Below are 230,686 nucleotides of genomic sequence, written 5' to 3'. Positions count from 1 at the left end.
AACATGAACATGAACGAGGTTATTGCCTACCGCGGCCACGTGCTGCAGGGCGGCAGCCTCGCCGACGAAAAGAAGGTGCTGGCCCCGAATGACGACGTGAACAAGTCGCAGTCGAGCAACGACACCTTCCCCACGGCCATGCACATTGCCGCCTACCAGACCCTGGTGGAGGTAACGATTCCGGGCATCACCAAGCTGCGCGACACGCTCAAGCGCAAGAGCGAGGAGTTCATGCACATCGTCAAGATTGGCCGGACTCACCTCATGGACGCTACCCCGCTGACCGTAGGCCAGGAGTTTTCGGGCTATGCTTCCCAGCTCGACCATGGTCTGCGTGCTATCAACAACACCCTGGCTCACCTCTCGGAACTGGCTTTGGGCGGCACCGCCGTCGGTACGGGCATCAACACGCCTCCCGGCTACTCGGAAGCCGTGGCCAAGCACATTGCCGACCTGACTGGCCTGCCTTTCATCACGGCCGAAAACAAGTTTGAGGCCCTGGCCGCCCACGATGCCATTGTGGAAGCCCACGGCGCTTTGAAAACGGTGGCTGCTTCGCTGATGAAGATTGCCAACGACATCCGCCTGCTGGCTTCGGGCCCGCGCGCCGGCATCGGTGAGCTGTTCATTCCCGACAACGAGCCCGGCTCCAGCATCATGCCCGGCAAGGTAAACCCCACCCAGAGCGAGGCCATGACGATGGTAGCGGCTCAGGTAATGGGCAATGATGTAGCCATCAACATCGGCGGCATGAACGGCCATTTCGAGCTGAATGTGTTCAAGCCGGTCATGATTTACAACTTCCTGCACTCGGCCCGCCTCATCGGCGACGTGTGCGTGTCGTTCAACGACCGGTGCGCCGAGGGCATCCGGCCGCTGGAGGAAAACATCAAGAAGCACGTCGACTCGTCGTTGATGCTGGTAACGGCCCTAAACCCCCACATCGGGTACTACAAAGCCGCCGAAATTGCCCAGACGGCTCACAAAAACGGCTCGACGCTGAAAGAAACGGCTTTGCAGCTCGGCTACCTCACCGAGGAGCAGTTCAACGAGTGGCTGAAGCCCGAGGACATGGTCGGCGAGATTAAGAAGTAGTAAAACCCTATCAGAACGTCATGCTGAGCTTGTCGAAGCATCTCTACCGCAGCACTAATTCAATTTAGTTTGGCAGTAGAGATGCTTCGACAAGCTCAGCATGACGTTCTGATTTTACCCGTCCCTTTCCCACCCATGGACTGTTCCCGCTGCATCACGCTCGAAAACGCCCGCGTCCGGCTGCGGCCGTTGGAAACGTCGGACTTTGAAGACCTGAAGGCCGTCATCTTCGACGACGAAATCTGGCGTTTTACTACTACTCCCAACCCCGGCGACGCCGTGGGCCTAGCCGCTTACCTAACCCAGGCCCTACAGGACCGCGAAAACCACCGCCGCTACCCTTTCGCCATTATCGACCGGCAGACCGGGCGGGTGGTGGGCAGCACCAGCTACGGTAGCTTCGCTTTGCCCGAGAGGCGCCTGGAAATCGGCTGGACGTGGATAGGGCGGGACTACCAGCGCACTGGCCTCAACCGGGCTGCCAAGCACCTGCTGCTTAAGTACGCATTCGGAGAACTGGGCTGTGAGCGGGTAGAGCTTAAAACCGACGCCCGCAACTGGAAATCCAGGGAGGCCATGCGCCGCATGGGCGCTACCGAGGAAGGCATCTTGCGCAGCCACATGTTTACCCAGGGCGGGCAGCGCCGCGACTCGGTGTACTTCAGCATTCTGAAGCCTGAGTGGGACCAGCTGCGGCTCACCGTCTTCCGCGAATTCGACGCCCGTGGCTGAGCCTCAGCCGAAAGACAGCCTACTGCGGCGGCGCATTGCCAGCTTTGGCCACGCCTTTCGGGGCGTGGCCTCGGCGTTGCGCTCGGAAGTACACCTGCGCTTTCACGCCCTGGCTACAGTCGTCGCCGTTGGCTTCGGGTTTTACTTCGACATCTCCGGACTGGAGTGGGCCTTGGTGGCCCTGGCCGTGGGCACGGTGTGGGCCGCCGAGCTGATGAATACCGCCATAGAGGCTGTCGTCGACCTGGTGTCGCCGGAGTATCACCCGCTGGCGGGCAAGGCCAAGGATGTAGCGGCCGGCGCAGTGCTGATAACCGCCGTTGCGGCGCTGGTAGTAGGCCTACTCGTATTCGGCCCCGGGTATGGGCATTGATGTAAGCTATGCAAGATGAGGGGTAGCAGACACCGCAGGGTAATTGCGGCTGTTGAGCTTTCTTCTGTTATAGCCATCTACAACCCGGCTAGTTAGCAAAGGCCTGCAAGTGGCCTGGTCATATATCATATCCAGTATATTTGGCTTCACCCCCTTAAAGTCAGCTACGGCCTTCTTATCAGGCGTCAAGTAGTGTGAAATACCAGCACTGGCTAAAGATGAATAGAAGCAGCCGGTGCTCCTGACTTGACTATCAAGCCAAGTTCTACTGATGTAGCATGGCTTATTATTAACTGATAATCAAGTATATGCGTAAATTTCTCCTGCTGGGCTGCTGGCTGCTGGCACTCACGGGGGCTGCCCAGTCACGCCCCGAAAAGAAGGTAGCCGCACTAGCATTACGCGGGGCGCTGCCTACCAGGATTGATCCGCGGAATATGGCCGTCCAAGGCACCACGGTCTATGCCGTCGACTGGGAGAAAACCTTGCACCTGCTGGACATTGCTGTCCCCGATAAGCCCCGCTTCCTGAGTCGGGCTACTACCATGGGCTACGCCAGCCGCGTAGTGGCCACGGCTACTACTGCCCTGGTTATTACCAGTGAGCCTAACGCGGTGGAAGTATTTGATGTGCGCAACCGCACGGCTCCGCAGCGCTTGGGCAGCTTTCCAACACCGGCGGAAGCCATAGACGTGCAGCTGGCGGGTACCACAGCGTACGTGACCTTACGAGACGACTCCGTAGTGCAGGTAGTAGACCTGCGCAATTCGGCGGCTCCGCGGGAAATAACGCGTCTACGAACAGCCGGGAATCCGCAGCATCTGGCCCTGGGACGTACTACGCTGGCCGTTACTTGCCAAAATTCCGATGTACTCCAACTCTATGATATTACGGAGCCCACCCGGCCTCGGCTGCGGGGTAGCATCTCCACCGGGCAGTATCCGGCCGACGTGGTAGTCCGGGGCTCGGTGGCTGCCGTTACGTTCGAACGGGATAATGTACTGCAACTGTTTGATATTCAAAACCCGGCGGTGCCCCGGCTACTGAGCAGTACTGACATTCCCTGGTCGGTACGGGGGCTGAGCATGAGTGACAGCCTGGCGTATGCGTGGTACAATGATGAGGTACGGGCCTTCGACGTGCGGGACCCGCGGCAGCCCCGGGCTCTGGGCTTTCGGGCCATGCCCTCCCTCAAGGCAATGACGAGCCACAAGAGCCACGTGTTTACTATGTCGGCCGAGCTGGAAAAAGGCACGTTGCAGGTTTGGGCACCCAGCGCCCAGCCCGGGCCCGAATGGGAAGCCGCTCCTGCGCCGCCACCGGTACCCGCTGAGCAACAGAGTGGTATCCGAACCAGTGCTGGGGCTACTAGTGTGGCGGTGCAGGGCGCTGTAGCCTACGTAACCAACAGCAGCAACCGGCTCCAGCTCTTTAACGTGCAGGACCCCAGGGCGCCGGCTCTGCTTGGTTCGGTAGCCACCGGCGAGGGAACCAGTATGGTAACGGTAGCAGGTACCATAGCCTACGTAGCCAACTATAATGGCAGCTCCCTGGAGCTTTTCGATGTGAAAGATCCGACCCATCCGGTGCGGAGCGGCCAGATTGCCACGGAGTCTAAGCCAGCCTGCGTTGCCGTACAGGCTGGTCGGGCATACACGGTGAGTAGTGCGTATGCGCAGCTGCAGATATTCGATGTGGGCCAGCCAGCCAAGCCCCGCCTACTGGGAAGCGTCCCAACCGATGCCTCGCCTGCGGGAGTAGCCGTGGAAGGCAGTTACGCCTACGTAGTCAACGCTGACGCCCAAACCCTGCAGGTATTTGACGTAACTAACCCGGCCAAGGCGCAGCTGGTCAGCAGCCTGCCCACGGGCCGAATGCCGCTCAGGGTGGAAGTAGCCGCCGGCCGGGCTTACGTCAGCTGTGCGGGAAGCAACGTGGTGCAGATCATTGATGTCCAGAAGCCCGCGGCCCCGCGCGTGTTGGGCCAGGCTGTCACCGAGGATTCACCGGGTATGCTCGCCGTGCAAGGCAATAGTCTATACGTTGCTAATATCCGGGAGGGAACCGTGCAGGTCTTCGACGTGCGCAATCCGGCTGCTCCACGCCTACTGACTTCCTTCCCGACGGGACCTGCGCCCATGGGGCTGGCTGTAAGCGGAGGAATGACCTACGTGACTAGTGAAGAGCGCAGCGTTTTGCTGTTGCTGACCCTGCCCGCCGCTCCGGTCCGTTAGTCCGTTTTTCAGTAGCTGTCGGAAGCGCAGTCCGGACCAGGCATGGTGCAGTGGCTACAGAAGACGAGATTATCAGCAGCGCAGGGCCGGAACGGTCTTGAACAATGGTGCGGTAACTGCGTAACGCAAGTTTATCTGCATCTTTGCCGCCTTACTGCTTTGTGGCAGGAGCGGATTATTGCTAACCGCCCGATTGTATGCGTCTCTCTGTGTTTGTTGTCACTTCCGTGACTGTTTTATGCTCTGCTTTGGCCTGTGGCCGTGGTGTGGCCGTCACTACCCCCACGGATCCGCCCGTGACGGGCAGCGTCAATGGCAACGATACGCCCAACCCAACCAGCGCCAACACCACCGACCTGCGGGCCTCGGCCACGGCAGCCTTCGATACCACGGCCCGGCCCAAATGGCTGGCCGACCGAATCCAGTACCACCTGGCGGAGCCCAAGCAAAACCCGGCCGTCCAGATTACGCGCTATAACTACAAGGGCAAGGTGGTGTACTACGAAACCATGGGCTGCTGCGACCAGTTTTCCAACCTCTACGACCAGAGGGGTAAGATGCTCTGCCATCCGGACGGCGGCCTGACCGGGCGCGGTGATGGTCAGTGCGCCGACTTTGACAAAAACAAAACCAGTGAAGCGCTGGTTTGGCGAGACCCCCGCTAACGTGCCGGCCAGGGGTACCGCACTGCTTTTTTCGCCTTTGCATTCATTCCTTTATCATCATGATCAACACCAACGAAAAGCTGGGGGCCTACAACGTGTGGGCTAACGAAACCCTGCTGCGCCACCTCGACGGATTAGTAGCCGCGGGCCAGGAAATTCCGGCGGTTTGCCTCCGCCTGTTCAGCCACGTGCTCAACGCCCAAGCCATCTGGATTGCCCGCCTTTCGGGTACCAAAAGCCCGGTAAAAGTGTGGCAGGAACATGATCTGACCGGTTTGCACCAACTGCATGCCCAAACCTCCCGGCACCTGCATGAGCTCATCCGTACGGCCGACGAAGCGGAGCTGAGCCGCCTGATTTCGTATACCAACTCCGTGGGCGACTCTTACACCAGCCAGGTGTCGGACATCTTTACCCACGTGCCGGTGCACGCCAACTACCACCGGGCCCAGGTGGCTACGCGGCTGCGCGAGAATGGCCTGGAACCCATCAACACCGACTTTATTACCTACTGCCGGGAGCTCTCGGCCACGGGGCAGGAGCAGGTAAGCCTGTAAGCTACTCCCTCGGCAGCCGGTACCCAGCCCTTTGGTTTTCAAACCGAAGGGCTTTTTGTTGGTTATACGCCATTCCCTTCCTCTTCTTTCGATATGGCAACTCCCGTCCTGACTCCTGAGCGCCTGGCCGCCAGTTATTCCTACACTACTTACCGCCAGCTGATTGACGAGTTGCAGGCCGAAGGCAAAACGACCGGTCCGCAGCAATCCGAGCTGCTGACCAACTACACCCGGCTGAACGTGCAGCGCATGGGCCGCATCGACAAAACTATCCAGCTGCTGCCCGAGCTACGGGCAGCCGTGGCAGCCCTGTCCCGGCGCTACGTCTGGTTGGTTATCACCGAAGGCTGGTGCGGCGACGCAGCCCAGATTGTGCCTGCCCTGGAAGCTGTGGCGCAGGCGTCGGGCGGCAATATCAGCACCCATTACCTGCTGCGTGACGAAAACCTTGACCTAATGGACCAGTACCTCACCAACGGGGGCCGCTCTATTCCCAAGCTCGTGGTTCTCGATGCCGACACGCTAACGGAAGTGGCCAACTGGGGGCCCCGTCCGGAAGCCGCTCAACACATGTTTCTGGATCTGAAAAGTCAAAACCTGCCTTTCGAGGAGTTCAGTACCCAGCTTCACGCCTGGTACGCCAAAGACAAAACCCAGAGCACCCAGCGTGAGCTACTTGCCTTAGTGCAGCAGCTCGCCTAATCTGTTATCGGCAAGAAAAAGCCCCTCCCCAGCGAATGGGGAGGGGCTTTTTCTTGCCGGATACGGGCTTACTTATTTGGCTTTATCCTGGGCCGTAACCACCAGGCTGGCGCGGGCCTCCGTGTTGCCACCCCAGTTCTGGACAATGCTGCCATCCAGCACCGGCTTCAGGCCATACGTACCATTGCCGCGGGATACTACTTGCCAGTTGGGGTCAATGGAAACCATTACCGAGTATTGGCCACCCTTGAGTACGGGGGCGTTTACTTTTACTTTCAAGCCCGAGTTCTGACCACTAGGCGTTTCCAGGCTCACTACCCGGCCGTCGCTGAAGCGGATCGTGTTGTTGGTGCCTAGTACCAGGCGGAGCTGCTTTACCGTGCCCACTTGGAAGCCCGACGTCACAAACAGCGGGGAAGTCTTGGTGCCGGCATTGAGCAGGTTGCGTACCCCCGAACCAACATCCTGCAGCGTAAACCAGCTGCTGGTGTTCTCGTCCGCATCCTGGCTTACTTCCACCCGCTGCAGGTCGATGTAGATGGCCTGGTACGTTGCCGTGGGCTGTTTTTTGGCGTCCTGGGCAGCCGTTTGAGTCGGCGCGGCTACATCCTGAAGGGCATCTTCGCAGCCCGTAAGCAGAGTTCCGGCCGCAAGTAGCCCGGAGAAGAGTAGGGAGGATTTCATAGAGACGGTGGTCAATAGGTGAGAGTAGGGTTTTCTGGTTCAAACTTAGAAAATCAGCGTTGATATCCAAGCATATAAGTGCGTAAATACTGCTGTATTATCCTGTTTGTGAATTAAATACCGGGTGCTTAGGTGGGCTGTGAAGCTATTCTCATATTGAGAAAATCTCTGAGCGCAGTAAGCCAAACGGCCACATCTGTGAGCCTGCCCAGCCAACGGGCCCTGATAAGAGGCCAAGGCTAAGGGCTATGAAAAAGGCCTGACTTAAAAAGCCAGGCCTTTTTCGTATGCAAGAAAACGGGTAACTCGACTAATTCGTCAGGCTCACCGTGGGCACGTTGGTCTGCTGATTGTTGACTACTACAATGCCGGTGCGGGTAGCTGGGCGGTAAGCAGGCTGATTGGCGGGAGCCGTAGTGGTGGGAAAATACTCCAGGCGGTACGTGCCCGAAGGTAGGCTCTGCAGGCGGTAGGCGCCGGTAGCGTCGGCGTAGGTGCTGAACGTATCGGCGGGCGTGAGCGAGGAGCGAATGGCCAGCACCTGGGGCAGAGCGGCGGCGGGCGTCACCTGCCCATAAATTCCGCCGGCAATTTCCTGGGCTACCAGGCGTACCACAGGCTTGAGCAGATAGCGTTCCTTCTTGTCGTTGCCGGGCTTCCAGTTGCCGCGCTCCACAATGGATTTAGCCACGTCGAAGTCGAGTAGTAGCTGATAGGTTTCACTGGGCCGGAGCGTCACCTTATCGAGCCGGAGCTTGACCCCAGAAGTCTGGCCGCTGGGCGTTTTGAGGGTATACGTCTCCCCTTCGCGGTTCGTCACCGTGTTGTTCGGACCCAGAATCAGGCGGATTTCCTTCAGGTCGCCGGGGGCAAAGTCGGTGCTGATCAGTAGGGCCGAGCGGCCGTTGACGTAGTCGAGGATATTGATGGCCTGGGGCGTAAAAGCCAGCTTCTCCCAGCCGCTGGGGTCGGCTTCGTCTTTCAAATGCACTTCAATCTGCTGCACATCCAGATTGACCCGGTTGAAGTCGCCGGGCGCATCGGTCAGGCGCACTTCCAGCTTAGCCTGATTTTGGGCATCCTGGTCTTTAGAGCAGCCGGTGAAAGCCAAGCTGGCTAACACGGCCATTGAGAGAAGCGGTTGAAACTTCATGGGAACGGTGGTAAGAGTGAAGAGAGTGGAAAATGGTTCGGCTTGCCCGCAGGCTTGCCATCTTCGTTTCTGACAATTACCGGTCCAATTTTGTGCAAACTACCTTGCTAATATTCTATATAGATCAAAAAAGTGCTAACAATTCCACTTCCTATTGAAAGTATGCTAACCGACGCTACACCTTTAAAACCTTGCGCATCCGTCAAACAAAAGCCCCAGCCGGAGTAGGCTGGGGCTTTGAGCGACCGAACAGAAAGTGAGCTTATTGGCCGCCTTTGGTCGTATCTGCGGGAGCTGGGTCGGGGTCCTTGGCGGCTGGCTTTTTGGGCTTGCCAAAAAGGTTACCCAGCGTCTGGGTGGCCTGCGCCTTGAGTTTGGCCTGGGCCTCCAGGCGCTTTTTCTCGATTTCCTGCCGGGCCTTTTCTTCCAGTTCCAGGCGTTTGCGGTCCAGCTCCTTGCGGGCGCTGTCCTGGGCTACCTGAGTGCGGGCGGCCAGCTTGAGCTTGGCGTCGTCTACCTTGCTTTGCACTACGCTTTGCACCAAGCTCTTGGCCACGTCCTTGGCTTGATTTTTCACGCTGCCCGTCGTCAGGGCTACCTGAGGCGAGGTTACTGTGCCGCCAATCTTCAGGCCCAGTGTAACGCGCTCCGTGCCTTTGATGTCCTGCACACCGGTCAGCTGGGTGAGCTTAGCATTCAGCGCATTGCCGACTTTGCCGGTGGGTACGTCGAGGGCCATAACGTACTCCAATGCCCCGCCGATGTTGGACGAGCCGCCCAGCGTGCTTTTCACCTGACCCACCGTAAAGTCGAAGGGCTTCACGATAAAGTTGCCGTTGATGAGCTCCGCGGCCACGTCCTTGTTGTTCACGGCAAAGCTCTTGAGTTCCTGCAGCTGGGTCAGGGAGCTGATTTTGCTTAGTACCGGCGAAGCGCCCACAGCCGCCCGAATGACCTCGAACAAGCCTTTGCCGGTGAGCGTGCTGTAGACCGGCATCATGTCCTGGCCCATTTCCCCGCTTACGCTGAAGTTGGTGGAGAAAATGCCCTCTACCTGCGAAGCCAGCGGCACGAGCTTCTTCACCGAGTTGAAGGCGTTGAAGGCATTCTGGAAGTTGAGATTCTTGATGTTGAGGCCCAGGTCGAACTTGGGGTGGGCCAAATCCTTGCTGTTATAGCTGCCGGTGGTGGCAAAGTTGCCGCCGAGGGTGTTAAACGTCAGTCCGTTGAGGTTCACGGCCTGGTCGCGCACAGCCACTGCGCCCTTCAGGTTATCGAGCTTCAGGTTGTCGTAAATCACCTGGCCTACATTGGCATTCAGGGTCAGGTCAAAAAACTTCGGGATTTCCAGTACGCCGTCGGCCTTGGTGGGCGTAGCGGGAGCTTTAGCTGCCGTGGCGGCGCCGGTGCTGGGCTTGCCGCTCACGTTGTCGACCATCCACTCGTTCACGTTGAAGCGGCGCGAGTCCACGTTCAGGGTGCCGCGCAGGCTCTGGCCGGGCGTAAATAGATAGCCCATGTAGTTGGAAATCGTGCCCGAAGCGGCAATGTCTGACGAACCCACGAAGCCCGTCATGTCGCGCAGCACGATTTGGTCGTTGTTGAAAGTTGCCGTGGCTTTGGTCACCTTCACGCCCTGGGGCAGGTCGGGGCTCTTGTAGGTCACGTTCTGGGCATTCACCGTGCCCGAGGCCACCACGCTTTGGTAACGGCCAGCTTCGATATCGGCCATTTTGCCCTTGGCGGTCACGTTACCGTTCAGGCGGCCCGTCACGGTCATGCCTTCCAGCGGGAAAATCTTGGTCAGCTTGGTCAAATCCACCACGCCCTTAATGTCGGCGTCGAAGATGGGCTTGTCGATGTTCTGGGCGGCTACCCGGCCTTCGAGCGGCTCCCCATCCAGCAGCATCCGGAACCGGGGAATGTCGATGCGGGTGTCATTCACCTGGCCGGTAGCGTTTACCACAGTACCATTCAGGGTCAGGTTCTCAATCGGAGCCGGAAACTGCTTGCTCTTCACGTAGCCGTTGGTCAGGTTCATCTTGGCATTGACCACCGGCATCTGCGTCTTCGAATACGTGCCCTTGCCGGTAGCATCCACGAAAAGCTGCCCGCGCAAGGCCAGGTCCTGCACCGGGTATACCTTCATCATTTCGGCCAGGTCCACGTTGGCTTTCACGCGGCCGTCAATCTTCATCGGCTCCAGGCCATCCACGATGACGTTGCCGTCCACCGGGTTTTTGCCTAAATCCAGGTGGAACTGCTTCACGTTGACTTTCACGTTGTTGGTGAAGCCCGAAGGGTTGTCCACGTTCATGTCCACATTGATATTGCGGGCTGCCTGGGGCAACTGCGGGTAGTGGAACATGCCGTTCTTGATCTGCAGATTTACGCCGTAGCCGGGCATCTTCACCTCATTCTGCACGCCCTTGAAGTAGCCGTCAAACGCCACTTTGCCCTCGGCCTCTACATCCTTAAATTGCTCGGTATATACGCCCGGTACCAAGCTCAGAATGTTCTTAAAGTCGGTTTCCAGAGCCTTGAAGGTCAGGTCGTAGGTAATGTCAGTGGCGTTGGGCAAACCGATGCTGCCCTGGAATGACGCCGGGAAGTCGTTGAGCTGCACCTTGTTGTTCTTGAAAGTGAACAGCATTTTGCCCAGGTCCATGGCCAGGGTCACGTCGGCGGTCAGCTTCTTCTTAGAAATGTACTCGGTGCCGGCGTAGGTCATGGAAAGCTGCTCGGCCGTGGTCTGGCTTACCATGTCGAAGATGTTCTGGGCAAAGTCGCCCGAGCCCGAGTGGTTCAGCCCGCGCATCTCCATGCTGAACGGGATGGTGCGGTCCTCGTAGCGCAGGTGGCCATCGTTCACCGTCCAGCCCTTGATGGCCAGATTCACCTGGCTCGTGTCCTGACCCTGAGCCGCAGCGGCCGAGTCCGAAATCATGATGTCCCAGTTAGCCCGGCCGCTTTTCAGTACTTTGGCGCTGATATCGGGCTGGTCGAGCTCAATTGACTTAATCTTGATCTGCTCCCCACGTACCACGCTCATCAAATCCATGCCCACTCGGAAGGAAGGCAGGTAGGCCAAGGTGTCGCGGGCAAAGGAGTCCTTACCAATCACGCGCAGTTGGTCGATGCTCAGGGCCAAGTCGGGAAAGGTGCGGAACAAGCTCAGGCTGACGTTGCCCGGGTCGTATTCTACCTTGGCATTCACGCGCTGGGCCAGCTGCTGGTCGAGTGCCTGCTTGATTTTATCTTTAAATAAGATGGGCGTCAGCGCCACGGCCGCCACCAGCACGACCAGGAAGATTAGTAAGCCTAAAAAGAACTTGCGCATATGAGTAAGGGAAAAACGAAAAAGGAGTCGGAGCGAAGCCGCAGTATACTCAGCTATTGACAAAAGTAGTGCAGAACTTACCGCCGTCCGGACCAGGTGTCCGTAGTTTTAAGTAAATAGACCCGCTGGCCCCGGCCTGGCTGAGTTCCGTAGGCAACCCGCTTAGAAGATGGATAATTTTGACTGTTTAGTTCCAGCACCCAGCCGCGGGCACGTACGAAAACAGATACCTAACGCGTTAAGGAAGTTGCTTATGCGGACGTATCGTGTTTCTTCGGCTCGAATAACTGGCTTGCACCGGGTGCGGTGGCAGCCGCTGGCCGCTTCGGTGCTAGTGGCGGGCTACACGCTGGCCTGGGCCCGTCCAGCCCAGGCCCAGGACTTGTACTTTGCTCAGCCTTACGCCACCCGCCTGCATACCAATCCGGCCTTTACCGGCCTGCTCGACGATTACAGCCTCACGCTTAGCTACCGGAACCAGTTTCCCACGCTGGCCGGCACGTTCCAGACCAGTCAGCTGGCCGCCGACTACCGCTTTCAGGACCAAGCCAGCGCCGTGGGGTTGCTGCTAAATGTAGACCGTACCGGCAGTATAGGCTATACCCGTATTGAGGCGGGCGGTACGTATGCGTATCACGCGCGGCTTACACCCCAGCTTAGTTTCAGCGCCGGGGCCCAGGCCAGCTATGGCAACCAGCGCATCAGCTACAACAACCTGGTTTTTGGTGACCAGATTGACAATAACGGCACCGTGCAGGGCAGTACGGCCGAAGTACTAGACTACAACCCGGTCAGTTATCTGACGCTGGGCACCGGAGTTCTGCTGTATGGGGAGCGGTTCTGGTTTGGTTTGGCTGGGCACCATCTCAATCAGCCCGACCTTGGGTTTCGCAGCCAAACGAAACTGCCTCTCCGATTGAACTTAAACGGGGGGTACAAACATTACTTCGTGCGCAGCACCGTGAAGCAACAATACCGCGAAATTAGCTTGGCACCGACTCTTAACTACACCCGGCAAGGTGGAAGCCAGCGGGCGGAAGCCGGCCTCTATGCCGTACTGACTCCTATCACGGTAGGGCTCATCTACCGAGGTATCCCATTGCCGGGCTCCGAGCGCCCCCAGCAGATCCTGACGGCTATTGCCGGGCTCAGCGTGGGAGCATTTCGGCTCGGTTATAGCTACGATGCAAGTCTGAGTGCACTTAGTGCGGACTTGGGCGGAGCGCACGAGGTATCGCTGAGCCTGCGTCAGTTCGATTCGCTGGAAGCAGCCTGGCGCCGGTTGAAACGGCGTAATTACCCGTCAATTCCTTGCCCAGCGTTCTAAAATTTCGTATTATTGCATCCAAATTGCCTTTCCTAAATCATTTTCTCTCAGGTAGTTTCAACTTGATCATGAATTTTTCCAAGTACCTGCGTTTTGCGGTCGTAGGAGCCTGCGCGCTGGCTTCCTGTAAGGGTGGGCCGCCCACAGCTACCAAGCCCGGTAAGTACAGCTCGACCACGGGCATGGAGTACAATACCGAGGAAGGCATGAAAGTGGCCGATTACCGAGGTATCCCTGAAGGCCCTGGTTTGGTGTTTATCGAAGGTGGCCGCACCGTTCTGGGTACCCAGGAGGAGGACGTGACCATGTCGCACGACAACATCGAGCGGACCGTTACCATCGCCTCGTTCTACATGGACGAAGCCGAAGTAGCGAACATCCACTGGCTGGAATATCTGCACTTTGTGCGCAAAGACTCGTCGGAGGAAATCTACCAGCGCGCCCTGCCCGACACGACCGTGTGGGCCCGGGAGCTGTCCTTCAACGACCCGTACGTTGACTACTACCTGCGTTATCCCGGCTTCCGTTACTTCCCCGTGGTAGGCGTGAGCTGGCTGCAGGCTAACGACTACTGCACCTGGCGGACCTCGAAAGTAAACGAGCGTCTGGCTATGGATGCCGACGAAGGCGGTAGCAGCGGTGGAGGTGGCGGCCTGTTCGGTAAGAAGAAAAACAAAGGCGGCGATGCTGCTGAAGGAACCGATACCGGCGGAGGCGTGAAAATCTCCATCGAAAACGGTAACACGCTGCCGAACTACCGTCTGCCCACCGAGGCTGAATGGGAATACGCTGCTCAGGCTCTGATCGGCACCCAGGAAGTAGGTAACGAAAATCAGGAAAACAAGCGGATCTATCCTTGGGATGGTCGTCAGGTGCGGAACCCCTACGGCAAGAACATGGGTACCTTCCTGGCTAACTTCAAGCGTGGCCGCGGTGACTACGCCGGTATTGCTGGTAGCCTGAACGACGGCGCCATGATTACGGAGTACGTATATGCCTACCCGCCAAACGACTACGGCCTGTACAACATGTCGGGCAACGTAAACGAGTGGGTACAGGATATCTACCGTCCGCTGTCGTTCGAAGACGTGGAAGATCTGAACCCCTTCCGTCGTAACGGCTTCCTGGACCCCTCCGAGAAGTACGACAAGAAGAACTACCAGTCGCTGATCGACGACCACGTGCGTGTATACAAAGGCGGTTCGTGGAAAGACGTAGCCTACTGGCTGTCGCCCGGCACGCGTCGCTTCATGGCTGAAGACTCGGCTACGGCTGCTATCGGCTTCCGTTGCGCCATGATCAACGCCGGTTCAAACAAGTAATCTGAATCAGAAATCCAGTTGGATTTCAAAAGAATTATCCTGAATGCAGAAAGGCCACCCACTCGGGTGGCCTTTTTTGTTTGATAGCAGGGATGTATTACTCTTGGCTTTGTAACCAGTCGAAGTGTCTTTGGCGTCAGTTTATAAATCAATGCTCGGCGCAGGCAATGGTGGCAATGCTGACGGCCCGGCAACCGGCGGCCAGCAACGCTACGGCGCAGGCTTCGAGGGTGGCACCAGTTGTCAGCACGTCATCCACGACCAGCACGTGTTTGCCAACGACGGTATGCGGCTCGGCTACTTCAAAGACCGTGGCTACGTTTTGCCAGCGTTGAGCACGGTTTTTCCGGGTCTGGGAATCGGTGTGCTCGGTGCGGCGCAGCGTGGTGGCGTGCCACGGTACGGCAAGGCCTGTCGCCAGTCCCTCGGCGAAGGTGTCGGACTGGTTGAAGCCCCGCTTGGCCAACTTGCGTGGGTGCAGCGGAACGGGTACGATAAGGTCAAACTCGTTGTGCAGGCCCCAGCTGGTGAGCTCGGCACCATACCAGCGACCCAGCGTTTGGCCCACTTCGCGCTGACCCTGGTACTTGAGCTGATGCAGTAGGTGTTGAACCCGGCCCCGGCGCAGGAACCGCAGGTAGCTCAGAGTATGCGTCAGCGGAACTTTACCCCAGAAACGGCGGGCCAACGGGTTCTGATTGGCGGGGAGCTTGTGGTAATCGGTGTAGGGCAGCTGGGCACGGCACTGGGTGCAGATATGTTCTTCGCCGCGCATGAGCGACTCGGAGCAGGCCAGGCAGGTTTCAGGAAAGACTAGGGAAGCCAGATCGGCCAGGAAGACGGGAAGCACAAGCATAACCGGAACAATAAGGACTAGAAACGATAGAGAATAAGTCGGCAAAAGGTACGGATTTATCCTACACAGACGCCGTAAAAAACGGTAGATGAGCCCACTAGCTGGGAGCGGCCAAACGAAGGGTGGGGGCCGGTGACTTTTGTGCCTACTTTCGTGTTTATAGCCCAGACCTTACTAAGCTACCATGAGCCAAGTCACCGAGTTTAATGAGTACCGTCAGCGCATGAATGAGAAAATCATGGCGGCCGATAACAAAGTCATCAAGCGGTTTTTCAACCTCGACACCAATACCTACCAGGCCGGCGCGCTGGATGTGAAAACCAAGGAAATGCTGGGCCTGGCCTGCTCCATGGTGCTGCGCTGCGACGACTGCATCAAGTACCACCTGGGTAAGTGCCACGAAGAAGGGCTGAGCGACGAGGAAATCTATGAGGTGTTTGCCATTGCCAACCTGATTGGGGGCAGCATTGTGATTCCGCACTTCCGCCGGGCCGTGGAGTACTGGGAAATTCTGAAGGAGGAAACCACTCCGCTGGCGCCTGAGCATCATCACGACGCGTAATCATGCCGCTGCACACCGACGAAACCGAAGCGCAGTTTGAGGCCCGCTGGTGGCAGCTCATGAACGAAATGCGCGCCCGGTTTGGCAAAAAGCCTGATTTGAACGCCCTGCTGCTACTGATTGGGGTGCAGGAGCTAGGCCAGGGGGCCGGGCCGTTCACGAAGGAGCAGAAGCAGGACCTGATGCACATTGCTACCTGCCGACTCTTCAGCTTGTCGGGCCACTACGAGCTGGACCATGTGGATGAGGACGGCTGGCCTCACTACCGCTTGGTGCGGCCCGTGCCGTTTGCCAACCTCAAAGAGCAGGAACGCATGCTCAAGTGGCACATGCTTGAGTATTTCGACGCCTTCATGAAGGAAGAGTAGTAGCCACACCCGGTTTGAAAAACTACGCCTGGGCGACTGGCTTGGTGTTGCCGGTTAGCGCCAGAGTTCAGGCCCAGGAAATGTTGGTGGGCAAAGACCTGCCGGTAAGTTTGTTACTTTTTACCCCGTGAAAATCATTACCTACAACGTCAACGGCTACCGCTCGGCCTTGAGCAAAGGCTTGCTCGACTGGGTGAAGGAAGCCAATCCGGACGTGCTGTGCCTGCAGGAAATCAAGGCCGGTACTGCGCCGCTGGATGTTTCCGGCTTCGAAGCCTTGGGCTACCAAGCCTATATCCATCCGGCCCAGAAACCGGGCTACAGCGGCGTGGCTACGTTTACCAAAGTGCCCCCGCTGCACGTGGCCTACGGCTGCGGCACCGAGTGCTACGACCAGGAAGGCCGGGTGCTGCGCTTGGATTTTGCCGATTGCTCGGTGCTCAATGTGTACATGCCCTCGGGCACGAGCAGTGAGGAGCGGCAGGCGTTTAAAGTGGAGTGGCTGCACTTTTTCCGGCGCTACATCGAACAAATCAAGGGCACGGTGCCGCCGCTGATTATTGGGGGCGACTACAACTGCTGCCAGACCGATATTGACCTGCACAACCCCAAAGCCAACCAGAAAAGCCCAGGCTTCACGCCGGAGGAGCGCGCCTGGTTTGCCGATTTCCTGGCCGACGGCTTTGTGGATTCCTTCCGCCACCACCATGGCCCGGCCACCGGGCACTATTCGTGGTGGACGTTCCGGGCCGGCGCCCGGGCCCGCAACGTGGGCTGGCGCCTCGACCATCTGCTGGTCGACCAAAGCCTGCAGCCCCGTATTGCCGATGCTGGCCTGCTGCCCGACGTCGTTCATTCCGACCACTGCCCGGCAGTAGTCGAGTTGCGCTAACCACCTTGATTCACGCAAACCGGCCCCGGCCTTGCTTCAGAAAAGCAGTGCCGGGGCCGGTTGTTAGTTGATTAGACCTAAGATGCCAGCAGGGCTTCGGCCACTTCCCGGCCCGTGGCCATGGCGGCGTTTAGGGACGGATACGCGGTGTAGTCGCCGCAGCGGTAGAGATTTTGAGCCAGTTGCAGCGGCTGGTGTGGGGGCTGCCCACCCGGGTACACGGGCAGGGCCTGGGGAATGTAGTAGGTGCGCAGGTGCTGCCAGCGCCGGGCTTCGGGGCCAAACCAAATACTCAGGTCTTCGCGCAAATATGTGGTAAGCTCTTCTTCCGACAAAACCTGCGGGCCGTGAGTACTTACCGAAATCAGGGTGCGGCCGGCCGGGGCATAATCGGGGGCAACGTGACTAGGGAAGGCCACGTTGTGAGCCAGCGTATTGGGCGCGGCGTTGAGGCGCAGCAGTTTATCGGCCTTCACCGGCGACTCATCGGTAGCAAAATACGTGCAGGTAGTGCGACGCCAAGCCGTGGGAAAAGACAGCCGGGAAGTGGGCAGCAGCCGGGCTGCCGCCTCGCCATCGGTAGCTACGACAACCGCTGCCGCCGCCAAGGTTTCGCCCGAAGCCAGCTGAACCGTGTTGCCCTGCACACTGCTTACGGCCGTGTTGAGTCGGAGGCTCCCGACGGGCAGGCGGGCGGCCAGCTGCTCGGGAATCTGCTGTATGCCCAGAGCCGGAATGGCTGCATCGCCTTCCACGAATTGCTTGAAGACAAACTCGAAAAAGTTGCTGCCTGTGCTCAGGCTGCGGTCCAGATACACGCCACCGAAAAACGGCCGGAAGAAGGAGTCAATGATTTGCTCGCTCCAGCCGTTCTGCCGCAGGTAAGTAAGGGTATCAGCGGAGGGAAAATCGAGCAGTTCCTGGTTGGTGCTGGTCTTGACGCGCTTAGCTAACGCCAGAATACGCAGCTTATCGGCCAGAGTACCGATGGGTGAAGCCAGGGCCGAAAATGCAGCCAGGGGCTGGTCCAGCGGATTTACCAGGGTAGTCTGCCGCCCGTCGGCCAGGCGAATGGCGGCGCCCGAGCGAAATGCCCGTAACTGTAACGCGCCATAATCCAGCAGGCGCTGCACTTCCGGATAGCGGGTTTGGAGCACTTGAAAGCCCCGGTCGAGGCGGAAGCCTTCGGGTGTAACGTCGGTGCGGACCCGGCCGCCCACGGCATCAGCCGCGTCGAGAACCAGCACGGGCCGGCCCGCGCGGTGCAGGTAGTTGGCGCAGGTAAGGCCCGCCATTCCGGCCCCGATAATAATGATGGGAGTAGCTGAAGTCTGGCTCATAGCTCCCTCAACTGCCAGAGCCGGCCGAAGGTTGAGGTCAACTTCGGGTAGGGGCCGATAAAATCCGCTGATTAAGCAGGTAAAATAAAGTCTATCAGTGCACTGGCCGCTAAAACAGTGGCTTGCGGGGCTTCATCACCTTGCGGGTTTTCATGGTGTAGAACTCCGCAATGCCGTTGCGGGCAAAGCTCACCCGCCACACGCCCATAGCGTCGCCGAGCTGGTAGCCGGTGGCCTGGTCCTGCGGATATTTTTGCTTGATAAGAGCATAGTCAGCCGCCGCAACGTCCTTGCCCACCTCGCCGTGGCAGCGCAGGCACTGCGCGTCGCTCAACAAAATCGGGCGCTGGTATTCAAACACGTCCGCCGTAAGCCGCTTGATAAGTCGGGCCGTGTCGGGGCGCAGCTCAGCAGCAGATATGGGGGCCTGATTCTGTGGATTGCGCGGGCGGGACGAGAGTCGGCCCGGCGTGGCTAGCAGCACCAGGGACAGGGAGTCGGTGGAGGCGTAGGCTTCGGGGCGGCAGTAGGGCAAGGCTGAAGCCACTCCGCCGGCTTGCAGCTTATCGGCCAGCAGGCGGCGCAGTTCCCGGTCGGCCTGGCCGGTGAGCGAGTCGCCGGCCCAGCGGGTAGCCCGTAGGAAGTCGGCGGGTAGAATGCGCTTCACGGCCATGTTTTCCAGGGTCGTGGCAATTTGCTTCCCGTTTTCGATGTGCTCAATCTGGTCGGGCCGGCAGCCCGTCAACAGCAGGCTCAAAGCCAAAATTCCGGAGGAAAACGCGGGGAAAGCAGGGCGCATAGCAGCAAAAAGCAAAGGACACAGACCCACCGGCAACGACCGGCTTTGGTAGTACAAACAACGCAAAGAATCAGAAGTTGGCCGCTAGCGGGCCAGCAAATACTCCCGCAACGCCTCGTAGCGCGCCTCTAGCCGTATGCTCTGCTTGGGTTGACGCATCAGCTCGTGCAAGGACTCGGGTAGGGCAATGGCCTGCCCAATCAGCGGCTCGACAACCTCCGGAAACTTTACTGGGTGGGCTGTTTCCAGAAACAGCCCATGTTGCCCCGGCCGGCTTTGCAGGTACTCCTGGAGAGCGTGAAAGGCGACGGCGCCGTGCGGGTCGAGCAGGTAGCCGGTTTGCTGGTACACCTGCTCGATGGTGGTGCTGGTCGTGGCGTCGCTCACGGTGCAGCCGTGAATGAGCTGGCTGATGGTGGTGTGGCTTTGGGCAAACAGCTCTAAAATGCGGGTAAAGTTGCTGGGGTTGCCCACGTCCATGGCGTTGGAAAGAGTAGCCACGGCGGCTTTGGCAGCAAAGTCGCCGGTGCGCAGGTAGCTGGCCACGGCGTCGTTGGCGTTGCAGGCCGCCACAAAGTGCTGCACCGGCAAACCCGACACGTAGGCCAGCAGTCCGGCGCAAAGGTTACCGAAGTTGCCGCTGGGCACGGCCACCACCGGCGGCTCGGGGTGCTGCCACTGCTGCCAGGCGTAGATATAATACAGCTGCTGGGGCAGCCAGCGGGCTACATTGATGGAATTGGCTGAGGTCAGGGTCAGGTGGCTATTCACGGCCGAATCGGTAAAAGCCTGCTTGACCAGTTGCTGACAGTCGTCGAAGTCGCCCTGCACTTCCAAGGCCGTAATGTTCTGACCCAGGGCCGTCAGCTGCCGCTCCTGCACCGGACTCACCTTGCCCGAAGGGTAGAGAATGACTACGTCCACGCCATCTACGCCCAGAAATCCGTTGGCGACGGCCCCGCCCGTGTCGCCGGACGTAGCTACCAGCACGGTTATTCTGCTGGTTTGCTGGCGCGAAAAGTAGCCCAGACAGCGGCTCATAAATCGCGCCCCCACGTCCTTGAACGCCAAGGTCGGGCCGTGAAACAGCTCCAGAGCCGCAATCTGCTCCGTGACGGACACCACCGGAAACGGGAAGTCCACGGTTTCGGCGCAGATGCGGGCCAGCTCGGCGGCGGGTATCGTGTCGCCTACGTAGGGCTGCATCACCTGCAAGGCCAGCTCGGCTTTGGGCAGGGTCTTGAGGTCAGCAAGTAGCTCGGGCGAGAAGCGCGGAATGGTTTCTGGGAAGTACAAGCCGCCATCGGGCGCTTGGCCGGCAATGGTGGCGGCCCGGAAGTCGACGCTCGGGGCCTGGTGCTTGAGGCTATAATACTGCATTGGGCTGAAGCTGCTCGGTGGGCACTACCTGCACCCCACCGGGGCTGATGCGGGTGACGTAGGTGTGAAAATCAATGCCTAAATCGGTGTAAATCTGCTGCATGGACTGGGCTACAGCCCGGGCCGTTTCCTCGGTGCGGCTGAGCATAAAGATGGACGGCCCCGACCCGGAAATGCCGCCGCCCAAGGCTCCAGCCAGTCGGCTCTGCTCTTTCACGGCCGCAAATCCCGGAATCAGAATGCTGCGCACGGGCTCAATGATGACGTCTTCCAGGGAGCGGCCAATCAGGTCGTAGTCGCTTTTGAGCAGACCTGCCACCAGCCCGCCCACGTTGCCCCACTGCCGGATGGCGTCCTTGAGCAAAACTTCCTTTTTGAGAATCTGGCGGGCATCAGAAGTCTTGACCTCGATCTGCGGATGCACCACCGTCACGTGCAGCTCGGGAGCGGGCAACGTCACGATGTCGGGCCGGGGCTCGGTGGCCCGAATCAGCGTGACGCCGCCGTAGATGGCCGGGGCAATGTTGTCGGCGTGCTGCACGCCGGAGGCTACTTCTTCCCCGAACATGGCAAAGCGCACTAAGTCTTCTTTGCTGAACGGGTTACCCAGCAGCTCGTTGGCTCCCACTACGGCGCCGGCGGCACTGGCGGCGCTGCTGCCGATGCCACTGCCGGGCTTGATGTTCTTCTGAATCCGGACCTCAATGCCAGTGCCGGCCGGAGCTTCGCGCAGCAAGGCCAACAGGGCGGCCCCGGCCACGTTGCGCGTGGGCTCGGTGGGCAGGTCGTAGTCATCCTCGTTGATGATGGTTACGCCCGGCGTGTTGGTCAGGCGCAAGTGCATGGTGTCGGTAGGCGTAGCCAGGGCAAAGCCCAGCACGTCGAAGCCGCAGACGACGTTGGCCACGGTGGCCGGAGCCAGCACGGTGATGGAAGCAGACATAAGAGAAAGAGAAGTAGATGCTGGTGAATCGTTTAGGGCATAAGCCAACTTAGAGCGTCATGTGTCCTGCTGGTCGACATGGCGTGCTGCTACCCCCGGGCCGTGCGGATGATGTCGGCAAAGACGCCCGAGGCCGTTACCTCGGCGCCAGCACCGGCCCCCTTAATCACCAAGGGTTGTTCCGGATACCGGTCGGTGTAGAACAGCACCGCGTTGTCTTTGCCGTGCAGGGCGTAAAAGTCGTGGCCAGGCGCTATGGACTGCAACCCCACGCTGGCCTTGCCGTCGGCGTAGCGGGCCACAAATTTGAGCTTCTTGCCCTGGGCCGCTGCCGCTTCGTAGAGGCCGTGAAAATGCTCCTCGTGTACGGCCAGTTGCTCGTAGAAGTCCTCCACGCTGCCTTCCATGCACGAGGCGGGCAAGAACGACACGTTCTGAATCTGCTCCATTTCCAGCTTCTCGCCGGTTTCGCGGGCCAGAATCAGGATTTTGCGGGCCACGTCGGTGCCGCTCAGGTCCAGGCGGGGGTCGGGTTCGGTGTAGCCTTCCTGCTGGGCTTGGCGCACCACCTCGGCAAAGGGCCGCTTGCCGTCGTAGTGGTTGAATACGAAATTCAAAGTACCCGATAGCACTGCCTCAATCCGGTTGACCACGTCGCCGCTACGCAGCAAATCGTTCAGCGTGCCAATGACGGGCAGCCCAGCGCCCACGTTGGTTTCGAACAGAAAATCGGTGTTGAACTCCTGGGCCAGGGCCTTGAGCCGGGCGTAGTTGACGTATTCCGAGGCGCAGGCAATCTTATTGCAGGCCACCACGGCTACGCTTTTCTCAAGCAGCGCGCCGTACACCTGGGCCACGTCGGCGCTGGCCGTCACATCCACAAACACGGCGTTGCGCAGGTTGCGGGCGTGAATAGCTTCAACCAAGGTGGGCAAATGCAGCGGCTCGCCCTGTTCCAGAGCCTGTTGCCACTGGCCGGGAGCTAGGCCGTGCTCGTGCAGGGCAAACGTGCGGCTGTTGGCCACGCCTACCACGCGCACGTTCAGCTTGAGCTTTTCCTGGAGGTAGGCCTGCTGCCGGTCGAGCTGCTCCAGGAGCTTGCGGCCCACGTTGCCCACGCCCACCACGAAGAGATTCACCTGCTTGCTGGTCGCCTCAAAAAAGGATTCGTGCAGCACGTTGATGGCCTTTTTCACGTCCTGGGCCCGGATAACCGTCGAAATATTCTTTTCCGACGAGCCCTGGGCAATGGCCCGAATGTTCACGCCATTGTTGCCCAAGGCCCCAAACAGACGCCCGCTGATGCCGGTATGGTTTTTCATGTTCTCCCCCACCAAAGCCACGATGGCCAGGTCGGTTTCCAGGTGCAGCGGGTCTACTTTGCCCACGGCTATTTCGTAGGCAAACTCCTCGTCCACGGAGCGTTGGGCCGCTGCGGCGTCGCGGGCGTTGATGGCCACGCTGATGGAATGCTCCGAGGAGCTTTGGGTGATGAGAATCACGTTGATCTTCTCCCGGGCCAGAGCCTCAAACAGCCGCTTCGAAAAGCCCGGAATGCCCACCATTCCGCTGCCTTCGAGACTGAGCAAAGCCAGCTGCCCAATGCTCGACAAACCCCGCACAATGTGGTTGGTAGCCGGCGGGCTTACCTCAACCAAAGTGCCGTGGTCGGTGGGGGCAAAGGTGTTTTTGATCCAGAGCGGAATGCCTTGGCTCATCACCGGCTGAATGGTGGGCGGGTACAGCACCTTGGCCCCAAAGTGCGACAGTTCCATGGCCTCCTGGTAGGAAATGCGCGCAATGGGCCGGGCGTGGGGCACCAGGCGCGGGTCGGCCGTCATCATGCCGCTCACGTCGGTCCAGATTTCCAGGCGGCTGGCCCCGAGGGCTCCGGCAAAAATGGCGGCGGTATAGTCGGAGCCGCCCCGGCCCAGCGTGGTCGTAGCACCCTGGGCGTCGGCAGCCACAAAGCCCGGCACGAGGTATAAGGCTTCGGGCTGGCTGGCTACAAAGTCGTTGATGAGCTGGTTGGTAGCGGCAAAGTCGACGGCGGCAAAGCCGTGCTGGGAGTTGGTGCGGATAAGTTGCCGACTGTCGTGCCACTGGTGGGCTACCTGCCGGGCTTTCAAGCTGGCGGCCACCAGCTGCGAGGACAGCAGCTCGCCGAAGCTCATAACCCTATCCAGGGTGCGCACGCTCAGCTCGCCGAGCAGAAATACGCCGTTGCAGATGCCTTCCAGCTCGTTGCAGTGCTTCTTGACCAAACTCAGTACGCTGCTCTGGTTGGTTACCGGCACCAGCTCCCGGGCGGCGTCCATGTGGCGGCTTTCAATGTGGTGCAGGCGCTCCTTGTACTCTTCATTACCGGCAGCGGCCAGGCGGCCGGCTTCAATCAGGGCATCAGTAATACCGCCCAGGGCCGAGACGACTACCACGGTTGTTTCCTGCTGGGCCGCAGCCGTTACAATGTCAAGTACTCTGGCAATGTTGGCTGCATTGGCCACCGACGTACCCCGAATTTTAGAACCTGCATACTGCTTAGCTTGAAAAGAACACACACGAAAAAGCCCGGGCCAGGGAGGAATCCTTCGGGGATTTCCTCGGCTCGGGCTGCGACTCAAAAAGAAACTAGAGTGAAAGAGGTAGGTGCAGCCCGGTTACCGGGTTGTTGTGACCGTACCTGTACCCGTGGGAATCACGGGCAGGGCGCAAGAAAAAGCGGCTGTAGCGAAGTGCTGAAGCATCGGGCGCGTTGAATATTGAGCCCAAAGTAGTGAATTATCTGGCCCGTCCAACTTCAGCCTCAGATTTTTACTTGATAACTAAAGAACGTCATTCCGAACCCAACGAAGAATCTTGCGTGCTGACGTTGCGGTGCTGACTGATTACCACTGCCCATGAGATGTCTCGCTGAGGCTCGACAGGACGTGCGAAAGTCAGCGCTTGGCACCAACACTATATTGTATTAGCTACCTGGAACGCGGGGCCGGGTTCATCGTGTTTGTTTCCTTACCTTTGCAAAAGCAAATACAATTTCCTGAAGGCAAGATGCTAGATAAACTGGAGGCCATTCGCCAGCGCTACGAAGACGTAAACGAGCAGCTGATGCAGCCCGAGGCCATGAGCGACATGAAGCGCTACAAGACCTTGAATAAAGAGTATAAGGACCTCGGCAAAATCGTGACCGAGTATAAGAATTACCAGCAGGTGCTTTCCAACATCGAGGGCGCCCGTGAAGTTATTGCCACCGAGAAAGACGAGGACTTCCGCCAGATGGCCAAAGACGAGCTCGAAACTCTGCTGCCCGAGCAGGAGCGCCTCGAAACCGTCATCAAGGAGTTGCTGATTCCCAAGGACCCCAACGACTCGAAGGACATTATCATGGAAATCCGGGCCGGGGCCGGGGGCGACGAGGCTGCCATCTTCGCAGGCGACCTGCAGCGCATGTACATGCGCTTTGCCGAGCGCCAGGGCTGGAAAATGGAACTCGTGGACGCTACTGAGGGCACCAGCGGCGGGTACAAGGAAATTATCCTGGCCGTGAAAGGCGAGGACGTGTACGGCAAGCTCAAGTTTGAGTCGGGTGTGCACCGCGTGCAGCGGGTGCCGGCCACCGAAACTCAGGGCCGGATTCACACCTCGGTAGCTTCCATCGTGGTGATGCCCGAGGCTGAGGAACTCGATGTGCAAATCGACATGAACGACGTGCGCAAGGACCTGTTTATGTCGTCGGGCCCAGGTGGTCAGTCCGTAAACACGACCTATTCGGCTGTGCGCCTGACCCACTTGCCCACCGGCCTCGTGGCCCAGTGCCAGGACCAGAAGTCCCAGCTCAAGAACTTCGACAAGGCCCTGCAGGTACTGCGCTCCCGCCTCTACGAAATCGAGCTGGCCAAAAAGAACGAAGCCGAAGGAGCCCAGCGCAAGAGCATGATTGGCGGCGGCGACCGGTCCGACAAAATTCGCACCTATAACTACCCCCAGGGTCGCGTTACCGACCACCGCATTGGCTATACGGTCTATAACCTGGCCAGCGTGATGGAAGGCAACATCGACGACTTCGTCGAGCAACTGCGCATCGCCGAAAGTGCCGAGCGTCTGCAGGAAGGTGTAGCGTAAGCGTAATACGCCACACTAAGCTGCTCTATAATCCGTTTGTCATCCTGAGCTCGGCGAAGGACCTTACCCGCGCTAGAACTTTGCCGTTCCAGGAGCAGAAGGTTTTTCGCCGGGCTCAGGATGACGCGTTTGTGACCTGATTCATTATTTGTACTATGCGCTTTCTGCTACCCTGCCTGCTCATCCTGAGTTGTCTGCTTACCGTGCTGCCGGGCTGTGAGCCCAAGGAAGACCTGTTGACCACTGACCCCAGCGCCAAGCTCGAATTCTCGACCGATACGGTGCTCTTTGATACGGTCTTCACCCAGGTCGGCACCGTTACGAAGCGCCTGTGGGTGTACAACCGCAACAGTCGGGCCGTGAAGGTGGAACAGATCAGCGTCGTGAATCCGGCCGTAACCGAATATTCCATCATCGTAAACGGCGACGGTGGTGCCATGGCTAACAACGTCGAAATCCGGGGTAAGGACAGTTTGCTGGTGCTGGTGCGGGCCAAGCTCGGCCCGGGCGGTGCCCAGTCCGAAGGCAAGCCCTTCCTGATTGCTGACCAGCTGCGGTTTAAAACCAACGGCAACGATCAGCAGGTCGAGCTGGTGGCTTACGGGCAAAACGCCTTCTTCCACCGCGGAGTACTGGGTTGCAACGAGGTGTGGCGCAAAGACAAGCCCCACGTGCTGCCCAGCTCGGTGCTGGTACCTGCCGGCTGCGTGCTGACCATCGAGGCCGGCGCCCGGGTGTATGCCCACGCCGGGGCGGCCATCATCGTGAAGGGCACCTTGCGGGTGAACCCTACCTATTCACCCACCGGCGAAATCAAGCCCACCGACCCCAACATCGTGCGCTTCTCGGCCGACCGGCTGGAGCCGTTCTACAATGAAATACCGGGCCAGTGGGCCGGTATTCAGTTCGACTCGGTTAGCAGCCGCAACAACGTAATTCGCTACGCCGAAATCAAGAATGCCAGTTTCGGCCTGCTAGTTTACAACCCCGGCAACCAGCAGCCCCGGCCCCGGGTGACGGTTGAAAACACCGTTATTAAGAATATTTCCGGCTCCCGGCTATCCTTCGCCGGTGGCGGACAAACCTTCGACGGAGCCGGCGCGCTCAGCATTGGCGGTGACTTTAACCTAACTAACTGCCTGTTTACCAACTGCGGCGAGTATGCTATTTTAGGCCTGGCGGGTAGTACGTTCAACCTGAACTTCTGCACCATTGCCAACTACACGCCCCAGTTCCGGCGCGAAACAGAGTCTTTGGCCTTTACCAATGAGTCAGCGGTGCGGCGTGTGCCCGGGCCACTGCCGACCCGCATTACCATCCGCAACTCTATCATTTGGGGCTCTATTCCGGAAGAGCTGCTCTTCAAGAACGGCAACGACTACCCCGAGCTGATCATTCAGAACAGCGTGCTACGCACTCAGCGCTACAAAACGTCCTTCGACAACAACGGCAACCGCCTCAACGTGGACCCCAAGTTCAAGCGCCCGGCCGGCCAGTTTGCCGATAAGTTCGATTATAACCTCGATACCCTTTCCGCCGTGAGAAATACAGCTCGGCCCTTCGGCGGCATTACCACCGACCTGCTCAACCGCTCCCGCGACCTGAACACCCCCGACCCAGGCGCCTACGAGCGTAAAGACCTCTAACCTGCCGCTATGATCTGGATCCAGAAACGCCTGCGCCTGCCCGCCGTACGCCGCGGTTTCCACCTCATCACCGACGTGCTGGTAGCCGAATTGCCCGAGCTGGAGCGTATCAAAATCGGGACGGTACACTTCTTTATTCAGCACACTTCGGCTAGTTTGAGCCTCAACGAAAACGCTGACCCCACCGTCCGCCACGACTTCGAGCAGTATTTCAACCGGGCCGTGCCCGAAAATGCGCCTTACTTCCTGCACACCCAGGAAGGCCCCGATGATATGCCGGCCCATCTGAAAGCCGCTACGCTGGGCACCTCCGTTACCATCCCGATTACCAACGGGGAGCTGGCGCTGGGTACCTGGCAGGGCGTGTACCTGGGTGAGCACCGCAACCACGGTGGCCGCCGCTGGATTGTGGCTACCTTAATGGGCACCGAAGGCTAGCCCGGTACCAAATAAATCCGGTAGACGACAAGCCGCGCGCTAATTATTTGCGTATGAGCCAGAAAAGGCCCCTGTTGCGCTATGTTGTCTGCTGCCCTGCTCTCTGCGGTTAAACTCGTCTCTGCCCTGGCAGTGTGCGCCGCCGTGAGCACCAGCCCCGCCAGCCGTACGCAGTCGGAGCCACCTCCCTCCCCCAAGCGCCGCACGGTGCCCCGGCCGGTTACGTCCAAAGCTACTTGTGTCACGACCAACGATACGCTGGCCGGTCAGCCTTTCGGAGCCGAGCTTACCGCCGAGGAACTGCTGCAGGCAGGAGCAAAGATTGTATCACGCAAGCTGTTTGCTAACGTGCACGAGAAAGGACAGAACGACACCATTCTGACGCTGCAGCACCAGGGCAACCAGTTTGAGTTCTATTGCATGCCCGAGCAGCGTCTGTTGCGTCGGGCCGTTATTACTAATTTCCGCCCTGGCTACGGTCAGCGCCTGCGCGAAACGCTGGATGCCTCCACCCGGCAAAGCGGCGGTTCCTGCTCCAAAGTCCAGATTCGGGACACCGAGCGGACCAATAATGTGTCGGCAACCTTCTCGGAAGGCAAGCCTGCTGTGGCCCGCGTCGAGCCGTATCTGGATTAAGTAGCTACGGCAATACCGTCACGGTAGCCGAGTAGCGCAACGTGTCGAACAGAATCAGCTTCTGCACGCCCTGTACCCGGTACGTTTTCAGCAGCCCATTCTGGTACTGCAGTGCCAATACTTTGCGTGAGAAGAACAGCGGATTATCCTGAGTCAGCACAGCCTCAATACGGCCTTTCTTGGTGTCATTCTGCTCTACCCGCAGCTGCTCTACGATGTTCTCAACGCCGGCTTTGCGGCGGTAAGTCTTGGCTATAGTCACCGTGTCACCTACTGGCGCATTTTGAGCCTCGTAGGCACCGCGCAGTGCGGGCTTATTAATGTCGGCTTGGTAGAAAATCTGCAATTCCTTGCTCCAGTCCACCTTTTCGACCCGGGTGGTTTCTACTTGCCCGTCACGCAGCATGACCTGCTTTTCCACCGCCGGCTGTTGCCGGGTAAGCAGAGCCGCTTGGTTGTCCAGAAAGCCTTTCACGTCGAAGTACAGCGGCTTGCGGGCCGGCTGGCCCGCCCGGGCAGCATCCTGCTCCTGACTACAGGCCGTAATCAGGAGCAGCGAGGCGGCGGCCCAGAATGCTCTATGCATTCGTAGGAGCGGCAGTAGGTTGCAGCAACGACACGCCGGTCATATCAGCAGGCTGGGGCAAGCCCATCAGCGCCAGTACCGTTGGGGCAATGTCGCCCAGCTTGCCATCCGTCAGGGTGCCCTGGTAGTCCGTATCAGCCAGAATGCAGGGCACCAGGTTCGTCGTGTGAGCCGTGTTAGGCGTGCCGTCGGGGTTAATCATCATGTCGGCATTACCGTGGTCGGCAATAACGATGCAGGCGTAGTTGCTCTCCAGGGCAGCCGTTACTACGTCACGAGTGCAGGTGTCCACGGTTTCTACGGCCTTTACGGCGGCTTCAAATACGCCAGTGTGGCCCACCATGTCAGGGTTGGCGAAGTTGAGCACCACAAAGTCAGCCGATTTGGCCTGCAACTCCGGCACCAGGGCGTCGCGCAGCTCGAAGGCACTCATTTCGGGCTGTAAATCGTAGGTGGCTACTTTGGGTGAGGCACGCATCAGGCGGGTTTCACCGGTGAACTCCACCTCCCGGCCGCCCGAGAAGAAGAACGTCACGTGCGGATACTTCTCGGTTTCGGCAATGCGGATCTGCTTTTTACCGTTGGCTTCCAGCACCGCGCCCAACGTGTTTTCGAGGTTGTCTTTCTCGAAAATCGGGGTGACGCCCACAAACGTGGCGTCGTAGTTGGTCATGGTCAGGTAGTGCAGGTTCAGCCGGTGCATGTTGAAGGCGTGGAAATCCTGCTGCGTTAGGGCCTGCGTGATTTCCCGGCCCCGGTCGGTGCGGAAGTTGAAGCAAATAACCACGTCGCCTTCCTGAATGGTAGCCAGCGGCAGCCCGTCAGCCCCAACTTTCACAATCGGCTTCAAGAACTCATCCGTCACGCCTTCCTTATAGGAGTCGAGCATGCTCTGAATCAGGTTCTGCGAGGGCGTGCCTTTGCCGTTCACCATCAGGTCGTAGGCTATTTTCACCCGTTCCCAGCGGTTGTCGCGGTCCATGGCGTAGTAGCGCCCCACGACCGAGGCAATCTTGGCGCCGCTACGGGCCAGGCTCTGCTCCAGGTCATTCACGTAGTTTACGCCACCCTTGGGGTCGGTGTCGCGGCCATCGGTGAAGGCGTGAATAAATATCTTGTGCACGTCAGCGTCGTGGGCCAGGGTGCACAGGGCTTTCAGGTGTTCAATGTGGGAGTGGACCCCGCCATCCGAGAGCAGCCCGATATAATGCAGGTTGCGGCCCGTGGTGCGGGCGTATTCGAAGGCTTTTTCCAACGCCGGCATCGAGCCTAGCTTCCGCTCCCGAATCGACTTATTGATGCGCACCAGATCCTGGTACACGACCCGGCCGGCTCCGATGTTCATGTGGCCGACTTCCGAATTGCCCATCTGCCCGTCGGGCAGCCCCACGGCTTCGCCCGAGGCCTGAAGCTTACTGTGGGGAAATCGTTGAAACAGTGAGTCGACAAACGGAGTATTGGCCTTGTCGATAGCCGATACTTCCTTGTTCTGTGCCAGACCCCACCCGTCCAAAATCACCAGCAATACCTGTTTATTCATAGCGGCAAAGATAAGGGCACGCGCGGGAACGTGCACATTTTGTTGGTTTGGGTTAACTTGGAGCCGTGGCGCACGGCTGTAGGGACATTTTATAAACAAGGCCTACTTGGCATAGTTTTAGCGAACTGTATGATACATTCCCTACACATAGTATGAAACGCAACATTTTTCAGGTTATTACCGTCGTGTGGTTCTTGTTACTTTCCGTAACGGTACTGGCACAAGGTGAGGCCTTCACGCCGGTTCGCAATGCCATCCGGAGCGGCTCTTCCCGGGAGCTGTCCCAGCATTTTGGATCCACGGTCGAGCTGAGCTTTGATGGTGACAAGCAAAGCTATAGCGCCACGCAGGCTGAGTTTGTCATGAAGGACTTCTTCGCCAAGAACTCTCCCGCCGGTTTCGACTTTGTGCACTACGGTGGTAGTAACGAAGGAACGCCCTACGCAGTTGGCAAGTATGTGAGCAAAACCGGTGCCTATCGGATGTTCGTCAAGATGAAGTCGGCGCAGGGCAATCTGGTGATTGACACGATTGATTTCACCAAGGAATAGGTCCCCGGCAAGCTCTACAGTGCTAAGGATTTGAAAAAAAGCTACTTATTCTAACAGAACCGCAGCCCACAGGCCGCTCACTGTTTTTGAGGATTCTAGGAAAGGCCCCGGCGCAAGTCGGGGCCTTTTTCTATTTTTGCACCGTGCAAAACCCATCCTACCTGACCCCCGAAGCGCTTACCGCCTTTATTCGTACGGCCCTGGCCGAAGATATCGGCGACGGTGACCATTCCTCCCTGGCGGCTATTCCGGCCGACGCCCGCAACCGGGCCCATCTGCTGGTAAAAGACGCGGGCGTGCTGGCGGGCGTAGAGCTGGCCCACCTCATTTTTCGCGAGGTCGACGCCGACTTGAAAGTCGAGCAGCACCTCAGCGACGGGGCCCTGGTGAAGCATGGCGACGTTGCCTTCATCGTGGAAGGCCGTTCCCAGAGCATCCTGACAGCTGAGCGTCTGGTGCTCAACTGCATGCAGCGCATGAGCGCCATTGCCACCAAAACGGCTTACCTGACCAGCCTGCTGGCCGGCACTAAAGCCAAGCTGCTCGATACCCGCAAGACCACGCCCAATTTCCGCATCTGCGAGAAATGGGCAGTGCTCATCGGTGGCGGCGTCAATCACCGTTACGGTCTGTTCGATGGTATTATTCTCAAAGACAACCACGTAGACTACGCCGGTGGTATCCGGGCGGCCATCGAAGCTACCCACGCGTATCTGGCCCGCACGGGCCGGCAGCTGTCCATCGTGGTCGAGACGCGCACCCTGAGCGAAGTGCAGCAGGTGCTGGAAGTAGGCGGTATTGACCGGGTTATGCTCGACAATATGACCCCGGCCCTGCTCCGCGAAGCTGTAGCCCTCATTGCGGGCCGTTTCCCCACCGAGGCCTCGGGCGGCATCACCGAGCAAACCATTGCCGACGTGGCCCAGACCGGCGTCGACTTTATTTCCGTCGGGGCCTTGACGCACTCCGTTAAAAGCCTGGATTTGAGCCTGAAAGCATTTTAAATCAATGTGCGAATGTGGTGAATGTGCTGATGTGCTAATGCGTTGTTTCTCATTGGCCACCAATACATTCATGAGCACATCAGCACATTTCTCACAATAGCACATTACTCTAGATGCAACAACCCAATCAACGCGGTGGCTACCGGCAGGCCCAGGGCCCGGCCCCTATGGCCATCCGCACCAAGAAATACCAGCTCGACACCGATACCTACACCCGCATGGCTATGGCTCAGGTGTGGAAGAAGGAGTGGTGGTATGCACTTATTCCGCTGGCCATCGGCTTACTGCCGGCCGTTATCTGGCCTTCATGGTGGTGGCTGCTGTTAGCCGTGCTGCTCACGCTGCTGTTTGTGCTGCTGCGCTCGGCCCAGATTACGGGTGTGGCCCAGATGGAACAGAGTAAAGCCCTGTTTGAGCGGATGAATTATGAAATCGACAACCGCCAGATCGTGCTGCGTCAGAGCGAAACCAAGGGTATGGGCCTCACCTGGGACATGATTGGGCAGGCCCGGCGCGACAATGATGCCTACCTGCTGTGGCTGCAGCCTCCCGCAGCGGCCGACGAGCTGAAGGGCTTCAAGGGCTGGATGGCGCGCACTTTCAACGTGCCGATTTTCCTGCATTTCCCGCTGCGTATTTTCAACTCGCCCAACGATATCAAGCTGTTTGACTCGATGCTGCGCCGCAAAAACCTGCTGCCGGCCCAATCTCCGGCTGCCCCCGCGCCTACGAGCCCAACTTCCGCGTAACTTTGAGCCGGCCGCGCCGGTACAGTACTCTGGTACGAAGCAGGCAAGGCAGCAAGTAGCAGCCCGGGGTCCGGGTCGGTTGCCAGCCCCAACGCTTAGCATTTCAACTCTTTACGAACATGACTAAAAATCTTCTGTTCTCCGCCGTGGCCGTGGCCACCCTGGCCCTGAACGCCTGCAGCAGCGAACCATCGGACCTGCGTCCGGAAGCCAAAGTATCCCTGGATCAGGTAGCTCCTGGCACCCGCTCCAGCGACAATTTCGACCAGAACACCGCTCACGAGCCCAACCAGGCCAAAGGCGGCGCCATTGCTGCTCCTATTAGCTCGAACGTAGAGTTTGAGAAGGACCGCCACCCCAACGCTGAAGCCGCCCGCTCGGCTAATGGTGAGGCAGAAGACCGCACCAAGTCGGAAGAAGCTGCGCCCGCGCCCGCCAACACTCCCCACGACAACGCTGAGAAGCCTGCTCAGCAAATGAAGGAGGAATAGTAACCTCTTTGCTATAAGCTGTTTGGCCCCACTGCGGCGCTGCCGACCACAAGTCAGTAGCGTAGCAGTGGGGCCAACGCATTGTTAAAGACCAGTTAATTGCGGCACTGCCGGAGCTGGCACCGGCCCAAGTCCGCAGGGGGTTGTAACATTGTTGCAAAATTGCCCGTCTAGCTGGTCTGCTTGCGTGCCGTATTTCGCCTGCCATTCTGCTTACTTCCTCTTTTCGAATGCCACAATCTGAAGCCGAATGGTTTAGTACCTGGTTTGACTCGCCCTATTACCATCTGCTGTATCGGGACCGAAACCATACCGAAGCTCGGGTGTTCATTGACGAGCTGCTGACCCACCTGCACCCCAAGCCCACTACCCGCCTGCTGGATCTGGCCTGCGGCAAAGGGCGCCACGCCATTTACCTGAGCGAAAAGGGCTACGACGTGACGGGTGTGGATTTGTCGCCGGAAAGCATTGCCTATGCCCAGCAGTATGGGCACGAGCACCTGCACTTTCACGTGCATGACATGCGCGACACGCTGCCTTACGGCCCGTTTGATTTCATCTTCAACCTGTTTACCAGCTTCGGCTACTTCGCCAACGAAACCGAAAACGTAGTGGCGCTCCGCTCGGCGGCGGCGGCTCTGCGGCCCGGTGGCAAGATGGTCATCGACTTCATGAATACCGAGCTGACGGTGCGGGAGCTGGTGGCCCGGGAAGAAAAAACCGTGGACGACATCACCTTTCACCTGCACCGCCACCTCGACAATGATTTCATCGTCAAGGATATCCGATTCGTGGACCATGAGGGGCAGGAGCAGCACTACCAGGAGCGGGTCCGGGCCCTGAGCCGGGAGCGGTTTGAGGAATACTTCCACATGGCCGGCCTGCGCCTGGCGGAGGTGCTCGGCGACTACCACCTCGGCCCCTACGACGAGCCAACCAGCCCCCGCATGATTTTCGTCCTGAAGAAATAGTCTTTTAATGCGCTGATGTGGGAAATGTGCTGCTATGCTAATGCTTTAATGCTCTATATCCAGACTCTGGCTACAAGGCAGCATCGGTACATCTTTCGCACTTTCCCACAGTAGCACAGTAGCACATTAACGTCCATGTGGTTTGCCGTTTTTCTGTTGTTTCTGACCGTGATGGGAGCGGGCTGGCTAACCCGGCTGGTGCCGACGGCACGTACCGTCTGGATGAAGCCGCTGCTAGCTTTCAGCGGCGCCTACCTCTTTACGCTGACCATCATGCACCTGCTGCCGGAGGCACTGAGCGTCGGGCCGGAATTTAGTCACCGCATTGGGTACTTCGTGCTGGCTGGGTTCTTCGGGCAACTGCTGCTGGAGGTTTTCTCGCAGGGCGTGGAGCACGGGCACGTGCACTACCATACCTCTCACGCCGGGCGAGTACCGTTTCTGCTGCTGTTCTCACTCGTGCTTCACTCCTTTATGGAAGGTAGTATTCTGGTGAAGTCGCCGGAAGCAGCGGGGGTGGGGCAGAGCTTCTACGCTATTCTGGCCGGTATTGCCTTGCACCACGTGCCAGCGGCTTTTGCTCTGATGGCGGCTCTGCTGCTGCGTCTGAACAGCTTTAAGCGTGCGTTTCCTTACCTGGTCATATTCGCCCTGGCCGGGCCCGCGGGAATTGTGGTCAGCAACTATGTGGTGCTGGAGGATTTGCTGCAGGGCGGCTGGTATGCGGCCCTGCTGGGCTTGGTAGCCGGCAACTTTCTGCACGTTTCCACCACCATTCTCTTCGAAACCAGCCCCGAGCACCACCTGAACCTGCCTAAGCTGGCCGCTACCGTGGCTGGCTGCGCCCTGGCCCTGGCCGTTGATTTGGTGTAAGCCCTAGGTTTTAAAAGTCGGCCTCCATGACTGGGCCCGAGCCGCGCAAAAATCGTTCGAGCTGCGCGGCTCGGGCCGTTTGCTGGGTTAGGGCCTCCTGCAGGGCCACCAACCGTCGGCGCATGGCCACGATGATGTCTATGGCTTCCTTGCTCATACCCAGGTCGTGGTGCAGGCGGGCGAGGCGGGCCAAGTGCTCGGCTTCGCCGTGGACAGCGTCGGGCGTTTCGGCAGGCCGCAGCAGGCCTAGGTCTACGAACTCACGCACGTCGGCCTCGCTCAGGCCATACTGCGCGGAGCATTCGAGCAGTGTGATGGTAATGAGGTTGGTTTCCATAACGGTCAGGATTCGTTGCGGAGGGTAGCTAATTGCTGGATTAACGCTTTTTCTTCATCAGTCAGGTTTTGGGGCAAGGTCAGGTTGAGGCGCAGGTACAGGTCGCCAAACTGCCCGGCCTGCTTGTATACCGGAAAGCCCTTGCCGCGAAGCCGCAGGCGGGTGCCGTTCGGGGTTTCGGGCTTGATCTTGATTTTGACCGGCCCCGAAAACGTGTCCACCACCTGTTCGCCACCCAATAGTGCCTTATAGATGCTTACGGGCACATCCATGGTCAGGTCGGCACCGGTACGGGTGTAGCGTGCGTCGGGCTGCAGCCGGATGGTAATGTAGAGCGAGCCGCTGGGCCCACCATTGCGGCCCGGGGCACCCTGGTCGCGCAGCCGAATGGTCTGCCCGTCTTCTACGCCGGGCTGAATGTTGATGCGCAGCTTTTTACCGTTCACGGTGAGCGTGCGGGGGCCGCCCTGGTAGGCATCTTCCAGCGTTAGCTCTAGCTCAGCCTGGTAATCCTGGCCCGCCGCGGGGCGCGGACTGCCACCTGCCCGGCCGCTGGCCCCGCCGAAGATAGAGCTGAAAAAGTCGGAGAAGTCGGCGCTGCCGAACGGATCGTTGCTGCCGCCCCCGCCCCCAAACCCCTCGAAACCACCGCCCTGGGTGTACTGCGACCAGTCGAAGCCCCCGCTGGCTTGGCCGCCGCGGCCAGCCCCGGCTTGCTGGTAGCGCTGCCAGTCGGCCCCGAGCTGGTCGTACTTGCGGCGCTTTTCCTCGTCGCTGAGTACTTCGTTGGCCTCGTTTACTTCCTTGAACTTACGCTCCGCATTCGGGTCGTTGGGGTTTACGTCGGGGTGGTATTGGCGGGCCAGCTTGCGGTAGGCCTTCTTGATCTGGTCCGTTGTGGCGTTTTTCTCCACGCCCAGAATCTTGTAATAATCTTTGTAATCCATGGGGAAATATAGTGACGACTTGCGGCTAAGACCCAGCGGCCCGCCTGAGCAAGGCTACTTCTTCAGCGGGTCGTGGCCCCAGTTCATGAGGGAATACCGCCAGCGCGAGTGTTCTTTGTCGGCGTGCGGACCTTGGGCCAGGTGGCGGCTAATATAGGCGTGAACCTTGTGCATGTGGGCTTCGTCGTCGGCGGTGAGGTCGGCCTTCTTCTTGGCCAGAATCTGCAGGATATGGCGACCCGACTTATGGCCGATGCTTTCCCCGTCGCCCTCGTCCTGCCCCACCGATTTGGATTCCTCCGTTGTAAGCCACTGCTCTAGTTCCTTAGCCGTCATATTGACTTGCTTGTGAAACTCAGTGTAAATATCCGGGGACGTTTGCTGGTTGGCCATATAGTTGAGCTCTGCAGTGATGGTGAGAAGAATAAAGGAAAGAGAACGTCCTTTTTAACGCCAGCTAGCAAAAGTTGGTTGTTGCTAAAGGGGCCGGAACTTTCGTGACGTTTTTGTATTTTACACTACCAAGCTCCTCCTCTCACCTCAACCCAGTACGTATGAAGCTTCGTTTCTCATTTATGTTGACGCTCGGTCTGGCCCTGACCGGCGTAGCCGCCCAGGCCCAAACCAAAGTAGCGCCCCGCCGGGCCGTGGCTCCCAAGCCAAAAGAAGTCGTGCGGGAAGGCGTGACGCTGAAGGATGGCGTCGTGATGCAGGAAGGCAAGGTGTTGGTGACCCAGCAGGGTCATACCACGTCCCTGACGGATGCCACGACCCTGACCAACGGCACCAAAATCATGGCCAACGGTACCGTGACCAAGCCCGATGGCAGCACCGTGACCCTGCAGGAAGGCGACATGATGTCGCTCAGCGGCCGCCTCACCACGAAAGCCATGAAAGCCGAGCAGGACAGCCTGATGATGATGGCTAAAAATGGCAAGGGCAAAGCAAAGGTCAAGCGTAAAAACTAGCCTTTCGAGAGCTACTCCCACAAAAAAAGCTCCGGCGCGGCCTGCGTCGGAGCTTTTTTTGTGGGGCTCGGTGCTACAGCTGGCTATAGTCCCGGAAAATCTCGTGTACCTCGGTTTCGTCGCGGGCTTCCACTATTTCGTTGATGACGAACTGAATTTCAGCCTCCGTCCAGCCCTGGGCTTCGGCGGCTTTCACGAAGGCGCTGAGGGCCGTAAACCGGTCGGCCTCCGCCGGTTGGAGCCATTTTACTTTTTTGCGGATGCGCATACGGCAGCAGCTGAGTTAGGAGTGAAAGAAAAACTGGGCGCCGGGGGCTAGCGTCGGCCGGCGGCCCGCACTACTTTGAGCTGCACAGGTGCCACGCCGGCCTCGACGATGCCTATTTTACGGGCCGCCTTGCGCGAAAGGTCAATGACGCGGCCCTTGGCGTGTGGCCCCCGGTCGGTGATGGTAACCTTGACCGAGCGGTGGTTGCGCGGATTCGTCACCCGTACTACCGTGCCGAAGGGCAGCGTATTGTGGGCCGCCGTGCGCTTGTTGGCCCGGTAGGTGGTACCGCTGGCCGTTTTGCGGCCGTTGAACTTGTCGGCGTAGTACGAGGCTCCCCCCGATTGGGTAAAGGCATTTTTGCTGCCGCCACCGCAGCTGCTGAGCAGCAGGGAAAAGGTCAGCAGCAGGACGGCGCCGGGGCGAAAAAGAGCAGTAGTCATCAAAGCCGGGTTAGTGAGATTTGTCGGCCCGCGCCGGGCGGGCCGCCGGAATGCGCAGAGCCAGCAGGTTCTCGAAGTTGCCCTGAAACACGTTGAAGTCGACCGTGCCGCGGATGCCGGGAATATAGGCTTCGTCGCTGTGCTGCCAGATAATCCACTTGTCGCGGGGTAGCTTAGGGCTTTCTACTTCGTAATGCGCCAGCCAGAGTGGGTAATCGTCGAAGTGCCCGGCCAGGTGGCGTTTGTAAAAGCTGTAGTTGGAATACAGAATCGGCTTGACCCCGTAATGGCGCTCTACCAGCCGCAGCCAGGTGCCTACGCCCCGCCGCATCACGGCCACATCGTGAAACTCAGGTGCCTCCACGTCGAGTACCGGGGGCAGGTCGCCGGGGGAGAGGGGCACGGTGCGGGTAAACAGGTTGGCTTGCTTGGCTCCGTCGTAGTTGGGCTGAAAGTAGTGGTAGGCACCGCGGTAGATACCCGCGGCTCGTGCCTGTTTCCAGTTGCGTGGGAAACGGGAGTCGCGCAGGGTCACGCCTTCACTGGCTTTGATAAAGGCGAAGCGCACGTTGTGCTCGGCCACGGTTTTCCAGTCAATCTTGCCCTGGTAAGACGATACGTCGATGCCGTGGATGGAGTAGCCGCTCAGCAGTGGGGTTTTCTCGCGGCCGGTGAGGCTGTCGAAGGTAAAGCTGGCGTAGGTTCGGCGGGCGTAGCGGTGAATCTGGCGCTGGTAGCGCAGGTAGCCAGCTAATCCCACAATTCCCAAGGCCAGCATGGCCAAGCCTAGGTAGCGGCGCCAGGGAGAGGCGCGGCGGCGCGAAACAGGTCGGGAGGATTTATTCATGAGGGTCGCCATGCCAAAGGTAACGAACAACTAGAAGCCAATGATACCCCGCGGCAGGCAAAAAACCGGCCTAACGGGCCTTCGGCTGCCGCTGCCTGCGTAGATACAACGGCTTTTCAGCACCTTTGTGGTTCCCGCTTAACGCTTGTTGCTCTATGTCCCAGCCCAATCCCCACGATGTTCGCGACGAATCCGGCCACCTTATTCGGGAGCTGCACGGCGTCACGCTGGCCCAGATTCTGGAGTATTTGGTGGCCCATTACGGCTGGCCCGGCCTCGACGAGCGAATTCGGGTCAACTGCTTCGCCGTCAATCCTTCCATCAAGTCCAGCCTGACGTTTCTGCGCCGCACACCCTGGGCCCGGGCTAAGGTAGAAGATCTGTATGTACGAGCCCGAACGGCCGAAATCCTGGGCCGGCAGCTGCCTTAGTCAACTGCCGAAACGAGGGTGAGCAGGATAATGGATGAGCTTTTGGTATAGTTCTTGGCTTGCGCCGAACAAGAACCAGAATTTCTCTCACTATTCTCCCCCTCCTCATGAAAAACTTCCTGCGTACTACCGCTGCTGCCGCTTTGTTTCTGGGCCTGATGTCATTTAGTTCGGCCGCCCGCGCCCAGGCTGTTGCGTTGCAGCAGCAAGGCAATGGAGCATTGGTGCAGAAAACCGACCGTACGGTGTGCATGACGGCCGACCTGACGGGCCTGAAACAGTGCGTGAATATGACGCAGGTAAACTATGTAGTAACGCCATCCGGTAACCAAACTTCCGTTTGGAAAGGGACTGTTCCGGCCGAGCTTCGCCCGGCTACTACGCTAGTGAAAGAAGGCACTTGGCAGGAAGGCGGCAAAACCTACAGCGCCCGTAGCACTACGGCACCCAGCGGCGAAATTTCGTTGACGCTGCACTACAAAGGCAACGGCAAAAAGTAAGCTCCACGCTTTAGCAGAAAGTAACCGGTGGTCGGCCAGTGGAATATTCCACTGGCCGACTTGTTTTTGTAGCTTGGGGCTGAAATGGCTGAAATCAAACAAAAATCCGGGCCTGGAGCACTGCTGCTGGGTGCCATCCTGTTCGTCGTCTTTGAAACGGCAGCCTACTACCTACTGAGCTGGCTTACCTCCGGCCTGGGCATGGCCGACCAGTTTCAGCCCGAAAACACGATTGTCAGCAATTGGGTCAAGACGGTCGTTTTTCTGTTGCTACACTTGGCCCTGGTGGTAGTGGCGGTGCTGGTGCTTAGCAACCGACTGCCCCGGCGCTACCGCGGGCAGGTAATGGGCTGGTTTTATCTATCGTTGCTGCTGGGCTTTGTGCTGCTCATCCCGCTATTTGGGTAGCCGAGCAAGAGTAGTAACCAATAAAAAAGCCACTGCGGAAGGCAGTGGCCAAGTGGAACAATGGTGTCGGTCGGCCCCGACGGTATGAACGATGCAGCAGGAGCAGATTCCTAGCGCTGCTTGATTTCGATTTCACGCTTCTGAGCGGCGGCATCCTTAAAAGGTATGCGCACCTGCAGTTCGCCGCCTTTGTGCACAGCGTCGATGCGGCTCAGGTCGAGGTTGGCAGGCAGGTCCAAGGTTTGGGCAAACAAGGGAGCTGCAATCTGGTCCTCGGGGGTATGACGATACTCGCAGTATACCGTCAGACGGGTGTTGTCGAGCACAACGTGGAAGTTTTCGGGGCTTACGGCCGGAACGGCTACCCGAATCACCACGCCCTGCTCGCGCTTATCCACGCGCACTACCGCCTGGGCCGTGCCGCCACCCAGTGTATTGAGCAGGTCGAGCTGGGGGGCGATGTTGCGAATAAACTCTTTGCTAATCAGATTCATGGCTGTTTTCCTTTCTTGGTTGACAGTCTAAATACAAACGCTGTACCAACCCGAATCCAAGGGAAGATTTGGAGCTAAGTGGCCATATTGGCCGGTATAAGCTCCGCAATTGCTCCTATTTCAGCCGTTTTGGCATGGTGATTTGTCTGCTAGGCTCACGTTTTGCCACTCTGGCTCTGAGGAATAGGCTTACCGAAGGACAATGGCTGCTCAGAAGCTGAAGTGCGTATAGCTCATTATTGCTTCTAAACCCGTCTAACTTATGCCAGATTCCGCCCCTTTCGACCTGCTTACAGTGGCCAGCAGAGCGCCGCACCACATTCATAAGGAGGCTGCCCAGCAGGAAACGGAGCAGATCCGCCAGGAGCTAATAGAGCTTCAGGACCGTCTCTACGCCGAAAACCGCCGTAGCGTACTCGTCATTCTGCAGGGCATGGACGCCAGCGGCAAAGATGGATTGATTCGGAAGGTGTTCAGCGGACTCAATCCGCAGGGCGTGCGGGTCCACTCTTTCAAGGAGCCAACCACCGAGGAGCTGGCCCACGACTTTCTGTGGCGGGTACATCAGCAGGCGCCGCGCCACGGCATGATTCAGGTGTTCAACCGCTCCCACTACGAGGACGTGCTTATTACCCGGGTCGAGAAGCTGATAACCACCGAGGAGGCCCGGCGGCGTTTTACGGCCATCAATGCCTTCGAGAAACTCTTGCAACAGGCCGGTACTACGGTGCTGAAGTTCTACCTGCACGTATCGGAAGAGGAACAGCGCGAGCGGCTGCAGGAGCGCATCAACGACCCAGCCAAGCAGTGGAAGTACGAAGCCGGCGACGAGGCCAAAGCCCTGAAGTGGCCGCTATACCGGGCCGTGTACGAAGACGTGTTCCGGCACTGTAACCCCGAAAGCTGCCCCTGGCACCTGGTACCCGCCGACCAGAACTGGTACAAAGCCTACGTGGTGGCTAAAGCCCTACGTGACGCTCTGCAAGAACTGAACCCGCAATATCCCGCCAGCAAGCTGGACCGGCCCAGACAGGTATAAGGCTCCGGCCAATTAATACCCGATATCTATATGCGCCAGTTTATACTGTCCAGAGGTCGTCGGTTTGGGCCAGAATTTCATTTTGCCACAGCAGCTGCTCTTCCCGGATGGGGTAGGGGGCATCGTGGCGGATGGTCTGATAGACGGCTTCGAACAAGCCTGTATAGTCGCCTTTGGCCGCGGGAAGTACTGTAGTGGTTTTCACGTCGTTGCCGCCGGCAATGGTTAGGGTGCCAGCCTGGTCGGCGGGCTCCAGGCCGTACTCAGGAGCCAAGGGCGAGAGGCCGGCCAGCAGTTGGGCCTCCTGCACGTCGCTGCGGTTTTTGCGGAAGCTGCCCTGGGTGCCATGTACCACGAAGGCCGGCAGCGGGTCGGCAATAAGCAGCCCGGAGGCCACCGTGACCGTAAAGCCCGCGTACAGCAGCTGAATGAAGAAATAGTCGTCGACCTGGGTTCCGGTGCGGAAGCGGCCGGTGGTTTTGCGCGTTTTCAGGGGCTGCCCAAACAAGCTGATGACTTGGTCGAGCAGGTGAGGCCCCAGGTCATATACCAAGCCGCTGCCGGGTAGGGGCGTTTCCTTGAACGGCTTGGGATTCAGCGTAGTCTTGAACCGGTCGTAGCGGAACGTTACTTCGACCAAACGGCCTAGCTGCCCGCTTTCGATAACCTGCCTGACCTGCTGGAAGTCACTGTCCCAGCGGCGGTTCTGGTAGGCCAGCAGGTGCTTGCCTTGCTGCCGGGCCAGGGCCCACAGTTCCCGCACTTCCTCGGGCGAGGTAGCCACGGGCTTTTCCAGCAGCACGTGTTTGCCGGCCAGCAACGCCTGCCGGCTCAGCTCAGCGTGGGTGTTGCTGGGCGTATTTACCACTACCAGTTCTAGGCTGTCGTCGGCCAGCAGGGCTTCCACGCTGTCGTAGCTGGTCACGCCGGGGTACTGCTGCTGAACCTCCTTGCGGCTCCGCTCGGTAACGGCGGCCAGCTCGAAGCCGGGGTGGGTGGCTACAAAGGGGGCATGAAAAACCTTGCCCGACATACCGTAGGCCAGCAGGCCCGTGCGAATCTGTGTCATATTAGCTGAAGCGAAAAGCCGGCCGGGCAATAGCCCGGTTGGCAATGGAAGCCTGAACCACGCCCGGTTAGGGCCCGCAAAGTACATGCGGCGGCCAAACTTTCACGCCCGGTATACGCTCAACTTGCCGCAAGGACGAAAGTCGATGCCCGCAAAACTCGGCCCGGCAGCTGCTGGTAGTAGCTGCTGATGGCCTTTAGGCCCGGGCAAACCATTTCAGCCAGCTCCAGCCCTTGGATTGCTGCTTGCTGAGCTGAGAACCGGCCGCATCATTAGTGGTGGGCTTAGCGCCCGGCAGCGGCTTTTTGCCGGCAGCTTTGCTGGCCGTGGTGGTCTTAGTTGAGCGGCTGGCGGGGCTGGTCTTTTTGCCGGAAGTCCGGCTGAGCTTGGCAAGCAACGACGGAGCGGCCGGTGTATGAAACTGCCAGCTCGGGTTGCCGTCCAGGGCGTACATGGCCTGCTGGCCGGTCGTGTCGTTCTGGAAGTACTCTACGACCCGGGCATAGTATGTCTTGTTGGGCACCAGGTTCCGGATAGTCACGGCGCTGTCGGGGCCGGCGGCTACCACGTAGGTGCCCTTGCCCAGGGCCGAGCCGTGGCCGAAGGCCGCGTCGGCGGCATAGCTGGTGCCGTCGTGGGGCAGGGTTTCCACCGGGCTGCCTTCCCGCACTACCACCAGGCGGCGGCTGCCGTTGCCATTGGTCCAGCGCAGGGCGGCCGTGGTGGGCTGAGTGGCTGCGCCGCGTAGGGCGGTGGCGTTCTGGTCGGGCGGGAAAAAGTCTTGCGTGGGCCACTCGGTAGCGCCTTCCACACACTCCCAGCCCAGCTTTTCCAGGTCGTTCCAGAACCGGTTGGGGTTGGCGCGGCTGTTGAGCAAAATGGCCCAGGTATAGCCATCGGCCGTTTGAGCCACGCAGCTGGCCGTGCCGTCGAGGCTACCGGTGTGCCAGTTCACTTTCTTGCTGACCATCCAGCCCTTGCCGTAGTGGCGGTTGTTGTCGGAGGGCTCCATCATCTGGGCAATGGTGGCAGGCGCCAGCACGTCGGGCTGGGCCGGGTTGCCGTCGGTAGCCAGCAGGAAGCGCACCAGGTCCCGGGCCGTAAACAGCCAGCCACCGTGGGCATTCATGGCCTCAATGTTCCAGCTGCCGTAGGCGGCCTGCACGTCCTTGCCGGTACCGTAGCAGGAAGCGCGGTGCTCCTTGCTGAAGTACTCGGCTTCCCGCTCAGTTTTATGAGCCAGCAGGTTATGGCCCAAATGCGCCTCGTGAATGCCGGCCGGAGCCAGAATGTGCTGCTGCACCCAGGCTTCGTACGGCTCCCGGGTCACCTGCTCCAGAATCTTGCCCAGCACGAGGTAGCCCACATTGGAATAGGCGTAGCGGGCTCCGGGCTTGAAGTCGAGGCCCTTGCTGAGCAGAAAGCGCACCATGGTCGAGTCGCCCACCGGGTTGGGCACGCTCAGCGCGTCGGCCACGTGCAGCGGAAAGTCAATCGGGTCGGAGGTGTTGTAGCCGTCCACGCCGTTGTTGCGGTTCCAGCCGGCGCTGTGTTCCAGCAGTTGCTGCACCGTAATGTCGTAAATTCGCTCGTCCTGAATTACGCTGGTGTAGTACGCCGACTGCAAATAGCCTTCGGGTCCAAATGCCTTGTGCTGCAAATCAATCCGGCCTTCTTCCACCAGCTTCATGATGGCCGTAGCGGTTACGGGCTTCGATACGCTGGCTATCCGTAGTAGGTGGGAAGGGCGCATGGGCTCGGTGCGGGACAGGTCGGCGTAGCCAAAGGCCCGGCTATATACCAGCTTGCCCTGCCGGCTGATGGCCACGGAAGCACCCGGAATCTTCCAGCGCTTCATAAACTGCTCAATGGCGGCGTCGCAGTGGGCCAGCTGCGGCGTGGAGGCCCCCGTTTGCGCTAGCGCAGGAAAAGCTAGCAGCCCCAGCAACAGGGCCAGTAATTTCTTCACAAATCCAACTTGGCAGGTAAGACGCTAAACCGCCGGTTTGCAGACCGGCCAGTCTTTCGACTGAACTACAAGTTTATTGTATTATTTCGAACAAATGGCAAGCCGTTAAAAAGAATAAGTTGTAATTTTTGGAGTTTACAGGCTGATTTACATACTGAATGCTAGCTGTTAAGCTCTGGCTGCTGATTTAGGAGACGAAGTGGCCATAGGCTTTGAATATAATTATGGCGTTATGAGCGTAACAGGCTCTAATAGTCGAAGCCTACTGCGTGCCGGCTCCTGCTTGCTATAGGCACCCCGGTAAAATACCTAAAAGTAGGTATTGCAGAAGCTCTTCAAATAAGGGAATATTGACCCTGAGGCCCCGGCTGAGCGGCGGAAGAATCCTGCAAGCTTCTTCTGCTTGGTGCGGTGGTCTTTTTTCAGCAGAAAACTCCAGGTATGTGGCGCTTCGGCGCTAGGTCCGGGCAAGTAGTGGTTGGGGTCATCTGGGCTCAACCCGCTTGTTTACAGGCGCGAGGCTTTGTCTCGTGCCTGTTTTTGTTCGCACTCCTGGCTAAATTTTTCGGGCGGGGTTACTACTTGTAGCTGGTCGGCGTAGCTTTGCCTGCTTACCCGTCCCCTATGCCCTTGCCGCCCGTTCCCGACTTCCTGACCCTTACCTATCGGCCCGACCTTCATCTGCTGGTAGTGCGCTGGCAGCGCCGGATTTCGGTGGCGGAAATGCAGCAGGGCTACCTTGTTTTGCTGGAATATGCCGTCCTGCACCGCTGCCGTCACTGGCTGCTCGACGGCCGCCGGCGCTTCAATACCGACCGGGATGGTGCCCACTGGATGCTCGGCACGTTTTTACCCCAGCTTCAGCCCCGCCTGCAGCAGCGCACCTACCTGGCCTATCTGCTGGCCCCCGTAACCCTGCGCGACCAGGACGCCGACGCCGCATTTCCGCCGGCCGCCTACTTCGAGGGTAAGCCTTTTCTGGGAGAGCGGTTCGTGGAGGAAGGCGAGGCCATTCGCTGGCTGCAACAGCAACCCTGAGCCGCCTCTTTCTTCTTATACCTCCCGAATCCCTTTCTGCCATGAAGCAGCGTCGAGCCAAGCCGGCCGGTCGGCCTACCGTATTTCCCGCCGAAAACCGCTTTGAGCGCTGGGATGCCCGTGCCCTGGCTGCTCACCCCGAGCCTGAGTTTGAGCAGTGCCACTTCATCGGCTGCGACTTTTCGGGGGCTCAGCTCGGCCAGTTCCGGTTTGCCGACTGCCTCTTTGAGCGGTGCAACTTGTCGTCGGCGGCTATGGCCGGGGCCAGCCTGCAGAATGTAGCCTTCACCGACTGCAAGCTCTCGGGCGTGCAGTTTGCCGCCTGCCGCGACTTCCTGTTCGAGGTGCAGTTCCAGGGCTGCCAGCTGCATTACGCCTCCTTTTTTGGCAAGAAGCTGCGCAACACCCGGTTTGTGAACTGCTCCCTGACCGATGCCGACTTTACCAGCGCCGACCTCACCGACGCCGCGTTTCAGGACTGCACCCTACGCGGCGCGGTATTCCGTAGCACCCAGCTCGTCGGGGCCGACTTTACCACGGCCTCCGAGTTCAGCATCGACCCTGACGGCAACACCCTGACCAAGGCCCGCTTCACCCTAACCGGCCTGCTGGGTTTGGTCGATAAGTACGGCGTAATCGTGGAGTAAGGGCTGGGCTTGGGCAGCGGCGGCAAGCAGGGCCGCCAAAACCCGCGCCTCCCCAATCCGGTTTAGGCTACTTACCCAACCTATCCTTTCTATGGCCAGCCTGTTTACGCCGCTCACCATTCGCGGCCTCACCATTAAAAACCGCATTACCGTCTCGCCGATGTGCATGTACAGCAGCCGCGACGGATTTGTCAATGATTGGCATCTGGTGCACCTGGGTAGCCGGGCCGTAGGCGGCGCGGGCCTGATTATCACTGAGGCCACAGCCGTGTCGCCGGAAGGCCGCATCACCCCCGACGACCTGGGCATCTGGAGCGACGAGCATTTGCCCGGGTTGAAGCGCATCACTTCTTTTTTGGCCGAGCATGGGGCCGTGGCTGGAATTCAGCTGGCCCACGCCGGCCGCAAAGCCAGCACCTACACTTCCTGGAAGGGTAGCGGCGTGGTGCCCGAAGTCGAAGGCGGCTGGCAAACCGTAGCGCCCAGCGCCGTGCCGTTTCATGCCGGTCAGCCCGAACCTGCGGCCCTCGACCAGGCCGGAATTGATAAAGTAATTGCCGACTTTCGGGTTGCTACGCTGCGGGCTTTGGCGGCAGGCTTCCAGGTGGTTGAGCTGCACGCCGCCCACGGTTACCTGCTCCACGAGTTTCTTTCGCCCTTGAGCAACGCCCGCACCGACAGCTACGGCGGCTCTTTCGAAAACCGCTGCCGGTTGCTGCTCCAAATCGTGGACGTGACCCGCGCCGAGTGGCCGGCCGAGTACCCGCTCTTCGTGCGCATCTCGGCCACTGACTGGACCGAGGGTGGCTGGACCACCGAAGATTCCATTGCCCTGGCGCGGCTGCTCAAGGAGCGGGGTGTAGATTTGATTGACTGCTCAACCGGCGGCAACGTGCCTACCGCGGCTATTCCGGTGGGCCCCGGCTACCAGGTCGAGTTTGCCGAGCGGGTTCGGAAAGAGGCCGACATCCTAACCGGGGCCGTAGGCATCATCACCACTGCCCAGCAGGCCGAAAGCATCGTGGCCAGCGGGCAGGCCGACCTTGTGCTGCTGGCCCGCGAGATGCTCCGCGACCCGAACTTCCCGCTGCACGCCGCCCAGGAACTGGGTGTGGATGTGGAGTGGCCTGTGCAATATGCCCGCGCCAAACGCCATAAGTAGGGCAATTTCTTAGCTGCTAGAGTTGCGGCGCCAGTAGCTAGAGCTACCAGAAAAGGACCTAAGCGGCCGACGTGGCTGCTTAGGTCCTTTTTTAACGGCTTAGCTTTTCAAAAGGGCTAATGCAGTGGAGCAATAGAAGCGAAGGGCAGCTGCATTTTGGCGGCTACTCAGCCAGTTGGCCTTGCTCGCGCAGCCAGTCGAATATCAGCTGGTCGACAGCCGACACGCGGGGGCGGTCCTGGTAAGTAAGCCACGTTACTTCCTCAATCTCAGCGGCAGGCTGCAATGTGCCGCTATACTCGGCTGCGTAGCAGAGCATGCGCACCAGCACCCCGGCGGCGTGGCCGTGGGCCTGGGCTTCGAAGGTGCCCAGAAAGCGCAGGCTGCCCGGCTCCAATTCCACCGTCAGCTCCTCCTGGATTTCCCGAATCAGGGTTTGGGCATCGGTTTCGCCGGCTTCGCGCTTGCCGCCGGGGAAATAGTAGCGGTCCTTGCCCCGGCTGCGGGTGCTTAGCACTCGGCCCTGGTGCAGGTGCAGCCAAGCTACTTTGTCGATGGTATGCATAAGGAGTGGTGGCAATCAGATTGATACTATATAGGAGTAGGCGGCAAAGATACCTAGGCCTGATGCAGCCCTGAACGTGCAGCGGCGTCTTTGGCGCGAGACGCGCCAGTGGTAATTTGCCGAACCCGTTCCAGCCGAAATGTACGGGCCGGGGCGCATCTTTACGGAGCCGGTCCAGACTTCAGGTCTGTGCCCGGTGTAGCCGCCTTTTTCTGCCTTCCCATACATCTGCATAATGACCAACAAAAACCAACTCTTACTCGCGCTGGGTGCCCTGGGTACCGCCGCCGGCCTCACCCTGGCTGGTTGCGCCGCCAGCACCCCGGCCGCTATAGCCACCACTACGGCGCCTGAGGCTACCGCCACAGCTACGGCCTCTGCCTCAACCTCGGCGGCTCCCGGCTCCTTACCCTCCGTCCCTGGCGTGGGCCTCGATGTGTCCAACATCGACAAGTCGGTGTCGCCCTGCGACAATTTCTTCCAGTACGCCTCCGGCACCTGGCTCAAGAACAACCCGGTGCCCGCCGCCGAGTCGCGCTGGAGCTCCTGGAACCAGCTCATCAACCAGAACGAGACGGTGATGCGCCAGATTCTGAACGATGCCGCCGCCAACCGCACCGCACCCAAGGGCTCGAACCTGCAGAAAGTAGGCGACTACTACGCTACGGCTATGGACTCGGTCGGTATTGACAAGGCCGGCCTGAAATACCTGAAGCCCGAGCTGGACCGCATTGCCGCCATCAAGGACCTAAAAGGCCTGCAAACGGCATTGGCCCGCCAGCAGATGCTGCAAACCCGCTCGGTGCTGGGCCTGGGCGTGCGCCAAGACCGTAAGAAAAGCACGGAGTACGCCGTCTATATGTCGCAGGGCGGCCTAACCCTGCCCGACAAGGACTACTACCTCAAGGACGATGCGCGCTCCAAGCAGATCCGCACGGCCTACATGACCTACCTGACCAACATGTTCCGGCAGCTCGGCGATAACGAAGCCACCGCCGCCAAGAACGCCAATACGGTAATGCGCCTGGAAACTCGGTTGGCCAAAGCCTCCAAGGACCGCGTAGCCCTGCGCGACCCGTACGCCAACTATAACAAAATGACTGTGGCCGAGGCCAACAAGCAGTTCCCCAACCTGGGCGTAACCAGCCTGTTGCAGCAAGTCGGTCTGGGCTCGGCCAAAGAAGTTATTGTCGGTCAGCCTGAGTTCTTGAAGGAGGCCAGCACGGCCCTGAAGTCGGAGCCGCTGAATGACTGGAAAACCTACCTGCGCTGGCACGTGACGAACTCGGCCACCTCGGCCCTGCCCACGGCTTTTGTGGAAGAGTCGTTCCGTTTCAACCAGGTGCTGACCGGTGCCAAGGTGCAGCAGCCCCGCTGGAAGCGCATGTTGCGCGCCACCGACGGCGCCTTGGGCGAAGCCTTCGGCCAGCTCTACGTGGACAAGGCCTTCGCGCCCGAGACCAAGCAGAAAGCTCTAGAAATGGTGAACAACATCCGTACCTCCATGGCGGAGCACATTCAGGGCCTGGAGTGGATGAGCGCCGCTACTAAAACCGAAGCCCTGAAAAAGCTGAATTCCTTCACCGTCAAAATCGGCTACCCCGACAAGTGGAAGGACTACTCAGCTCTGAACATGTCGCGCGAGTCGTACTTGCAGAACGTGCTGGCTGCCCGCATGTGGGAGTACAAGGACAACGTAAGCAAGTTCGGTAAGCCAATTGACCGCGGCGAGTGGGGCATGACCCCGCCCACGGTGAATGCCTACTACAACCCGTCGATGAACGAAATCGTGTTCCCGGCCGGCATCATGCAGCCTCCGTTCTTCGACCCCAAAGCCGACGACGCCGTTAATTACGGTGGCATGGGCGCCGTAATTGGCCACGAAATCACCCACGGCTTCGACGATCAGGGCCGGCAGTCAGACGCCGAAGGCAACCTGCGCGACTGGTGGACCAAGGAAGACGCCGACAACTTCACTAAGCGCGCCGACATGGTGGGCAGTCAGTATTCGGCCTTCTCGCCCTTGGACTCGGTGTTCGTGAACGGCAAGCTCACGATGGGTGAAAACCTGGCTGACTTTGGTGGTCTGGCCCTGGCTTACTCGGCCCTGGAAAAGCAGCTGGAGAAAAAGTACGGTTCCAACCCCCGCCCGAACTACGACGGCTTCACGCCCGAGCAGCGCTTCTTCCTGAGCTGGGCCCAGGTGTGGCGTACCAACGCGCGGCCCGAATACCTGCGCCAGCAGGTGCTCACCGACCCGCACTCCCCCGCCCAGTACCGCACCAACGGCCCGCTGATGAACATGACCCAGTTCTACGAGGCCTTCGGTTGCAAGGAAGGCAAGATGGTCCGCGCCGAAAACCAGCGCGCCAAGATTTGGTAGCAGTAAGATGGTGAGTTGTCGTTTGAGCGCCGCAGCTCTGGGCAGTAAGAACGAGAACTCATCATTTCACTAACTCACAGAAAGGCGCTCCGGGCCATCCGGAGCGCCTTTTTTGCGTTTCCGGCCCAGCTCCAGGCCAACCCGAGCCACGGGGCCGGCCGTAGAACGGGCTGCACCAAGTACGACCCGCCATGCCGCTCCACCCCCAGCTCGACCAGAAGCTCAGCAAGCTCTACGAGCCTTCCACCAGCATCGACGACGTGTTCAAGGGCCACGACATCACCTTCGTGACCAACGACCAGGGCGAGCCGGTAATGCTCTTTATCGGCAAGCGCAAGCCCAACGGTGCTATTGCCGGAGAGCGGTACGTGCGCACCATCAAGCGGCAGCCGGGCACGCAGCAAGTCGCCTCCAGCCACTGGGACCTGAAGGGCAGAACTCAGGGCTAGAGCACAACGCAAGTAGCGTCTCAGCAGGCGCACAAAGCGGAAAAGCGCAGCCGGATAGTAGCAAAGGGGCTACGGGGAATTCCTATATTCAACCCCAGATTCTTCGCATTACTATTCTATATCATGTCATCCGCTGCTTTTCACTTCCGACTATTTACCTGGTCTCTGGGCTTCTTTCTGATCTGTGCTCTGGCTGCTCCCGCCACCGCCCAAAAGAAAGCCGCCGCCCTAGCCAACGGCACACCCACTATTACCACATCCGATGGGGTGCAGCTGTATACCAAAGTAGCCGGTAAGGGCCTACCCTGCGTGTTTGTGCACGGCGGCCCCGGTTCGGGCAGCTATGGCATTGAGGCCCTGGGCGGCAAAACCCTGGAGCAGAACTTCCAGATGATTTACCTCGACCAGCGCGGTAGTGGCCGTTCAGCCTCCGACCCCGCCAAGAACTACACTATTGAGCGAGTGGTGCAGGACCTGGAAGACGTGCGCCAGCAGCTCCACCTCGAAAAATGGGTGGTCATGTCGCACTCTTTTGGCGGTATCATTGCCACGGCTTACGCCAGCAAGTACCCCGAGCGGGTGCAGGGCTTGGTCTTGGTGAACAGCATTCTGAACCTGCCGGCTTCCATGGAAAGCACCGCTACCAACGGCTATAAGCTGTTGCCCGAAGCCAGTCGCCCACCCCTGGACCCGGCCGCTCCGTTGCCCCAGCGCTTCGGCATGGTAATGGGCCTGCTCGGCCAGCAGGGGCTGATGAACCAGTTTATGTACGCCAATGACTCAACGCCCGCCCGCCTGAGCCGCGCTATGAAGGGCGTGCCCACCAACCGCGACTTTGCCACCACACTGTTTCAGGGTCCCGCCATCCAGGGCTACGTGCAGGATATGACGCCCGCCACGGCCGCCCTGAAAATGCCGGTGCTAGTCGTGTCCGGTCGCGACGACTACATGGTGGGCCCCGACCATTACAAGTCGTTCCGCTTTCCCAACCAGCAGGCCGTAGTGGTGCCCGGCAGGCACTATGCCCTGATTGAAAGCCCTGCAGAATTCAATCAGGCGCTGATAACCTTCATTAAGAAGCTGCCCCGCAAAGCCTAAGCAAGCCACGCGGCTGGAATGTGCGTATGTTGCGGCCAACCCCCCTCCGCCCAATGAGCACTGACCCTACCTCTGAGCTTCTGACCCTGGCCCACCGCCCCGATCTGAACATTTTTGTGGGCCGTTGGGGCTATCAGCCCGAGGTAGAACAACTGCCTGCCGTATACGAGGAGCTGCGGCGGCAGGGCCTGGAGGCGGGCTGCCGCTACTGGCTGCAGGATATCCGGCGTCGCAGCTTCAACGACCCGGCCATCACCCAGTGGCTGCTCACCGATTTTTTCCCGGCCATCGGCCACCAGCTGGGTGGACAGTTGTGCGTGGCCTACCTGGCTAGCCCGACGCTTAAAGAGGCCATTATGGCGGGTCCCAGCTTCCGCAAGCCCGAGTTCTATGACCAGCAGCCTTTCGTAGTAGCCTTTTTTGGTGACGAGGGTGAGGCCATTAACTGGCTGCATGAGCGGCAGCGCCGCGAGGCCGTGCGCTAATCCAGCCTGGTCTGCAGGATTGACTAAGCCTTTATTTTCTTTTTAGTCAGATAGTTACAGTGATTCCTGGGTTATGGGATAAAAATAATGCCCAACTACTACCCGTTATTACGAAATGTTCGTAGTATTACGAAAAGATCGTAATAACAGTATGGAAAAGCTAACCCAATCCGAAGAAGAGGCCATGCAGGTGCTCTGGAAGCTCGACGGCGGCTTCACGAAAGACGTGCTGGAGCTGCTGCCCGAGCCCCGGCCGCCCTACACCACGCTGGCTTCCACAATTCGTAACCTGGAGCGCAAAGGCTACCTCCGAGCTGAGAAGCTGGGCAACTCCTTCCGCTATTCTCCGCTAATCAAGGCCGAGGACTACCGCAAGCAGTTCATGTCGGCCTTCGTGGGCGACTATTTCCGCAACTCCTATAAGGAGCTGGTGGCCTTCTTCGCCAAGGAGGAAAAAATCAGCGCGGCCGAGCTGCAGGATATCATCCGGATGATTGAAAGCGGCAAGTCCGAGTAGGTATGCCCGCGCCGCTGCTTTACCTGTTGCAGGCCAATGTGGCTTTGCTGCTCTTCAGCCTGTTGTACTACGCCCTGTTGCGGCCTCTCACGTTTTACTCGCTCAACCGGGCCTTTCTGGTGTTCGCCCTGCTGTTTGCCGCGCTTTATCCGTTGGTTGATCTGGCCTGGCTCTGGTCGACGAACTCAGTGGCGGCTCCCGTGTTGTCCGCCGCCGTAGCCGACTGGCAAAGTGTGGCTGTGGCCTGGACGCCCCGCGCTACGGCAGTGCTTAGTGGGGCGCGCGGCTTGCTCATTGTTTATGGGCTAGGAGCGGGGCTACTGCTGGCCCGCCTGGGCATGCAGCTTGGGGCTTTGTATAAACTACACCGGCGTAGCCAGCCGGCGGTAGTGGCTGGGCAAGCGGTGCGGATTGTAACCGAGCCGGTCAGCGCATTTTCCTTCTGGCAGGCCATTTACCTGAATCCGAAGCTATACCCGGCCCAGGAGCTCGGCGTGGTGGTGCGCCATGAGCTGGTGCACGTGCGGCAGTGGCACACTCTGGATACGCTATTGGCTCATCTGGGCGTGGTGGTTTTCTGGCTGAACCCCGGAGCCTGGCTGTTGCGCCGCGCCATTGCCGAAAACCTGGAGTTCATCACCGACCAGCACCTGTTGAGCTCGGGCCTGGATAGTAAACAGTACCAATACAGCCTGTTACGGACCAGTCAGCTGGCCGCAGGCAATGCTTTAGCCAACCATTTCCATTTTTTAACCCTTAAAACCCGGATTGCCATGATGAACAAACAACCATCGTCGCCGCTGCAGCTAGCCAAGTACCTGCTGCTGGCGCCCCTCGCCCTGGGCCTGAGTTTCACGTTTGCCGGTTCTACAATGGCGCTGCCCACTGCTGCCCCACAGCAAACAGCTGCTGGCCTGCCCGCCGAAGCGCTTTATTACATTGATGGTAAACTGGCTTCCAAAGCCGCCGTCGACCAGCTGAACCCCAACGATATTGCCAGCATGAATGCCTTGAAAGGGGAAAGCGTGGGCAAGGTGCTGGGTACGACCGGCGCCACCGAAGCCATCCTGATTACGACCAAGCAACACGAAAATGCCCCAGAAGTCGTGGCGCTGAACCGCAAGCTCAACGCGCTGGTGGATCTGAATGGCAAGCTGCTGCTCATCGGCGAGAAGGAGGTAGCCGAGGCTGCTTTTCGGCAGGCTTTGGCCGCCCAAACCCGGCAGGTAACCTCGCTCAGTGCCAAGGATGCGCAGCAGCAGTTCGGGAACCGAGCGAAAAATGGTGCCGTCATTATTGCGGCGCAGTAAAAAGGCCTTGCTCGTCGGCTGATCGGAGAGGGTCGGGCGGCGAGTCATCCTAGGTGACTCTATACTTATTTCACTAGCTAGTAAAAGCCAATGGGCAGCCTGTGCGAAACAGACTGCCCATTCGTGCGTGATGAAACTTTGCCGGCGCTACTGGATGAAATGCGGCCGGATCAGGTTTTCGAAAGTGAAAATTTCGTCCCACTTAGCCTGGCTCAACAAGCCCCGCTCGGTCACGGCCACGTCGTACACCGACTTGCCGGTGCGCAAGGCTTCCTTGGCAATTTCGGCTGAGGCTTCATAGCCCAGCACGGGGTTGAGCTGGGTCACGATGCCAATGCTGTTGCGCACGAGCTGCTCGGCGTGAGCCACGTTGGCTGTAATACCCAGCACGCACTTCTCGCGCAGAGTCCGGCAGGCGTTGGTCATGTAGGAAATGGACGTGAACAGGGCAAAGGAAATGACCGGCTCCATTACGTTGAGCTGCAACTGCCCGGCCTCGGCGGCCATAGTCACGGTCAGGTCGGCCCCGATGACGTAGAACGCCGTTTGGTTGACTACCTCCGGCACTACGGGGTTCACCTTGCCCGGCATGATGCTGGAGCCCGGCTGCAGCGGCGGCAGGTTGATTTCGTTGAAGCCCGTGCGTGGCCCCGACGAGAGCAGGCGCAAATCGTTGCAGATCTTGGAAAGTTTCACGGCCGTACGCTTGAGTACGCCTGAGAGCTGCACATAGGCACCAGTATCGTACGTAGCCTCAATCAGGTCGCCGGCCAGTACCAAGTCGAGGCCGGTGATGGTGCGCAGGTGCTCGGTGACCAGCTCGGCATAGCCGTCCGGAGCATTCACCCGCGTGCCGATGGCCGTGGCGCCCATATTGATTTCACTGATGAGGCGGCGGCTGTCCTCGATGCGCAGCAGTTCCTCACGCAGGTTGGTGGCAAAAGCCCGGAACTCGTCGCCCATGCTCATTGGTACGGCATCCTGGAGCTGGGTGCGGCCCATCTTGAGCACGTTCCGAAACTCCTCGCCCTTGGCGGCAAAGGCGTCGGCCAGGTCGCCCAGGGTTTGAGCGTAGCCGATCAGCTTGTTGCTCAGTGCAATGCGGAATGCAGTGGGGTAGGCGTCATTAGTGCTCTGGGAGCAGTTGACGTGGTTATTGGGGTGGCAAAACTGGTATTCGCCTTTCTGGCGGCCCATCAGCTCCAGGGCTACGTTGGCAATAACCTCGTTGGCGTTCATGTTCACCGAAGTACCGGCTCCGCCCTGAATCATGTCGGTCAGGAACTGGTCGTCGTACTGCCCGGCGGCTACTTTGTCGCAGGCGGCGGCAATGCAGTCGGCAATGTTGGGGTCCAGCACACCCAGGTCCCGGTTGGCCAGGGCCGCGGCTTTCTTGACGTAAGCCAACGACTGCACGAACAAGGGCTCAGTGCGCAGCGGAATGCCGGTGATGTTAAAGTTTTCGAGGGCCCGCAGGGTCTGGATGCCGTAGTACGCGTCGTTGGGAATGCTACGCTCCCCAAGGAAGTCGTGTTCAAGCCGGGAATTTGTCATGGGAAATGCCGTTCGGAGGTAGTTTCCTTGTACGGAAACGGAGGAGCTAGGTCAGAAAATAAGCACAACTGAAACCACCAAACCAGACCATTAGTTGGCAAAGCCCAGTGTCGAGGCGGAATCGGCCTGCAAGTACGCTATTTTCGGGCTGTTGGCTCGTCGGTAGCCTGGGCGGTTAGCTCACCAGTACGGCCCCTTTCTGCTCCCGGTAGGCCGAGGGCGTGAGGCCAGTGAGGCGGCGAAACGTACGGTTGAAGTGGGAGAGGTTGTTGAATCCGCTGGCATAGCTGACCTCGGTAATGGGCAAATCCTGCAAGAGCAGCAGCCGGGCGTGGCTGATGCGGTATTCCTGCAGGAAGTTGGTGAGCGTCTGGCTGGTCATCTTCTTGAAGTAGCGGCAAAACGCGGGCACCGAAAGGTTGGCTACATCGGCCAGGTCCTGCACCGTAATGGGCTCGGCAAAGTGCTCCTGAATGTACTGGTAGATCCGGCCCAGGCGCTTTTGCTCTTTTACCTGCACGCCCGAGCCGCCCATATCGGCGTGCAGCTCGGTTACGTCGGCGGCATCGGCCAGGGTGTAGAGCACCTGCAAGAGTGTGAGCAGGCGAATCGGAGCCGGCTGCTCCATCATGCGGCGCAGCGCGTCCCCGACGGCCGCCCGGGTTTCGGGTCCGAACGACAAGCCCTGCACCGAGCGTACGAACAGCTGCTGCACGGCTGCCAGCTCCGGCCGTTGCAGAAACGTGTCGCCCAGGAAGTCGGCCCGCAGCTGCACTACCACTTGCTCAAAGGGGCCATGCTGCTCGTGACTGAAGCTCAGGTGGGGCAGGTTGGGACCCATAAATAGCAGTTCGCCGCCTTCATAGTGCGACACGTGCTGCCCGATGTGACGCCGGCCGCTGCCCTGCGGGATATAGAGCAGCTCGTACTCGGGGTGGTAATGCCACAAGATTCCTCCTTCCTCGGCCTCGGTGTAGTGCAGCAGCCGAAAGGAGCTACCGGCCGAGGGTTGTATCGGTTCAAACTCGAGCTTCATACTTTGTTAACCCAGAAATGCTTTGCGGAATCGTTTTCGGAGTAAATTTAGTTAAAATAGTATTACAAGTGGCTAACCGACCGGTAGAGAAGCCGTTATAGACAGCCTACCTTTGCCCTCGTAATCTGCCAAGTTATGCCACGTCTGCTGACTCCCCGCCCAGTGGTGCCGGTTTCCCTGAACCGCGCCCGTTGGGCGGTAACACTCATTTTCTTTCTGCACGGCTTGCTGTTTGCCAACTGGGCTGCCCGCCTGCCCGAGCTTGAACTCCGCTATGGTATCGAGCACCGGGAACTGGGTCAGGTGTTGTTCTGCAACGCCATGGGTGCCTGGGCCGCTATGCCGCTGGCTAGTTGGCTTCTTCCCCGATTCGGGAGCAGCCGAATGACTACCATTGGGGCCATTTTATTTTGTGCCTTCATTCCCGGCCTGGCTTTGCTGGATAGTGTAGGCCAGCTGATGGCGCTGTTTTTAGCCCTGGGCGCCGCTACTGGCCTACTGGATGTAGCAATGAATTCCCAGGCTATTCAGGTAGAGCAGCAGTATCCCCGGCCTATTATGTCGTCGTTTCACGCGGCTTTCAGCCTGGGCGGTATGCTAGGCGCCGGAGCGGGTGCGCTGGGGGCTCACCTGGGTTGGAACTACGCCACGCATCTGTTGAGCTTCTCGGTCGTCGGCACTGTGCTAGCCTTAGTGGCCGCCAGTCAACTTCTGCCCGTCGTGGAAGCTGGCTCAGTACCTAGCCAAACGGCAGCTACGCCAGCCACTGGGCTTCGGTGGCCGAGCCGGCTGGTGGTTGGGCTGGGCATTGTGGCCTTCTGCTGCATGCTGGGCGAAGGCGCTATGGCCGACTGGAGCACAATTTACCTAGTGCAGGACACGCATGCCAGTTCGGCGCTGGCGCCACTCGGGTACGCGGCTTTTTCCCTGGCTATGGCTACCGGCCGCCTGCTGGGTGATGCCGCAGCCTTGCGCTTTGGTGCCCAGCGCCTAGTGGTGGCCGGTGGCTTACTAGCTTTAGTTGGGCTGTTAAGCCTGTTGGTAGTGCCCCTGACCGGTGTAGGCATAGCCGGGCTATTCCTAATTGGGCTGGGCTTGTCTACGGTAATTCCCACGGTTTTCAGCGCCACCGGTCAGCAGTCCGACATGGCCCCGGCCGCCGCACTGGGCATGGTTTCTACCATCGGCTACGGCGGCTTTCTACTGGGCCCGCCGGCTATCGGCTGGCTCGCCGACGCTCTGACCCTGCGCTGGGCCCTGGGTATTGTGGCGGGGCTGTTCGTTGTGCTGGTAGCCGTGGGGCTCACGCTTCGCCTAGCGTCCCGGCCTACGGCGGCCCGCCTGGAACCTGTGTTGGTCAGCTAAAGCAGCGGCCTACGGTAGTATCACCTCAACGTCTCATTCCATGCAAATCAATACGTCACCTGCTGGTCGGCCCGCCCGCGTGGCCCCGCGCCAGACCCATGAGCTTAAAACCTGGCCCGTCTGTTTTGCCGCCGTTGAGTCGGGTGCCAAGCCCTTCGACGTGCGCGAAAACGACCGGAATTACCAGGTCGGCGACGTGCTGCTGCTACGGGAATACGAACCCGAAACGGAGCATTACAGCGGCCGTACGTTGCTGCGCTCGGTAAGCTACGTGCTGCAGGGGGGCTCCTTCGGCCTGGAAGCAGGCTGGTGCGTGGTAGGCTTCGGCGCTTTGCCACCCCTGCCGCCCGGTATCAACGACACCAAACTCTGGTAATTACCAACTTTTTCCCGCTGGTAGCCATCTGCACCAACGGCTTCTCTCACTTAACTTTTGGCTTATGTATTTTCTGCCCGTCTGGTACCTGACCGTCGAAGACAGCCTGCGTACGCTGCGTCACCTCAAGCTTTTCTGGCTGCGCACCATTCCCTATTTCTTCAAAAGCAAAAAAGCCTGGTCGTACTAAACCAGGCTTTTTGTTGAAATGGAGCAAGCTTCTGAATCAGGCTTTAGTTTCCTGCAGCAAGTCTGTGCGCAACGACGATTCCCGAATCAGCAGGTTCGGCTGCAACACCACTTGGCGGGGTGCTACCTTCGTCGGGCCTTCGTTGATAAGCTCCAGCAGCATCTGCACCGCGGTGCGGCCCATTTCCTCGCAGCGCTGATCTACTGAGGTCAGCATGGGCTCGGTCAGGGAATCAAACAGCTCGTTGCTGAAGCCGGCCAATGCCACATCCTGCGGAATACGCAGCCCGCGCCGCTTGATGATTTGCATGGCTCCCACCAAGGCCAGGTCGTTGCACGAGAAAACTGCGTCGAGCTGTGGGGCTTGGTTGAGCAACGTTTCCATACCCTGGCGCCCGTCCTGAATCCGTAGGTCGCTGAAGTTGACCAGCGAAGGGTCTATGGGTAATCCATTGTGTCGTAGCGCGTCGGCGTAGCCCTGGTAGCGGTTGCGGCAGATATTCAGGTGCTGCGGCCCGCCCAGGTGGGCAATCTGCCGGCAGCCTTGCTCGATGAGGTGGCACACGGCCTCGTACCCGCCCTGGTAATCGTTGAGCACTACCGCACTCACATCCTTGCTCTCCACCACCCGGTCGAAGAATACCACGGGAATGTCACGGCGACGGATTGCCTCCAAATACCCAAAGTCATGGGTCGAGAGCGACAAAGACAGCAGAATACCGTCTACCTGGGCATTGAGCAGCGTCTCTACGTTCTTCTGTTCCTGGGCCGCGTCCTCGTTCGACTGACAGATCATCACGTTGAAGCCGGCCTGATTGGCAATGGTTTCAATGCCTTTTACTACCAAGGCAAAAAACTGCCCGTCAATGTGCGGCACTACCACGCCCAGCGTATTACTACGACCCTTGCGCAAGGCGGCGGCCAGTTGGTTGGGCTGGTAGTTGAGTTGGCGGGCCAGTTCCCACACCCGCTTTTTCGTCGCGTCGCTGATGCGGCTATGGTCACTCAGCGCCCGCGACACTGTCGAGACGGATAGGTTGAGCTGGGCAGCTAAATCGGATATGGAAGCGCGATGAGTAGACACGAGAGCAGGGAAATAGGGGGCAAGTTCGCACAAATCAACCAACCAGCCGCCCTAAAAATATGGGAGGACGCTCCAAGAACCACCGAAGCCAGACAGTAGTTCAGGCCTGAAAACCAAGTTCGGCGTTTGCCCAAACAAAGCGGCTGCCAGCTAATCAATGGCCGGGGCGGCAAGATGAATATATGTGTACAATTGCGCAAACGTTTGCACAATTGTTTTCAACTTCCTACATTCGAGCCGTTAAAAAATAGTTGCCAGTAAGTGGTACTGCGATTGCCCAAATTTCCTCCGCTAAGGCAGGAAAACCGGGTTTAGCCTTTCACTTGCCGTTTGTTCATTACCAGCCGCACTCGTTCGTATCAGTCCATGGGTCGTCATCGTCATTCCTTGAGCCTGTCTCGCAAACAGCAGGCTTACCTCGCCGATTTTATCAGCTCTGATATTCTCTCCAAGCAACAGCGCAACCGCGCACAGGTGCTACAGCACTGGATTGCTGACCTGTCTGTTCAGGAGTCTGGCGAACTGCTAGGCCTGAGCATCGACCGGGTATATAGCATGCGCCGGGCATTTTCGCAGCAAGGTTTTAAGGACTATCTGCACGCTGTGCCTCGTTGCGGGGCGCCCAATAAGCTTACGCCCAAGCTCGAAACTCTGCTGCGCCGCCTTACCCAGCAGGCCGAGGCCAAAGGCAAGCGCCTCACCTTGTCCCTGATTGCCAAGCGCGTCGTGGAGCTCGGCTATGCCGACCGGATTTGCACGGTCACTGTGCAGCGTGCCCTCAAACAGGTAAAAGCCGCCAAGCAGCATACTGCCGCTGATCAATCAGCTTATGCGCTGGTACAAAGCGCTGGCCTCTCTGCCGAGCAGGCGGCTTAGCGTCGTTTCCCGCCGTTATATCAAGCCAGCTCCGGGCCTTGCTCGGGCTGGCTTTTTGTTTGCCCCATGAAATGTATTGGCCACAAAAAAGCAGCCGCACCTCCCGTCGATAGGAAATACGGCTGCTTTTTTGCGGCGGACCTAGTTACTGATTCCGCGTAGGGGTATCAACGGTAATGACGCCCCTACGTGCTGGAGCGGCTTTGGCCTTGCGCTGCGCCTTCCGGCGAGCAGCCCACCGCTTGAAGAAACCGGGTTTGCGGTGCTTTTTGCGGCCTTTATACCGCTTGTAGTTCGGACGAGGAATTGGGCGACTAGCCACGGTAAGCTCCGTCGTAGCGGCGCTAGCTTCCGATGCGGCCATGGCTACTCCTGGCTCCCCCAGGCATAGCACCGCGCAAAGCAGTAAGAGCAGTAGTTTGTACATAACGCAGAAGAAAGGGTGGACTTTACGCTTCACACAAACAACCTGAGCAGTATCAACCTACCGCTAACTCACATTGCTGGGCGAATTTTCCAGATTCCCTAGCTAATACTATACCAGGATGAAAATGGTGTTTTATAAACGTAAAAAAGTTCAAGCTGGATGCTCTTTTCCGCAAATCAAGTTCTCGTACTTTAAGCCCCCACTTCTGCGCGCTATTAAAATGGGTCGAAGCAATTGTAGGTACGCTGCTTAATAATCCGACCTTCCTCCAGCTCGAATACCATGCAGAACTGAGCTGCCAGCTGCTGGCCACGCACCAAAGGCCCAATGTCGTTGGCTAACGTAGCATGCCAATGAGCTTCTACCACGATGCTGCCATCCGGGCATTGGTGGGCCCGCTGCAATTCAAAATGAGGGTCCGCAAGCAGCTCCCGCCCAGCTCGGATGTTTTCCAGAATTTCGGCAAAGGAACGCCGCTGTATAGACCGGTTCAGAAGGTTTGGAAACTCTACCTGCTCTACGTCAGGGTGTAACACTGCTTCATAAGCGGCTGGATCTATTTCCAGCGCTTCACTGAGACTCAAAAAATTGGTAATGGTTTGCAAGTGTTCAGCCATAGGAGTGGGAAGGTCGGATAGTGTGGAGCCTCAAGATAGAGGTTGATGAGCTTTCAACGGTACTACCGGTACAACAGGCTCAGTGTTACAGCTAGTATATACTTTTAAAAATATATTATCCTTTTCCCTGGCCTTTCTACGGCACACCTGCCGCCGCAGCCCATTTTACTAGGCACGTCCAGGCAACCAAATGCCTCATAATCAAATCAACGACTGGCTAAAATGTGCCCGAGCAGTCTGCTCCCAGCGTAAGCAGGGGTGTCGGTTCTCTATGGCAACTTACTCCGTTATATTCCTGGTAAAAAACGAGAGCAGTTTACTCGTCCCCAGCAAGGTTCGAATAAACTGCTCTCATATAGTCAGATCGAATTGCCGATCAGCTATTTGTTACGCATTGGCTTGTCGACTTTCACCGAAGGAATTGCCTTACGCTTGCGCTTACGCATAGCCTTGCGGCGCAAAGACCAACGCTTGAACACTCCCAGCTTCTTGGCCTTGTGGCGGCTGTTGCCACGGTAAGGCTTATAGTTAGGGCGTGGCGTAGAAGTTTCTACCATCTCAGCTTTCTCAACTCCGTAGTCGGCTGAGGTAGCCTGTACCGTTTGCGGCTCTAGTAAAGTAAGCAGAGCACAAAGAAGAATGAGTATTGTTTTGTACATAGCAAAGATTTAAATGTTGAAAGAGCGAAAACAACGTCCCAATACATTGTATAAGTCCTAGATTTAGGCCTTATCACGCTTCTAAATTAATGACTATGTGTTAAATTATCCTAATTCATTTTATTAAATATTTGTAATCAGAATTAAACACAAATTGTTCTTTTTCAAGTCTATAAACTCTGTTCCTGCTCCTTATCCATTCTTCCTTTCTATATAGTTGCCAAAGGCATAATCTAATGCCCGCGTACCGCTTCTCTACTTTGTGCTCTTCAGCATAGAGCTATATGCTCGAACCTATAATCCAGCAGTGAGAGGAAAACCAATGCACTCTTAGGAGTTTAGACCACACCTATAGCATAGCGCTACAATACCAGAGCTTCGTCTCTTCTGCAGCACTTAGCTTAAAGTCCTCAGTAAGAATAGGCACCTGAGCTGCCCAGTATCCGCCTGCATTATATCTGTACAAACTTCGGACCCAGCCTATGCAGCAGTTAGGTCTACTCATTCCTGTTTACTTAGTCAGCTATTGCGGTACGCTCAAGTATGCTACCCTACTATATATAATAGATAGCCCAACCTAGTAACTGCTTCACGAACGCCCCATGTATTAACCACCCAAAATCGGAGAGAAAAGGATTCTGCCTCTGGAACCATTGATACCAGCTTTCCGGTTACGTAACCACTTCAGTTGCTTTATCGACCTAGCTTGCCTTATACTTATACAAGGTCCAGGTCATCTCTTTAAAAGCTCTGGGAGCAGGTACGAGGGGTGCTTAAAATATTTTTTAGACGGTAGTAGCATTTCCAAAAACTACTATTACTTTTGCAGTCCCGAATCGAACGGACGCGGGGTTCAGGCAATCGAAAGAAGTCTTCGAAAAAAAAGTTTTCGGTTTTAGTTTGGAAAGTAGCCAATAAGGCTCTTACCTTTGTCCTCCCAAATCAAACGGAAGCGGGCTACGAACGACGAGAAAAAAAGTTTTCGAGTTTGTTTGGAAAGTACGAAACAGAGTTGCTACCTTTGCAGCCCGCTTCGAGAGGAAGAGGGCACGGAAACGGAAAGCGAATCGAGGTTGAAAAAATATTTTCACTGAGAACTTGCTGAAACGAAAAAGGGTTGTACCTTTGCACTCCCAAACCGAACGAGGCGAGGGAAACGGCACACAGTAAGACGCTAGCCTAGCTAGCACACGGTTTCAGCAATAGGCTGAGGCACACGTTCTTTGAATAGTTGGAAATGACAAATAGGTAAGTCTTTTCTCTAGCAATAGGGGAGAGCAAAACAAGCGACAACGAAACGAGACTTACTCGTTAATACGAGTCGGATCAGCACTCGACATCAGCTTACTTACGAGTAAGTGTAGGAATTTATACAATGGAGAGTTTGATCCTGGCTCAGGATGAACGCTAGCGGCAGGCCTAATACATGCAAGTCGAACGCAGGGTAGCAATACCTTGAGTGGCGCACGGGTGCGTAACGCGTAACCAACCTACCTACACCTGGGGGATAGCCCGCCGAAAGGCGGATTAATACCGCATAACCCAACAGAGCGGCATCGCTTCATTGGTAAAGATTTATTGGGTGTAGATGGGGTTGCGTGCCATTAGCTAGTTGGCGGGGTAAAGGCCCACCAAGGCGACGATGGCTAGGGGACCTGAGAGGGTGATCCCCCACACTGGCACTGAGATACGGGCCAGACTCCTACGGGAGGCAGCAGTAGGGAATATTGGGCAATGGGCGAGAGCCTGACCCAGCCATGCCGCGTGCCGGATGAAGGCCTTCTGGGTTGTAAACGGCTTTTCTCAGGGAAGAAAAAGACCATGCGTGGTACACTGACGGTACCTGAGGAATAAGCACCGGCTAACTCCGTGCCAGCAGCCGCGGTAATACGGAGGGTGCAAGCGTTGTCCGGATTTATTGGGTTTAAAGGGTGCGTAGGTGGCCCGTTAAGTCCGGGGTGAAAGCCCACTGCTCAACAGTGGAACTGCCCTGGATACTGACGGGCTTGAGTCCAGACGAGGTTGGCGGAATGGATGGTGTAGCGGTGAAATGCATAGATACCATCCAGAACCCCGATTGCGTAGGCAGCTGACTAGGCTGGTACTGACACTGAGGCACGAAAGCGTGGGGAGCGAACAGGATTAGATACCCTGGTAGTCCACGCCGTAAACGATGGATACTCGTTGCAGGCGATACACTGTCTGTGACTTAGCGAAAGCGTTAAGTATCCCACCTGGGGAGTACGCTCGCAAGAGTGAAACTCAAAGGAATTGACGGGGGCCCGCACAAGTGGTGGAGCATGTGGTTTAATTCGATGATACGCGAGGAACCTTACCTAGGCTAGAATGCGCGTGACCGGTTCAGAGATGAACCTTTCCTTCGGGACACAAAGCAAGGTGCTGCATGGCCGTCGTCAGCTCGTGCCGTGAGGTGTTGGGTTAAGTCCCGCAACGAGCGCAACCCCTACTGTTAGTTGCCAGCGGATTATGCCGGGGACTCTAATAGGACTGCCTGCGCAAGCAGTGAGGAAGGCGGGGACGACGTCAGGTCATCATGGCCCTTACGCCTAGGGCTACACACGTGCTACAATGGACGGTACAGAGGGTCGCTACACAGTGATGTGATGCCAATCTCACAAAGCCGTTCTCAGTTCGGATCGGAGTCTGCAACTCGACTCCGTGAAGCTGGAATCACTAGTAATCGCGTATCAGCAATGACGCGGTGAATACGTTCCCGGGCCTTGTACACACCGCCCGTCAAGCCATGGAAGTTTGGTAGACCTGAAGCTGGTGCTCGTCACAGAAGCCAGTTAGGGTAGAACAAGTAACTGGGGCTAAGTCGTAACAAGGTAGCCGTACCGGAAGGTGCGGCTGGATCACCTCCTTTCTGGAGCGGTCCGACTCGTGAGTGAGTCCTCCTTCGTTGCTCGACTCATATTACCTATTGGTCATTTCCACTATTCAGATTTTAGATAAGTATTCTTCGATGAATGCTTATCGCTTTGAGCCGAACGAGGTTCATAAGTTCTTTGACGTAGGAAAACGAGTAAGAAGAAACAAAGCATCTATTACTGCTTGCAGTAGTAGACCAAGAGCTCTTCCTGAGTAATCAGGAAGTTACAGAAGTAACGAAGGGCACACGGGGGATGCCTAGGCTCTCAGAGGCGATGAAGGACGTGATAAGCTGCGATAAGGCCAGGGGATTAGCACATATAAGGTGATCCTGGCATTTCCGAATGGGGCAACCCCACTACGTGAAGCGTAGTGACCATATCGTAAGATACGGGGCAAACCCGGGGAACTGAAACATCTAAGTACCCGGAGGAACAGAAAATAACAATGATTCCCCAAGTAGTGGCGAGCGAACGGGGACGAGCCCAAACCGGGTTGGTTACGGCCAGTCCGGGGTTGTAGGACCTCAACATCTGATTGTTATACATTAGCTGAACGACGTGGGAAAGTCGGCCAGAGACGGTGAGAGCCCGGTAAGCGACCTTGTATAGCACGGTAGAGGATTCCTGAGTAGGGCGGGGCCGGAGAAACCCCGTCTGAATCCAGCGGCACCATCCGCTAAGGCTACATACTCCTGAGAGACCGATAGTGAACTAGTACCGTGAGGGAAAGGTGAAAAGAACCGGGAATACCGGAGTGAAAAGAACCTGAAACCGTGTGCTTACAAGCGGTCGGAGGCCTTTAGTGGGCTGACGGCGTGCCTTTTGCATAATGAGCCTACGAGTTACTCTTCTCTGGCAAGGTTAAATGCTTGAAGGCATGGAGCCGCAGCGAAAGCGAGTCTGAATAGGGCGCAGAGTCAGAGGAGGTAGACGCGAAACTTTGTGATCTACCCATGAGCAGGATGAAGGTTGGGTAAAACCAACTGGAGGTCCGAACCAGTTTCCGTTGAAAAGGATTTGGATGACTTGTGGGTAGGGGTGAAAGGCCAATCAAACTGAGAAATAGCTCGTACTCCCCGAAATGTATTTAGGTACAGCGTCGGCGTTGAGTTACTAGGAGGTAGAGCTACCGATAGGACTAGGGGGTGTCATAGCCTACCGAATCCTGACGAACTCCGAATGCCTAGTAATATAGCCGGCAGTGAGGCTTGGGGTGCTAAGGTCCCAGGCCGAGAGGGAAAGAACCCAGACCATCTGCTAAGGTCCCTAAATCCGGACTAAGTTGAACAAAGGAGGTCCACTTGCTTTGACAGCCAGGAGGTTGGCTTGGAAGCAGCCATTCCTTTAAAGAGTGCGTAACAGCTCACTGGTCGAGCGAGAGGGCATCGATAATACGCGGGCATCAAGTCCGGTACCGAAGCAATGGATTTACGCTTATGCGTAAGTGGTAGGGGAGCATTCTGGTCAGCGGTGAAGGTGTCCTGTCAGGGATGCTGGAGCGGCCAGAAAAGCAAATGTAGGCATGAGTAACGATAAGGCGGGTGAGAAACCCGCCCACCGATAGACTAAGGTTTCCTGATCAACGCTAATCGGATCAGGGTTAGTCGGGACCTAAGGCCACGCCGAAAGGCTACGTCGATGGACAGCTGGTTGATATTCCAGCACTTACTTACGAGAGTGATGCAGTGACGCAGAAGTGAAAGTACCGCGGGCGGACGGAAGTGCCCGTTAAAGTGTGTAGGTATAGAGAGGGTAGTCAAGTACGCCTTCTTTGCTGAACCACGATAGTACCTGGCGGCTTCGGCCAACGGGATAGTGTACCTAATCAGACTGCCAAGAAAACCTGCTAAGCGTTTTAATTCGTGAGTAACCCGTACCGCAAACCGACACAGGTAGTCAAGGAGAGAATCCTGAGGTGCTCGAGTGAATCACGGCCAAGGAACTCGGCAAAATGGTCCTGTAACTTCGGGAGAAGGGACGCTTCCTCTAGCGATAGAGAAGCCGCAGTGAAAAGGCCCAAGCGACTGTTTAACAAAAACACATGACTTTGCGAACTCGCAAGAGGAAGTATAAGGTCTGACACCTGCCCGGTGCCGGAAGGTTAAGAGGGGAACTTAGTCGCAAGGCGAAGGTTTGAATCGAAGCCCCGGTAAACGGCGGCCGTAACTATAACGGTCCTAAGGTAGCGAAATTCCTTGTCGGGTAAGTTCCGACCTGCACGAATGGTGTAACGATTTGGGCGCTGTCTCAGCCGTGAGCTCGGTGAAATTGTAGTCTCGGTGAAGATGCCGAGTACCCGCCACGGGACGGAAAGACCCCGTGCACCTTTACTATAGCTTGACATTGACGCTGGGTAACACATGTGTAGGATAGGTGGGAGACTATGAAGCGGTGGCGCTAGCCATCGTGGAGTCAACGTTGAAATACCACCCTTGTGTTGCTTGGCGCCTAATCTCTAATCGGGAAACAGTGTCTGGTGGGTAGTTTGACTGGGGTGGTCGCCTCCAAAAAAGTATCGGAGGCTTTCAAAGGTTCACTCAGTACGCTTGGTAACCGTACGCAGAGCGCAATAGCATAAGTGAGCTTGACTGTGAGGCCTACAAGCCGAGCAGGGTCGAAAGACGGATATAGTGATCCGGTGGTTCCGCATGGAAGGGCCATCGCTCAAAGGATAAAAGGTACGCCGGGGATAACAGGCTGATCTCCCCCAAGAGCTCATATCGACGGGGAGGTTTGGCACCTCGATGTCGGCTCGTCACGTCCTGGGGCTGGAGAAGGTCCCAAGGGTTCGGCTGTTCGCCGATTAAAGTGGCACGCGAGCTGGGTTCAGAACGTCGTGAGACAGTTCGGTCCCTATCTGTGGTGGGCGTTGGAGATTTGAGAGGACCTGACTTTAGTACGAGAGGACCGAGTTGGACCAGCCGCTCGTGCACCGGTTGTGACGCCAGTTGCAGCGCCGGGTAGCGACGCTGGGATGAGATAAGCGCTGAAAGCATCTAAGTGCGAAACTCACCTCAAGATGAGATCTCCCATAATAAGAGTCGTGGTAGACTACCACGTTGATAGGCTGCAGGTCGAAGGTCCGAAATGGCCGAGCCGAGCAGTACTAATGACTCGAGCGCTTCTAGTAAACCCAGTTCTGCTTCTTTCTTCTTACCCGTTTCCTGCGTCAACGTTATTGACTATGCAAACCTGCATGGACACCAGTAATGGTGGCTTTAGCACGGGTGTTCACCTCTTCCCATTCCGAACAGAGCAGTTAAGCCCCGTAGCGCCTATGGTACTACCTTCATCGGTGGGAGAGTCGGTCGCCGCCAACCTTTTTCTAGCAACACCCCCTCGCGACTTCGAGCTGCGAGGGGGTGTTCTCGTTTGGGGCCTACCCGCCCCGGCCAGCCCGCTGCCGAACCCGTGGAAGGCGCGGTAGAAAGACGTGGCAACGCAGGCCTTACGCGGGGTAGGGGCGCGTTGCGGTTGGGGGCGCATTAGTGGGATGGGCGCGTCTGGCGGTTGAGCAGGGTGAGCAGCACACCATTGGTCCAGCCAAAGCCGTCCTGCAGGGGATATTCTCCGCCGCCGGCTAAGACGGATGGCTCAACTACATTATATTTCTCTAGGAGCTTTCCGGTTTGCAGAAATACCTGGGTGTTGAGCGTAATCCAGCGTTGACTAATTGTGTCGGCAAGAGCGTTATGTCGGTAGCGGCGTAGGCCTTCAATAGCCATGTACTGCAACGGTGCCCAAGCATTGGGTGAATCCCACTGTTGACCGCTCTGGGTTAGCGTAGTTTGGAGCCCGCCTTTTTGCAGAAATTCTTTTTGGATTCCATCAGCAACTAGTTTCGCTTGCTTGGGAGTAGCTATTCTAAACGTCAGCGGGAATGTGCCAGCAAGTGTCTTGGGGGAAGCCCTTTGGTTATTTTGCCAGTCAAAGTCAGTGAACCAGGATTTCTGCGGACTCCAACAGTAACGCTGGATGGCTTGGCGACGCTGCCTAGCTTTTCGTTGCCAGGCTTGGGCTTGTTCTCTTTTGTTCTGCGCTACAAAGCTGCGGGCAATGGTGTTCTCCAAGGAGAATAGCAGGCAATTCAAATCGACGGGCAGCAGAGCAGTAGTACGAATGCTGGAGAGGGTGCCGGTGGGACCGAACCAGCGGGTGCTAAAGTCCCAGCCCGAAGCAGCAGCGGCGCGGAGGTCCTGATAAACTGCAGCAGCAGGTCGGCCACTGCCTTGCGCAACAGCTACATCTTCGGCGTATGATTCTTCGCGCGGCTCGGTGCTGGAGTCCCAATATCGGTTGAGCAATTCCCCATTTGGCAAGCGCACTACGCGCCGGGTAGCCTTGCCTACGGCAAGGGAGTCGGCACCCTGCATCCAGTACGCATATTCTCGCAACAGCTGCGGCTGATAACGTAGCAAGACAGTGTCGCCTTGCGCTTGAGCCAGCAGTTCTACCATGAGGGAGAAAAATGGTGGCTGGGAGCGGGTCAGGTAATAGGTACGGTTGCCATTAGGCACAAAGCCATACTGATTGATCAGGAAGGCAAAATTATCGGTCATGCTGCGTACCAAGTCGAGGCGATTGGCTTCCCGCAGCCCAAGCATGGTAAAATAGGAGTCCCAGTAGTAGACCTCCCGAAAGCGCCCACCCGGTACTAGGTAAGGCTTAGGCAACGGTAACAGGGACGAGTAGGCAGGTACTGTATGGATGGCAGGTCGCTGTAAAACGGTCCAGAGCGTATCAAGGTGGTGACGCAACCCCTTAGCCACGTTACTATGATATTCGGCGGCATTGGCCGTAGGCAATTGAAAATGAGCTTGCACAAACCTGCTAAGATCAAAGCCTGGGCGCTGCTTTTCCGCATTCCAGGCTGCTAGGATAGTGCCTGGCGGCTGTAGTGGAGTCGCATCAACGAAGGTCTTGTTATCGGCAAATACGTGGCCTAATTGAACCGCTTCGAACAAACCGGGGAATAGCTGTCGGGGCGTGGCGTGCTGCGCCTGGGCTTTTGGCAGCAAAAAAATGAGGCAGGCAGCGGGAAAAAGTAGTTTGCGCATAGTTAAGCCGATAAGCTCTGCTGTACGCAAACAACCGTGTTTTGGGCTAGAGCGGTAGACTAGGCTCCTGTTCCCTGTTGTTGTTGAACCTTCAAAGCAGCCGTTATATAGGACGCCTAGTGGTTACCCGTAAGTATCCCGGGCACTCGGCAGAAAAGACGCTTTGCCATTAGAAGCCCTGAAGAGCTTACACATACCGTAACAGCTACCAAGAGCCGCTATTGTCGTTGGGGTCATCGAAACCACTGCCGCCGGAGTCACCCGAAGATGGGTCATCATAGGACGAACTCTCGTCGGAGGAAAAATAGTCGGGGCCGGAATCCGTGGTGGTGTCGCCGGAGAAGTAGTCGGGGGCAGCATTATCGGTGGTGCCGGAGTTGTCGAGGGCGGGGAAGCCGCCGCTGGTAGAAGGGCCTGCGGTGCCGTAGCCGAGTTGAGGTGTTGAGGTGTCGAGGTTGGACTGGTCGCTATGGGGGGCGTCGTGGGCAGAAGCCATCCGGTTACCGAGGTAGGCACCAGCGGCGGCGGCGGCGCCCGTCATGAGCATACCACCGACACCATTACCGCTACCACCGCCGCGGTTGGGTAGGAAGTCGGGTGCGGGCTGGCGACTAGGGCCTTGAGTATAGCTGCCGTTATTCGGGCGGTTGGGCAGGAAATCGGGCGCCGTATTACTGGCCACTGACGTCCCCGGGGTTGCTGAACGCCGAAAAAGGCGCGTCAATAGCCATAAGCCGCCGCCAAGTACCAGGGCCCCTATTAGCAGCGTACCCAAGCCCAAGCCCGATGACGGCTCTGGGGTTGCTACCGGCACGGAGCTGATTGGTTCAGCCGTTGTGGCCGGGGCCGCTGCATTTAAATCGGCGGAGGGCAGACTCGGGTCGGTGGGTGAAGTGGCGGCGGAAGGCGCCGGCTGATTTTTTTGCGGATTGGATTCGGGGTTGGCCGCTAGCATCAGGGTGTTCAAGCCCGTACGCAGCCCCGCGAAATAGTTGCCCTGCTTGAAGCGCGGGGTCATATCCTGGTTGATAACGCGGGCTGTAAGCTCCGGAGTAATGGCCGCCCGCAGCCCCGAGCCGGCCTGGATAGTGACCTGGTGCTCCTGGGCTCCAAGCAGTATAACCAGTCCGTTATCCTGTTCGCGCTGGCCGATACCCCAGGTTTGGCCTAGCTGCCGGCCATAATCAGCCACACTACGGCCACCCAGCGTGGGAACCGTCACGACGACTATTTGGGTGCCGGTTTTATCGGCGTAGCGGCGCAGGCCACCTTCCAGAGTCTTAGCATCGGCTACGCTTAGCAGCTGGGCCTGGTCGGTTACAAATCGAAAGGGTGAGGGGCGGGCCGGAATATCATCGGCGGGAGCTGCCCAAGCCGGCTGGCCCAAGGCAACGACCACGAGGACCCACAGGAGAAAGAAACGATGCATGGCGTAAGAAGTGAGGTGAGCAATTAGAGCTAATTCGCCTCACTTTTACGCGCCGGCCACCCCAGTGGCTATGGTCTTTTCCGCAAAACCCTAGGCGTAACCCGGACCCAGTTCCGCCCCAAAATCAAGGACCTACCGGTGGGGCGTAAGCAACGAGTAGACGGCGGTATCAAAATACTGCCCCCGAAACTGGTAGTTTTCCCGATAATGCGCCTCCTGTACAAAGCCATATTTGCGCAGCAACCGGATGGAAGCCGCGTTATCGGGGTCTAGCTGGGCCTCCAGGCTATGCAGCCCTAGCTGGTCGAAACTGTAGCTTATTACGGCCTGCAGGGCTTCTGCCATCAGGCCTTGGCCGGAAAAATCGGGGTGCAGGCCGTAACCTACTTCGGCCCGGTGATGCTGGGGCTGCAAGTGCCACAGACAGATGGTACCCAGCAAAACAGTAGGCTGCTGAGGCCAGCTTAGAGCCCAAGTAATGGCCTCGTTGGCAGCTTCCAGCTCTGCCAGGAGCCGCAGATGCTGTTGGGCCTGGAGCAAAGAAGGCTCTTTTTCACGGGGAATATAGCGCAGGAATTCCTCGTCGGAACGAAAAAAACGCATGGCCTCGGCATCGGCCGGAGTGAGCTGCCGCAGCAACAGCCGTGGGGTGCGCAACTCGGGGAAAGGTGTAAACTGAAACTGCAGCACGGCACTAGCCCTCCGGAGTGGGAGTTGTCGGCTGGCTGGCCGCAAATAGTGCCTCGGCCGTAGGTTTGAGGTCTATGGTAGGCAAAAAACCATTGGCCAGGGTCAGGACGGAAAATAACTGCCGCTGCAGCTCCTGGGCATTCAGTGGGCCCCTGCGCAAAGCCGTTTGGGCCAGGTGCAGCGACAAATCAGCCAGCACCAGCTTTTTCCGCTCCCAATAATCCGACTCTGCAGCAGCTCCTTGTTCGGTCAGGGAGTGGGCCTGGGTTATTAGCTGAAGAATTTGCTCGTGCATGGTGGTTAAATGAATGAGGCAGGGAGCCGCGACGGGGCAGGGTTGTAAAGCTAGACGAAACTGCGGTTCAGCCTTGACTGCGTGGTCAAAAATTATCGGCTTCGGGCTACCGGATCAAATGCGTGGCTACGGGGGGCTCACTAGGTTCAATCGGGCGTGCAAAACGTGAGAGGCCATCGGGGGCCGTACCAGCCGGCGCAAACCCATTGCGCTCCAGAACCCGCTGGGAAGTCAGGTTATCGGGCTGGGTGTGGGCTACCAACTGCCGGACCAGGCCCGTGTGGCTGGCTTGTTGTACCAAACCGGCCACCAACTCGGTAGCAAAGCCCTGACCCCGCCAGTCGGCCGCTACAGAATAGCCTATTTCGGCAGTGCCAGCCGCATCGGGCGGACCCAGAAAGCCGCCAGCCCCGATAAGCGTGGTCGGCCGGTCGTCGGTGGCTTTGCGCAGGGCATACCAGCCGTACCAGCCCGCTGCCGTGCGGCCGCCAGCCGTGAGCTGCTCCAGAAAGAAGCGCATAGCTTCCACATCGTATTCACCCGGGGGCCAGTCGGTCGGTAGCGCGGCGCCGAGCAGCACCGGGAAGTAGTGAGGCTTGTGCAGCTCAGCGGTGAGCAGGGCCCGGCTGGCGGCAATAAGTGTGAGGCGCGGAGTGTGGGTGATGAGCGGAATCATGGCTGGCTATACGGCTTTCCCGGAGTGGAAGAGCAAATATAGGTACCCTGACCCCCATCAACAGGCCGCCCAATCAGCTGATCAGATATAAAATAAGCTCCAAAGAGCTATTTTTGCTGGATTCCAAAGTTGTTGATCTACTATGGGCGCCGACGCTGAACATAGCAGCTCATTGTAGGTTGAACAGAAACCCCACTGCTGAACTGGTAGTGTGGTAGTATATTCCATGCGTGTACGTCTACCCCCCGCCATCTACTTTCAAAACACTGCCGGCTACCTCCTAGAGGATCCGGCGGGGTTTCTGCGGGTCAAGTGGACGGCGGCTCCCCGGCAGCTGGCGGATACCAAAGCCTTGTTTACGCACATGCTAGTCGCTCTGCAGCGCCACGGCTGGAGCCGGATTTTGATCAATCAGGTGGGAATGCTACCCTTTACGGAAGCTGAGCAGCGCTGGGTTGCTCAGGAGTGGGTACCACAGGCCGTGCGGGGCGGCTACCGGCACGGGGCCATCATCGTATCGGCCGATGTGATGGTGCGCCTGGCTACGGCCTATATCACGACCCATATTCAGGGCTTGCCGCTCCAGTACCGCTCGTTCGAGACGGAAGCTCAAGCCGAGGCGTGGCTGTTGCAGCAGCCGGGCCAGCCTGAGTAAGCCGCCCGACTGCTACAGCCTGCCTTAGGGTTTGGCAGTGCTCAGGGAAGGAGCCAGGGCTTCCTCGCTCAGCGGGTTCCAGCCGCGTAGCGCGGTTTCGTAGTTGTAGAAAGCGGCCTGATCGGCGTTGAGCTGCCGCGACCAGGTCGTGCGGGCCTTGGGGCTGGCACCGGGGCCCTTCGACTTGAACTCGGCAAAGAAAGCTTCCTGTTTGTTGTCTTCCTTGCCCCAATGGTCCCAGCCCTTGGGCTTGATGATGTTGCTCAGCTCACAGCTCAGAAACACGGTTTTGGCGGCCGGTTTCCAGGGGCGGCCCAGAAAGTACGACTCCTCGGGTGCGTCGCCCACTATTTTGCACCGCTGAAACACGTAACCGAAGCCGATGCTGTCGGGAGTAGAGGCGGCAGTGATGCAAGTGCCTTTGGGCTTGCAAAACAGGGTGCAGTCTTCGAACCAGGCCGTGGCAGCTCCCAGAATAAAGTCGGTGGTGCCCTCGATGTAGCAGTTCTTGTAAAACTGCCGGCTACCGTAGCCATAGGTGTAGAGTGTGTCGCGGAAACCCAGGAAGCGGCAATTCACGAAGCGGGCTTTGTCGCCGTACACCCACATAGCCGGGGCCTGACCAGCCAGGCCGGCCGAGTTCTGGAAAGTGAGGTTCTCGGCGCTGAAATTGTTGCCGAAGACCCGGAAGCTGGCGGCTTCAGAAGTGCCCAGCTTCTCGCCGCTTTCGGTCTGGCGGCCGTTGTAGTCGTCGTAGACCAGAATTGTCGCGTTCAGGTCTTCCCCCAGCAGCTTAACGAAGTTCTGCTTTTTGGCCAGGTTCAGCTTCTCTTTGTAAGTGCCTTTCTTAATAAAGATGGTAATCGGAACGTCATTGCCTTTCGGTACGGCATCTAGCGCGGCTTGCACCGTGGTGTAGGTGCCGCTGCCGTCCTGGGCAACTATAATCTGTTTAGTTTGAGCAAAGGCAAGGCAGGAGGAGTAAAGGAGCAACCAAACGAGTAGGAGCTTTTTCATGGTAAAGATGGAGGTGGGTATAACTGAGCATGATTTGAGAAAAATGATTGCAGGGTAGGTGCTAAAAATGCGCGTAAAGCAGGGGCGTGGTATTTGCGAGCAAAATAGGAGAAAAGAAAGTTCTATCAAAGGACGAAAGTCATGGCAATCGTCTGGGGTCGGCCCTGAATTGAAAGGGAGCTGAGGCTAGGAGTTACCCCAGGTCGGAGGTTTAGCCGGGAGGGTAGTTCCACTGTCGGGGCCAGTTTCTATCTTGGGCATTCTCCATACGCTCTTCCCGATGAATCCGCACCTTGCTGTCATTACCGCTTACTTCGACCTCGTCGATTCATTTACGACCGATCCGGCCGCGTATGCGGAGGTCCTCCACGCCGACGTAATTCAAACTGAATACCCCAACGCGCTGTACAAAGCCATACAGCGCCGCTCCTATACGGAGATTCTCGACAACCTGCGCATCGGGCGGGAGCTGCTGCACGACACACGGTTTGAGGTGCTGCGCACCCAGGTGTGTGCCGACGAGACGGTGATAGTAGAGGGCTTGTGGCAAGCCACGGTGTTGAACGACGTGATGAGCCTGTCCCGGGGGCAGCGCCTGTCGTCCCAGCTCTGCCTGATTTTCGAGTTCAAAGACGGCAAGATTTTCCGGCAGCGCCGCTACCCCTGCTACGAGGTGCTATAATCGTCTGGTTGGGTTTATTTTGTATTATTTAGAGTGTGAATTGGCTCTGAATAAACCAGACTCACGTTGAAAAAGAGAAGTTCCTCACCCGCCATGGCCCGCATCACCTGATGCGGGCCATGGCGTATATCTAATAACTCAGCACCTGGCTAGCAGCTGGGTTAAGCTCAGCGGTACAAATAGCGCCTGCTAGGTTGTCTGGCGTCAAGTATACTATTTGCCCCGCTGCTACGACCTATTAGAAAACAAAAAACCGGGGCACCCGCTTGCGCGGATGCCCCGGTTGAAAGCTAACGGGAACTAAGCCCCAGCCATCAGGTTACTCAACAACCAGGCGGGCCGTCTGCACCTGGGCACCAGCCTGCACCCGTACCAAGTACAGGCCAGCGGCGAGGTTCTGCAGCGACACGAACTGCTCCTGCTGACCGGCACCCTGGCGCACAGCCGTGAGCTGACGCACAGGCTGACCCAGCAGGTTCAGAACGGTGATGCCAGCCGAGGAAGCCGACGACAGGTCGTAGGCTACGCGCACAGTTTCGCGCGTGGGGTTGGGGGCCAGGGCCAGGCTCAGGGCCGAACGGCTAGCGGTGGTGCTGCTCGTGGTGGCTCTGGTGAACTGGTAAGCACCGGTGATGTCGTTAAACGTAACGGTGTAGGTGCCAGCTTCGGCAATCGGAATGTTCGGGCCACCGCTTACGCCAACACCTGCTGGAAACGTAGCAGCACCCCAGTTTACGTCCCAGGCGTTGTTGGCGCGGAATTTCACCTCGTCCTTGGTCAGGGGCAGGGTGATGGTCCACTGGTGGGCGTTGGTGCCCGTGCCAGCCGTCATAGGCGTCGATTCATTCCAGCCCTTGGCCGTAGCCGAGCCGATGATGCCAACCGTGGCGTAGGTCGTCTGGGCCATGGCCAGGGTCGTGCTGAACAGCAGGGCAACCAGGAAGGTAAGCGTGCGGGTAAAGTTTTGCATGTGGTGGGGTTTTAGAAAGTGAATTAATTACACAACAAATTAAGCTATAAAACCTGAAATAACCACTGATTAGGTTGATTTTACCGAAGCTCTCCGGGGCATCGATGAACGTACTTCGGGTAGTGGCCAGCGGGGCTGAAAAGCACAAGGCCCACCCCGGAAAAGGCAGGCCTTGCAATGTAGTAAGCGCGGGTCCGCTTGGCCCGCCGGGGCTAGGTGCGGGCCGTGGGCGTTTCGGAGGCTGTATTGCCGCGGAAAAGCAGAATGTCTTTGTCGAACATGTAAATACCGCTCTTGTCGTCGCCAACCAGTTCAAGCTTGTCGTTGAGGGTGCGGGCCAGGGCTTCTTCTTCCAGCTGCTCGGAAACGTACCACTGCAGGAAGTTGTGGGTGGCAAAGTCGCGCTCCTGTAGCGTGAGGCCGACCAGCTCGTTGATGCTCTCCGACACGGCTATTTCGTGCTTGAGAAAATCCTCGAACACGCGCTTCAACGACTGAAACGTAACCACGGGCTGGGGCAGGGCCGGTACCAGGGCAAAGCCGCCCCGCTCATTGACGTAGCGAATCAGCTTGAGCATGTGTACCCGCTCCTCGTTGCTTTGCTGGTAGAAGAAGTTGGTCACCCCATCCAGGCCGGGCTGAATTTCGGCCCAGGACGCCATGGCCAGGTAGGCCTGCGAGGATTGGGCTTCCATGAAGATTTGCTTGTTGAGGGCGTTTTGAACGAGTTTGGGGAGCATAGCGGGCCAGAGAAACGAGGGTGAGCAGGTAATTTACAGGTTTGTGTTTAACAGCCGATACAAAGTGCGGGAAGAGCCCGCAAAATGCCTGGCCCGCACGCCCCGAGCCCTGGAAATGCAGCTAAGATGAGGTGTTAAAGCTGCGTGGTAGCCGTGGGGGCCCGCAGGCGCAGGTACTGCTGCAGCCACACGGGGTAGAGGTTGTAGCCCAGATTGGTAAGCAGAATCAGCGCGGCCCAGCCCACGTGACCACCAGCCAGGGCGTAGAGGCCGGCGAATCCGAAGAACAGCAGCAGTACCACGTGAAACCGTTCCATGTGGTAGCTCCCGGCTACCAGGCCCCGCAACGCCCGCCGATTGGGCACGTGGCGGTAGTGCGGGTAGCGGCGGCGCAGCAACGTATTGACCACGGTACCGTGCTGCGTGAAGCGCCCAATCACCGGCACCCCGAGCTGCTGGTAGCGCCTCGGCGACTGACTTAGCTGCCAATACCGGAACCAGGTTTTGGGTACCAAATAGCCCAGCAAGCTCACGCCCAGCAGCCCCCAGAGCCAGGGCCGGGCCATGTGCTGGTAGCAGAAGACGCTCAGGGGCACCAAGGCCAGGCCCGACCAGAGGATGCTCGGCACGGCGTTGTAGCAGGCCAGCACCGCCGCGGAAGGAGCCGGTTTCTTTTCCTTAGGCATAGCAAAAACGCAAATAAGCCGAGCTCAACCATTCTAAGCGGCAGGGCCCGCCAAAAAACGGCTGGGGCCCTTCGCTACTTGCCCAGGTGCTCGGCTTTCCAGCGCATAGCCGTCAGGACCCGGGTATGGCCGCTGGGATGGTCGAAGAAAATAGCTTCTTCCAGCGGGGTCGGGTTGATTTTGCGGTACTCCGACAGCTTTATGGCCGTACTGGCAAAGCCGTCGGGCTGCCGGGCGGCATTCAGGCCAAACACGTCGGCTTCCTGCTCCTGGGTGCGGATGATGGTGTTGAAGCCCGGCTGGGCCAGAAAGGTAAACACGCCGAACAGCGCCACGACCAGCGGCAGGCCCGTCACGTCGCCGATGCTGCTAATGCCCCATCCCGGACCGTAGCGGCCCAGCAGGCGGTGAAACGCCCAGTCGACCAACCCCAGGCCCAACCCGATGATGAGCACGAGAAAGATGAGCATCTTGGGAATGTGGTTCAGCACGTAGTGGCCCAGCTCGTGGCCCATCACGGCCTGTACCTCGGCCGGGGTGCAGCGGTTGAGCAGGTTGTCGTTGAGCGACACGCGGATGGTGCTGCCCAGCCCGCTCACGTTGGCGCTGATGCGCTTGCTCTGCCGGGAAGCATCTACGAGGTAGACGTTGTCGGCCGGCACGCCGTTGGCCCGGGCCATGCTCAAAATCTGGCTGCGCATGGGGCCGGCGGGCAGCGGAGTGTATTTGTTGAATAGCGGGCTGATGAAAATCGGCGACAGAAACACCGCTACTACCATGATAATACCGACCAGGCCCGTAGCCCACACCCACCAGCGCCGCCCGGTGCGCCGGATGGCCGCGTAGAGAATCAGCACGACCACGCTGCCGATGACCACCGACAAGGCCAGGCTTTTGAGGTCATCGGTGAGCCACTCCCCGAAGCTCTGGTTGGAAAGCCCGTACTGGTGCTCCCGGAAATAGCTAACGTAGATATCCAGTGGGTAGCTCAGCACGTGGGCCAGCAGCAGATACAGGGCAATGTAGGCCAGGGTGGGCAGCACCTTGCCCGGCAGGCGCTGGGTCCAGGCCGTCAGGCGGCGCGAGAGGCCCAGCTTCAGAAACACGGCCGCCAACCCCAGGCCGTAGAGCATACTCCAAAGTTGCAGCCAGTAGCCGCCCTCAAAATAGGCGTCGGAGCTGGCCTTTTGGGCGGCCGTCAGGGAGTTGAGGTAGTGCTGGGTGGCGGCTTCTACGCTGAAGGCAGTAGAGTCGGGAGGCGCGGCGGCCAGCACGGGCACAGCCAACAGCAGCAAGGTAGCGGCCAGGAATAGTCGTTTGGTAGAAAGGAGCATAGAGAAAAGATAAGATGGTAAAGAGAAGGCGCCGGCGCGCAGCAGGAAGCTACCACTTGTGCGGCTATGTTGCCAGACCAGATGCGTAAGGACGGCCTAGCGTTGCCTAAGGTGGTGCTGTATACTTGCGGCACAGGGCCTGTAGCAGAGGATGCCTATCTTTGATTTTTACAGCAGCCCGCTATGAAGCCCAATTCCCTCGAAGCATTTTATACCAGCCTAAATGCCCGGCCCGATGATGCGCCGGCGGCCAGCCTGCCGCGTGAAGTCGGGCACTTCAACCTCTTCCGGGTCGAGGAGTTGATGCGCACCTACCCCAACCGACCGCAGATGACTTTTGACCGGCGGCAGTTTTATAAGATAAGCCTGATCCGGGGCCGCAGCCGGGTTGAGTACGCCGACAAAGCCGTAGAGGTCGAGCAGCGGGGGCTGTGGTTTGCCTCGTCGCGGGTACCTTACCGCTGGCTGCCGCACAACCTGGAGCAAACCGGCTACTTCTGCATCTTCACCGAGGAGTTTCTGCTGCCGGGCAAGGGCGGCATCGCGCTGGAAGAGCTGCCGGTGGTGCAGGCCAGTGGCTGCCCCGTTTTGGAACTGACTGAGGCCGAATACGCAGCCATTGAGACCCTTTTCGAAAAGATGGCCCAGGAAATTACTTCCACCTACTCCTACAAATACGACCTGCTGCGGGCCTACCTCTGGGAGCTGATTCACCACGGACAGAAGCTCCAGCCGACCCCGGCTGCGGTGCCCGCCCACAACGCCTCCGCCCGGGTGACGGCCCTGTTTGGGGAGCTGCTGGAGCGGCAGTTTCCGCTGGCTACTCCCCAGCAGCAGCTGCGCCTGCGCACGGCCAAAGACTACGCCGACGAGCTGGCCGTGCACGTCAACCACCTCAACCGGGTGCTGAAGGAAACCACGGGCCACACCACTACCACCCTGATTGGGGGGCGGGTAGCCCAGGAAGCCAAGATGCTGCTCAAGCAAACCAACTGGACCGTCTCCGAAATTGCCGACAGCCTGGGCTTTACCGACGTGGCCCATTTCTGCAACTTCTTTAAGCGCCAGACCAGCCTGACCCCCGGCGACTTTCGCAGTTAGCTCCGTTGTTTGAATGATGCAGTAGATGGTTTGACTCGCGCAAACACGTGCTGGCCCGCCCATCAGACCTTTGAGCAGTAGAAACAACCACTCTCAACAGGACCACTATTATGCGAATTTTCGTAACCGGCGCTACGGGCTTTGTCGGCTCGGCCATCGTTCAGGAATTGCTCGGCGCGGGCCATCAGGTACTCGGGCTAGCCCGCTCCGAGGCCGGGGCTCAGGCCCTAACTGCAGTCGGAGCTGCAGTACACCACGGCACCCTCGACGACCTGGACAGCCTACGCCGCGGGGCCGAGGCCGCCGACGGCGTCATCCACACGGCCTTCAACCACGACTTTACGGCCTACGAAACGGCTGGTGAAACCGACCGGCAGGCCATTGAGGCCCTGGGCGGGGTGCTGGCTGGCTCCAACCGCCCTTTGCTCGTTACCTCCGGACTGGCGGGCTTTGCTCCGGGCCGCCTGGCCACCGAAGACGACCGCCCCATTGCTTTGCCCCGCATGTCGGAGCCCACGGCGCTGGCTCTAGCCGCCCAGGGCGTGCGCGCCATTGTGGTACGCCTGTCGGCCTCGGTCCACGACCGGAACGACCACGGCTTTATACCGACTCTCATCAACATTGCCCGTGAGAAGGGCGTGGCGGCCTATGTAGGCGAGGGGCTCAACCGCTGGCCCGCCGTGCATCGCCTCGACGCGGCCCGCCTCTACCGTCTGGCCCTGGAGCAGGGCACCGCCGGCGCCTGCTACCACGGTTTGGCCGACGAAGGCATCCCGTTGCGCGACATTGCCGCCATCATTGGCCGCCACCTGAACGTGCCCGTCGTGTCCCTAACAGCGGAGGAGGCTCCCGGCCACTTCGGCTGGATGGCCCGCTTCGTGGGCCTCGATATGGCGGCTTCCAGCACCCTCACCCAGCAGCGCCTGGGTTGGCAGCCCACTCACCCCGGCCTGCTCGCCGATTTGGAGCAGGGCCATTACTTCGCCAGCTAACCGGCCGAATAGCCGCCCCGCCTCACAAACAAAAAGCCGCGCCCGGACATCTGGCGCGGCTTTTTGTTTGCCCGAGACCCTCGTAGCAGCTTACCCGATAAGGCTTATTCTGGTACCTGATACGGGCCGGTAATCCGCTTTTCCCAGTCTTGCTGCTGCTGCGGGCTCAGGGGGCCGTGCAAGGCGGGGTCCCGTTCCTGCCGGCCCTGGTAGCGCCGTTTATCCACCACGAAGTACACCAGGCTGTCGGGGGGAGCGGGGGCAAACTGCCAGGCGTTGTTATCGGCGTAGCGCCAGTACCGGCCCTTGGTCAGCACGTAGCGGCTGTTCCACTTAGCCGAGTCGCACCCGCCCGGAATGACGGGCTCGGTGCCGTTGCCGATGTAGAGGTTGGTGTAGTCCGGGCTGTTTTGCCAGGCAAAGGTCATCTTGCCGCCCACCTCAGTCGAGTGCCCGTTGTTGCAGCCGCTGAGGCTGCTGGCGGCCAGCAGTAGGCCCAGTGCTTGGGGCAGCCGGAAAGTTCTCATGGGCTGAAGCGCTTAAGGAGTTTGCCTTGGGTCGAATACACGGCGCTGACGTCGAAGTAGGGAATATCCTCGCACTGGTAGAGCACGCCCCGCTCGCCTACTCCAATATCGTAGCCGAAGCGCCCCCGCACTACTACCGTATCCTGGGAGCCATGCTTTACCCGCCGGCTGTAGTAGCGGTGAAAGGCCGTGGTGTCGCCGTAGTGGCCACTGGGGTAGGGCACCAGCAGCGTGGTACCCTTGAACAGCCGCCGCACCAAACTGCTCGGGTACTCAATCTTGACGACGGTATACGCCTCCTGAAACTCGTCGCAGCCCCAGTTGCTGGGCCAGGTAATCGTAACGCGGGCCGGGGGCAGAAACCGGTGCTGCAACGCGTCTACTGCTGCTCCGGCTTCCCCGTAGAGGATAACTCCCAGCAACAGCAGGACGGGAAGGGCCAGTAGGAGTCCCAGGCAGAGTAGTAACCGTTTCAGCATGGTGCAAGGTAGCTGCGCCGCCACTTAGAACGCAGAGGCTGTGGGGCTCCAAAACCAGGGCGTGTATTGCAGAACAAGTCCATTTGTACTATTTTGAATCTAGATTAGACCGTCGGGGAAGGCCCCGGCAACTTGCGCATATCCTGTTCTTCCCCTTTTTTATCAGAATCTATATGAAAAAACTGATTCTAGGTCTAGCCCTGTTGGGCTCTTTCACGGCTTGTCAGAAAGAAGACGCGGCTCCGGCGGCGGAGCCGGGCTTTACCTTTCGGGCTACCACTGCCGACGCCCTGGATATAGCCACGCACGATACCTGCTCCTTATTCAACAAGTCGAAGAATGCCCAGTCATTTTCCTGGGACTTCGGCAATGGGGTCACCTCGCAGGCCAAGCGCCCGGTGCTTTCCTACGACAAGCCCGGCAACTATATCGTAACGCTGACCACGACCAACGGGGCAGGCCAGAAAAGCTCGGTTTCCAAGACCGTGCGGGTGTTGGATGTCGTTGTGCAGCGTGTCATTGTCAACAGCGCCTACTGGTCGTTGACACCCATTCCGAACTTCAACGCCACCTGGCCCCAAACCGAGCAGGCCGACGTGTTTGTGCAGATTCAGCACGTGACCGAGAATAGTAAGTTTTTGCCCGGGGGAATCGTCGAGAATGCACCGGTGGTATTCCGGAGCGAGTCGCTGAAAAACGTGGTTCGGGACACGCGCACGCCGCTGACTATAGCTGTGCCCGGCAAAGTGGTGCTGGACAAGCGCAAGTTTGGCCGCAGCTTTTCGAGTGACTACTACCTAATCAGCCTGATGGCAACTGATGCTACCGGCACGTACTGCCTGGTGTCGAACATGTTTAGCGGGGGGAATGCCCTGGCCAAGGTCGATGATTTTGCCAGCCGCAAGTACGTCTACGCCGTGTCCCTGCTCAGCTCCCTGGAGGTAGAGTGCAGCTACGAGTAAGCGCCGGGTAACGGGAGGCTACCACCCAAGAGTAGCGCCCGGAACTGCCCCGGCTTCTAGCCTAAAAAGCCCTTTACCAGTGCGGTGGTAAAGGGCTTTTGTGCGTTGGTACTGCCCGCGGTGGGCTAGGAGAGGAAGGTCACGCCGCTTGGGCTTGGCCTCAAACGTATCCAAAGGCATTAGTCTCCGTCTGGTACGGGCTGCTCACGTGTTACTAGGTAGCTGGCCCAAAAGAGTGGAGGATATACACAATAGTGCTATTCGCCTGCCGGTTGAGCTAGGTCTTTTCTATACCTTTCGCCCGAATGAAGTCATGGTAATCCACTCTTCGGCCGCTTATACCCACCGGTGCGGCTGCTCCACTCCCTATCTAGTTGCCTTATGCGCATTGTTACCCGTGTTGCTTCCCTGGTTTGGGCAGCCGTTCTAGCTATATGCCTCGGCCGGGGCGAAGCGGCAGCCCAGGCGCCTGCCTGGCAAGCAGCTACTCCGCTGGTATCTAATCAAGTCGCTGGCACCTTGGTGCAAGAACAAAACTCGGCGGTGGATGCCAACGGCAACGTGTTTATCGTGGGCCACTTTCGGGGCACCGTAACTATCGGCGGCTTCGTCTTAGCCAATGCGGGCGACAATATCGACGGGTTCGTGGCTAAATGGAGCCCGACCGACCAGCGCTTTCTCTGGGTGCAGCAGCTAGGAAGCACCGGCGATGAGGATGTGGCCGCAGTGGCCGTAAGCGGCAACAGCGTCTATATAACCGGGAGCTTCTCCAGTCTGAGTTTGCAAGTGGGCGCCACCACCCTAACAAACGTCCAGAACGTTGGGTATAGCTCTTCGGATGTATTCGTAGCCAAGCTCATCGATGCCGGCACCTCCAGCAGCTTTGTCTGGGCCCAGCGGGCGGGGGGCATAGGCGACGAAACGGTGCGGGTGCTGACGGTCCAGGGAACCAGCGTATACCTTGGTGGTGCGTTTAAGGGCGGTCCGACAGTATTTGGGGATACCCCGCCTCTATACTGGGACTTTGGCTTCGATATGTTCGTGGCCAAGCTGACCGATAACGGGAGCAGCAGCAGCTTTAGGTGGGCCCGGCGGGCCGGTGGCATAAAGGATGAGTACGTCCTGGGCTTGGCGGTACAAGGAACCGATGTGTACTTCAGCGGCAACTATGCCAGCCCGACGGCAGGTTTTGGGTCCATTACGCTCTCCAACTCTTCCCCCACGGCCGTGTTTAGCACAGATGGCTTTGTGGCTAAACTCCGCGACGCCGGCTCTACCGCAAGCTTTGGCTGGGCCCTCAAGGTCGGAGGGGCCGAACACGACTATTGTCGGGCCCTGGCCATACAGGGCTCCGACGTGTACGTAAGCGGCGGGTTCAATAGTCCCACCATCAGCCTGGGCAATACCGTACTAACCAACGTTAACCGCGCCGGCACTTCCGCGGACGGTTTTATCCTCAAGCTCGCCGATACGGGCGCGGCTGCTACGGTAAGCTGGGCTCAATCAGTGGGGGGCGTAGGCACGGAGGAGGTTATCGGGCTGGCCCTAAACGGGAAAGACCTCTATGTGGCGGGCACCTTTGCCACCAGCCCGGCCGCGCCTACGGCGTCCTTTGGGCCCTATACTCTCACCGGCGCCGGCGACGTGGACATCTTCGCGGCCAAGCTCACGGATGACGGCCCGGCCAGCAGCGTGGCCTGGGTGCAGCAAGCCGGTGGGGCCAGCTACGACGGGGTCACCAGCCTCAGCCTGGCCAGCACCGGTATCCATCTTATTGGCCGAGTGCGGGCACCCAATGTCCGCTTCGGGACGCTGGTTATCAATGGCTCTTCTACCAGCAACACCAGCTACGTTGCCACCCTGGCCGAGCCAATCAGGCTGGCGGCCCACGCGGCAACTCAGCTGCCTGGCCTGGCCATGTTTCCTAATCCTGCGGCCCACCAAGTAACCATTAGCCTCCCAGCGCTATCAGGCACTACGACCGTCGGGCTTACCCTCACCGATGCCGTGGGCCGGGTGGTGCGCACCGCTACCTGCCCGCTGCCAGCCACGGGGCTGCGCTATGCTTTGCCTCTGACCGGCCTCGCCCCCGGGCCCTACATCGTACGATTGCAGGCCGGCGACCAGCAGACCGCCCAAGTCCTGGCGGTAGAGTAGGAAGTTCTCTGCCCCGACAACATCAAAAGGCCCGCGTCAGCTGTTGACGCGGGCCTTTTAGTTGATAAGTGCTTCCGAACTGCTAATAGCTTTCCTTCTGGAAGCCGAACTCCCGCAGCTTGGCCTCGAAGGTATCGGGGAACTGGGCCTTGATATGGTGAATGAGGGCGCGCAGGGCCTTGCGCACCTGCTCCTCGCCCTGGTCCTTGCTGCTGACCTTGCCGCTGCGCTGCCCGCTGGCGTGGGTTGTTTGCTGCACCAGCTCCTTGTATTCCTCCACTAGGGGCTCCCAGTGGGCGGTGCCGTACTTGTTCTTGTCGAATTTGTGCGCCTTAAGGGCTTTGAGCAGCTTGTCCAGGGACTTTACCCGCTCGGGGCGGGCGGTAGGGAGCCGGTAGTTTTTGCCCATCTTCTCGATGCCAAACTCTCCGTAATAGGCCGTTTTATCATCGTTGGCCTCGGCCAGGTAGGCTTTCACGTAGGTCAGGCTCTTATCCAGCAGCTTATCCAGGGTCTTCAGGCGCTTGGCTTGCGGGGTGCGGGCATCCCCGGCGGCATCGGCCGCGTCGCGGCTGTCGGCGAAGGCGGCCGCCTGGGCGGCAAAGTCGGCCTTGGTGAGCCAGAGCAGCGCCGGCAGCTCCGAGCTTTGCCAGGCCTTGGCGGCGTTGGTGGCTACTTCCGCCAGCGCAATGGCGGAGGTTGGTAGTTGGCCGGCCCGGTTGGCGGGCTTAGCCGGTTTGGCCGGCGTAGCGGCCGACTCGATAGGATTACTAGACATGGATAAATGAGTTAAAGGATACAACTTCAGGAATATACCGTTCTGATTGTATACTGTCAAGCAGTAGCCGAGCCCGGAAACAATTATTTCTAAGCCCCGGGGGAGCAGATGCGCCCGGCAACAAAAAAATAGAAGCTCCTCTACTCCCCCGGAGCCTTCCAACGATTGTTTTCAAGCTCCGGGGGAGTAGATGGGCCCTAAAACAACTGTTTCCAAGCCCCGGGGCAGCAGCCGGGCTTGGAAACAGTTGTTGGAGAGGTCAAGGGACTTACTTCCGGCCGTCACTGAGTGGCTGAAGGAGCTGCGACAGCTAGGGATTCTTTGGAATCAATGATTTTGCTGTTTCCCACGGCAGTTTAGCCCACGCAGACACCGTCTTTTCCTTAACCGTATTGAGAACTACCAGCCGATATATACCCCCTAGCTGAACAAGTGTATGCAGAGTGGCCGACAGAAGGTAACGGTGCACATCGCTACTAGAATAAAATGTAGATATACAGTAGCAGCCTGGCTCTTTTATGGTTATAAAGACGGATACTTCCGGGTCATTGCATCGAATGAACCTTCTGTCTTCCGAATACGCTAACTGCAAGCCGGTATTTTCTATTGCCTTTTGAATAATGACTTCTAAAGCTGGGAGTGGCTTTTCAAAGTAAACTGTTCCGCTAATGGGTGGAGTCATATCAGAGTAGGTTAGACAGTAAGTTTATAATTCGCTTATTCGTACCGAGCTATCGGCAGTCGCTCGGCTGTGCTGGGAACATCATAACTCACTCAGGCACCGTCCCCGAGCTCGTAATAAAGCTCCACGCACCAGCTGATTCCTATCAGCAGAAAAAGTATTCCAAAGAAGCTGTGCATTCTGCCTTGTGCAACTAATATTCCGCCGAACAGAAATAATAGAATCGGGCTTCCCAGCAAGCGAAACAGAATGAAGGCCCCGCTGCTGGAAAGACCAAGGCTAGTTCCAAAGGCGTAGGCAACCAGCGGTATGGCAGCAGCTATGGCCACCAGATACAGAACCAGAAGAAATCGGCGCTCAGTCATATTCAGTGTAATGTGGCTGTTACTCGGTACAGTCAAGCCCTGCGGGATCTTAAAAATCAGGTGAGTGATTTATTATTCTTCCTGTCTTGTCATAAAGCCACTTATAAGGTGCCCGTTCTTTTTCATACCAATTGACAGCCTGCAACGAGCCGTTTCTTCTGAAATGTAGGATCATGAGTAATTCAGCAGCTTTATAGTATTCAATAAATTCTACATGATTACTAGAGTCGTACTTAACCCAGATTCCATCCTTCTTACCCGCGCTACTTGCATTAAATAAAGTAACGTTTTTATTCATATTGGTATACACATATACTTTCTTGGTGTCTGTATTACCGGGTGCCATAGCAAATAGGCTATCCTTTACATACACTGTACTTTCTATCTTGCTTTTGCCAAGAACAAGCCCTGCTTTGTGATTCAGCTTGTTGTAAAACATCCGATATTTTACCGGCTTACCAGCAATAACAGTGTCTATAATTTCAATTTTATATCTACTGAATAAGCCTTGGCACAACGCTTCATCATTCATGAAAATGCCAAAGGTTGTAAGTGCAGCAATAAACAATTTCATGCGGTAAACAGAATACCTAAATACAAGTGAACAGCTAACTCAATATGCGCAAAAAGCCGCCGCTTCAGTAAGAAACGGCGGCTTTTATGCTAATCAGCTTTATTCTCTCCTTACGACCCGCAGGCCTCGCAGGCGTCGGGGTTATCCAGGGAGCAGGCCATGTCCGAGGCGTTCTGGGCCATGGCGTTCAGGGGCTCCAGGGTTTCGGCGGCTTGCTTCTGCACCGTGAACTTGATGGCGTCGGCGGCGGCTTTGGTGCGCAGGTAGTACATGCCGGTTTTCAGACCCTTCTTCCAGCTGTGGAAGTGCATGCTGGTCAGCTTGCCGAAGTTCACGTTCTGCACGTGCAGGTTCAGGCTCTGGCTCTGGCAGATGTAAGCGCCCCGGTCGGCCGACATATCAATGATGCGGCGCTGGGAAATCTCCCACACCGTCTTATACAGGTCCTTGATGTGCTGCGGAATGGTCGGGATGTCCTGCACCGAGCCGTTGGCGGCAATGATGTCGTTCTTCATCTGCTCGTTCCAGATGCCGAGCTTCACCAGGTCCTTCAGCAGGTGCTTGTTCACCACCATAAACTCGCCGCTGAGCACGCGCCGCACGTAGATGTTGGAGGTGTAAGGCTCAAACGACTCGTTGTTGCCCAGGATTTGAGCAGTCGAAGCGGTAGGCATGGGCGCTACCAGCAGGGAGTTGCGCACGCCGTGCTCTACCACTTCCTGGCGCAGGCTTTCCCAGTCCCAGCGGCCGCTCTCGGGCGTTACGCCCCAGAGGTCGAACTGGAACTTGCCCTTGCTCAGCGGAGAGCCGGGGAAGGTTTCGTAGGCGCCGTCCTTCTTGGCCAGGTCCTTGGAGGCCGTCATGGCCGCGAAGTAGATGGTCTCGAAGATGTCCTTGTTCAGGCCGCTGGCTTCGTCGCTCTCAAACGGCATGCGCAGGGCAATGAAGGTATCGGCCAGGCCCTGTACACCCAGACCGATGGGGCGGTGGCGCATGTTGCTGCGCTCGGCCTCCGGCACGGGGTAATAGTTGATGTCGATTACCTTGTTCAGGTTCTTGGTGGCGTGGTAAGTCACCTCGTACAGCTTCTGGTGGTCGAACACCAGGTGGCCGCCTTCTTCCTTCAGGAAGCGGGGCAGGGCCAGCGAAGCCAGGTTGCAGACGGCAATTTCGTTTTCGTCGGTGTACTCCATAATCTCGGTGCACAGGTTCGACGACTTGATGGTGCCCAGGTTCTGCTGGTTGCTCTTGCTGTTGGCGGCATCCTTGAAGAGCATGTAGGGCGTGCCGGTTTCGGTCTGGCTTTCCAGGATGGCGAACCACAGGTCCTGGGCCTTTACGGTGCGGCGGCCACGGCCTTCGCGCTCATACTTGTGGTAGAGCTTCTCGAATTCCTCACCCCAGGTGTCGCCCAGGCCGGGGCACTCGTTGGGGCACATCAGCGTCCAGTCGCCGTTGGCTTCCACGCGCTTCATGAACAGGTCGGGCGTCCAGAGGGCGTAGAACAGGTCGCGGGCGCGGTTTTCCTCCTTGCCGTGATTCTTTTTCAGGTCCAGGAAGTCGAAGATGTCGGCGTGCCAGGGCTCGATGTAGATGGCGAAGGCGCCTTTGCGCTTGCCGCCGCCTTGGTCTACGTAGCGGGCCGTGTCGTTGAACACCTTCAGCATCGGGATGATGCCGTTGGAAGTGCCGTTGGTGCCCTTGATGTAAGAGCCCGTAGCGCGCACGTTATGAATGCTCAGACCGATGCCGCCGGCCGACTGCGAAATCTGAGCGCAGTTCTTCAGCGTGTCGTAAATGCCCGTGATGGAGTCGTCCTTCATCGTGAGCAGGAAGCAGGAGCTGAGCTGGGGCTTGGGCGAGCCGGCGTTGAACAAGGTCGGGGTAGCGTGGGTAAACCACCGCTCCGACATCAGGTTGTAGGTTTCAATGGCCGAGTCGATGTCCTCCTTGTGAATGCCGATGGCCACCCGCATGAGCATGTGCTGGGGGCGCTCAATGACTTTGCCATCCACGCGCAGCAGGTACGAGCGTTCCAGGGTCTTGAAGCCGAAGTAGTCGTAGGAGTAGTCCCGGTCGTAGATAATGGCCGAGTCCAGGGTCGCGGCGTGCTTGTGCACAATTTCCCATACGTCCTTGGCGATGAGCGAGGCATTCTCGCCGGTCTTGGGGTCCTCGTAGGTATAGAGGCGCTTCATGGTGCTCGAAAACGACTTCGAGGTCACCTTGTGCAGGTTGCTCACCGCAATCCGGGCCGCCAGGATGGCGTAGTCGGGGTGCTTGGTGGTGAGCGAAGCAGCGGTTTCGGCCGCCAGGTTGTCGAGCTCCACGGTCGTGACGCCGTCGTAGATGCCGTCGATGACCTTTTTGGCGACTTCAATCGGGGAAATAAAGTTCTGATTGAGCCCGTAGCAGAGCTTCTCGATGCGTGCCGTGACTTTATCGAATTTCACGGATTCGCGGCGGCCGTCGCGTTTGATTACCAGCATAAGCGTGCGAGGTTGTGTTGGATTTATGTATGGAATACACCACGCCGTGAAAGGGCGGGGACTACGTGCAAAAGCAGGGGCGGCCGGGAACTTTTCCGGGCTTCCTGAAGCGGAAGTTATCGGCTTCCGTTGGGTAGGACAAACCTAAAGTTTAGAAGTTTTCCACATTAGGCTAAAGCAGTGCTGTTCAGGCCCTTTTTCGTCATTCATGCCCGGCTATATAGGGGCAAAATGACCCAGGAAATAAGGTTGGGAATGTGCCCGGGATTCGGTATTGTCGGGATAGGGGCCGGGCATAGTAAACGCCAAAAGCCCCCATTCGTGTATGGAGGCTTTTAGGCTGTTTTCGGGAAGCCTCACTTCCAGGCGTAGGCAAAGCAGCCGCTCAGCCGCCGGATACTCTCGGCGCTGAGAAACGGATATTTCTCCCGCAGGCTGTGCTCCACCTTCGGCAGCACGGTTTCCAGGGTTTCCTCTGCCCAGTCGACCGGGTAGTTCAGGGCCGCGTGGTAGGCTTCCAGCAGAAAGGAGTAGGTGGCCCCGCCGTAGCGGGCTTCGACTTCCTGGCCCTTGGCTTCGTCCAGCCAGGCATTGAGTACTTGGAGCGCCTCGTTGGCCTGGGCCTGTACGGTAAGGGGAACATCCATGGGCAAGTAGTTCTGCGTGGGCATTCGTGAAATAGCCCGCTACCTGCCTTTCTTAGGCTTGTAGTCCAGGCCGAAGCTCTGGGCATACTCGGTCAGGGCACCCAGACCCATCTTGGCCCGGCGCTCATCCACGTGGGCCTCGTCCTCGATAGGAAAAAGCTCCATTTTGCCCGTTATTGGGTTGGTGCGTAGCTGACTGCCGTAAATCTGGGACTTGTTCTGGTAGGTCAGAATCCGGTCTTCCACCAGGGCCAGGCTGGCGTACTCCAGCTCGCCCTTGGCCGCGGCGGCCCGCATCATGGGCGCGTACTGCTGCATGGTGGGCAGGTTGGAGTGCTGAATCACCAAAAAGGCCGTAACGCTGCCGTCCGGGCCTACCAGGCTCTTGCCCAGCCAGCCATACCGGTCAATCAGGGCCGTCACGCGCCGCAGGTTCAGCGAATCGGTGCGCTGCATGGCCCGGCCCAGCGAATCCACCTGTGGCGACTTTTGGCCATACTTCTCCACCACCGCTCGTGCGTTTTGCCGCACCCCCTGGTCACGGGCGTAAATTTCCTCCAGCTCCTTTTTCAGCGGCTGATTTAGCCGGGTTTGGTAGGAAGCAGCATCCTGGGCACAGCCGGCAATACTTAACACCAGCCCAAGGCTACCGGCAATACTAGCTTTCATGGCGAATAAGGGAATATGTAGATAGAGCAGGAGCCGAGCAGAAATGGCCAAACCGCAAACAGCCCCGCAAGCAACGCTAACGAGGGCTGAATTGATATCTACTTACAGGGGAAGAAGGACCGGTGGGACTCCCTGAGCTTACCTTCGGCCTAAGTCGCCGTCCGCGCCGGTTTCTCCACAAGCTACTGCACCACCAGGCGGGCCAGGGGGCTAAAGCCCGCCTCGGTTACAACCTGCACCGTGTACAGGCCCGCAGAAACCGTCTTGAGCGGCAGTGGCACCTGCGTGGCCGCGGCGGCAAAGGAAACCTGCTGCACCAGGCGGCCGGTCAGGTCGCGCACCACCACGGTACCGGCTTCACTGCGGGCGGGCAGACTCACGGTAGCGGCGTTCTTAGCTGGGTTGGGGTAAAGCGCCAGCGCAGCCAGGCTCTGGGCGGGCTTGGTGGCTAGCGTCACATTGCTCAAGCGGGCAAAGAAAGGCTCGTAGTTGGCACTATTGGCGGCCAGTTGGAGGTTGCCTAGTTGCACGGGCCCGTTGGCAGCGCCACCCACGTAGAGCAGGCCGTTCTGATCAAGAGAAAGAGCATTAGGACCGATGTCGCCGCTGTCGTTGCGCAGGCTCCAGCGTGGGGTTCCTTGCGGAGTCAGGGAGAAAATAGCGCAGTTGACGATGTTGGGTGCCGAGGCCGTCAGGCTTACGCCGGCCCAGTTGACGCTGGTCATAAACGGATACCCGACGTAGCTGTTGCCAGCCCCATCCACTACGATGCTCACGTTGTAGTTAGCCTCGGAAGGGGTGGAGAGGTGGCTCCATGCCAGCGTGCCTTGCGTTGTGTAGCGTGCTACTACCGCCCGGTACATGTCGCCCGATGGCAGGTCTTCCTCCACTTCGCCCACCAGGCTGACGTTGCCGGCAAGGTCGGTGCTTACGTGGCGCACTATGTTTCTCCCCAGGCTAGTTACGGTAGCAGGCAGCTTCACAGCCCACTGTGGGGTACCGGCCGGCGAGAATTTTACCAGCGCGCCATCCGAATTCATGTCCGAGGCCGTCAGGCGAATGGTACCGAATGCCGCGTTGCCCTGAATGCTGCCGCCCAGATAAATGTTGTCGGCCCCGTCGACGGTGATATCCTGGGGCCACTCGCTGCCGGTGCCGCCATCGTTGCGGGCCCAGAGTACGGTACCCTGCGGGTCGAGTTTAGCCAGCAGGAGGTCCTGACTAGGGTAAGAGAAGGCCGGGTTCTCGGTGCTGTTGAGCGTGGTAGTACCCAGTGTGACCGAGCCGGAAAACGAGGCCGTTAATACCACGTTGCCGGCCCCATCCATTGTAATAGCCTGACCGGCAGCATTACCCTGGCTGCTGGTGGTAGAGCCTATTCGTTTGATCCAGAGTAAATTGCCCGCCGGCGCAAACTTGGCTACGTAGCCGTTGAGCTGGTACCCACCAGCTGTGTAGGTAGGGTCCGTTAGGGTAGTGCCTTCAATAGTAATAGAACCGTAGAATGAGCCAGTCAGGTAGGTATTGCCAGCGGCATCTACCGCCAGGGCAGTCCCCACCGTTTCGTGGTAAGCCCCGTTCAAATGCTTGGCCCAGAGCAAAGTACCCGTGGCGTTGTATTTGGCTAGGTAGCTGTCGTAGTCGCCAGCCACGCTGGGCATCGTGCTGAACGTCGTGCCGCCCAAGTCCAGGGTGCCGTGAAAGTCGCCTACGGTAAAGACATTGCCACTGGCATCGGTCCGCAGCCCGTCGACGGCGGCTCCATTGCGTGTGGGGTCGGGGCCGCCGCTGGTCAGGCGCTTGGCCATAGTCCAGGTTGGGGCCGTCTGGGCCTGGGCAGTAAGTGCCGCTAGTAGGATTGTGCTTAGCAGGCCTGCTTTGGCCAGTTGCCAGGGAGTAGAGAAAAGCATACGCAGTAAACGATTGGGGGGAATAATGACAGGCGCTTGTAAGTCCGTTAGAAAACAGTTGAAACCACTGCTTTGCGCCGAAAGAAGGGTGGCCCAGCTTACAAATGTGAGGCATTCCTGAGCCGCTTGCAACACAGGCTTGCAGATATATTCTGCCTGAGTGGTAGACCCAAAAAAGCCCGGCTTCTGGGAGGAAGCCGGGCTTTTATAAGCTGATAAAAGCAGGTGCTTAAAAGTCCTCGTCGAGGGAGAAGGCGTTTTCGGTCCGTTCGCTCATCACGCCGGCCTTCTGGTACTCGGCCACGCGCTTCTCGAAGAAGTTGGTCTTGCCCTGCAGCGAAATCATTTCCATGAAGTCGAAGGGGTTCGTCGAGTTGTAGATCTTGCTGTAGCCCAGGCTCACCAGCAGGCGGTCGGCCACAAACTCGATGTACTGAGCCATGCTCTTGGCGTTCATCCCAATCAGGTTCACGGGCAAGGCGTCGGTCACGAATTCCTGCTCGATGCTCACCGCGTCGCGGATGATGCTGTGCACGCGCTCCTCGCTGAGCTTGTTTTGCAGGTAGCTGTAGAGCAGGCAGGCGAAGTCGCAGTGCAGGCCTTCGTCGCGCGAAATCAACTCGTTGGAGAACGTCAGGCCCGGCATCAGGCCGCGTTTCTTGAGCCAGAAGATGGAGCAGAACGAGCCCGAGAAGAAGATGCCCTCAACGGCGGCAAAGGCAATGATACGCTCGGCAAAGTTCTCGGAGTTGATCCACTTCAGGGCCCACTCGCCCTTCTTCTTCACGCAGGGCACGGTTTCGAGGGCGTTGAAGAGGCGGTCCTTTTCCTGGGGGTTCTTGATGTAGGTATCAATCAGCAGCGAATAGGTTTCGCTGTGAATGTTTTCCATCATGATTTGGAAGCCGTAGAAGCAGCGGGCCTCGGGCATCTGCACTTCCTGCATGAAGTTAACGGCCAGGTTCTCGTTCACGATGCCATCGGAGGCGGCGAAGAAAGCCAGTACGTGCGAGATGAAGTGCTTCTCGTTGTCGTTGAGGTTGTCCCAGTCTTTTTGGTCCTGGGAAAGGTCGATTTCTTCGGCCGTCCAGAAGGAGGCTTCGGCCTTTTTGTACATCTGCCACACATCGTCATTCTGGATGGGGAAGAGCACGAAGCGGTTGGGATTCTCGACGAGCAAGGGTTCCATAGCAAGGAAGTAAGGCGTGGAAAGATCTTCTAACAAAACCTGAACGGGCAGGAAGAACAGCTTGCCAACCCCGGGCCAAGGCGAAATGTTTGGCAGCTTTTTGGGGTGGCTGAGCCGGGTCGAAGCATCAAATATAAACTCCGACTCCGCCGCTTTCACGTTTTTTCTCCGCTAATTTTTCTGTATAGCTCCAATATTTCCGCATCTCGCAATTGACCCAAAATGGGGCGAAAAGAGGGCAATTGACCCATTTTTGGAAAAGTTATCCACATTTCACCTGTGGACAATTTGGTTTATCCACAAATTTAGTATGCGTGTGCCCGCTCAGGCGTTCCTTAAGGGACTGTTGAGGGCCTTGGCTACCAACCCTGCAAGGCCCCCAACTGACCCGAGTGAATGATGATTAACGAGTTAGGTTTGCTTTTGTGAAATGGAACTTCTACTTTTGCCTTCCATTTTTCAGAAACCGCGAAGACGCCGATGTACGCAATTGTCAACATAGCCGGGAAACAGACCAAGGTCGAAGCCAATAAATTTGTATACGCCCACCGACTGGCTGGCAACGTCGGCGATACGGTAGAGCTGGGCAAAGCCCTGCTGACCGACAGCGACGGGACCATCACCATTGGTGCCCCCACGCTGGACGTAACCGTAACTGGTACTATCCTGTCGCACGTACAGGGCGACAAAGTACTGGTATTCAAGAAGAAGCGCCGTAAGGGCTACAAGAAGCTGAACGGTCACCGTCAGCAGTTCACCAAAGTAATGATCAACAGCATCGGCTAATTAGGGCTTAGTTGTTAGTGCTTGGTGCCTGGGTTATTCCAGCGTCGCTCGGCTCTAACGCGACATTCTAAGCACTGATAACCAAGCACTAAGTACTAAATACAATGGCACACAAGAAAGGCGTAGGTAGCTCCAACAACGGCCGCGAATCACATTCCAAGCGCTTGGGCGTGAAGATCTTCGGCGGTCAAGATATCATTGCTGGTAACATCATCGTGCGTCAGCGCGGCACCAAGCACCACCCCGGCCAGAACGTGGGTATCGGCAAGGACCACACGCTGTTCGCGATGGTAGACGGCACGGTACAGTTCCGCAAAGGCCGCAAGGACCGTTCGTACGTAACGGTTGTTCCGGTTAGCGAAACTGCCGAGGTTGCTGCTTAAGTAGCTCCGCTACAGCTCTTTGGAGCTGGTTCGATACAGAAAAGGGATAGTCCTACCGGGCTATCCCTTTTTGCGTTGCGCCAAGCAGCCCGCTAGCCGAGGCTAGGTGAGCGAGTATAGCACTGGCTTACTTGGGCTGGCGTCCAGCTCCAGGCTGGTGATTTGTAGGTTGAGCAAATACAGACCGTCAACCACTGCACCGGGCACGAAGATGAGCTCCGTAATCGTGCAGTGCGCGCGCGGGTTGTCAGGATATTGCCAGAAAGCGTGGTGGGCGAGCAGGGCACCCTGGTCTTCCTCCCGGTCGACGCTGGGCAAATCCAAGAGTAGGTGTTCAATATTGCGGGCTACGAGGTAGTGCGCCAGGGCGGGTTCTAAATAAGTGGGGTTGGTGCCCGAGTATTGGCGGTGGTGCTTGGCATCGTCGTTGGGTAAGGTCCGAAGCACCAAGGCCTCGGGAGCCACAACAGCCGCTTCCACTAAGGGCTGCACGTCGGCTAGCATTACTACTAAGTCCCCATTGTTTTGGGGGCGCGGCGCTACGGATACCAACTGGGCTACGAACAGGAAGCGGTGTAAGCAGCGGTTGAGCGTGGCCTCGGACGCGGGGCTGATGTGGCCGTAGCACTCGGTATGAGTACCGTTGCCGTGGGGCGTCAGGTGGACGCGCTGGTAGTTAGTGCTGCCGCCCAGGGCCACGCTGCCCACGAAGCTACCGACCCGGATAACGTCGAACTCCACCGGCTCAGCCCACCAGCAGTTGACCTGCCCGGGACCCGGCGCCAGAGGCAGAGAAATGTCCAACGGCGTGGCGGGGTCGAAGGAAAACGTGCGGCCTTGGTAAGAGTAAGTGGCAGACATAACGGGACGAAGCAGGCGAGTGGAGCCCTAAGATAAGAGCAGTAAGTCAGGACTAGTCGGTGCTATAACTGGGGTAGTAGTCAATCCAGAGTCAGCTGGAAACCTGCTGCGCGGGCCCGACCGTAGCCGATTTTTACTCAGTGGGCAGCATATTAAGAATCTGGCTGATTTCCGGGGCGTGGCTCAGAACCATGAAGTGAGTGCCGCCCGGAATCAGGTGCTCTACGGGCGTGGGGCCGGGCGGGAATACCCGGTCGTGGGAGCCCAGAATCTGGATGCTCTGACCTACGTTGGTACTGTCCCAGTGCAGGAGTCGGTCGATGGCCCAGCGGGTGTAGTTGGGTTCCATGTCCTTCAGGATCTGCTTGAAAACCTGATACTCCTCGCCATTGCGTACCCCGAAATACCACTGTCCGGCCCGGGGAAACAGCTTGAGCATCTGGGGCGGCACCAGCTTATACACCCGGGTGGCCCGGATGACGCGCAGCAGTCGGGGCAGAGCGTCGGCGTCGGGGATGCTGGAAACTAGCACGGCACGGGCGTAGGGGCGCAGGCGGGCAATTTCCAGGGCGACTACGCCCCCAAACGAGACACCCACCACGAAGCAGGGCTGGTCGGGCGGTACAGCCTGGGCCATACGGGCCACGTACTGGGGTAGGGTTTCGGTGGCCTCGGGCGTCAGCCAGTGGATTACGTGTGCCTCGCCGTCGAGCAAGGGCAGCAGGTTTTTGAATACCCGCTCATCGGCGCCCAGGCCAGGAATCAGGTAGAAGACGCGGGCAGCAGAGGCAGACACGGAGCAGACGGTTAGCGTTAACGCAAGAAACAGCCATTTCACGGCTCCAGGCGCATGAATACTCCTTCCAGGTAAAAGATATTGTGGGGCATACTGTCCTCTTCTTCCTCGGGCTCGTCGGCGGGATAAGTGCAGGAGAGCTTCATGGCCACGCCATCCAGCGGCACCGGCGGCGAGTCCTCGGTGGTGTATTCCAGCAGGCAGGGCCAGTCCGTAACGGTGGCCAGGGCGTCGGCAATCTGTTCCTGCAAAGCTTCCGTCCGCGGCCCGGCCAGGCGCAACAGCAAATCGAGCGTGGGAAACTGCAGCCCTAGGTGGAAGAAGTGGATGTCGTCGTCAAAAAAGGTGGTGGCCCACACCGTCACGTCGTCGGTGTTATCAAAGACAATGGCCGTAATCTGGACTTGCTCGACAAAAAAGTCGGTGTCATCCACAAGAGCATCAACGAGGCGTTTCATCTTCTGAACATACGTAAATCCAAGCCGTGAACTAAGCCGATTACGCAGATTTCCCCGATTTTGGCGGTCAGCGTGGCGCCAGTTCCGGCAAGCGGCTCAGGGGAAAGGAGTTAAACCAAATCTAAAAAACGCCGGCTCCCGGGCCGCTCTGGCCTAAGCCTGGCTGAAGAGAAAGACCTTGCTATCCACATTCAGTACTTGGGTGCCGTTGGCTAATATCTCGGGTTGGGTACCGGGCCAGTGCGAATGGCCACAAAAGACGAGCGTTGGGTCGCCTTTGGTCAGGACGGCCGTTAGCTGCTCCTCGCCCTGCAAGCCTTTCTCAGCAATAGCCGGCGACAAGTGGGTGAGCAATATATCCGGCTGGCCCTGCAGTAAGGCCGCCACTGCGCGCAGGTAGGCCGCTTCAGGCAGCCGGAAGTTTTTATCGGGCCTTCCAATGATGCCGCTGATACCTGCCACGGCCAGCCCGTGCTGGTGTACCATGCCCTGGGTCAGGAAGCTTGCCTTGTTCAGAGCCTGCACCTGATGGATGGCCGGACCAAAATCGTCGTGGTTGCCGGCAATGCCAATAGTGCGCCCGAAAGCCGCGTTGAACTTGTTCCAGACGCTGATGGGATTTCCGCTTGCCCCGCGCCTGGCTTTGTTGGTATACAGGTCGCCGCAGAGCAAGGCCAACGTACGTTCCTTCGCAAGCCCCGGAAAGTACAGCGCGTACAGCAGCTCCAGATAGTCTACCACGACTTCCCCGAGTAGGACATCCTCATCCTCGGCCGGCACCACGCCCTGCAGATCAGAAGCAACCACCAGGGCGCTGACCGTTTCGGGTAACCCCCGAATCGTGCCCGTGTAAATAGGAAGCTGCTGCTCACTGGGCTCCGTTTCGTTCGGCGCAGTCGTCCAATAAGAAATTGCTTCCAGCGGGGTAGGACAGACCGAAGCAATTTGAAGGCGCGTCATAGTATTCCCTTGATATGTGGCCTTTGGCCAGCGTTACGCCTCCGGCTCCAGAAATAACTCCAGGGTAATCTGGTCGGCCAGTAGTTTACCGCGGTCGGTGAGTACCAGCTGGGGGCCGCGCACGGTGGCCCAGCCGTTGTGTTCCAGCTCCCGCAGGTAAGGTGCCCGCGCCGTGCGCAGGTCGGTGCCGAGCGTGTGCTGCAAGTAGTCCAGGTCGCAGCCCCGGCTGGTGCGCAACGAGGTCATCAGGTACTCGTTGGCCCGGTCGGTGGGCGAGAGGGTTTCGGAGGTAGCGGGCACCACGCCTTGTTCCAGCACGCTGGTCACGTACTGCGGATTGTTTGCCACGGCGTACTGCCTACTATAACCATTAAAGGAGTGGGCACTGGGGCCCAGCCCCAGGTAGGGCACGCCGCGCCAGTAGTTGGAGTTATGGCGCGACTCCCGGCCAGGCCGGCAGAAGTTCGAAATTTCGTACTGCTCGTAGCCGTGGGCAGGCAGGCTCTGAAGCAGCATTTCAAACTGTTGGGCCACGAAGTCATCGGGGGGCGCGCTGAAGGAGCCTTTGCGCAGGCGGCGGCCAAAGACGGTATCGGGCTCGATGGTCAGAGCGTAGCAGGAGAGGTGAGGCACGTTTAGGGCAAACGCCGCGGCCATATCCTGTTCCCAAAGCCCATGGTCGGGCGCGGGCACGCCGTAAATCAGGTCCAAGGAAATATTCTCAAAGCCCGCATCCTGGGCCGTGCGCACCGCCGTGGTAGATTCCTGGGCCGAGTGGGCGCGGTTCATCAGCCGCAAATGAGGCTCGTGGAAGCTCTGCAGGCCGATGCTGAGCCGGTTGATGGGCGAAGCGGCCAGCTCCCGCAACTTGGCCGGCGTGAGGTCGTCGGGGTTGGCTTCCAGGGTAATTTCGGCCTGCGGGCTGACCGCGAAATGCCGGTAAATAGCTTCAAACAGCGTATGCAACTCTGCCTCGGTCAGCAAGGACGGAGTGCCGCCGCCGAAATAGATAGTTTCCAGAGTCGCGTCCGGCCCCAGGTAATCGCGCCGGATTTCCAGCTCCCGCACCAGGGCTTCTACCAGCTTGCTTTTCAGGCCCATAGACGTGCTGAAATGGAAGTCGCAGTAATGACAGGCCTGCTTGCAGAAGGGAATGTGGAGGTAGATGCCAGCCATGAAAAAGAGAAAAGCGCCCCGCAACAAGAGCCGAGCAACGCTGGAAAACAGCGCCGGGCCGGTGCTTCGTTCACTGCGCGAACTGCCGAACGGAGCCGGGCCCGTATTTTCGGGAAATTAAAAGCGCGTTTTCGCGTTTGTGTTTCCAAATGTACGTCCGTGCCCTCGTTTTCCTGCTGCTTGGTAGCTGGCTGCTTTGCGGCCGGCCCGGCGCCGTGCGGGCTCAGACGCCGACCTTGCCGGTGCCCAATCAGCCCGGCCTGAGCACCCCGCCTCCGCCGCCCGCTGCCACCGCCCGGCCCGATTCCAGCGTCCGGGCGCGGCAGGTTCGGAGTGCTAACCGCCGGATTATCCGCCTCGAAACCGAAGCGGCCGACCAGGCCGTAGTGCGCCGCTACCGCTACCGCACCGTGGTGCCTGATTCGCTGACGGCCTTCCGGGAGGTGCGCGACCTGGTGCTGGCCTTGCAGGCGGCTTCGTACCTGACGGCCTCGGCTGATGGTATGCGCTGGAGCCACGACACGCTGCGGGTGCAGCTCTACGTAGGCGAGAAATTCCGCTGGGCCCGGCTGCGCAACGGCAACCTCGGCGACGGCCTTATGACCCGGGCCGGCTACCGCGAAAAACTCTACAACCGTACGCCCTTCGAGCCCAACGAGTGGCGCAAGCTTCAGCAGAACCTGTTGGCTGAGGCCGAAAACCAGGGCTACCCCTTTGCCGCCGTCCGCCTCGACTCCCTGGAGCTGCGCGGGTCCGACATCAGCGGGCGGGTCGTGCTGGACCGGGGCCGGGTAGTGGTGTTCGACTCGATTCAGATAGTGGGCAAGACCAAGACGAAGAAGCGGTTTTTAACCAAGTACCTGCAGATTTTTCCTAACCAGCCCTACAACCAACAGCGCGTGGACGCGGCGGCGCGGCTCCTGCGGCAGCTGCCCTACCTGCAGGTGCAGGCCGAGCCCGAGGTGCGCTTTTCCCAGGGCCGGGCCCGCCTGTATCTGTTGCTCGAAGACCGGCCTTCCAACCAGTTCGACGCCATTGTGGGCGTGCTGCCCAACCCCTCGCCGGGCGTGGGCCAGAAAAAAGTGCAGCTCACCGGCGACGTCAACATCAACCTGCGCAACCTGAGCGGGGGCGGTAAGCAGATCGGGCTGCAGTGGCGCAAGCTCGACGCGGCTTCCCAGCAGCTGGCGGCTCACTACGTGCATCCCAACTTCTTCGGGACGCCGCTGGAACTGGGCGGCAACTTTGCGCTCTACCGCCAATCCAACTCCTTTCTGACGGTGCAGCCCCGCCTGCAGGTGACTTACCCTACGGTACGGGCCGGCCGCATCAGCTTCTTTACCGAGCGCCGCAGTTCCCGCCTGCTGGCCGACACGGTCAAGACCCTGCGGGAGCTGACCGTGCTGCCCGACAACATCGACTCGCAGTACAACTCCTACGGCCTCGACTACAACTGGAACAGCCTCGACGATTTGCTGTTTCCGCGCCGGGGCTTTCTGGCGGCCGGACAGGCAGCAGTGGGCACGAAGCGCATCACCAAAAATGCTGACCTGGAAGACTCTCTCTATAACCGCGTGCCGCTGCAATCCACGCAGATTACGCTGGGGCTGCGGCTGGAGCGGTACTTCCGCATCGGGCGCGGCGGCGTGCTGCTGACCCGCCTGCGGGGGGAGTCTTTGGTAAACGAGCGGCTGTTTCTGAACGACATGTTCCGCATCGGGGGCTTGGCCACGCTGCGCGGCTTCAACGAGTATGCCTTCTACGCCAACACCTACGGCATCGGCACCGCCGAATTCCGGCAGTTCACCGGCGCTGATTCCTTCGTGTTTCTGTTCGTGGATCAGGCCTATCTGCGGCGTGACCTGCAGAACGACAAGACCCGCGAAGCACCTACCGGCGCGGGCGCGGGGTTGAGCTTCCGCACCGGCGCTGGTCTGTTTCAGTTCGTGTACTCAGTGGGCCGCTCCGAAAATCAGCGCATGTCGCTCAGCAACTCCAAGATTCACTTCGGCATCATCAGCCGGTTCTGAGGGAGTTGGTTGGCGCATAAAAAAGCCCGCTGTGGAAATCAGAGCGGGCTTTTTTTTATAATAAAAGGAACCCGGGCTACGCTTACTTCAGGGCGTTTTTCAACTCGCCAGCGGCCAGGTCCTGGGCTTCTTTGGCCTGGGGCACTACGGCGCCCATGCCGAAGAATTCGTGGGTTACGTTGTCGTAGTTCTGATACTTTACCGGAATACCAGCGGCCTGCAGCTTATCAGCGTAGGCCTTTCCCTCGCTCATCAACGGGTCGATGCCGGCCGTGATGACTGTGGCGGGTGCCAGGCCTTTTACGTTAGGAGCCTTCACGAGCGAAATCAGGGGGCTATTGCCGTCGGCCGGGGTGCGCAGGTAGTGCTTGAAAAACCAGCCCATAAACGGCTTGCTTAGCGGTTTGGCCTGAGCATTCTTCTGGTACGAAGGCGTGTTCATGCTGTAGTCGGCAATAGGGTACACCAGCAATTGGTGTTTGGGCTGCATTATGCCTTTGTCGCGGGCCATCATGCAGACGGCCGCGGCCAGGTTGCCGCCGGCACTTTCTCCGGCCACCGCCACGCGCTTGGGGTCACCCTTGATGGCGGCGGCGTTCTTCAGTACCCACTGGTAGGCCGCAAATGAGTCGTTGTGGGCCGTAGGAAACTTGTTTTCCGGAGCCTGCCGGTAAGCCACCGACACAAAAACCGCGTTGGTCTTCTCGGCCAGGGCCCGCACCGATGGGTGGTAGGTATCTAAATTGGCAATTACCCAGCCCCCACCGTGGTAATATACCACCACCGGTAAGGGGCCGGTAGCCCCCTTGGGAATATAAATTCGTGCTTTCACGCCCGGGGCCACCTCTTTGCTCATCGTGTCGAGAGGGGAAGGCGGCGTGGGAATGCCGAAGTCCTGCATCACGGCCATGGTGGCGTCGGTAGCGGAAGGCGCTTTGCGGACCTCGGCAGGCGTCAGCGTTTCGGGCGGCGTGGGACCTTGTAGGGCCGCCAGCTTCTCGATAACGGTCTGCATTTCGGGCCCGATGTTCGGAGCCCAGGCCGGGCTCGGCCCGGCCGGCTTCACGGGCCGGGGGCCGGCCGTAGCGGCCGAATCGACGGCGACAGAGTCAGTGGCGGCCGCAGTGGCCCCCGACTGCTCGTTCGTGTTGGACGTGTTGCAGGAGGCTAAGCCCAAAGAAGAGGCAAAAAGAGCGGCGGCCAGCCACGCGGGGCGGCTGGCAACAAGAATAGGCGTAGTCATGGTGTGGTGGTTAAGTGCGGTTGAGCTTTCCACTTAGTACGACTGTTGAGCTTAATGGTTGAATAATTCTTAGTTAAGTTAGGACGGCAGGACGCGGATTGGCTTTGCTTTGAAAGCAATGGAAGTGAGCCGAAAAATTATTGTTGCTGATAATCAGGTTAAAGGCTCTGATGAGGGGCTCATTATACCCTCAGATGATGCATTTCCGAAAAACCCTCTTACATTTGCATCACCAAACAGTGCGGGGTGGAGCAGTTGGTAGCTCGTTGGGCTCATAACCCAAAGGTCACAGGTTCGAGTCCTGTCCCCGCTACCTAAAAGGGCGTTTCCAATACGGAGACGCCCTTTTCTTTTGTGCCCAAGGCTGTTGATGGCGCGTGTTTACGACTTTGCCGCGGCTTATTGGGGGCCCGTAATCAGGGTTGCTACGCCGGGTGATAGAGGCGGGTCCGTCCTGCACGAATAAGCCTTGGTAAGAAGCTGAACCGAAAAGCATCCGGCTTGAGTGTCTCCGGCAAGCTTGCCTTCTGGCGCCGGAGCAAGCCCCGCATGGGCTGGTCGAACAGGAGGATGATGCGTCAATCCGTAAGTTTGGGGCGCCGCTGGTCTGAATTTTAAAACTAGCCGGACCATTTCCTGCCCTACTGCTGATATTCTGCGCTGGCAGCTTGCCATCCTGGTAAGTGGCCTGTTTCCTTTGCGTATGCCGTTGACTCTTGCCCGCTTTTTCTGCTTGTTCAGCCTTTTAATCGGTGCTGGCTCTGCTGCCCGAGCCCAGACGGCCGCTACTGCCCGCCAGCCCACCGGCGACGTGTACGTGGACGGGCAGGGGGTGCTGCGGTGGCAGCAGAACCAGCAGGAAGTAGCCCTGTTCGGGGTCAACTACACGGCCCCGTTTGCCCACGCCTACCGGGCTCAGCGGACCGTGGGCGGTAGCCCCGAAAAAGCCATTGACCAGGACGTATACCACCTCTCCCGGCTGGGGCTCGACGCATTCCGCATTCACGTCTGGGACGTGGAGATTACCGACACGCTGGGCAATCTGCAGCAGAACGAACACCTGCGCCTGCTCGATTACCTGGTGGCCCAGCTCAAGCAGCGCGGAATTAAGGTTATCCTGACGCCCATTGCCTACTGGAACAATGGCTACCCCGAGCGCGACTCGGGCACCGGCTTTTCCAGCATCTACTCCAAGGTGCAGGCCTATACCAACCCGCGCGCCATCTGGGCCCAGGAAAACTATCTTACGCAATTCCTGAACCACCGCAACCAGTACACCCAGCTCCTCAACCGCGAGGACCCCGATATTCTGGCCTTTGAGGTGTGCAACGAGCCCCGCTACCACCAGCCCGCGGCCGAAGTCACGGCCTTTGCCAACCGGATGGTGGCCGCCATGCGGGCTACGGGCTACCGCAAACCCATTTTCTACAACATTGCCGAAAACCCGGGTGTCGAGGAAGGTATTCTGCCCGCCAACGTAGATGGGCTGACTTTTCAGTGGTACCCGGCCGGACTGGTGAGCGGGCACACGCTGCGCGGCAACCTGCTGCCACACGTGGACCAGTACTCTATTCCGTTTCGGAACGACCCACGGTTTCAGCGCCGGGCCAAGATGGTGTACGAGTTTGAATCGGGGGATATTATCCAGCCGGTGATGTACCCGATGATGGCCCGCAGCTTCCGGGAAGCCGGCTTTCAGTGGGCCACCCAGTTTGCCTACGACCCGCTGGTCATTGCCTACGCTAACACCGAGTACCAGACCCACTACCTGAACCTGGCCTACACGCCCGCCAAAGCCCTGAGCCTGCTGATTGCCAGCAAGGTATTTCACCGGGTAGGGCGGGGCCAAACCTTCCGCCGCTACCCCGCCGATTCGGTCTTTGACGCTTTCCGGGTCAGCTACCGGCAGGGCCTGAGTGAGATGAACACCGAGGAGGAGTTTTATTATACTTCTTCTACACAATCGATTGCCAAAAAAGCCTCCAAGCTGCGCCACATTGCCGGCACTGGCAGCTCCCCGCTTGTGCAATACGGGGGCTCGGGGGCCTACTTTCTCGACCGGCTGGCTGCGGGGGTGTGGCGCTTGGAAGTGCTGCCCGACGCCGTGGCTATCCGGGACCCGTTCGAAACAACTTCTCTGCAAAAGCCCGTCACCCAGATTCTGTGGAATGACCAGCCGCTGCGCCTCGCGTTGCCGGAGCTGGGTCGCCGCTTTTCGCTGCGCGGGCTGAACGAGGGCAACAGCGCCCAGGCCCAGGCCACGGATGGACGCGTAACGGTGCGGCCAGGCGTGTATCTGCTGGCCGCTGCCGGGAAAAATACCAGCGCCTGGACGGCCGATTCGAAGTTGGGCCCGCTGCGTCTGGGCGAGTTTGCCGCCCCCGAGCCCACTAGGCTCGGCCCCCAGGTGCGCCACACGCCGGTAGCCCAGGCCACGGCCGGGCAGCCGCTCACCATCCGGGCCACGATGACCGGCATTGAGGCGGCCGACAGCGTGTATCTGATTGCCCAGCACTACTACGGCCGCACCCAGGCCTTCCCGATGCGGCAGCCCGCCTATGCCACCGTCGAAGCTACTGTGCCGGCCGAGCTGACCTATACTGGCTTGCTGCGCTACTGGATGGTGCTGAAAAAGGGCGGGCAGCCGCTCACGTTTCCCGGGGGCTTCAGCGGCTCGCCCCGCGACTGGGACTATTTTTCCCGGGAGCAGTGGGAAGTGCCGTTGGTTAGCGCCAAAACGCCCTTGTACTTATTTCGCGCCGCCGCTGACAGAGAGCAGGTAGAGGCCCGCGCCCTGAGCCGCAACAGCTGGACCGACTACGTTACCACCGAAGCTGCCGGGGCTTTGGCCTTACGCTTCGGGCAAGGCGCGGCCAAGACTGGACCTCAGGCCGCGGAAACGGGCCCGGCGGCCTGCCTGCGGGCCTACTACGGCGACAAGCTGCAGGGCCGCCTCCAGGACCTGAGCGGTTTTACGGAAGTGGTAGTCAAGGCCCGGGCCAGTCAGCCGGTGGGCGTGCAGGTGCTGCTGGCTAACAAGGACGCTGCCGCCTTTGCCGCCCCAGTGCCCCTGACCACGGAGCTGCGCGAGGTGCGGGTTCCGTTGAGCAGCTTGAAAGCCAGTGCCTTGCTGCTGAGCCCGCGGCCGTATCCCGGCTTCCTGCCCCTGCGCTTTCAGAGCCAGAATCCGGGTGTGCTGAAGCTGGCCGATACCGAAGTGCTGCAAGTACTGGTAGACGCGGCTGCGCCCACCGGCAACGGTCCGGTGCAGGTTGATATTGAATCGATTTACCTCCAATAAGCAGCGGTTGGCCTGCCGGCAGTTGGTGCCCGGTGGTTTGCTGGCTTTTACCCTCTAGCTCATGCGTTTTTTCTCTTCTGTCCTCCTGGCCCTGGTGCTGACCGTAGCCGGCCCGGCCGCGGCCCAGTCCCGGCAGGATATTCTGCTGACTTCCAACTGGAAATTCACCAAGGGCGACGTGGCCAATGCGGCTCAGCCCGGCTTCAAAGACGACAAGTGGCAAACCGTGAGCGTGCCCCACGACTGGGCTATTTACGGCCCGTTCAGCAGCACCAACGACTTGCAGCAGGTCAAGATTGAGCAAAACAACGAGAAGCAGGCCACGACCAAAGCCGGCCGCACCGGCGGGCTGCCCTTTATCGGGACGGGCTGGTACCGGCGCCGGCTGCCGGTGCCGGGCTTCGGGCCGGGCAAGCGGGCCGAGCTGGTCTTCGACGGGGCCATGAGCAACGCCCACGTATTCGTGAACGGCAAGGAGGTGGGCTACTGGCCTTACGGCTACAACTCGTTTCACTTCGACATTACCTCCTTTCTCAACCCCAGCGGCGACAATATCCTAGCTGTGCGCCTGGAAAATCAGCCCGAAGCCTCGCGCTGGTACCCCGGCGCCGGGCTGTACCGCAACGTGCATCTGCTGGTCACCGACGAAGTGCGCATTCCGGTGTGGGGCACCTACGTGACAACGCCGGAAGTAACAGCCGACTACGCCCGGGTGAAGCTGGCCACGGAGGTTGCCGTTCCTGAAGGCCGGCTTATCGGCCGCGAAGGCGCTAAAATCAGCGTGAAAGGCAGCCGCGACGAGCATATCGGGCGCGGGGCGTTGCGCAAAGCCCTGTACCTGCGCCTCGATACCGACATCCGGGATGCCCAGGGCCGGGTGGTGGCCAGCAGCCAGACTCCGTTGGAAAGTGGTCTGCCGACGGTGGAGCAGGCGTTTACCGTCGTGCGGCCGGCCTTGTGGAGCCCCGAAACGCCCAGTTTGTACACGGCTACCTCCCGCCTGTATGCCCAGGACCTGGAGGTCGACACGACCTTCCGGCTCAAGGACGAGTACACCACCCGCTTCGGTATCCGCTCCTTTACGTTTGAGGCCAACAAGGGCTTCTCGCTGAACGGGCAGCCGCGTCGGTTCCGGGGCGTGTGCAACCACCACGATTTGGGCCCGCTGGGCGCGGCCATCAACACGGCGGCCCTGCGCCGGCAGCTCACGTTGCTCAAGGACCTGGGCGCCGACGCCATTCGGACGACCCACAACATGCCCGCGCCCGAGCTGGTGAGCCTCTGCGACGAAATGGGCTTTATGCTGATTGTGGAGTCGTTTGACGAGTGGAAAAAGCCCAAGGTAAAAAACGGCTACAGCCAGTATTTCGACGAGTGGTCGGAGCGCGACGTGGTGAACATGGTGCATCGGGACCGGAACCATCCGTCGGTGATTATGTGGAGCATCGGCAACGAGGTGCCCGACCAGTGGGCCCCCGGCGGCACCAAGATTGCCCGGCGCCTGCAAGACATTGTGCACCGCGAAGACCCGACCCGGCCCGTCACGGCTGGCATGGACCAGTTCGACGCGGTGGTCAGCAACGGCTTTGCCGCCCTGCTCGACGTGCCGGGCTTCAACTACAAGCCCCACCGCTACCCCGAAGCTTACACCAAGCTGCCCCAGGCCCTGATGCTGGGCTCCGAAACAGCTTCCACAGTCAGCTCCCGCGGGGTGTATAAGTTTCCGGTGGTCGTGGCCAAGGACAAGAAGTATCCGGATAACCAGTCGTCATCTTATGATCTGGAAGCCTGTAACTGGTCCCAGACGCCGGACGAGGAGTTTGTGCAGCAGGATGCGCTGAACTACCTGATGGGCGAGTTTGTGTGGACCGGCTTCGACTACCTCGGCGAGCCAACGCCCTACGACGAGTCCTGGCCTTCGCACAGCTCCTATTTCGGTATCATGGACCTAGCCGGCTTGCCCAAAGACCGGTTTTACCTGTACCGCTCCCGCTGGAACCCCACCGCGCCCACGCTCCACCTACTGCCCCATTGGACCTGGCCCGGCCGCGAAGGCCAAACCACGCCGGTGTTCTGCTACACGAATTACCCCTCGGCCGAGCTGTTCGTGAACGGCGTCAGCCAGGGCCGGCAAACCAAAGGGCCTTCCGACAAGCCCCAGACCCGCTACCGCCTGATGTGGAACGACGTGAAATACGCCCCCGGCAGTATTAAGGTAGTGGCCTACGACGCCCAGGGCAAAGTCGTGGCCGAGGAGGAAGTGCGCACCGCCGGCAAACCCCACCATATCCGCCTCGTCACGGACCGCAGCAGCCTGGCCGCCGACGGGCAAGATTTGGCCTACGTAACGGTGCGGGTGGAAGACGCCCAGGGTAACCTCTGCCCCGAAGCCGCCAACGAAGTGCAGTTTAAGGTGTCGGGCGCGGGCAAGTTCCGGGCTGCGGCTAACGGCAATGCCGCCAGCCTGGAGCTGTTTCACGAGCCGCACATGAAGGCGTTTCAGGGCCAGCTGGTGGCCGTAGTGCAAGCCACCGACAAAGCCGGGGCCGTGCAACTGCAAGCTACCAGCAAAGGCCTGAAAAGCGCCGCCGTAACTATCCAGACCGGCAGCGCCAAATAAAAGCATCCGGTGGCCTGCTGCCCGCTGTGGCGGTGGGCCGCATTTCTGTTGAAAAGGCCGTTCGGAATTTCCGGGCGGCCTTTTTGTGTTTTACCTCAGTACGTCCAACTGCTGCGCCGGGCATCGTTGATTTGTGCGGTAGATGCGCGGGTTTGTGTCTTCCCTGGCGTGAGTGCCGTAGGTAGTTTTGTAGTGTTATCTGACCTTAGCCTCCGCGTTATGAAACCCATAGATTCGTCCACCCTGGCCTTGCTCGATTTGCGCTGCCCGCGCTGCCACCAAGGTTCATTGTTTTCCTATCCGGCCTATAAGCTCACCAAATACGCCGTGATGCCCGAGCGGTGCCCCGTGTGCAGCGTGGCCTACGAGCCCGAGCCGGGCTTCTACTGGGGGGCTATGTTTGTGAGCTATGCCTTTTCAGTGGCTTGGTTTGCCATCGGCGGGGTGGCGGCTTACTACCTGTTCAATGACCCCTCGGTGTGGGTGTACGTGCTGCTGGTCACGGGTTTGGTGCTCGTTACGGCCCCGGCCACCCTGCGTTATTCCCGGGCCATCATGCTCTATTTGTTTGGGGGCATCAAATACGACCCTAACCTGCGGCGACTTCCCGGCGCTGAATCTTCTCCTCGAAGTCGGGCCAACGCCCCCGCTGTTTTGTAACCCCCGGCCCCGCCGTCAGAAACCCTGGCCGCGGGGCTTTTTTCTGGTTTCTGGTCTGCTACTTTTCCGCTTTCCGCCTTAGTCCCGCTGCGTATGGATGATTTTCTTGCTGCCCGCTCCCAAATGGCCCTCTCGCTGGGCTTTCACATCATCTTTTCCTGCATCGGCATGGTCATGCCGTTCTTCATGGCCGTGGCCCACTATTACTGGCTCCGGACCCGGGACGTAACCTACCAAAACGTGACCCGGGCCTGGAGCAAGGGCGTGGCTATCTTCTTCGCCACGGGGGCCGTGTCGGGCACTGTCTTGTCGTTTGAGCTGGGTTTGCTGTGGCCCAAGTTTATGGAACATGCCGGGCCTATCTTCGGCATGCCGTTTTCCCTGGAAGGCACGGCGTTCTTTATCGAGGCCATTGCCCTGGGCTTTTTCCTCTACGGCTGGGACCGGTTCAACCCCTGGTTTCACTGGTTTACGGGCGTGGTAGTGGGCGTGAGCGGGCTGGCCTCGGGCATTCTGGTGGTGGCCGCCAACGCCTGGATGAACAGCCCCGCCGGCTTCGACTACGTGAACGGCCAATACCTCAATATTGACCCCATTGCGGCCATGTTCAACGACGCCTGGCTTTCCCAGGCCCTGCACATGACCCTGGCCGCCTTTGCTGCCACCGGGTTTGCCGTGGCCGGCGTGCACGCCCTGATGCTGCGCCGGGGCCGCAACATGGATTTCCATACCCGCGCCTTCCGCATTGCCGCCGCCTTCGGGGCCGTGGCTGCCCTGCTCCAGCCCCTGAGCGGCGACTTTTCAGCCAAGGACGTGGCCCGCCGCCAACCGGCCAAGCTAGCCGCCATGGAAGCCCACTTTCACACCGAGAAATCGGCTTCGTTGGTGTTGGGCGGGTTGCCCAACGAGGATAAGCAGCGCGTGGATTACGCCATCAAGATTCCGGGCATGCTGAGCTTTCTGGCCCACGGCAACTTCGAGCAGGAAGTCACCGGCCTCGACCGAATTGCCCCCCAAAACCGCCCGCCGGTAGTCGTGCCCCATATTGCCTTTCAGCTGATGGTAGGCCTGGGCACGCTGATGATGGGCATTGCGGCGGTGTACTTCTTTGCCTTGTGGCGCAAAAAGCAGTGGCTCACGAGCCGCTGGTTGCTGGGTTTGTTTGTGGCCGCTACGCCCGCCGGCTTTATTGCCGTGGAAGCCGGCTGGACGGTCACTGAAGTCGGCCGGCAGCCCTGGATTATCAACGGGGTGATGCGCACGGCCGACGCGGTGACGCCCATGCCCGGCATTGCCTACTCGTTTTACCTGTTCACAGCCGTGTATTTGTCATTGAGCCTGGTTGTGGTTTTCCTGCTCTACCGCCAGATTCGGATGGTGCCCGAACTCTACGACGTGCCGGCCGGTACGCCCGAAGCCGCCCACGCCTAGCCGCTGCCTGTATCTATGGACTACGTTGTCATTACCTTCCTCTACCTGGCCATTCTGCTTTACCTGCTGCTCGGCGGCGCCGACTTTGGCGCGGGCATCATCGAGCTGTTTACCTCCCGCAAAAACCGCCGCGTAACCCACGAAACGCTCTACCAGGCCATTGGGCCCATCTGGGAGGCTAACCACATGTGGCTCATCATTGCCATTGTGATTCTGTTCGTGGGCTTTCCGCGCATTTACAGCGTCATGTCGGTAAGCCTGCACATTCCGTTGCTGCTCCTGCTGCTGGGCATTATTGCCCGGGGCACGGCCTTCGTGTTCCGGCACTACGACGCGGTGCACGACCGGATGCAGGGCGTCTACGCCACCATCTTCGTCTATTCGAGCCTGGTCACCCCACTCTTTATCGGCATTCTGGCCGGCAGCGCCCTGGCCGGCTACGTCGACCCCGCCGCCCCCGACTTTCTCTCGGCCTACGTCTGGAGCTGGCTGCACTGGTTTGGGGTGGCCGTGGGTGTTTTTACCGTGGCGTTGTGCGGGTATCTGGCCTCGGTCTATACGATAGGAGAGGCCACCACCGAGGCCGACCGGCAGCGCTTTATCCGCAAAACCCGCCTGCTGACGGTCGTGGCCTTTGCCGCCGGAGCCTTGGTGTTCGTGGCAGCCCGCTACGAAGGGTTGCCGCTGCTAACCTGGATTTTCGGCAATCCAGTGGGAATCACCGCTATTGGGCTGGCTACCATTTCGTTGGGTTTGCTGTGGTACGTGCTGGGCCAGGCCAGCCGCACCTGGCTGCCCCGGGTTCTGGCTGGCTTCCAGGTCACGATGATTCTGCTGGCCGTGGGCTACACCCACTTCCCCAACTTTATTCGCCTGCGCAACGGGCAGCACTTGTCGTTGTTTGAGCAGCTGGCCCCGGCCAAAACCATTTCGGCCCTGGGTTGGGCCCTGCTGCTGGGCAGCCTGTTCATTCTGCCGGCCCTGGGCTATTTATACTACAGCTTCCAGCACGTATCGAGGCCGCAAAGCGCGGAGGCGCACGGTGGTTAGTAACGCCAAGCTCTGCTTTGCGAGTCGTTGACCGGTAATCGGTGCCGTAGGATAGAAACGTTTCTTTCAGATAGCGAGGCTGAAACTTGCCGTGTAGGCCAACGGCGGATTTTTAAAGTTCAGCGGGTACCTTGCTGCCCGCATGAAAGCTCCCAATCTGCCCGTTCTGGCCCTCGACGCATTTCCGCACGCCGGCAATAACCATTGGTACTACGTGCAGCAGCTAGAAGCCCACGTGCGGCAGTTTCCGCACGTGAGTGAGCCCCACGCCCACAATTTCTACCTGCTGCTTTACATCACCCACGGGCAGGGCTCCCACACCATCGATTTGGTTACGCACGACATCCGGCCCGGTAGCCTGTTTTTTCTGGCACCGGGTCAGGTCCACGCCTGGAACATGTCGGCCGAGGCACGGGGCTTCATCCTGTTTTTTACCGCCGAATTTTACCTGCAACACTACCCGGCCAGCCGCCTGGCTGAATACCCGTTTTTCGCCCCCGGCCAGGCTCCCGTGGTATACCTCGAGCCCGCCGAAACGCACATTCTGCCCTTGTTTGAGCGAATTTATGAGGAAGAACGGGCCGCTGCCGCCCACCGCGACGAAGTGGTGGGCGCCTACGTGTACCTGATTCTGGAACTGGCCGCCCGAACCTATCCGCTCCAGGAACCCGCCCAACTATCGGCTTACGGCTTGCAGCAGGTACATGAATTCAGCCAGTTGCTCAACGAGCATTTCCGGCAGCAGAAATCGGTGCGCTACTACGCCGCCGAGCTGGCCCTGACAGCCAACCACCTCAACGCCATCTGTCGGCGGGTGCTCAACAAAACGGCCAGTGACCTGATTCATGAGCGGGTAGTGGCCGAGGCCAAGCGCCAGCTCACGCACTCGGCCCAGTCGGTGGCGCAGGTAGCTGATGCCGTGGGCTTTGAGGATGCCTCCTACTTTGCCCGCTACTTCAAAAAGTACGTAGGCCAGACGCCCGAGGCTTTCCGCCAGGGCTACAAGTACTGAGCGGCCGTTTTGTAGCATTCAAAAAGCGAAAGGGCGCGGAATGCTACAACCTGGTAGCATTCCCCAATGGCTTTCCACCGAATGCTATCAGGTGCAAGCCAATATTTTTTCGGTAACGCTACTTAAGGAACTGAGCCGGGGATGCTGATGCCGCCAAAATGCTGGTGAAGGGAATGTTTTTCAGGGCAAAAAGATTAGGAGCAGACTCGCTACGGTTGAGTTTGAGCTAGGGAGGCGCCAGTAGGGTTATGAACTTGCCGTGGTATTAAATCAGTTGTCCTTGCTTTATATTTACCTTCTATTCTTTCCTGTTCCGCATGTCGATTACCCTCCACCGCCCGGCTATCCTGCAGTTGCTGCGCACCGAAACCCGGCCCTACCACGATGCGCTGGAGCAGAATGAGTTCAACCGGGCCTTGCAGGAAGGCACTGTCACGGTGACGGTTGTGCAGCGGTTTCTGGCCAAGATGTACGGCTTTCTGGTGCCCTACGAAGCCCGGCTCCGGGCCCAAGACCTCGGCCCGGAGTGGCAAATCGACCAGCGGCTGCGGGCCCACCTGATTCCCCAGGATCTGGGCGTGGCGCCCGAGTCATTGCCCGTTTGCCCCAGCATGCCGGCCCTCACGACCTGGCCCCAACTGTTGGGCTCGATGTACGTATTGGAGGGCTCCACGCTGGGCGGGCAAGTACTGGCCCGTCAGCTGGCCAAGGCCGGAATAGAAGGCCGAACGTATTTTATGGGCAACGGTGAACAGACCGGCCCGCTATGGAAAAGTTTCTGCCAGCTGCTGGCTGAGGCCGCTACCGAAGATAATCAAGCGCAAATCGTGGCTTCGGCTGCCTCAACGTTTCAAACCCTGCACGCGTGGATCGAGAAACCGTAATCTACAGCGACGAAAGTCTGCTCAACTCCCCTATTACGCTGACTAACTGCGACCGGGAGCCTATTCATATTCCCGGTTCGGTGCAGCCCTACGGCTTTCTGCTCTGCCTAAATCCCGAAACGCAGCAAGTAGTACACGCCAGCGAAAATACCCTGGCTTTGATTGGCGTGCCCGCCGAAGACCTGGTGGGTCAGCGCCTCGACCGGGTGCTGGGACCGGCTACCATTGCCGAAATCAACGAGCTGCTGCCCACCCTGACGGAAGTAACCAGGCTGATTGGAGCCCGCCTGACCTCAGTAACCAATGAGCCGTTCTATAAAATCATTCTGCACTGCTTCGACGGGCTGCTGTGGCTGGAGTTTGAGCCCGTGGCCGAAACGGCGGTTAGCGCCGTCGACTTGCCTTCCCTGAACCTGGCCCTGGGGCAGATGCTGGGCGCGGGCTCGGTGCCGGAGTTCTGCCAGCTGGCCGTCGAGCAGGTGCGCGACATCACCGGCTTCGACCGGGTGCTGATGTACCAGTTTGCCAAGGATGCCAGCGGCGAAGTAGTGGCCGAAGCCAAGCGCGACGACCTGGAGCCCTTTATGGGCCTGCACTACCCGGCTACTGATATTCCGCAGCAGGCCCGGGCCATGTACCTCAAAAACTGGCTGCGCTTTATTCCCAACGTGAATTACGAGCCGGCCAAGCTGGTGCCGGTGCTGCACCCGCAGGCCAACCGCCCGCCCGACATGACCTATGCCGTGCTGCGCAGCGTGTCGCCGATTCACCTCGAATACATGCGCAACATGGGCGTGGCGGCCACCATGACCATCTCCATCATCCAGGAGGGCGTGCTCTGGGGCCTGATTACCTGCCACCACATGGAACCGCGCCTGGTAAGCTACGAGCTGCGGGAGCTGTGCCTGTTTCTGGGCAAAACCTTCTCGGCCCTGCTCAAAACCAAGCAGCAGCAGGACGAGCAGGCCTACCGCCTTCACATCCGCGACACCCAGGTGCGCATTTTCGAACTGGTGGGCCAACACAGCAACTTTGTGGAGGGCCTCTACCAGCGCATGCCCACTATCCGCGACGCTTTTAACTGCGGTGGGGCGGCCATCTGCTTCGAGGGCGACATTATCTCGCTCGGCACCACACCCACCAAAGAGCAGATTGAGGACCTAATTCAGTGGCTTAAGGCTAACGTGAAGGAAGACGTGTTTCACACCGACTCTTACGTGAAGCACAACCCCGAGGGCCTGGCCATTCGCGGGGTGGCCAGCGGCTTTATCGCTATTTCCCTGGCTCAGGAAGCCGGCGACTACATCATCTGGTTCCGGCCCGAGCAAATCCAGACCGTGACCTGGGCCGGGCATGCGCAGAAAGCTGAAGTGCTGCAGGACGGGCAACTGAAACTCTCGCCCCGGCAGTCGTTTGAAGCCTGGGCCCAGACGGTGGTCAACACCTCGGCGCCCTGGCTGCCCATGGAAATAGAGGCGGCCCAGGAAATCCGCCTGCACCTCTCGGATGTCCGCCTCAAGGTGTTCAACGAACTCCAGGCCCGGGCTGCCAGCTTGGTCCGCCTCAACTCGGAGCTGACGCGCAGCAACGACGAGCTCGACTCCTTTGCCTACGTGGCCTCCCACGATTTGAAAGAGCCCCTGCGCGGTATTCACAACTACAGCATCTTCCTGCTTGAAGACTACGCCGAGAAGCTCGACGAGGAGGGCGTAATGCGCCTCAAAACCCTGGTGCGCTTAAGCCAGCGCATGGAGTCCTTGCTCGAATCGTTATTGCAACTCAGCCGGGTGGGCCGGCAGGAAATCAATATTGAGGAAACCAACGTGCAGGAGCTGGTCGATGACCTGGTGGATTTGCTCCACCCGCGCTTCGAGCAAACCCGCACCGAGGTAGCCATTATGGATGTGCTGCCTACGTTCCGCTGTGACGCGGTGCGGATGCGGGAAGTGTTCAACAACCTGCTCACCAACGCCATGCGCTACAGCAACCAAGATGAGAAGCGAATTCGCATCGGGCTGGCGGCCGAGGGCGTGCGCGGGCCGCGCGGCACCGGCAGCCGGGACGATTTTCACGTCTTCTATGTTCAGGATGAAGGTATCGGCATTGATTCACGTCATCATGATGCTATCTTCAAGATTTTCAAGCGTTTGCACCCCCAGGAAAAATATGGTGGGGGTACGGGAGCCGGCCTGGCCATCGCCCGCAAAATGGTTGAGAAGCAGGAGGGTGAAATCTGGGTTGAGTCGGTACTAGGTCAAGGGGCCACTTTTTATTTCTCCATTTCAAAGCACCTCTAAGTGATAGCCTCAACTCATAAACCCATCCTGGTGGTGGAAGACAGTGTAGAAGACTTCACGGCGCTGGGCCGGGCTTTCCGCAAGCACGCGCTGCCCAACCCCCTGTTGCGCTGCGAGGATGGCGACCAGGCCCTGGAGTACCTGCAGGGCTACGGCAAGCGGGAGGGCTGGCCGCCGCAGCTACCCGTGTTCGTGTTGCTCGATTTGAACCTGCCCGGCACCGACGGCCGCACAGTGCTTGAAACCCTGAAGCGCGACCCGCGTTTGCAGTCAATTCCAGTGATTATTTTCAGTACCTCGACCAACAGCCGCGATATTGAAGACTGCTACCGGCTCGGGGCTAACAGCTATCTGACTAAACCCATTGAGTACGCGGCGCTGGAGGAAAAAACCCGGCTATTGGTGCGTTACTGGCTCAATACCTCGGAATTACCTTCGACCAACTAGGTTATTGCCCGCGTGAAAAAAATCCTTCTCGTTGACGACAACGAGCACGATCGGATGTTGTATAAGCGCTATCTGGGCAAGCAGATAGGGCATGAGCGGTTGGAAATATGTGAAGCTACCTCGGGCGAGGAAGGAATTATGCAGTTTCGGCGAGAACGGCCCGACTGTATATTGCTCGACCACAACCTGCTCGATACCGACGGCCTGACCCTGCTCCAGGATTTAAAGCAGCACACGCCACCCGATACCCTGTGCGTGGTCATGATTACGGGCGGCGGCAGCGAGGAACTGGCCGTGCGCGCCCTCAATACCGGTGCTTTGGATTACCTGGTCAAGGGCCGCTTCGACCAGGAATTGCTGTGCAAAACAGTATTGCACGCCATTGAGAAAAACGAGTGGCGCCAATATGTGGCCCGTTACCACGGTCAGCTGCAAACCGTGAATCAACAACTGCGCGAGTCACTGGATGAGCTGACCGAAGCCCGCCAGCAGGTACAGCTCACCAACGCCCGGCTGCTGGCGGCCAACCAGGAAGTAGAAACCCGCAACAAGGAATTGGCCCGCACCAACCGGGACCTGGATAACTTCGTCTACGCCGCTTCCCACGATTTGAAGCAGCCCATCAACAACCTGCGGGGCTTGTTTGAGGAACTGCGCCGTACCGCCACCTTCGACGACCCCGACGAAGCCCAGGTATTGCGCCTGGTCGACGAATCCCTGCGCGACCTGACGACCACCGTCACCGATTTGTCGGCCGTGGTGCAGGTAGACCGCGCCCCGGGCGAGGAGAACACCGAGCCCGTGCTGCTGGCCGACCTCACCGCCGATGTGCTCCAGACCCTGCGCCCTCAGCTGCTCGACGCCCAGGGCACCGTACACACCGACTTCGACGCGCTACCCGAATTAGTGACCGTACGGACCAGTCTGCGCACTATTCTGCTGAATCTGCTGGCCAATGCCGTGAAGTACCGCCAACCCGAACGGCCCCCACATATTACGGTGCGGAGCAGCCTGGTGGAAAATCAGGCCGTGCTGGAGGTGCAGGACAACGGTCTGGGCATTGACCTGGAGCGGGACGGCGCGGAGCTGTTTCATTTGTTTCGGCGCTTCCACCCCGAGGCCGGGGAGGGTACCGGCGTGGGCTTGTTTCTGGTAAACCGGCTGGTGCAGGCCCAGGGCGGCCGCATTGAGGTGGAAAGTGAGCTGGGCGTGGGCACCACGTTCCGTATTTTTCTGAAACAGCCCGCCTAATGCCCACCCTGGCAGCTACGGCCGCAGGTAGCGGCTAAGCTGGGAAATGGAGCTGATGCCTAATTCCCGGGCTTGTTGGCGGCGCATGAGTAGGGCGTAAGTGTTGTTGAAACCCAGTGGGGCCAGCCACTCCAGTCCGTAGCGCCGACGGAATTCCTGCTGCACGTAGCCGAACACTGCTAATGGCCGTCCCCCGAGTGAGTCGAGTACCGCAGGAGAGGGCTGGAGCAGCACTAGCAGGCCCGTGCCGGTGTATTCGGGGTACATATCGATGGCGCCGGTGCGCAAAGCTTCGAAGCAGATGGTAGTGCCGCCCAGACCGGTTTTGGTTTCCACGGCCAGGCCCGTATTGCCCCGGATCAGGGCCGCGTACATTTCGAGCAGGATGTATTGCTCGGCAAAAATCTTGGAGCCCAGCCGTACTACCGGGGCGCCCGCGGCTAGGGGACGGGGCTCCTGCCAAAGGCCACGCCGGCGCAGAAACGCCTCAGCCACGGCCCGCGGCTCCTGGTGCAGGTAGTCGACGCGGTAGTTGAGGTTGGTCATCACCGAGTCGGAAATCTGCCCGGCCAACTGGGCCAGTACGCCGCTGAGCTCAGGGTGTTGTTGAAGCACTGTCGGGCGAATCACCGGGGCGGCGTAGTAGGGCGGGAACACCCTCCGGTCATCCTGCAGCACCTGCAGGTTATAGGCCCGGATGCGGCCGTCGGTGGAGTAGCCGTCAATCAAATCGACATCCTGGTGGCGGGCGGCCTCATACACCAGGGCCGGGGCTAGCACCACGCTGGGCAGACGGCGCAGCTGGTAAGCACTTTGCAGCCCCGGTAGCCCGTCGGCCCGGCCCACAAACTCCGGGCTGAAGCCGGCTAGCAGCTTGCCCGTGGCGCGGGGTAGCAAATACAGCCCCCCCAGCAGCGGCAGCAGGATGAGCAAGGCAGCCCCGATACGCACCAGCCGCCGGGAACTCAGGCGCTGCAAACCCGCCAGGGCCGCATCGAAGCCCAGTGCCAAAGCGGCAGCCGGCAAAGCCCCGGCCAGAATCATGACCGGATTGTTCAACGCTATGCCGCCGAAAATGAACTCCCCCAGGCCACCGGCCGCTACGTAGGCCGCCAGCGTCGCCACGCCCACGTTGATAACCGTGGCCGTGCGGATGCCGGCAAAGAGCACCGGCAGAGCCAACGGCAATTCCACCCGACGCAGCACTTGCCCGTCGGTCAGGCCCAGGCCTCGGGCAGCTTCCACCACGGCCGGGCTCACGCTCTGAATACCGGTGAGCGTGTTGCGGATGATGGGCAGCAAGGAATAGAGGAACAGCGCGAAAATGGCAGGTTTGGGCCCGATGCCGAGCAGCGGAATCAGAAAGCCGAGCAGGGCAATGCTGGGCACGGTTTGCAAGGCTCCGGCCACGCCCAGCACAGCCGGCGCCCAGCGCGGCCGGCGGGTGAGCAGCAAACCCAGCGGCACCCCGAGCAGTACGGCCAGCAGCAAGGAGGCAGCAGTGAGGCCAATGTGCTGCAAGGTTTGCTCGCCCAGCTTGCCGGCCTGGGTGTGCCAGAAGGTGAGTAGCTCGGTTAGCGTTTCCATGCAGTGTCGGCGGCTTGCACGGCCTGCCCGAAGGCGGCCATAAGGTGGGCTACGTCAAACGGATACTGGGCCGCGGTGCCGTTGGTCAGGTTTTCCAGGGTTTCGTGTACCGTTGTGGTGACCGAGTGGGACAGTACGGCAGCAGGTGCCAGATAAGGCTGCAGGTCGGTCAGAGTGAATACGCGTAGCTGCAGGGCCAGCCGCTCAGCGGCAAAAAACTGGCGCACAAAGTCGTTGGCGGGCTGCAATAGCAGCTCCCGTGGCGTACCCAGCTGCTGCACCCGGCCCTGGTTGAGCAGCAGAATACGGTCGGCCAATTCGAAGGCTTCGGTTACGTCGTGGGTCACGAGGACTACCGTTTTCTGGCGCAGTTCCTCCAACTCCCGAAACTCGCGCCGGATGCTGGCCCGCGTGATGGGGTCGAGGGCGCCGAAGGGCTCATCGAGCAGGATAATGGGCGGGTCAGCGGCCAGGGCCCGGGCCAACCCCACGCGCTGCTGCTGCCCGCCTGAAAGCTGGTGCGGATACTGCCGGGCGTAGCGTTCGGGCGGCAAGTGTAGACGGGCAAGCAAGGCAGCCGTACGTTGTTCTACCTGCACATCAGTCTGGCCCAGCAGCCGCGGTACCACCCCAATATTCTCGGCCACGGTGTAGTGGGGCAGCAAACCGACTTGCTGAATCACGTAGCCCAGACCCCGCCGCAACTCGGCCGCCGGCTGGCTGCGCACGTCGTGCCCGTTGATTTCCACCACGCCGGCGTCGGGGTCCACCAGGCGGTTGAGCATCTTGAGCAGGGTCGTTTTGCCACAGCCGCTCGGCCCGAGCAGCACCAGGGTTTCGCCGGCCGCCAGCTCAAACGACACGTCCTGCACCACGACGTGGGGGCCATATTGCTTCTGAACGTGAGCAACGCGAATGGCGGGAACTAGGTCAGCAGGCATCAGGTAATTGAAAAACAGAAAATGCGCGGCAGTTTAGGCAACAACCGTCAAGGTATACTTTTGTGCTATGAACCCGACTCTTACCCTTGCTCCGGCCACGGCCGCCGACGTGTCCGCCCTGGTGGCTTTCGTCAACAGCGTGTACCGCGGCGAAACCTCCCGGCAGGGCTGGACCACCGAAGCCCACCTGCTCGACGGCCCGCGCATCGACGCCGAATCGTTGCTGGAACTGCTCAGGGCTGAGGCGGCCACGCTGCTCATGGCTCGCAATTCTGCCGGGGAGCTGGTGGGCTCGGTGTATCTGCAGCGGCAAGAAGCAACCATGTATCTGGGCATGCTCTCGGTGGACGCCACGCGGCAGGGTGGAGGCATTGGCAAATACCTGCTCGGGGCCGCCGACGACTACGCCCGCGCCCAGGGGTGCACCCGCATGAAAATCACGGTAATATCGGTGCGGCATGAGCTGCTGGCCTGGTACGAGCGGCAGGGCTACCACCGCACCGGCGCCACCGTACCCTTCCCCGACAACCCCAGATTCGGCATTCCGCGCCAGCCGCTGGAGCTGCTGGTTTTGGAAAAAGAGCTCTAGAACCCGCCTCTAGCCCGCGGCGGCCGGGACCGCGAGGCTGGGCTGGGCCGTCAGAGGCAGGGTGACGACAAACTCGGTGTACTCGCCTTCCTGGCTTTCTACCGTGAGAGTTCCGCCGTGCCCTTTAGTTATCAAGTCGTAGCTTAAAGCCAGCCCCAGGCTAGAGCCGACTTCGGGAGCTTGGGTCGTGAAGAACCGCTCAAATACCTTGGGCAGCAGCTTGGGCGGAATGCCCAGGCCATTGTCGCGCACCCGGATTTCGATGTAGCAGCCCACCTTGCGCGTGCTTACGGCCACCTGCGGGATGTAGCCTTCCTGGTAAAGCAATTGGCGCTGCTGCACGGAGTGAAAAGCGTTGGTAAACAAGCTGATCAGTGCCCGGCCCAGGTCGTGACGGATGATGGAAAGGTTGCCCACGGTCGGGTCGAGCGTGGGTAGCAGGGCCGCGTAGAAAGAGCGGTTTTTGGCCCGGGTGTCGTGGTAGGTCAGGCGCAGGTAGTCCTCCACGAAGGCGTTGACGTCGGTGGCCTGCAGGGGGCCAGGGCTGGTGCTCGAGTATTCCAGCATGCCAGTCACGATGGATGCTGCCCGCTGGCTGGAGCGCACAATGCTCTGCTGGTACTGGCTCAGCGTCTGTAGGTTATCGGCTACCGTGTCGGGCTCGGCTACTGCATCGGGCCTGACCAGCTCCCGGCGCAGGCTCTCCACCACGTCGGCGCTGACGCCGGCCAGGTCGCGCATGCTGTTGACGGGTGTCTGAATCTCGTGGGCCACGCCGGCCATCAACTCGCCCAAAGACGCCATTTTCTCGCGCAGCACCAGCTGGCTCTGGGTGATTTTGAGCTCGTGCAGCATCCGGCCCAGACTGTCGCGCTGACTGGTAATTTCCTCATTGAGCTCCGATAACCGGGCATTCGCGCGCTGCTGCAGGCGGTTGTTACGCCACAAAAGCAGGGCAAGCAAAATCAGGCTACCCAGCACGCCGGCCAGAATATAGAGCCGGTTGCGGGCCTCGAACTGGGTGCGTTCCAGCTCCAGTTCCCGCAGGCGCTGCTGCTCGGCAAACCCGATGGCATCGAGCTGCTTGATGCGCTGCGGATTATACAAGCTGTCTTCGGCCTGCAGCATAATGTGCATGTACTTGAGCGTACTGTCGGTGCGCTGCCGGGCCTGGAATGCTTCGGTGAGCAGTTGGCTGGTGTGCACCACCCCGATGATAAACGGCAGCGACTGGGCCAGCACCAAGGACTTACGGGCGTAGTACACGCTCGAATCGAGTTGCTGACGGCTGTGGTACAGCTCGGCCATGTATTGATAGGCCCGGCAGGCGCTGCGCCGGTCATTTTCCGGAAACGAGGCCTGGGCGCTACGCCGGTAGTAGGTCAGGGCCTCAGCGGGCTGGCCGAGCGAGGCGCGTAACAGGCCCAGCTCCCGCAGCACGTAGGGCAAGGGGGTGCCCCAGCAGCTCTGGTGCACGGTTTGGGAGCGGCGCGTAAGGTCGTAGGCACGGTTCAGGAAGTACTGGGCCGAGTCGAGTTGGCGGCGACCCTCGTAGCTGGCGCCCAGGTTGGTCAGCACGCTAATCAGCTGGGAATCGTCGCCGAATCCTTGCTCGTAAATCCTTTTAGCCCGGAAATAATATGACAGGGCCGGGCGGTAGTCTTCCAGGGCGTGGTAGAGCAGGCCCATCTGGTTGAGAGTGCGCGCCGTGGCTTCCGGGTCGTGGCTTTGCTCGTGGAGTTGCAGGGCTTGCAAATCGATGCGCAAGGCTTGGGGCAGGTTGCCCCGCTCACTCATCAGAATGCCCAGGCGCGACAGACAGCGGCCTTCACCTTTAGCGTAACCAATGCGGCGGGCCAGCTGCAGTCCTTGCCGGGCGTACCACAGCACCGAGTCGAAGCGGGAATAGCGGTAGGAGGCGCTCAGGTCGGCCAGTACCAGCACGCGGGTCGTGTCATGAGAGGCTCGGGCCAGGGCCGTGCGCAACCCGGCCGTCTGCGGACTTTGCGCCCGCGCCCACCCGCTAAGCAACGTGCAGTAACCTAAAAATAGTATGGGAAGTAGTTTCCGCATGTGTAAAAGTAAGAAACAACTATTAGCCGAACAGTATATTACATGGCTAATATGTTATTTTGCCTTTGCGCTCAGCGGATTGCCCTCTCAGCAGGCAAGCTGCTTACATCCCGAACTTAGGCAGGGTGTGGGCGGAACGAAGCTACTCCTGCTCCCCAGTTACCGTGCCGACGACAAGCTCCGCAGTGGCCGTTACCTCGACTATAAGTGCATGCCTTAAATCGGGTGGGCGCAGCCGATGGCCCATGCGGAGCCGAGTTGCGTACAAGGCTGCGGCCGTAGTAGCTTGCGGCTGCCGCCCGTCGTGCCGGGCTTCACCTCTCCGTTTGTCGCCCCGTGAAAAAACTCTCCTCGCCGCTGGCTTCTCTTGTGCAATCCTTGGTTGGCCTGTTGCTGGTTGGGGGCTTGGCTGCCAGCTGTGCCCGCCGGCCCATTGCCGCCACCGCGCCGCCCGCCTTTGCTACCATCAAGGAGGGCGAGTTGCGTCAGGACCTGTTTGAGCTGGCCAGCGACAGTCTGCGGGGCCGCCGCGCCGGCACTCCCGACGAGCTGCGTGCCGCCGTGTGGGTAGCCGAGCGGGCCCGCAAGATTGGCCTAGAACCGGCCGGCGACAACGGCACCTACTTCCAGTTTTATCAGCTGCGCCGCACCACCGTTTCCGCCGACACCCGCATTCAGCTCAACGGCCAGCCGCTGCGCCTGTGGCAGGATGCCTGGGTAACGGCCCCGGTGGAAGCCCACCTCAACGCGCCGGTGGTATGGCTCAACAGCATGGCCGATACCACGGGCCGCAACCTGCGGGGCAAGGTAGTAGCCATGAAGCTGTTGTCGCCGGTACCGCTGCCGGCGCCCAAGATGAGCTTGTGGGGCTACCGCTACATCTTGGCGGCCCTAAGCAAGCAAAGCGCGGCGCTGCGAACCAAGGGGGTTGCGGCTATTTTGCTGGTTGCCAACGCCACGGCCGAGCCTCAGTTGGGCTTTGTGGGTCACCGCTACCAGGATGGCCTCTACCAACTCCCCTCCATGCCCGTCGCTACGCCCGCCGCGCCGGTCATTTTGCTGCGGCAGGCCGCCCAGGAGTACTTTCAGCTGGGTACCGCCACGCTTAAGGCCGACCTCGGAATGGAAACCTTCGAGTATCCGTCGGTCAATGTTATTGCCCGGGCACCCGGCGCTGATCTGGCGCAGGCCAAGGAAAACGTGCTTTTTAGCGGCCACCACGACCACGACGGTATCGGCACGCCCGTGGCTGGCGACTCTATCTGGAACGGGGCCGACGATAATGCCACGGTGAGCGTAGCCATGCTGGCCATCGGGCGGGCCTGGAAAAAGCGGCCGGGCCAACGTTCGGCGCTGTTTGTGTGGCACGGTGCCGAGGAGCGCGGCCTGCTGGGCTCCCGCTACTATGCCGAAAATCCAACCGTCGCCAAGTCGTCCATCGTGGCCGTGCTCAATGGCGACATGATCGGGCGCAATGCTCCTGATTCGGCGGCACTGCTGGGCTCTACCGGTCCCCACCGCAATTCCACACCCCTGGTGGATATGGCGCTCAAAGCCAACCAGCAGTTCACTAAGTTTAGCCTCGACACTTCCTGGGACAGCCCCGACCACCCCGAGGGCTGGTTCTTCCGCAGCGACCATGTGCCCTACGTGCGAGCGGGTATTCCGGGCCTGTTTTTCACCACCTTGCTCCACCCCGACTATCACACGCCCCGCGACGAGGCCTCGCGCATCGACATCACCAAGCTGGCCCGCATGACGCGCTGGATGTACGCCACCGGCTGGGCCGTATCCAATACGCCCGCCCGCGTCACGGTGGACCCCGGGGCCAAGCTGGAGCGCTAAGCCAGAATCCGGAAGCGGCGGGAGAAGTACTTTCCGCCGCTTCCGGAGGAAATTGGAGTTTGTAAAGTTATTGTCGGAGTTTGAAAATTTATTTTGGATTATAAATATTCCTATTACCTTGCATGCGTATTCCAGTCGGGGCCCGGAATACCTGCTATAATAACGTCCCAATTAGTACTTCATTTTATTTCGATAGCACGCTTATTCATTCGGTTTCTTTCCTCGCTATTTACCTATTAGACTAATTATTTAATTCTCCCAAGCTTCCTGCTTTCAAAGTAAAAACCAAGGATATTTCCTGGGCTGATTTCGCGTATACTTTATTTTATTTTTACTTATTCTATTATCCCTTGCCAAGCTCTTTTTGGTACCTGTTGACCCTGTTCGCCACCGGCGGACTGGGGCTACTGAGCGGGTGCGCCCTCCCTTTTTCTGCGAAGTTGCCGCTCCGGGTTTCGGGGCAGGTGGTAGACCGGCACACGGCCCAGCCCGTGGCGGGCGCTACGGTACAGCTCTACGCCCAAGCGGGTAGTGGGCTGGCGGTAGGCGGCTATGGCTCAACCGGCAAAACCCACGCTGCGGATGCCCAGGGGCGGTTTAGCTTTGATGCAGTGCTACCCAAACGGGCGCATTTTCTGCTGTTGGCCCAGGCCCCACCGGCCTACCACACCCTCTGGAGCGAGGCACCCGTACTCAGCCGACGCCACCCACGGGAAGGGCTCCGGGTACCGGTACAAGCCCCAGCCTACCTGCGCCTGCACCTGCTTGACGACCCACCCAGCTCCCGCGCCATCATCCGCGTGTATGGCTACGGCAGCAATGTGGATGAATTCAACTACCCCGTGACTTCGACCCATATCCGGATGCTGGACGCGGGCGAAAAGCGCCGAATTAATTGGGAAATTCAAGCTGAAAACGGGCAGAAATTAACGGGGGGCCAGGACTTACTGGTGCCTTCTCTTGATACGCAAACTGTTACTATTCACTTCTAATATTTTATTTTCAACCTCTATTATTAGTACCCTATCTATTTAGCTATTTTTATGAAAAAACCGTTATTAATCCTTGGGATGCTGGGGATGTTCCTGCCTTCGTTTGGCCAGGAGGAGCCCACCACCACTATCACGCAGGAGCTGCAGGCCAGCTTGAATACCCTGGACCCGGCCCGCATCAAGACCCGGGTGCTGTACGACTTGGCAATGCCAGTCAGTAAGCCCGAAAACTTCACTGGCAACGCCGAAGCCGTCAACAGCTACGACAACTGGGAGCAGCAGTACACCGAGTTTTACCTGGCCTCGCTCGACCGGAGCAGCCTGCCAACGCTGGAAGAGCTGCGCGGCCGGATTCAAAATAAGCTGAAGGCCGGCCAGGTGCCCCTGCTGGTGCTTAACTACGAATACGACAAGCTGCTGCCCGACGCGGCCAATCAGAAACTCATAACCATCGACTCGGTCAATGCCCAGGTGTACGACGGGCCCGACTGGAGCCGCAGCCCCTATACCCAGGGCCGGGTGTTTGCTACGGCTCTGCCGGTGGAGAAATACAGCGGTAGCTACGAAGTATACATCGGCCCGGAATTCTGCTTCGGCAACCACACGACCAAGGACGTGTGGCTGGACACCGGCGACGGCAGCGGCTGGAAGCCGCAAACCATGGGCACTTCCACCACGGCCGTATGGAACAACAACGAAGTATACTCCCGCTCCACTGTCGGCACCGATGCGGCGGGCACGGGCAGCGCCTCGGCTTCGCTTCAGCAGCAGCAGGTGTGGGTATACGCCGATGGCGCTTACGCCACGACCACCGTACAGCAGGCTCGTACGGCTTCCATTCAGCCCGACCTAGCCCTGGGCCTCGCGGCCTCGCGCCTGTGGGGTTCTTTGCCCCGGGCCCGGGCTATGGCCTGGGTGAAATGGGGCAACGGCAATACCAGCGGCAAATTCCGCAAGCCCCTGATTTTTGTGGAAGGTATTGACTTCCGCAAAATGCGGGCGGGCAGCTCCTGCTTTAACTATGCTCCCGCCTCCACCGGCCCGGTGCCTTTGTCTAATTTCCAATCGACGGGCTGTATTTTCAACGGTAGTGGCACGGGTATCTTCCGCAACGGGGAAGCCGGCTGGAACGAAATGGTCGACTACAACGGCGACTATAAGGCCCTGGAAAAGCTGCCGGCTTTGCGGGCCGAGCTGCAGCAGCAAGGCTACGACGTGGTGTACCTGGACTTCACCGACGGCGCCGACCTGATCCAGAACAACGCCATGGTGCTGGTCGAACTGCTCGACTATATTAATAACTCCGCCAACCGCGCTGCCGATGCTCAAGAGTCGGTGGTGATGGGAGCCAGCATGGGCGGACAGGTGTCGCGCTTTGCCCTGGCCTGGATGGAGCAGCAAAACCTGTGTCACAACTCCAAGCTCTACGTTTCGATGGACTCGCCCCACCGCGGCGCCAACATTCCGCTGGGCTTGCAATACATGGTCGACCGTCTGGCCGACGTCTGGATTGGGTCGGGTAGTGCTAAGGAAGCCCGGGAAGATCTGCGCACCCTGGCCAGCCGGCAGATGCTGATTTACCACTTCGACGACGGCGCGGCCATGTCGTACCGCAACGAGTGGCAGGCCTGGCAGAACTCAGCCAACAGCTATCCTTCGCTGCTGCGCCGGGTGGCCGTAGCCAACGGCAACAGTCAAGCCTCGTTTATGCCCGGCTCCTGGCCCGGCATGGAGCTGCTCAGCATCAACCAGCACAATATTCTTACCCTGGGCACCGGCGACGCCTTTGCCTACGCCATTCCCGGCGCTTCCTCACGGGGCAACAACAACGTTATTTTCCGCTACTCCAAGCAGTACAGCCTCAAATGGCACTACAAGCAGGTGTCGCCCAGCATGCCACAGTACGATACGGCGCCGGGTTCTACCTACCGCACGGCCGGCATTATCCGGAGCCAGAAGCCGGCTTTGTTTAACAACGGCCCGGAGTTCCACACCTTCATGCCGACTATCAGCGTTATCGACGCCTTCGTGGCGGGCCCGGTGTGGAGTCCTAACCTGAACTACAACGTGGCCGCCAACATTGCCGCCGACCGGCCCGACCGCACCAAGTACGCCTTCGACGCTTACTTCGCGCCTTCCCAGAGTGAGCCGCACGTGCAGGTAACCAATGGTACCGGCTCGTACCAGGGCAACACCTCGTACTACTCCAACAACACCAGCTGGATTCTGAATGAGCTGGCCCAGTCGAACACGGCCCTGCCTCAGAGCCTGTCGACGGTGTACAACTTCGGCAACGCCTACCGGCGCCTGCTGCCCTCGGTGCAGGTAAACAGCGGTGGGCAGCTCTACATCAACAACGGGTATCTGCCCGCTAGCGGCGGTACTTCGGCTACGCAAGCAGCGCCCGGCCCCGGCAATTTCGAAATGTACACCTCCAACTGCGGCACGGTGGTGCAGCTCAACAGTGGTGGCATCTTCGCCGTGGGCGTCAGCAGCAGCTACACGGCCAGCCTGAACATGAACAACAAGAGCCTGCTCGACCTGCGCTCCGGGGGCCGGGTAGATGTAAACGTGGGCTCGGTGCTGCGCATCAAGCCCGGTGCTACCCTGGTGGTGCGGGCCGGCTCGGTGCTGAACGTGTATGGGCAGGTAATTGTGGAGCCCGGTGCCTACGTCTGCGTCGAAAACTCGGCGAGCATCGTGGTGGCCTCCGGTGGGCAGTACACGGTGCAGAGCGGGGCGTATCCTACGGCTAACCCGGCCCTGAACCTGGGCACCCTGGCTTGCGGCTCGGTTCCGGTAACGTGCAACACGGCCACGGTTACGATTTCCTCAACCATTGTCAACTCCAACCTCTGCGAAGCCCAGTACCGCCTGACGGCAACCGGTACCAATATCGGCAGCAACTTCCGCTGGACCATCGACGGCTACCCAGACACGTACTTCGATGGTAGCCAAACGGCTACGGTCTGGATTGACCAGTACTACAACAACGTGCCCGTTTCAGTGACGGTAAACAACTCCTGCAACGGCGGCAACTCGCCTACCGCCAGCCGGACCGTGTACCGCACCTTCCCTAAGTGCGGCTACGTGCGCCCCGACGCCCAGCGCATCAGCCTGTACCCCAACCCCTCGGATAACTACCTGCTCATCACCTCCAAAGATCCGGCCCGTACCAGCGGCGAGGTTGTGAGCAGCTTGACCGAAGCAGGCACCCAGGAGCAGTCGGCCTACGACTTCCAGAACTTCCGGGTGGAGCTCTATGACGGTCGGGGCAAGCAAGTGAAAGTAGAGCAAACCCGGCAGGGCGAGCTGCGCCTCGATACCTCGAAAGTACCCAACGGCCTGTACCACATTAAGGTGATTCAGGGCAAGGAAATACTGGAAGAGAACATCAGCATTCAGCACTAGCCCCACGGCTTGCGGCGAATGAAAAAGGCCGGCAGGAATATTCCTGCCGGCCTTTTTGTGTTCAACAACACCACATGCTAGTGCAATACCAGCTCGGGTTCGGGTACGGCCTCCGGCTGCTGCGGACCGTATTTGCTGTGCTCGGCCCGGTAGGCCCGCTCGAAAATCAGGGGGAAGATGAACAGGGTGAGCACCGTGCCAGTCACTAGGCCGCCGATAACGACGATGGCCAGGGGCTTGGACGTTTCGGAGCCGATACCGGTGCTGAGCGCGGCCGGTAGCAGGCCGATGGTGGCCATCAGGGCTGTCATGACCACCGGGCGCACCCGGGTCGTGACGCCGTCGAGCAGGCTGGCGTCGAGGCTCATCTTGCGGAGCATGTTCTGCTTAAAGACCGAGATGAGAATCACGCCGTTCTGAATGCAGATGCCGAACAGGGCAATGAAGCCGATGCCAGCCGAAATCGAGAAGTTGGTGTGCGTAATGAGTAGGGCGGCAATGCCACCGATGATGGCAAAGGGCACGTTGAGCAGCACTAGCCCGGCGTCCTTGAGGTTGCCGAACAAGATGAACAGGATAAAGAAGATCAGGCCGAGCGAGATGGGCACCACCTGCATGAGGCGCTCGGTGGCCCGGCGCTGGTTTTCGAAGTCGCCGGTCCACTTCATGGAGTAGCCTTTGGGCAAACTCACCACCTGATTCACCTTTTTCTGGGCTTCCTCGATGGTCGAGCCCATGTCGCGGCCCCGGATGCTGAACTTCACGGCTGAGAAACGCTTGTTGTCGTCGCGGTAAATGAGGGAGGGGCCATTGACGGGGCTGATGGTCGAGATTTCCGAAATCGGAATCATTTTGCCCGCCTGAGTGGGCACCATCAGGCGACTGATTTGGGCGGGCGTCTGGCGGTACTGTTCCTCGTAGCGCACCCGCACCGGGAATTTCCGCTCGCCCTCGTAAAGCTGGGTGGCCTGCTTGCCGCCCACGGCCATTTCCAGCACGGCGTTGGCGTCGGCCTTGCTCACGCCGTAGCTGGCCATGCGCTGCTCATCCAGCTCGACGTGCAATTCCGGTTGTCCAATGTTGCGCAAAAGCCCTAGGTCGTCGATGCCCTCAATGTTCTTGAGCACGTTGTAGACCTCGCCGGCTTTGTGCTCCATCAGGGCCAGGTCGGTGCCGTAAATCTTGACGGCAATGGAGCCCTTCACGCCCGAGGCGGCTTCCTCCACATTGTCCATGATGGGTTGGGAGAAGTTGAAGTTGACGCCGGGGAAGCGGGCCAGCTGGCCCTTCATGTTGTCGATGAGCTGCTCACGGTAGGCGGCGTGCTTCATCTTGTCCTGCACTTCCTTGGTGTGCTTGATCTGAACCAGGAACTCGTTGTTGTAGAAGCCCGTCGGGTCGGTGCCGTCGTTGGGGCGGCCGGTCTGGCTCACCACATCCGACACCTCGGGGTAGGAGAGAAACACCCGGCGCATCTCGTTGCAGAGCTTGTTCGACTCATTGAGCCCGATGCTCAGCGGCAGCTGGGCCCGCACGTAGATGGAGCCTTCGTTGAGCTCGGGCAAGAACTCCGAGCCCAGGAATTTGAACGCGCCCAGACCCGCCACTACCACCACGGTAGCCACAAGCAAGCTGATGGTCTTGTGGCCGTAAGTCAGGCGGAAGAAGCGCTGGGCCCCGCGGTTGACGCCCCGCACGAAGAAGTTGTCCTTTTCCTGCACGTTCTTGTTCAGCAGCATGCTGGCCAGTACCGGTACCAGGGTTAGCGTAAATATCAGGGCGCCGAGCAGGGCAAAACCCAGGGTCCAGGCCAGGGGGGAGAACATCTTGCCTTCCACCTTTTCAAAGGAGAAAATCGGCAGCAAGGCGGTGATGATGATGGCCTTGGAAAAGAAAATGGCCTTGCCCATGTCCCGGCCGGTTTTCTTGATGAGGCCTAGCTTAGCCAGATTGTTAAACTTGGCCATGCCCACCTTGTGCGCCTTGTGGTCGAGGGCCACGAAGAGGCCTTCCACCATGACCACGGCCCCGTCGATGATAATGCCGAAGTCGATGGCGCCCATGCTGAGCAGGTTGGCCGACATGCCCTTGAGCCGCAGGCAGATAAAGGCAAACAGCAAGGCCAGCGGGATAATGACCGACACAATGACCGTGGTGCGCCAGTCGGCCATGAACAGAAACACGATAACCGTCACGAGCACGATGCCTTCGAGCAGGTTGTGGAGCACGGTTTCGGTGCTGAAGTCGATGAGCTGCTGGCGGTCGTAGAAGGTCTTGATTTGCACGCCTGCGGGCAGGATCTTCTCGTTGAGTTCCTGCACCTTGGCCTGCAGGCTGGCAATAACTTCGGAGGGGTTTTCGCCCTTGCGCATCACCACGATGCCCTCTACCATGTCGTCATTGAGGCCGCGGCCCACTTTACCCAGCCGGGGCAGGGCCGATTCCTGCACCAGGGCCACGCTTTTAATTAGAATCGGGGCCCCGTTCACGTTCTTGATGACCGTGTTGTTGATGTCGCTGATGTTGTTGAGCAGCCCGATGCCGCGTACCACGAAGTTCTGCTGGCCCTGCTGAATCACGTCGCCGCCCACGTTAATGTTGGAGCGCTGAATGGCCTCGTACACGTCGAGCGGGGTGATGCCGAAGGTTTGCAGCTTGGTCGGGTCCACGCTGATTTCGTAGCTTTTCACCTCGCCGCCGAAGCTGTTCACGTCGGCCACGCCGGGCACAGCCTTCAGGTTGCGCTCTACCACCCAGTCCTGAATGGTCTTGAGCTCCCGCACGGACTTGTCCTTGCTTTCCAGGGTGTAGCGGTAGATTTCGCCGGTAGGGCCGTAGGGCGGCTGCACTTCCGGGTCGATGCCGTCGGGCAAATCCACGCCGGCCAGCAGGTTGTTGACCTGCTGCCGGGCAAAGAAGTCTTCCACGCCGTCGTCGAAGATGACCTTCACCACCGACAACCCGAAGAGCGAGGTGGACCGCACGCTGGTTTTCTTCTGCACCGGGTTGAGCCCGATTTCGATGGGGGCCGTGACGAACTTCTCAATTTCCTCGGCAGAGCGGCCCGGCCACTGGGTGATGATGGTGATTTCGGTGTTGGTAACGTCCGGAAACGCCTCAATGGGCGTGTGCCGGTAGCTATACACGCCGCCCGCAACAATTACGGCCGTCATGAAGAAGACGAAGAAGCGGTTCTTAAGCGAAAATGCGAGGATGTGTTGGATGAACTTACCCATGATAAATCGGGGCTGACGGATGTGTAATTAGGCTGGACCGAAGCGCAAAGCATCCCGCGTGCTGACGTTGCAGCATCGTTAATTAGAAAGTCAGTTGGGCTGAGGGTACCACAGCATCTCCACCTCTTTGGTACCACTGCCACCGGGCTCCAGGGGCACTGGGTGGCAGGTTCAGCCTGACAGTTTCTTTCGCACGCGGGATGCACTATCGGCGCCGCGGCCAGCGGGTTGGGTGGGGTTCTGGCTTTCCCCGCAAGTCTGTTTAGTCGTTCAGCTCGTCGTAAATGAGCAGCTGATTCTGGGCAATGATTCGCTCCCCGTCCTGCAGGCCGCTTTGCACGTAGCTGGTCTCGCCCACGGTTTTGGCCACTTTCACCTCCCGGGTTTCCACGTGGCTCCGGTCCTTGAAGACCATCACGAAGTTGCGGTCCTTGTCGAACACCACTGCCTTGGCGGGCACGGCCAGCATTTTCTGGTTGCCGCTGGTATTCTCCACCTTGATTTGGGCGTACATCTCGGGCTTGAGCAGGTAGCCGGGGTTCTGGAGGCGCACCCGCACTTTCATCACCTTGCTTTCGGGGTCCAGCACGTTGAACACCTTGTCGATTTTGCCGGTGAAGTGCTGGTCGGGGTAGGAGAGGGTCGTCACGTCGGCCGCGTAGCCTTCCTTCACCTTGCTGATGTCGGACTCGAAGACGTTGGCCATAATCCAGACCTCGTCGAGGTTGGCGATGGTGAAGAAGTTGCTGACGTTGTCGTCGTTGTACTGCATGTTCTCCGTCACGTTTTTCTCCGTGATAAAGCCCGAAATCGGGGCCTTGATGGTGTATTTGCCGTCGGCCGACACGCCGTAGACGCCCATCTGCTTTCTGGACTTGCCCACGTTGCCCTGGGCTTTTTGCAGCTCCTTGCGGGCCAGGGTCACGTCGCGCTCCGAGGCCAGGCCGGCCTGGTACTGGTCTTCGAGCACCTGCAGGTTTTTGCGGGCAATATCGAGGTCGGTGCCGGCGGCGCTGCTTTGATTTTGCAGGTCGGCAATTTCGCCCGAGCGGATGATGGCCAGCACCTGCCCTTTCTGCACGTAGTCGCCGAGCTCCACGCGCAGGTCTTCCACCACGCCGCCCACCAGCGGAAACACCTTGGCCGTTTTGTCGCCGTCGGTGGCAATCTGGCCCGACAGTGTCAGCTCGTTGCGCACCGTCTGGGCGTGCACCGTGTCAATCTTGAGCTCCCGCAGCATCGTGTCCGACAGGGAGAAGCCGGCCTCGGCCGTGGGTTTAACATCAGCTTCGTGTTGGGAGCAGCCGGCCAGCGTAAGGCTCAGGGCAAAAGGCAGGAGAGGGGCAAAGCGGTTCATATAGGTTGCTGGAAATGTCGTTTGGAGAAGAAAGCGGCGGCCGGTTACTCGGCTTTGAACACCGGGCGGCCGACGGCGAAATTGAGCTGTTCGAAGGCCCGCACCCGGCTGGCCCGCAGGCTGTTGAGCTGCACAAGGTTGGCTTTGTAGCTCTCGTAGAAGTCCAGGAATTCCACCAGGGTCAGGTTGCGCTTGGCGTAGCTTTGCTCGATGCCGCCGATGAGCCGGTCAAAGTCGCCGGTGTCGCGGTTGGTGCTTTGGTAGAGCTGGTCGGTCTGGCGGGCCAGCTGGTAGGCCTGGCGCACGTCGTTCTGCACGGCCAGCTGCTGCTGGTCGAGCAGGACTTTGCTGCCCTCGGTCAGGGCCCGGGCTGTGCGGATGTTGCCCTGGTTGCGGTTGAACAGGGGCACGGCCACGCCCAGCGTCACAGCGTTATAGTTCTGGATGTAGTTGCCGGCCCGGTCATACACGTAGCCTACGGCCAGGTCGGGCGTGGCTAGGGCGCGCTGCAAGCGTAGGTTTTGGGCTTGTTGCTCGGCATAGGCCTTGCGCACTTTCAAGTCGGCGCGCTGCACCAGGGCCGTGTCGGCCAGTTGTTCTTCGGAGTAGGCTCCCAAACTCAAGCTCCGCAGGGCCGTTGGGTCAGCTATAGGCCGGTAATGGGTGCCCGAGTTGTCGCGGAGCAGCACGTGGAAGTCGGCCTGCTGACTGGCAATGTCGGCCAGCAGAGCCTGCTTTTCGTTCTGGAGCTGAAACAGGAAGGCTTTCAGCCGAATCACCTCCTTGAGAGCAATGTTGCCCTTGTCGTACTGGCTCTGGTATTGAGCTACGGTCCGTTGGAAGGTGCTGATTTCCTTGTCATACACCCCGATGGTCTGCTGCTTGAAGTACAGGTCGTAAAAGGTGGTGCGCAGCTGGTAGCGCAGGTTGCGCTGTAGGTCTTCGAAACTGAACTGCTCAACCAGCGCGTTTTGCTGGGCCACGCCCGCGGCGGCTTTGCGGCGGCCAGCTAGGGCAACCAGCTGCTGCACCTCCAAGATGGTGTTGCCGGTGCGGGTCACGTCCAGCACCTTGCGGGTCTGGGGGTTATAGGTGTTTTGCTCAATGCTCACCGTGGGGTTGTCCCAGAGCCGGGCCTGCACAATCTGGGCTTCGGCGGCCGTTACGTTGTAGCGCTGAGCCAGCAGCGCGAGGTTGTTCTGCACGAAGCGCTGTTCGGCCTGGGGCAGCGTGAGCCGGATAGTATCGGGGGCGGCAGGTTCCGGAGCGGCGTAGGCAGCACTGGTCAGCAGTAGGGCCGCTAGGAGGGAAAGGAGGCGTTGCATATCCTTTGGAAAGGTTCGATATGCAAGAGTACGCCGGTCGTATTAGGCCCGAATTAGAGGGGCATTAGAAACGGATTAGAAGCTGAATATTTCGATAAAAAGACGCTTTCAGCTTACTTAAAGCAGTTTTTTGGATGAGACTAATTGGCCAATAACACAGCGTGGGCGGTTAGGTCCACCCAGTTTAGCCGGCGCCGAACACCACTTCCACCACGGTCCCGTTGCCGAGCCGGGACTGAACGTACAACTGCCCGCCGTGTAGCTCAATGATGCGTCGGGCCAGGGGCAGACCCACGCCGTGGCCCACCACCGCCCGGGCATTGTCGGCCCGGAAGAAAGGCTGGAAGATGCGGTTCAGGTCTTTCGCTGCAATACCAATGCCTTGGTCCTCGACCTGCAGGAAGATTTGGTCGTGCCGGTAGCTGAAGCGTACGGCCACCGGCTGGCTCCCGGAATACTTCAGCGCGTTGTCGAGCAGGTTGGTCAGGGCCCGGCGCAGCAGCTGGCGGTTGCCCTTTATTTCGAGCTGCTCGGGCATAGCCGGCAACTCGTCCATCGTAACCTGAACGCGGCGGCGCAGTTCGGGCAGCAGGGCTTCCCGGGCCTCCCAGAGCAGCTCATCGAGCCGAATTTCTTCCCCGTGGTCGGCGGCATTCTCGACCTGGGTAAGGTCCAATAAGTTATTAATAAGGAGTTTAAGCTCCTGCAATTCGTTGAGTACCGAGCTCAGGGCCTCGCGGTAGGCGGCCGGTTCCCGGTCCCGGTTGAGCAGCACCTGAATTTCGCCGATGGTAGCTGTGAGTGGAGTGCGTAGCTCGTGGGAGGCATTGCTAACGAAGGTGCGCTGTCCCTCGAAGCCTTCTTCGAGCCGTTCGAGCATCCTATTAAAGGTGCGGGCCAGGCGCGTGATTTCGTCTTGCTCACTGCGGCTCAGTCCCTGCTCATCCACGCGCAGGTGCAGGTCGCGGGCCGTAATCCGGTCTACCTGGTCGTTGACGGCGGCAATGGGAGCGAGGGCCCGGCCCGCAAAGACCCGCCCGGCCACGTAAATCACCACCAGGCTGCCCACGAAGATGCAGGCCAGCATCGTAGCCAGATGTTCCAGCCGCTTACGGCCCGACAGGTTTTCGGCGGCGGCCACAATGATGTACTCGCCCTGATTGTCGCGGTAGAAGATGCCGACAGCCTGCCGCGCGCCCAGCTCGAAGTACACTTCTTTCTCGGTCAGAATACGAGCCAGAATCTGGTCGGAGATGTTCACGCGCCGGTCCTGCTCAATAAAGCGCGGACGGAGCTGGGCATCGTAAATCTGAAGAACCTCACCTGCCAAGGTGCGCAGGTAGCGCCGCTGAAATTCCCGAAAGGCCTCAGCCCGCAGTTCATCCTGCTCCAAAAACACGTAACCCGTCACCTCGGCCCGGTCGCGCAGGCGCTGGTGAAACTCATCCTGGGTGTAGTCGGCCTGCAGAATGTATACCACCGACATAGCTGCCAGCAAAATTACGGCAACAAGCCCCAGAAAGAGCCAGGTAAGTCGGTTACGGATAGTCAATTCGGTAACGGTTAATGTGCGAAGGTGGGTTGAATGTGCTGAGGTGCTAAGGTGGCTCAATGTGGAAAATTTGCTCCCTATATCCTTGCGAGGCACTAGCCGAAGTAATCCGTCCTCTGCTGGTAACAACTCCCCTTTTACCAGAAAGCTCTTTTCTGTTCGTGCGACAAAGGTCTTTTCACTTTAGAGGGCGGAGTCCCACGGATGTAGCTCGCAAGGACCCGGGTTCTGGCTCAGCACATTTCCCACCCTAGCACATTAACTCTCTTCCCGCATTACGTAGCCCATGCCGACCACAGTGTGAATCAGTTTTTGGCTGAAGCCTTTGTCAATCTTGTTGCGCAGGTAGTTTACGTATACATCAATGACATTGGAGCCCGAGTCGAAGGAGTCTTCCCAGGAGTTCTCCGCAATTTCGCCCCGGCTCAGCACCCGGCCTTTGTGGCGCATGAAGAGCTCCAGCAGGCCAAACTCCCGGGCCGTGAGCTTGATACTTTGCCCGCCGCGGGTAACGGTCTTGGCGGCCGTATTCAACACCAAGTCAGCCAGAGTGAGGGTAGCGCCTTTGGTTTCGTGGCCGCGGCGCCGGGTCAGGGCCCGCACCCGGGCCAGCAGCTCCGGAAAGTCGAAGGGCTTAACCAAGTAGTCATCGGCACCGCCATCGAAACCCTGCAGCTTATCGGTCGTTGTGCCCAGAGCCGTGAGCATCAGAATAGGGACCTGCTGGTCTTGAGCCCGGATGGCCTGCAAAACTTCCAGGCCGCTGAAATGGGGCAGGATGACGTCCAGAATAATCAGCTCGTAGGCATGAGCCAAGGCCAGTTGCCGGCCAAAGCGCCCATCATAGGCCACTTCCACGTCGTAGCCTTCCTCTTCCAGGCCGCGCCGGATGAAGGCAGAAACTTTCGGCTCATCTTCCACGAGTAGGATTTTCATGGCCCTAAGGTACTACAGGGTTCGACCAACTTGTTGCTTACCAGGGCAAGCCGAAGGAGCAAGACTAAAGTAGAGGAGAAGGGTGAGGCGTGAATGAACCCAGGTACCCGCTACAGTCAGGCCCGGAGCCGGGAGGAAAATAATTGCATAAAAAGTAGGCTAAACCAGTATGATTTTCATTGTTTTTTATCTGGGGCGGTAAGACGAGAAGGAAGTCGGCAGAGAGAGGCAAGGCGGGGCTTTACGTGTGCTATAAGTGTATAAGCAAGTTGTGAGGCAACTTGCAAAACCGTTTTTCTAAGCCGATGAGTGGGTTTTTAGGTTTGCATTTCCCAAACAACGTCTCAATATTTGGCCTCCCGCAAACGTTTGTGGCACCTTCTTCCGGCAACCAAGCTCAGGTCGGTATTACCGCTGACTACTGAATTGGCCCCGACTGGCTGCTCTCATTTTTGCACTCCTGCTGCTTCTTTCCCGACCTCCGCTCCGCTCTCTACCCTAGTCTCATCCCACCTATTGCTGCTGTGGTCCACCGGGCTCCAGTCTCAATGCTGATTCCCCACCAATCCAGCTTAAGCAATATGAGAACTCAGTTCTACGCACATCGGGCGCCGCAGGGCGCGCCGGCTTCATGGGTCCGAAGGGTGCGCCAAGTCGCGCTGACTGCCCTTTGCCTATTTGGGGCTCCCGTTGCCGGGTGGGCCCAGTGCAACCAGCTCGTGTGGGCCGATGAATTCAACACGCCCGGCGACCTTAGCAAGTGGCAGGTATATGAAGGCGACGGCTGCAACGTAGGCAACTGCAACTTCGGCAATGCCGAGCTGCAAGCCTACCGGGCCGCCAATGCTACCGTTACAGGCGGTTTTCTAAACATTGCGACCCGCTACGAAAACACGGTAGTAGGCGGCCGCACCTACAACTACACTTCGGCTAAGCTACAGTCGAAAACGGCGAGCGGCGCCCTGCAAACCTTCAAGTACGGCAAGATTGAGGCCCGCATGAAGCTGCCCTCGGCCCAGGGCATCTGGCCCGCGTTCTGGATGCTGGCCGACCCCGGCAACTGGCCTTACACGGGTGAGATTGACATCATGGAGGCCAAGCATAAGAACCCTAAGTCAGTGGCGGGCACCATCCACTACGACGCGGGCGGCTGGCACTTCACCGGCCGTGAGTATAGTGGCACGGTCGACTTATCAGCTGATTTTCACGTGTATACCATTGAGTGGGGTCCCGACCAGATCAAGTGGTTCGTAGATGGCACGCTCTACCACACGGCCTCGCCCGAAACGACTTTTGGTAACGCCTGGCCCTTCAACACCAACAACTACTACCTAATCCTGAACACGGCCGTGGGTGGTCCCGGCACGCCGTTTACCGGCAACACCGCGCCCAACCCCGCCGACTATCCCAGCACCACGCAGGTCGACTACGTGCGGGTGTATACCGGACCCTCCAACTACGCTGTGTACGGCGACGGACAGGTATACCAGGGAGAGCAGGGCAAAACGTATCGCCTCGACGCCATTACCGGCGCCACCTACAACTGGTCGGTACCCTCCGGCGCAACCATTACCAGCGGGCAGGGCACCAATTCCATCCAGGTAAACTGGGGCAACACGGGCGGCACCGTAACGGCTAGTGTTGCAGTAAATGGCTGCGCAGCTACTACTTACACCAAAGCCGTAACGGTCAGTGCGCCTTTGCAGCTCGACCGAGTGTACGAAGATTACGAAGCCAACCGCGCCCTGACCTACGGCACCATGACTGGCGTGCTGACCCAGGCCACCGCCAACCCCGCTGCTGTAGCCCCGAATACCTCGGCCAAGGTCGGGAGGTACGTGCGCAACGGCTCCGAGCAGTATGACGTGCTCTATGTGCGGGGCCTGACGGTAAGCAACGCCTCGGACTTTGCCGCCGGCCGCCGCAAGGTGTACATGGACGTGTACTCCACTGCCCCGGTGGGCAGCAAAATCACGATGCAGTTTGAAAACAGCCGCACCGTGCTGGCCACCAACTACCCCACGGGTCGGCAGAGTTCCTACTTCGCTACTACCAGCCGCCAGAACGCCTGGGAGACGTTGGAATTTGATTTTGAGAAGGTTATCGACGCGGGGACCAGCGTCTACGACATCGACAACGTGGTCTTTCTGTTCCAGCCGGGCATTACCTCGGGGGCCACGTTCTACCTCGACAATATCCTGGTCAAGAAGAAGCCCGATGCGGCCGTAGTAGCTACTGACATCCTGGAGAACTACGACGGTACCAGCCGGATTACCTTCGACGCCACGCTGACCAACGGTGCCTACACACCGGCCGTGGCTAACCCCAGCGCCACAGCGCCCAATACCTCGGCCAAAGTAGCCCGGTACGTGCGCAATTCGGTGGAACAGTATGACGTGCTGTTCTTTACGGCCGGCACGCCCGGTAGCGTAATTGAAGATGCCAGCCTCTTTAAGGACCAGACCAACCAGATTCTGGTAGATGTGTATACCTCGGCTCCGGTGGGTACGCCGGTGGTTTTGAACCTGCAGAACAAGGCCGCCGCCGCGGGCTCGTACCCCGCCGGCCGCAACAGCAGCTACGAGGCCCGGACCACCAAGCAGAACGGCTGGGAAACCCTGACGTTCTCCTACACCTCGTCGCCCGACGCGGGTACGGCCAACGTGAGCATCGACCAGCTGGCCTTCCTGTTTGCCAACAATTCCCGCACCGGCGACACGTATTACGTGGACAACATCCGGGTGGCCAAGTACGCCGCGCCCCCGACTTACACGGCCGGGACGGTGTTCGAAGACTACGAGGCGACGCACAACCTGACTTTCCTCAGCGCCGACGGCACTTACACGCCCACTGTGGCCAACCCCTCGGCCGTGGCTCCGAATACCTCAGCCCGCGTGGGCCGCTACGCCCGCAACGCCACGGCGACTTACGATGTGCTGGCCTTCCGCACTAACTCGATTAAAGACGGCAGCGCCTACAAAAAGGGCGACAAAGTGTTTGCCATCGACCTTTACACTACGGCCCCCGTCGGTACGGTTATTTCGTGCCAGTTGGAGAATGTAGCCCAGTCGAATACCGGCAACTACCCCACCGGCCGCCACAGCATCTACCAGGCGGCCGTGAAGCAAACCAATGCCTGGCACACGCTGACTTTCACCTTCGCCAGCGCCCCGGACCTGGGTACGCCTGACATTGACGTGGACAAGCTCGTGTTCCTGTTTGCTCCCAATTCGACGACCAGCGCCACCTACCACATCGACAACATCCGCAGCTTAGTCAAGACCGGAACGACGCCAACCAACGCCGTACCCACCGTCAGCCTGACCTCGCCCACCAGCGGCGCCACGTTTGCGGCCCCGGCCAGCATCACCATCAGTGCCAATGCTGCTGACTCCGACGGTGCGATTTCGAAAGTAGAGTTCTACAACGGCACCACGCTGCTGAATACGGACACGACCAGCCCCTACAGCTACACCTGGACGGGCGTGGCAGCCGGTACGTACTCGATTACGGCCAAGGCCACCGACAATGCCAACGCTACCACGACTTCCTCGGCGGTGAGTGTGACCGTGAACGGGGCAGGCAACACGGCCCCCACGGTTAGCATTACGGCTCCAGCCAACAACAGCAGCTTCACGGCTCCGGCCAGTGTGAACATCACGGCCAATGCTGCTGATGCCGATGGGACTATTACCAAAGTAGAGTTTTATAACGGCACGACCTTGCTCGGCACCGACACGGCCAGCCCCTACAGCTTCAGCTGGACGGGTGTAGCAGCTGGCACGTACTCGATTACCGCCAAGGCTACCGACAACGGTGGAGCTGTTACGACTTCGGCTGCGGTGAACGTCACCGTAACTGGCGCTCCTACGGGTACTAATCTGGCCTTGAACAAGCCTACCACGACTTCCTCGACCGAAGCACCCGAAATGAGTGGGGCCCTGGCTGTAGACGGTAATGCAACGACCCGCTGGGCCAGCGCCTTTGCTGATCCGCAGTGGATTTATGTGGACCTCGGGGCCCGCTACAACGTGAGCCAGGTGAAGCTGAGCTGGGAAGCCGCCTACGGCAAAGATTACTTGGTGCAGGTTTCCAACGACGCGGCCTCCTGGACTACGGTAAAGACCGTAACCAGTAACACCACGCTCACCAACGACCACACCGGCCTGAGCGGTGCCGGACGCTACGTGCGCATCTACGGCACGGCCCGTGGCACCACGTACGGCTACTCGCTCTATGAGCTGGAAGTGTATGGCACGCCGGCCAGCACCAGCAGCACGGTATGCGGCGGCACGGTAACCAACGGCGACTACCGCTACGAGGTCAGCACCGCCAACGGTACGGTAAGCTGGAAGTTTGTGCCCCTGACGCCTATTGCCGGCAGCAACATGGCTCTGCTTTATGTGAAAGTAGGCTCCGGTGGCTACGCTGGTTACAACATGACGGCCTCGGGCTCCGACTTCGTATTCTCCCAGCCTCAGGCAGCCGGTGCAGCCTTATCGTTCTACTTCACCTACCGGGTGGGCACTACTGGTACCGAGCGTAACTCCAGCGCCACGCCCCACAGCTACACGGTGGGCAGTACCTGCACCACGCCCCAGGCTACGCTGGCGGCTACCACAGCCAAAGGCAGTGTTATTAGCGCGGCTTACCCCAACCCGGTAACCAACCAACTGACCATAGAGCTGCGCGGCAATTCGGCCCACCAGCTGACCGTGACGGATGCTCGGGGCGCCATCGTCCGCACCCTGGCCACGCCGGCCGGAACCTCCATTGCCCAGCTGAACTTGGCTCAGTTGCCCGGCGGGGTCTACTTCCTGACCGTGCAGAGCGGCAGCGGGGTGGAGGTGCAGAAAATTATGAAGAATTAAGCGCGTGCCTGGCCCGATGACCACCGCTGGCACTGCTTCACAATAGTAAATGGGAGAGGTGAAGACCCTGGGTGGGCTTCACCGAAACGGGGCGGGATATTCCCGTCCCGTTTCTATTTCCGGCATTTGGTTAACCCTTTCTCGTTATGAAAACTTTTGATTGGCAGCAGCTTACTCAGCGGCTGTGCGGTTCTCTGCTCCCGCTGGCTGTGCTGGCCTCACTCGGGCTTCATAGCCCAGCCCAGGCCCAAAAACTCACGATGCTGCGCGCCCAGGGCGGTAAGACGGTAGATGCCGGCGGCAAGGAAATCGTGCTGCGGGGCTTCAACGTGGGCGGCTGGCTGTTGCAGGAAAGCTACATTCTTAAAACCGACACTCTCGACTCCCAGGCCCGCATCCGCGGCGGCTTACTGCGCACCATGTCGGACAAGGAGCTGGAGGATTTCTACGCCGACTACCGGGCCAAGTTTGTCACCAAGGCCGACATCGACTTCGTGGCGGCTCAGGGTTTCAACTGCGTGCGCCTGCCATTTCACTATGACCTGTTCCTCACCCGGGAGCAGCGCCTGGAGCGCAATAAGGTGAGCCGCACCCCCCGCAACCCGAAGGCTGTAGAGGCCTACGTGCAGCGCCTGACGCAGTGGTACGACCAGAACCAGCTCTTCACCGATGCTCAGAATCTGGACGGTTTCCGCATCATCGACGAGGTCTTGAATTGGTGCGCGGCCCGCAATATGTATGTCATCCTCGATTTGCACGCCGCCCCCGGCGGCCAGGGCTTCGACCGCAACATCAACGACAACTTCGTACCCCTAGACCTGTGGAAGCGCAAGGACAGCAAGGGCCGCCTCATCTACCAGGACATTACCGTGCGACTCTGGGAAAAGCTGGCCGCCCGCTACCAGCAGGACCCGCGTGTGGCCATGTACGACTTCATCAACGAGCCGCATAAGGTCAACGCTGAGAATGGGTTGTCGGATGATAACGCCGAAATCAATTCGCTCTACAGCCGCCTCATCAACGCCGTGCGCCGTCAGGGCGACCAGCACTTGGTGTTGCTCGAAGGCAACGGCTACGGAAACGAGTACACCAACCTCACGCCCGATAAGCTCCAAATTCAGGACCGCCGCAACCTCGTCTACAACGCCCACCGCTACTGGTGCCCCAATGACCCGGCCGCTGCCGACCCCAATCCCAACCAAATCAACCTGCTGGCCAACCTGGCGGCTTTCCGCGACAAATGGCAGGTACCAGTATGGGTGGGTGAAACCGGTGAAAACTCCAACGAGTGGTTTGCCGGTGCTGTGCAAGGTCTTAACAACCAGAATATTGGCTGGTGTCACTGGAATCTGAAGCGGGTAGAGGGCGTTACCAGTCTGCTGCGGGTCCGCAACTACGGCAGCATCCTGACGCCGGAAGGCCGCACGGCACTGCTGCGCAACATTCAGTTCAAAGAGTGCATCCCCAACCGCGACGTTATTGCTGCCCTTACCGGCCCGAGCCAGACCCGCGTGCCGTACGCCGCCCTGCGTATTCCCGGCACCATCCACGCCACCGACTACGACATGGGCCGCAACGGCATTGCCTACCAGGATGCCTACGCCGAGCGAGTTGATTACCGTAAAGAAGCGCCCACCAACAACGGCAGCGTGTACCGCAACGACGGTATCGACATTCAGGTCAACTCGGATAAGCCTTCTAATGGGTTTGCTATCAGTGACATGGCTACCGGTGAGTGGATTAACTACACCGTTACGGTAGCCAAGGCTGGAACCTACACGTTGCAGGCCCGGGTGAAAAACGATACGAACGCACCGGCCAAGCTTAGTGTTAAGCTCGACGATGCTGTAGTTGGCTCTCTGACGGTAGCTCAAACGCCGGCTTCCGCTCCCTGGACAACTATTGCCGTGCCCACTACTGCCTTACCAGCCGGCAAGCATACCCTGCAGCTCTACGTGGAGCAGCCGGGCGCCAGCGTAAGCTGGCTGCAGTTCAACCCATCTACCACCACCCCAACAACCCAGGGCGGGCAATAGTCCGCGCCCGGCCAGGAGCGTCACTTTTCGGGGCCTCGGCGTGCCAAACAGACACCCGAATACACCCCGCATTGCTGGTACTGCTGGTAGCCCTGCGTTGGTTTCCTTAAATTGGGAGCTACATGAGGCCCTACATCCGAAAATTCCCCCGACTTCAGGCTGCCGGTCTTCCCAACTGGCTCATCTTAGGCTGCCTGTGCCTACTTCTTTTCTGCTTCAGTCCAGCCCGGGCGGCTCCACATGAAGATACCCTGCGGATTCACGCCGGTATTAATGAGTTGTACGTCAAGCCGGTATATTATAGCGTGCTCGAAGACCCCTCGGGCCAATTGACCCTGCAAGACGTGCTGAGCCCGAAGTGGAACAGTCGGTTTCAGTCGGGTGACGTAACCTCGGGCGGTAAGCAGGCCGGCAACATCGAAAATACCGAATCGGCTTACTGGCTGCGTATCAGCGTCCATACCGACGATTTCGACGAGCATCACTGGTACCTGGAGATGTTCGACTCCCACATCAACGACCTGACTTTTTACGGGCCCAACCCGGCAGATGGCCGCACTACGCCCGTACGTACCGGCGCCGACTTTCCTTTCTCTACCCGGCCTTACGCTTATAAAAACTTCCTGTTCAGCCTCCAGTTACAGCCGGGTCAGACGCATACGTACTATTTGCGGCTGAAATCCAGCTCCAAAACCAGCTTCCTGGGCCGGTTGCGTAATGAGGCCATGCTTTCCTCGCACTTTCAGAGCGAGTACGGTATGCTCGGCGGCTTTTATGGCGTGCTGCTGATTATGGTAGTGTATAACTTGTTCATCTTCCTGTTCATCGGTGAGCAAACCTACCTGCGCTACGTAGCTTATGTATTGAGTTGCAGCCTATTGTTTCTTTCGGAAGACGGGTTGGGCTTCGAGTATATCTGGCCGACGCTGCCCTGGCTTAACCAAATCGTGAATGCCGGGGCCCCAATTCTGCTGCTGCTCACCTTTGGTTACTATGCCCGGCCCTTTCTGGATGCACCCCAGCGCCTGCCGCGTTTCGACCCAGTGTTGCGGTTGGTGGTGCTATTCAGCGCGGGCTTGTTGTTGCTAGACACCCTCTTTATTCAGTCGGGCTTTAGTTTTTGGCTCTACCTGTTGCCCTATGGTATGCTGTATTATGCTGCTATCCAAGTGTATAGGCAGGGATTTCGGCCGGCTCGTATCTTCTTGCTGGCCCAGGCTGGGGTAGTGGTTAGCTTGCTGTTCCTCATTACCCGCAAGCTGGGCGTCGATTTTTTTAACAACGCCTTCACCGTGTATAGCATGAACGTGGCCTTCGTATTCGAGGTGGCAGTGCTGTCGTACGCACTAGGTGAGAAAATCAAGAGCATTAAGGACGCCACGATTCGGGCCCAGGAAAAATTGGTGAAACAGCTGCGTAAGAAGCATTTAGCCCAAGACAGGCTAGTGGAGCAGCTCAATCAGAACCAAGCTCTGAAGGATCAACTCAACTCCGAGCTGGAAGAGCAAGTAGCGCGCCGCACCGAGGAGCTGCGCCGGCAAAGTGAGACCATTGTAGCTCAAAACCGGGAACTGCTCCAGGCTAATGGCTTGCTAGCCTTACAATCGGCTGCTATTGAGAAGCTTAACGCCGACTTGCAGCGTGACTTGCAAGAGGCGCAAACGGCCCGGGTACTCTCCAAGGAGGTTGATTTTGGTGAGTTCAGCCAGATTTATCCCGACAAAGATGCCTGCCTGAGCTACTTAGCCGATTTGAAATGGGCCCAAGGTTACCGCTGCCGTAAGTGCGGACACGAAAAGTACTGCGACGCCCGCGAAGCCCACGCCCGTCGCTGCACCAAATGCCGCTATGTGGAGTCGGCCACAGCCTACACGATGCTGCAGAAGTGTAAGTTCTCCATCATTAAGGCCTTCTATGCAGTCTTCCTGATTTACACGCACAAAGGCAATTATTCTTCCCAGGAACTCTCCCGGGTTTTAGAACTCCGCCAAGGTACCTGCTGGAGCTTTAGTCAGAAGGTTTTAGAAGCTATGCGTCGGCGTCGGCAAGCTCCTGACTACGATGAAAATGAGGGTTGGACCCACATTTTGCTAGACGCTACTACAACTGTGGAAGAGGACCAAGCCGTAGCTGAAACCGAGCGCTCCTGAGTATCTGCAAACGTTTGCAGCACAAATCGGTGTAGCACACAGAAATATTTTTGAAAAAAGAGGCCCTAGCGCCTCTTTTTTCATTGTTTTTTAGCCGTAAGTGCAATTCGATGACAAAAGTGGGCTAGGCTCCTAATTAGCCCGAATAGGGGGCTTAGGTGTGTGTGGTAAGTGTATAAACACGATGTGAAGTAGGCGAAAAAACGGCGTTTAATGAGCGTATGAGGCGTTTTTGCTCTTGCATTTGCCGAACAAGTCCAGATATCTTTGGGTATTCCCCCCAGCAAAATGACTACTACTCATTCCAACTTGGTGGCTCCCGTTGGGGCTGTTAAGAGCTCTGTTTCTTATGAGGAGGTGCGGTTGGCTCACGTCGCCCGCGTACTTCTGCTGGGTGCTGCACTATGTGCCTGGAGTAGCTGCCAACGTCCCAACCTGCAAACGATTCCGGCTGCATCGGCAAATAGTATTCCTCCGTCACCTGCGGCTGGTAGTGCCCAGCCCCGCGCTGTGGTGAGTGAGCGGGTAGCGGCGCTGCTGGCCCAGATGACGCTGGAGGAAAAAATCGGACAGATGACCCAGCTCACTAACACGGTCATCAATAACACTGGAGTTCAGCGCGACATAACCCTGGATTCGGCCAAGCTAGTGCCTCTGATCCGGCAGTACCACGTAGGGTCTTTTCTGAATGGGGAAGCCGTACCCGCTGCGCAGTGGGTAAAATACTCGGCGGCCCTGCAGCGCATTGCCATGCGCGAGTCGCGCCTCCACATTCCTATTATCTACGGTATCGACCACATGCACGGGGCCAGCTACGTAGCGGGCACGGCAATTTTCCCTCATAACCTGAACCTGGGCGCGTCTTTTAATCCGGAGTTTGCTCGGCAGACGGCCCGCGCCACGATTCTGGAATCGGCCGACCTGGGCCACCACTGGGTGTTTGCCCCGGTACTCGACTTAGGCGTAAATACTTACTGGCCGCGGGTATACGAAACCTACGGTGAAGACCCACTGGTGGCTTCGGTCATGGGTACGGCCTTTGTCAAGGAATTGCAGGAAAATAAGGAAATAGCGCCTTACAAGGTGGCTGCCTGTGGCAAGCACTTTCTGGGCTACTCCGACCCGCGGAATGGCTGGGACCGAACCAATGCCATGATTTCGGAGCAGCGGATTCAGGAGTTTTTCCGCCCCTCGTTTCAGGCAGCCATGGATGCCGGCCTGAAAACCGTCATGATTAACAGCGGCCTGATTAATGGGGAACCGGTACATGCTTCCAAGGCCATTCTGACCGATTTACTGCGCACCCAAATGGGCTTCAAAGGTGTGGCCGTAACCGACTGGGAAGACATTATCCGACTGGTGCGGGTGCAGAAAACGGCCGCTACGGAGAAGGAAGCCACCTTTATGGCCATTGATGCCGGCGTGGACATGGCCATGACGCCCTACACCACTAATTTCTGCCGCTACGTGAAGGAGTTGGTGCAGGAAGGCCGGCTGTCGGAGGAGCGCATAAACCTTTCAGCTGGCCGTGTGCTGCAGCTGAAGGATGAGCTGGGCCTTTTCGAACATCCCATGCCTCGTACCGACCGCCTCAACCGTATCGGCGACCCGGCCCTAAAGCAACAGGCCCTGGCTGCCGCCCGCGAATCGATGGTGCTGCTCAAGAATGAGAAGCAGACGCTGCCCCTGGCGCCGGCTACGGTGAAGCGCCTGCTGGTGGTGGGCCCGTCGGCCGATTCGCGCGCCAACCTGGCCGGCGGCTGGACGCTGGCCTGGCAGGGCCGGCCTGAGGCAGAGTACCCTAAAGAAGTCCTGACTATTTACGCCGCCCTGAAAAAGGAATTCCCGGGTGCCCAAGTCGAAACTATTCCGTACCGCGACGCCGCTGGCAAGCTGAGCCTAACCAGTATTGGCGCCGCCGCCCGCAAGGCCGATGCTGTAATCCTGGCCATTGGGGAGCGGCCCTACACTGAAGGGCTGGGCAACACCAGTGACCTGACGCTGCCTGATGAGCAGCAGCAACTGGTGCGGGCGGCGCAGGGGGCCGGTAAGCCCACGGTGCTGGTCATTATTGGTGGCCGGCCCAGCATCATCCGCTCTGTCGCTGAGAAGTCGTCGGCTATCCTGTGGGGCGGGCTGCCGGGCTTTGGCGGCGGGCAAGCCGTTGCCGAAATCATCAGCGGCAAGGTGAACCCAAGCGGCAAGCTCTCCTTTACGTACCCGCAGTTTGCCGGCCACATTTCGCCTTACCACCACGACAACAATGAAAACTCGCTCGACCTGAGCGACTTCGGAGCCGGCTTCGAAAACCGCGGCCCCAAATTCAAGCCGGCCATGCTCACAGAGTATGGCGAAGGCCTGAGTTACACCTCGTTCCGCTACAGCAACCTGCAACTCAGCGACACGGTGCTCAGCGGCAGCGGAGCGGTACGGGCTACGGTGCAGGTAACCAATACCGGCAAGCGGGCTGGCAAGGAAGCCGTCCTCTGGTTCCTGACCGATGAAGTCGGCCGCATCACCCGGCCGGTGCGCCTGCTCAAGCATTTCGAAAAGCAGGAGTTTCAGCCCGGGGAAAGCCGCGAAATGGTTTTCGAAATACGGCCGCTGCCCCACTTGAGCTACCCCAATGCCCAGGGCCAGGCCCAGCTGGAAGACGGCTACTTTACCCTGCGCGTGGGCAACCAAACCCGCCGCTTCCGCTACGCGAGTCCGGCTACGGCCACCTCGGCCCCAGTGGGGCAGAAGGGCTCTGGCTCTCAACCCTAAAATTGTCGGCCCGGGCCGGCGTGTGCTCGGCCCGGGTACTTTGTTTGTTTTTTGCTCTCCACTTCCAATTCCTACCCTCATGAATGCAAATAATTACCCGCATTTACTGCGGCGGGCTTTGCTTCTGGCCTCGTTAGGGCTGCCTACGCTGGCTGCCCCGGCCCTGGCCGGCTCACCTGCCCTGCCGTTGCCCATTGCCGGGCGTCCCACGCTGGCCGATATTCAGGTGTCGGGCCGGGTAACCCAGAGTACCGGTGAGCCGCTGCCTGGCGTGACGGTGCTGGTGAAAGGCACCACCATTGGTACGTCAACCAACTCGGATGGCACCTTCGTGCTGAGCGTGCCGGAAAACAGCACGCTGATATTCAGCTACGTTGGCTATCTGCGTCAGGAAGTGGCCGTGACGAGCAGCAACAGCGGCAACCTGGCCGTCACGCTCAGCGACGACTTGAAGGCCCTGAGTGAAGTAGTCGTAGTGGGCTACGGTACCCAGGAGCGGACCAGCGTAACCGGTGCCGTGTCGTCGGTGTCGGCCCGCGAAATTGCCACTCAGCCGGTGGCCGACGCTACCCAGGCCCTGCAGGGCCGAGCGGCTGGGGTAACCGTAACTTCCAACGGCGGGGCCCCCGGTGGCGCTGCCGGTACTTCCATCCGGGTACGGGGTATTACCTCGGCCGGCAATAACAACCCGCTGTACGTCGTCGACGGGTTCCCACTGCCGGAGGGTGGCGAAAACCAGCTGAACGCCATCAGCCCCAACGATATTGAAACCATCGATATCCTCAAGGATGCCTCGGCTACCGCTATTTACGGGGTACGGGCTGCCAACGGGGTAGTTATCATTACCACCAAGCGCGGCAAGGCCGGCGTATCGACCATCAACCTGGACGCCTACCGCGGGGTGCAGCAAGTGTGGCGCAAGCTGGACCTGCTCAGCGCTAAGGAGTACGCCATTATCAACAACGAAAACCGCATTGCCGGCGGCGAGCGAATCGTCGTAGATCGGCTGCGCAACCCCGATGCGCTGGGTGAAGGCACCGACTGGCAGGACGAGGTGTTCCGCCGCGCCGCCATTCAGAACTACGCCCTGTCGGCTACCGGCGGCAGCGACAAAGCCCGCTTTGCCGTATCGGGTAGCTATTTTCAGCAGGATGGTACGGTGGTTGGCTCCACCTTCGAGCGGTTTACGCTGCGCGCCAACGGCGACCTGCAGCTAAACAAGATCCTGAAGATCGGCAGCAACATCTCCCTGACCCACCTCAAAGACCGGCAGATTCCCTCTGGCGGGGGCACCGAAGGCTCGCGCAACGGGGAATATGGCACGATTCAGCAGGCCATCCGGATTCCTTCGATTATCCCCATCTACCGCCCCGACGGCAACTACTATGAGCCCCGCGGAGCCCAGGATAACTTCGTAGAGGAAAACCCCCTGGCTTCGGCTACCATCACCAACCAGAAGTTTGTTCGTAACCGCGCCCTGACGACGTTTTTCGCCGAATTAGAGCCGCTAAAAGGTTTGCGCTTCCGTACCAACGTGGGTGCCGACCTGATTTTTGATAACTTCAACAGCTTCCGGCCCGGGATACCTGAGCTGAAAGTAGGGGACGAAACTTACTCGACGCGCTACTCCCAGGCCACGGCCGGCGGCTCGGCTACCTCGAACTACAACACGAGCTTCCTGGCAGAAAACACGCTGACCTACGACCACCTGTTTGCCAGCCAGCACCAAGTGACGGTACTGCTGGGTCAGTCGGGTCAGATCATCGACCAGCAGGATGTGGGAGCTTACCGCACCGGCTACCTGCGCAACGACCTGCAAACGATTAACTCGGGCCCAGTCAACACGCAGATTTCCAACACCGGTAACGTTCAGCCCCGCCAGAAGCTGGCCAGCTACTTCGGTCGTCTCAACTACGAGTTTGCCGGTAAGTACCTGTTCCAGGCCATCATGCGCTACGACGGGGTAAGTAACTTCGAGCCCGGCAAGAAGTTCGGCTTCTTCCCCGGCGTGTCGGCCGGCTGGCGCATTTCGGAGGAAGAGTTTATGAAAGGCAACCGCGCCATCAGCAACCTGAAGCTGCGCGCGGGCTACGGTAAAGTAGGTAACCCCAACAACGCCGGCCGCTTTGCCTACCTGTTTGCCATCAACTCGGGCATTCAGTACCCCTTCGGCCCGAATGGTACGATTCAGACCGGCGCGGCTCCAACCCGCCTGCCTAACTACGACCTGCGCTGGGAAACCAACAACCAAGCTAACATTGGTTTGGACTTCGGCTTCCTCGACAACCGCTTCGAGGCCACCATTGACCTCTACAACCGCAGCTCGCCCAACCTGATTGCGCCTGTTCCGGTGTCGTTGGTATCGGGCACGTTTGAGGCCGTTAACCGCAACGCGGCCTCGGCCTACAACCGCGGCGTTGACTTCTCCTTCACCTCGCACAACCTGCGCGGCAACGGCTCGGATCTGAACTGGACCACGACTCTGAACGTTTCGGCTTACAAAACGGAACTCGAATCGTTGGGTGAGGGCAAACCTTATGACGGGCTGAGCGTGCTCAGCGGCGTGATTGTGCGCTACGACCAGAACCAGGCGTTCGGCTCGTTCTACGGCCTGGTGGCTGATGGCCTGTTTCAGACTCCGGAAGACGTGAAAAACCACGCTGTGCAGACGGCCGGCGACAATCCGGCCAAGAGCACTGCGGCCGGCGACATCCGCTTTAAGGACCTGAACGGTGACGGCGTCATCAATGCCAGCGACCGGACCTTTATCGGCAATCCTAACCCTGATTTCACGTACGGCCTGAACAACACGCTGTCCTGGAAAGGCTTTGACCTGAACATGTTCCTGCAAGGCTCCCAGGGCAACGACATCTACAACCAGAACCGCTACATCCTGGAAAGCGCCCTCTATGGCAACAGCAACGGTAGCGCCCGGGTACTGGGCCGCTGGACCGGCGCTGGCACCAGCAACGACGTACCCCGCGCTGTAGCCGGCGACCCGAACGGCAACCTGCGCGCCAGCAGCTACTACGTGGAAGACGGCTCTTACATGCGCATCAAAACCCTGACGCTGGGCTACACCCTGCCACAGACCATCATGAGCCGTATTTCGGCTAAGCAGGTGCGCGTGTACGTGAGCGGGCAGAACCTGCTGACGCTGACCAAGTACAGCGGCTTTGACCCCGAAGTAGGTTCCCGTGGCGTGGACCTGGGTGTATACCCTCAGTCGCGCGTGTTCCTGGCTGGCGTCAACTTCGGCTTCTAATCTCCTAACCACCCTCCGATCATGTCAACCTTCACTAAATACTCCGGCGGCGCCCTGCTCCTAAGCCTGGGCCTGCTTACCAGCTGCGGGGAGAAGTTTCTGGAAGAAACCCCGACCGACCAAGTAACCGACGCTAACTTTTATAAAACCACGACCGACGCTATTCAGGCTACCAACGCTATTTACAGCGAGCTGGGCAAGGCCGGGCAGTACAACTCCGCCCTGTGGGGAATCGGGGATATCGGCTCGGACCTGTCGACCACCGGTGGTGGCGGCGGCGGCGACGGCCTGGAGCAGCAGCAGCTCGACAACTTCAACATTCCTTCGACCAACGTCCTGACCACTCGCCTGTGGGGCAGCTGCTACGTGGGCATTGGCCGGGCCAACATCGTGCTGGAGAAAGTGCCCGGCATGAGCATTGACCCCGCCATTCAGTCGCGCAGCATCGGGGAAGCCGAGTTTCTGCGGGCCAAGTACTACTTCGATCTGGTGCGGGCCTTCGGCGACGTGCCGTTGCTGACCAAGCCGCCGAAAACGACGGCCGAGGTAAACATTCCCCGCACGCCCGCGGCTCAGGTGTATGCCCAGATTGAGGCCGACCTGAGAGACGCCATTACCAAGCTGCCCGGCTCTTACACCGGCGACGATATCGGACGGGCCACCAAGTGGTCGGCAACAGGGCTACTGGCCAAGGTGTACCTGACCGAAGGCAAGCTGGGGGAAGCCGCTACCCAGGCCCGGAGCGTCATCAACTCCAGCGGCAAATCGTTGTGGGACAATTATGGCGACAACTTCAAAGTTGCCAACGAGAACGGCAAGGAGTCGCTGTTTGAGGTGCAGTACATTGCGGGCCGCAACCAGTGGACCCAGGATGGCCTGGGCTGGAGTGGCAACGAGTTTATGGGCCCCCGCGGCCAGGGTATCGTGCCCCAGGGCGGTTACGGCTTCAACATTCCCGAGCCCGACTTCGTGGCCGGCTACGAAGCAGGCGACACCCGCCGCGACGTAACCATCTGGATGCCCGGCGACAAATACCCCGATGGCCGCGTGCAGCCTTCGTCGCTGCCTGGCTCGCCTAACGGCTACGGCGTGAAAAAGTGGTTTGTAGGCAAAGTCAACACCAACATCTGGGACTCGGAGCTCAACATTCCGGTGTTGCGCCTGGCTGAGATGTACCTGATCCTGGCGGAGGCCGTAGGGCCCAACCAAGAGGGTTTGGATGCCATCAACAAAGTGCGGCGGCGTGCCTTTGGCGGAGCTACCAACCGTGATATTGCGGCTGGTATCGGTGCCGACGACTTCAAGCGGGCCGTGTGGAGGGAGCGCAAGTACGAGCTGGCCTTCGAAATGGACCGGTGGTTTGATATGAAGCGCACCGGGGAGCTGCTCACCTCGCCCCAGCTGCGGGCGAAAGGCGTGAAGCCCTACAACGTAGTGCTGCCGATTCCGCAGTCGGAGCGCGACGTGAACCCGGGCCTGAGTCAGAACGACGGCTATTAATCAGTTGTCCGGCGGCCCGCTGGCAACTGTTGCGGGCCGCCGGGCAGATTGCCTCCACCGAAAAATTCCTCTGAATTCCCATGAAAAATATATTCCGTTTGGCGACCCTAGGCTTGCTGGCTGCTCCCTTGCTGCTGGCTTCCTGCGAGAAAGACGCCAAAGACTACGAGCTGGAAGGCGCCGTGCCCCAGTCTAACTTTACGTTCCAGACCAATACCACTGAGTTTCCGACCGTGGTCAGCTTCACCAGCACGGCCCAGGATGGCTTCCTCTACCAGTGGAACTTTGGCGACAACAGTGTTGCCTCGGGCGAGAAGGTGCAGCATACCTACATCCGCCCCGGGAGCTACTCGGTAGAGATGATAACGGCAGGCCGGGGCGGTACCGGTATTTCGGCCAAGCAGACCATCACCATTCCGGACGCCTGCACCAACGCGACCTTCAGCAACCTGGTCGGCTGCGCCAGCGGGGGCATCCGCATCTGGTCGTTGTCCAACCAGCCCGGAGCCATTGTGAAGCAGGACGCCAGCGGCAACCAGATTTCGGCCTCTACCACGCTGAATTCCTGCCAGCTCGACGACCAGTTCTCGTTTAGCAACAGCTTTACGCTCAACTACGAAGCCGGCAACCAGACCTTCCAAAATGGTACCTGCGGCAAGTCGCTGAGCAACTCGGGTGGCTTCGTGTTCCGTCCAAACAACGGTAACCCGCAGATTGTGCTCAAGGGCAACAAGTCCTTTATCGGCCCAGCTGACTCGGTCGTAAACAAAACCTACGACATCCTGGAAGTTACCGATACTAAGCTGCGGCTGCGTGGCACCAACCCCGATGGTACCCGCACCGTCATCACGATGATGCCCTACGACGCCACGGCGCCCATCAAGCTGCTATTAACCGGCACCTCGTCGAAAACTTGGAAGATTGACAATGAAGCCGATGCACCTATTACGGTAGGCACCGAGGCCAACCCACTGGAGTACTTTGCCGGGGTGAAGCCCGGGGAACTGCCCACTTGCCAGTCCGACGACGAGTTTACCTTCTCGGCGGCCAATGTCTACACCTACGACGCCAAGGCTGAAACTTTCTCGGCCGCCGCTGGCTACAGCTGCAGCGCCCCGCTGTCGGGCACCTCGCCCTTCGTGTTTAGCCCAGCAGCCGGTGCAGGTCTGGCCCAGTTTAAATTGTCGCGGCCCGGAGCGTTTATCGGTGCTACCGACGCCTCACCTACGGAGCAGGTATACCGCATTCTGGAAATCTCCGACAAAAAGATGTTGCTACGCGCCGGCAGCGGTGCCAACAACGGCACGGTGTTTACCATCAAAATGGTTGCTAAATAATAGAGTAGCAGCTTTCTACTTCTTAGCTTATTTTGCTGGTCCATGAATAATGCGCAGCCCTATCGTCTGCAAAACCACTTGCTCAGGGTCGGCTTGCTGCTGGCCCTGGGCTTGGTTTCCTGCGCCAAGACTGAGTTGGTGGCTCCGGCTCCCGCTGGAACCCCAGCAACCGACTTCGTCACGGCCACTGACCCGGGCAATGTGGCGGGGCGCAATGTTTCCGGCGCCACCACGAAGGCCTTTTTGCCGGCTGCGGGGATAAAAGCCTTGTTAACTGGCGGCTCGTCGAAAACCTGGATGCTGGACAACAGCGTGGATGCGCCCATAGTGGTGGGCACCGAGACCAACCCCGCGGAGTACTTTCCCGGGGTGAGGGCCGGGGAGCTGCCCGCTTGTCAGGTAGATGATGAGTACACCTTCACCAACAAAAACCAGATGGTGTACGATGCCAAAGCCGCGACCTTCTTGGCTGGCGTCTTCAACTGCTCCCCACCCCAATCCGGTACATCAGCTTATAGCTTTGGGTATGCATTTGGGGGCGGGTTAGCCCAGGTTACGCTTGCCCGGCCGGGAGCCTTCGTGGGCACAACGGATGCTTCAACTACCGAGCAGGTATACCGCATTCTGTCGATTGACGGCACCCGAATGGTGCTGCGGGCCGGTAGTGGCCGCAATGGCGGGATAGTGTTTACATTTAAGATGATTGCCAAATAACCAGCGGGCATCGTTGCCCGGCGGTAGTTTTCTCCTCTAGTTCATGAAATTCCCCACCCTGTTTATCCAGCGTAGCACCCGGTTTGGTTTCAGCGCCCTGCTGACCCTGAGCCTGTTAAGCTGCACCGAAACGAAAACCAAGAACGTACCTACTCCCGTGCCACCGCCGCCTCCTACGCCGGTCGTGAACGAGGAGCCCAAGGATTACGGCCAGTACACCACGCTGGTGTGGAGCGACGAATTCGACGGTGGTTCCCTAAACCAATCGAAGTGGGTACAAGAGCTCGGCGGTGGAGGCTGGGGCAACCGGGAGCTACAGAACTATACCAACTCGTCGGACAACACCTATTTCATGGGTGGCAACCTCGTCATTGAGGCGCGTAAGCAGCAGTCGGGCAACAACGCCTACACTTCGGCCCGCCTTATCACCAAGGGCAAGCAAACTTTCCAGTACGGCCGCATCGACGTGCGGGCCAAGCTGCCCAAGGGCAAAGGAATCTGGCCGGCCATCTGGATGCTGGGCAACGACATTGACCAGAACAACTGGCCCAAGTGCGGCGAAATTGATATCATGGAACTGCGCGGCAGCCAGCCCCGGGAGTTCCTGTCGACTATGCACTACGCCAACAGCGCCGGCAACCGCGAGTACAAAGGCAAAACCATGCCCTTGGACTACGACATTACCGACGAGTTTCACATCTTTAGCGTAGTGCGCAGCAAGGATATGCTCCGCTTCTACCTGGATGGGGCTTCGCAACCCTACTACACCTTTACTCCCAGCGACGTCAACGGCAGCCCGTGGCCCTTCAACAACCCGTTCTTCATGATTCTGAACGTGGCCGTAGGTGGTGACTTCGACGGCGACCCGGCTTCCAATACGGTCTTCCCTCAGCAGATGCAGGTCGACTACGTGCGCTACTACCAGTACAAGTAGCCTTGCCAGCTTAGTGGTTTATTGATAATCATAGTGTTTTGTAATTGTGGAAAATAAGTAACCCTTGCTGTGCCCGTACTGCGGCACAGCAGGGTTTCGTTCCCGGCTCCGGACTGGTGGTGACCATAGCGTGTCGCTGAATTCAGCCGGGCTCTACCATTACTGCCTAGAGGTAGGCGGCCACGCCGTGAGCCTCACCTTTAGTATCGTTTATTAAGCTCGTCGCATAATTACCACGCCCGCTTGCTCATGCAGACCAGCGCCGTGGCTTAGAGGCCGGTTCCGCAGTGGTTAGGAGAGCGGGCCGGCCTCTTTTTGTGCCCCAATCCTTACTATTGACTTCTCGAACTCCTTAGTATTCCTTTCTATGGCTCTTGTTGCTCCTTCCTCCGTTGGGGTGCCTACCACGTCGGAGGCCAACCCGGAAACCCCGCGTTATACCTCGGCGCTGGCCTCACTCACGGTACTGTTCTTTATGATGGGTTTCATTACCTGTCTGAACGACATCCTGATTCCCTACCTCAAAGGCCTCTTTACGCTAAGCTACGCCAAGGTCAACCTGGTAAATTTCTGCTTTTTCGGGGCGTATCTGGTGATGGGTGTGCCGGCAGGCCTGCTGGTGAAGCGCGTGGGTTACAAACGTGGGATGCTGGTCGGCTTCCTGGTAGCGGCCATTGGCTGCTTCCTGTTTTTTCCGGCCGCTGAGAGCCGCACCTTCGAGCTGTTCTTGGGCGCCTTGTTCGTGCTGGCTACCGGTGTCGTGACGCTGCAAGTGGCTGGCAACCCCTACGTGGCTATTCTGGGGCCACCTGCCACGGCTTCGTCCCGCCTCACGCTCACCCAGGCTTTCAACTCCCTGGCTACCACCATTGCGCCCATCCTGGGGGCCCGCCTGATTTTGTCCCGCCTGCCCGACCTCACCAAGCTTTCGGCCACGCAGGCTGCAGCCCTCGACGTGACTTCGGTGCAATACCTCTACCTCGGTATTGGGGCCGTGCTGGTGCTTATCAGCCTGCTGCTGGCGTTTCTGAAGCTGCCCCACATTGCCCACGCCCCCGCCCCGGCCGGCGACACCCAGCGGGCCTGGCACTACCGCCATCTGCTGCTGGGCCTGGTAGGTATCTTTGCCTACGTGGGGGCCGAAGTTGCTATTGGGTCCCACATTGTGAGTTACCTGAGCCAGCGGGAAGTAGTGGGTATGTCGGCTGGTGATGCCGGCGAGCAGGTTGCTTTCTACTGGGGGGCTGCTATGGTGGGCCGTTTTCTGGGTATCGGGGTGCTGCGTAAGCTCAACCCTGGTCGGGTGCTGGCCTTCAACGCCATAGGGGCCGTGCTACTAGTTATTATTTCTATCAATACCAGCGGGGCCGTGGCCATGTGGAGCTTGCTGGCCGTGGGCCTGATGAACTCCATCATGTTTCCGGTCATTTTCACGCTGGCCGTAGCTGGCCTGGGCCGCCACACCGAAGATGCCTCGGGTTTGCTCTCAGCCGCCATTGTGGGCGGGGCCATCATTCCACCACTGTTCGGTATCATTGCCGACAGCCAGAGCGGCGGGGGAGGGGTACATGCCCTGCGCTTGGCCTTCATTCTGCCCGTGCTCTGCTACCTCTATATCGTGTGGTACGGTTTGCGTGGCAGCCGCCCGGCCACGGAGTAACTATCGGTTGTGTTTACTGCCACCAAAAAAGCCGCCCGTCGAGTTCTGCTCGGCGGGCGGCTTTTCCTTTTTAGGTAAGCATTCTACTCCTTAAATATGCCCACGCCATCTACGATGGTGGCCTCGTAGGTTTCGAGCGGTAAGCCCAACTGCCGCTGGTACTCGGCTTTCAGGTGCTCCACGAAGCCGGCTACCTGTTCGGTGGCTACCAGGTTGATAGTACAGCCGCCAAAGCCGCCGCCCATCATGCGCGAGCCATACACGCCGGGCGTTGTCTGGGCAATCTGGACCAGTACGTCTAGTTCCTTGCAACTCACCTCGTAATCGTCGCGCAGGCCGGCATGAGAAGCGTACATCTGTTGACCCACGCCGCCCAGGTCGCCTTGCACGAGCAGACGGCAGGTTTCTTCTACGCGCTGGTTTTCTTCTACCACGTAGCGGCAGCGGCGGTATACCACCGGACCCAGCTCCTGGCGGTGAGCTTCTATCTGGTCCAGGGTTGCGTCGCGCAGGGTTTGGATAGTGGGGTAGTGCTGGCGCAGCACCGCTACGCCTTGCTCACACTCCTGGCGGCGGGTGTTGTACTCCGAGCTGGCCAAGCTGTGCTTTACCCCCGAGTTGCAGAGCACGATGCGGCAGGCAGTCGTATCGAAGGGAAAGTATTCGTACTCCAGAGAGCGGCAGTCGAGGCGCACCACCTGCCCGTCGCGCCCGAACACGCTGGCAAACTGGTCCATCAGCCCGCAGAGCACCTTGGCATACTCGTGCTCGGCGGCCTGGCCCAGCTTGGCTATCTGCATGGGCTCCAGGTTGGCCTGCAACAAGGTGTTTAGGGCAAACAGCATTCCGCACTCCACCGCCGCCGACGACGACAAGCCCGCTCCGGCCGGTACCGTGCCCCCAAATACGCAGTCGAAGCCCGGTACCGTAATGCCGTGCTGCTGGAGCTGGGCCACTACGCCCAGCAGGTAGTTGGCCCACTGCGTTTCGCTGGGCGCCACGGCGTCGGTAGCCACCTGCACCGACTCGTTCAAATCGTAGGCGTGCAGGCGGATAGTAGACTGCTGGTTTAGCGCCACGGCGAAATACATTTCCTTGTCGACGGCGGCGGGCAGCACGTAGCCGGCATTGTAGTCGGTGTGTTCCCCAATCAGGTTGATGCGGCCGGGGGCGCGCACCAGCAAGGGTTCGGCGTCGAAATGCTGGCGAAAAGCAGCGGCAATGTCGTGGGCTAGCATAAGCGGGAAGGTAGCAAAGAGGGTAGAGGGGAAAAGCAGCGCCCCGCTTGGGGCTAAACTGCCGGCTATTTTACGAATCCCGGCCGACTTTAGCTGAAGCTTCATATGCTATGGCATACGGTTGAGTTTCGAAGCCAGTGAGGTACAACATCTTGGCTTTGGCAGCCCTGATCATTGGTTGGATACGCTGCAAATTCTTTGTCGGCTTCAGGGAATTATTGTTTAAATCATATTAATGACAAATTTTTAACGAGCCTTTTATTAAGTGTGGCCCGAATTATGCTTCGGACTAAGGATACCACGGTATAGGTTACAATAAAGGCAATGCTCTAAATTGAACCTGTTTTTGCCGCTTTTGCGTTGCGAGGCTTCTTTCCCTAAGTGCCGTTTTTGAAAATAGGCCAAACCAAAAAAACATCTTCGGGTTGTATCAAAAAAATACACTTGTTTGCTTGCCAATAAAAGGAAAGTAGTACCTTTCGGATTGTTGCGCCAGGTTGGGTTTTAAAATTCCCCCTTTGTCACCTCTCTGAAGCGCACCCCCGAAAGTACCGGCGAGTTATGTAGTGTTTTGGACCCGGCCCTACGGCTGGTTCCGCCCCCCGAAGACCTCTGTTCGTTTCCCACTCTTTCTTCTTCCTATTGTGTCGTTCGACTTCGAAAGCGCACCGTCTTTTGACCTGGTGCCCACTGTAGATTCCTCGACTGACTACGCCGCCGTTGATGCGCCGTTGGTCGATTCTACCCCCACCGTGGCCCCGCCCGTCGAGGCTGAGCCTACCAACTACGCCAACATCGTCCTGCCCGGCGACTTCCCCGATCCGACCATTGCCAAAATCGGCAATACGTACTGGGCCAGCGCAACGTCGGCCGAGTGGGGACCCGTGTTTCCGATGTTCAAGTCGGACAACCTGGTCGACTGGGAGCTGGTGACGCACGTGTTTCCGGGCCAGCTGCCCGACTGGTGTGACGCCAACTTCTGGGCTCCGGAGATTTTCTACGAGGGCGGCAAAACCTTCATCTACTACACGGCCCGCAAGAAAAACGGCCCGCTGTGCGTAGCTGTAGCCAGCGCCGACCAGCCCGAAGGTCCCTACACCGACCACGGTCCCTTAGTAGGTCAGCGCCTGGGCTCCATCGACGGCTTTCCCGTGCGCGACGAGCACGGCGACTTGTACCTGGTGTGGAAAGAGGACGGCAACAGTAAGAGCAAGCCTACACCTATCTGGGCCCAGCGCATCAATGAAAAGCGCATGGCCTTGGTTGGCAAAAAGGTGGAGCTCTTCCGCAATACTGAGAAGTGGGAAGGGTGCCTGGTCGAAGGTTCGGCCATCGTGCGCCACGACGAGTACTTCTATATGTTCTACGCTGGCAATGGCTGCTGCGGCAAGTGCTGCAACTATGCCACTGGCGTAGCCCGCGCCAAGAGCCTGCTCGGTCCCTGGGAGAAGTGTCCCCAGAACCCGATTTTGGACAAGAATAAAACCTGGAAGTGCCCCGGTCATGGCACTGTAGCCGAGTACGAAGGCCGCTGGTTCCTGCTCCACCACGCCTATTACACCGACAGCCACGAGTTTGTGGGCCGTCAGGGTATCCTGAGCGAGTTTACCTGGAACGCTGAAGGCTGGCCTGAGTTCGATGGCCGCAGCCCCCAGGCCGCCCCGCTGCCCGACCTGAGCGTGCTCAACGTCACCGACAACTTCGTGGGTGGTCAGCTGGCCCAGACCTGGCAGTGGCCGGTAGGCGAGCAGCCCGAAGCTGGTCTCAGCGACGGACAGCTGCTGCTCACGGCTCGTGACGGTGGCTTGGGTGCCATGGTAGCTCAGCGCACATTTGCGGCCACTTATAAGGCGGTTACCACCCTGGATTTTGCTAACCTTGCCCCCGGCACCTTCGCCGGTATCGGGGCCATCGGCGACCATGCAAACAGCTTAGCGCTGATGGCCGGCGACGAAAGCCTGCAGCTCTGGCACGTGAAAGGTGGCAAGCGCGAGTGCCTGACCAAAATTGCGGTAGAAAGCTGCAAAAACCTGTCCTTGCGCCTGGAGGTGTGGGGCGGGCAGCGCTACCGCTTCAGCTACAGCCCCGACGGCGTTACCTGGACGGCCATGCCCACCGAAAGCTTCGCCATCAACGGCACCTACCTGCCGCCGTGGGACCGGGGCATTCGTATTGCGCTGCTGGCCCAGGGTCCGGCTACTTCCACCGTGGCCTTCAACCACTTCTCGCTGCGCAACAAGCGCTAAGAGCTTCTATCTAAAGAAAGAGTACCTAAGCCAACGCCCCGGCAACCACTGGTTGTCGGGGCGTTAGTGTGAAGGACAAAGCGGAATCGGGCGCTTGTCAGAGTCTGAACTGCAAACTCAGCTTTACCCCGAAGTTGCGGGCTTCGGGCAAATCCCGGTAAGTCAGGCGGTGCAGGAAGTCGACCCGCGCCACTTTGAAGATGTTTTCTACGCCGTAGCCTACCTCGGCATACGGGCCATGATCCAGCGCCCGAAAGGTTTGCAGCGGCTCACCGGTAGCGGGGTGGCGGGGCGGGGTCAGGCTACGATTGGCTTGGCTCACGCCGCCAAAGAGGATGTTGCCCGTGGCCAGCAAACGCCAGTTGAGCTTGCGCAGCAGCGGCACGCTGTTCACTAGCAACCCTTCAAAATGATCCTCGGCCCGCACCGAGGCATACCGGTCACTGACGAACTCAAAATAGCGCATCAGGTTAAACGCAGCCCCATTGTAGAACGGCGACTGATTGCCCATGTGCGTTTTCAGAATAGGGTAGGGCACTGTGCTCGGGATGTAGCCGGCTTCGAGGCGGTAGTTAATTCGCCCGAAAATACCTGCCTGCACGCTCTGGGTAGTGATGAGGTTAAACTTATGGTATTTGAAGTCGCTGCCAAACAAATGGTTGGCTCCCAGGGTGTAGCGAAATACGACTACTGGCCAGCGCATCTGGCCAATGGCCTGCCGCCGGTTCTCGTTTTCCACCAATACCTCATCGTAAGCGTAGCGCGACTCCAGGATCAGCTCCGACAACGTGATGTTGGCCGCCGTTGGGGCTCCGGGCACCCGCTGGTCAGTATTGTAATAGGCAAAGTTATAGAGCGGCGTGAAGCGCTGGTGGCGCAGGATAATCTTCTGCGTAAAGCCGCGCACAATATCCGTCTGCAGCGAAAGGCCCGATACGTCGCGCATCAGCGGACGGCTGCCCCGGATGCGGCCGATGCGGGCTGCCGCGTCGAAAAGCGGGTTTTCCTGCCCGAATTCATTGTCGAGCAAGGCCACCTGGTCCAGGTCATGGCGGTACTCCATACCCAGCACCGTCCAGTGCTGCCGCTCGATGATGCGGTTGACGCGCATCCCATATTTGAGGCGCCCATCCCGGAAGCCATACGCCGCATACGCCCGCACCAGCCAATCGCGGCTCATCTCCGGCGTAGTGCGGAAGCCGAAGCGCAGGCGGTGCCCCTCGATGTCGTTGAAGCCGTAGGTCGACAGAATGGGGCCCAGGTCGAGGCGGCCTACGCGCTTGTAGCCATTGACCAGCACGTCGGCCAGATCCAGCAAGGAGCGCACGCTGGGCAGTTCCCGGACCGAGTCGAGCACGGCCAGCGAGGTCTGGTCGGCCAGGCTCAAGGAGTCGGGCCGGTTCTTATCGAAGTAATCTTTGGGAATCTGGCTGGCATTGGGGGCCGTGTCCAGCGCGTTGTCATAGAAAGCCAGGTCCCGCTCGTGGTTACGCTCAAAATTGGAGTTGATGGTCGTGAAGTGGGCCTGCACGCCGGCCTGCTTTTCCACGGGCTTGATGGCCACGGTTACCCGCGTTACCAGAGGCAGGCCGGCCCCTTCCGCCGGTGGCGTCATCTCCTGGTACACCCGAATCTCGCTCACGAAGTTGATGTTGGCCTCGGGGCTTTTCGCCAGATTCAGCTTGCGCAGGGCGTAGGTATCGGCCGTAATCCAGATGGTGCCCACGAAGGCCAGATCCTGGGGGCGCCGGGGCTTCACGGCCAGCTGGTAGCACCAGTCCTGCCCGACGAAGACCGAATCCTGCAGCTCGTATTCGTAGGTTAGCTTCCAGCCGTCGGCAATGGGCGAAATGAAATCCTTGCCCATGATATTCTGCCGGTTGGGGTAGAAGTTGTAATCCTGGAACGAGGAGCCTAGAATCTGGGACACGACGGAGCCTTCCCGGGGTCCGATTCCGCGCATTTGCCGGCGCCGGATTTCTTCCCGCCGCCGGATCGGGTGGTTTTGCACGTATAGCCTGGATATCAGCTCCGAGGCAAAGAACGGCAGAGCCTTGGCTTGGCCCACTGGTGCCACATCCTTGCTCATGCTGTCAGACAGGGCCAGCATGTCGCGGATTACTTTGCGCTTGACTAGCCGGTCCGGCAAATCGGTTATCGTGGTTTGAATCCGGTTGTAGCTGTCGTACTCAAAGGCACGGAGGCGGCGCTTGTCATTTTGGTCTTTGTGGGCCTGTACCCGCCGCAGAATCACGTAGGCCGGGTTTTCAGTGGGCCGCACGACCACCTCGCTGAGCGTAACGGCTCCGGCCCCGAGGGCAAAGTTTACCGTTTGCTGGGCCTGGTGCGTCACAGCCTTCTTCAGGGCTTTGAAGCCCAGGGCAGAAGCCGCTAGCGTATCAATAGGCTGAGTGACGGTCAGTTGGTAGCGGCCTTCCGCGTCGGCCGTCATACCGATGGTGGTGCCAGGTACAAACAGCGAGGCAAAAGGCACAGGCTGCCCCGTGGCGGCCTCCGTAATTCGGCCCGTAAACACGATACGCTGTGCCCGGGCGGGGAAGGCCACGACGACAAGCAAGATGAACAGCGCGTACGTATGCTTCATAAACTACATTGGAAGCGGAGCGGGCAATAAGCTGATAGGGGTAGCTTTCAAAGCTAAAGAACATAGTGCCAGCAGGGAACCCCGGAAATTCAATTATTGAGTTGATAACCGTTTTTTCCCTTTTCGCCTCGTTCGTGCACTTTACAAAGTCCCTTAAGTTAAGGCCTTTGCTTGGGAGTTGGGGTATCACTTTGCCTAATTCTTAGAATTTTGCCTAGCTCCTTACTCCAAGCCCAACGGGAAAACTCGATAAAGAGCCCCTAAAAATGCCTGCCAAACGGAGTTGTTACTGTTGAGCTTGTGTGGGTTTGCTAGGCTCACGGAGTAAGCTCCACTGTAGAATCAGGCCCCATAAATTCTTCGTTTTTTCATCGTCCGTAAAAGGACCTTTATATATGGAATTACAACCTTTATCGAATATCATTGGTATTAGGACTATTTACAGTAGATATTGGCCTGCCGTTTCCGTACACCCATACGAAGCGGCTTCCGCTCCTTCCCTTCATTGCTCACACCATATTATTCAACGATGGCTTTAACTGCTTACCCGTTCCATCCTGTCACAGGAGAACTACTGCCTACGTATCGCGACGCATATCTTCGAGGCGACCTGTCTGGCAAGAATGCCGATTTAGTAGATGCCTACCTCAAGGCCAACCCCAACGAGGGTGATGAGGCGCTAAAACGTTTTTACGCCCTGCGCGAGAAAGGCCACAATGTGCGCCCCGTCGGCTGGCTGCAGCACCAGTTTCACCTGATGCGCACCGAGCCGGTTCGGTTTCGTCGGCGCGCGGGCTCTATCGTGCTGGTGGGCGCTCTGCTGAGTGGAGCCGTGCTGGCCGGTACCAACCTGCCGTCCGCCGACCGCATTGCCGTACCTGCTTCGACCATTGCCGCCGCTAGCGAGGAGATGGTTGCCGTAGCTACCGAAGCTGCCGCCACCAAGAAGATGGCTGTCGTTAGCGGCCGGATTCTGGACGAGAATGGTCGTCCGCTGGTAGGCGCCACGGTGTTGGATAAAATCAGCGGCCGCGGTGTCACGACCAACGCGCAAGGCACGTACTCTATGCTGGTGCCTGCCAACCAGACTTCCAAGCTGCAGTTTGGCTACGGCGGCTACACCGAAGACGAAGTGCAGGTAAAAGGCCGTAGCGTGCAGAACATGACCCTGCTGCCCCGTACCGACGCGGTAGCTAAGGTAGCCAAGCGCCACTGGTGGCAGTTTTAATCGCTGCTAACCTATTGATTAATAAGCCTTAGCTATATAGGTAAGAGCGATAACAGAAAAAGCTGGTAACAAAACGCTCTTTTGTTTGTACCAGCTTCCAGAATAGGTTGCAATAAGCTCTTTAGAAAGCCACTGCCCGGGGTTTTCTAAAGAGTTTTTTGGGCTTAACCCGCTGCCTGCTAAACCTCAACCTAGAACGTACCGCCTGACTGCTGCCCCGCAGCCGACGGCTCCCGACAACTTAACGACATAACACCCCGTACGCGGAGCCGCTGGCACCCTGCTAACAGTCCGGCTTCTCGCTTCTTACCCAATGAATATTCCGTTCTTCAATCGACTCCAAATAAAGAAAATCACCGTAGGGGTAGCCGATGAAAACGGAAGGCGCGCTCAAAAAGTACTGGAAGGTCTGCTGGAAGACATTCCTGAACTGCTCATGAGCTGCGTCGTCGACACGAACTCGGGCAAAGTCCTGGCCTTTTACACGACCAACAGCGCCTACAACCCCAACCAGATCAGTCTGCGCCACGCCAAGCTGCTGCGGACTATGGAAGAGGCTGTGGCCACCAAGGTATGGCCCGGTGGACCCCTCACAGACGTATCGGTTATTCTGGAGGATCAGCTTCATCATCTACGGCCCTTCAATGAGGGAAAATGGTATTGCTTCCTGGCCGTGCGCCTAGCCGATGCCAACCTGGGAATTGCCAAAGAAATCATGCGCCGTCATACGGTCTAACCTAACTTTTCAACATACACGCTTTTTACTTCATACGCTCATTTTAACATGGCAACCCCCAAACAAACCGTTCAAGATATCTTGTCCGAACTGCCCACCCTACTGGCTGTAGCCGTTGTAGAAACTGAAACCGGCATGCCGCTGGCTTCGCACGCTAACATTGCTGACTTCGACATCGAAACGGCGGCTGCCTACAATACGGAGGTTGTGAAAGCAAAACTGAAGGCAATTCAGGCCCTGAAGCTCAACCAGAAAGTACAGGACATTCTGCTGACCCTGACCGACCAGCTGCACCTGCTGAAGCTGTCGAGCGACGGGGGCATGTTTATCTATTTGGCCGTCAACGCCCGGGATACCAACCTGGCCCAGGCCCGTCAGATCCTGAAGGCCCACTCGGCGGTGTTGAGCTAGTCAACGGCTGTTCGCTATAAGAAAAAGCCCGTCGGTACAACACCGACGGGCTTTTTGTATTTATGGAATATTGATGCTCACTAAGGGCGGTAGCTGCTACTTGGGGCATTCTTCCCGGGTTAGGGCTTCGTGAATAGCAATAGCGGCATGTGTGCCTTCAGCTGCCGCCAGTAGCGCTTTCTGCGGGCCAGGCGTAATGTCGCCGGCGGCATACAACCCCCTGACACTGGTTTGGGAGTGCTTATCGACGCGGATGGCTCCTTTGCGGGAAAGGTCGCAGCCCAGCTGTTCAAGGAAGCTGGCGCGCTGATGCTGGTGCGGATGCACAAATACGGCATGCCGGGCCAGCTTCTCCCCATTTTCAAATACGATGTAGCGCAGCTCACCGTTGGGCTTGCCTTCCAGGTGACTGATGGGCTCCTCATTGAGTCGGATTTTCTGCTGGTGCAGGCGCCGGCGGGCATTATCAGAAAGGTGACCGGGACCATCGGTACACACCACCACATCGGTAGCCCAGCGGCTCACCAGCAGCGCCATGCCGGTCACCATTTTGCCCCGCCCGTACACTGCCAGAGGCTGGCCGCGGACTTCCCAACCGTGACAATAGGGGCAGTGCAGCACGCCGCGGCCCCACAGGTCGCGCATACCCGGCACCGGCGGCAGTTCGTCTTCCACGCCCGTGGCCAGCAGTACTTTGCGGGCAGTAATGGTAAAGGTGCGGCCTGTCTCGCCTTCTGCCTGTAGCTCAAAGTAGCCCGGGCAGGGTGCAAGCTCCGTAACGCGGGCCGGTCGTACTTCCACGGTCGTGTAGGGCTTGAGCTGCTCCAAGCCAATGCGCAGCAGCTCGGCGGGCTTGATTCCGTCGCGGGTGAAAAAGCTCTGTACTCCCGGCGAAGGAGCATTGCGGGGGGCACCTCCGTCGCAGACGAGCACTCGACGCAGGCAGCGGCCCAGGGTGAGAGCTGCACTCAAGCCCGCGCTGCCAGCCCCGATAATAACGACGTCGTAGTCGGTGGAAGCCTGGGCGGCGGGGCGCCGCCGGGGCAGAGAAGCGGATGACTGTGGCATTGACTTAGGTAGTGAGGGCTTCTCTATACCCCAAAACTCGCCTTTCGGTTAGCGTCGAGCCCGCCAGAAACCCGGTGAAAGGGCACTAAAAAAGCCTCTCCGGGTAGGAGAGGCTTTTTAAAAGCGGGCGGGAAGCTTAATTCTTCACCAAACGCTGCGTGATTTTGAGATTATTGCCGCGAATCACGACCAGGTAAGAGCCCGCCGTGAGGCTGCGCACCGAGAAGGGATGCAGTGCGCCACCTTCGTAGGTGCTGGTAGCCAGGGTGCGGCCGGTAGCATCCACGAGCGAAACCTGGTAGCTGCCGGCGGGCAGGTTGGACAGGTCGAGCTGGGCCTCATTGGCAGCCGGGTTGGGATACACGGCGGCGGTAACTTCTTTCGCCCCGCCAAAAGTGAGGGTACGTACGGGGCCAGCCTGAACTTCCGAGCCGTTGGTATCAACCTGCTTGAGGCGGTAGTAAATCGTGCCCAGATTCTTGGTGCCGATGCCAGCATCGATGAAGCTGTAGCTGCGGGCCGTCTGGCTGTTGCCAGCACCTTTTACCGTCCCGATCGGGGCGAAAGCCTGCTCACCGTAGGCGCGCTCTACCACGAAATGGTCGTTGTCTTTCTCTGAGGCCGTGGTCCAGCTCAGCTGAGCATTCTGCCCGATGGCCGTAGCGGTAAAGGCCGTCAGCTCCACGGGCAGCACGCCGCTCGACACGGGAGCGTTACCCGAGAATTCCGACGTGTTGCCGACTGCCATGCTGTTCACCGTTTCGGGCATCGTGGCAGTCGCCGTGATGCGGGCGTTGGTGGCGGTCAGGGCCGTACGCTCGGTAGTGCCCAGGCTGCTAAGCGGAATAACGAAGGCAAAGCGGCGAGCGGCAGCTTCCGAGCCCGAGTTCTGCCCGTTGATAGTGCCCGAGTAAGCCGTGCTCTTGGGGTCAGCGTCTTCCCCGGCCAGGCCTTCGGTGCGGGTGGCCAGGTAATAGCGACCTTCCCCAAACGAGGGGCTGGTGGTCATGTCGGCTACAAAGAACTCGATGGTAGCACCCAGCGGCGCGTAGCCGGTAACGCGCAGGTTGGTACCGTCCTGCCTGGCCTGGGTGATGACGGGGAAGTTCAGCAACCCGTTGGCTCCGGAAGTGCTGGTCTTGCCATCGGCGTTCAGGCTCACGTTGTCGCCGCCGTTGGAGGTGGCGCCGCTGGCCATCAGGTCGATACCGATTTTGGTCGTGCCATCGGTGGTGCTGGCCGTGCCGTTGCTGAACATGCTGTTCTGGGTAAAGCGGTTGCCCGCCGTGCCGTTGAAGGCCAGAATAGCGTCGCCCACGTTGGCGTTCAGCGTGTTGGTGCTGATCAGGTTGTTGCTGCCCCGACGGATAGCAATACCGGCGCGGTTGGTTGTGGCCGTGCCGCCCCCGTTGGTGCTGATGGTGTTGCCGCTGATGGTGTTGTTATTGTTGGTGCCCACCGCCTGGAACTCAATGCCGAAGCCAGCGTTGCTGAGAATCTTGTTGCCGGTAATCGAGTTGGTCGAAGCATTGGCTAGTACAATACCGCCGCCATCGGTAGCGGTAATAGTAGTACCGTTGCCCGCCGTAGATGCCCCGTTGCTCAGCACGTTGTTGCTGATTGTAATGCCAGTGGCGCCATCGTCCAGCCGAACTCCCGCCGTCGCGTTGCCCGAGGCCGTGTTATCAGTGAAGACCGAGCCCGTGGCCGAAGCGCGGGAGAAAGTGAAGGCCGCGCCCTGGAGCGGGTCCAGCGTAGCGGTAGTGGTGCTGGTGCCTTTGGCGTTGTTCAGGCCCAGTGAAGCGATGCGCGTGTTGGCGCCGGTTACGAAAATGCCCTGCTGGTTGTTGAAGTTGATGATAACCTCGGGCGAAGTAGAGGTAGCCGTGGCGGCAATGTCTCCCGTGCGGTTCGACTGCAGCTTGCCATCAATGGTGGTATTACCGCTGTACATCCACATTTGCGTGGCCGAGGTAATGTTGATGGTGAACGACTTGGCCGTGGCGTTGTAGTTGGCGGCCGTGAAAGCCGAGCGCAGACCGTTGGAGTTTGTGCTACCGTCGTTCAGCATGAAGATGGCCGTTTCCTGGCCAGCTGTCTGTCCTTCCTGGGCCAGACCCGTATTGGCCAACTCGTTGGAGTTGTTGACGAACTGACGCAACGAGCCCTGACCCGCATCGTTGGTGTTCACAATCAGGTCGAAATTGTAACCGAAGTCTACGCCCATAAACGGACCCGAGGCAGGAGTCGTCACGGTCGTCAGCGACTGGATGGTCGTAGTATTCGACGAGGCTTCGAGCACCGTAAGAGTCGAGCTGTTGTTGCTGGCTACGTCAACCTGGTTCGGGTTAGCGCCACCTACCTGGTTGTTGTTGCCATTGATGTAGGTCTGCACCCCAACTACCGGGTTGTTGTATTGGTTGGGGCGGTTGCTGTTCACTGTGCTATTCACCACGCGCACCTGGTAGGCCGTATTGGCTTGTACCGTGTTGGAGCCAGCTAGCTGCCGGAATTCGTAGTTGCCGCTGGCATCGGTGAATACCGAGGTCAGGAAGGTGCCGGGAACGGGGTTCGCTGCCGTTACGGTAGGACCTGTGTATAGCTCTACCCGCACATCGGCTACCCCCTGACCATTGCTAGCCAGCTGGGTGCGACCAAAGCCGCCACCGTAGTTCATGTCTTCGAATACGGTGCCCTGGATGGATGCCGTCAGACGAATCGGGGTGGGCGAAGGAGTATCGCCGTTAGCCGTAGTGGGAAAAGTGGTATCGTTAGTCGACTGGTCCTGGGCCAGCAGGTTGCCGGGGGGAATAACCGTGCCGTTGCTCAGGCGCACGTGGCCCTGGTTAACAGTCGTACCGCTGGTCGTGGAAGCGTAGGCGTAGTTGTTGAAGATAGTGTTCGGGATGGCAGGAGTGCCTCCAGTAAACGTCAAGCGGGCGGTAAACGTAATCAGGGCGCTCTGGCCGGCCGTCAGGGACTGGGTGCCGGTGAGCAGGTCCGCGTCCGTGGTGGCGCCGTCAAAAGCGGTGTTAGCGGCCAGCGTGGGCAGAGCGCCGTTGTTGATGCTGTAGTTGGTAACGACCGGGCCCGTCTGAATTGAGTAAGGCGTAGCACCAAACGTGTTGTTGAGGTAGTCCGAAACCTGGACGTTGGTCGTCGTCGTCGTACCCGTATTCTTCACCCGAATGGCGAAGGAAATGTCGTAATAGGTTTGCCGCTGGCTGCCGCTGCGGCCGTTGTTGCTCACCGTCAGGCCGGTGAAATCCTTTACCACGTCAATACGCTCAGACGGGTTGATGCAGCTGGCGCCGTCGCTGTTGGAGGCTGCGTCCACGGTGCTAATCAGCGTGGAGGCACCCGTCGTGACGTTCACCGAGTAAATACCGCCGCTGTTGGAGTAGGTATAGAGGTTGCCGGCTACGTCGAAGAAGTTCGAACCTACGATGTCGCCCGAGGTATTGCCGGTGGCAATGGTGGTCAGCACACCTTTTTCCGTGCCATTGACGGTCGTAACTTCGATACGCAGCAGGTCATTCAGCTCGCTTGAGCCGTAAATGCTATTGGTAGTGGGGCTGTAGGCAATATCGGTGAAGTCGGCAGTAGCGGCGGTGGTACCGTTGCTAGTAACCAGGGGCAGCTCATCGTGCGAGGTTAGCACGGTCGAGAAGTCCGACAGCTTCAGGCGAAACAGCGTGTTGAGGTAGATACCGGCACTGTTGCGGGTGGTCAGGTAGAAATTACCCTGTTTGTCAATCGTGCCCGAGTTGTACTGAGCCAACGGCAGGTTGGTCTTGCCCAGGTCCCGGATTCCGCCCCGGCCGATACGGTAAAGGTGAATACCGTTAGCAGCATCGGGTGCCCCGTTGTCGGCCGGATAGGTAATGGCGTACAGGTAGCTGTCCTGCGGGTTGTAGGCCAGGGCATTCAGCACCACGCCGAGGTTGCCGGTGGTATTGCCGGCGCCAAAGCTATAGGCGTTGGTCGTGTAGTTAGACGTGGTGCGGTTTACCACATACAGAGCCGAGTAGGCACTAGCCCCACCACCAATTTGCCGGATCTGGTAAAAGGTGCCGTCGCAGGAGAAGGCCTGACCTTCCACCTGGGCCTGAACGTTGGTGGGAGCCAAGACCAACCAGAATAACAGCAGAGCTGCTACGCGTAAGATTGTTGTCATAGAATGTTTATAAGAGGAGCAGAGAAAACTCAAGAAGCAGTTCAGTATGGTATGCGCACACAAAACAGGATGCAAACTTACTCGGTCTAATTGAATTAATCATACTTTTTTAAATACCCAAGCTTCGGTTGTTGCTGATATGCAGCACATTTGGTGCCAATTTAGGTCCGCTTTTATCTATAGAATAGTTGAGCTTATGTTGGAATAATTAAAGTTTAAAACAATCATATTATACTGTTGCCTGTTTCGGGTCTTACTAAGTAAGAGGTAAATATCGGTTGAAAGAGTCCTATTATGGGGGCTGTACCGGCTTACATATCACCGGCAAAAAAGCTACGAGGTGGCCGTAAAGTCGGATTTGGTGAAGCTCACCAGTAGTGCCCGGCATCTGGAAAGACCAGGGTGGAGGGCAACAAAAAAGCCTCTCCCAAGGGAGAGGCTTTTTTGTTGGCAGTCGGCAGCTTTTATTTTTTGCTGAGCTGCTGGGTAATTTTCACTTGCTGGCCCTGAACCGTTACCAGATACATACCCTGGGGCAGGCTGGTGAGGTCGAGCGAGTACTGGGCGCCACCCTCGTAGGAGCGGGTGCTTAGCGTGCGGCCAGTCATGTCCGCCAGCGTGACCTGGTAAGCGCCGGCGGGCAGCGTCGTCAGATCAAGCGTAGTCGTGCTGGTCGTCGGGTTCGGGTACAGACTCACGGTGGCAACTACATTGGTCGTGAAGTTTACAACCCGCACGATGCTGTTGCTGCTCGAACCATCCGTGTCCACTTGCTCCAGGCGGTAGTATACGGCGCCCTGGTGCTTGGTGCCCACGTTCTGGTCGGTGAAGCTGTAGCTGCGACCGGCGTTGATGCCCGCGCCGCTACCGGCTACTTTGCTGATGGTCTGGAAAGTCGCCCCATCGAAGGAGCGCTCTACCACGAAGTAGGCATTATCCTTCTCCGAAGCCGTAGCCCAGCTCAGTTGGGTGCTGTTCTGCACGGCCTTGGCGGTAAACTGGGTCAGCTCTACGGGCAGCGGAGTGTTGTTGAGCACCGTGATGATGCCCGAGAACTCCGAGGTGTTGCCGACAGCCAGACCGTTGACCGTTGCCGGGATGGTAGCCGTAGCGGTGAGCTTACCAGCCAACAGTTGGGTGACCTGGGTGCTCGAAACCGGGATGGTGAAGACGAAGCGGTAGCTGCCGTTTTCCGAACCCTGGTTCAGGCCCATGTTGCCCATCACGCCGCTGTAGTTGCCGCGGCGGGCATCGCCGTCTTCAGTGGAGCCTTCCGTACGGCTGAACAGGTAAGAAGCGCCTTCGCCGAAGTTGGTTGGGTCGGCGCTGGCCACGAAGAACTCCAGTACCGCGCCGGGCCGGGCGTAGCCGGTTACCGTCAGGTTTGAGCCGTTGATAACGGCCTGGGTGAAGACGGGGAAGTTCAGCAAGCCATTGGCGCCGGAGGTGGCCGATTTGCCGTCGGCGTTCAGCGTCACACCGTCGCCGTTGGCTACCGTGTTGTCGGCCGACAGGTCGATGCCCAGGTTACCGGTTATGCCGTTGCCGTTGTTGCCGCTGGTGCTGTTCTGCGAGAAGCGGTTGCCCGAAGTACCCGCCATAGCCATGATACCGTCGCCGGCGTTGCCGGTAATGGTGTTGGACAGAACCAGGTTGTTGTTGCCAGCCTGAATGCTGATGCCCGCGTCGTTAGTCGTGTTCGTGCCGATGCCGTTGCCGGTGATGGTGTTCAGGCTGATGGTGTTGGTGTTGCTGCTGCCACTGGTGGTGGTTACTTCAATACCAAAGCCGTTGTTGCCGCTAACCGAGTTGCCGGTGATGGTGTTGGTCGAAGCATCGTTCAGGGCAATACCTACCCCGTCGAAGGCCCGGAAGTTGAAGCCGCCGAGGCTGGTACGGCTAGATGTCAGCACGTTGCTGCTAACGGTAACGCCCGTAGCACCCGCCTGCAGCCGGACCCCGGCCGTGGCATTGTCGGTAGCCGTCACATCCGTCACGATGGAGCCCGTGGCGGCCGCGCCGCTGAAGGTTACGCCAGACCCTTCGGAGCTAATCGGGGCCGGGTTCGGAATACCGCTGTTGAAGCTGTTGCCCTGGGCACCGGTCAGCGTGAGCGAGGCAATGGTGGTGTTGCCGCCCGTCACGAACAGGCCAGCCCGCTCGTTGAAGTCAATCGTCACTTCAGCACCCGTGGTCGATCCGGCAACGGCGGCCACTTTATTGCCCGTCACTTCCGCCTGGAAATTACCGTCGATGGTCGTCCGGGAGTCGGTGATGGAAGGCAGCGCCGTCGTCAGCGTGGTCGTGAAGCCCGTCGTGGCATTGTAGCCCAGCGGAGCCGTCATATTCAGGCGCAGGCCGGCCGGAGCCGTGCCCGTCGTGCGGCCGTCGTTCATCATGAAGATGGCCGCTTCAATACCCGCGGCGGGGTTGGTAGCCGTGGTGCCGGTAGCCGGCGTGCCGTTGAAGGCTGCCTGGTCCAGGCCGGTGTTGGGCAGGGCGTTGGAGTTGGTGATGAACTGGCGCAGCGAGCCTTGGCCCGAGTCGTTGGTGTTGGTCACCACGTCGAAGTTGAAGCCAAAGTCCACGCCGGTTACGGGCAGCAGGTTCACCGTTACGGCAGCCAGCGACTGGGGCGTAGCCGTAGCCGTGGTCAGGTCGCTCAGGTCTTGACCAGCCGTACGGGCGGGGGCGTCAGCCAGATTAGGGTTTTCGCCACCTACGCGGTTCACGTTGGTGTAAGCCAGGGTCTGCACCCCGATCAGGCCACCTACGTTGGCCGAGTTGCGGGCCGAAGTAACCGTGGAGTTTACCACGCGGGTCTGGTAACCAATACCAGCCGCGTTGCCGACGATACCCGAGAAGGTGTACGCGCCGTTGGTTCCGGTAGTAGTGGTAGCCACGTAGTTGCCCTGGGCGTCGTACAGTTCTACCGTAGCACCGCTGCGGCCGATGGTCAGGCCTGAGCCGTTAGCCGAAGTAGTAGCCGTATTCAGCGTCCGGCCGGCACCGCCCCCGTAGTTCACGTCGTCGAAGACCGTGCCCGACAAAGACGTGGTAGGACCTACTGGAATGGTATACGTCGCAGTATTCGATACCTGGCCGCCGGTGGCCACCGATTCCGTTACCCGGTAGGTAAAGGTCAGGTTGCCGGTGTAAGTAACTACAGGGTCGAACTGCAGGGTACCGATGTTCGCCAAAGGCACAGTAGCGCCGGCTGTAGCCGTTACGCGGACGTTTGAAGCATTCAAGAACGTCAGCGTCCCTTCAGTGAGAGTATTGGGCACTGTTACCAGCGTGTAGGTCAGGTTCGAGCTATTGGCTAGGCCGTCGGCGTCGGAACCACTCAGGGCTGGAATTGCCGTAGCAGCGGCCGAGTTGGGAATAGGCTGCGACGTGATGTTGAGGGCTACAGGCGGTGTGTTCTGGCGCCAGTCACGGTCACCGCCGGGGTTCTGCACGTCGGGATAGAACTGGGGGGTCTTGCCTCCATTAGTAGCGTCGAAGCTGCCCGTCGAAACGTTGGTGTCGTAGACGTCATCCAGGCCGTCGCCGTCAGCATCTACGCCGCTGTAGTTGATGTCGATGGTGCCGTCGTTGTTGAGGTCCCAGGCTTCCCGCGCATCGTTGCGGCCATCGTTATCGGAGTTGTTATCGATGTAATCAGGGAACGTGTCGATGCCGGCCGTAGCAGGTTCGCTGTTGGGCAGCGTCACGGCTGCGCCAGCTGCCACACCGGTGCCGGGCGTCAGGTCGTAGCGGTCATCCAGGCCGTCACCGTCGGTGTCGACGCCGGTTGGCGCGCGGAAGCCGGCAGTCGTCTGGGCTTCCACGTTATCCACAATACCGTCGTCGTCGGCGTCGATGTCGAGGAAGTCGGGACGGCCGACACCGTCGTTGTTGGGGTTTGCCAAACGGGAAATGCCGTTGCCAGCCGTCGTTTCGGCAACGTCGGGCATACCGTTGGTGCCTACGTTTGTGCTGGGAAAGCGCGAGAGCGAAGCGTCGTAGCCGGTGGGGGCTGCGCCGCCGTTGGCTTCAATAGCGTCCGGAATCCCGTCGTCATCGGCATCAATGTCGAGGAAGTTAGGAATGCCGTCGAGGTCAAAGTCAAAAACGTCGTTGATGCCGTCGTTGTTGGCATCCCGGAAAGCGCCGTAGGTGGGGTTAACGTAAACTGCGTCGAGGTAGGTGGGTACGCCGGCGGCCGTAAGCGCGAGCGGGTTTACGCCGTTGCTTTCGTTGGTGTCGGTGATGCCGTCGTTATCCTTATCAATGTCCACGTTGTCGGCCACGCCGTCCGCGTCCTTGTCGCACACGTAGCGGTATGCCACCGTCTGGCTGGCGGTGTTGATGGTTACGTAGGTGTAGGTGTTTACCGTGTACTGGTTGCCAGCGTCGAGCAAAGCGCCAGTGGTAGCGCCCCAGCGGTGAACTCCACCGCTGGAGTTCTGTCCATTAGCTTCCACGCGGGTGTTAGCGGCCGGGAATCGAGTGGCGTCCAGGTTGGTATCATCCCAGAACAGCAGGTTAAACGTGGTACCGGGGCGTACTGAGTTTACCACGAAGCCATCCACGTTGTTTTCAGCGTCCACCATGGGGAAGTTCAGGGGCGCTACACTGCTCTTGAAGGCAATGTCAATGGAGGTGTTCTGAGCCACAGCGTTGTTCAGACCATCCCGGCCGTTCCAGGCCACCGAGCTTTTGCCCGCGGGCACGCTCTGCTCAATGAATACGTCCCGGCCACCGGCCTGGTAACCGGCTACCCCGTCTAGGTTGAGGGTAATAATCAGCTGACCAGCTTCCGAGGAAGTCGTAGTGAAAACCAGCCCGCCGTTGGCGCCGCCGCAGTAAGGCGTGATGTTGTTGACGGCAAACGTCGGATCCGTAGCGCTGGGCCAGATGGTGTTATCCGGGTCGTTGACGTAGCTGCTGTACTCGGGAAAATCGGCCAGCGTGGTCTGGCTCCGGCGCGACACCGAGAAGTCGGTAGCGCTGGCCGTAGTACCGCGGCTGTTGGTGGTAAAGCGGAAATAGTTCTGGGGGTTCAGACCGGCCAGATCGAACTTTTTCACGAATACCTTACCGGGTTCCTTGGTACTGGGAATCATCGGAAACATGCTGAACGTCGAGGAGAAAACCCCGTTGTCAGCGCCGGCCGAGAAGGCCCACTGCTTGGAATACAGGCGGCCTTTGCGCTCTACCCCGGCAGCCGTGTTGGTGGTGCGGACCGTGAAATCCCAGAAGTCGTAGGTCGAAAAGCGGTTGCGCTCGTCCAGAGCCGTTTCGTTGACCTGGGTAAATTCGATGTAGAAGTCCTGGTCGGCACCGGTCGTGTTCTGGTAAACCAGCGGGTTGTAGCCCCCGTCACCGGCCGTGATGCTGGGACCGAAGCGGTTCTGAGCAGCGTTGTCGATGACCCCGCGCTGGGCGTTAAGCAGCGACTGCCAGATAGGTGCGCCTGTGTTGGCTGTGGCCGTATTGCGCGTGAGCGTGGTCTGCTGCACTTGCGTACCGGCTCCCGCCCCGTACTTCAGCGTCAGAATGACGTCGTTCTGGTTGCCGGTGTTGTTAACGTTATTGATGCGGTGGATACCATAATACAAGTATTCACCGGCTTTTACCCGAATATACAATCGATGATCTTCGGAGAAAACAACGCCGTTGTAGTTGTACCCAAACGGCTTAAGAAAGCCGCGGGAAGCATTGCCGGCCGCCGCGTTGTTGGCAAAGTTGGCGTCGTGCTCCAGCCAGCCCGAACGGGTGTTGGTGTTGTTGTTGAGCGCTACACCAGCCGTAGCTGCAGTGTTGGGAGTAAGCTCCCTCGACCCTTCGGCCCAAGCGGGAGAGTACCCTCCTAGTAGCCCGGCTAGCAGCGAAAGTGCTAATCGTAAGGTTGTTTTCATGTAGAGAAAGAGATTTGTGTAAAAGCAGGTGAAACGAGCAATACGCTGCCTGAGTGAAGTGAGCAAGCTGGTGGTGCTGATCGTAAGTTTCAGATATTCAGCAGTATATTATCTTTATAAGTGTTCGAGCAGTTAGGCTCCAATTGCACACTTGTAAGGATTTTTGGATTAAGCGAAGCTTACGAAACGCTGAGAAACCTGGATTTATCCCAGGACTAATACGTAGGTGATTTTCGCGCTACAAACTTATAGTCCTATCCCAATGGAGTTTCAGGTTTTTGCCAAAAGCCCTGATCCACTCGCTGAATGGTAAGGTCTGCTTGCTGAATGTGTCTGAATGATAAGACAGGAAAAATGCTATATATAGAACTGGGTTCATAGCTGATCTTGCGCCGAAGGGGGTGGTGGCGCCGGGCTATGTAAGCCCGGAATGCATAAAAAAACGGTTTCACCTTGACGATGAAACCGTTTGAATACTAGTCCGCTAGTTAGCGGGAAGTGGTCCAGGGCATTAGTACACCTGCAAGCGGCGGCTCTGGATTACCAACTGCTGCACCTCGTGGTTGAAGCCTATTTCCTGTACCAGGTCTTCCAGGTTCAGGTGCAGGCGGTACTTCCAGAAGTGGGTTGGGTTGCTGGGCACATTGATCTGCTCGTCGAGCGGATTTTTACGGCGCAGGTCGGCGTCCATGGCCAGCAAATCCTGGAGCGGAAATACGGCCCACATGGCCGGGGAGTGCAAGTGCTGCAGCGTGATTTCGCGGGCCACCCAGGGTTCACAGTAATACGGCGCGGCCTCACCCCAGTGGCCCAGGGTGTTTTCGAAGAAACGCTGGGTCTGGATGGGGTCTTCTTCCCACCAGCCCCGCACCGTGCTCATGTCGTGGGAGCCAGGGCTAACCACCGACAGGTAAGGTGCCGCGTTGGGATGACCAAACTCTACGCTAGGGTCGGAGGGCATGCGCTGGATGTTGAGGCCCAGGATGCCCAGGGCCTTCATCACACCCGGCACCGACTCGGGCACCATGCCCAGGTCTTCGCCGCAGATGAGCATGTTGGTGGCGTAGCGTACGGCTGGCAGCTTCACCATGCCCTGGTCGCGCCAGAACTCCTCGTGCCGCCGGTAGAAAAAGTCGTTGTAGAGGTCGTGGAGGCGGTGGCGGGTCTGCTCATCCAGCTCCCGGAAGGAGTAGGTTTTGGGCAGCGTGATGCGCGGGTGGTAGAAGTCGGGCTGCTGCTCGGCGGGTACAAACAGTACCTCGTTTACCAGCTTGTAGAGGCTGGTGCGCAGCCACACGTAGTGCTCGGTGTTAAGCGGATCAGCGGCTATTTTCTGGTCGAAAATGGCCTCAATCTGGCGCTGGGTACGCACGTGCTCCTTGAGGTGAAATACGCCGTAGCTAGCCTCGTCCAGGAACTCGTTTTTCACCGCTTCGGCCTGCTCCTTGAAGATGTCGGTCAGGATGTGCCAGCGGATGTAGGGCTCACACAGCCGGGCGTAGTCAAACCAGCCGATGCGCTGCTCGATTTCGTGGCGGTGCAGGGGCAAAGCCGGGGAGAAGTGACCCAGCAAGCCCTCCACTGAGTGGCCGGGCATTTCCCAAATTCGGAAAAAGCCCAGGATATGGTCGATGCGCAGGGCGTCGAAGTAGCGGGCCAGGTGGCTCATGCGCTGCTTCCACCACAGGTAGCCATCCTCGGCCATCCGCTCCCAGTTGTAGGTCGGGAAGCGCCAGTTCTGGCCGGTGGTGGAGAAGTCGTCTGGCGGGGCGCCGGCCTGCTGGTCCATGTGGTAGAGCTCGGGCTGGGTCCAGGCGTCGGCCGAGTGGCGGTAGATGCCGATGGGCAGGTCGCCTTTCATTACCACCCCGCTCTGACGGGCATGCTCCACGGCCTCGCGCAGCTGCTTATCGAGGTGAAACTGGGTGAAGAAGTGCAGGCCAAACTCGTCGAAGTCCGGCTGGGTTTCGGCTGTCAGCTCGTCCAGGTTCCGGGGCGTCTGGAACTCGGCAGGCCACTGGGAGAAGTCGGCGGTGTGGAACCGGTCCCGCAGCGCGGAGAAGGCCGCGTAGGGTACCAGCCAGCTTTTCTGCTCCTCGCGGAAAGCCTGAAACTCGGGGTCAGCCAGGAATGTGGCTTTCTCCTGCTGGTACAAGGTCTTGATGAACTGCCACTTGGCCTTCATCACCGGCTCGTAGTCCACGAAGTCCAGCTCGTTGAACTCGTCGCGCAGCTTGTCCAGCTCCTGGCGGTCGGCTACTTCCCGGAACTCGGCAATTTCGTCCAGGTTGAGGTATTGCGGGTGCAGGGCAAAGACCGAAATGGCCGCGTATGGGTAGGAATCAACCCAGGTGTGGGTAGCGGTGGTATCGTTGATGGGCAGAATCTGCACCATTTTCAGCCCGGTGCTGGCGGCCCAGTCGATGAGCAGCTTCAGGTCGGGAAACTCGCCTACGCCCAGGCCGCGGCGGCTGCGCAAAGCAAAAACCGGCAAGGCCACGCCGGCCCCGCGCCAGTGCCCGGTGGGGTAGCGGAAGCCTTCGTCGGCCCGCACGCGCAGGGTTTTGCGGTCGGCCGAAGGCGAAATAACCCGGTCGTCGCCGGCTTCCAGGTGCAGAATCTTCTTTTCCCGTGGGTCCCAGACGCCATACTTGTACTGCGTCGTGCGCTCGGGGTGTTCCAGGGCCACGTCGGCAGTCCAGGTCGGGTAGCTGCTGTCGGAGAGAATAATGGCCTTGCGGGCATCCCAGGCGCCCAGGGCCGGGTCGGAGCCGAGCACGCAGAGCTGGTGGTCAGAATCCACACGCGGGGCTACCAGCTGGAAGCGCACTACCGAATCGGCCAGACGGGCCGGTGCTGGAGTGGCTTTACCGGCGGGCCGGGCCGGGCGGCGCATCAGGGCCTGGGTAAAGGCCGCGGTGTGCAGCTCATTTTCGGGCTGGGCCGCGGCCCGCCAGTAGTCTTCCCGCACAATGCGGCTGAACTGCCGACCGTCGTATTCTACCCGGCGGTTTTCGCCCCATTCCCAGTCTTCGTTACCGGTGCGCTCATCCAGCAGGATGTACTTGTACTCTACCGTGCCGGCCTGGTCGTCGGGCAGGCTGATTTCCTGGCTCCAGATACCGGAGGCCGGGCTATAATGCAGGTTCAGGGCCTGGGCCAGGTTCCAGGAACCCAGGCTGGGTTCGGAGCCGCATACTACCAGCCGCTGGCCCCAGGCAGTGTGGAAGGGCAGGGTAAAACGAAGAATCATGGGAGGGTGGAAATCGAATTGGAGGCGAAAGATAATAGAGTGTTGGAGTAAGTTTTTACTCTGAAGGTGTAATTGATTAGTTGCGTAGTTAATTGCGGTGCTAGGGGTGTTTTTTTTGCTGATTAATGTTCAGCTAAACAGTGATTTATGCCTGAGATTGGCTTGGTTGGGGGTTGCTCGACTTTTAGATAATTTTTTGTATTGAAAAAAGTATATGTTTTAACGACGAGCTTCTCTTGAGGGCCGCCGTCTTATAGCGGGCAAAAGCCAACCTCGGAGGCATTTTTTTCGTTGGGACGGGCGGACCTTTTACTGTTTTTGCGCCATTAACTCTCTACCTACTTACGCCCGCCGCGCCCTTTACGCTGTATTGGGGTTAGTGGCCTTTGTGCTGCTGCTGGTAATCGTGGCCGTGGTGGCTTTGCAATTTCCCGCGACGCAGGACTTCGTGGCCCGCAAGGCCGAAGGCTATCTGCGCGACAAGCTGGGCACGGAAGTGCGCATCGGCAAGTTCCGCACCGACTTCCGCAATGCCATTGCCTTCGACAACGTCTATCTGGAAGATCAGCAGCGCGATACGCTGCTCTCGGTTGGCCACTTGGGGGTGAATCTGGACTTGTGGTCCTTGACCAAGTCGCAAATCAACGTCAAGTCGGTGGAGCTCAACGACGGTACGCTGCATATCAAACGTACTGAGCCCGACAGCGTTTCGAACTACGACTTTATCGTGGCCGCCTTTGCCACCGGCGACACGGCCACGGCGGCCCCGGCCGACTCGACCGGCGGTTTTAAGTACAACATTGGCGACCTGCACTTATCCAACATCTTCCTGACCTACCAGGACCAGGTCGATGGCAACGACATCCGCGCCAAAGTAGGCGACCTGGCCGTGGCCATGGACGAAGTAGACGTAGACCAGTCGATTTACCGCATCAACACGGCCGCGCTGAAGAACACCAGTGTGGGCATTGTGCAAAGCAAGGTGCCGCCAGACACCCCTTCGGAGCCCCTGACCACGACCTTCGGGCTGAACAGCGCTGCGCTCAACAACGTGAGCCTGACCTACCGCAACAACGTGGCGGCCCAGTTTATCAGCACCCGCATCGGCGAGGCCGAAGCCACGGCCGACAACATCGACTTGATTAAGTCGCGCGTGGACTTAAACACATTGCGGCTGCGCAATACCTCGTTTGCCTACGCTCAGAACGAAAATGTGCCGGTCGAGCAGCGGGTAGTAAACCCGGCCGAAGCCGTGCGGGATTTGAACGAATCGGTAGAAAAAGCCACAGGCTCGGCTACGAGCTGGGTTGTGACGCTCAAGAAGTCGGATGTCAGCGGCGTGGACGTGGCCTTCGACAACTTCAACCAGCCCCGGCAGCGCACCCGCGTACCGGGTATGGACTACAATCACCTTAAGTTCACGGATCTGGTGCTGAACACGGAGAACCTGTCGTACTCCGAGAACAGCACCACGGGCCGCATCGTGAACCTGGCCGGCAAGGAGCAAAGCGGCTTCCAGGTGCAGAGCGCTACGGCCGACGTCATCTTCGACTCGGTGCAGACCCGCCTCGACAACCTGGATTTGCAGACGCCCCACACCCGCATCCGTCAGACCCTGGCTATGCGCTACAAGAGCCTTGATGCCCTGGCCGATACCAAGCAGCTGCCCAACCTGGGCATCGAAGGCGACCTGCGCAACGTACGCCTGGGCTTCCGCGACATTCTGTACCTGGCTCCTGATCTGGCCGGCACGGCTCCGTTTAACACCGGCCCGAATCAGTCGGTGCTGGTGAGCGGCCGGGTGAGTGGGCGCGTAGGGGATATGCGGATTCAGAACCTGGAATTCGTAGGCTTCCGCAACACGGTGGTGAAGGCCAGCGGCCGGATTGTGGGCTTGCCCGAAACCGACCGGCGCCTCTACACCGACCTCAACATTGCCCAGTTCACGACTTCCGACGCGGATATTAAGAGTCTGCTGCCCAAGGGCACGATTCCGGCCGAGTACCGCCTGCCCGGCCGCATGACGGTGGCCGGTACCTTTAAAGGCCGTCCCACGGCCCAGGTGTTCGACGCCAACCTGCGGGCTACCACCAGCTTCGGCAACGCCACGGCTAAGGTAGATATGGGCGAAGGACCCAAAGGCCAGGAACCCATCAACGCGACCTTCACCACCCAGGGCCTCGACGTGGGCAAGTTTCTACGGGACCCCACCATTGGCAAAGTCACCGCCAACGGCCGCCTCACTGCCCGGGGCCTCGACCCCGCCCAGATGCGCGGCAAGTTGGTCGCCAACGTGCAGAGTGCCCGCTACAACGGCTATAACTACCGCGGCATCACGGCCAACGTGGACATCGACCGGCAGATATACAAGGTGGACGCCCGCAGCAAGGACGACCCCAACCTGAACCTGGACTTGCTGGCTACCGTGAACCTGCGCGACGCCAACAACCCGACCTATACCGTAGACCGGCTCAACCTGCGCGGGGCCAACCTGACGGCCCTGGGTTTCTACACCGGTGGCGACCTGCGCATTCAGGGCGACCTGCAAGCCAACATCAGCGGCTCGGATTTGAACTCGCTCAACGGCACGTTCTCGGGCCGGCGCATCGTCATTGTGAAGGACAAGCAGCCCTTCGCCCTCGACTCGCTCAACGGTCGGATTCTGCAGCGGCCAGGCCGTACCGAGGTGGACTTTGCTTCCAACGTGCTCGACGCTACCCTGCGCGGCAACACCCGCCTGGGCGACCTGGCCTTGGAACTACAGCGCCACATCGACCGGTACTTCGATTTGCCCGGGGTGCGCTACACGGCTTCCAACGTCTACCGGCAGTTTACCTTCGACGCCAACCTGAAGAATCCGAAAATTGCTACCCAGCTGGTGCCGGGCCTCAAGCAGATTTCGCCCTTCAAGCTGACCGGCAGCTACGACAGCCGCGCCGCCAACCTGACCGTAAACAGCCGGATTCCGTTGATTGTGTACGACGCTTACCGTCTGGACTCGCTGCGGTTCAACGTTACCTCGGACCCGCAGAAGCTGGACTATGCCCTGCGGCTGCGCCAGGCCAGCCAGGATACGTCCCTGCGTTTGCCCAATCCCAGCCTGACCGGCAGCATTGCCAACAATAAAATCGGCACCAACCTGCGCATCGCCGAATCCGACAGTGTGCAGCGCCTCAACGTGGCCGGGGTACTCCAGGTCTTCAACCAGGGTGACGCCTATGCTTTCAGCTTCGGCCCCAACCTGGTGCTCGACAACCAGAAGTGGGACGTGGCCCCCGACAACGAGGTACGCTACACTACGGCCACCGGGGCCATTTTCGCGCGTAATGTGCGGCTCAGCCAGGGCAACCAGGTGCTGGCCCTGCAAACCCTGCCCGGCGCCCAGTATCCGCTGCAAGCCACCATCACCAACTTCGACCTGAACGGCTTGGCCAAAGCGGGCGGTATGCCCGACTCCATGGTAGCCGGCACCATCAACGGGCAGGCCGTGGCATTGAGCATCGGGCAGCCCCGGCAGGCCTTTACGGCTGATTTGGCCCTAACCAACTTTGCTTATAACAAAGCCCTGATTGGGGACGTGACGCTGAAAGCCACTAACCCTACGCCGGACCGCTACAACGTGGACGCCCGCCTGACCAACGCTGCCGGCACCGACGTGCGGGCTATAGGCTACTATCTGGCCACGCCGCCCAGCCCGATTCAGTTTGCTATTACCGTCAACCGTTTCGACATTAAATCGGCCGAGGCCTTCTCGGCCGGGCAGTTGCGCGAATCGGTAGGCGGCATTACCGGCAACTTGGCCGTGAGCGGCACCGTGAGCCAGCCCGTTATCCGCGGGGCTATTACCACTACTCCCGACGCGGGCTTTACCGTGAGCCAGCTGGGTGCTCCTTACCGCCTGCCCAGCCAGACGGTAAACTTCAGCGAGCAGGGCCTGACCTTCGACAACTTCACGGTAATCGACTCGGTGGGCAACAAGGCGGTGGCGTCGGGTACGGTGTTTACCCGCAACTACATCGACGACTACCGCTTCAACCTGAACGTGGTAACCGACAAGTTCCTGGCCATTCAAAGCTCCCAGCGTGACAATCCGTTGTTCTACGGCCGTTTGGTCGTGGATTCGGACACGCGTATTACCGGCAACCTGAACCTACCCGTGGTGCGTACCCGGGCCGTAGTGGCCGAGGGCTCCGACCTGAAGGTGGCCGTGCCCAACGACGAGGCCGGGCAGGTGTCGAGTGAGGGCATCGTGCAATTCGTGGACTTCAGCGCGCCCGTCGATACCGCCCTGGCCCGGCAGATAGCGCAGGACACGGTGAAAACGGCTTCCGGCTACGACATTACGGCCACCGTGACCGTGAACGACAACACGCCCTTCACCATCATTATCGACCAGGCCTCGGGCGACAACCTGCAGGTGCGCGCGGCCGGCACGCTCCGGACCGCCATTGACCCCAGCGGTACCATCACGCTCAACGGCCGCCTCGACGTGACCGAGGGCAAGTACGCCATGTCGCTCTACGACCTGGCCTCCCGCGAATTCGACATTGCCAAGGGCAGCACCATTTCCTGGACCGGCGACCCGTATAACGCCCAGCTCAACGTGTCGGCTATCTACAACGTGAAGGCCCCGCCGGCCGAGCTGCTCTCGGCTCAGGGTGGCAACGATGAAACCCTGAACGCGGTAAGCCGCAACCAGCTGCCGTTTCAGGTATACCTGAACGTGACCGGCGAGCTGCTCAAGCCTATCATCAGCTTTGATATCAAGCTGCCCGAAAGTGCCCGCAGTGAGTTGCGGGGCCCCATCGAAGCCCGTCTGGCCCAGCTGCGCCAGCCTAGTGAAAGCACTGAGCTCAACAAGCAGGTATTCTCGCTGCTGGTGCTGAACCGCTTTCTGGCCCAGGACCCCTTCAAGTCGAGCAGCGGCAGCATCGTGGCCAACCAGCTGCGGGGCTCGGCCAGCCAAGTGCTTACCCAGCAGCTCAACAACCTGACGGGTAGCTACCTGTCGAACCTGGGAGTGGAGCTGGGCGTGAATTCCTACGCCGACTACTCCTCGGGGGCTGAGAAAACCCGCACCGACCTGAATGTGGCCGTGCGCCGGCAGCTGCTTAACAACCGCCTTACCGTGCGCCTCGGTACTGATGTGCCCCTGGGCGGCGGCAACCAGGCTTCTACCGGCCAGAACCAGGCCGGCGTGAGCAGCTTCGCCGGCGACGTGAGCGTGGAGTACAACGTGCTGGCCAACGGCCGTATCCGCCTGCGGGCCTTTCGCAACAACGCCTACGGCGACATCGACGGGCAATTCGTGCGCACCGGCGCTTCGCTCATCTTCCAGCGTGACTACCGCGACCTGGCCGACCTCTTCAAGGGCATCGACGACGTGGTAAAGGAAGAAGTGAAGCAGGAACGGCGGCAGCGGCGGCGGGAAAAGAAAACCGCCCCCGACTCGACCCAGACGCCCGGTGCCCTCACTCGCCGCGACTCGGTGCGCGCCACGCCGCCCACTACCTCCAGCCGTTAAGTTTTCGTTTCAAGCCGTTTCACCTAGTTCCGTTCCGTGTCAGTAGCTCGTCGCCTTTCCGTTGTTTCTGTTCCCTGTTTGCGCGTGCTGGCCGTGGCGGGTACGCTGCTGGTCAGCGGCTGCTCGGGCACGAAATTTCTGCCCGAAGGTGCCAAGCTCTACACCGGCAGCACGGTCAAGATTAAGTCGGAGGCGACGGTGCCCAACGAGGCCGCCCTGCAAACCGAGCTTGAAAGCGTAATTACGCCCAAGCCTAACGCCTCCATTCTGGGACTGCGGCCCAAACTCTACTTCTGGCACATGGGTGAGGGCAAAACCAAGGGCCTGGGCAAGTGGCTGGCCAACAAGTACGGCGAGCGGCCCGTGCTCTTGAGCGAGGTCGATACTAACCGGGTGAAGGGCCTCATGGTCAACCGCCTCAACAACAACGGCTACTTCAAGCCCAGCGTAGGCAGCAAAGTACAGGTAAAGGACCGCACCGCTTCCGTCGACTATACTGCCACGGTGGGCAAGCCTTACACCATCAAGGAAATTCACTTCCCCGAGCGCGACACCCTCATTGACCGCGCCATCCGGGCTACCGAGTCGGCCTCGCTGCTCAAAGTCGGGGACCCGTACAACCTGCAGACGCTCATCAACGAGCGGGCCCGCATCGACGGGGTGCTCAAAAACCAGGGCTACTACTATTTCACGCCCGATTACCTGCTGTTTCAAGTCGACAGCACCCTGGATAACCAGGTGAATGTGTACCTGAAGATAAAGGCCAGCACCCCGCCCCGGGCTGCTAAGCCCTACATCCTCCACAACATCACGCTCAATACCAGCTACAACCTCTCCGACACGACCCAGAGCCAGAACCCCATCCGCTACCAGGGCTACCGCTACCTGCCCGACGAGAAGATGTTCAAGGCCCGGGCCATTACCAATGCGGTGTTCCTGTACCCCGACAGCCTCTACCGCCGCCGCCGCTCCGACCAGACCCTGAGCCGCCTGATGAGCCTGGGCACGTTCAAGTTTGTGGATATGCGCTTCCGGCCCGCCCGGGCCAAGGCCGACTCGGCCGGCTACGGCTTCCTGAACTCCTTCGTGCGCATGACCCAGGTGCCCAAACAGTCGTTGCGGGCCGAGGTGCTGCTGGTCAGCAAGTCGAACGGCTTCACCGGGCCCGGCTTCCAGGTGCAGTACCGCAACCGCTCGGCGTTGCGCGGGGCCGAGCAGCTGCTAGTCAACCTGACCGGCACCTTCGAAAACCAGACCCAGGCCGAAACCAACACCATCGGCATTACCTCCTACGAGCTCGGCATCGATGCCCAGCTGCTGGTGCCCCGCCTGATTACGCCGCCCTTCAACATCCGGTTGGTCAACTCCGACTTTCAGCCCCGTACCAGCTTTGGGGCCGGCTACCGCTACGTGCAGCGGGTGCAGGCTTTCCAAGAAGATGTGTTTAACCTGAACTACGGCTACACCTGGAAAACCAAGCTCACCAACGAGCAGGAGTTGCGCCCCATCGATATCCAGTACATTCGTCTGGGCTCGGTATCGGAGGAGTTTCAGAAGCTGCTTGATAAGAACTCCTTTCTGGCCAACAGCTTCCGCCAACAGTTTATCTTGGGTAGCAGCTACCGCTACACCTACAACCAGCAGGCCCTGGAGCAGCGCCGTAACCAAGTGTACTTCAGCGGCGGCCTGGAAGTATCGGGCAACCTGGCTTACTTGGTCAGCAACCTCACGGGCCAGACCAAGACTGTGAATCCCAAAGACCAAACGGCAGCCTACACGCTGGCGGGGCAGGAGTTTTCGCAGTACACCAAGGTCGATCTGGAGTTTCGCAACTACTTCCGTACCTCGTCCAACCCGACCAGCGGCAACAAGATTGCCACCCGCGTGCTGATCGGGGCCGGCGTGCCTTACCTCAACTCCACGGTGATGCCCTACCTGAAGCAGTATGGTATCGGGGGGCCCAACAGCGTGCGGGCGTTCCGGGCGCGGGGTATCGGTCCGGGTACGTACACGCCCGCCTCGGATGAGCAGAACAACACCTCGTTTTACGACCAGGTGGGGGACATACGGCTGGAGGCTAACGCCGAATACCGTCAGGACTTGTTCCCCTACGTGAAGGGCGCTTTGTTCGTGGATGCGGGCAACATTTGGCTGGTCAACCCCGACCCGACCCGGCCGGGCGGCGAGTTTAAGGCTAACAGCTTCCTCAACGAGCTGGCCGTAGGTGCCGGTGCCGGTATCCGCATCGACGTGCAGTTCTTCGTTATCCGCTTCGACGTGGCCATGCCCGTGCGCACGCCCAACGGCGGCTCCGGCAGCGGCACGCCCACGTACAACATTGCCATCGGCTACCCCTTCTAAGCCGGCTTAGCCCGCTATCCGCTGGTAAAAGGCCCATATTTCTTCCGACTGAAAGTTGCTGCCGTCCAGGGTCCCGCCTTGGCTAAGCGGCGTCTTGATGCCCAGAATTTCGGCTGCGGCCAGCTGCCCGCCCGCTGCCACAAAAGCGCGGTACACGGTCTGGTCGAGGAAGGTGGGCAAGCGGTTTTCGGGTAGTCCTTCGCTAAGTAAGCTGGCAAAGTCCAAACCTTCCTGCTTGGTATACGTGCCCTGCCACGGGTCGAGCAGGCCGATGGGGGCGTCAGTGCCTTCTTCAGTGGTGCGCTCGGCTACCAGCAGGGCTCCGTAGGCATTACGGCCAATGACAACCCGCTCCACACCGGGCTCTAACAGGCCGGGCCACAGGTCCAGAACGGGGTTCAGCTGGGGCAGCTCCGCGCCAAAGAGGTAGAGAAACCGGTCCTGGTACCAGCCCGCGCCTACCTCGTCGTACATCATCCGCCACAGGCTCTTGTCGAACTTATCGGCGAAGAAGTCGCCGGGCGGCACGGCGGGCTCGGGGCGGCCAAAGTGCTGGGTGAAGATGGAAATTTCAGAATCGGAGGACATAGCAGCGCGCAGTAGGGAAAACAAGATTACGAAGAGAACGAGAGTTTTGCCGGGCGAATGCGGGAAATGTGCCAAGCCATCTTTACCAGAACGCCCTTTACTCCAGCTGGAATAAAGGGCGTTCTGGTAAAAGACGCGTTATATCGTGCAAAGAATCGACTGCCTCGCTGCCTGCAAGTCCTAGCGTTAGACTTCCTGGGTGGCGGCTACCCGGGCTTCGAGGTATTCTTCGGTGCTGTCCAGGGCCAAAGTCGGTACCACCGTTACCACCACGTACTTGGAAGTTGGCGTGTTGCTGACTTTGGCCACGGAGCCAACGGGTACCAGCGGATTGGCTTCGGGGAAATAGGCCGCCACGTTGCCTTTCGGAATGTCGTAGGGCACGGCAATGAATTTCTCCACCGTGCGCTCTTCGCCCTTGAAGTGGCTGGTAATGTCAATCAGCCCCTTGGCTTTGATGCCGCGGGTAGCCATGTCCTGCACGTTCATAAACAGCACCCGCCGCTCGCCATACACGCCGCGGTACCGGTCGTTGTAGTCGTAGATCGTCGTGTTGAACTGGTCGTGGCTGCGGATGGTCATCAGCACGATCTGGTCGGGCTTCAGAGTATGCTTCTCAAAGTCGGTGGTCGAGAAGTTGGCCTTGCCGTTCTTGGTGGTGAATTTCCGCTCCCGAGGGCCGTTGGGCAGGTAGAAGCCGCCGGGCCGCCGTAGCTTCTCGTTGAAGCCTTCGAAGCCCGGAATGACCCGGCTGATATGGTCCCGTATAACGTCGTAGTTCTCGGTCATGGCCACCCAGTCGGCAATGTTGATTTTGGTGCCCAAGGTAGCAATGGCCACACCGCAGAGGATGGCGACTTCGCTCATCATCTGGCCTTCGAGCGGGATGAGCACACCTTTGTTCTGGCTGACCACACCCATCGAGTTTTCGCAGGAGGTCATCTGGTGGCCCGACCTCTGCATGTCCACGTCGGCGTGGGTGAAGCAGGGCAGCAGCAGGCTGGTTTCGCCGGTGGTGAGGTGGCCGCGGTTAAGTTTGGTGCCTACGAACACCGTGAGCTTTTGCTTGCGCATGCCCTCGGCAATTACTTCGGTGTCGGGGCCGGCGGCCAGCAGGTTGCCGCCCAGGCTGAAGAACACCTTGGTTTTGCCTTTGTACATGGCCTTGATGGCCTCCACCGTGTCGTAGCCGTGCTCGTAGGGCGGCTGGAAGTTGAACTCCTTGCCCAATGAATCCTGGAACTCCTTGGTGGGCTGTTCCCAGACGCCCATAGTCCGGTCGCCCTGCACGTTGGAGTGGCCCCGCACCGGGCAGGTGCCGGCCCCGGCCTTACCGATGGCGCCCTTCATCAGGTGCAGGTTCACGATTTCCTGGATGGTTTGCACCCCCTGGCGCTGCTGCGTAACGCCCATAGCCCAGCAGGTGATTATCTTCTGCTTGGTAGCAATGATGTTGGCCGCCTCCAACAGCTGAGCCCGCGAAATGCCGCTGACTTCCTCAATATCCTCCCAGCTGGTGTTGCGGATATTCTGCTCAAACGACTCGAAGCCGGTGGTGTATTTGTCGATAAAAGGCCGGTCGACGACCCGGCCGGGGTTACGGTCCTCGGCCTCGAAGAGGTGCTTCATAATGCCGCGCAACACGCCCATGTCGCCGTCGACCCGCACTTGCAGGAATAGGTCGGTAATTTGGGTCCCGTCGCCCATCAAAGCACCCAGGGCCTTCAGGGGGTTCATGAAGTCCTGAGGATTCTTGAAGTGGTTGAGGCCGGCTTCCAACAGGGGGTTGATGCTGATAATCTTGGCTCCGTTGCGTTTGGCCTTTTGCAGGGCCGTGAGCATGCGCGGATGGTTGGTACCCGGGTTCTGGCCAATGATGAGAATGACCTCGGCCTCGTGAATATCGTTGAGCGTGACCGAGCCTTTGCCTAAGCCCAGCGTGGGGCTCAAGGCCGCCCCGCTGCTTTCGTGGCACATATTGGAGCAGTCGGGCAGGTTGTTGGTGCCGAGCAGCTTGGCAAAAAGTTGGAACAGAAACGCCGGCTCATTAGGCACCTTGCCCGAGGTGTAGAATACCGCCTCATGGGGCGAGTCCAGGCTATTTAGGTTGTCGGCAATGAGCTGGAAGGCGGCGGGCCACTCGATGGGGGAGTAGTGGTTGTCGCCGGGGCGCTTCACCAGCGGGTGGGTGAGGCGGCCGGCGTTGTTCTGGTCCCGGTCCGTCATCTTCGACAGCTCCGCCAGGCTGTAGCGGGCAAAGAACTCGGGGCCGGCGGCTTTATCGTCGGCGTCAGAAGCAGTGGCCTTGGCGCCGTTTTCGCAGAATTCGGCCACGGAGCGGTGGTTGTCGGGGTCGGGCCAGGCGCAGGAGGAGCAGTCAAAGCCGTCCTTCTGGTTCATGCTCATCAGGCCCCGGGTGCCCCGGCTCACGCCGCCTTCACTCCAGCTAAACTGCATCGACTTGATAACCGCCGTAACGCCAGCCGCTACCTTGGCTTGCTCTTCCAGGCGCAGGCCGGTTGGGGCATCCGGGGGCTGGGCCAGAATCGGGTGCTTGTACTTGGCGTTGGCTACGTCGGGGGCAGGTATCACGCTTTCGTCTCGTTCGTGTTGGGGGTCGGGGCGGTAATGGTCGTTGGTGGGCGCGGCGCCTTGGTCGGGTCGTTCCCCGCTTTTGGGGGCGTTGGCTTCGGCGCCTTGCTGTTCGGTTTTGCCAGCTTGGCTGGGGTCTTCGGCGGGGGACTTTTCCATGGTAGCAGAACAATTGAAATGGGAAAAGGATACGGCAACCGGGTTTTTCCCGACGACCATTCCGTTCTGCTCACCCCAAATCCCACGTGAAAATGCCGGACCAGCAGCGCCGGTAACCCCAGGTTCCGGGCTGAACAGTACCTGAATTCAGACGCAGAAGCTTCGGTCCGGGTTGCCGAAAAGGCGTGGTTTAGCTGTTTCCTATACTATATAGCCGCTAAGCCTAAATCTGTTCGAGCCGGAAGCCGGTAGCCATTTTTTCCACCCGGTACAGGAGGTTGGCGCACTTCACGTAATGAATCTGCTCGGTCAGGGCGATGGTGAACTGCGCTGGCCGAACATCCCGGCGATACAGCGGCAGTACTTTTTTATAGGTTACAAACAGCGTGTCGCCTACCTGCTGTTGGCGCGTGATTCGGGTTTGAGGCGCCGAGTCCAAGGAAGATAGAACCACCTGTCCGTCTTGCAGCTGCACCAGGATGGCGGGGTCCGGCGTACCGGGTGCCACTTTGGAGGACAGACAGCCCGACAGCAGCACCGCCAGCAAGGGTAGGGATTTTCTCATGCAACAGAAATGGAGAGGAAAGCGGACGGCCAAATAAGCCGGAATTCAGGACTAAGCAAAAAGCCCGGCCGTAGAAACGACCGGGCTTTTTGCTTAGTATTCAGCAGCCTTAAGCCGGTACGGCCACTTGCTGCTCCGTCGGAATCTGAGTGCCCACGGGTAGTTCCACCGGCGCCACGGTCACAATCACGAACTTGGACGTGGGCGTATTACTCTTGTAGGCCACCGAGCCGATGGGCACCAGCACGTTGCCTTCGGGGAAGTACACGGCGCAGTTGCCTTTGGGAATGTCGTAGGGAATGGCAATAAACTTCTCGGCGTGGCGCTGCTGGCCCTCGAAGTGGCTGGTAATGTTGACCAAACCCTTCTCCCGAATGCCCCGCTCGGCCATGTCCGCGGGGTGAAGGAAGATGACGCGCCGCTCGCCGTGCACGCCGCGGTACCGGTCGTTGTAGTCGTAGACGGTGGTGTTGAACTGGTCGTGGCTGCGGATGGTCATCAGCACGAGCTGGCCGGGTTCGAGCACGTGCTTTTCCAGGGGCGTGCTGGTGAAGTTGGCCTTGGCGTTGTCGGTGGTAAAGTTCCGCTCCCGAGGCCCGTTGGGCAAGTAGAACCCGCCGGGGTGACGCACTTTCTGATTAAAGTCCTCGAAGCCGGGAATGGTGCGGGCCACGTACTCCCGAATCAGGTCGTAGTTTTCAGTGCAGCCCACCCAGTCGACGGTGCTTTTCTCGCCCAGGGTGGCCAGGGCAATGCCGCATACAATGGCTACTTCGCTCAGCATCTGGTCGGAAATGGGCGTCAATACACCCTTGCTCATACTGACCACGCCCATCGAGTTTTCGCAGGTCATGAACTGCTGCCCCGACTTCTGCATGTCGATGTCGATGCGGGTTTTGCAGGGCAGCAGCAGGGCCATTTCCCCGTTCACCAAGTGGCTGCGGTTGAGCTTGGGCGTCACATGCACCGAGAGGCGGAGCTTGCGCATGCCTTCAGCCACAAACTCGGTGTCGGAGCAGGCCGAGAGCATGTTGCCGCCCATGGCCATGAATACCTTCACCCGGCCGTCGTGCAGGGCCTTCACGGCTTCCACCACGTCGAAGCCGTACTCCCGCGGCGACTTAAAGCTGAATTCTTGGTCCAACGCGTCGAGGAAGGTGTCGGTGGGCCGCTCCCAGATGCCCATGGTCCGGTCGCCCTGCACGTTGGAGTGGCCCCGCACCGGGCACAGCCCCGCGCCGGGAATGCCCACGGCGCCTTTCAGGAAGTGCATGTTCACGATTTCCTGAATCGTGTACACGCCGTTTTTCTGCTGCGTGAGGCCCATGGCCCAGCAGGTGATAATCTTTTTGTGGCGGGCCACCAAGTTAGCCGCCTCCTGAATCTGGGCCCGGGTAATGCCGCTGGCATCCTCAATATCGGCCCAGCTGGTGTTGTTCAGCGTCTCGACCAGCTCGGGGTAGCCGGTGGTATATTCCTGGACAAAGCCCTGGTCGAGCACCTGACCGGGGTTTAGCTGCTCGGCTTCCAGCAGGCACTTCATGATACCGCGCATTACCAGCTGGTCGGAGTTGATGCGGACCTGCAGGTAGATGTCGGTGATGGGCGTCCCGTCGCCGAGCAGCACGCCCAGGGCCTTGAGCGGGTTCATGAAGTCCTGGGGGTTCTTGAAATGCAGCAGGCCGGCCTCGTGCAAGGGGTTGATGCTGATAATCTTGGCCCCGTTCTTCTTGGCCTTTTGCAGGGCCGTGAGCATGCGCGGGTGGTTGGTGCCCGGGTTCTGGCCAATAATCAGAATGACCTCGGCCTCATACATGTCGTTGAGCGTGACCGAGCCTTTGCCCAGGCCGGTGGTGTTGCTCAAAGCCGCCCCGCTGCTTTCGTGGCACAGGTTAGAGCAGTCGGGCAGGTTGTTGGTACCAAACTGCCGCACGAAAAGCTGGTACAGATAGGCCGGCTCGTTGGGCACCTTGCCCGAAGTATAAAAAATGGCCTCGTGCGGCGACTTCAGCGCGTTCAGCTCTTGGCCCACCAGCTCAAAGGCCTCGGGCCAGGAAATGGGTGTGTAGTGCGTGGCGCCCGGCCGCAGCACCATCGGGTGGGTCAGGCGGCCAGCATTGTTCAGGTCCCGGTCCGTCATGTGAGAGAGGTCCACCAGGCTGTGCTTGGCAAAGAAGTCCGGCCCCACCGGGTCCGACTGCGCATCGGAAGTCGTGGCCTTAGCGCCGTTTTCGCAGAACTCGGCCACGGAGCGGTGGTCGTCGGGGTCGGGCCAGGCGCAGGAGGAGCAGTCGAAGCCATCCTTCTGGTTCATCTTCAGCAGGGCGTGGGTGCCGCGCACGGGCCCTTCGTAGTCGACGGCAAAAGCCCCCGACTTGAGCACGGCCGTAATTCCGGCCGCTACCTTGGCCGGCTTGGTTAGCTTCAGGCCGGTAAATTCCTCGGGCGGCTGAGCCAGAATCGGAAATTTGTGCTTGGCTCCGAGCGTGTCGGGGGCTTCCATGATTCGGTCGTCCAGGGTTTCGCGCTCGGGCGAGGTGCTCCAGTTGTCGCTGGTAGGCGCGCTGCCCTGCTCGGGCCGCTCACCGCTTTTGGGCACGTTGGCTTCAGCACCTTGCTGCTGGGTTTTGCCGGCTTGGTTAGGATCGTAGGCGGGGGACTTATCCATGACGCGAAATAGACTAGTAATAATGGTGGTAGCCTGGCGGGGCTAGTGACGGCAGTCCAGGTCTTTCTCAATCAGGATTTTCAGGGGTTGGTCTTCGGCCATCATCAGCGTGGCGGAAAGGCCGTTCTGGTCGGAGCTGGTCCAGTGGTTGGCCAGCGCGGCGGGCACCTTCACGGTAATGGCACCCGCGCCGTGGGTGATGCGGAACTCCTCATTTTCGGCCCGTTCCAGGGCGTAAGTCAGGCTGTCGGCGGCGGTGGGGCCCAGGGCCAAGGCCACCGCGACGCGGCCGGTTTCGGCAAATTGCTGTACTTCAGATTCGGATAAGCGCAGGCGCAGCGAATTGTCTTCGAGACGGAGTTTCATGAATGGGAAGTAAGTCGGAAGTAGAATAGTTACGCAGCTTCCGCAGTTCGGGTAGAGACCCAAACCACCTTTTTCGCTACTTTATTTTGCCAAGCGCCACCGTAAAAAACCGCACGGTTGAGGTTCTGAGCCAGTTTCTGAGTTACGGATGGCTTGGTTTTGGGCAGGGGCCAGTAGTCAGGCCCAGGGCCTTGCGCTAGCACGTTCCCACTTGTGAGAGGCAACCCAAAATCGTAGCCCGATGCCGTCCGCTGGCTTCGGCTGAATTCATACCCGGCTAGGCTGATTGGGGCGGAGCCGCCACTCGCCGCAGTACACGTTGTAGCGGCCCTGGCGCACGAAGCCGCAGAGCGTCATGCCGAAGTCTTTGGCGGCCTGCACGGCCAACGAGCTGGGCGCGCCCACGGCGGCCAGCACCGGAATACCAGCCACGGCGGCCTTTTGCACCAATTCAAACGAGGCCCGGCCACTGACCAGCAGCACCGAGTCGTGCAGGGGCAGCCACTCCTGCAGCAGGGCCGCCCCGATGACCTTGTCCAGGGCGTTGTGCCGGCCCACATCTTCGCGCAGCAGCCGCAGCTCGCCCTGGGCCGAAAACAGGGCCGCCGCGTGCAGGCCCCCGGTTTGCTCAAACAGGGCCTGGGCGGCCCGCTGCCGGGCCGGTAATTCGTGAAGTACGGCGGGGTCGAGGTAGGGCCCGTTGGTGGGCAGCACCGGGCAGGCGGAGGCATGTACCGCGTCGATGCTGGTTTTGCCACACACCCCGCAGCTGGAAGAGGTGTAGAAGTGCCGCTCCAGCCGGGGCATAGCCACGTCGACATCTTCGGCCAGCTCGGCCCGCACCACGTTTTCCTTCTCTTCCTCCTTGGTCACGTCGGGGCAGTAGCGGATGCCGGCCAGCTGCTCCCGGCCGTGAATGATGCCTTCGGTGAGTAGAAAGCCGGCGGCCAATTCCATGTCGTGGCCGGGGGTGCGCATCGTAATGGCCAGGGTGCGGTGCTCCCGTTGCCCACTGGGCCCGAAGCCCAGGCGGATTTCCAGCGGCTCCTCGGCGGCAACCACGTCGGAGGCCTCAGTCAGCTCCGCACCCGATACTTTGTGCACCGTAAGATAATCGTAGCTGGTCGGAGGCAGGAAGTTTTCCACGGAAGAAGTAGCAAGTAGGAGTTGAGAAGAGGGCAAGCCTATCTTCCTGATACGGAAGCAGCGGAAAAGATTAACTTTTGAGAGAAGCAGTAAGTTTAAACCCAAACCCGGAAGCAAGGATTGTGGCCGCCTTGCGCTTCTTACTTCCTTCTTGTCACTTCTTACCTGAAAAAGCGTGCTTACTCCCGACGAACGTCACCGCTACCAACGCCACCTGCAGCTGCCCGAAATCGGGGAGGCGGGGCAGGAAAAGCTTAAAGCCGCCCGGGTGCTGGTGGTGGGCGCCGGCGGCCTGGGCTGCCCGATTCTGCAGTATCTGGCCGCCGCCGGCGTAGGCACCTTGGGCATTGCCGATGGCGACCAAGTGGAAATGAGCAACCTGCAGCGCCAGGTGCTGTTCGGTCCTGCCGACCTGGGCCAGCCTAAGGCCGAAGCCGCAGCCCGGGCTGTGCAGCGCATCAACCCGCTGGTACAGTGCGAAGTAATGGCCCGCCGCGTGGATGTGGCCTCCGTGCGCGAGCTGGTGGCGCAGTACGACGTGGTGGTGGATGGGTCCGACAACTTCCCCACCCGTTACCTGCTCAACGACGCCTGCGTGAGCCTGGGTAAGCCCCTGGTGTCGGGGGCCATCTACAAGTTTGAGGGCCAGGTATCGGTGTTTAATTACCAGGGCGGGCCCACGTACCGCTGCCTGTTTCCCCAGCCGCCTTCCGCCGCCGAAGCGCCCAACTGCTCAGTTATCGGGGTGCTGGGCGTGCTGCCGGGGCTGGTGGGCTGCGCCCAGGCCACCGAAACGCTGAAAGTAATCCTGGACCTGGGCGAAATCCTGACGGGCCGGCTTTGGCTTTTCGACGCCCTCTCGTTCCAGACCCGCACCCTGCGCTTTGCCCGCCAGCCCGAGCGCGCTGCCATCAACCTCGATTCGGCCGACCCCGCCGATTACGCCGAGCTGTGCCAGGCGCCCGTCACGACTATCACGCCCGCCGAGCTGGCCCAACAGCTCGACTCGGAAGTACCGCCGTTCTTGCTGGATGTGCGTGAGTTACAGGAATACGCCGAGGGCCATCTGCCCGGCGCCGCCCTGATTCCGCTGGGTAGCCTGAGCCAGCGCGCTGCCGAGCTGCCCCGCCACCACCCCATTGTGGTGTACTGCCGCAGTGGCCGCCGCAGTGCCCAGGCCATTGCCCAGCTTCAGCAGGAGTTCGGCTTCGACAACCTGACCAACATGACCGGCGGCATGCTGGCCTGGCAGGAAGTAGCGGCAGCCTCTGAAAAGTAGGCCGTAGTCAACTACACCTGTCTGCTGAAAGACCGTCCTGTCGATTACCGGCTGCCAGGACAGTCAACGAGTATTTTTTAACCGCCTTAGCACCTGCGCTTTATTTTGCCTTCTCACCAGCCAACCATCCTTACTCCCCAAGCCCCGGCACCCCGCCGCATCCGCTTCGACCGGAACGAGCTGGCCGGAGCTTTCGGCGACCTGGGCACCGATTTGCCTTTGCTCATCGGGGTCATTGCGGCCTCGGGAGTGGATAGCGCCGGGTTGCTTATCGTGTTTGGGTTGCTGCAGATGTTTTCGGGTATCTGGTACGGTATGCCCATGCCGGTGCAGCCGCTTAAGGCGTTTGCGGCCCTGGTTATTGCCCAGAAAATTCCCGGTCGCATCATCTTTGGCGGCGGCTTGGCCATCGGCGTCAGCATGCTCATCTTGTCGGTTACGGGCCTCATTGATGCCCTGGCCCGCCTTATTCCCAAGCCCGTGGTGCGCGGTATTCAGTTTGGACTGGCCTTGCAGCTCTCCACATTGGCCCTAAAGGAATACGTGCCCGCCGATGGCCCTGCCGGCTACGCCTTGGCCGCCGCGGCCTTCGCCGTGACAGTACTGCTGCTCGGCAACCGCCGCTGGCCGGCTTCATTGGTGGTGATTACGCTGGGCATCGTTTACGCCCTGGTCTTCAAGCTCGACTTCGCCACGGCCCAGCAGGCCCTGGGCCTGCACCTGCCCACCTGGCACGTGCCCCAGCGCGCCGATATTCTCACCGGGGCCGTGCTGCTGGCCTTGCCCCAGATACCGTTGTCCCTCGGCAACTCCATCCTGGCCACCCGCCAGGTTATTCACGACCATTACCCGGAAAAGCAGGTGACAGTGCGCCAGATCAGCTTTACTTACGGGTTGATGAACCTGGTAGCACCCTTCTTCGGCGGCTTTCCGGTTTGCCACGGCTCGGGTGGCATGGTGGGGCACTACGCCTTCGGGGCCCGCACCGGGGGCTCGGTTATTCTCTACGGCGGCCTGTTTCTGGTGCTGGGGCTGTTTTTCAGCCAGGGTTTTGCCGACATCGTTCAGATTTTTCCCCTCCCGATTCTGGGCGTGCTGCTGCTCTTCGAAGCCCTGACCCTGGCCACCCTGCTCCGCGACCTGGCCACCGCGAAATCCGACCTGATGGTGGCCTTGCTGGTGGGGGTGCTCTGCAGCGGCCTGCCCTACGGCTACCTCGTGGGCCTGGTGGTGGGCACGACCGTGTACCACGCCATGCGCCGCGGCTGGGTGGGGCTGGGCAAGTAGGAACCTTATGGACACAACCGCGCTAACCCAGTTCTGGCAAGTAACTCATATCGAAGCTGGCCCACAGCACTTTCCAGGTTACTGGCATATGGAGGAGAATATGGTGTTTGACTTCCGTTTCGCAAATGAGCCACCACAAGACGCCAGTTCTCCCGGTAGATGGACCCGCTACCATAACCAAATCAGGCACCCCGGGAATGCGGAATCCTTACACTTGGTCATTCAGAGCCTCACAACTCAATGCCTAATTCTGGAGCTTCACTTGTTAGTCTCGGGTCAAGTAATGCACATAGTCACGCTGACTTTGGCTCCGCAAAATGATCTGACATGAGCGGTGCTTAGTAGGTCGGAACCTAAGAATCTTTCCTTTCCAGTACTTCGTCAATCAACCCGTACTCCCGGGCTTCGTCGGCGCGCATCCAGTAGTCCCGGTCCGAGTCGTCGTGGATTTGCTGGTAGGTTTTGCCGCTACGCTCGGCATAGATGCTGTAGAGCTCCTGCCGCAGCTTGACTACTTCCCGGGCCGTAATTTCGATGTCGGCCGAGGGACCCTGCACCCCACCCGAGGGCTGGTGAATCATGACTCGGGCGTGGGGCAGCGCCGAGCGTTTGCCGATGGCCCCGCCGGTCAGCAGAAAGGCTCCCATGGAGGCAGCCAGGCCGGTACAGATGGTGGCTACGTCGGGATTCACGTACTGCATCGTGTCGAAAATGCCCAGGCCAGCGTACACTGAGCCCCCTGGCGAGTTGATGTAGAGCAGAATGTCCTTCTTGGCATCCACCGACTCCAGAAACAGCAGTTGGGCGTTGATGATGTTGGCAATGTTGTCGTCGACGGCCTGGCCCAGAAAGATAATCCGGTCCATAATCAGGCGGGAAAACACGTCGATTTCGGCAAAGCGCGTGGGCCGCTCCTCAATGACGGCGCGCGTCATGCCCGTGACCTGGGGGTAAAAACGGCCTTCCAGCTGGTGCTGATACCGGTCGAGGCTGGTGCTGGTAAGGCCCTGGCCCTGAACGGCAAACTTTCGGAATTCCTGGGAGTATAGCATGGCAAACGAAGGAAAAAAAATGGACGTGAGAAGCCCGGCTGCCTTGTTTCGCAGGGCAGCGCAGGAAGTGAAATCAGCAAAAAGGAAGGGTTAGGGGCGGGGCCGCTGCAGCAGGCGACGCAGGTGGGCAGTGGCGTTTTGGAACCAGCCGCGCCGCCGGGTTTGCCGCTCGAAGCGGCTGTGAATCAGCTCCAGCTCCTGGCGCAGCTGTTGCCGCCCCGCTTGGTGCAAGGCGCGGTAGAGTTGCTGCTGAGCATCGGTATCGGCAGCAAGTGCAGGGTCGGTGAGCTGCTGCAGTTGCCACTGCGCTGCTTCGGCGGGCGTGGGGCGGCCCAGCAAGTGGTGCTCAATAAGCTGCAAACGGTCAAGGGCGGGGCGCATGGCGGCAGGGGCTTAGCTGTGGACTAGGGCATGCTGCACCACGGCCCGCACCGACTTGCGCAGGCGCTCCAGGCACTTAAACTTCTGCACCGTGGCCGAGCGGATGCTGCCGTAGTGGAGCGAGCCGGCAATTTGCTCCAGGGGCTGCTGAAAGTAGTAAAACGCCAACAGCAGGCTTTTGCACCGCTCCCCGAGCTGCTCCACGTAGTCGAGCACCGCCAGCGACTCCCGACTGTCTGGGCCCGGCGCGGCTTCCTCGGCAACCTCCTGGGTGTGTTCCTCGCTCAGGCTGGTAGCGGGCAGCTGCTGGCGCCGGCTCAGCTCCCGTCGCCACAGGTTGCGGCTGATGCCCAGCAGATAGGTACTCACCGAGGAAGTCAGCACGAAGCTCTCGGCCACGGCCTTCTCGTAGAACACGACCAGAGCGTCCTGAAACACATCCTTGGCATCCGGGGCCGAGCCGCCGTGTTGTTGCACGTAACGGCGCACCAGCGGGAAAGTACGCTGGTAAATACTCGTCAGGGTCTGTTCCCGATTGGTGAGCAGCGCCTGCCGCAGGGTTGCCAAAGTATCCATAGAAGTGAAAGCCTGACCAGTGAATAAAGGAGCGCCGTTCTGGTAGTTAATCTGCTTTTCCGGCAACTATCACCCTAAGGACCCGAAAAATTTTTCCCAGCCGCACGGAGTCAGCCTACAAGCCGCTCAGAATTCGGCGGATACCGGCTTGGTACTCAGGGTTGCTGGTCATGCCGTTGTGGCCCGCCCCAGCCAGGGTTATAAACTGGTCCTGGGGCTTAAGCAACGCCTTGAGCTGCAGCGTGGTTTGGTAGTCAATCACCTCGTCGTGCTCCCCGTGGAAGATAACGATGGGGCACTTTACCTTGGGCAGCACGGCGTCAGTGCCCAGCGGGTAGCGCACGATAAAGCCCGGCACGAAGGGATAATGCTGGCGCGCCGTGGCCCGCATACTGAAGTAGGGTGCCTGCAAAATCAGCAACCGGGGATTGTGCTGGGCCGCCAGCCAGGCCGCCGCCCCCGTACCCAGCGAATAGCCCAGAATGACGGTGCGCTCCTCCGCAAACTCGGGAAGTAGCTGTTGATAGGCTGTTTGCACGTCGCTCAGAAACTGCTCCTGACTGCTGATGGTGCCCGCACTTTTGCCATAGCCGCGGTAGTCGAGCATAAACACGCTGTAACCCAGTTGGGTGTAGAGCGAGGCCGCGTCGCCCCAGCTGTCGAGGGCGCCGGCGTTGCCGTGGAGGTAGAAAACCAGGCCCCGGGCCGAGGCGGCCGGAAATAGCAGACCATGCAGGCGGGTGCCATCGGCGGCGGTTATCCACCGCTCCTGGGCAGGCTGGGCAAAGGAAAAGCGGTAGTCTTGGGGCAGCTTGGTCGGGAAAAACAGCAGCTTCTCCTGCTTGAAATACAGCACCACCAGCACGGCCATATAGAGCAGCGCCACAAACCCAACGATTCCGAACAAGACCTTCATAGCGAGCTAAGGATACGAAGTTTCACCCGATTCCGCTGTGGTTAAGCTGCCATTCTTAGCCTGTCAATGTGAAGCGTAGCCGTGGCCATCCGTTCTGTGAAATGGGCGGAGCTCTCTAATGTGAAAAGCCCTTTACTCCAGCTGGAATAAAGGGCTTTCTGGGTAGAGGCTGTGACTACCTGCGCCGAGGACGAGTTGCTTCGGCCTTCAGGCTCGCAAGGACCCATTCCCCACATTTCTCACATTCACCGCTATCCACCAATCGTGCTCATCGACTCGAAGCTGAGCTGATGGACGGGACGTTGGCGCTCGGCTTCGAAGCCGTTGGCGGCGCGGTGGCGGAAGGCTTGGGCCAGGGCAGCGGTTACGTCGGCGTCGGGGGCACCAGCACGCAGCAGGGCCCGCACGTCGAGTACGCCCTGGTCGTAGAGGCAGGTTTTGAGGCCGCCTTCGGCCGTAAGACGCAGGCGGTTACAAGTGCCGCAGAAGGTGCGGGAGTAGGCCGCAATAATGCCCAGCCGGCCCTGGTGGCCGGTGGCCGTGTAGTGCGAGGCCGTGTCGCCGGGCTTGGTGGCAATAGGGGTGAGCAGACCCAGATGCTGCTCCAGGTGCTCCCGAATGCGCAGGTGGTTCCACGGAATCTGGATGGCGCCGTGGCTGCCGCCGTTGAAGGGCATCTCCTCGATAAAGCGTACGTCGACGGGCAGGTCGCGGGTCAGTTCGGCCAGGGGCACGAGGTCCTCAATATTCTGCCCATCCATGACTACGGCGTTGATTTTGACCTTGATGCCAGCCGCCAGCAGGGCGTAAAACGTGTCGAGTACCCGGGGCAGCTCGTCGCGGCGGGTGATGCGGGCGAAGCGGGCCCGGTCGAGCGTGTCCAGGCTCAGATTGACGGTGCGAATACCCAGGCGGGCCAGCTCCGGAATGTGGGGCGCGGTCAGCACGCCGTTGGTTGTCAGGCTGATATCGTCAATACCTGGAATTTCACTTAGGCGGCCGATGAAGGGCACTAAGTCGCGGCGCACGAAGGGCTCCCCACCAGTGAGGCGGACTTTGCGCACGCCCAGGCCGGCCAGCAGAGCCACTACCCGTTCCATTTCCTCGTAGGTCAGCAACTCCTGCTTGGGCAAATACTGGATGCCTTCTTCGGGCATGCAGTAAAAGCAACGCAAATTGCAGCGGTCCGTGACGGCCAGGCGCAGGTATTCCAGCGGCCGGCCGTGGTTATCGAATAAAACAGGAGAAACAACGGACATAGACCAGCGAGAATACAACTAACTACTCAACGCAGACCGCGCTGAAAGAGATTCAGAACAAAAAACCGGAAACAGGCTTTTCTGTTCCGCCGCCGGCCGCGTATACTGCCTCCGGAGTACAGACAAACAAATGAAACTGAAAATTGCGCTTTTTGGCATTGCCAAAGAAATAGTGGGCAGCTCTTCGCTCGACCTCGACACGCCCGCCGGGCAGTCAGTAACCGGGCTGATGCAGCAGCTACAAACCCAGTATCCGGCCCTGCAGAAGCTGAGTAGCCTTGCCGTGGCCGTGAATAGCGAGTATGCCACCGACGACTACCAGCTCCAGGAGCGCGACGAAATAGCCCTGATTCCGCCCGTAAGTGGGGGCTAGAAACTGGGTGACAGAACCAAACACCATTGTCAGCCTGAGCCCGGCAAAAGACCTTATCAAGCCAGAATAAGTCGTAGTAACGCCTATCGTTCAATTGGCATAAGCTCCTTCACCGGGCCCGGGCCGGCAGCCGAAAAACGACTGAGAAGAATAACTGCATGCACATCCATCTTACTGACCAGCCTATTGACGTGGCCGCCGTGCTGGCGTCCGTGCAGGACGACGGGGCCGGGGCCGTAAATACCTTTATCGGCACGGTCCGCAACCAGAGCACCGGCCGCCGTGTGGTCCGCCTCGACTACGAAGCCTACGACGCCATGGCCATCCGGCAGATGGAGCACGTAGCCGCGCAGGCCCTGGAAAAGTGGCCTATGCTGCGCCAGGTAGCCGTGACGCACCGCAAAGGCCGCCTCGACATCGGCGACGTGGCCGTGGTGGTGGCCGTGTCTACGCCCCACCGCGCCGATTCCTTTGCCGCCTGCCAGTACATCATCGACACCATCAAGCAGGTGGTGCCCATCTGGAAAAAGGAGGAGTACGAAGACGGCTCCGTTTGGGTAGCGGCCCACCCCTAGCCTATGGAAGCATCGGCACCGTTTTCAGCCCGCATCGAACTGATTGGGGTTAACCCGTACGTGCTGGTGCCCGAGCCGCTGCAGCAGGCGCTGTTTGCCGCGGCAGGCAAAAGCAAGGGGCCAATTCCGGTGCAGCTCACTATTGACGGGCACGCGTTTCCCCAAACCCTGGTAAAATACGCCGGGCAGTGGCGGCTCTACCTGAACGGCCCTATGCAGCAGGCCGCCGGCAAGCAGGTCGGCGACACGGCCACCTTCACCCTGCGTTACGACCCGGAGTCGCGGGAACTGGCCGTGCACCCGCGGCTAAGCCAGGTCCTGGCCGAAAATGAGGAGGCCGCGGCGGTGTTCACCAGCCTGCCCGCCTCCCGGCGCCTGGAAATCGTGCGCTACATTTCTTTTCTGAAAAGTGAGGAAAGCGTGGAGCGGAACGTGCACCGAGCCATCCGCTTCCTGCTGGGACAGGAGCGGTTCATAGGCCGCGACAAGCCCTAACGCAGTTCCTGCCGGGCCGCGGCAGCTTCGTCGGGCGTATTCACGTTGCGTAGTTCCTGCGGATTCGGAGCAGTCAACAGCTCGATGTCGGAGTTGATCAGGGCCTTGCGGGGGCAGGAGTAGCCCAGGCCCAGAAACCGCAGCAGCGTGCCGTAGCCGCGGGGTTCCCAAATAGTAATCAGCGGCTCGGGAAACTCGTTTTCGGGGCTCTGGAAGGCCGTGGCTATTTTGGCCCCGTTGCGACGCTGCACTAAATGCTGCAAGCTGGCCTCCGACAAAAAGGGTAGGTCGCAGGCCACCACCAGCCAGGCCGCGTTGGGGTCGAGCTGGAAGGCCGAGAGAATGCCGCCCATCGGGCCCAGGTCCAGAAACCGGTCGGGCAGGGGCAGCAGGCCGGCCGGCAGCTCGGCTATTTGGTCGGGGCGGCAGGACACGTGGACGTCGGTGCAGACCGTGGCTAGCAGCCGGGCGGCGTATTCGCGCTGCTCCAGCCCGTGGTAGTTTAGGCGGCCCTTGTCGGTTTGCATCCGCTGGCTTTGGCCCCCGGCCAGCACCAGGCCCCGCAGCGGCGGCAAACTGCGCTGCCACCAGCTGCTGATGAAGTCGGCAATGGCTTCGGTATCAGCCAAGGCCAGCATTGGAATATCTTGGCCGGCAAAATGGGTTTGCAGGACCGCGGGCAGTTCAGTTACGCCGTCGGGCCGCAGAATCAGCTGCACGTCGGTGAGCCGGTCGAGCTTTTTGTCCAGGGGCTTGGCCGGGTCCAGGATGATGATCTGCTGCTTGGCCCGGAAGTGGTTGCCATTGACCAGCACCAGGCTTTGGTGGAATAGCAGCTCTTTCTGGGCAAAGCCGTCCAGCTCCCGCCGTTGGTCCACGCGGCGGAAGAGAATCTTGTCGGTCAGCTCGGCGCTGGCCCCGGCTTGCAGTATCGGGCTGGCGCCACCTGTGCCGCCGCTGTCGGCCTCGTCGCCGGCGGCGTGGTCGGCATCCACGTAGCCCACGCTCAGCTGCGGGGCCAAATGGGGCAGCAGACGGGTTACCAATTCCTTGATTTTGCCGCAGGGTGCGCCCAGGATGGCTAATTCCTGCCGGCCGAACTCGCCCACCGCGGGCCGGGTGAGGGCCGCGTGCTTGGTGCGGGGCTTGGGCGCGCCGGGGGTGGGGTTAGTCGACATGATGAAAGTCGCTTTTGCCGCCGGTTTTGTCCAGCAGGCGGGTTTCTTGAATCACAATATCGTGGGAAAGAGCCTTGCACATGTCGTACACGGTCAGGGCCGCCACCGAAGCGCCGGTCAGGGCTTCCATTTCGACTCCGGTCTTGCCCGTTACGGTAGCCGTGCAAATGATGTGGATGGCCTCCTCGCTAACCACTTCAATCTGCACCTGGCAGTCGTCGAGGCCGAGCGGGTGGCAGAGCGGAATCAGGTCGGCGGTTTTCTTGGCAGCCATAATGCCGGCCAGAATAGCCGTCTGGAACACCGGACCCTTGCGGGTGGGCAAGTCGCCCTGTTGCACCAAGCTCAGGATTTCGCGGCCCAACAGCACCCGGCTGCGGGCCCGGGCCACGCGGCGGGTTGGGATTTTGGCGCCCACGTCGACCATGGCGGGCTGGCCGGCGGCGTTGAGGTGGGTCAGGGAGCGGGAAGAATCGGACATGACAAAGGAAAAGGAACTGCTTACAAAGCCGAAGCACGGGCAAAAGTTGGAACAAACTGCGCAACTAGCCGCCGGAATTCTGGATAGACGCATATTTGCCCCGCTGCGTTGGCAGGCCAAGCCACGACAAGTAAACCAAAACGCCTAGTCCGCGTCTTTACCCCATACTTGAGCCGGAGCCCGGTTGGCGCGGCCTTTACTTTTCCCTGCCCGATGATTTCTGTCGAAGAAGCTACCCGCCGCGTGCTGGCCACGGCCCGGCCCCTGCCCACCGAAACCATCCCCCTGACCCAGGCCGTGGGCCGCGTATTGCAGCAGCCCCTGCACGCCGACCGCGACTTTCCGCCTTTCCACCGCGTGGCCATGGATGGTATTGCCCTGGCGTTTGAGGCCGTCGCCGCGGGCCAGACTACCTTTCCCATTAGTGCCACCCAACTGGCTGGTATGCCGCCCCAGCCGCTGAGTAACACCCAAACGGCCGTCGAAATTATGACTGGCGCCGCCCTGCCACCCGGCACCGATACGGTGGTGCGCTACGAGGATTTGCAGTTTCATGAAGTGAACGGACAGCGGGTGGCGGCCTTGCAGGTGGCACCGCCCCAGGTCGGCCACAACGTGCATCATCAGGCCTCCGACCGGGAAGCTGGCGACTTGCTGCTACCCAGCGGGGTGAAACTGAGCCCGGCCGAAATTGCGGTGGCGGCTACCATCGGGGCCCACGAGTTGCAAGTGGCGCGGCGGTTGCGGGTGGCCGTGGTCAGTACCGGCGACGAGCTGGTAGAGCTGACCCAAACGCCTTTGCCCCACCAGATTCGGCGCTCTAATGCCTACATGGTGCAGGCCGCCCTGCAGGAAGCCGGAGCCGAGAGTGAGGCGTTTCACTTCAACGACGACCAAAACGCGTTGCGCCAGGAGTTGCCGCTGCTGCTGGATTCCTTCGATGCCTTGGTGTTGAGTGGGGGCGTGTCCAAAGGCCAAGCCGACTTTCTGCCAGCCATGCTGCAGGAGCTGGGCGTCACTCAGCTTTTCCACGAAGTACAGCAGCGGCCGGGCAAGCCGTTCTGGTTTGGCGAAAAAGCCGGGGGAGCGGTGGTGTTTGCCTTGCCCGGCAACCCAGTTTCCACCTTCGTCAATTTCTACCAGTACGTGCGGCCCTGGCTGCACCGTTGCCAGCAGCCCCATTACAAACAGCCCCGACCTACCGCCCTGCTGGCCACCGACTTCACCTTCATGCCCCGTATTACCTACTTCCTGCCCGTGCGCCTGGAAATAGCGCCCTACGGCCATCTGCTGGCCCATCCCCAGAAAATCGGCGGCTCCGGCGACCTGGCTTCCCTGCTGCACTGCGACGGTTTCCTGCGCCTGCCTGCTGAATCTACCGAGTTCAAAGCCGGCGACGCTTTTCCCCTGGTGCGGTTTCGGTAAGTGGTGAATTAGTGAGATAGTGATTGAGTGAGTTGTCATTGCGAGCAAAGCGAAGCAATCCTTCCTCTGCGGAGGCAGTCACGTCCTTTTACTAGAAAGCCCTTTATCGGTGATTCGATAAAGGGCTTTTTACTTTAGAATGCTCGGCACATTTCAGAGGCCAGCTTGACGCCGCTTAATGCGCGGAACTCTGTGCCTCTTCGCAAGGACAAGAAAACAGCGTCAGCGCAATAAGAACGAAAAACTCACTCATTCACTCAATCACCGCTTCCGAGCGTTTGAACTCGTGGCGGCAGTGGAAGCAGTGGTAGCGTTTGCCACGCAAGGGGTAGCCCAGCAGCACGGAAAGCATGAGCATGGGAAAGCTGTAGGTGTTGCGGGTGGCGGGGCCGAAGGCGACGTCGGTGGAGTCACACTTGGGGCAGTGCACGATGTCGGGCTGGGGCTCGTCGTCGGCGCGCGTGACGGTCATCGGCACGGTTTCGTAGCGCAGAATCTCGACGGCGGCGGCCACGTCCTGCTCCCGCACGTGCAGGCGCACCCCGCCCGACGCCGGCCCGTAGAGGCGGTTGAGCGACACCAAATTTTCGTTGGTCAGAAAGCAGGGAATCTGCTCGGCTTCCAGGCGGCTTTTGGCCAAGTGGGCCGTGATGGGGTCGGCGAAGGACTCAAGCACCACAATGCGGTCCTCGGCGGGCTGGGAGGTCATGAGAAAAGGCTACAAGTCAGAGAGTAAGTAACAAACAAAAGAGCATTCGGCGGCGGGCCGAATGCTCTTTTTATTTGCTGGCCGCCCAAAGACTTCAGGCAGCGCAACCATAGATTATTTAAACAGGGCCAGCGCCTTGATAAAGGTTTGCGACACGCCCCAGGCCAGCGGAATGCCCACGTAGAGCCAGGCCAGGACCACCGAACCGCCGAGCGCGGGTTTTTCGGCAGCTTGAGAGGTTGTTTTGGTTTCCATACTGAAAAGAATTAGCAGTTGACAGAGAGGGAGTTAGTGGCCGCCGGCCTCGGGCGTCACGTCGCCTTTTTCGTAGTATTGGTCCTTCACGGCCGTCACAGCCAGGTTGGCCAGCAAACCCAGCACCAACACACCGGCCATGGTGTAAAAAACGTTCTGGTAAGCTGCCGCACCGGTCAGGCCCTTGGCTTTGGCGCCCTCATGCAGGTTGTGCACAATGAGCGGGCCCAGCACACCAGCCGTGCTCCAGGCCGTGAGCAGGCGGCCGTGAATGGCGCCTACCTGATACTTGCCAAATAAATCGGACAGGTAGGCCGGAATGGTCGCAAAGCCGCCGCCGTACATGCTGATAATCACGCAGGCTACCACCACAAACAACGTCAGCTGCAGGCTGCGGCCCAGGCTGGGAATCAGGGCATAGAGGGCAATGCCCAGGCCGAAGTAAATGGCGTAGGTGACTTTGCGACCCAGCTTGTCGGAAGCCGACGACCAGAAAAAGCGGCCCAGCAGATTGAACAAGCTCAGCAAGCCCACGAAGCCAGCTGCTGCCGCTGCCGTTACGCCCCGGCCCTGGCCCATAGCCGAGTCGGAGAAGGTTTCCTGGATCAGAGGTGAGGCCGTTTCGAGCACGCCGATACCAGCCGTAACGTTGGCCAGCAGCACCACCCACAGCAGCCAGAACTGCGGGGTTTTAATGGCGTTATCGGCCGAGACGTTGCCGGTCGTAATCAGGGCGCTGTGCTCGGTGCTGGGCACGTAGCCGGCGGGCTTCCAGTCGTCAGCCGGTACCCGGATGGTCCAGACGCCGAACTGCATGAAGACCAAGTAGATCAGGCCCATCACGATAAACGTGGGTGCCACGCCCATCGGGGCCGAATCCTTAAAGTGGGCCATCAGGTTGTTGGCCAGCGGGGAGCCAATCATGGCCCCGCCACCGAAGCCCATGATGGCCATGCCGGTAGCTACACCCTTGCGGTCCGGAAACCACTTGATGAGGGTGCTAACCGGCGAAATGTAGCCAATGCCCAGCCCGATGCCGCCCACCACGCCGTAGCCGAAGTACAGCAGCCAGATGTTGTGCAGATGCACGCCCAAAGAGCCTAGCAGAAAACCGCCACCGAAGCACAATGAAGCGGCCAGCATGGCCTTGCGCGGACCGACACGCTCTAGCCACTTGCCGAAAATAGCCGCCGAGAGGCCCAGCAGCACAATGGCAATGGAAAACGTCCAGCCAATCTGGCCCGGGGTCCAGTCCTCGGCGGCGGGCTTGTCCACGTTGCCGCTGATAAGGGCACCCAGGGGTTTGTTGAACACGCTAAAGGCATAGGCCTGCCCGATGGCCAAGTGAATAGCCAGAGCAGCGGGCGGCACGAGCCAGCGGTTGTAGCCCGGCGGGGCAATGGTGCGGCTGCGGTCCAGAAAAGAATCGGCCATGAGGGTTGTGGTTGGGGTGTTGAGGGTAGAGAAGAGCAGCGGTCTGGTAGCTGTTTGGTTGCCTCCGATTTGAGTTGGAAGCCGAAACCAAAGCGGCCAGATTCTTATGGAAGCAGGAATATTCCGGTATTGTTTACGTACGGCTGGGCTCGTGCAGCAGCCAGCCCCTGGGGCCTTTGGCCTGGGTACTCTTCAGAAACTGCTCCACCCCGTCCTTGATGCGTTCAGCCAGCTGCTGCTGAAAGGCCGGGTCCTTGAGCCGCTTTTCGTCGTCGGGGTTCGATACGAAAGCCGTTTCAATCAGGGCGTTAGGGTATTCGGTGGGGCCGTTCAGGTTGAAGTTGAAGCTGCCCACGTTGCCGAAGCCCTTCAGGCCGGTTTTGAGTATCTCATTATAGATGGCCAGGGCCAGCGGCCGGTAGGCCACGTAGCGGTAATACGTGCTGGTACCCTGCACGGCGGTGCTGCCCGAAGAATTAACGTGAATGCTGAGCAGCAAATCAGGGTTGAGCTGGCGCATCCGCAGCACGCGGGAGCCGTTTTCCACCGACACATCGGCTTCCCGGGTCATCAGCACTTTGGCCCCGGCCTTTTCCAGCTCCTGACGCAGTTTCTGGGCAATGGCCAACGTCAGCACTTTCTCCTGGCTGCCGCTGGGCGACGTGGCGCCCACATTGCTGCCGCCGTGGCCGGCATCGAGGCCGATGGTCAGGCCCCGGAGCGTGAGCTTGGCCGGCGGCCGTTTCACCCGAATGCGCAGCGTAGTGCCACGGTACTCAATGCCATAGCCCCAGGCCTGGGCATGCTGCAAGGGAATTATCAGGCGGAATATGTCGGGCTCGGGCTGCTCGTAATGCACGTCGCCCAGCTCCCGGATGCCGGCGCGCTGGGTTATCCAGTTAGTGTTGGAAGTCGCCCCGAAGAGGTCCACCACCAGCCGCGTCGGGTTGGTCAGCAGCTGGGAGCGGTAGGGCAGGCGGGCGTCGAGTGGCACCTGCACGTAGTCGTAGAGCGAGTCGCCGTACACGCTGCAGGAGCCGGTGAGGGAGGTGGGCACGAAGCCGCCGGGTGGCAGCAGGCGCACCACGTCCTGGGGCACCCAGGCCTGCTGGTTTTCGGCCAGGCGTACCCGATACTGGTTGCCCACCATACCCGTCAGGTGCAGCACCACGGCCGAGTCGAGGTAGCCAAACTTGGCCCCACCGAGCCGGTCTTCGCCCAAGCCGTAGTTGAGGTAGGCCAGGGCTCCTTTGGTCAAGGCCAACTGGGGCGTATTCGGGTTCAGAAACCGCACCCGGGTTTTACTAAACGCCGTGGCAAGGGCCACCGTGTCGTTGCGCATGACCTGAAACAGGATGGGCCGGTTCTGCAGCGTGTCGCCGGGCTGCACTACATAGGTACCCTGGTACAGGCCGCGCTGCCCTTTGGTGAGCGAAGGGGCCAGTTCGGTCATGGGCTGGCCGTGCAGAAACGTCACCCGTTGGCCGGGCCGGCCCTTGAGCCGCACCTGCAGCCGGTCGCCGGGCCCCAGCCACTGGTTTACGGCGGGTACGGTTTCGGCGGTTTCAATCAGGGCCTGAGCCCGTACTGGTCCCATGTTGCCCAAAAGCAGCACGAGTAGCCAGAGGCGGCGGTAAAAAAAGCTAAGCATACGAAAACGCAAAAAAGCCCCGCTACAACGGGGCTTTTACAAGAAAATACGGGCGCGTTAGTCCTTAACGGCCTGACCAATGTCTTTTACGTCGCGGCCGGTTTCCAGAGCCGTAAACTCGGCCTGCAGGGCGCGGATGTGCAGCTCGTCGCGGCCCTTCACATCCAGGCGGATAGCCTTGAGTTGCTCATTGAGGCGCTTATAGATGCTGGTGGCGTAGTCCCAGTCGCGCTGGCTCCACTGGCGGCGCTGGGCCCGGGTTTGGCGCAGCAGTTGCACATAGGCCGGCTCGATGGTGGCGGGCGTCAGCTTTTCAACGTCGGCATAAGTCCCCAGCAGCTGTTGGGCAAACGTAGCCGTAGAGGCCGGGTCGAGCGGCTGCCGGTTGCGGATTCGCGCGGCCGAGTCGTAGCGGGCCGCCCGCCGACCCGCATTGCGGAGCTTGTCGGCGGTGCGGTCGGCCAGGGTATCCAGCTTGCGGGCTTCGTCGCGCACGATTTCCTGCCGTTCCCGCGGGGTAGTGTCGCAGGCGGCAAGCGTCATCAGGCCCAGCAGGGCCGCAGTCAGAGAAGGGAGGCTGAGTCGTGTCATGCACTGCTGTACGTAACCGGCGCGCCCAGGATTAGTGGCCGGCTACGGTCGAGCTACTGCGTGACGGGCTGCAGCTTGAACGTGAAGGGCATTTCGTACACCACCGGTACGGCCCGTCCGTCCTTGCGGGCCGGAATCCACTGATTCGGGATGGTACGGCACACGCGCAGAGCTTCCTCGTCGCAGCCGCCGCCCACGCTCATGAGCACCTTATGGCCCGAAGCCCGGCCCAGGGTGTCGATGGCAAAGGAAACCAGGACTTTACCCTGGAGCTTGCGGTCCTGCGCGACGGTCGGATACACCAGCTTGGTGGTGTAGGTCGACAAAACCGGGTCGCCCCCGATAAACATCGGCGGCTGGTCTACGCGGCTGCGGGTCCACTGTCCGGGCTGTAGCTCCACGTCGTAAGGAACGTCTTCGACAGGGCGGAAAAAAACCAGCTTATTGGCCGTGTGGTCATACTTCTGCACGATTACCTGCCGACCATCCCGGGTGTAGGCGTAGTATTCCCAGACGCCGACTTTATTACCTTTTTCAATCATTCCGCTCTCAAACTCAGATTTGCGGAGACGCTGGGACCAGCTAACCGTTGGCAACGCGCAAGCCAACAGTACGATGAGTACAGTTTTTTTCATAGACGGGTGGGAAACTGCTGTCAACGAACCAGCATCAGCTAACCGAGGGGGGAAGTCGGTTTATACTGAGTGCTCGAATAGTTCTATTGGAAGCAAGCTGTTACAATAAGGTAAAATGGGTCAGAAAGCTGCTTATTAGGTGTTAGTCAGAGTAAAGAAGCCAAAAAGGCTTCTACTTCGGTCTTTCCCAAATAGACAGAAGCTCAGTAAAGTTAAAAATTAATATAGAGCTGCGCAAGAGTAAATTGCACTATAGATTTTCGTCGAGCTGGTCGCGCAGGTCGTGCAGTCGAGCTTGCAGGCCGGGCATGTTTGGGCACAGTGCCTCCAGTCGGCGCAGCACGCGCAGGGCCGCCCGGTAGTCGCCCAGGGTCTGCAGAATCGTGGTCCAGCCTGACAAAGCGCCGAAGTGCCGGGGCTCCAGCTGCAGGGTTTGGGCAATATCGAGTAGGGAGGCGCGGTACTCGCCGCGCAGGTAATAGGCCGTAGCCCGCTTGTTCCAGGCTTCGGCAAACTCCGGCCGCTGCTCAATCACGCCGGTAAAAACGCGGATGGCGGCCGTATAGTCGCCGGCGGCCAGCACCCGCAGGCCGGCTTCCATTTCCTTGTCCAGGCGCTGTTCGCCGCTCATCAGCCACAGCTGCCAGATACCGTTTTGCAGGGCCTCAATTTCGGTGGGCGTTGTGGCGGTGCGCAGTTGGGCAAAGAGGTCGTCGAGGGCAGACATAAAGTGAAATGGTGAACTAGTGAGATGGTGAGTTTTACGTTCTGTCGGCGCAAAAGGCGTAAAACGCCCTCCCAGAACAGCAACTCACGATTTCACAAGTTCACCATTTCATCTGTTAAAACAGGGCCGCAGCTACCCGGCGGATGGATTCGGACTTGCCCATGGAGTAGTAGTGCAGGCAGGGCACGCCGTGAGCCATCAGCTCCTTGCTTTGGTTGATGCACCACTCAATGCCGATGTTCCGGGCGGCTTCGTTGTCGGGGGCCTGATGCACAGCTTCGGCCAGCTCCTCCGGGATGTTGAGGTAGAAGGAGCGGGGTAGCATCGTGAGCTGGCCCTTGGTCGTCAGGGGTTTGAGGCCAGGAATAATGGGCACGTTGATACCGGCCTCCCGGCAGCGCTTCTCGAAGTTGAAGTACTGCTCGTTGTCGAAAAACATCTGGGTCACGATGTACTCGGCACCCCGGTCTACCTTGTGCTTGAGGTAGCGCAGGTCGGCCCCGTAGTTGGGGGCCTCAAAGTGCTTTTCGGGGTAGCCGGCCGTCCCGATGCAGAAGTCGGTAGCCCAGGTATCGTCCTGTTCCTCGTCCAGGTATTCGCCCTTGTTGAGGTTGGAAACCTGCCCAATCAGGTCGCAGGCGTAGGCGTGGCCGTCGGGCTCGGGCTTGAAGTGGCCTTCGCTCTTAATTGGGTCGCCGCGCAGGGCCAGCACGTTGTCGATGCCCAGGAAGTGCAGGTCAATCAGGGCGTTTTCGGTTTCCTCTTTCGAGAAACCCCCGCAGATCAGGTGGGGCACGGTGTCGACGTCGAAGCGGTTTTTGATGGCCGCGCAGATACCGACCGTGCCGGGGCGGCGGCGCACGGTTTTCTTTTCCAGCAAACCGTTGGGATGCTGGCGGTACACGTATTCCTCGCGGTGGTAGGTCACATCGATAAACGGCGGCTTGAATTCCAGCAGGGGCTCGATGTTAGAGAAGAGTGTGTGGATATTTTCCCCCTTCTTGGGCGGCAGGACTTCGAAGGAAAACAGCGTTTTGCCGTTGGCGCGGGACAGGTGTTCGGTTACTTTCATATAAAGCGCGCAGCTAAGCTGCGCGGGTCATGGCAGTGGTGTATGTAGCTCGCCTTACTTTGGGGGAAGACAAAACGAAATCGTTGTCATTTCAAGCGAAGTCGAGGAATCTCGCGTGCTGATGTCTGAGTAGTAATCAGACCAGACGACGCCACGCAAGATTTCTCGGCTTTGCTCGAAATGATGTTCTTTCTTTTACTCGTGCTTACAGCGCCGTGACGGGCACGGCAGTGGGGTCGTAGTTCAGGTTGGGCGACAACCACCGCTCCAGCTCCGGCACCGGCATGTTTTTGCGGCGGGCAATGTCTTCGACCTGGTCGCGCCCGATTTTGCCCAGGCCGAAGTAGCGCGACTCGGGGTGGGCGTAGTATAGGCCGCTGACCGAGGAAGCCGGGTACATGGCCAGGTTTTCGGTCAGCCGGATGTTGGTTTGGTTTTCGGCGTCGAGAAGCTCGAACAGGGTGATTTTCTCGGTGTGGTCGGGGCAGCCGGGGTAGCCGGGCGCGGGCCGCACCCCGCGATACTTCTCCTGAATCAGGTCGTCGTTGCTGAGCTTTTCGTCGGAGGCATAGCCCCAGAACTCTTCCCGCACCCGCTGGTGCAGCCGCTCGGCAAAGGCTTCGGCCAACCGGTCGGCCAGGGCCTTAATCATGATGACCGAGTAGTCGTCGTGGTCGGCCTCAAACTGCTCGATGAGCTTCTCGATACCCAGCCCGGCCGTGACGGCAAAGCCGCCGAGGTAGTCTGCCCGGCCCGATTCTTTGGGGGCCAGGAAGTCGGAGAAGGCAATGTTGGGGATGCCGGGGCCTTTTTCGCCCTGCTGGCGCAAGGTGAAGAACTCGGTAGTCAGGGTGTTGCGCTGCTCGTCGGTATACACTTCAATCGTGTCGTAGTCGACGGTGTTGGCGGGCCAGAAGCCGACCACGGCCCGGGCCGTGAGCAGGTTTTCGGCAATGACTTTCTGGAGCATGGCCTGGGCATCGGCGAAGAGTTTAGTGGCGGCTTCCCCCAGGCTTTCGTCTTCCAGAATGCGCGGGTAACGGCCTCTCAGCTCCCAGGTGTGAAAGAAGGGCGTCCAGTCGATGTACTCAGCCAGCTCGGCCAGGGGGTAGTTGTCGAGGACCTTAGTGCCCAGGAAAGTGGGCTTGGTAATAGCCACCTCGTCCCAGTCCGATTTGAAGCCGTTGGCCCGGGCCGATTCGATGGGCAGGTAGTTTTTCTCGCGCTGCCGGCCGGCGTAGTCGTTACGCAGGGTCGTGTACTCGTCGTGGACGGCGCGGGCGTAGGTTTCGTGGCTGGAGCCGAGCAGGCTGGCGGCCACGCCCACCGAGCGGGAGGCGTCGTGCACGTGCACCACAGGTCCCGAGTAGTTGGGCGCAATCTTCACCGCCGCGTGCAGGCGGGAGGTAGTGGCACCGCCGATGAGCAGTGGGGTCTTGAGGCCGCGCTTTTCCATTTCCTGGGCCACGTACACCATTTCATCCAGCGAGGGCGTAATCAAACCGCTGAGGCCGATAACGTCGACCTGCTGCTTGACGGCCTCGTCTAGAATCCGCTCCAGGGGCACCATCACGCCCAGGTCCACGATGTCGAAGTTGTTGCAGGCCAGCACCACACCCACGATGTTCTTGCCGATGTCATGCACGTCGCCTTTTACCGTAGCCAGCAGGATTTTACCCGCCGTCTGCCGTTCCGAGCCTTGCTTGTCGGCCAATAGGTAAGGTTCCAGGTAGGCCACGGCCTTTTTCATCACCCGGGCCGATTTTACCACCTGGGGCAGGAACATTTTGCCAGCCCCAAACAGGTCACCTACCACGTTCATACCGGCCATCAGCGGGCCTTCGATGACTTCCAGGGGGCGGCTAACCTGCTGGCGTACCTCCTCGGTGTCCTGGTCGATAAATTCGGTAATGCCTTTAACCAAAGCGTGTTGCAGCCGCTCGGCTACTGGCAGACTGCGCCAGGCGTCGGCTACCACTTCGGTTTTGTCTTTCTGCTTGACGGTGTCAGCAAACTCGACGAGGCGCTCGGTGGCATCAGGGCGGCGGTTGAGCAGCACGTCTTCCACCAGCTCGAGCAGGTCCTTGGGTACTTCGTCGTACACGGCCAATTGGCTGGGGTTGACGATGCCCATGTCGAGGCCAGCTCGGATGGCGTGGTAGAGGAAGGCCGAGTGCATGGCCTCGCGCACCACGTCGTTGCCGCGGAAGCTGAAGCTGATGTTCGACACGCCCCCGGAAGTCAGAGCGCCGGGCAGGTTCTGCTTGATCCAGCGAATGGCCTCGATGAAGTCCAGCGCGTAGTTGCGGTGTTCTTCCATGCCGGTGCCCACAGTCAGGATGTTGGGGTCGAAAATGATGTCCTGGGCCGGGAAGCCGACTTCATTGACCAGAATGTCGTAGCTGCGCTTACAGATTTCGATGCGCTTCTCGAAGGAGTCGGCCTGGCCGTTTTCGTCGAAGGCCATGACCACCATGGCGGCCCCGTAGGCGCGCACGGTGCGGGCCCGCTCCCTGAATACTTCCTCGCCTTCCTTCAAGGAAATCGAGTTGACGATGCTCTTGCCCTGCACGCACTTGAGGCCGGCTTCGAGCACGCTCCACTTCGAGGAGTCAATCATGACCGGCACCCGGGAAATGTCGGGCTCGGAGGCAATCAGGTTCAGAAACGTCGTCATGGCCTGCTCCGAGTCGAGCATGCCTTCGTCCATGTTCACGTCGAGGACCTGGGCGCCGCCCTCCACCTGGTCGCGGGCTACCTGCAGGGCCTGCTCGTAGGCGCCGGTGCGGATGAGGCGGGCAAAGGCCCGGGAGCCGGTCACGTTGCACCGCTCCCCCACGTTGACAAACAGCGAATCAGGATAAATGCCGAAGGGCTCCAGGCCAGCCAGGCGGGTAGCCTGGGGGACGGGGTGGAGCTGGCGGGGCGGATACTTCTCGGCCAGCTTAGCCAGCTCGGCAATGTGCTGGGGGGTGGTGCCGCAACAACCGCCGGCCACCGTCACGATGCCGTCCTTGAGGTAGTTTTCCACCACGGCCGCGAATTCCTGGGCCGACTCGTCGTAGCCGCCGAAGGCGTTGGGCAGGCCGGCGTTGGGGTAGGCCGAAATGTGCACGTCGGCAATACGGCTCAGCTCTTTCACGTACACCTGGAGCTGGTCGGCGCCCAAAGCGCAGTTCAAACCTACGCTCAGCAGCGGCAGGTGGCTGATAGAGTTCCAGAACGCCTCCACCGTCTGCCCGCTCAGCGTGCGGCCCGAGGCATCGGTGATGGTACCCGAAATCATGACCGGCACGACTTTGCCGCCCTCGTCGAAGAACTTCTGCACCGCAAACAAAGCGGCCTTGGCGTTGAGCGTGTCGAAGATGGTTTCGATGAGCAGCGTATCGGAGCCCCCTTCTACCAAGCCGCGCACCTGCTCCAGGTAGGCCGTGGCTAGCTCGTCGAAGGTCACGGCGCGGAAGCCGGGCCGGTTCACGTCGGGCGACAAGGAGGCCGTACGGTTCGTGGGTCCGATAGCACCGGCCACGAAGCGGGGCTTGGCGGGATTCTGGGCCGTAAACTCGTCGGCTACTTCCTTGGCAATGCGCGCCGACTCATAGTTGAGCTCATACACGATATGCTCCAGCCCGTAGTCGGCCTGGGCAATGGTGGTGCCACTGAAGGTGTTGGTTTCCACCATGTCGGCCCCGGCCGCGAAGTAGTCGGCGTGAATACCCCGGATGATGTCGGGGCGGGTCAGGCTGAGCAGGTCGTTGTTGCCGCGCAGGGGCTTGGGGTGGTCCACGAAACGGGTGCCACGGAAGTCAGCCTCGTCCAGCGTGTGGCGCTGAATCATGGTGCCCATGGCGCCATCGAGCACAAGGATGCGCTGCTGGAGAATATCGTAAAGCGGGGAGTCGGGGCGGCGGAGCGTGGCTGGTTGCATATCGGCTCAGTTAAGGAAACTAGCGGCGAAAAAGTGCCTATCCAGAAAGAGCCGCGCAGGGGCGCGTCCTGTTCTTATCTTCTTCCACAGCCGAGGCTCTAGAATGGGAGTTAGCACCTTGTTTTATTTCAGGTTGCTAAGACGTCGTCGGGCCCAATCCCTCGGTCTTTCTGGATAAGTAACAAAGCGAAGATACAGCGGGAAATTCCGGAATCCAATTTTGTGCGGTGCAGCTTCGTTAGCTCTGCGCCCTCATCCGGCTGGTTATTACCTTATCGTCCCAACACTTCCTTACTCTATGCTGCCACGCTTACGCCTCGCGATTCTTATAACCTTACTGCTGCTGCCCGGCTGGGGGCTATGGGCCCAAACCGCCGCCACGCCCGCCGAACACGGGCTGCGTGGGCAATATTACGAGGGTAAAAACTTCGAAAAGCTGGTTTTGACCCGCAAGGACCCTGCCGTCAACTTCGACTGGAGCCGACGGCAAAACGGCCCCGGCCAGCCTATTAAGTTCTTTGTGTCGCCGGGGCCGGGCGTACCCAGTACCTGGTTTTCGGCGCGCTGGACGGGCTACATTCTGGCTCCTAAAACCGGGGTTTATACCTTCACCATGGCCACTGATGACGGCATGCGGGTGTGGGTCGGGGGCCGCCAGATCCTGGATTCCTGGGTCGACCAGCCCATTACCCGGTTTACTGCCCAAATGAAGCTCACGGCTGGCCGCTACTACTCGGTGCGGGTGGAATATTATCAGGTGGAGCGGGATACCAAGGCCTTGCTGGCCTGGCAACTGCCGGGCTCTACGGCCGAACCGGTGCCGGTACCAACCCAAAGCCTATATGTAAATCTGCCCGTCACGGCCGAGCCCTTTGTGGCCCCGTCGAAAGCAGCTTCGACGGAAGGCACCATTCGTATTATATCGGCTCCACCAGGCAAAACAGTCCCTGCCACCGCTACGGCCGTGAAGCCGAGCCGGGGCGTGACGGTGGCCGGCAAGCTGCCGGGCGGCATCGGGCTGCAGGCTACGTATTACGCGGGTTCAGTGCGCGGAGCGGCAGTGCACAGTCGGGTAGAGCCGGTGGTAAACGTGACCTGGAAAGGAGCTCCGCCCGCGCCGGGCGCACCCGGGCAGGGCTTTTCGGTGCGCTGGACGGGCTACGTCTACGCCCCGAATCGGGAATCTACGTGCTGCATACCGAGTGGGACGATGCCACCGACGTACGCTTTGCCGGCGACGACGTGCTGAGTATGGAAAAGTACGAGCCGGCGTATTTTGGCTCCCGCAAGCCTCCTATTCCGGTAGACATGGTCTACCAGCTGGAAGCGGGCTATTTTTACCAGATTGATCTGGCTTACAAGAATGTGCAGGGCGTGTCGGGGGCGGTGCTGTCGTGGGCGCGGCCGACGGCCTTGGGCAACCCTGCCACGCTGGAAGCAGCCTTTGCGGCGAAGGACCGGGCCAAGTTGACAGTGATTCCCAAGCAGTATTTGTATCCCGAGCTGCCCCGGCCGCTACCCGAACCCGTTGTCGTGGCCGTCAAGCCGGCGAAGGTTCCGGTGGCTGGGCCGAAGCCCACGGTGGCCGCGGTCCGGCCAGTTCGGCCGGTGGTAGCTGCGCCCAAGCCGTTGGCCGTTCGGGTAGCCGCGCCGGTAACTGAGCTGCCCGACCTGAGTGCGTTGAGCAAAGGCGCGGCCGTCACGCTATCCAACCTGTATTTCACCCAGAGCACGGCCACCCTGCTGCCCACTTCCCGCCCAGCGCTGAATGCGTTGGCAAAAAAGCTACAAGCCGAGCCTGCGCTGCGCCTGGAAATAGCGGGCCACACCGACAACGTGGGCGAACCAGCTAAAAACCTGCTTCTCTCCGAGCAGCGGGCCCAGGTGGTGCGTCGCTATTTAGTGCAGCAGGGCATCGACTCGGTGCGGCTCACGGCCCGGGGCTATGGCGGCACCCGACCCGTGGCCGATAACCGCGACCCGCAGCAACGGCCCCGCAACCGGCGGGTGGAAATTGTAGTGCAGTAAGCAGCAATAAAAGGGAGGGCTGAAAACATTTATGTAGCTACATTGGTTTGGAAGCGTCAACCAGCCGGCCCTAAGCGCCGGTTCCTGTATTCCGACGTTACGATTCTCAACCATGAGCCAAGATTCCAACCTCTTCTCGCCCTTCCAGATGGGTGCCCTCACGCTGCCCAACCGCCTGGTAATGGCGCCTATGACCCGCAGCCGGGCCAAAAATGAAGGCAACGTGCCCACCGACTCGACGGTGACCTACTATGAGCAGCGTGCCTCGGCCGGCCTTATCATCAGTGAAGGCTCCCAGGTTTCGCCCCAGGGCGTGGGCTATATCTTCACGCCCGGTATCTATTCCGAAGCCCAAGTAGCGGGCTGGCGCAAGGTAACCGACGCCGTGCACGCCGCCGGGGGCCGGATTTTCATTCAGCTCTGGCACGTGGGCCGCATTTCCCACCCCGATTTCCACAACGGTGAGCTGCCCGTAGCTCCGTCGGCCGTGCAGCCCACCGGCGTGCAGGCTTACACCATCAATGGGATGCAGGAAATTCCGACGCCCCGGGCCCTGGAAACGGCCGAGGTGAAAGCCGTGGTAGAAGACTTCCGCAAAGCCGCTGCCAACGCCAAGGAAGCCGGCTTCGACGGCGTGGAAATTCACGGCGCCAACGGCTATCTGGTCGACCAGTTCATTCAGGATGGCTCCAACCAGCGCACCGACGAGTACGGCGGCAGCGTGGAAAACCGCGCCCGATTTGCCCTGGAAGTAGTGCAGGCCGCCGCCGAGGTCTTCGGCGCCGACCGGGTCGGTATTCGCCTTTCGCCCACGGGCACCATGGGCGGCATCAACGACTCGGACCGCGTAAAAACGTTCAGCTACGTAGCCGAGCAGCTCAATAAGCTGGGCCTTGCTTACCTGCACGTGATTGAGGCCCTGCCCGGCCACCCCATGGCCCCGCAGCCCGGCCAGGAGCTGGTAGCGGCTCACCTGCGCAAGATCTTCACCGGTCCCTTTATCCTGAACGGCGGCTATACCCACGAAACGGCCGAGAAGGCGCTGGCCAACAACGAGGCCGACCTGATTGCCTTCGGTGTGCCCTTCATTGCCAACCCCGACTTGGTAGAGCGCTTCGAGCAGGGCGCGGCCCTGAACACGCCCGAGCCGGCCAAATTCTACGCCGGCGACGACGACGGCTACATCGACTACCCCACGATGGCCGAGGCCCCAACCGGTGTAGGCCAGTAGTTCTCAGGACTAATCCGCGTTTTGCAAAAAGCCCGGCTGCGTGATGCAGCCGGGCTTTTTGTATGGCTATACCCTGAGCCGCTACGGGCTTTTCGGCCGGATTTCCAGGCGCAAAATCTGGGCACCCAGGGTTGGCAGTCCGAGCTGGGGCTGGGCCCGGTGCTGGCGCAGAAACTCCACCACGGCCGGACTAGCCGGGGCGTTCGGGTTCAAATCGAACAACATCAGCACGGGCCGGCTGGTGCGCAAAGGCTGGTGAGCAAACAGCGAGTCGGCGTCGAGGATGAGGTGGCCGGCCAGTCGGGCCGCTATTTCTACGCGCTTGTTGTAGTAGTTGCGCCCAAACAGCACCGGTTGCCCCGCCCCGGCAGTACGCAGCAGCGAGTCGAGGCGGCGCACGTCGGCGGGCTGGCCGGGCACTTTGTCGATGGAAAAGTTAGGTTGCTGAAACACAAGCTGGATTGTACGCCGGTCGCGGGTGACAAGCGACAACAGCAACGAAGCGCCCAGCACGCTCAGCCCCAGCAGCCGCACCGGCGCCGGCAGCCGGGGTGGACGGGCCAGCACCAACACCAGTACTACCGCCGAGATGCTGATGAATACCGGCAGAAAATACCGCGTGTCGGCCACGTACGTCCAGTAGGCATTCGCAAACCAGCCGACCAGCGCGGCCGGGTAACGCAGCGAAAAGGCCACCAGCAGCCCCGCGCTAAGCAGCGCCGTAGCCAGGGCTAGAGCGTAAAACAGCAGGCGACGCGTGGGCCAGATTCGGCCCCGGTGCCGAGCGGCCCGCCACTCCCGGCTTAGCCCAACGGCCAGCAGCACCGTCACCAGGCCCGAAACCAGCCACACGGCACCCATTCGTACCAGCTGGCCCTGGGGCAGGCGGCTGAAGTCCAGCTCGTTGGAAAAGAGACTGTGGTAAAAAACCGGGTCGAACAGACGCAGATGATGCCAATAGAGGCCCAGCGTGGCGCGGTTGGCAGGCTCAGTGGCTAGTTGGGTGTAAAACTGAGTCAGGTAGTACGCGTCGCCGGCCACACGGGCTTGGTAGAGTACCAGGCTGGCTACCAGCAGCGTCAGCCATAGCAAAGCTGCCAGGGCCGGGCGGCGCAGCGGAGGGCGCCAGCGCCAGCCAAACAGCAGCAGGGCCAGCGGCAAGAAAAAAGCCAGGGGGTAGTAGGCAAACCGCATTAAACAGGCCGCAAACCCCAGGCTGCTCATAGCCAGGGCCGCGGCGTAGCCGGCCGACTGCCGCCGAACTGCCGCCGGTCGGGTGAGCAGGTGGAGCAGCAGGGCCAGGCCGCCGCAGTAAGGTGCCAACGCCAGCAGATCGGTGCCGAAGAGCAGGTGAAACGGCGCATTGCTTAGGCCCCAGAACAGGAAAAAGGCCGCCGGGGCCCACGGTACCATGCTGGGGCGCAAGGGCTTGAGCAGATACCACCAGGCCAGCAGCAAACCCAACAGCCCCGCCCAGTGCATGAGCTGGGTAGCCAGCAGCACGCTCGGCGAAATCTGCAGCAAACCGGCCATCAGCCAGGCGTAGCCGGGCGGCCACAGGTTCAGGGGCTCGAAAATGGGCTGGGAAAGGTCTTGCCAATTCACGCGCGCCACGCTCACGCCGTGGCCCCGCAGCAGGTTCACGGCGCTTTCCGTTTGGGTCTGCATGTCGCGCGTGAGCTGGGGCATAGCCAGCTCGTGGGCCCAGCGCAGCAGCACGGCCAGCCCGAAAGCCAGGCGGTTGAGCAGCGGCCAGGAAACTTTCTGAGTCATGGGCAAGGTGATGAAAGAAGCAGCCGCGCGACACTACAGCCTGAAGCCAACCCGGCAAAAGTATCCGGATTCGGTGGGGCCTGCAACCGAGGCAGAGCGCAAGGCTGGGGGCGTAACTCGACCATTCGGCCGGTTTTACGTAAGTCTAAGCTCTAACTCCTTATGCTCTGCACTATGGCTGCCAAAAAAGCACCGGCCACCGCCAAAGCCCCTGCCCCAAAGAAAACCGCCGCGCCCAAGCCCGAAAAACGCCCCACGGCCAAGGACATGAAAGCTGAAAAGCTGCCCTACCCGGCCAAGCAGGCCGATATGCAGCAGCAGCCCGACACCGACTTTGCCAACTACAAAGCCGCCGGCAAGCTGGAAGGTAAAATTGCCCTCATCACCGGCGCCGATTCTGGCATCGGGCGGGCCGTAGCCATTGCCTTTGCCCTGGAAGGCGCCGACGTGGCCGTGCTCTACAACGAAAACGACGTGGACGCCGAGGAAACTAAGCGCCAGGTGGAAAAGCGTAAGCGCCGCTGCATTCTGCTCAAGCTCGACGTACGCGACCCGGAACAGTGCCGGCAGGCCGTACGCCGCACCCTGGCTGAGCTGGGGGGGCTTAATATTCTGGTTAACAATGCCGCCTTCCAAATGGCCCAGGAGAAGTTCGAAGACATTCCCGAGGAACAGATCCGGCGCACCTTCGATACCAACATCCTGGGCTATATCTGGATGGCCCAATCGGCGTTGCCCCACCTGCAGGCCGGCGACTCTATCATCAACACCGGCAGCATCGTGGGCCTCACCGGCAACCCACTGCTGATTGATTACACCGCTACCAAATCAGCCATTCACGCCTTCACTAAGAGCCTGGCCACTCACCTGGGCGAGCGGAACATCCGGGTCAACTGTGTGGTGCCCGGCCCGGTCTGGACGCCCAACATTCCGGCTACCATGCCCGCCGAGGAAATCGAGAAGTTTGGCTACGAAGTGGCTTTGCAGCGGCCCGGTCAGCCCGAGGAACTGGCCCCAGCTTACGTGCTGCTGGCTTCCCAGGACGGCTCCTTCATGACCGGCAGTCTGGTGCACGTCACCGGCGGCAAGCTCTCCAGCGACCAGTAGGTAGCAACAGCCGAGCGTGATTCCAAGCAGAGCGAGGAATCTTGACTGCGTCGTTGTTGAATCTGTGTCATCCTTCATTTGACATACGCTTTGCGTAGGATGAAATAAGAGAAGGCTTATCAAACAAAGGCGGCGCTTCCGAACCGGAAGCGCCGCCTTTGTTTGATGAAAACCTTACGCTGCGGTTACTCTACCACAATCCGGCGGCCGGTGGTTTGGCCTTCAGTGGTGAGGCGGAGCAGATAGATGCCTTTGGCCAGGCCCTGCAGCTTGAGCGGGTGCTGGGTGGCGGGAGCATCGTGGCGCACCTGCTGGGTTAGCACCGGGCGGCCCAGGGCGTCGAGTAGCTCAGCCGAAATCGTGCGGGCCGGGCCCTCTACCCGCAGCGTCACCAGGCCGTGGGCGGGGTTGGGAAAGCACGAAACGTTCAGGTCGCGCAGGGCCGCTACGGTAGCGTCGGGACCCACGATGGTGAGGCGTACGGAAGTAGCCGGGCTCACACAGGCATTCAGCGAATCAACCACGTAGTAGGTATAGGTGCCCATAGTCGTGCGGCCGGTGGCGTAGCTGGGGCCGGCAAACAGACGCTGGGTCAGGGCGGCATCATTATACCACACGGCCGTACCACCCGCGGCGGTGGTGGCCGTCAGGCTGGGGATGGCCTGGTTTTGCACACCGAATTTGTTGGGAGCCGTGGGAGCCACGCGGGCCGTAGCCGCAAATTCATCGGCCCCGATGTCGGGCGTGCTCGTGTTGCGCACGTTGTTGTCGATGTCGGCCGTCACGCTGGCTACGGGGCGGGCTTTGCCGTCGAGGTTGCAGTTGGCGTCCGTTACCAGGTGCAGGTCGCCGGCCGTGGTCAGGCTGAAGACCGGGTTGGCCAGCAGGCTGTTCGCGTCTTGGGTAGTGACGGCCCGCAGGGCGGCCAGCGTGGTGTGCTCAGCCCCGTTGAGGTAAGCCAGCTTGGCCGTAGTGCCTTGCACCGAGTAAGCGTTGTTGTCAATCAGGGTGAAGGGCGAAGTGGTACCGGCCGCGTACACGGCGTAGGTACGGCCCCCGCTGGGCGTGGCTGTCTGCTGGTTTACCAGGATGTTGTTGACCAGCGTTACGTCGCTTACGGTGCTGGCAATGGTAACGGCGCCGGTGATGGGCGTGGTACCCGAAATCACGTTGCCGGTGAGGCGAATCGTATTGAAAACCAGTTTATAGCCTCCGCCGGTGCTTATGTACACGCCCTGGGGCGTAAAGGAAACCCCGTCGTCGCCGGCGCTCAGAATGCCCGAAATCATGTTGTTCACCACGGACACGTTGGCAGCTGCGCCAGAGGCCGACAAGCGGATGCCGTAGGCCCCGTAGGTGCCGGAAGTGCCGGTGCCGGTGTGTACGATGTCCCGAATCTGGTTGGAGGCAATAACGCCATCAACCGACGTAGTGCCCACCACGATGCCGGCCACGGAGGGGCTCGCGGCCCGCGTCACGCCGGCAACGGTGTTGCCAGTGAGTGCAAAGCCCTGGGTAGCCGTAATCACGATGCCGCTGGTGCCAATCTTGTCGGCGGCGGTGCTGCTGCCGATGGTATTGCCGGCGGCGGTGAAGTTGACGCAGTTGGCCTGGGCCTGAATGCCGGTATTGGTACGGGTGATGGTGCAGCCCCGTACGGTGCCGTTGGTAGCGCCGCTGAAAGCCACGCCGTAGGCCGTAGCCGAGCTGCTGCCCTGAATGCTGAGGCCACGCAGGGTCACGTCGCGGCCCGTCACGAATACCCCGCTGCTGCTGGCGACCGTGCCGGCGTTGGTCAGCGCGAGGCTGCCACTGTTGCCGACGGCCGATGTGCCCTCCAGGGTCACGTAGCTGGCATCAATGATAAAGAGCGGGCTAGGGGCGTTGGCACTCAGCGTTACGGCGCGCAGGCTGGCGGGCCGAATGGTAATCGAGTTGGCGCTGCTGCTGCCGGGGTTAGCGCTCAGCGTCAGGGGGTAGGTTTCGGTGGGGTAAGTAGCGTCCTGCAGCACCAGCGTCAGGGGGCCGCCCAGCTCCTTGGTGTTCAAATCAGCTACGGCCGCGGTGAGCGTGGGATAATCGGCAGTAGCGGCAGTGCCCACGGTTTTGATGCCGCTGAGCAAACCCAGTATGCGGTAAGCATGTGGCTTAGTGGGGGCGCTGGTAATGCTAGCCACCGAAGTAGCGGCAAAGCCAGCCCCGGGCGAGGCACTCACGTTGGGGGTAGCAGCCAGGTCCTGAGCTACCAAGAAGTACTGCACAGAATCGTCGGCGACGGGCGCACTGCGCAGCTTGGTCACGTCGAGGGTGAAGGTGTAGCTGTCACCGGAGGCCGCGCCGGGCGCTACCCATTTCCAGCCGTTGCCGGTAGCATCGTTGGGCTCGGTAAAGACGTTGGCGTCGGTTTTCTTTTTGTAGTACAGGCGCGGACCAGCTGTGCCGGAGGCCACGCTGCTGGGGTCAGAAATAAGCACGCTCAAGTTGCGGTTGCCGGGGCTGGCCGTGTTAGGCAGGCGCTGGTAAGCAATGCTGGGCCCCGAAACGTCTACGCTCTGGAAGGTGCCTTCATCGGCGCCCAGGTCGGGAGTGGCCACGGTGCGGGCGGTGTTATCGATGTCGGTGGGCACGGGCAGCGGCGAGTTTACCAGGCTCTGGCCGCTGCTTTCGGCTTGGGTAACCGCTCCGGCCTGCAGATGCGGGTCGGTCAGCGGGTTGATAAAGGGCACGTTCTCGGTCACGGCGCTCTGGTCGGCCGGGGCGGCGCGCAGCTTGTACTGGGCCAGGGTCTGGTCGACGGCCGGGGTGGTGGCGACGCCATAGAAAATCGGCTTTTCGGCCGAGGGCGGGCCGGCATAGAACAGGTTGTTGTTCGAGGCCGCGGCTAAGTTGGTCAGCACAGCAGTACTTTTGAAAAAGGCCGCCGCTACACCCCCGCCACCGCTGGGCAGGGTTATCAGGTTGACGAAGATATTGTTGCGTAAGTCAACCGGCGTGGTGCCCGATACAAAGAAAGCCCCGCTCTTATTGGTAGCGGCCGTGGGCGCACCGGTCAGGACTACCGTGTTGTGGTAGCAGTAGTTGTTGGTGCCGCCCCGGAAACTTAGGGCGCGCACCGAGGTGCCAGCCGTGCTGGCCAGAGCCCGGATGTCGTAGACGAAGTTGTTGTACACGTTGTTGGTCGTGCCCGCCGTGATGTCCATGCCTGAGGCAAAGCCCGTAGCGCCGGTGGCGGCAATGTCGTAGGTGTAGTTGCGGAAGATAGTGTGCAGCACCCCGCTGTTGACGTAAATGCCCTGGGCCGCGCCCGAGCTGTTGGTGGCCGTCAGCGCGTGCACGCGGTTGTCGGAGATGTCGACGGTATTAGTAGTGCCCGTCGAGTAGATACCGTACACCGAACTGGTGCCCGTCAGCCCCGCAACCTCGGTATTAGCCACTTTGGCCATCGTCTGGCTGCGCAAGTAAATGCCGTATACGATGCCCGTGGGCACGTTGGCAGCGCCGGCGCCGATGGTCAGCACCCGGCTGGCCGCCCCACCCGCCAGCATCCCGATTTCGTTGCCGTTGTCGAAGTTGGTGC

At 59.4% G+C, this 230,686-nt stretch carries 177 protein-coding genes, 1 tRNA gene, 3 rRNA genes and 1 riboswitch (2 of these 182 running past the window's edge); of the genes, 93 read left to right on the top strand and 88 right to left on the bottom strand.

Translation table 11 applies throughout. The features are described from left to right. From fumC to MUN80_RS04650, 7 genes are all read left to right on the top strand, one after another. On the top strand, positions 1 to 1,095 hold the 3' portion of the coding sequence (gene fumC / locus MUN80_RS04680) for a class II fumarate hydratase (protein ID WP_244720261.1). Its footprint begins 309 nt before the window's first position; only the last 1,095 of its 1,404 coding nucleotides appear in the window; the start codon falls outside the window, past its left edge; it ends in the stop codon at positions 1,093 to 1,095. Positions 1,096 to 1,230: 135 nt separating this feature from the next. Further along, a complete protein-coding gene (locus MUN80_RS04675; RefSeq protein ID WP_244720259.1) occupies positions 1,231 to 1,827 on the top strand; it encodes a GNAT family N-acetyltransferase in 597 nt (198 codons plus the stop codon). Beyond that, entirely contained in the window at positions 1,820 to 2,200 is a 381-nt protein-coding gene (locus MUN80_RS04670) for a diacylglycerol kinase family protein (protein WP_244720257.1), read from the top strand. The genes MUN80_RS04675 and MUN80_RS04670 overlap by 8 nt, the downstream gene beginning before the upstream one ends. Positions 2,201 to 2,508: 308 nt before the next feature. After that, positions 2,509 to 4,434 carry an LVIVD repeat-containing protein gene (locus tag MUN80_RS04665; RefSeq protein WP_244720255.1) on the top strand — a complete coding sequence of 642 codons (1,926 nt, stop codon included), beginning with the start codon at positions 2,509 to 2,511 and terminating at the stop codon, positions 4,432 to 4,434. 266 nt (positions 4,435 to 4,700) lie between these two features. After that, entirely contained in the window at positions 4,701 to 5,099 is a 399-nt protein-coding gene (locus MUN80_RS04660; protein WP_244720253.1) for a DUF6970 domain-containing protein, read from the top strand. Positions 5,100 to 5,158: 59 nt separating this feature from the next. Beyond that, positions 5,159 to 5,656: a DinB family protein gene (locus MUN80_RS04655; protein ID WP_244720251.1), complete on the top strand. Its 498-nt coding sequence runs from the start codon at positions 5,159 to 5,161 to the stop codon at positions 5,654 to 5,656. Positions 5,657 to 5,749: 93 nt separating this feature from the next. Continuing rightward, positions 5,750 to 6,358: a thioredoxin family protein gene (locus tag MUN80_RS04650; RefSeq protein ID WP_244720249.1), complete on the top strand. Its 609-nt coding sequence runs from the start codon at positions 5,750 to 5,752 to the stop codon at positions 6,356 to 6,358. A 72-nt stretch (positions 6,359 to 6,430) separates the two neighbouring features. Here the strand turns inward: MUN80_RS04650 and MUN80_RS04645 are convergent, their stop codons facing one another. The 3 genes from MUN80_RS04645 to MUN80_RS04635 all read right to left on the bottom strand — a co-directional run bounded on the left by MUN80_RS04645 (position 6,431) and on the right by MUN80_RS04635 (position 11,535). Further along, positions 6,431 to 7,042: a DUF4382 domain-containing protein gene (locus tag MUN80_RS04645; RefSeq protein ID WP_244720247.1), complete on the bottom strand. Its 612-nt coding sequence runs from the start codon at positions 7,040 to 7,042 to the stop codon at positions 6,431 to 6,433. A gap of 310 nt (positions 7,043 to 7,352) precedes the next feature. After that, a complete protein-coding gene (locus MUN80_RS04640; protein ID WP_244720245.1) occupies positions 7,353 to 8,195 on the bottom strand; it encodes a DUF4382 domain-containing protein in 843 nt (280 codons plus the stop codon). Between the two features lie 262 nt (positions 8,196 to 8,457). Beyond that, positions 8,458 to 11,535 (bottom strand): AsmA family protein, encoded by a 3,078-nt coding sequence (locus MUN80_RS04635; protein ID WP_244720243.1) that lies wholly within the window; start codon positions 11,533 to 11,535, stop codon positions 8,458 to 8,460. A gap of 253 nt (positions 11,536 to 11,788) precedes the next feature. Here MUN80_RS04635 and MUN80_RS04630 point away from each other — a divergent pair, with 253 nt between their 5' ends. Together MUN80_RS04630 and gldJ are read left to right on the top strand one after the other, a co-directional pair. After that, positions 11,789 to 12,862 (top strand): PorP/SprF family type IX secretion system membrane protein, encoded by a 1,074-nt coding sequence (locus MUN80_RS04630; protein WP_244720241.1) that lies wholly within the window; start codon positions 11,789 to 11,791, stop codon positions 12,860 to 12,862. 68 nt (positions 12,863 to 12,930) lie between these two features. Further along, positions 12,931 to 14,184, top strand: coding sequence for a gliding motility lipoprotein GldJ (gene gldJ / locus MUN80_RS04625; protein WP_244720239.1), 1,254 nt, complete (start codon positions 12,931 to 12,933; stop codon positions 14,182 to 14,184). Between the two features lie 148 nt (positions 14,185 to 14,332). On the opposite strand, the gene MUN80_RS04620 is transcribed toward gldJ, so the two are convergent. Next, entirely contained in the window at positions 14,333 to 15,040 is a 708-nt protein-coding gene (locus MUN80_RS04620; RefSeq protein WP_244720236.1) for a ComF family protein, read from the bottom strand. Between the two features lie 184 nt (positions 15,041 to 15,224). On the opposite strand from MUN80_RS04620, the gene MUN80_RS04615 reads away from it, so the two are divergent. From MUN80_RS04615 to MUN80_RS04605, 3 genes are all read left to right on the top strand, one after another. Beyond that, the gene (locus MUN80_RS04615; protein WP_244720234.1) at positions 15,225 to 15,602 is read left to right on the top strand and encodes a carboxymuconolactone decarboxylase family protein; all 378 of its coding nucleotides are present in this window, start codon (positions 15,225 to 15,227) and stop codon (positions 15,600 to 15,602) included. Between the two features lie 2 nt (positions 15,603 to 15,604). Further along, positions 15,605 to 15,970, top strand: coding sequence for a hypothetical protein (locus MUN80_RS04610; RefSeq protein WP_244720231.1), 366 nt, complete (start codon positions 15,605 to 15,607; stop codon positions 15,968 to 15,970). Positions 15,971 to 16,097: 127 nt separating this feature from the next. Further along, the gene (locus MUN80_RS04605) at positions 16,098 to 16,862 is read left to right on the top strand and encodes an exodeoxyribonuclease III (protein WP_244720228.1); all 765 of its coding nucleotides are present in this window, start codon (positions 16,098 to 16,100) and stop codon (positions 16,860 to 16,862) included. A gap of 77 nt (positions 16,863 to 16,939) precedes the next feature. Here the strand turns inward: MUN80_RS04605 and MUN80_RS04600 are convergent, their stop codons facing one another. The 5 genes from MUN80_RS04600 to thrA form a co-directional block, all read right to left on the bottom strand. Then, positions 16,940 to 18,202, bottom strand: a complete 1,263-nt coding sequence (locus tag MUN80_RS04600) for an NAD(P)/FAD-dependent oxidoreductase (RefSeq protein WP_244720225.1) — start codon at positions 18,200 to 18,202, stop codon at positions 16,940 to 16,942. Between the two features lie 109 nt (positions 18,203 to 18,311). After that, on the bottom strand, positions 18,312 to 19,001 hold the full coding sequence (locus MUN80_RS04595; RefSeq protein ID WP_244720223.1) for a c-type heme family protein: 690 nt from the start codon (positions 18,999 to 19,001) through the stop codon (positions 18,312 to 18,314). Between the two features lie 84 nt (positions 19,002 to 19,085). Then, positions 19,086 to 20,381, bottom strand: coding sequence for a threonine synthase (gene thrC / locus MUN80_RS04590; RefSeq protein ID WP_244720220.1), 1,296 nt, complete (start codon positions 20,379 to 20,381; stop codon positions 19,086 to 19,088). Continuing rightward, on the bottom strand, positions 20,368 to 21,324 hold the full coding sequence (locus MUN80_RS04585; protein WP_244720218.1) for a homoserine kinase: 957 nt from the start codon (positions 21,322 to 21,324) through the stop codon (positions 20,368 to 20,370). Before MUN80_RS04585 ends, thrC begins: the two co-directional genes overlap by 14 nt. Positions 21,325 to 21,413: 89 nt before the next feature. Then, positions 21,414 to 23,882, bottom strand: coding sequence for a bifunctional aspartate kinase/homoserine dehydrogenase I (thrA, locus tag MUN80_RS04580; protein ID WP_244720216.1), 2,469 nt, complete (start codon positions 23,880 to 23,882; stop codon positions 21,414 to 21,416). 490 nt (positions 23,883 to 24,372) lie between these two features. Here thrA and prfA point away from each other — a divergent pair, with 490 nt between their 5' ends. From prfA to MUN80_RS04560, 4 genes are all read left to right on the top strand, one after another. Further along, positions 24,373 to 25,443: a peptide chain release factor 1 gene (gene prfA / locus MUN80_RS04575; RefSeq protein WP_244720214.1), complete on the top strand. Its 1,071-nt coding sequence runs from the start codon at positions 24,373 to 24,375 to the stop codon at positions 25,441 to 25,443. 155 nt (positions 25,444 to 25,598) lie between these two features. Next, positions 25,599 to 27,089, top strand: coding sequence for a hypothetical protein (locus tag MUN80_RS04570; RefSeq protein ID WP_244720212.1), 1,491 nt, complete (start codon positions 25,599 to 25,601; stop codon positions 27,087 to 27,089). A 9-nt stretch (positions 27,090 to 27,098) separates the two neighbouring features. Further along, positions 27,099 to 27,527: a secondary thiamine-phosphate synthase enzyme YjbQ gene (locus tag MUN80_RS04565; RefSeq protein WP_244720210.1), complete on the top strand. Its 429-nt coding sequence runs from the start codon at positions 27,099 to 27,101 to the stop codon at positions 27,525 to 27,527. Between the two features lie 81 nt (positions 27,528 to 27,608). Further along, positions 27,609 to 28,163 (top strand): hypothetical protein, encoded by a 555-nt coding sequence (locus MUN80_RS04560; protein ID WP_244720208.1) that lies wholly within the window; start codon positions 27,609 to 27,611, stop codon positions 28,161 to 28,163. A gap of 4 nt (positions 28,164 to 28,167) precedes the next feature. On the opposite strand, the gene MUN80_RS04555 is transcribed toward MUN80_RS04560, so the two are convergent. Both MUN80_RS04555 and gpmI read right to left on the bottom strand, forming a co-directional pair. Beyond that, positions 28,168 to 28,749 (bottom strand): hypothetical protein, encoded by a 582-nt coding sequence (locus MUN80_RS04555; RefSeq protein WP_244720206.1) that lies wholly within the window; start codon positions 28,747 to 28,749, stop codon positions 28,168 to 28,170. Further along, positions 28,742 to 30,289, bottom strand: coding sequence for a 2,3-bisphosphoglycerate-independent phosphoglycerate mutase (gene gpmI / locus MUN80_RS04550; RefSeq protein ID WP_244720203.1), 1,548 nt, complete (start codon positions 30,287 to 30,289; stop codon positions 28,742 to 28,744). The genes MUN80_RS04555 and gpmI overlap by 8 nt, the downstream gene beginning before the upstream one ends. A gap of 152 nt (positions 30,290 to 30,441) precedes the next feature. On the opposite strand from gpmI, the gene MUN80_RS04545 reads away from it, so the two are divergent. The 6 genes from MUN80_RS04545 (at position 30,442) to MUN80_RS04520 (ending at position 34,928) form a co-directional block, all read left to right on the top strand. Beyond that, on the top strand, positions 30,442 to 30,840 hold the full coding sequence (locus tag MUN80_RS04545) for a DUF4783 domain-containing protein (RefSeq protein ID WP_244720200.1): 399 nt from the start codon (positions 30,442 to 30,444) through the stop codon (positions 30,838 to 30,840). A 143-nt stretch (positions 30,841 to 30,983) separates the two neighbouring features. Continuing rightward, positions 30,984 to 31,844: a carboxylating nicotinate-nucleotide diphosphorylase gene (gene nadC / locus MUN80_RS04540; protein ID WP_244720197.1), complete on the top strand. Its 861-nt coding sequence runs from the start codon at positions 30,984 to 30,986 to the stop codon at positions 31,842 to 31,844. Between the two features lie 113 nt (positions 31,845 to 31,957). Continuing rightward, positions 31,958 to 32,593 (top strand): hypothetical protein, encoded by a 636-nt coding sequence (locus MUN80_RS04535; protein WP_244720194.1) that lies wholly within the window; start codon positions 31,958 to 31,960, stop codon positions 32,591 to 32,593. A 119-nt stretch (positions 32,594 to 32,712) separates the two neighbouring features. Continuing rightward, positions 32,713 to 33,084: a hypothetical protein gene (locus MUN80_RS04530; RefSeq protein ID WP_244720191.1), complete on the top strand. Its 372-nt coding sequence runs from the start codon at positions 32,713 to 32,715 to the stop codon at positions 33,082 to 33,084. 230 nt (positions 33,085 to 33,314) lie between these two features. After that, complete coding sequence (locus tag MUN80_RS04525; RefSeq protein ID WP_244720188.1) at positions 33,315 to 34,055, top strand: SAM-dependent methyltransferase; 741 nt, start codon at positions 33,315 to 33,317, stop codon at positions 34,053 to 34,055. Between the two features lie 135 nt (positions 34,056 to 34,190). After that, complete coding sequence (locus MUN80_RS04520; RefSeq protein WP_244720186.1) at positions 34,191 to 34,928, top strand: ZIP family metal transporter; 738 nt, start codon at positions 34,191 to 34,193, stop codon at positions 34,926 to 34,928. A 10-nt stretch (positions 34,929 to 34,938) separates the two neighbouring features. Here the strand turns inward: MUN80_RS04520 and MUN80_RS04515 are convergent, their stop codons facing one another. Genes MUN80_RS04515 through MUN80_RS04505 form a run of 3 tightly spaced genes read right to left on the bottom strand, consistent with a single transcriptional unit; the run spans position 34,939 to position 36,605 of the window. Beyond that, positions 34,939 to 35,265: a chaperone modulator CbpM gene (locus MUN80_RS04515; RefSeq protein ID WP_244720183.1), complete on the bottom strand. Its 327-nt coding sequence runs from the start codon at positions 35,263 to 35,265 to the stop codon at positions 34,939 to 34,941. Positions 35,266 to 35,270: 5 nt separating this feature from the next. Next, positions 35,271 to 36,212 (bottom strand): DnaJ C-terminal domain-containing protein, encoded by a 942-nt coding sequence (locus MUN80_RS04510; RefSeq protein ID WP_244720180.1) that lies wholly within the window; start codon positions 36,210 to 36,212, stop codon positions 35,271 to 35,273. Between the two features lie 54 nt (positions 36,213 to 36,266). Next, the gene (locus MUN80_RS04505; RefSeq protein ID WP_244720177.1) at positions 36,267 to 36,605 is read right to left on the bottom strand and encodes a DUF3140 domain-containing protein; all 339 of its coding nucleotides are present in this window, start codon (positions 36,603 to 36,605) and stop codon (positions 36,267 to 36,269) included. A gap of 161 nt (positions 36,606 to 36,766) precedes the next feature. Here MUN80_RS04505 and MUN80_RS04500 point away from each other — a divergent pair, with 161 nt between their 5' ends. After that, complete coding sequence (locus tag MUN80_RS04500) at positions 36,767 to 37,180, top strand: DUF6799 domain-containing protein (RefSeq protein WP_244720174.1); 414 nt, start codon at positions 36,767 to 36,769, stop codon at positions 37,178 to 37,180. 73 nt (positions 37,181 to 37,253) lie between these two features. Here the strand turns inward: MUN80_RS04500 and MUN80_RS04495 are convergent, their stop codons facing one another. From MUN80_RS04495 to MUN80_RS04485, 3 genes are read right to left on the bottom strand one after another with little or no spacing between them, the layout of a single operon-like run. Then, positions 37,254 to 37,448: a hypothetical protein gene (locus MUN80_RS04495; RefSeq protein WP_244720172.1), complete on the bottom strand. Its 195-nt coding sequence runs from the start codon at positions 37,446 to 37,448 to the stop codon at positions 37,254 to 37,256. 47 nt (positions 37,449 to 37,495) lie between these two features. Next, on the bottom strand, positions 37,496 to 37,891 hold the full coding sequence (locus MUN80_RS04490; RefSeq protein WP_244720169.1) for a septal ring lytic transglycosylase RlpA family protein: 396 nt from the start codon (positions 37,889 to 37,891) through the stop codon (positions 37,496 to 37,498). Between the two features lie 10 nt (positions 37,892 to 37,901). Beyond that, on the bottom strand, positions 37,902 to 38,738 hold the full coding sequence (locus MUN80_RS04485; protein ID WP_244720166.1) for a glycoside hydrolase family 25 protein: 837 nt from the start codon (positions 38,736 to 38,738) through the stop codon (positions 37,902 to 37,904). A gap of 155 nt (positions 38,739 to 38,893) precedes the next feature. Between MUN80_RS04485 and MUN80_RS04480 the strand changes: the two genes are divergently transcribed. The 3 genes from MUN80_RS04480 (at position 38,894) to MUN80_RS04470 (ending at position 40,077) form a co-directional block, all read left to right on the top strand. Then, positions 38,894 to 39,169 (top strand): VF530 family protein, encoded by a 276-nt coding sequence (locus MUN80_RS04480; RefSeq protein WP_244720163.1) that lies wholly within the window; start codon positions 38,894 to 38,896, stop codon positions 39,167 to 39,169. Positions 39,170 to 39,276: 107 nt separating this feature from the next. Further along, complete coding sequence (locus tag MUN80_RS04475; RefSeq protein WP_244720160.1) at positions 39,277 to 39,669, top strand: hypothetical protein; 393 nt, start codon at positions 39,277 to 39,279, stop codon at positions 39,667 to 39,669. Between the two features lie 84 nt (positions 39,670 to 39,753). Continuing rightward, the gene (locus tag MUN80_RS04470; protein ID WP_244720157.1) at positions 39,754 to 40,077 is read left to right on the top strand and encodes a hypothetical protein; all 324 of its coding nucleotides are present in this window, start codon (positions 39,754 to 39,756) and stop codon (positions 40,075 to 40,077) included. Between the two features lie 110 nt (positions 40,078 to 40,187). Here the strand turns inward: MUN80_RS04470 and MUN80_RS04465 are convergent, their stop codons facing one another. Further along, positions 40,188 to 40,571 (bottom strand): Hsp20/alpha crystallin family protein, encoded by a 384-nt coding sequence (locus MUN80_RS04465; RefSeq protein WP_244720155.1) that lies wholly within the window; start codon positions 40,569 to 40,571, stop codon positions 40,188 to 40,190. Positions 40,572 to 40,833: 262 nt separating this feature from the next. On the opposite strand from MUN80_RS04465, the gene MUN80_RS04460 reads away from it, so the two are divergent. Beyond that, positions 40,834 to 41,610 (top strand): PPK2 family polyphosphate kinase, encoded by a 777-nt coding sequence (locus tag MUN80_RS04460; RefSeq protein WP_244720153.1) that lies wholly within the window; start codon positions 40,834 to 40,836, stop codon positions 41,608 to 41,610. Between the two features lie 40 nt (positions 41,611 to 41,650). On the opposite strand, the gene MUN80_RS04455 is transcribed toward MUN80_RS04460, so the two are convergent. Next, a complete protein-coding gene (locus tag MUN80_RS04455; protein ID WP_244720151.1) occupies positions 41,651 to 42,679 on the bottom strand; it encodes a Gfo/Idh/MocA family oxidoreductase in 1,029 nt (342 codons plus the stop codon). Between the two features lie 196 nt (positions 42,680 to 42,875). Then, the gene (locus MUN80_RS04450; RefSeq protein ID WP_244720149.1) at positions 42,876 to 44,648 is read right to left on the bottom strand and encodes a serine hydrolase domain-containing protein; all 1,773 of its coding nucleotides are present in this window, start codon (positions 44,646 to 44,648) and stop codon (positions 42,876 to 42,878) included. Positions 44,649 to 45,272: 624 nt separating this feature from the next. Here MUN80_RS04450 and MUN80_RS04445 point away from each other — a divergent pair. From MUN80_RS04445 to namA, 3 genes are all read left to right on the top strand, one after another. Further along, positions 45,273 to 45,686, top strand: a complete 414-nt coding sequence (locus MUN80_RS04445; protein WP_244720147.1) for a hypothetical protein — start codon at positions 45,273 to 45,275, stop codon at positions 45,684 to 45,686. A 41-nt stretch (positions 45,687 to 45,727) separates the two neighbouring features. Then, positions 45,728 to 46,333: a pentapeptide repeat-containing protein gene (locus tag MUN80_RS04440; protein ID WP_244720145.1), complete on the top strand. Its 606-nt coding sequence runs from the start codon at positions 45,728 to 45,730 to the stop codon at positions 46,331 to 46,333. 91 nt (positions 46,334 to 46,424) lie between these two features. Continuing rightward, complete coding sequence (namA, locus tag MUN80_RS04435) at positions 46,425 to 47,495, top strand: NADPH dehydrogenase NamA (protein WP_244720143.1); 1,071 nt, start codon at positions 46,425 to 46,427, stop codon at positions 47,493 to 47,495. Between the two features lie 163 nt (positions 47,496 to 47,658). On the opposite strand, the gene MUN80_RS04430 is transcribed toward namA, so the two are convergent. Then, positions 47,659 to 48,060: an NUDIX hydrolase gene (locus tag MUN80_RS04430; protein WP_244720140.1), complete on the bottom strand. Its 402-nt coding sequence runs from the start codon at positions 48,058 to 48,060 to the stop codon at positions 47,659 to 47,661. 235 nt (positions 48,061 to 48,295) lie between these two features. Here MUN80_RS04430 and MUN80_RS04425 point away from each other — a divergent pair, with 235 nt between their 5' ends. The 6 genes from MUN80_RS04425 (at position 48,296) to MUN80_RS04400 (ending at position 54,302) form a co-directional block, all read left to right on the top strand. Further along, positions 48,296 to 50,443 (top strand): M13 family metallopeptidase, encoded by a 2,148-nt coding sequence (locus tag MUN80_RS04425; protein WP_244720137.1) that lies wholly within the window; start codon positions 48,296 to 48,298, stop codon positions 50,441 to 50,443. 191 nt (positions 50,444 to 50,634) lie between these two features. Beyond that, the gene (locus tag MUN80_RS04420; protein ID WP_244720135.1) at positions 50,635 to 50,892 is read left to right on the top strand and encodes a hypothetical protein; all 258 of its coding nucleotides are present in this window, start codon (positions 50,635 to 50,637) and stop codon (positions 50,890 to 50,892) included. Positions 50,893 to 51,015: 123 nt separating this feature from the next. After that, positions 51,016 to 51,990, top strand: coding sequence for an alpha/beta fold hydrolase (locus MUN80_RS04415; RefSeq protein ID WP_244720132.1), 975 nt, complete (start codon positions 51,016 to 51,018; stop codon positions 51,988 to 51,990). Between the two features lie 53 nt (positions 51,991 to 52,043). Next, positions 52,044 to 52,475, top strand: coding sequence for a hypothetical protein (locus MUN80_RS04410; RefSeq protein ID WP_244720129.1), 432 nt, complete (start codon positions 52,044 to 52,046; stop codon positions 52,473 to 52,475). Positions 52,476 to 52,626: 151 nt separating this feature from the next. Further along, positions 52,627 to 52,992, top strand: a complete 366-nt coding sequence (locus tag MUN80_RS04405; RefSeq protein WP_244720126.1) for a BlaI/MecI/CopY family transcriptional regulator — start codon at positions 52,627 to 52,629, stop codon at positions 52,990 to 52,992. A 2-nt stretch (positions 52,993 to 52,994) separates the two neighbouring features. Continuing rightward, on the top strand, positions 52,995 to 54,302 hold the full coding sequence (locus MUN80_RS04400) for a M56 family metallopeptidase (RefSeq protein ID WP_244720124.1): 1,308 nt from the start codon (positions 52,995 to 52,997) through the stop codon (positions 54,300 to 54,302). A 147-nt stretch (positions 54,303 to 54,449) separates the two neighbouring features. Here the strand turns inward: MUN80_RS04400 and aspA are convergent, their stop codons facing one another. Together aspA and MUN80_RS04390 are read right to left on the bottom strand one after the other, a co-directional pair. Continuing rightward, positions 54,450 to 55,856, bottom strand: coding sequence for an aspartate ammonia-lyase (gene aspA, locus MUN80_RS04395; protein ID WP_244720121.1), 1,407 nt, complete (start codon positions 55,854 to 55,856; stop codon positions 54,450 to 54,452). Between the two features lie 175 nt (positions 55,857 to 56,031). Further along, on the bottom strand, positions 56,032 to 56,892 hold the full coding sequence (locus MUN80_RS04390) for a helix-turn-helix domain-containing protein (protein ID WP_244720119.1): 861 nt from the start codon (positions 56,890 to 56,892) through the stop codon (positions 56,032 to 56,034). 135 nt (positions 56,893 to 57,027) lie between these two features. Here MUN80_RS04390 and MUN80_RS04385 point away from each other — a divergent pair, with 135 nt between their 5' ends. From MUN80_RS04385 to MUN80_RS25930, 3 genes are all read left to right on the top strand, one after another. Beyond that, complete coding sequence (locus MUN80_RS04385; RefSeq protein ID WP_244720116.1) at positions 57,028 to 58,257, top strand: MFS transporter; 1,230 nt, start codon at positions 57,028 to 57,030, stop codon at positions 58,255 to 58,257. Between the two features lie 40 nt (positions 58,258 to 58,297). Continuing rightward, on the top strand, positions 58,298 to 58,633 hold the full coding sequence (locus MUN80_RS04380) for an ASCH/PUA domain-containing protein (RefSeq protein WP_244720113.1): 336 nt from the start codon (positions 58,298 to 58,300) through the stop codon (positions 58,631 to 58,633). Positions 58,634 to 58,697: 64 nt separating this feature from the next. Then, positions 58,698 to 58,823: a hypothetical protein gene (locus MUN80_RS25930; RefSeq protein ID WP_262922035.1), complete on the top strand. Its 126-nt coding sequence runs from the start codon at positions 58,698 to 58,700 to the stop codon at positions 58,821 to 58,823. Positions 58,824 to 58,859: 36 nt separating this feature from the next. On the opposite strand, the gene MUN80_RS04375 is transcribed toward MUN80_RS25930, so the two are convergent. Continuing rightward, positions 58,860 to 59,906 carry a LacI family DNA-binding transcriptional regulator gene (locus tag MUN80_RS04375; RefSeq protein ID WP_244720111.1) on the bottom strand — a complete coding sequence of 349 codons (1,047 nt, stop codon included), beginning with the start codon at positions 59,904 to 59,906 and terminating at the stop codon, positions 58,860 to 58,862. A 330-nt stretch (positions 59,907 to 60,236) separates the two neighbouring features. Here MUN80_RS04375 and MUN80_RS04370 point away from each other — a divergent pair, with 330 nt between their 5' ends. Then, a complete protein-coding gene (locus tag MUN80_RS04370; protein ID WP_244720108.1) occupies positions 60,237 to 60,782 on the top strand; it encodes a COG3415 family protein in 546 nt (181 codons plus the stop codon). 642 nt (positions 60,783 to 61,424) lie between these two features. On the opposite strand, the gene MUN80_RS04365 is transcribed toward MUN80_RS04370, so the two are convergent. Beyond that, positions 61,425 to 61,826, bottom strand: coding sequence for a nuclear transport factor 2 family protein (locus MUN80_RS04365; RefSeq protein ID WP_244720105.1), 402 nt, complete (start codon positions 61,824 to 61,826; stop codon positions 61,425 to 61,427). 2,031 nt (positions 61,827 to 63,857) lie between these two features. Between MUN80_RS04365 and MUN80_RS04360 the strand changes: the two genes are divergently transcribed. The 3 genes from MUN80_RS04360 to rrf all read left to right on the top strand — a co-directional run bounded on the left by MUN80_RS04360 (position 63,858) and on the right by rrf (position 68,699). Beyond that, positions 63,858 to 65,372 (top strand): 16S ribosomal RNA (locus MUN80_RS04360). A 232-nt stretch (positions 65,373 to 65,604) separates the two neighbouring features. After that, positions 65,605 to 68,509: ribosomal RNA gene (locus MUN80_RS04355) — 23S ribosomal RNA — on the top strand. A gap of 78 nt (positions 68,510 to 68,587) precedes the next feature. Beyond that, positions 68,588 to 68,699, top strand: a 5S ribosomal RNA gene (gene rrf, locus MUN80_RS04350). Together the 16S, 23S and 5S rRNA genes form the textbook arrangement of a ribosomal RNA operon. Before the next feature lie 165 nt (positions 68,700 to 68,864). Here rrf and treF read toward each other — a convergent pair. The 5 genes from treF to MUN80_RS04325 form a co-directional block, all read right to left on the bottom strand. Next, positions 68,865 to 70,436, bottom strand: a complete 1,572-nt coding sequence (gene treF / locus MUN80_RS04345; protein ID WP_244720103.1) for an alpha,alpha-trehalase TreF — start codon at positions 70,434 to 70,436, stop codon at positions 68,865 to 68,867. A 205-nt stretch (positions 70,437 to 70,641) separates the two neighbouring features. Next, the gene (locus tag MUN80_RS04340) at positions 70,642 to 71,865 is read right to left on the bottom strand and encodes a TPM domain-containing protein (protein ID WP_244720101.1); all 1,224 of its coding nucleotides are present in this window, start codon (positions 71,863 to 71,865) and stop codon (positions 70,642 to 70,644) included. A 132-nt stretch (positions 71,866 to 71,997) separates the two neighbouring features. Further along, complete coding sequence (locus tag MUN80_RS04335) at positions 71,998 to 72,555, bottom strand: GNAT family N-acetyltransferase (RefSeq protein ID WP_244720098.1); 558 nt, start codon at positions 72,553 to 72,555, stop codon at positions 71,998 to 72,000. A 4-nt stretch (positions 72,556 to 72,559) separates the two neighbouring features. Further along, positions 72,560 to 72,850 (bottom strand): hypothetical protein, encoded by a 291-nt coding sequence (locus tag MUN80_RS04330; protein WP_244720096.1) that lies wholly within the window; start codon positions 72,848 to 72,850, stop codon positions 72,560 to 72,562. A gap of 106 nt (positions 72,851 to 72,956) precedes the next feature. Further along, on the bottom strand, positions 72,957 to 73,526 hold the full coding sequence (locus MUN80_RS04325) for a GNAT family N-acetyltransferase (protein WP_244720093.1): 570 nt from the start codon (positions 73,524 to 73,526) through the stop codon (positions 72,957 to 72,959). Positions 73,527 to 73,752: 226 nt separating this feature from the next. Between MUN80_RS04325 and MUN80_RS04320 the strand changes: the two genes are divergently transcribed. Beyond that, a complete protein-coding gene (locus MUN80_RS04320; protein WP_244720091.1) occupies positions 73,753 to 74,181 on the top strand; it encodes a hypothetical protein in 429 nt (142 codons plus the stop codon). Positions 74,182 to 74,205: 24 nt separating this feature from the next. Here MUN80_RS04320 and MUN80_RS04315 read toward each other — a convergent pair whose 3' ends face one another. Beyond that, entirely contained in the window at positions 74,206 to 75,198 is a 993-nt protein-coding gene (locus MUN80_RS04315) for a pectinesterase family protein (RefSeq protein ID WP_244720088.1), read from the bottom strand. Between the two features lie 280 nt (positions 75,199 to 75,478). Between MUN80_RS04315 and MUN80_RS04310 the strand changes: the two genes are divergently transcribed. Beyond that, a complete protein-coding gene (locus tag MUN80_RS04310) occupies positions 75,479 to 75,880 on the top strand; it encodes a nuclear transport factor 2 family protein (RefSeq protein ID WP_244720085.1) in 402 nt (133 codons plus the stop codon). Positions 75,881 to 76,199: 319 nt separating this feature from the next. Here MUN80_RS04310 and MUN80_RS04305 read toward each other — a convergent pair whose 3' ends face one another. The 4 genes from MUN80_RS04305 to MUN80_RS04290 all read right to left on the bottom strand — a co-directional run bounded on the left by MUN80_RS04305 (position 76,200) and on the right by MUN80_RS04290 (position 79,610). Then, entirely contained in the window at positions 76,200 to 76,850 is a 651-nt protein-coding gene (locus MUN80_RS04305) for a T9SS type A sorting domain-containing protein (protein ID WP_244720083.1), read from the bottom strand. Between the two features lie 212 nt (positions 76,851 to 77,062). Beyond that, positions 77,063 to 77,590: a ferritin gene (locus MUN80_RS04300; protein WP_244720081.1), complete on the bottom strand. Its 528-nt coding sequence runs from the start codon at positions 77,588 to 77,590 to the stop codon at positions 77,063 to 77,065. Positions 77,591 to 77,724: 134 nt separating this feature from the next. Continuing rightward, positions 77,725 to 78,276: a glycosyl-4,4'-diaponeurosporenoate acyltransferase CrtO family protein gene (locus MUN80_RS04295; RefSeq protein ID WP_244720079.1), complete on the bottom strand. Its 552-nt coding sequence runs from the start codon at positions 78,274 to 78,276 to the stop codon at positions 77,725 to 77,727. Between the two features lie 74 nt (positions 78,277 to 78,350). After that, on the bottom strand, positions 78,351 to 79,610 hold the full coding sequence (locus MUN80_RS04290) for a M48 family metallopeptidase (protein ID WP_244720077.1): 1,260 nt from the start codon (positions 79,608 to 79,610) through the stop codon (positions 78,351 to 78,353). Between the two features lie 183 nt (positions 79,611 to 79,793). On the opposite strand from MUN80_RS04290, the gene MUN80_RS04285 reads away from it, so the two are divergent. Together MUN80_RS04285 and MUN80_RS04280 are read left to right on the top strand one after the other, a co-directional pair. Beyond that, on the top strand, positions 79,794 to 80,711 hold the full coding sequence (locus tag MUN80_RS04285) for a helix-turn-helix domain-containing protein (protein ID WP_244720075.1): 918 nt from the start codon (positions 79,794 to 79,796) through the stop codon (positions 80,709 to 80,711). A 110-nt stretch (positions 80,712 to 80,821) separates the two neighbouring features. Then, entirely contained in the window at positions 80,822 to 81,703 is an 882-nt protein-coding gene (locus tag MUN80_RS04280) for an SDR family oxidoreductase (RefSeq protein WP_244720073.1), read from the top strand. 104 nt (positions 81,704 to 81,807) lie between these two features. Here the strand turns inward: MUN80_RS04280 and MUN80_RS04275 are convergent, their stop codons facing one another. Together MUN80_RS04275 and MUN80_RS04270 are read right to left on the bottom strand one after the other, a co-directional pair. Further along, the gene (locus MUN80_RS04275) at positions 81,808 to 82,230 is read right to left on the bottom strand and encodes a hypothetical protein (protein WP_244720071.1); all 423 of its coding nucleotides are present in this window, start codon (positions 82,228 to 82,230) and stop codon (positions 81,808 to 81,810) included. Continuing rightward, positions 82,227 to 82,709, bottom strand: coding sequence for a hypothetical protein (locus MUN80_RS04270; RefSeq protein WP_244720069.1), 483 nt, complete (start codon positions 82,707 to 82,709; stop codon positions 82,227 to 82,229). Before MUN80_RS04270 ends, MUN80_RS04275 begins: the two co-directional genes overlap by 4 nt. 173 nt (positions 82,710 to 82,882) lie before the next feature. Here MUN80_RS04270 and MUN80_RS04265 point away from each other — a divergent pair, with 173 nt between their 5' ends. Both MUN80_RS04265 and MUN80_RS04260 read left to right on the top strand, forming a co-directional pair. After that, on the top strand, positions 82,883 to 83,671 hold the full coding sequence (locus tag MUN80_RS04265; RefSeq protein WP_244720067.1) for a PKD domain-containing protein: 789 nt from the start codon (positions 82,883 to 82,885) through the stop codon (positions 83,669 to 83,671). A 522-nt stretch (positions 83,672 to 84,193) separates the two neighbouring features. Continuing rightward, complete coding sequence (locus tag MUN80_RS04260) at positions 84,194 to 85,828, top strand: T9SS type A sorting domain-containing protein (RefSeq protein ID WP_244724829.1); 1,635 nt, start codon at positions 84,194 to 84,196, stop codon at positions 85,826 to 85,828. Between the two features lie 82 nt (positions 85,829 to 85,910). Here the strand turns inward: MUN80_RS04260 and MUN80_RS04255 are convergent, their stop codons facing one another. The 7 genes from MUN80_RS04255 to MUN80_RS04225 all read right to left on the bottom strand — a co-directional run bounded on the left by MUN80_RS04255 (position 85,911) and on the right by MUN80_RS04225 (position 95,131). Beyond that, positions 85,911 to 86,606, bottom strand: coding sequence for a hypothetical protein (locus MUN80_RS04255; protein ID WP_244720064.1), 696 nt, complete (start codon positions 86,604 to 86,606; stop codon positions 85,911 to 85,913). 1,096 nt (positions 86,607 to 87,702) lie between these two features. Then, on the bottom strand, positions 87,703 to 88,227 hold the full coding sequence (locus MUN80_RS04250; protein ID WP_244720061.1) for a hypothetical protein: 525 nt from the start codon (positions 88,225 to 88,227) through the stop codon (positions 87,703 to 87,705). Between the two features lie 110 nt (positions 88,228 to 88,337). Continuing rightward, positions 88,338 to 90,716 carry a ribonucleoside-diphosphate reductase subunit alpha gene (locus MUN80_RS04245; protein WP_244720059.1) on the bottom strand — a complete coding sequence of 793 codons (2,379 nt, stop codon included), beginning with the start codon at positions 90,714 to 90,716 and terminating at the stop codon, positions 88,338 to 88,340. Positions 90,717 to 91,072: 356 nt separating this feature from the next. Beyond that, positions 91,073 to 91,363: a hypothetical protein gene (locus tag MUN80_RS04240; RefSeq protein WP_244720057.1), complete on the bottom strand. Its 291-nt coding sequence runs from the start codon at positions 91,361 to 91,363 to the stop codon at positions 91,073 to 91,075. 39 nt (positions 91,364 to 91,402) lie between these two features. Then, positions 91,403 to 92,032, bottom strand: a complete 630-nt coding sequence (locus MUN80_RS04235) for a DUF6624 domain-containing protein (RefSeq protein ID WP_244720055.1) — start codon at positions 92,030 to 92,032, stop codon at positions 91,403 to 91,405. A gap of 182 nt (positions 92,033 to 92,214) precedes the next feature. Next, a complete protein-coding gene (locus MUN80_RS04230; protein WP_244720053.1) occupies positions 92,215 to 93,942 on the bottom strand; it encodes a T9SS type A sorting domain-containing protein in 1,728 nt (575 codons plus the stop codon). 229 nt (positions 93,943 to 94,171) lie between these two features. Beyond that, positions 94,172 to 95,131, bottom strand: a complete 960-nt coding sequence (locus MUN80_RS04225) for a ribonucleoside-diphosphate reductase small subunit (RefSeq protein WP_244720051.1) — start codon at positions 95,129 to 95,131, stop codon at positions 94,172 to 94,174. 480 nt (positions 95,132 to 95,611) lie between these two features. On the opposite strand from MUN80_RS04225, the gene rplU reads away from it, so the two are divergent. Together rplU and rpmA are read left to right on the top strand one after the other, a co-directional pair. After that, positions 95,612 to 95,917 (top strand): 50S ribosomal protein L21, encoded by a 306-nt coding sequence (rplU, locus tag MUN80_RS04220; RefSeq protein WP_226186335.1) that lies wholly within the window; start codon positions 95,612 to 95,614, stop codon positions 95,915 to 95,917. Between the two features lie 104 nt (positions 95,918 to 96,021). Beyond that, the gene (gene rpmA / locus MUN80_RS04215; RefSeq protein WP_244720049.1) at positions 96,022 to 96,300 is read left to right on the top strand and encodes a 50S ribosomal protein L27; all 279 of its coding nucleotides are present in this window, start codon (positions 96,022 to 96,024) and stop codon (positions 96,298 to 96,300) included. Between the two features lie 102 nt (positions 96,301 to 96,402). Here the strand turns inward: rpmA and MUN80_RS04210 are convergent, their stop codons facing one another. The 5 genes from MUN80_RS04210 to hemW form a co-directional block, all read right to left on the bottom strand. Further along, the gene (locus tag MUN80_RS04210) at positions 96,403 to 97,161 is read right to left on the bottom strand and encodes a cyclase family protein (RefSeq protein ID WP_244720047.1); all 759 of its coding nucleotides are present in this window, start codon (positions 97,159 to 97,161) and stop codon (positions 96,403 to 96,405) included. Positions 97,162 to 97,294: 133 nt separating this feature from the next. Then, entirely contained in the window at positions 97,295 to 97,957 is a 663-nt protein-coding gene (locus MUN80_RS04205) for an alpha/beta fold hydrolase (RefSeq protein ID WP_244720044.1), read from the bottom strand. Positions 97,958 to 97,995: 38 nt separating this feature from the next. Then, positions 97,996 to 98,415, bottom strand: a complete 420-nt coding sequence (locus tag MUN80_RS04200; protein ID WP_244720042.1) for a hypothetical protein — start codon at positions 98,413 to 98,415, stop codon at positions 97,996 to 97,998. A 153-nt stretch (positions 98,416 to 98,568) separates the two neighbouring features. Continuing rightward, positions 98,569 to 99,375 carry a metallophosphoesterase family protein gene (locus tag MUN80_RS04195; RefSeq protein WP_244720039.1) on the bottom strand — a complete coding sequence of 269 codons (807 nt, stop codon included), beginning with the start codon at positions 99,373 to 99,375 and terminating at the stop codon, positions 98,569 to 98,571. A gap of 33 nt (positions 99,376 to 99,408) precedes the next feature. Continuing rightward, positions 99,409 to 100,551, bottom strand: a complete 1,143-nt coding sequence (gene hemW / locus MUN80_RS04190) for a radical SAM family heme chaperone HemW (RefSeq protein WP_244720037.1) — start codon at positions 100,549 to 100,551, stop codon at positions 99,409 to 99,411. Between the two features lie 149 nt (positions 100,552 to 100,700). Between hemW and MUN80_RS04185 the strand changes: the two genes are divergently transcribed. Next, positions 100,701 to 102,581, top strand: a complete 1,881-nt coding sequence (locus MUN80_RS04185; protein WP_244720034.1) for a BamA/TamA family outer membrane protein — start codon at positions 100,701 to 100,703, stop codon at positions 102,579 to 102,581. A gap of 82 nt (positions 102,582 to 102,663) precedes the next feature. On the opposite strand, the gene MUN80_RS04180 is transcribed toward MUN80_RS04185, so the two are convergent. Further along, a complete protein-coding gene (locus MUN80_RS04180; protein ID WP_244720031.1) occupies positions 102,664 to 103,824 on the bottom strand; it encodes an alpha/beta hydrolase in 1,161 nt (386 codons plus the stop codon). 240 nt (positions 103,825 to 104,064) lie between these two features. Between MUN80_RS04180 and MUN80_RS04175 the strand changes: the two genes are divergently transcribed. The 11 genes from MUN80_RS04175 (at position 104,065) to MUN80_RS04125 (ending at position 118,777) form a co-directional block, all read left to right on the top strand. Further along, positions 104,065 to 104,137 (top strand) — tRNA-Met (locus MUN80_RS04175). 390 nt (positions 104,138 to 104,527) lie between these two features. Continuing rightward, on the top strand, positions 104,528 to 107,125 hold the full coding sequence (locus MUN80_RS04170; RefSeq protein ID WP_244720028.1) for a cellulase family glycosylhydrolase: 2,598 nt from the start codon (positions 104,528 to 104,530) through the stop codon (positions 107,123 to 107,125). A 61-nt stretch (positions 107,126 to 107,186) separates the two neighbouring features. Further along, positions 107,187 to 109,745, top strand: coding sequence for a beta-galactosidase GalB (gene galB / locus MUN80_RS04165; RefSeq protein ID WP_244720025.1), 2,559 nt, complete (start codon positions 107,187 to 107,189; stop codon positions 109,743 to 109,745). Between the two features lie 219 nt (positions 109,746 to 109,964). Beyond that, positions 109,965 to 110,405, top strand: a complete 441-nt coding sequence (locus tag MUN80_RS04160; protein ID WP_244720022.1) for a DUF983 domain-containing protein — start codon at positions 109,965 to 109,967, stop codon at positions 110,403 to 110,405. Between the two features lie 93 nt (positions 110,406 to 110,498). Further along, positions 110,499 to 111,836 carry a cytochrome ubiquinol oxidase subunit I gene (locus MUN80_RS04155; protein ID WP_244720019.1) on the top strand — a complete coding sequence of 446 codons (1,338 nt, stop codon included), beginning with the start codon at positions 110,499 to 110,501 and terminating at the stop codon, positions 111,834 to 111,836. Positions 111,837 to 111,851: 15 nt separating this feature from the next. Next, positions 111,852 to 112,886: a cytochrome d ubiquinol oxidase subunit II gene (locus MUN80_RS04150; protein ID WP_244720016.1), complete on the top strand. Its 1,035-nt coding sequence runs from the start codon at positions 111,852 to 111,854 to the stop codon at positions 112,884 to 112,886. Between the two features lie 142 nt (positions 112,887 to 113,028). Beyond that, on the top strand, positions 113,029 to 113,898 hold the full coding sequence (locus MUN80_RS04145) for an AraC family transcriptional regulator (protein WP_244720013.1): 870 nt from the start codon (positions 113,029 to 113,031) through the stop codon (positions 113,896 to 113,898). Positions 113,899 to 114,215: 317 nt separating this feature from the next. After that, the gene (locus MUN80_RS04140; protein WP_244720010.1) at positions 114,216 to 114,782 is read left to right on the top strand and encodes a biliverdin-producing heme oxygenase; all 567 of its coding nucleotides are present in this window, start codon (positions 114,216 to 114,218) and stop codon (positions 114,780 to 114,782) included. Further along, complete coding sequence (locus MUN80_RS04135) at positions 114,764 to 117,079, top strand: ATP-binding protein (RefSeq protein ID WP_244720007.1); 2,316 nt, start codon at positions 114,764 to 114,766, stop codon at positions 117,077 to 117,079. Before MUN80_RS04140 ends, MUN80_RS04135 begins: the two co-directional genes overlap by 19 nt. Beyond that, on the top strand, positions 117,080 to 117,526 hold the full coding sequence (locus tag MUN80_RS04130; protein WP_244720004.1) for a response regulator: 447 nt from the start codon (positions 117,080 to 117,082) through the stop codon (positions 117,524 to 117,526). It begins immediately after the preceding gene. Between the two features lie 12 nt (positions 117,527 to 117,538). Then, on the top strand, positions 117,539 to 118,777 hold the full coding sequence (locus tag MUN80_RS04125) for an ATP-binding response regulator (protein ID WP_244720001.1): 1,239 nt from the start codon (positions 117,539 to 117,541) through the stop codon (positions 118,775 to 118,777). Between the two features lie 15 nt (positions 118,778 to 118,792). On the opposite strand, the gene MUN80_RS04120 is transcribed toward MUN80_RS04125, so the two are convergent. Both MUN80_RS04120 and MUN80_RS04115 read right to left on the bottom strand, forming a co-directional pair. Next, positions 118,793 to 120,364 carry an ABC transporter permease/substrate-binding protein gene (locus MUN80_RS04120; RefSeq protein WP_244719998.1) on the bottom strand — a complete coding sequence of 524 codons (1,572 nt, stop codon included), beginning with the start codon at positions 120,362 to 120,364 and terminating at the stop codon, positions 118,793 to 118,795. Next, entirely contained in the window at positions 120,352 to 121,305 is a 954-nt protein-coding gene (locus MUN80_RS04115) for an ABC transporter ATP-binding protein (protein ID WP_311136266.1), read from the bottom strand. The genes MUN80_RS04120 and MUN80_RS04115 overlap by 13 nt, the downstream gene beginning before the upstream one ends. Positions 121,306 to 121,372: 67 nt before the next feature. Here MUN80_RS04115 and MUN80_RS04110 point away from each other — a divergent pair, with 67 nt between their 5' ends. Beyond that, complete coding sequence (locus MUN80_RS04110) at positions 121,373 to 121,894, top strand: GNAT family N-acetyltransferase (RefSeq protein ID WP_244719995.1); 522 nt, start codon at positions 121,373 to 121,375, stop codon at positions 121,892 to 121,894. A 9-nt stretch (positions 121,895 to 121,903) separates the two neighbouring features. Here MUN80_RS04110 and MUN80_RS04105 read toward each other — a convergent pair whose 3' ends face one another. Continuing rightward, complete coding sequence (locus MUN80_RS04105; RefSeq protein ID WP_244719992.1) at positions 121,904 to 123,967, bottom strand: tetratricopeptide repeat-containing sensor histidine kinase; 2,064 nt, start codon at positions 123,965 to 123,967, stop codon at positions 121,904 to 121,906. Positions 123,968 to 124,303: 336 nt separating this feature from the next. Between MUN80_RS04105 and MUN80_RS04100 the strand changes: the two genes are divergently transcribed. The 3 genes from MUN80_RS04100 (at position 124,304) to MUN80_RS04090 (ending at position 130,215) form a co-directional block, all read left to right on the top strand. Continuing rightward, entirely contained in the window at positions 124,304 to 125,812 is a 1,509-nt protein-coding gene (locus tag MUN80_RS04100) for a M28 family peptidase (protein WP_244719990.1), read from the top strand. Positions 125,813 to 126,252: 440 nt separating this feature from the next. Further along, positions 126,253 to 126,804 carry a hypothetical protein gene (locus tag MUN80_RS04095; protein ID WP_244719987.1) on the top strand — a complete coding sequence of 184 codons (552 nt, stop codon included), beginning with the start codon at positions 126,253 to 126,255 and terminating at the stop codon, positions 126,802 to 126,804. 51 nt (positions 126,805 to 126,855) lie between these two features. Then, positions 126,856 to 130,215: a T9SS type A sorting domain-containing protein gene (locus tag MUN80_RS04090; RefSeq protein WP_244719984.1), complete on the top strand. Its 3,360-nt coding sequence runs from the start codon at positions 126,856 to 126,858 to the stop codon at positions 130,213 to 130,215. Positions 130,216 to 130,292: 77 nt separating this feature from the next. Here MUN80_RS04090 and MUN80_RS04085 read toward each other — a convergent pair whose 3' ends face one another. The 5 genes from MUN80_RS04085 to MUN80_RS04065 form a co-directional block, all read right to left on the bottom strand. Continuing rightward, the gene (locus tag MUN80_RS04085; protein WP_244719981.1) at positions 130,293 to 133,451 is read right to left on the bottom strand and encodes an efflux RND transporter permease subunit; all 3,159 of its coding nucleotides are present in this window, start codon (positions 133,449 to 133,451) and stop codon (positions 130,293 to 130,295) included. Positions 133,452 to 133,713: 262 nt separating this feature from the next. After that, complete coding sequence (locus tag MUN80_RS04080) at positions 133,714 to 134,808, bottom strand: efflux RND transporter periplasmic adaptor subunit (protein ID WP_244719978.1); 1,095 nt, start codon at positions 134,806 to 134,808, stop codon at positions 133,714 to 133,716. A 44-nt stretch (positions 134,809 to 134,852) separates the two neighbouring features. Further along, entirely contained in the window at positions 134,853 to 136,133 is a 1,281-nt protein-coding gene (locus MUN80_RS04075; protein WP_244719975.1) for a TolC family protein, read from the bottom strand. A gap of 184 nt (positions 136,134 to 136,317) precedes the next feature. Next, on the bottom strand, positions 136,318 to 137,619 hold the full coding sequence (locus MUN80_RS04070; RefSeq protein ID WP_244719972.1) for a sensor histidine kinase: 1,302 nt from the start codon (positions 137,617 to 137,619) through the stop codon (positions 136,318 to 136,320). Between the two features lie 324 nt (positions 137,620 to 137,943). Next, positions 137,944 to 138,621, bottom strand: a complete 678-nt coding sequence (locus MUN80_RS04065; protein WP_244719969.1) for a response regulator transcription factor — start codon at positions 138,619 to 138,621, stop codon at positions 137,944 to 137,946. Positions 138,622 to 139,265: 644 nt separating this feature from the next. On the opposite strand from MUN80_RS04065, the gene MUN80_RS04060 reads away from it, so the two are divergent. From MUN80_RS04060 to MUN80_RS04015, 10 genes are all read left to right on the top strand, one after another. Next, the gene (locus MUN80_RS04060; RefSeq protein WP_244719966.1) at positions 139,266 to 143,492 is read left to right on the top strand and encodes an Ig-like domain-containing protein; all 4,227 of its coding nucleotides are present in this window, start codon (positions 139,266 to 139,268) and stop codon (positions 143,490 to 143,492) included. A 146-nt stretch (positions 143,493 to 143,638) separates the two neighbouring features. After that, positions 143,639 to 145,528, top strand: a complete 1,890-nt coding sequence (locus MUN80_RS04055) for a cellulase family glycosylhydrolase (protein WP_244719963.1) — start codon at positions 143,639 to 143,641, stop codon at positions 145,526 to 145,528. A gap of 305 nt (positions 145,529 to 145,833) precedes the next feature. Then, positions 145,834 to 147,678, top strand: coding sequence for a 7TM diverse intracellular signaling domain-containing protein (locus tag MUN80_RS04050; RefSeq protein ID WP_244719961.1), 1,845 nt, complete (start codon positions 145,834 to 145,836; stop codon positions 147,676 to 147,678). A 288-nt stretch (positions 147,679 to 147,966) separates the two neighbouring features. Continuing rightward, positions 147,967 to 150,444 (top strand): glycoside hydrolase family 3 N-terminal domain-containing protein, encoded by a 2,478-nt coding sequence (locus MUN80_RS04045; RefSeq protein WP_244719959.1) that lies wholly within the window; start codon positions 147,967 to 147,969, stop codon positions 150,442 to 150,444. Between the two features lie 79 nt (positions 150,445 to 150,523). Then, positions 150,524 to 153,709 carry a SusC/RagA family TonB-linked outer membrane protein gene (locus MUN80_RS04040; protein ID WP_244719957.1) on the top strand — a complete coding sequence of 1,062 codons (3,186 nt, stop codon included), beginning with the start codon at positions 150,524 to 150,526 and terminating at the stop codon, positions 153,707 to 153,709. A gap of 21 nt (positions 153,710 to 153,730) precedes the next feature. Further along, positions 153,731 to 155,209, top strand: coding sequence for a RagB/SusD family nutrient uptake outer membrane protein (locus MUN80_RS04035; RefSeq protein WP_244719954.1), 1,479 nt, complete (start codon positions 153,731 to 153,733; stop codon positions 155,207 to 155,209). Positions 155,210 to 155,289: 80 nt separating this feature from the next. Further along, entirely contained in the window at positions 155,290 to 156,546 is a 1,257-nt protein-coding gene (locus MUN80_RS04030) for a PKD domain-containing protein (RefSeq protein ID WP_244719951.1), read from the top strand. A 42-nt stretch (positions 156,547 to 156,588) separates the two neighbouring features. Further along, positions 156,589 to 157,260, top strand: coding sequence for a hypothetical protein (locus MUN80_RS04025; protein ID WP_244719948.1), 672 nt, complete (start codon positions 156,589 to 156,591; stop codon positions 157,258 to 157,260). A 43-nt stretch (positions 157,261 to 157,303) separates the two neighbouring features. Beyond that, positions 157,304 to 158,194, top strand: a complete 891-nt coding sequence (locus MUN80_RS04020; RefSeq protein ID WP_244719946.1) for a glycoside hydrolase family 16 protein — start codon at positions 157,304 to 157,306, stop codon at positions 158,192 to 158,194. A 367-nt stretch (positions 158,195 to 158,561) separates the two neighbouring features. Further along, complete coding sequence (locus tag MUN80_RS04015; protein WP_244719943.1) at positions 158,562 to 159,854, top strand: sugar MFS transporter; 1,293 nt, start codon at positions 158,562 to 158,564, stop codon at positions 159,852 to 159,854. A gap of 83 nt (positions 159,855 to 159,937) precedes the next feature. On the opposite strand, the gene galK is transcribed toward MUN80_RS04015, so the two are convergent. Beyond that, entirely contained in the window at positions 159,938 to 161,092 is a 1,155-nt protein-coding gene (gene galK, locus MUN80_RS04010) for a galactokinase (protein ID WP_244719940.1), read from the bottom strand. A 644-nt stretch (positions 161,093 to 161,736) separates the two neighbouring features. On the opposite strand from galK, the gene MUN80_RS04005 reads away from it, so the two are divergent. Then, positions 161,737 to 163,338 (top strand): family 43 glycosylhydrolase, encoded by a 1,602-nt coding sequence (locus MUN80_RS04005; RefSeq protein WP_244719937.1) that lies wholly within the window; start codon positions 161,737 to 161,739, stop codon positions 163,336 to 163,338. A 97-nt stretch (positions 163,339 to 163,435) separates the two neighbouring features. Here MUN80_RS04005 and MUN80_RS04000 read toward each other — a convergent pair whose 3' ends face one another. After that, on the bottom strand, positions 163,436 to 165,943 hold the full coding sequence (locus tag MUN80_RS04000) for a DUF5686 and carboxypeptidase-like regulatory domain-containing protein (protein ID WP_244719934.1): 2,508 nt from the start codon (positions 165,941 to 165,943) through the stop codon (positions 163,436 to 163,438). A gap of 529 nt (positions 165,944 to 166,472) precedes the next feature. On the opposite strand from MUN80_RS04000, the gene MUN80_RS03995 reads away from it, so the two are divergent. From MUN80_RS03995 to MUN80_RS03985, 3 genes are all read left to right on the top strand, one after another. After that, a complete protein-coding gene (locus tag MUN80_RS03995) occupies positions 166,473 to 167,171 on the top strand; it encodes a carboxypeptidase-like regulatory domain-containing protein (protein ID WP_244719931.1) in 699 nt (232 codons plus the stop codon). A 313-nt stretch (positions 167,172 to 167,484) separates the two neighbouring features. Further along, the gene (locus MUN80_RS03990) at positions 167,485 to 167,907 is read left to right on the top strand and encodes a roadblock/LC7 domain-containing protein (RefSeq protein ID WP_244719929.1); all 423 of its coding nucleotides are present in this window, start codon (positions 167,485 to 167,487) and stop codon (positions 167,905 to 167,907) included. A gap of 81 nt (positions 167,908 to 167,988) precedes the next feature. After that, positions 167,989 to 168,318: a hypothetical protein gene (locus tag MUN80_RS03985; RefSeq protein ID WP_244719927.1), complete on the top strand. Its 330-nt coding sequence runs from the start codon at positions 167,989 to 167,991 to the stop codon at positions 168,316 to 168,318. 96 nt (positions 168,319 to 168,414) lie between these two features. Here the strand turns inward: MUN80_RS03985 and MUN80_RS03980 are convergent, their stop codons facing one another. The 4 genes from MUN80_RS03980 to MUN80_RS03965 form a co-directional block, all read right to left on the bottom strand. After that, the gene (locus MUN80_RS03980) at positions 168,415 to 169,386 is read right to left on the bottom strand and encodes an NAD(P)/FAD-dependent oxidoreductase (protein WP_244719925.1); all 972 of its coding nucleotides are present in this window, start codon (positions 169,384 to 169,386) and stop codon (positions 168,415 to 168,417) included. A gap of 136 nt (positions 169,387 to 169,522) precedes the next feature. Then, a complete protein-coding gene (locus MUN80_RS03975; RefSeq protein WP_244719923.1) occupies positions 169,523 to 173,563 on the bottom strand; it encodes a beta strand repeat-containing protein in 4,041 nt (1,346 codons plus the stop codon). 464 nt (positions 173,564 to 174,027) lie between these two features. Further along, on the bottom strand, positions 174,028 to 179,469 hold the full coding sequence (locus tag MUN80_RS03970) for a beta strand repeat-containing protein (RefSeq protein ID WP_244719921.1): 5,442 nt from the start codon (positions 179,467 to 179,469) through the stop codon (positions 174,028 to 174,030). A 511-nt stretch (positions 179,470 to 179,980) separates the two neighbouring features. Further along, positions 179,981 to 182,722, bottom strand: a complete 2,742-nt coding sequence (locus MUN80_RS03965) for a 4-alpha-glucanotransferase (protein WP_244719919.1) — start codon at positions 182,720 to 182,722, stop codon at positions 179,981 to 179,983. A 379-nt stretch (positions 182,723 to 183,101) separates the two neighbouring features. Here MUN80_RS03965 and MUN80_RS03960 point away from each other — a divergent pair, with 379 nt between their 5' ends. Together MUN80_RS03960 and tamL are read left to right on the top strand one after the other, a co-directional pair. Then, on the top strand, positions 183,102 to 188,246 hold the full coding sequence (locus MUN80_RS03960) for a translocation/assembly module TamB domain-containing protein (RefSeq protein ID WP_244719917.1): 5,145 nt from the start codon (positions 183,102 to 183,104) through the stop codon (positions 188,244 to 188,246). Positions 188,247 to 188,282: 36 nt separating this feature from the next. Continuing rightward, complete coding sequence (tamL, locus tag MUN80_RS03955) at positions 188,283 to 190,607, top strand: translocation and assembly module lipoprotein TamL (protein ID WP_244719915.1); 2,325 nt, start codon at positions 188,283 to 188,285, stop codon at positions 190,605 to 190,607. A gap of 6 nt (positions 190,608 to 190,613) precedes the next feature. Here tamL and MUN80_RS03950 read toward each other — a convergent pair whose 3' ends face one another. From MUN80_RS03950 to fdhD, 6 genes are all read right to left on the bottom strand, one after another. Beyond that, positions 190,614 to 191,195 (bottom strand): hypothetical protein, encoded by a 582-nt coding sequence (locus MUN80_RS03950; protein WP_244719912.1) that lies wholly within the window; start codon positions 191,193 to 191,195, stop codon positions 190,614 to 190,616. A gap of 186 nt (positions 191,196 to 191,381) precedes the next feature. Continuing rightward, positions 191,382 to 193,946, bottom strand: coding sequence for an FdhF/YdeP family oxidoreductase (locus MUN80_RS03945; protein ID WP_244719909.1), 2,565 nt, complete (start codon positions 193,944 to 193,946; stop codon positions 191,382 to 191,384). A gap of 223 nt (positions 193,947 to 194,169) precedes the next feature. Further along, entirely contained in the window at positions 194,170 to 194,511 is a 342-nt protein-coding gene (locus MUN80_RS03940) for an META domain-containing protein (RefSeq protein ID WP_244719907.1), read from the bottom strand. A 109-nt stretch (positions 194,512 to 194,620) separates the two neighbouring features. Then, positions 194,621 to 197,179: an FdhF/YdeP family oxidoreductase gene (locus MUN80_RS03935; protein WP_244719904.1), complete on the bottom strand. Its 2,559-nt coding sequence runs from the start codon at positions 197,177 to 197,179 to the stop codon at positions 194,621 to 194,623. Positions 197,180 to 197,221: 42 nt separating this feature from the next. Further along, positions 197,222 to 197,545 carry a DUF7009 family protein gene (locus tag MUN80_RS03930; RefSeq protein ID WP_244719901.1) on the bottom strand — a complete coding sequence of 108 codons (324 nt, stop codon included), beginning with the start codon at positions 197,543 to 197,545 and terminating at the stop codon, positions 197,222 to 197,224. Positions 197,546 to 197,812: 267 nt separating this feature from the next. Next, positions 197,813 to 198,691, bottom strand: a complete 879-nt coding sequence (gene fdhD / locus MUN80_RS03925) for a formate dehydrogenase accessory sulfurtransferase FdhD (protein WP_244719899.1) — start codon at positions 198,689 to 198,691, stop codon at positions 197,813 to 197,815. A gap of 175 nt (positions 198,692 to 198,866) precedes the next feature. Between fdhD and moeB the strand changes: the two genes are divergently transcribed. After that, positions 198,867 to 199,970, top strand: coding sequence for a molybdopterin-synthase adenylyltransferase MoeB (gene moeB, locus MUN80_RS03920; RefSeq protein WP_244719897.1), 1,104 nt, complete (start codon positions 198,867 to 198,869; stop codon positions 199,968 to 199,970). Positions 199,971 to 200,075: 105 nt separating this feature from the next. Then, positions 200,076 to 201,257 carry a putative sulfate/molybdate transporter gene (locus MUN80_RS03915; protein ID WP_244719895.1) on the top strand — a complete coding sequence of 394 codons (1,182 nt, stop codon included), beginning with the start codon at positions 200,076 to 200,078 and terminating at the stop codon, positions 201,255 to 201,257. Positions 201,258 to 201,610: 353 nt separating this feature from the next. Here the strand turns inward: MUN80_RS03915 and MUN80_RS03910 are convergent, their stop codons facing one another. The 5 genes from MUN80_RS03910 to moaA form a co-directional block, all read right to left on the bottom strand. Further along, entirely contained in the window at positions 201,611 to 202,309 is a 699-nt protein-coding gene (locus MUN80_RS03910; protein WP_262922033.1) for a ClpP family protease, read from the bottom strand. A 90-nt stretch (positions 202,310 to 202,399) separates the two neighbouring features. Next, complete coding sequence (locus MUN80_RS03905) at positions 202,400 to 202,690, bottom strand: hypothetical protein (RefSeq protein WP_244719893.1); 291 nt, start codon at positions 202,688 to 202,690, stop codon at positions 202,400 to 202,402. Positions 202,691 to 202,702: 12 nt separating this feature from the next. After that, positions 202,703 to 203,266, bottom strand: a complete 564-nt coding sequence (locus MUN80_RS03900) for an RNA polymerase sigma factor (protein WP_244719891.1) — start codon at positions 203,264 to 203,266, stop codon at positions 202,703 to 202,705. Positions 203,267 to 203,381: 115 nt separating this feature from the next. Beyond that, positions 203,382 to 204,182, bottom strand: coding sequence for an alpha/beta hydrolase (locus tag MUN80_RS03895; RefSeq protein WP_244719889.1), 801 nt, complete (start codon positions 204,180 to 204,182; stop codon positions 203,382 to 203,384). 251 nt (positions 204,183 to 204,433) lie between these two features. After that, positions 204,434 to 205,441, bottom strand: a complete 1,008-nt coding sequence (gene moaA / locus MUN80_RS03890) for a GTP 3',8-cyclase MoaA (RefSeq protein ID WP_244719887.1) — start codon at positions 205,439 to 205,441, stop codon at positions 204,434 to 204,436. 130 nt (positions 205,442 to 205,571) lie between these two features. Between moaA and moaD the strand changes: the two genes are divergently transcribed. From moaD to MUN80_RS03875, 3 genes are all read left to right on the top strand, one after another. After that, a complete protein-coding gene (gene moaD, locus MUN80_RS03885; RefSeq protein WP_244719885.1) occupies positions 205,572 to 205,814 on the top strand; it encodes a molybdopterin converting factor subunit 1 in 243 nt (80 codons plus the stop codon). Positions 205,815 to 205,972: 158 nt separating this feature from the next. Next, complete coding sequence (locus tag MUN80_RS03880; protein ID WP_244719882.1) at positions 205,973 to 206,389, top strand: molybdenum cofactor biosynthesis protein MoaE; 417 nt, start codon at positions 205,973 to 205,975, stop codon at positions 206,387 to 206,389. A gap of 3 nt (positions 206,390 to 206,392) precedes the next feature. After that, positions 206,393 to 206,884, top strand: coding sequence for a DUF1905 domain-containing protein (locus tag MUN80_RS03875; protein ID WP_244719879.1), 492 nt, complete (start codon positions 206,393 to 206,395; stop codon positions 206,882 to 206,884). Here the strand turns inward: MUN80_RS03875 and MUN80_RS03870 are convergent. Beyond that, positions 206,881 to 208,062, bottom strand: coding sequence for an NTP transferase domain-containing protein (locus MUN80_RS03870; RefSeq protein ID WP_244719876.1), 1,182 nt, complete (start codon positions 208,060 to 208,062; stop codon positions 206,881 to 206,883). The genes MUN80_RS03875 and MUN80_RS03870 overlap by 4 nt on opposite strands. Further along, positions 208,052 to 208,543 (bottom strand): cyclic pyranopterin monophosphate synthase MoaC, encoded by a 492-nt coding sequence (gene moaC / locus MUN80_RS03865; RefSeq protein ID WP_244719873.1) that lies wholly within the window; start codon positions 208,541 to 208,543, stop codon positions 208,052 to 208,054. Before moaC ends, MUN80_RS03870 begins: the two co-directional genes overlap by 11 nt. A 213-nt stretch (positions 208,544 to 208,756) precedes the next feature. Here moaC and MUN80_RS03860 point away from each other — a divergent pair, with 213 nt between their 5' ends. After that, on the top strand, positions 208,757 to 209,968 hold the full coding sequence (locus tag MUN80_RS03860) for a molybdopterin molybdotransferase MoeA (protein WP_244719870.1): 1,212 nt from the start codon (positions 208,757 to 208,759) through the stop codon (positions 209,966 to 209,968). A 253-nt stretch (positions 209,969 to 210,221) separates the two neighbouring features. Here the strand turns inward: MUN80_RS03860 and MUN80_RS03855 are convergent, their stop codons facing one another. The 9 genes from MUN80_RS03855 to metH form a co-directional block, all read right to left on the bottom strand. Then, the gene (locus tag MUN80_RS03855; protein ID WP_244719867.1) at positions 210,222 to 210,677 is read right to left on the bottom strand and encodes a putative signal transducing protein; all 456 of its coding nucleotides are present in this window, start codon (positions 210,675 to 210,677) and stop codon (positions 210,222 to 210,224) included. A gap of 114 nt (positions 210,678 to 210,791) precedes the next feature. Further along, the gene (locus MUN80_RS03850; protein ID WP_244719864.1) at positions 210,792 to 210,932 is read right to left on the bottom strand and encodes an MFS transporter small subunit; all 141 of its coding nucleotides are present in this window, start codon (positions 210,930 to 210,932) and stop codon (positions 210,792 to 210,794) included. A 33-nt stretch (positions 210,933 to 210,965) separates the two neighbouring features. Further along, positions 210,966 to 212,366: an L-lactate MFS transporter gene (locus tag MUN80_RS03845; RefSeq protein WP_244719861.1), complete on the bottom strand. Its 1,401-nt coding sequence runs from the start codon at positions 212,364 to 212,366 to the stop codon at positions 210,966 to 210,968. A 133-nt stretch (positions 212,367 to 212,499) separates the two neighbouring features. Beyond that, a complete protein-coding gene (locus MUN80_RS03840) occupies positions 212,500 to 214,017 on the bottom strand; it encodes an N-acetylmuramoyl-L-alanine amidase (RefSeq protein WP_244719859.1) in 1,518 nt (505 codons plus the stop codon). Between the two features lie 57 nt (positions 214,018 to 214,074). Beyond that, positions 214,075 to 214,608, bottom strand: coding sequence for a hypothetical protein (locus MUN80_RS03835; protein WP_244719856.1), 534 nt, complete (start codon positions 214,606 to 214,608; stop codon positions 214,075 to 214,077). Positions 214,609 to 214,661: 53 nt separating this feature from the next. Continuing rightward, a complete protein-coding gene (locus MUN80_RS03830; protein ID WP_244719853.1) occupies positions 214,662 to 215,243 on the bottom strand; it encodes an energy transducer TonB in 582 nt (193 codons plus the stop codon). 250 nt (positions 215,244 to 215,493) lie between these two features. Beyond that, positions 215,494 to 215,970, bottom strand: coding sequence for a tetratricopeptide repeat protein (locus MUN80_RS03825; protein ID WP_244719850.1), 477 nt, complete (start codon positions 215,968 to 215,970; stop codon positions 215,494 to 215,496). A gap of 115 nt (positions 215,971 to 216,085) precedes the next feature. Continuing rightward, on the bottom strand, positions 216,086 to 217,042 hold the full coding sequence (gene metF, locus MUN80_RS03820) for a methylenetetrahydrofolate reductase [NAD(P)H] (RefSeq protein WP_244719848.1): 957 nt from the start codon (positions 217,040 to 217,042) through the stop codon (positions 216,086 to 216,088). A 205-nt stretch (positions 217,043 to 217,247) separates the two neighbouring features. After that, complete coding sequence (gene metH / locus MUN80_RS03815; RefSeq protein ID WP_244719846.1) at positions 217,248 to 220,970, bottom strand: methionine synthase; 3,723 nt, start codon at positions 220,968 to 220,970, stop codon at positions 217,248 to 217,250. A 71-nt stretch (positions 220,971 to 221,041) separates the two neighbouring features. Continuing rightward, positions 221,042 to 221,151, bottom strand: a riboswitch (SAM riboswitch). 117 nt (positions 221,152 to 221,268) lie between these two features. Here metH and MUN80_RS03810 point away from each other — a divergent pair. From MUN80_RS03810 to MUN80_RS03800, 3 genes are all read left to right on the top strand, one after another. Continuing rightward, the gene (locus MUN80_RS03810) at positions 221,269 to 222,219 is read left to right on the top strand and encodes a PA14 domain-containing protein (RefSeq protein ID WP_244719843.1); all 951 of its coding nucleotides are present in this window, start codon (positions 221,269 to 221,271) and stop codon (positions 222,217 to 222,219) included. Continuing rightward, positions 222,159 to 222,998 (top strand): OmpA family protein, encoded by an 840-nt coding sequence (locus MUN80_RS03805; RefSeq protein WP_244719840.1) that lies wholly within the window; start codon positions 222,159 to 222,161, stop codon positions 222,996 to 222,998. The genes MUN80_RS03810 and MUN80_RS03805 overlap by 61 nt, the downstream gene beginning before the upstream one ends. A 112-nt stretch (positions 222,999 to 223,110) precedes the next feature. After that, positions 223,111 to 224,229, top strand: coding sequence for an alkene reductase (locus MUN80_RS03800; protein ID WP_244719837.1), 1,119 nt, complete (start codon positions 223,111 to 223,113; stop codon positions 224,227 to 224,229). A gap of 81 nt (positions 224,230 to 224,310) precedes the next feature. Here the strand turns inward: MUN80_RS03800 and MUN80_RS03795 are convergent, their stop codons facing one another. After that, positions 224,311 to 226,002, bottom strand: coding sequence for a hypothetical protein (locus MUN80_RS03795; protein WP_244719835.1), 1,692 nt, complete (start codon positions 226,000 to 226,002; stop codon positions 224,311 to 224,313). Positions 226,003 to 226,269: 267 nt separating this feature from the next. Here MUN80_RS03795 and MUN80_RS03790 point away from each other — a divergent pair, with 267 nt between their 5' ends. Beyond that, positions 226,270 to 227,109 carry an SDR family oxidoreductase gene (locus tag MUN80_RS03790; protein ID WP_244724827.1) on the top strand — a complete coding sequence of 280 codons (840 nt, stop codon included), beginning with the start codon at positions 226,270 to 226,272 and terminating at the stop codon, positions 227,107 to 227,109. 185 nt (positions 227,110 to 227,294) lie between these two features. Here MUN80_RS03790 and MUN80_RS03785 read toward each other — a convergent pair whose 3' ends face one another. Next, positions 227,295 to 230,686, bottom strand: the 3' portion of a protein-coding gene (locus tag MUN80_RS03785) for a T9SS type A sorting domain-containing protein (protein ID WP_244719832.1). The gene runs 598 nt beyond the window's last position; 3,392 of the gene's 3,990 nt are visible here — the last part of the coding sequence; its start codon lies beyond the right edge, outside the window — the gene reads right to left on this strand; its stop codon occupies positions 227,295 to 227,297.

It is taken from the genome of Hymenobacter cellulosivorans (assembly GCF_022919135.1).
GTDB classification, from domain to species: Bacteria; Bacteroidota; Bacteroidia; order Cytophagales; family Hymenobacteraceae; genus Hymenobacter; species Hymenobacter cellulosivorans.
Note: the sequence above shows the minus strand (reverse complement) of the source record. Positions and strands in the feature narration are given on the sequence as shown.

Excerpts from the sequence above, each read along its gene's own strand:
- MUN80_RS03940 (WP_244719907.1), bottom strand. The coding sequence starts at position 194,511 with ATGAGAAAATCCCTACCCTTGCTGGCGGTGCTGCTGTCGGGCTGTCTG.
- MUN80_RS04495 (WP_244720172.1), bottom strand. The coding sequence starts at position 37,448 with ATGCGCATCCGCAAAAAAGTAAAATGGCTCCAACCGGCGGAGGCCGAC.
- MUN80_RS04415 (WP_244720132.1), top strand. The coding sequence starts at position 51,016 with ATGTCATCCGCTGCTTTTCACTTCCGACTATTTACCTGGTCTCTGGGC.
- MUN80_RS04255 (WP_244720064.1), bottom strand. The coding sequence starts at position 86,606 with ATGTCTAGTAATCCTATCGAGTCGGCCGCTACGCCGGCCAAACCGGCT.
- MUN80_RS04560 (WP_244720208.1), top strand. The coding sequence starts at position 27,609 with ATGTTGTCTGCTGCCCTGCTCTCTGCGGTTAAACTCGTCTCTGCCCTG.
- MUN80_RS04045 (WP_244719959.1), top strand. The coding sequence starts at position 147,967 with ATGACTACTACTCATTCCAACTTGGTGGCTCCCGTTGGGGCTGTTAAG.
- prfA (WP_244720214.1), top strand. The coding sequence starts at position 24,373 with ATGCTAGATAAACTGGAGGCCATTCGCCAGCGCTACGAAGACGTAAAC.
- MUN80_RS04635 (WP_244720243.1), bottom strand. The coding sequence starts at position 11,535 with ATGCGCAAGTTCTTTTTAGGCTTACTAATCTTCCTGGTCGTGCTGGTG.
- MUN80_RS03840 (WP_244719859.1), bottom strand. The coding sequence starts at position 214,017 with ATGCTTAGCTTTTTTTACCGCCGCCTCTGGCTACTCGTGCTGCTTTTG.
- MUN80_RS03895 (WP_244719889.1), bottom strand. The coding sequence starts at position 204,182 with ATGAAGGTCTTGTTCGGAATCGTTGGGTTTGTGGCGCTGCTCTATATG.
- MUN80_RS04620 (WP_244720236.1), bottom strand. The coding sequence starts at position 15,040 with ATGCTTGTGCTTCCCGTCTTCCTGGCCGATCTGGCTTCCCTAGTCTTT.
- moaD (WP_244719885.1), top strand. The coding sequence starts at position 205,572 with ATGAAACTGAAAATTGCGCTTTTTGGCATTGCCAAAGAAATAGTGGGC.
- MUN80_RS04250 (WP_244720061.1), bottom strand. The coding sequence starts at position 88,227 with ATGAAATTGTTTATTGCTGCACTTACAACCTTTGGCATTTTCATGAAT.
- MUN80_RS03850 (WP_244719864.1), bottom strand. The coding sequence starts at position 210,932 with ATGGAAACCAAAACAACCTCTCAAGCTGCCGAAAAACCCGCGCTCGGC.
- MUN80_RS04245 (WP_244720059.1), bottom strand. The coding sequence starts at position 90,716 with ATGCTGGTAATCAAACGCGACGGCCGCCGCGAATCCGTGAAATTCGAT.
- MUN80_RS04490 (WP_244720169.1), bottom strand. The coding sequence starts at position 37,891 with ATGACTACTGCTCTTTTTCGCCCCGGCGCCGTCCTGCTGCTGACCTTT.
- MUN80_RS04110 (WP_244719995.1), top strand. The coding sequence starts at position 121,373 with ATGAACCCGACTCTTACCCTTGCTCCGGCCACGGCCGCCGACGTGTCC.
- MUN80_RS04410 (WP_244720129.1), top strand. The coding sequence starts at position 52,044 with ATGAGCACTGACCCTACCTCTGAGCTTCTGACCCTGGCCCACCGCCCC.
- MUN80_RS04480 (WP_244720163.1), top strand. The coding sequence starts at position 38,894 with ATGTCCCAGCCCAATCCCCACGATGTTCGCGACGAATCCGGCCACCTT.
- MUN80_RS04420 (WP_244720135.1), top strand. The coding sequence starts at position 50,635 with ATGCCGCTCCACCCCCAGCTCGACCAGAAGCTCAGCAAGCTCTACGAG.
- galK (WP_244719940.1), bottom strand. The coding sequence starts at position 161,092 with ATGCTAGCCCACGACATTGCCGCTGCTTTTCGCCAGCATTTCGACGCC.
- gldJ (WP_244720239.1), top strand. The coding sequence starts at position 12,931 with ATGAATTTTTCCAAGTACCTGCGTTTTGCGGTCGTAGGAGCCTGCGCG.
- MUN80_RS04240 (WP_244720057.1), bottom strand. The coding sequence starts at position 91,363 with ATGGATGTTCCCCTTACCGTACAGGCCCAGGCCAACGAGGCGCTCCAA.
- MUN80_RS04650 (WP_244720249.1), top strand. The coding sequence starts at position 5,750 with ATGGCAACTCCCGTCCTGACTCCTGAGCGCCTGGCCGCCAGTTATTCC.
- MUN80_RS04325 (WP_244720093.1), bottom strand. The coding sequence starts at position 73,526 with ATGATTCCGCTCATCACCCACACTCCGCGCCTCACACTTATTGCCGCC.
- MUN80_RS04385 (WP_244720116.1), top strand. The coding sequence starts at position 57,028 with ATGCCACGTCTGCTGACTCCCCGCCCAGTGGTGCCGGTTTCCCTGAAC.
- MUN80_RS04075 (WP_244719975.1), bottom strand. The coding sequence starts at position 136,133 with ATGCAACGCCTCCTTTCCCTCCTAGCGGCCCTACTGCTGACCAGTGCT.
- MUN80_RS04485 (WP_244720166.1), bottom strand. The coding sequence starts at position 38,738 with ATGAATAAATCCTCCCGACCTGTTTCGCGCCGCCGCGCCTCTCCCTGG.
- MUN80_RS04280 (WP_244720073.1), top strand. The coding sequence starts at position 80,822 with ATGCGAATTTTCGTAACCGGCGCTACGGGCTTTGTCGGCTCGGCCATC.
- MUN80_RS04600 (WP_244720225.1), bottom strand. The coding sequence starts at position 18,202 with ATGAGCCAGACTTCAGCTACTCCCATCATTATTATCGGGGCCGGAATG.
- MUN80_RS04645 (WP_244720247.1), bottom strand. The coding sequence starts at position 7,042 with ATGAAATCCTCCCTACTCTTCTCCGGGCTACTTGCGGCCGGAACTCTG.
- MUN80_RS03900 (WP_244719891.1), bottom strand. The coding sequence starts at position 203,266 with ATGGATACTTTGGCAACCCTGCGGCAGGCGCTGCTCACCAATCGGGAA.
- MUN80_RS04015 (WP_244719943.1), top strand. The coding sequence starts at position 158,562 with ATGGCTCTTGTTGCTCCTTCCTCCGTTGGGGTGCCTACCACGTCGGAG.
- MUN80_RS04235 (WP_244720055.1), bottom strand. The coding sequence starts at position 92,032 with ATGAAAGCTAGTATTGCCGGTAGCCTTGGGCTGGTGTTAAGTATTGCC.
- moaC (WP_244719873.1), bottom strand. The coding sequence starts at position 208,543 with ATGTCCGATTCTTCCCGCTCCCTGACCCACCTCAACGCCGCCGGCCAG.
- MUN80_RS04020 (WP_244719946.1), top strand. The coding sequence starts at position 157,304 with ATGAAATTCCCCACCCTGTTTATCCAGCGTAGCACCCGGTTTGGTTTC.
- MUN80_RS04555 (WP_244720206.1), bottom strand. The coding sequence starts at position 28,749 with ATGCATAGAGCATTCTGGGCCGCCGCCTCGCTGCTCCTGATTACGGCC.
- MUN80_RS03810 (WP_244719843.1), top strand. The coding sequence starts at position 221,269 with ATGCTGCCACGCTTACGCCTCGCGATTCTTATAACCTTACTGCTGCTG.
- MUN80_RS04655 (WP_244720251.1), top strand. The coding sequence starts at position 5,159 with ATGATCAACACCAACGAAAAGCTGGGGGCCTACAACGTGTGGGCTAAC.
- MUN80_RS03830 (WP_244719853.1), bottom strand. The coding sequence starts at position 215,243 with ATGAAAAAAACTGTACTCATCGTACTGTTGGCTTGCGCGTTGCCAACG.
- MUN80_RS04295 (WP_244720079.1), bottom strand. The coding sequence starts at position 78,276 with ATGCCTAAGGAAAAGAAACCGGCTCCTTCCGCGGCGGTGCTGGCCTGC.
- MUN80_RS04265 (WP_244720067.1), top strand. The coding sequence starts at position 82,883 with ATGAAAAAACTGATTCTAGGTCTAGCCCTGTTGGGCTCTTTCACGGCT.
- MUN80_RS04195 (WP_244720039.1), bottom strand. The coding sequence starts at position 99,375 with ATGACGCGCCTTCAAATTGCTTCGGTCTGTCCTACCCCGCTGGAAGCA.
- MUN80_RS04080 (WP_244719978.1), bottom strand. The coding sequence starts at position 134,808 with ATGAACCGCTTTGCCCCTCTCCTGCCTTTTGCCCTGAGCCTTACGCTG.
- MUN80_RS04200 (WP_244720042.1), bottom strand. The coding sequence starts at position 98,415 with ATGAAACGCCTCGTTGATGCTCTTGTGGATGACACCGACTTTTTTGTC.
- MUN80_RS03970 (WP_244719921.1), bottom strand. The coding sequence starts at position 179,469 with ATGAAAACAACCTTACGATTAGCACTTTCGCTGCTAGCCGGGCTACTA.
- MUN80_RS04275 (WP_244720071.1), bottom strand. The coding sequence starts at position 82,230 with ATGAGAACTTTCCGGCTGCCCCAAGCACTGGGCCTACTGCTGGCCGCC.
- MUN80_RS04040 (WP_244719957.1), top strand. The coding sequence starts at position 150,524 with ATGAATGCAAATAATTACCCGCATTTACTGCGGCGGGCTTTGCTTCTG.
- MUN80_RS03935 (WP_244719904.1), bottom strand. The coding sequence starts at position 197,179 with ATGGATAAGTCCCCCGCCTACGATCCTAACCAAGCCGGCAAAACCCAG.
- gpmI (WP_244720203.1), bottom strand. The coding sequence starts at position 30,289 with ATGAATAAACAGGTATTGCTGGTGATTTTGGACGGGTGGGGTCTGGCA.
- MUN80_RS04270 (WP_244720069.1), bottom strand. The coding sequence starts at position 82,709 with ATGCTGAAACGGTTACTACTCTGCCTGGGACTCCTACTGGCCCTTCCC.
- MUN80_RS04085 (WP_244719981.1), bottom strand. The coding sequence starts at position 133,451 with ATGGGTAAGTTCATCCAACACATCCTCGCATTTTCGCTTAAGAACCGC.
- MUN80_RS04535 (WP_244720194.1), top strand. The coding sequence starts at position 31,958 with ATGCAACAACCCAATCAACGCGGTGGCTACCGGCAGGCCCAGGGCCCG.
- MUN80_RS03910 (WP_262922033.1), bottom strand. The coding sequence starts at position 202,309 with ATGCTATACTCCCAGGAATTCCGAAAGTTTGCCGTTCAGGGCCAGGGC.
- galB (WP_244720025.1), top strand. The coding sequence starts at position 107,187 with ATGCGTTTTTTCTCTTCTGTCCTCCTGGCCCTGGTGCTGACCGTAGCC.
- MUN80_RS04630 (WP_244720241.1), top strand. The coding sequence starts at position 11,789 with ATGCGGACGTATCGTGTTTCTTCGGCTCGAATAACTGGCTTGCACCGG.
- MUN80_RS04515 (WP_244720183.1), bottom strand. The coding sequence starts at position 35,265 with ATGGAAACCAACCTCATTACCATCACACTGCTCGAATGCTCCGCGCAG.
- MUN80_RS03875 (WP_244719879.1), top strand. The coding sequence starts at position 206,393 with ATGGAAGCATCGGCACCGTTTTCAGCCCGCATCGAACTGATTGGGGTT.
- MUN80_RS04305 (WP_244720083.1), bottom strand. The coding sequence starts at position 76,850 with ATGCAAAACTTTACCCGCACGCTTACCTTCCTGGTTGCCCTGCTGTTC.
- MUN80_RS04465 (WP_244720155.1), bottom strand. The coding sequence starts at position 40,571 with ATGAATCTGATTAGCAAAGAGTTTATTCGCAACATCGCCCCCCAGCTC.
- MUN80_RS03975 (WP_244719923.1), bottom strand. The coding sequence starts at position 173,563 with ATGACAACAATCTTACGCGTAGCAGCTCTGCTGTTATTCTGGTTGGTC.
- MUN80_RS03855 (WP_244719867.1), bottom strand. The coding sequence starts at position 210,677 with ATGACCTCCCAGCCCGCCGAGGACCGCATTGTGGTGCTTGAGTCCTTC.
- MUN80_RS04035 (WP_244719954.1), top strand. The coding sequence starts at position 153,731 with ATGTCAACCTTCACTAAATACTCCGGCGGCGCCCTGCTCCTAAGCCTG.
- MUN80_RS04340 (WP_244720101.1), bottom strand. The coding sequence starts at position 71,865 with ATGCATCGTTTCTTTCTCCTGTGGGTCCTCGTGGTCGTTGCCTTGGGC.
- MUN80_RS04025 (WP_244719948.1), top strand. The coding sequence starts at position 156,589 with ATGAATAATGCGCAGCCCTATCGTCTGCAAAACCACTTGCTCAGGGTC.
- MUN80_RS03825 (WP_244719850.1), bottom strand. The coding sequence starts at position 215,970 with ATGTCTGCCCTCGACGACCTCTTTGCCCAACTGCGCACCGCCACAACG.
- MUN80_RS04140 (WP_244720010.1), top strand. The coding sequence starts at position 114,216 with ATGTCGATTACCCTCCACCGCCCGGCTATCCTGCAGTTGCTGCGCACC.
- MUN80_RS04070 (WP_244719972.1), bottom strand. The coding sequence starts at position 137,619 with ATGTCGGTGGTATACATTCTGCAGGCCGACTACACCCAGGATGAGTTT.
- MUN80_RS03930 (WP_244719901.1), bottom strand. The coding sequence starts at position 197,545 with ATGAAACTCCGTCTCGAAGACAATTCGCTGCGCCTGCGCTTATCCGAA.
- MUN80_RS04180 (WP_244720031.1), bottom strand. The coding sequence starts at position 103,824 with ATGACTACGCCTATTCTTGTTGCCAGCCGCCCCGCGTGGCTGGCCGCC.
- MUN80_RS04090 (WP_244719984.1), top strand. The coding sequence starts at position 126,856 with ATGAAAAAACCGTTATTAATCCTTGGGATGCTGGGGATGTTCCTGCCT.
- moaA (WP_244719887.1), bottom strand. The coding sequence starts at position 205,441 with ATGTCCGTTGTTTCTCCTGTTTTATTCGATAACCACGGCCGGCCGCTG.
- MUN80_RS04185 (WP_244720034.1), top strand. The coding sequence starts at position 100,701 with ATGTACGTCCGTGCCCTCGTTTTCCTGCTGCTTGGTAGCTGGCTGCTT.
- MUN80_RS04470 (WP_244720157.1), top strand. The coding sequence starts at position 39,754 with ATGGCTGAAATCAAACAAAAATCCGGGCCTGGAGCACTGCTGCTGGGT.
- MUN80_RS04430 (WP_244720140.1), bottom strand. The coding sequence starts at position 48,060 with ATGCATACCATCGACAAAGTAGCTTGGCTGCACCTGCACCAGGGCCGA.
- MUN80_RS25930 (WP_262922035.1), top strand. The coding sequence starts at position 58,698 with ATGTATTTTCTGCCCGTCTGGTACCTGACCGTCGAAGACAGCCTGCGT.
- MUN80_RS04055 (WP_244719963.1), top strand. The coding sequence starts at position 143,639 with ATGAAAACTTTTGATTGGCAGCAGCTTACTCAGCGGCTGTGCGGTTCT.
- MUN80_RS04405 (WP_244720126.1), top strand. The coding sequence starts at position 52,627 with ATGGAAAAGCTAACCCAATCCGAAGAAGAGGCCATGCAGGTGCTCTGG.
- MUN80_RS04310 (WP_244720085.1), top strand. The coding sequence starts at position 75,479 with ATGAATCCGCACCTTGCTGTCATTACCGCTTACTTCGACCTCGTCGAT.
- MUN80_RS04565 (WP_244720210.1), top strand. The coding sequence starts at position 27,099 with ATGATCTGGATCCAGAAACGCCTGCGCCTGCCCGCCGTACGCCGCGGT.
- MUN80_RS04440 (WP_244720145.1), top strand. The coding sequence starts at position 45,728 with ATGAAGCAGCGTCGAGCCAAGCCGGCCGGTCGGCCTACCGTATTTCCC.
- MUN80_RS04065 (WP_244719969.1), bottom strand. The coding sequence starts at position 138,621 with ATGAAAATCCTACTCGTGGAAGATGAGCCGAAAGTTTCTGCCTTCATC.
- MUN80_RS04615 (WP_244720234.1), top strand. The coding sequence starts at position 15,225 with ATGAGCCAAGTCACCGAGTTTAATGAGTACCGTCAGCGCATGAATGAG.
- MUN80_RS04665 (WP_244720255.1), top strand. The coding sequence starts at position 2,509 with ATGCGTAAATTTCTCCTGCTGGGCTGCTGGCTGCTGGCACTCACGGGG.
- MUN80_RS03980 (WP_244719925.1), bottom strand. The coding sequence starts at position 169,386 with ATGCCACAGTCATCCGCTTCTCTGCCCCGGCGGCGCCCCGCCGCCCAG.
- namA (WP_244720143.1), top strand. The coding sequence starts at position 46,425 with ATGGCCAGCCTGTTTACGCCGCTCACCATTCGCGGCCTCACCATTAAA.
- MUN80_RS04365 (WP_244720105.1), bottom strand. The coding sequence starts at position 61,826 with ATGGCTGAACACTTGCAAACCATTACCAATTTTTTGAGTCTCAGTGAA.
- MUN80_RS04320 (WP_244720091.1), top strand. The coding sequence starts at position 73,753 with ATGCGTGTACGTCTACCCCCCGCCATCTACTTTCAAAACACTGCCGGC.
- MUN80_RS04640 (WP_244720245.1), bottom strand. The coding sequence starts at position 8,195 with ATGAAGTTTCAACCGCTTCTCTCAATGGCCGTGTTAGCCAGCTTGGCT.
- MUN80_RS04500 (WP_244720174.1), top strand. The coding sequence starts at position 36,767 with ATGAAGCTTCGTTTCTCATTTATGTTGACGCTCGGTCTGGCCCTGACC.
- MUN80_RS03880 (WP_244719882.1), top strand. The coding sequence starts at position 205,973 with ATGCACATCCATCTTACTGACCAGCCTATTGACGTGGCCGCCGTGCTG.
- MUN80_RS04400 (WP_244720124.1), top strand. The coding sequence starts at position 52,995 with ATGCCCGCGCCGCTGCTTTACCTGTTGCAGGCCAATGTGGCTTTGCTG.
- MUN80_RS04425 (WP_244720137.1), top strand. The coding sequence starts at position 48,296 with ATGACCAACAAAAACCAACTCTTACTCGCGCTGGGTGCCCTGGGTACC.
- metF (WP_244719848.1), bottom strand. The coding sequence starts at position 217,042 with ATGAAAGTAACCGAACACCTGTCCCGCGCCAACGGCAAAACGCTGTTT.
- MUN80_RS03860 (WP_244719870.1), top strand. The coding sequence starts at position 208,757 with ATGATTTCTGTCGAAGAAGCTACCCGCCGCGTGCTGGCCACGGCCCGG.
- MUN80_RS04150 (WP_244720016.1), top strand. The coding sequence starts at position 111,852 with ATGGACTACGTTGTCATTACCTTCCTCTACCTGGCCATTCTGCTTTAC.
- rplU (WP_226186335.1), top strand. The coding sequence starts at position 95,612 with ATGTACGCAATTGTCAACATAGCCGGGAAACAGACCAAGGTCGAAGCC.
- MUN80_RS04610 (WP_244720231.1), top strand. The coding sequence starts at position 15,605 with ATGCCGCTGCACACCGACGAAACCGAAGCGCAGTTTGAGGCCCGCTGG.
- MUN80_RS04155 (WP_244720019.1), top strand. The coding sequence starts at position 110,499 with ATGGATGATTTTCTTGCTGCCCGCTCCCAAATGGCCCTCTCGCTGGGC.
- MUN80_RS04290 (WP_244720077.1), bottom strand. The coding sequence starts at position 79,610 with ATGCTCCTTTCTACCAAACGACTATTCCTGGCCGCTACCTTGCTGCTG.
- MUN80_RS03845 (WP_244719861.1), bottom strand. The coding sequence starts at position 212,366 with ATGGCCGATTCTTTTCTGGACCGCAGCCGCACCATTGCCCCGCCGGGC.
- MUN80_RS04330 (WP_244720096.1), bottom strand. The coding sequence starts at position 72,850 with ATGCACGAGCAAATTCTTCAGCTAATAACCCAGGCCCACTCCCTGACC.
- MUN80_RS04530 (WP_244720191.1), top strand. The coding sequence starts at position 32,713 with ATGACTAAAAATCTTCTGTTCTCCGCCGTGGCCGTGGCCACCCTGGCC.
- aspA (WP_244720121.1), bottom strand. The coding sequence starts at position 55,856 with ATGACAAATTCCCGGCTTGAACACGACTTCCTTGGGGAGCGTAGCATT.
- MUN80_RS03990 (WP_244719929.1), top strand. The coding sequence starts at position 167,485 with ATGAATATTCCGTTCTTCAATCGACTCCAAATAAAGAAAATCACCGTA.
- MUN80_RS03965 (WP_244719919.1), bottom strand. The coding sequence starts at position 182,722 with ATGATTCTTCGTTTTACCCTGCCCTTCCACACTGCCTGGGGCCAGCGG.
- MUN80_RS04210 (WP_244720047.1), bottom strand. The coding sequence starts at position 97,161 with ATGTCTGCCACTTACTCTTACCAAGGCCGCACGTTTTCCTTCGACCCC.
- MUN80_RS04460 (WP_244720153.1), top strand. The coding sequence starts at position 40,834 with ATGCCAGATTCCGCCCCTTTCGACCTGCTTACAGTGGCCAGCAGAGCG.
- MUN80_RS04225 (WP_244720051.1), bottom strand. The coding sequence starts at position 95,131 with ATGGAACCCTTGCTCGTCGAGAATCCCAACCGCTTCGTGCTCTTCCCC.
- MUN80_RS04170 (WP_244720028.1), top strand. The coding sequence starts at position 104,528 with ATGCCGTTGACTCTTGCCCGCTTTTTCTGCTTGTTCAGCCTTTTAATC.
- MUN80_RS04000 (WP_244719934.1), bottom strand. The coding sequence starts at position 165,943 with ATGAAGCATACGTACGCGCTGTTCATCTTGCTTGTCGTCGTGGCCTTC.
- MUN80_RS04675 (WP_244720259.1), top strand. The coding sequence starts at position 1,231 with ATGGACTGTTCCCGCTGCATCACGCTCGAAAACGCCCGCGTCCGGCTG.
- MUN80_RS04520 (WP_244720186.1), top strand. The coding sequence starts at position 34,191 with ATGTGGTTTGCCGTTTTTCTGTTGTTTCTGACCGTGATGGGAGCGGGC.
- MUN80_RS03790 (WP_244724827.1), top strand. The coding sequence starts at position 226,270 with ATGAAAGCTGAAAAGCTGCCCTACCCGGCCAAGCAGGCCGATATGCAG.
- MUN80_RS03795 (WP_244719835.1), bottom strand. The coding sequence starts at position 226,002 with ATGACTCAGAAAGTTTCCTGGCCGCTGCTCAACCGCCTGGCTTTCGGG.
- MUN80_RS04380 (WP_244720113.1), top strand. The coding sequence starts at position 58,298 with ATGCAAATCAATACGTCACCTGCTGGTCGGCCCGCCCGCGTGGCCCCG.
- MUN80_RS04510 (WP_244720180.1), bottom strand. The coding sequence starts at position 36,212 with ATGGATTACAAAGATTATTACAAGATTCTGGGCGTGGAGAAAAACGCC.
- treF (WP_244720103.1), bottom strand. The coding sequence starts at position 70,436 with ATGCGCAAACTACTTTTTCCCGCTGCCTGCCTCATTTTTTTGCTGCCA.
- MUN80_RS04160 (WP_244720022.1), top strand. The coding sequence starts at position 109,965 with ATGAAACCCATAGATTCGTCCACCCTGGCCTTGCTCGATTTGCGCTGC.
- metH (WP_244719846.1), bottom strand. The coding sequence starts at position 220,970 with ATGCAACCAGCCACGCTCCGCCGCCCCGACTCCCCGCTTTACGATATT.
- MUN80_RS04445 (WP_244720147.1), top strand. The coding sequence starts at position 45,273 with ATGCCCTTGCCGCCCGTTCCCGACTTCCTGACCCTTACCTATCGGCCC.
- MUN80_RS04105 (WP_244719992.1), bottom strand. The coding sequence starts at position 123,967 with ATGCGGAAACTACTTCCCATACTATTTTTAGGTTACTGCACGTTGCTT.
- MUN80_RS04315 (WP_244720088.1), bottom strand. The coding sequence starts at position 75,198 with ATGAAAAAGCTCCTACTCGTTTGGTTGCTCCTTTACTCCTCCTGCCTT.
- MUN80_RS04525 (WP_244720188.1), top strand. The coding sequence starts at position 33,315 with ATGCCACAATCTGAAGCCGAATGGTTTAGTACCTGGTTTGACTCGCCC.
- rpmA (WP_244720049.1), top strand. The coding sequence starts at position 96,022 with ATGGCACACAAGAAAGGCGTAGGTAGCTCCAACAACGGCCGCGAATCA.
- thrC (WP_244720220.1), bottom strand. The coding sequence starts at position 20,381 with ATGCAGTATTATAGCCTCAAGCACCAGGCCCCGAGCGTCGACTTCCGG.
- MUN80_RS04475 (WP_244720160.1), top strand. The coding sequence starts at position 39,277 with ATGAAAAACTTCCTGCGTACTACCGCTGCTGCCGCTTTGTTTCTGGGC.
- MUN80_RS04120 (WP_244719998.1), bottom strand. The coding sequence starts at position 120,364 with ATGGAAACGCTAACCGAGCTACTCACCTTCTGGCACACCCAGGCCGGC.
- MUN80_RS04115 (WP_311136266.1), bottom strand. The coding sequence starts at position 121,305 with ATGCCTGCTGACCTAGTTCCCGCCATTCGCGTTGCTCACGTTCAGAAG.
- MUN80_RS03995 (WP_244719931.1), top strand. The coding sequence starts at position 166,473 with ATGGCTTTAACTGCTTACCCGTTCCATCCTGTCACAGGAGAACTACTG.
- MUN80_RS04545 (WP_244720200.1), top strand. The coding sequence starts at position 30,442 with ATGAAACGCAACATTTTTCAGGTTATTACCGTCGTGTGGTTCTTGTTA.
- MUN80_RS03950 (WP_244719912.1), bottom strand. The coding sequence starts at position 191,195 with ATGTCCTCCGATTCTGAAATTTCCATCTTCACCCAGCACTTTGGCCGC.
- MUN80_RS04390 (WP_244720119.1), bottom strand. The coding sequence starts at position 56,892 with ATGAAGCTCGAGTTTGAACCGATACAACCCTCGGCCGGTAGCTCCTTT.
- hemW (WP_244720037.1), bottom strand. The coding sequence starts at position 100,551 with ATGGCTGGCATCTACCTCCACATTCCCTTCTGCAAGCAGGCCTGTCAT.
- MUN80_RS04595 (WP_244720223.1), bottom strand. The coding sequence starts at position 19,001 with ATGCGCCCTGCTTTCCCCGCGTTTTCCTCCGGAATTTTGGCTTTGAGC.
- MUN80_RS04230 (WP_244720053.1), bottom strand. The coding sequence starts at position 93,942 with ATGCTTTTCTCTACTCCCTGGCAACTGGCCAAAGCAGGCCTGCTAAGC.
- MUN80_RS04145 (WP_244720013.1), top strand. The coding sequence starts at position 113,029 with ATGAAAGCTCCCAATCTGCCCGTTCTGGCCCTCGACGCATTTCCGCAC.
- MUN80_RS03905 (WP_244719893.1), bottom strand. The coding sequence starts at position 202,690 with ATGCGCCCCGCCCTTGACCGTTTGCAGCTTATTGAGCACCACTTGCTG.
- MUN80_RS04505 (WP_244720177.1), bottom strand. The coding sequence starts at position 36,605 with ATGGCCAACCAGCAAACGTCCCCGGATATTTACACTGAGTTTCACAAG.
- MUN80_RS04585 (WP_244720218.1), bottom strand. The coding sequence starts at position 21,324 with ATGTCTGCTTCCATCACCGTGCTGGCTCCGGCCACCGTGGCCAACGTC.
- MUN80_RS04030 (WP_244719951.1), top strand. The coding sequence starts at position 155,290 with ATGAAAAATATATTCCGTTTGGCGACCCTAGGCTTGCTGGCTGCTCCC.
- MUN80_RS03870 (WP_244719876.1), bottom strand. The coding sequence starts at position 208,062 with ATGTCGACTAACCCCACCCCCGGCGCGCCCAAGCCCCGCACCAAGCAC.
- MUN80_RS03800 (WP_244719837.1), top strand. The coding sequence starts at position 223,111 with ATGAGCCAAGATTCCAACCTCTTCTCGCCCTTCCAGATGGGTGCCCTC.
- MUN80_RS03835 (WP_244719856.1), bottom strand. The coding sequence starts at position 214,608 with ATGACACGACTCAGCCTCCCTTCTCTGACTGCGGCCCTGCTGGGCCTG.
- MUN80_RS04285 (WP_244720075.1), top strand. The coding sequence starts at position 79,794 with ATGAAGCCCAATTCCCTCGAAGCATTTTATACCAGCCTAAATGCCCGG.
- MUN80_RS04455 (WP_244720151.1), bottom strand. The coding sequence starts at position 42,679 with ATGACACAGATTCGCACGGGCCTGCTGGCCTACGGTATGTCGGGCAAG.
- MUN80_RS04570 (WP_244720212.1), top strand. The coding sequence starts at position 25,599 with ATGCGCTTTCTGCTACCCTGCCTGCTCATCCTGAGTTGTCTGCTTACC.
- MUN80_RS04300 (WP_244720081.1), bottom strand. The coding sequence starts at position 77,590 with ATGCTCCCCAAACTCGTTCAAAACGCCCTCAACAAGCAAATCTTCATG.
- MUN80_RS03945 (WP_244719909.1), bottom strand. The coding sequence starts at position 193,946 with ATGGAAAAGTCCCCCGCCGAAGACCCCAGCCAAGCTGGCAAAACCGAA.